This window comes from Allobosea sp. 10L422 (assembly GCF_056395345.1).
Genome location: NZ_JBFTJI010000004.1, coordinates 1 through 226,919, shown reverse-complemented (window position 1 = coordinate 226,919; position 226,919 = coordinate 1). Strand labels below are relative to the sequence as shown.

Annotated in this window: 206 protein-coding genes, 2 tRNA genes and 2 pseudogenes (1 of these 210 running past the window's edge); 90 read left to right on the top strand and 120 right to left on the bottom strand. The window is 64.8% G+C overall.

The window, feature by feature from the left end:
• A protein-coding gene (locus AC1DEZ_RS11155; protein WP_441511398.1) for a multicopper oxidase family protein crosses the window boundary here: on the top strand, positions 1–272 show its end. It extends 1,165 nt beyond the left edge of the window; only the last 272 of its 1,437 coding nucleotides appear in the window; its start codon lies beyond the left edge, outside the window; the stop codon is at positions 270–272.
• Between the two features lie 9 nt (positions 273–281).
• Here AC1DEZ_RS11155 and AC1DEZ_RS11150 read toward each other — a convergent pair whose 3' ends face one another.
• From AC1DEZ_RS11150 to AC1DEZ_RS11140, 3 genes are all read right to left on the bottom strand, one after another.
• Positions 282–902, bottom strand: a complete 621-nt coding sequence (locus AC1DEZ_RS11150) for a gluconokinase (RefSeq protein WP_441511397.1) — start codon at positions 900–902, stop codon at positions 282–284.
• 31 nt (positions 903–933) lie between these two features.
• Entirely contained in the window at positions 934–1,920 is a 987-nt protein-coding gene (gnd, locus tag AC1DEZ_RS11145) for a phosphogluconate dehydrogenase (NAD(+)-dependent, decarboxylating) (RefSeq protein ID WP_441511396.1), read from the bottom strand.
• A gap of 82 nt (positions 1,921–2,002) precedes the next feature.
• Complete coding sequence (locus AC1DEZ_RS11140; protein ID WP_441511395.1) at positions 2,003–2,803, bottom strand: AraC family transcriptional regulator; 801 nt, start codon at positions 2,801–2,803, stop codon at positions 2,003–2,005.
• Between the two features lie 70 nt (positions 2,804–2,873).
• Here AC1DEZ_RS11140 and AC1DEZ_RS11135 point away from each other — a divergent pair, with 70 nt between their 5' ends.
• From AC1DEZ_RS11135 to AC1DEZ_RS11125, 3 genes are all read left to right on the top strand, one after another.
• Positions 2,874–3,284, top strand: a complete 411-nt coding sequence (locus AC1DEZ_RS11135) for a DUF2000 family protein (protein WP_441511394.1) — start codon at positions 2,874–2,876, stop codon at positions 3,282–3,284.
• A 132-nt stretch (positions 3,285–3,416) separates the two neighbouring features.
• The gene (locus AC1DEZ_RS11130) at positions 3,417–3,845 is read left to right on the top strand and encodes a MerR family transcriptional regulator (RefSeq protein WP_476779695.1); all 429 of its coding nucleotides are present in this window, start codon (positions 3,417–3,419) and stop codon (positions 3,843–3,845) included.
• Entirely contained in the window at positions 3,781–4,185 is a 405-nt protein-coding gene (locus AC1DEZ_RS11125; RefSeq protein WP_441511392.1) for a carboxymuconolactone decarboxylase family protein, read from the top strand. The genes AC1DEZ_RS11130 and AC1DEZ_RS11125 overlap by 65 nt, the downstream gene beginning before the upstream one ends.
• Positions 4,186–4,233: 48 nt before the next feature.
• Here AC1DEZ_RS11125 and urtE read toward each other — a convergent pair whose 3' ends face one another.
• The 5 genes from urtE to urtA form a co-directional block, all read right to left on the bottom strand.
• Complete coding sequence (gene urtE, locus AC1DEZ_RS11120) at positions 4,234–4,929, bottom strand: urea ABC transporter ATP-binding subunit UrtE (RefSeq protein WP_441511391.1); 696 nt, start codon at positions 4,927–4,929, stop codon at positions 4,234–4,236.
• Between the two features lie 4 nt (positions 4,930–4,933).
• A complete protein-coding gene (urtD, locus tag AC1DEZ_RS11115; protein WP_441511390.1) occupies positions 4,934–5,698 on the bottom strand; it encodes an urea ABC transporter ATP-binding protein UrtD in 765 nt (254 codons plus the stop codon).
• Positions 5,699–5,703: 5 nt separating this feature from the next.
• On the bottom strand, positions 5,704–6,843 hold the full coding sequence (gene urtC / locus AC1DEZ_RS11110) for an urea ABC transporter permease subunit UrtC (RefSeq protein ID WP_441511389.1): 1,140 nt from the start codon (positions 6,841–6,843) through the stop codon (positions 5,704–5,706).
• On the bottom strand, positions 6,840–8,441 hold the full coding sequence (gene urtB / locus AC1DEZ_RS11105) for an urea ABC transporter permease subunit UrtB (RefSeq protein ID WP_476779694.1): 1,602 nt from the start codon (positions 8,439–8,441) through the stop codon (positions 6,840–6,842). The genes urtC and urtB overlap by 4 nt, the downstream gene beginning before the upstream one ends.
• Before the next feature lie 222 nt (positions 8,442–8,663).
• The gene (gene urtA / locus AC1DEZ_RS11100; RefSeq protein WP_441511387.1) at positions 8,664–9,953 is read right to left on the bottom strand and encodes an urea ABC transporter substrate-binding protein; all 1,290 of its coding nucleotides are present in this window, start codon (positions 9,951–9,953) and stop codon (positions 8,664–8,666) included.
• Positions 9,954–10,585: 632 nt separating this feature from the next.
• Here urtA and rnr point away from each other — a divergent pair.
• The 5 genes from rnr (at position 10,586) to AC1DEZ_RS11075 (ending at position 15,365) form a co-directional block, all read left to right on the top strand.
• Positions 10,586–12,901: a ribonuclease R gene (rnr, locus tag AC1DEZ_RS11095; protein WP_441511386.1), complete on the top strand. Its 2,316-nt coding sequence runs from the start codon at positions 10,586–10,588 to the stop codon at positions 12,899–12,901.
• Positions 12,901–13,347 (top strand): DUF983 domain-containing protein, encoded by a 447-nt coding sequence (locus AC1DEZ_RS11090; RefSeq protein WP_441511385.1) that lies wholly within the window; start codon positions 12,901–12,903, stop codon positions 13,345–13,347. Before rnr ends, AC1DEZ_RS11090 begins: the two co-directional genes overlap by 1 nt.
• Positions 13,344–14,078, top strand: a complete 735-nt coding sequence (locus tag AC1DEZ_RS11085) for an NUDIX hydrolase (RefSeq protein WP_476779693.1) — start codon at positions 13,344–13,346, stop codon at positions 14,076–14,078. Before AC1DEZ_RS11090 ends, AC1DEZ_RS11085 begins: the two co-directional genes overlap by 4 nt.
• A 164-nt stretch (positions 14,079–14,242) precedes the next feature.
• Positions 14,243–14,410: a 50S ribosomal protein L33 gene (rpmG, locus tag AC1DEZ_RS11080; protein ID WP_038367996.1), complete on the top strand. Its 168-nt coding sequence runs from the start codon at positions 14,243–14,245 to the stop codon at positions 14,408–14,410.
• Positions 14,411–15,206: 796 nt separating this feature from the next.
• Entirely contained in the window at positions 15,207–15,365 is a 159-nt protein-coding gene (locus AC1DEZ_RS11075; RefSeq protein ID WP_441511383.1) for a hypothetical protein, read from the top strand.
• A 446-nt stretch (positions 15,366–15,811) separates the two neighbouring features.
• On the opposite strand, the gene AC1DEZ_RS11070 is transcribed toward AC1DEZ_RS11075, so the two are convergent.
• Together AC1DEZ_RS11070 and AC1DEZ_RS11065 are read right to left on the bottom strand one after the other, a co-directional pair.
• On the bottom strand, positions 15,812–17,188 hold the full coding sequence (locus tag AC1DEZ_RS11070; protein WP_441511382.1) for a PleD family two-component system response regulator: 1,377 nt from the start codon (positions 17,186–17,188) through the stop codon (positions 15,812–15,814).
• Positions 17,189–17,197: 9 nt separating this feature from the next.
• The gene (locus AC1DEZ_RS11065) at positions 17,198–17,569 is read right to left on the bottom strand and encodes a response regulator (RefSeq protein WP_149133714.1); all 372 of its coding nucleotides are present in this window, start codon (positions 17,567–17,569) and stop codon (positions 17,198–17,200) included.
• Positions 17,570–17,701: 132 nt separating this feature from the next.
• Here AC1DEZ_RS11065 and AC1DEZ_RS11060 point away from each other — a divergent pair, with 132 nt between their 5' ends.
• Both AC1DEZ_RS11060 and AC1DEZ_RS11055 read left to right on the top strand, forming a co-directional pair.
• Entirely contained in the window at positions 17,702–17,992 is a 291-nt protein-coding gene (locus AC1DEZ_RS11060) for a DUF3572 domain-containing protein (protein WP_441511381.1), read from the top strand.
• Positions 17,989–19,338, top strand: a complete 1,350-nt coding sequence (locus tag AC1DEZ_RS11055) for a DNA polymerase IV (RefSeq protein WP_441511380.1) — start codon at positions 17,989–17,991, stop codon at positions 19,336–19,338. The genes AC1DEZ_RS11060 and AC1DEZ_RS11055 overlap by 4 nt, the downstream gene beginning before the upstream one ends.
• Here AC1DEZ_RS11055 and AC1DEZ_RS11050 read toward each other — a convergent pair.
• Positions 19,295–20,155 carry a cell envelope integrity EipB family protein gene (locus AC1DEZ_RS11050; protein ID WP_441511379.1) on the bottom strand — a complete coding sequence of 287 codons (861 nt, stop codon included), beginning with the start codon at positions 20,153–20,155 and terminating at the stop codon, positions 19,295–19,297. The genes AC1DEZ_RS11055 and AC1DEZ_RS11050 overlap by 44 nt on opposite strands.
• 208 nt (positions 20,156–20,363) lie before the next feature.
• On the opposite strand from AC1DEZ_RS11050, the gene AC1DEZ_RS11045 reads away from it, so the two are divergent.
• From AC1DEZ_RS11045 to AC1DEZ_RS11010, 8 genes are all read left to right on the top strand, one after another.
• Positions 20,364–20,837, top strand: a complete 474-nt coding sequence (locus AC1DEZ_RS11045) for a RidA family protein (protein WP_441511378.1) — start codon at positions 20,364–20,366, stop codon at positions 20,835–20,837.
• Complete coding sequence (locus AC1DEZ_RS11040) at positions 20,837–21,613, top strand: glycerophosphodiester phosphodiesterase family protein (protein WP_441511377.1); 777 nt, start codon at positions 20,837–20,839, stop codon at positions 21,611–21,613. The genes AC1DEZ_RS11045 and AC1DEZ_RS11040 overlap by 1 nt, the downstream gene beginning before the upstream one ends.
• Positions 21,610–22,848, top strand: a complete 1,239-nt coding sequence (locus tag AC1DEZ_RS11035) for a GNAT family N-acetyltransferase (protein ID WP_441511376.1) — start codon at positions 21,610–21,612, stop codon at positions 22,846–22,848. Before AC1DEZ_RS11040 ends, AC1DEZ_RS11035 begins: the two co-directional genes overlap by 4 nt.
• The gene (locus AC1DEZ_RS11030; protein ID WP_476779692.1) at positions 22,841–23,617 is read left to right on the top strand and encodes a hypothetical protein; all 777 of its coding nucleotides are present in this window, start codon (positions 22,841–22,843) and stop codon (positions 23,615–23,617) included. Before AC1DEZ_RS11035 ends, AC1DEZ_RS11030 begins: the two co-directional genes overlap by 8 nt.
• Before the next feature lie 87 nt (positions 23,618–23,704).
• Positions 23,705–24,133: an HIT family protein gene (locus AC1DEZ_RS11025; protein ID WP_441511374.1), complete on the top strand. Its 429-nt coding sequence runs from the start codon at positions 23,705–23,707 to the stop codon at positions 24,131–24,133.
• Positions 24,134–24,195: 62 nt separating this feature from the next.
• Complete coding sequence (locus AC1DEZ_RS11020) at positions 24,196–24,666, top strand: carboxymuconolactone decarboxylase family protein (protein WP_476779691.1); 471 nt, start codon at positions 24,196–24,198, stop codon at positions 24,664–24,666.
• 70 nt (positions 24,667–24,736) lie between these two features.
• Positions 24,737–25,204, top strand: coding sequence for a carboxymuconolactone decarboxylase family protein (locus AC1DEZ_RS11015; protein WP_441511372.1), 468 nt, complete (start codon positions 24,737–24,739; stop codon positions 25,202–25,204).
• Positions 25,205–25,225: 21 nt separating this feature from the next.
• Complete coding sequence (locus AC1DEZ_RS11010) at positions 25,226–26,116, top strand: sigma-70 family RNA polymerase sigma factor (protein WP_441511371.1); 891 nt, start codon at positions 25,226–25,228, stop codon at positions 26,114–26,116.
• Here the strand turns inward: AC1DEZ_RS11010 and AC1DEZ_RS11005 are convergent.
• The 5 genes from AC1DEZ_RS11005 to clpS all read right to left on the bottom strand — a co-directional run bounded on the left by AC1DEZ_RS11005 (position 26,113) and on the right by clpS (position 30,605).
• Positions 26,113–26,475 carry an AzlD domain-containing protein gene (locus AC1DEZ_RS11005; RefSeq protein ID WP_441511370.1) on the bottom strand — a complete coding sequence of 121 codons (363 nt, stop codon included), beginning with the start codon at positions 26,473–26,475 and terminating at the stop codon, positions 26,113–26,115. The two genes, AC1DEZ_RS11010 and AC1DEZ_RS11005, sit on opposite strands and share 4 nt — an antisense overlap.
• Positions 26,472–27,197: an AzlC family ABC transporter permease gene (locus tag AC1DEZ_RS11000; protein WP_441511369.1), complete on the bottom strand. Its 726-nt coding sequence runs from the start codon at positions 27,195–27,197 to the stop codon at positions 26,472–26,474. Before AC1DEZ_RS11000 ends, AC1DEZ_RS11005 begins: the two co-directional genes overlap by 4 nt.
• 145 nt (positions 27,198–27,342) lie before the next feature.
• On the bottom strand, positions 27,343–27,630 hold the full coding sequence (locus AC1DEZ_RS10995) for a hypothetical protein (protein ID WP_441511368.1): 288 nt from the start codon (positions 27,628–27,630) through the stop codon (positions 27,343–27,345).
• Positions 27,631–27,637: 7 nt separating this feature from the next.
• Positions 27,638–30,166, bottom strand: a complete 2,529-nt coding sequence (gene clpA / locus AC1DEZ_RS10990; RefSeq protein WP_441511367.1) for an ATP-dependent Clp protease ATP-binding subunit ClpA — start codon at positions 30,164–30,166, stop codon at positions 27,638–27,640.
• Between the two features lie 46 nt (positions 30,167–30,212).
• Positions 30,213–30,605 carry an ATP-dependent Clp protease adapter ClpS gene (gene clpS, locus AC1DEZ_RS10985; RefSeq protein ID WP_441511366.1) on the bottom strand — a complete coding sequence of 131 codons (393 nt, stop codon included), beginning with the start codon at positions 30,603–30,605 and terminating at the stop codon, positions 30,213–30,215.
• Between the two features lie 253 nt (positions 30,606–30,858).
• Here clpS and kdsA point away from each other — a divergent pair, with 253 nt between their 5' ends.
• A complete protein-coding gene (gene kdsA / locus AC1DEZ_RS10980) occupies positions 30,859–31,728 on the top strand; it encodes a 3-deoxy-8-phosphooctulonate synthase (protein WP_441511365.1) in 870 nt (289 codons plus the stop codon).
• Positions 31,721–32,917, top strand: coding sequence for an MFS transporter (locus AC1DEZ_RS10975; RefSeq protein WP_476779690.1), 1,197 nt, complete (start codon positions 31,721–31,723; stop codon positions 32,915–32,917). The genes kdsA and AC1DEZ_RS10975 overlap by 8 nt, the downstream gene beginning before the upstream one ends.
• Positions 32,918–32,962: 45 nt before the next feature.
• Here the strand turns inward: AC1DEZ_RS10975 and queF are convergent, their stop codons facing one another.
• Complete coding sequence (gene queF / locus AC1DEZ_RS10970) at positions 32,963–33,418, bottom strand: preQ(1) synthase (RefSeq protein WP_441511363.1); 456 nt, start codon at positions 33,416–33,418, stop codon at positions 32,963–32,965.
• A 318-nt stretch (positions 33,419–33,736) separates the two neighbouring features.
• Here queF and AC1DEZ_RS10965 point away from each other — a divergent pair, with 318 nt between their 5' ends.
• On the top strand, positions 33,737–33,880 hold the full coding sequence (locus AC1DEZ_RS10965) for a hypothetical protein (protein ID WP_441511362.1): 144 nt from the start codon (positions 33,737–33,739) through the stop codon (positions 33,878–33,880).
• A 14-nt stretch (positions 33,881–33,894) separates the two neighbouring features.
• Here the strand turns inward: AC1DEZ_RS10965 and AC1DEZ_RS10960 are convergent, their stop codons facing one another.
• Positions 33,895–34,020, bottom strand: coding sequence for a hypothetical protein (locus tag AC1DEZ_RS10960; RefSeq protein ID WP_441511361.1), 126 nt, complete (start codon positions 34,018–34,020; stop codon positions 33,895–33,897).
• A 202-nt stretch (positions 34,021–34,222) separates the two neighbouring features.
• On the opposite strand from AC1DEZ_RS10960, the gene eno reads away from it, so the two are divergent.
• The gene (gene eno / locus AC1DEZ_RS10955; protein WP_441511360.1) at positions 34,223–35,506 is read left to right on the top strand and encodes a phosphopyruvate hydratase; all 1,284 of its coding nucleotides are present in this window, start codon (positions 34,223–34,225) and stop codon (positions 35,504–35,506) included.
• A gap of 21 nt (positions 35,507–35,527) precedes the next feature.
• Here eno and AC1DEZ_RS10950 read toward each other — a convergent pair whose 3' ends face one another.
• Positions 35,528–36,148 carry a hypothetical protein gene (locus tag AC1DEZ_RS10950; protein WP_441511359.1) on the bottom strand — a complete coding sequence of 207 codons (621 nt, stop codon included), beginning with the start codon at positions 36,146–36,148 and terminating at the stop codon, positions 35,528–35,530.
• A 207-nt stretch (positions 36,149–36,355) separates the two neighbouring features.
• On the opposite strand from AC1DEZ_RS10950, the gene AC1DEZ_RS10945 reads away from it, so the two are divergent.
• A complete protein-coding gene (locus tag AC1DEZ_RS10945) occupies positions 36,356–37,315 on the top strand; it encodes a DMT family transporter (protein WP_441511358.1) in 960 nt (319 codons plus the stop codon).
• Here AC1DEZ_RS10945 and AC1DEZ_RS10940 read toward each other — a convergent pair.
• The 3 genes from AC1DEZ_RS10940 to AC1DEZ_RS10930 form a co-directional block, all read right to left on the bottom strand.
• A complete protein-coding gene (locus AC1DEZ_RS10940) occupies positions 37,259–38,044 on the bottom strand; it encodes a hypothetical protein (RefSeq protein ID WP_441511357.1) in 786 nt (261 codons plus the stop codon). The genes AC1DEZ_RS10945 and AC1DEZ_RS10940 overlap by 57 nt on opposite strands.
• On the bottom strand, positions 38,041–39,210 hold the full coding sequence (gene tgt, locus AC1DEZ_RS10935) for a tRNA guanosine(34) transglycosylase Tgt (RefSeq protein ID WP_441511356.1): 1,170 nt from the start codon (positions 39,208–39,210) through the stop codon (positions 38,041–38,043). Before tgt ends, AC1DEZ_RS10940 begins: the two co-directional genes overlap by 4 nt.
• A 185-nt stretch (positions 39,211–39,395) precedes the next feature.
• Positions 39,396–39,752, bottom strand: coding sequence for an ArsC family reductase (locus tag AC1DEZ_RS10930; RefSeq protein ID WP_441511355.1), 357 nt, complete (start codon positions 39,750–39,752; stop codon positions 39,396–39,398).
• Between the two features lie 125 nt (positions 39,753–39,877).
• Between AC1DEZ_RS10930 and AC1DEZ_RS10925 the strand changes: the two genes are divergently transcribed.
• A complete protein-coding gene (locus AC1DEZ_RS10925) occupies positions 39,878–40,468 on the top strand; it encodes a phosphoribosyltransferase family protein (RefSeq protein WP_441511354.1) in 591 nt (196 codons plus the stop codon).
• 14 nt (positions 40,469–40,482) lie between these two features.
• Here the strand turns inward: AC1DEZ_RS10925 and AC1DEZ_RS10920 are convergent, their stop codons facing one another.
• The gene (locus AC1DEZ_RS10920; RefSeq protein ID WP_441511353.1) at positions 40,483–41,187 is read right to left on the bottom strand and encodes a glutathione S-transferase N-terminal domain-containing protein; all 705 of its coding nucleotides are present in this window, start codon (positions 41,185–41,187) and stop codon (positions 40,483–40,485) included.
• Positions 41,188–41,526: 339 nt separating this feature from the next.
• Between AC1DEZ_RS10920 and AC1DEZ_RS10915 the strand changes: the two genes are divergently transcribed.
• Together AC1DEZ_RS10915 and AC1DEZ_RS10910 are read left to right on the top strand one after the other, a co-directional pair.
• Positions 41,527–42,432 (top strand): LysR family transcriptional regulator, encoded by a 906-nt coding sequence (locus tag AC1DEZ_RS10915; RefSeq protein WP_476779689.1) that lies wholly within the window; start codon positions 41,527–41,529, stop codon positions 42,430–42,432.
• Between the two features lie 162 nt (positions 42,433–42,594).
• Entirely contained in the window at positions 42,595–43,512 is a 918-nt protein-coding gene (locus AC1DEZ_RS10910; protein WP_441511351.1) for an alpha/beta fold hydrolase, read from the top strand.
• Between the two features lie 80 nt (positions 43,513–43,592).
• On the opposite strand, the gene guaA is transcribed toward AC1DEZ_RS10910, so the two are convergent.
• Together guaA and AC1DEZ_RS10900 are read right to left on the bottom strand one after the other, a co-directional pair.
• Positions 43,593–45,161 (bottom strand): glutamine-hydrolyzing GMP synthase, encoded by a 1,569-nt coding sequence (guaA, locus tag AC1DEZ_RS10905; protein ID WP_441511350.1) that lies wholly within the window; start codon positions 45,159–45,161, stop codon positions 43,593–43,595.
• Positions 45,162–45,210: 49 nt separating this feature from the next.
• The gene (locus AC1DEZ_RS10900; RefSeq protein WP_441511349.1) at positions 45,211–46,509 is read right to left on the bottom strand and encodes an RsmB/NOP family class I SAM-dependent RNA methyltransferase; all 1,299 of its coding nucleotides are present in this window, start codon (positions 46,507–46,509) and stop codon (positions 45,211–45,213) included.
• 184 nt (positions 46,510–46,693) lie between these two features.
• Here AC1DEZ_RS10900 and AC1DEZ_RS10895 point away from each other — a divergent pair, with 184 nt between their 5' ends.
• Both AC1DEZ_RS10895 and AC1DEZ_RS10890 read left to right on the top strand, forming a co-directional pair.
• The gene (locus AC1DEZ_RS10895) at positions 46,694–46,834 is read left to right on the top strand and encodes a hypothetical protein (RefSeq protein ID WP_441511348.1); all 141 of its coding nucleotides are present in this window, start codon (positions 46,694–46,696) and stop codon (positions 46,832–46,834) included.
• Positions 46,835–46,999: 165 nt separating this feature from the next.
• Positions 47,000–48,160: a glycerophosphodiester phosphodiesterase gene (locus tag AC1DEZ_RS10890; RefSeq protein ID WP_441511347.1), complete on the top strand. Its 1,161-nt coding sequence runs from the start codon at positions 47,000–47,002 to the stop codon at positions 48,158–48,160.
• Positions 48,161–48,268: 108 nt separating this feature from the next.
• Here the strand turns inward: AC1DEZ_RS10890 and AC1DEZ_RS10885 are convergent, their stop codons facing one another.
• The 5 genes from AC1DEZ_RS10885 to AC1DEZ_RS10865 all read right to left on the bottom strand — a co-directional run bounded on the left by AC1DEZ_RS10885 (position 48,269) and on the right by AC1DEZ_RS10865 (position 53,703).
• Positions 48,269–48,547 (bottom strand): hypothetical protein, encoded by a 279-nt coding sequence (locus tag AC1DEZ_RS10885; RefSeq protein ID WP_441511346.1) that lies wholly within the window; start codon positions 48,545–48,547, stop codon positions 48,269–48,271.
• A 165-nt stretch (positions 48,548–48,712) separates the two neighbouring features.
• Positions 48,713–49,492, bottom strand: coding sequence for an amino acid ABC transporter ATP-binding protein (locus AC1DEZ_RS10880; protein WP_441511535.1), 780 nt, complete (start codon positions 49,490–49,492; stop codon positions 48,713–48,715).
• Between the two features lie 35 nt (positions 49,493–49,527).
• The gene (locus tag AC1DEZ_RS10875) at positions 49,528–50,907 is read right to left on the bottom strand and encodes an amino acid ABC transporter permease (RefSeq protein ID WP_441511345.1); all 1,380 of its coding nucleotides are present in this window, start codon (positions 50,905–50,907) and stop codon (positions 49,528–49,530) included.
• 10 nt (positions 50,908–50,917) lie between these two features.
• Positions 50,918–52,114, bottom strand: a complete 1,197-nt coding sequence (locus AC1DEZ_RS10870) for an amino acid ABC transporter permease (RefSeq protein ID WP_441511344.1) — start codon at positions 52,112–52,114, stop codon at positions 50,918–50,920.
• A 566-nt stretch (positions 52,115–52,680) separates the two neighbouring features.
• Positions 52,681–53,703 carry an amino acid ABC transporter substrate-binding protein gene (locus tag AC1DEZ_RS10865; RefSeq protein WP_441511343.1) on the bottom strand — a complete coding sequence of 341 codons (1,023 nt, stop codon included), beginning with the start codon at positions 53,701–53,703 and terminating at the stop codon, positions 52,681–52,683.
• 262 nt (positions 53,704–53,965) lie between these two features.
• Here AC1DEZ_RS10865 and metC point away from each other — a divergent pair, with 262 nt between their 5' ends.
• Positions 53,966–55,156 carry a cystathionine beta-lyase gene (gene metC / locus AC1DEZ_RS10860; protein ID WP_441511342.1) on the top strand — a complete coding sequence of 397 codons (1,191 nt, stop codon included), beginning with the start codon at positions 53,966–53,968 and terminating at the stop codon, positions 55,154–55,156.
• A 168-nt stretch (positions 55,157–55,324) separates the two neighbouring features.
• On the opposite strand, the gene ppx is transcribed toward metC, so the two are convergent.
• The 5 genes from ppx to AC1DEZ_RS10835 all read right to left on the bottom strand — a co-directional run bounded on the left by ppx (position 55,325) and on the right by AC1DEZ_RS10835 (position 61,596).
• Complete coding sequence (ppx, locus tag AC1DEZ_RS10855; protein ID WP_441511341.1) at positions 55,325–56,899, bottom strand: exopolyphosphatase; 1,575 nt, start codon at positions 56,897–56,899, stop codon at positions 55,325–55,327.
• The gene (locus AC1DEZ_RS10850; protein ID WP_441511340.1) at positions 56,835–59,030 is read right to left on the bottom strand and encodes an RNA degradosome polyphosphate kinase; all 2,196 of its coding nucleotides are present in this window, start codon (positions 59,028–59,030) and stop codon (positions 56,835–56,837) included. The genes ppx and AC1DEZ_RS10850 overlap by 65 nt, the downstream gene beginning before the upstream one ends.
• Before the next feature lie 127 nt (positions 59,031–59,157).
• Positions 59,158–59,856: a P-loop NTPase family protein gene (locus AC1DEZ_RS10845; RefSeq protein ID WP_441511339.1), complete on the bottom strand. Its 699-nt coding sequence runs from the start codon at positions 59,854–59,856 to the stop codon at positions 59,158–59,160.
• 7 nt (positions 59,857–59,863) lie between these two features.
• Positions 59,864–60,973 carry an AI-2E family transporter gene (locus AC1DEZ_RS10840; protein ID WP_441511338.1) on the bottom strand — a complete coding sequence of 370 codons (1,110 nt, stop codon included), beginning with the start codon at positions 60,971–60,973 and terminating at the stop codon, positions 59,864–59,866.
• 92 nt (positions 60,974–61,065) lie between these two features.
• Positions 61,066–61,596 carry a CDP-alcohol phosphatidyltransferase family protein gene (locus AC1DEZ_RS10835; RefSeq protein ID WP_441511534.1) on the bottom strand — a complete coding sequence of 177 codons (531 nt, stop codon included), beginning with the start codon at positions 61,594–61,596 and terminating at the stop codon, positions 61,066–61,068.
• 207 nt (positions 61,597–61,803) lie between these two features.
• Here AC1DEZ_RS10835 and purM point away from each other — a divergent pair, with 207 nt between their 5' ends.
• The gene (gene purM / locus AC1DEZ_RS10830; RefSeq protein WP_441511337.1) at positions 61,804–62,877 is read left to right on the top strand and encodes a phosphoribosylformylglycinamidine cyclo-ligase; all 1,074 of its coding nucleotides are present in this window, start codon (positions 61,804–61,806) and stop codon (positions 62,875–62,877) included.
• 56 nt (positions 62,878–62,933) lie between these two features.
• Positions 62,934–63,497: a phosphoribosylglycinamide formyltransferase gene (purN, locus tag AC1DEZ_RS10825; protein ID WP_441511533.1), complete on the top strand. Its 564-nt coding sequence runs from the start codon at positions 62,934–62,936 to the stop codon at positions 63,495–63,497.
• Here purN and AC1DEZ_RS10820 read toward each other — a convergent pair.
• The 3 genes from AC1DEZ_RS10820 to AC1DEZ_RS10810 all read right to left on the bottom strand — a co-directional run bounded on the left by AC1DEZ_RS10820 (position 63,425) and on the right by AC1DEZ_RS10810 (position 65,120).
• A complete protein-coding gene (locus AC1DEZ_RS10820; protein ID WP_441511336.1) occupies positions 63,425–64,222 on the bottom strand; it encodes a helix-turn-helix transcriptional regulator in 798 nt (265 codons plus the stop codon). The two genes, purN and AC1DEZ_RS10820, sit on opposite strands and share 73 nt — an antisense overlap.
• Positions 64,223–64,470: 248 nt before the next feature.
• Entirely contained in the window at positions 64,471–64,833 is a 363-nt protein-coding gene (locus tag AC1DEZ_RS10815; RefSeq protein ID WP_441511335.1) for a hypothetical protein, read from the bottom strand.
• Positions 64,834–64,919: 86 nt separating this feature from the next.
• On the bottom strand, positions 64,920–65,120 hold the full coding sequence (locus AC1DEZ_RS10810; protein WP_441511334.1) for a hypothetical protein: 201 nt from the start codon (positions 65,118–65,120) through the stop codon (positions 64,920–64,922).
• A 284-nt stretch (positions 65,121–65,404) separates the two neighbouring features.
• Between AC1DEZ_RS10810 and AC1DEZ_RS10805 the strand changes: the two genes are divergently transcribed.
• Complete coding sequence (locus AC1DEZ_RS10805; protein WP_441511333.1) at positions 65,405–66,247, top strand: MipA/OmpV family protein; 843 nt, start codon at positions 65,405–65,407, stop codon at positions 66,245–66,247.
• A 112-nt stretch (positions 66,248–66,359) separates the two neighbouring features.
• Here AC1DEZ_RS10805 and ndk read toward each other — a convergent pair whose 3' ends face one another.
• From ndk to AC1DEZ_RS10790, 3 genes are all read right to left on the bottom strand, one after another.
• Complete coding sequence (ndk, locus tag AC1DEZ_RS10800; protein ID WP_441511332.1) at positions 66,360–66,782, bottom strand: nucleoside-diphosphate kinase; 423 nt, start codon at positions 66,780–66,782, stop codon at positions 66,360–66,362.
• A 93-nt stretch (positions 66,783–66,875) separates the two neighbouring features.
• The gene (locus AC1DEZ_RS10795) at positions 66,876–67,145 is read right to left on the bottom strand and encodes a sel1 repeat family protein (RefSeq protein ID WP_441511331.1); all 270 of its coding nucleotides are present in this window, start codon (positions 67,143–67,145) and stop codon (positions 66,876–66,878) included.
• Positions 67,146–67,295: 150 nt separating this feature from the next.
• Entirely contained in the window at positions 67,296–67,451 is a 156-nt protein-coding gene (locus tag AC1DEZ_RS10790) for a hypothetical protein (RefSeq protein ID WP_441511330.1), read from the bottom strand.
• Between the two features lie 44 nt (positions 67,452–67,495).
• Here AC1DEZ_RS10790 and AC1DEZ_RS10785 point away from each other — a divergent pair, with 44 nt between their 5' ends.
• Positions 67,496–67,882, top strand: coding sequence for a DUF2147 domain-containing protein (locus AC1DEZ_RS10785; protein WP_441511329.1), 387 nt, complete (start codon positions 67,496–67,498; stop codon positions 67,880–67,882).
• A gap of 131 nt (positions 67,883–68,013) precedes the next feature.
• Here AC1DEZ_RS10785 and AC1DEZ_RS10780 read toward each other — a convergent pair whose 3' ends face one another.
• The 3 genes from AC1DEZ_RS10780 to AC1DEZ_RS10770 all read right to left on the bottom strand — a co-directional run bounded on the left by AC1DEZ_RS10780 (position 68,014) and on the right by AC1DEZ_RS10770 (position 69,897).
• A complete protein-coding gene (locus tag AC1DEZ_RS10780; protein ID WP_441511328.1) occupies positions 68,014–68,721 on the bottom strand; it encodes a glutathione S-transferase N-terminal domain-containing protein in 708 nt (235 codons plus the stop codon).
• A gap of 122 nt (positions 68,722–68,843) precedes the next feature.
• Positions 68,844–69,338 carry a GNAT family N-acetyltransferase gene (locus tag AC1DEZ_RS10775; protein ID WP_441511327.1) on the bottom strand — a complete coding sequence of 165 codons (495 nt, stop codon included), beginning with the start codon at positions 69,336–69,338 and terminating at the stop codon, positions 68,844–68,846.
• Positions 69,339–69,390: 52 nt separating this feature from the next.
• Positions 69,391–69,897 carry a GNAT family N-acetyltransferase gene (locus AC1DEZ_RS10770; protein WP_441511326.1) on the bottom strand — a complete coding sequence of 169 codons (507 nt, stop codon included), beginning with the start codon at positions 69,895–69,897 and terminating at the stop codon, positions 69,391–69,393.
• A gap of 665 nt (positions 69,898–70,562) precedes the next feature.
• Here AC1DEZ_RS10770 and AC1DEZ_RS10765 point away from each other — a divergent pair.
• A complete protein-coding gene (locus tag AC1DEZ_RS10765) occupies positions 70,563–71,873 on the top strand; it encodes an amidohydrolase family protein (RefSeq protein WP_441511325.1) in 1,311 nt (436 codons plus the stop codon).
• Positions 71,874–71,915: 42 nt separating this feature from the next.
• Here AC1DEZ_RS10765 and gatB read toward each other — a convergent pair whose 3' ends face one another.
• On the bottom strand, positions 71,916–73,328 hold the full coding sequence (gene gatB, locus AC1DEZ_RS10760) for an Asp-tRNA(Asn)/Glu-tRNA(Gln) amidotransferase subunit GatB (RefSeq protein ID WP_476779711.1): 1,413 nt from the start codon (positions 73,326–73,328) through the stop codon (positions 71,916–71,918).
• A gap of 344 nt (positions 73,329–73,672) precedes the next feature.
• Here gatB and AC1DEZ_RS10755 point away from each other — a divergent pair, with 344 nt between their 5' ends.
• Both AC1DEZ_RS10755 and AC1DEZ_RS10750 read left to right on the top strand, forming a co-directional pair.
• Positions 73,673–74,827, top strand: a complete 1,155-nt coding sequence (locus tag AC1DEZ_RS10755; protein WP_441511323.1) for an efflux RND transporter periplasmic adaptor subunit — start codon at positions 73,673–73,675, stop codon at positions 74,825–74,827.
• Between the two features lie 118 nt (positions 74,828–74,945).
• Positions 74,946–78,149 carry an efflux RND transporter permease subunit gene (locus tag AC1DEZ_RS10750; protein WP_441511322.1) on the top strand — a complete coding sequence of 1,068 codons (3,204 nt, stop codon included), beginning with the start codon at positions 74,946–74,948 and terminating at the stop codon, positions 78,147–78,149.
• Positions 78,150–78,357: 208 nt separating this feature from the next.
• Here AC1DEZ_RS10750 and gatA read toward each other — a convergent pair whose 3' ends face one another.
• From gatA to AC1DEZ_RS10735, 3 genes are all read right to left on the bottom strand, one after another.
• The gene (gene gatA, locus AC1DEZ_RS10745) at positions 78,358–79,872 is read right to left on the bottom strand and encodes an Asp-tRNA(Asn)/Glu-tRNA(Gln) amidotransferase subunit GatA (protein WP_441511321.1); all 1,515 of its coding nucleotides are present in this window, start codon (positions 79,870–79,872) and stop codon (positions 78,358–78,360) included.
• Between the two features lie 141 nt (positions 79,873–80,013).
• Complete coding sequence (gatC, locus tag AC1DEZ_RS10740; protein WP_441511320.1) at positions 80,014–80,301, bottom strand: Asp-tRNA(Asn)/Glu-tRNA(Gln) amidotransferase subunit GatC; 288 nt, start codon at positions 80,299–80,301, stop codon at positions 80,014–80,016.
• A 113-nt stretch (positions 80,302–80,414) separates the two neighbouring features.
• Positions 80,415–81,113: a metal-dependent hydrolase gene (locus tag AC1DEZ_RS10735; protein WP_441511319.1), complete on the bottom strand. Its 699-nt coding sequence runs from the start codon at positions 81,111–81,113 to the stop codon at positions 80,415–80,417.
• Between the two features lie 122 nt (positions 81,114–81,235).
• On the opposite strand from AC1DEZ_RS10735, the gene ade reads away from it, so the two are divergent.
• Entirely contained in the window at positions 81,236–82,936 is a 1,701-nt protein-coding gene (gene ade / locus AC1DEZ_RS10730; protein WP_441511318.1) for an adenine deaminase, read from the top strand.
• A 404-nt stretch (positions 82,937–83,340) separates the two neighbouring features.
• On the opposite strand, the gene AC1DEZ_RS10725 is transcribed toward ade, so the two are convergent.
• Positions 83,341–84,273 (bottom strand): hydroxyacid dehydrogenase, encoded by a 933-nt coding sequence (locus tag AC1DEZ_RS10725; protein WP_441511317.1) that lies wholly within the window; start codon positions 84,271–84,273, stop codon positions 83,341–83,343.
• Positions 84,270–84,851 (bottom strand): GNAT family N-acetyltransferase, encoded by a 582-nt coding sequence (locus AC1DEZ_RS10720; protein ID WP_441511316.1) that lies wholly within the window; start codon positions 84,849–84,851, stop codon positions 84,270–84,272. Before AC1DEZ_RS10720 ends, AC1DEZ_RS10725 begins: the two co-directional genes overlap by 4 nt.
• A gap of 171 nt (positions 84,852–85,022) precedes the next feature.
• Between AC1DEZ_RS10720 and ruvX the strand changes: the two genes are divergently transcribed.
• Positions 85,023–85,523, top strand: coding sequence for a Holliday junction resolvase RuvX (ruvX, locus tag AC1DEZ_RS10715; RefSeq protein ID WP_441511315.1), 501 nt, complete (start codon positions 85,023–85,025; stop codon positions 85,521–85,523).
• A 38-nt stretch (positions 85,524–85,561) separates the two neighbouring features.
• Here ruvX and AC1DEZ_RS10710 read toward each other — a convergent pair whose 3' ends face one another.
• Both AC1DEZ_RS10710 and AC1DEZ_RS10705 read right to left on the bottom strand, forming a co-directional pair.
• Positions 85,562–85,939 (bottom strand): hypothetical protein, encoded by a 378-nt coding sequence (locus AC1DEZ_RS10710; RefSeq protein WP_441511314.1) that lies wholly within the window; start codon positions 85,937–85,939, stop codon positions 85,562–85,564.
• A gap of 136 nt (positions 85,940–86,075) precedes the next feature.
• Positions 86,076–86,483: a hypothetical protein gene (locus AC1DEZ_RS10705; RefSeq protein WP_441511313.1), complete on the bottom strand. Its 408-nt coding sequence runs from the start codon at positions 86,481–86,483 to the stop codon at positions 86,076–86,078.
• A gap of 222 nt (positions 86,484–86,705) precedes the next feature.
• On the opposite strand from AC1DEZ_RS10705, the gene AC1DEZ_RS10700 reads away from it, so the two are divergent.
• Together AC1DEZ_RS10700 and AC1DEZ_RS10695 are read left to right on the top strand one after the other, a co-directional pair.
• Complete coding sequence (locus AC1DEZ_RS10700; protein ID WP_441511312.1) at positions 86,706–87,620, top strand: AEC family transporter; 915 nt, start codon at positions 86,706–86,708, stop codon at positions 87,618–87,620.
• A 99-nt stretch (positions 87,621–87,719) separates the two neighbouring features.
• Positions 87,720–87,989, top strand: a complete 270-nt coding sequence (locus tag AC1DEZ_RS10695; protein WP_441511311.1) for a hypothetical protein — start codon at positions 87,720–87,722, stop codon at positions 87,987–87,989.
• A 27-nt stretch (positions 87,990–88,016) separates the two neighbouring features.
• On the opposite strand, the gene dprA is transcribed toward AC1DEZ_RS10695, so the two are convergent.
• The 4 genes from dprA to AC1DEZ_RS10675 are packed head-to-tail and all read right to left on the bottom strand — an operon-like array spanning position 88,017 to position 92,170.
• Positions 88,017–89,246, bottom strand: a complete 1,230-nt coding sequence (gene dprA, locus AC1DEZ_RS10690) for a DNA-processing protein DprA (RefSeq protein ID WP_441511310.1) — start codon at positions 89,244–89,246, stop codon at positions 88,017–88,019.
• 5 nt (positions 89,247–89,251) lie between these two features.
• Positions 89,252–89,875 carry a glycerol-3-phosphate 1-O-acyltransferase PlsY gene (gene plsY / locus AC1DEZ_RS10685; protein WP_441511309.1) on the bottom strand — a complete coding sequence of 208 codons (624 nt, stop codon included), beginning with the start codon at positions 89,873–89,875 and terminating at the stop codon, positions 89,252–89,254.
• A gap of 31 nt (positions 89,876–89,906) precedes the next feature.
• Positions 89,907–91,208: a dihydroorotase gene (gene pyrC / locus AC1DEZ_RS10680; protein WP_441511308.1), complete on the bottom strand. Its 1,302-nt coding sequence runs from the start codon at positions 91,206–91,208 to the stop codon at positions 89,907–89,909.
• A gap of 17 nt (positions 91,209–91,225) precedes the next feature.
• Positions 91,226–92,170 carry an aspartate carbamoyltransferase catalytic subunit gene (locus AC1DEZ_RS10675; protein ID WP_441511307.1) on the bottom strand — a complete coding sequence of 315 codons (945 nt, stop codon included), beginning with the start codon at positions 92,168–92,170 and terminating at the stop codon, positions 91,226–91,228.
• A gap of 138 nt (positions 92,171–92,308) precedes the next feature.
• Here AC1DEZ_RS10675 and AC1DEZ_RS10670 point away from each other — a divergent pair, with 138 nt between their 5' ends.
• The gene (locus AC1DEZ_RS10670) at positions 92,309–93,433 is read left to right on the top strand and encodes a serine hydrolase domain-containing protein (RefSeq protein WP_441511306.1); all 1,125 of its coding nucleotides are present in this window, start codon (positions 92,309–92,311) and stop codon (positions 93,431–93,433) included.
• Between the two features lie 256 nt (positions 93,434–93,689).
• On the opposite strand, the gene panB is transcribed toward AC1DEZ_RS10670, so the two are convergent.
• Positions 93,690–94,508, bottom strand: a complete 819-nt coding sequence (panB, locus tag AC1DEZ_RS10665) for a 3-methyl-2-oxobutanoate hydroxymethyltransferase (protein WP_441511305.1) — start codon at positions 94,506–94,508, stop codon at positions 93,690–93,692.
• 208 nt (positions 94,509–94,716) lie between these two features.
• On the opposite strand from panB, the gene topA reads away from it, so the two are divergent.
• Together topA and AC1DEZ_RS10655 are read left to right on the top strand one after the other, a co-directional pair.
• The gene (gene topA, locus AC1DEZ_RS10660) at positions 94,717–97,395 is read left to right on the top strand and encodes a type I DNA topoisomerase (RefSeq protein WP_441511304.1); all 2,679 of its coding nucleotides are present in this window, start codon (positions 94,717–94,719) and stop codon (positions 97,393–97,395) included.
• Positions 97,396–97,532: 137 nt separating this feature from the next.
• Positions 97,533–98,003 carry an aminoacyl-tRNA deacylase gene (locus AC1DEZ_RS10655; protein WP_441511303.1) on the top strand — a complete coding sequence of 157 codons (471 nt, stop codon included), beginning with the start codon at positions 97,533–97,535 and terminating at the stop codon, positions 98,001–98,003.
• A 213-nt stretch (positions 98,004–98,216) separates the two neighbouring features.
• On the opposite strand, the gene AC1DEZ_RS10650 is transcribed toward AC1DEZ_RS10655, so the two are convergent.
• On the bottom strand, positions 98,217–99,308 hold the full coding sequence (locus AC1DEZ_RS10650) for a DUF2778 domain-containing protein (RefSeq protein ID WP_441511302.1): 1,092 nt from the start codon (positions 99,306–99,308) through the stop codon (positions 98,217–98,219).
• 139 nt (positions 99,309–99,447) lie between these two features.
• The gene (locus tag AC1DEZ_RS10645; RefSeq protein ID WP_476779688.1) at positions 99,448–99,645 is read right to left on the bottom strand and encodes a hypothetical protein; all 198 of its coding nucleotides are present in this window, start codon (positions 99,643–99,645) and stop codon (positions 99,448–99,450) included.
• Between the two features lie 121 nt (positions 99,646–99,766).
• Here AC1DEZ_RS10645 and AC1DEZ_RS10640 point away from each other — a divergent pair, with 121 nt between their 5' ends.
• Positions 99,767–101,026 carry an MFS transporter gene (locus tag AC1DEZ_RS10640; RefSeq protein WP_441511301.1) on the top strand — a complete coding sequence of 420 codons (1,260 nt, stop codon included), beginning with the start codon at positions 99,767–99,769 and terminating at the stop codon, positions 101,024–101,026.
• Between the two features lie 101 nt (positions 101,027–101,127).
• On the opposite strand, the gene AC1DEZ_RS10635 is transcribed toward AC1DEZ_RS10640, so the two are convergent.
• Positions 101,128–103,452, bottom strand: coding sequence for a bifunctional salicylyl-CoA 5-hydroxylase/oxidoreductase (locus AC1DEZ_RS10635; protein ID WP_441511300.1), 2,325 nt, complete (start codon positions 103,450–103,452; stop codon positions 101,128–101,130).
• 236 nt (positions 103,453–103,688) lie between these two features.
• Between AC1DEZ_RS10635 and AC1DEZ_RS10630 the strand changes: the two genes are divergently transcribed.
• The 7 genes from AC1DEZ_RS10630 (at position 103,689) to AC1DEZ_RS10600 (ending at position 109,904) form a co-directional block, all read left to right on the top strand.
• Positions 103,689–104,444, top strand: coding sequence for an SDR family NAD(P)-dependent oxidoreductase (locus AC1DEZ_RS10630; RefSeq protein ID WP_441511299.1), 756 nt, complete (start codon positions 103,689–103,691; stop codon positions 104,442–104,444).
• A 1-nt stretch (position 104,445) separates the two neighbouring features.
• The gene (locus AC1DEZ_RS10625) at positions 104,446–104,994 is read left to right on the top strand and encodes a MarR family winged helix-turn-helix transcriptional regulator (protein ID WP_441511298.1); all 549 of its coding nucleotides are present in this window, start codon (positions 104,446–104,448) and stop codon (positions 104,992–104,994) included.
• Entirely contained in the window at positions 104,994–105,827 is an 834-nt protein-coding gene (locus AC1DEZ_RS10620) for an enoyl-CoA hydratase family protein (protein ID WP_476779687.1), read from the top strand. The genes AC1DEZ_RS10625 and AC1DEZ_RS10620 overlap by 1 nt, the downstream gene beginning before the upstream one ends.
• Position 105,828: 1 nt before the next feature.
• Positions 105,829–107,073: an acyl-CoA dehydrogenase family protein gene (locus AC1DEZ_RS10615; protein WP_441511296.1), complete on the top strand. Its 1,245-nt coding sequence runs from the start codon at positions 105,829–105,831 to the stop codon at positions 107,071–107,073.
• The gene (locus tag AC1DEZ_RS10610) at positions 107,039–108,679 is read left to right on the top strand and encodes a benzoate-CoA ligase family protein (RefSeq protein ID WP_476779686.1); all 1,641 of its coding nucleotides are present in this window, start codon (positions 107,039–107,041) and stop codon (positions 108,677–108,679) included. The genes AC1DEZ_RS10615 and AC1DEZ_RS10610 overlap by 35 nt, the downstream gene beginning before the upstream one ends.
• Positions 108,680–108,726: 47 nt before the next feature.
• The gene (locus AC1DEZ_RS10605) at positions 108,727–109,134 is read left to right on the top strand and encodes a RidA family protein (RefSeq protein ID WP_441511294.1); all 408 of its coding nucleotides are present in this window, start codon (positions 108,727–108,729) and stop codon (positions 109,132–109,134) included.
• Positions 109,135–109,271: 137 nt separating this feature from the next.
• The gene (locus tag AC1DEZ_RS10600) at positions 109,272–109,904 is read left to right on the top strand and encodes an EF-hand domain-containing protein (RefSeq protein WP_441511293.1); all 633 of its coding nucleotides are present in this window, start codon (positions 109,272–109,274) and stop codon (positions 109,902–109,904) included.
• A 77-nt stretch (positions 109,905–109,981) separates the two neighbouring features.
• Here the strand turns inward: AC1DEZ_RS10600 and AC1DEZ_RS10595 are convergent, their stop codons facing one another.
• The 6 genes from AC1DEZ_RS10595 to AC1DEZ_RS10570 form a co-directional block, all read right to left on the bottom strand.
• Positions 109,982–111,637, bottom strand: coding sequence for a sulfate adenylyltransferase subunit 1 (locus tag AC1DEZ_RS10595; RefSeq protein ID WP_476779685.1), 1,656 nt, complete (start codon positions 111,635–111,637; stop codon positions 109,982–109,984).
• Positions 111,637–112,539, bottom strand: a complete 903-nt coding sequence (cysD, locus tag AC1DEZ_RS10590; RefSeq protein WP_441511291.1) for a sulfate adenylyltransferase subunit CysD — start codon at positions 112,537–112,539, stop codon at positions 111,637–111,639. The genes AC1DEZ_RS10595 and cysD overlap by 1 nt, the downstream gene beginning before the upstream one ends.
• The gene (locus AC1DEZ_RS10585) at positions 112,536–113,306 is read right to left on the bottom strand and encodes a phosphoadenylyl-sulfate reductase (protein ID WP_441511532.1); all 771 of its coding nucleotides are present in this window, start codon (positions 113,304–113,306) and stop codon (positions 112,536–112,538) included. The genes cysD and AC1DEZ_RS10585 overlap by 4 nt, the downstream gene beginning before the upstream one ends.
• Before the next feature lie 268 nt (positions 113,307–113,574).
• Positions 113,575–117,096, bottom strand: a complete 3,522-nt coding sequence (locus AC1DEZ_RS10580) for an error-prone DNA polymerase (protein WP_476779684.1) — start codon at positions 117,094–117,096, stop codon at positions 113,575–113,577.
• On the bottom strand, positions 117,093–118,637 hold the full coding sequence (locus tag AC1DEZ_RS10575) for a Y-family DNA polymerase (protein WP_441511289.1): 1,545 nt from the start codon (positions 118,635–118,637) through the stop codon (positions 117,093–117,095). The genes AC1DEZ_RS10580 and AC1DEZ_RS10575 overlap by 4 nt, the downstream gene beginning before the upstream one ends.
• Positions 118,543–119,409, bottom strand: a complete 867-nt coding sequence (locus AC1DEZ_RS10570) for an ImuA family protein (RefSeq protein WP_441511288.1) — start codon at positions 119,407–119,409, stop codon at positions 118,543–118,545. Before AC1DEZ_RS10570 ends, AC1DEZ_RS10575 begins: the two co-directional genes overlap by 95 nt.
• Before the next feature lie 198 nt (positions 119,410–119,607).
• Between AC1DEZ_RS10570 and AC1DEZ_RS10565 the strand changes: the two genes are divergently transcribed.
• From AC1DEZ_RS10565 to AC1DEZ_RS10520, 10 genes and pseudogenes are all read left to right on the top strand, one after another.
• Positions 119,608–121,053 (top strand): phospholipase D-like domain-containing protein, encoded by a 1,446-nt coding sequence (locus AC1DEZ_RS10565; RefSeq protein WP_441511287.1) that lies wholly within the window; start codon positions 119,608–119,610, stop codon positions 121,051–121,053.
• A gap of 88 nt (positions 121,054–121,141) precedes the next feature.
• Positions 121,142–121,936: pseudogene (locus AC1DEZ_RS10560) on the top strand (endonuclease/exonuclease/phosphatase family protein); the annotation flags it as partial.
• A 358-nt stretch (positions 121,937–122,294) separates the two neighbouring features.
• The gene (locus AC1DEZ_RS10555) at positions 122,295–122,843 is read left to right on the top strand and encodes a chromate transporter (protein WP_441511286.1); all 549 of its coding nucleotides are present in this window, start codon (positions 122,295–122,297) and stop codon (positions 122,841–122,843) included.
• A gap of 7 nt (positions 122,844–122,850) precedes the next feature.
• Positions 122,851–123,387, top strand: coding sequence for a chromate transporter (locus tag AC1DEZ_RS10550; protein WP_441511285.1), 537 nt, complete (start codon positions 122,851–122,853; stop codon positions 123,385–123,387).
• A gap of 81 nt (positions 123,388–123,468) precedes the next feature.
• A complete protein-coding gene (locus AC1DEZ_RS10545; RefSeq protein WP_441511284.1) occupies positions 123,469–124,179 on the top strand; it encodes a GntR family transcriptional regulator in 711 nt (236 codons plus the stop codon).
• 121 nt (positions 124,180–124,300) lie between these two features.
• Positions 124,301–125,263: a dihydrodipicolinate synthase family protein gene (locus AC1DEZ_RS10540; RefSeq protein ID WP_476779683.1), complete on the top strand. Its 963-nt coding sequence runs from the start codon at positions 124,301–124,303 to the stop codon at positions 125,261–125,263.
• A gap of 79 nt (positions 125,264–125,342) precedes the next feature.
• Entirely contained in the window at positions 125,343–126,344 is a 1,002-nt protein-coding gene (locus tag AC1DEZ_RS10535; RefSeq protein ID WP_441511282.1) for a 4-hydroxyproline epimerase, read from the top strand.
• 169 nt (positions 126,345–126,513) lie between these two features.
• Complete coding sequence (locus AC1DEZ_RS10530) at positions 126,514–127,083, top strand: TetR/AcrR family transcriptional regulator (RefSeq protein ID WP_441511281.1); 570 nt, start codon at positions 126,514–126,516, stop codon at positions 127,081–127,083.
• 40 nt (positions 127,084–127,123) lie between these two features.
• Positions 127,124–128,305 carry an efflux RND transporter periplasmic adaptor subunit gene (locus tag AC1DEZ_RS10525; RefSeq protein ID WP_441511280.1) on the top strand — a complete coding sequence of 394 codons (1,182 nt, stop codon included), beginning with the start codon at positions 127,124–127,126 and terminating at the stop codon, positions 128,303–128,305.
• 4 nt (positions 128,306–128,309) lie between these two features.
• Positions 128,310–131,444 (top strand): multidrug efflux RND transporter permease subunit, encoded by a 3,135-nt coding sequence (locus tag AC1DEZ_RS10520; RefSeq protein WP_441511279.1) that lies wholly within the window; start codon positions 128,310–128,312, stop codon positions 131,442–131,444.
• A gap of 16 nt (positions 131,445–131,460) precedes the next feature.
• Here AC1DEZ_RS10520 and AC1DEZ_RS10515 read toward each other — a convergent pair whose 3' ends face one another.
• The 18 genes from AC1DEZ_RS10515 to AC1DEZ_RS10430 form a co-directional block, all read right to left on the bottom strand.
• Positions 131,461–132,639 carry a Gfo/Idh/MocA family protein gene (locus AC1DEZ_RS10515; RefSeq protein ID WP_441511278.1) on the bottom strand — a complete coding sequence of 393 codons (1,179 nt, stop codon included), beginning with the start codon at positions 132,637–132,639 and terminating at the stop codon, positions 131,461–131,463.
• A 68-nt stretch (positions 132,640–132,707) separates the two neighbouring features.
• The gene (locus AC1DEZ_RS10510) at positions 132,708–133,673 is read right to left on the bottom strand and encodes a substrate-binding domain-containing protein (protein WP_441511277.1); all 966 of its coding nucleotides are present in this window, start codon (positions 133,671–133,673) and stop codon (positions 132,708–132,710) included.
• A gap of 26 nt (positions 133,674–133,699) precedes the next feature.
• Positions 133,700–134,716: an ABC transporter permease gene (locus AC1DEZ_RS10505; RefSeq protein WP_441511276.1), complete on the bottom strand. Its 1,017-nt coding sequence runs from the start codon at positions 134,714–134,716 to the stop codon at positions 133,700–133,702.
• The gene (locus tag AC1DEZ_RS10500) at positions 134,703–136,223 is read right to left on the bottom strand and encodes a sugar ABC transporter ATP-binding protein (RefSeq protein WP_476779682.1); all 1,521 of its coding nucleotides are present in this window, start codon (positions 136,221–136,223) and stop codon (positions 134,703–134,705) included. Before AC1DEZ_RS10500 ends, AC1DEZ_RS10505 begins: the two co-directional genes overlap by 14 nt.
• Complete coding sequence (locus AC1DEZ_RS10495) at positions 136,220–137,416, bottom strand: ROK family protein (RefSeq protein WP_441511274.1); 1,197 nt, start codon at positions 137,414–137,416, stop codon at positions 136,220–136,222. The genes AC1DEZ_RS10500 and AC1DEZ_RS10495 overlap by 4 nt, the downstream gene beginning before the upstream one ends.
• Positions 137,417–137,860: 444 nt before the next feature.
• On the bottom strand, positions 137,861–138,598 hold the full coding sequence (locus tag AC1DEZ_RS10490; RefSeq protein WP_441511273.1) for a LuxR C-terminal-related transcriptional regulator: 738 nt from the start codon (positions 138,596–138,598) through the stop codon (positions 137,861–137,863).
• A gap of 649 nt (positions 138,599–139,247) precedes the next feature.
• The gene (locus tag AC1DEZ_RS10485) at positions 139,248–139,439 is read right to left on the bottom strand and encodes a hypothetical protein (protein WP_441511272.1); all 192 of its coding nucleotides are present in this window, start codon (positions 139,437–139,439) and stop codon (positions 139,248–139,250) included.
• Positions 139,436–140,470, bottom strand: coding sequence for a glycosyltransferase family A protein (locus AC1DEZ_RS10480; RefSeq protein ID WP_441511271.1), 1,035 nt, complete (start codon positions 140,468–140,470; stop codon positions 139,436–139,438). The genes AC1DEZ_RS10485 and AC1DEZ_RS10480 overlap by 4 nt, the downstream gene beginning before the upstream one ends.
• A 470-nt stretch (positions 140,471–140,940) precedes the next feature.
• A complete protein-coding gene (gene rfbG / locus AC1DEZ_RS10475) occupies positions 140,941–142,095 on the bottom strand; it encodes a CDP-glucose 4,6-dehydratase (protein WP_441511270.1) in 1,155 nt (384 codons plus the stop codon).
• A gap of 249 nt (positions 142,096–142,344) precedes the next feature.
• On the bottom strand, positions 142,345–142,914 hold the full coding sequence (gene rfbC, locus AC1DEZ_RS10470) for a dTDP-4-dehydrorhamnose 3,5-epimerase (protein ID WP_441511269.1): 570 nt from the start codon (positions 142,912–142,914) through the stop codon (positions 142,345–142,347).
• A gap of 183 nt (positions 142,915–143,097) precedes the next feature.
• Positions 143,098–144,552 (bottom strand): lipopolysaccharide biosynthesis protein, encoded by a 1,455-nt coding sequence (locus tag AC1DEZ_RS10465; RefSeq protein WP_441511268.1) that lies wholly within the window; start codon positions 144,550–144,552, stop codon positions 143,098–143,100.
• 19 nt (positions 144,553–144,571) lie between these two features.
• Positions 144,572–145,225, bottom strand: coding sequence for a PIG-L deacetylase family protein (locus tag AC1DEZ_RS10460; RefSeq protein ID WP_441511267.1), 654 nt, complete (start codon positions 145,223–145,225; stop codon positions 144,572–144,574).
• A 2-nt stretch (positions 145,226–145,227) separates the two neighbouring features.
• Positions 145,228–146,103 carry a glycosyltransferase family protein gene (locus AC1DEZ_RS10455; RefSeq protein WP_441511266.1) on the bottom strand — a complete coding sequence of 292 codons (876 nt, stop codon included), beginning with the start codon at positions 146,101–146,103 and terminating at the stop codon, positions 145,228–145,230.
• Positions 146,104–146,154: 51 nt separating this feature from the next.
• Positions 146,155–147,723 carry a hypothetical protein gene (locus AC1DEZ_RS10450; RefSeq protein WP_476779681.1) on the bottom strand — a complete coding sequence of 523 codons (1,569 nt, stop codon included), beginning with the start codon at positions 147,721–147,723 and terminating at the stop codon, positions 146,155–146,157.
• Between the two features lie 382 nt (positions 147,724–148,105).
• Positions 148,106–149,464 (bottom strand): O-antigen ligase family protein, encoded by a 1,359-nt coding sequence (locus AC1DEZ_RS10445; protein ID WP_441511264.1) that lies wholly within the window; start codon positions 149,462–149,464, stop codon positions 148,106–148,108.
• The gene (locus AC1DEZ_RS10440; RefSeq protein ID WP_441511263.1) at positions 149,461–150,474 is read right to left on the bottom strand and encodes a glycosyltransferase family 2 protein; all 1,014 of its coding nucleotides are present in this window, start codon (positions 150,472–150,474) and stop codon (positions 149,461–149,463) included. The genes AC1DEZ_RS10445 and AC1DEZ_RS10440 overlap by 4 nt, the downstream gene beginning before the upstream one ends.
• Positions 150,475–150,515: 41 nt before the next feature.
• On the bottom strand, positions 150,516–151,859 hold the full coding sequence (locus AC1DEZ_RS10435; protein ID WP_476779680.1) for a glycosyltransferase: 1,344 nt from the start codon (positions 151,857–151,859) through the stop codon (positions 150,516–150,518).
• Between the two features lie 18 nt (positions 151,860–151,877).
• Complete coding sequence (locus AC1DEZ_RS10430) at positions 151,878–153,263, bottom strand: exopolysaccharide biosynthesis polyprenyl glycosylphosphotransferase (RefSeq protein ID WP_441511261.1); 1,386 nt, start codon at positions 153,261–153,263, stop codon at positions 151,878–151,880.
• A 555-nt stretch (positions 153,264–153,818) separates the two neighbouring features.
• Between AC1DEZ_RS10430 and AC1DEZ_RS10425 the strand changes: the two genes are divergently transcribed.
• From AC1DEZ_RS10425 to AC1DEZ_RS10395, 7 genes are all read left to right on the top strand, one after another.
• Positions 153,819–154,529 carry a WecB/TagA/CpsF family glycosyltransferase gene (locus tag AC1DEZ_RS10425; RefSeq protein ID WP_441511260.1) on the top strand — a complete coding sequence of 237 codons (711 nt, stop codon included), beginning with the start codon at positions 153,819–153,821 and terminating at the stop codon, positions 154,527–154,529.
• A gap of 12 nt (positions 154,530–154,541) precedes the next feature.
• The gene (gene wecB, locus AC1DEZ_RS10420) at positions 154,542–155,798 is read left to right on the top strand and encodes a non-hydrolyzing UDP-N-acetylglucosamine 2-epimerase (protein WP_441511259.1); all 1,257 of its coding nucleotides are present in this window, start codon (positions 154,542–154,544) and stop codon (positions 155,796–155,798) included.
• The gene (locus AC1DEZ_RS10415) at positions 155,795–156,985 is read left to right on the top strand and encodes a glycosyltransferase family 2 protein (protein WP_441511258.1); all 1,191 of its coding nucleotides are present in this window, start codon (positions 155,795–155,797) and stop codon (positions 156,983–156,985) included. The genes wecB and AC1DEZ_RS10415 overlap by 4 nt, the downstream gene beginning before the upstream one ends.
• A 50-nt stretch (positions 156,986–157,035) precedes the next feature.
• Positions 157,036–158,022: a hypothetical protein gene (locus AC1DEZ_RS10410; protein ID WP_441511257.1), complete on the top strand. Its 987-nt coding sequence runs from the start codon at positions 157,036–157,038 to the stop codon at positions 158,020–158,022.
• Between the two features lie 667 nt (positions 158,023–158,689).
• Positions 158,690–160,906 carry a hypothetical protein gene (locus tag AC1DEZ_RS10405; RefSeq protein ID WP_441511256.1) on the top strand — a complete coding sequence of 739 codons (2,217 nt, stop codon included), beginning with the start codon at positions 158,690–158,692 and terminating at the stop codon, positions 160,904–160,906.
• A gap of 236 nt (positions 160,907–161,142) precedes the next feature.
• Positions 161,143–163,389: a type I secretion system permease/ATPase gene (locus AC1DEZ_RS10400; protein ID WP_441511255.1), complete on the top strand. Its 2,247-nt coding sequence runs from the start codon at positions 161,143–161,145 to the stop codon at positions 163,387–163,389.
• A 37-nt stretch (positions 163,390–163,426) separates the two neighbouring features.
• Positions 163,427–165,325 carry an HlyD family type I secretion periplasmic adaptor subunit gene (locus tag AC1DEZ_RS10395; RefSeq protein ID WP_441511254.1) on the top strand — a complete coding sequence of 633 codons (1,899 nt, stop codon included), beginning with the start codon at positions 163,427–163,429 and terminating at the stop codon, positions 165,323–165,325.
• An 83-nt stretch (positions 165,326–165,408) separates the two neighbouring features.
• Here the strand turns inward: AC1DEZ_RS10395 and AC1DEZ_RS10390 are convergent, their stop codons facing one another.
• The 4 genes from AC1DEZ_RS10390 to AC1DEZ_RS10375 all read right to left on the bottom strand — a co-directional run bounded on the left by AC1DEZ_RS10390 (position 165,409) and on the right by AC1DEZ_RS10375 (position 169,839).
• Entirely contained in the window at positions 165,409–166,017 is a 609-nt protein-coding gene (locus AC1DEZ_RS10390; protein ID WP_441511253.1) for a sigma-70 family RNA polymerase sigma factor, read from the bottom strand.
• Positions 166,018–166,114: 97 nt separating this feature from the next.
• A complete protein-coding gene (locus tag AC1DEZ_RS10385) occupies positions 166,115–167,401 on the bottom strand; it encodes a polysaccharide biosynthesis/export family protein (protein ID WP_441511252.1) in 1,287 nt (428 codons plus the stop codon).
• Between the two features lie 17 nt (positions 167,402–167,418).
• Positions 167,419–169,002, bottom strand: coding sequence for a Wzz/FepE/Etk N-terminal domain-containing protein (locus AC1DEZ_RS10380; protein ID WP_441511251.1), 1,584 nt, complete (start codon positions 169,000–169,002; stop codon positions 167,419–167,421).
• 123 nt (positions 169,003–169,125) lie between these two features.
• Positions 169,126–169,839, bottom strand: coding sequence for a DUF3102 domain-containing protein (locus AC1DEZ_RS10375; protein WP_441511250.1), 714 nt, complete (start codon positions 169,837–169,839; stop codon positions 169,126–169,128).
• Between the two features lie 842 nt (positions 169,840–170,681).
• Here AC1DEZ_RS10375 and AC1DEZ_RS10370 point away from each other — a divergent pair.
• Positions 170,682–172,166 carry a lipopolysaccharide biosynthesis protein gene (locus AC1DEZ_RS10370; RefSeq protein ID WP_441511249.1) on the top strand — a complete coding sequence of 495 codons (1,485 nt, stop codon included), beginning with the start codon at positions 170,682–170,684 and terminating at the stop codon, positions 172,164–172,166.
• A gap of 473 nt (positions 172,167–172,639) precedes the next feature.
• On the top strand, positions 172,640–173,623 hold the full coding sequence (locus AC1DEZ_RS10365) for a glycosyltransferase family 2 protein (protein ID WP_441511248.1): 984 nt from the start codon (positions 172,640–172,642) through the stop codon (positions 173,621–173,623).
• 151 nt (positions 173,624–173,774) lie between these two features.
• Here AC1DEZ_RS10365 and AC1DEZ_RS10360 read toward each other — a convergent pair whose 3' ends face one another.
• Positions 173,775–175,034, bottom strand: a complete 1,260-nt coding sequence (locus AC1DEZ_RS10360; protein ID WP_441511247.1) for a polysaccharide pyruvyl transferase family protein — start codon at positions 175,032–175,034, stop codon at positions 173,775–173,777.
• 148 nt (positions 175,035–175,182) lie between these two features.
• Between AC1DEZ_RS10360 and AC1DEZ_RS10355 the strand changes: the two genes are divergently transcribed.
• Complete coding sequence (locus AC1DEZ_RS10355) at positions 175,183–176,730, top strand: lipopolysaccharide biosynthesis protein (RefSeq protein WP_476779679.1); 1,548 nt, start codon at positions 175,183–175,185, stop codon at positions 176,728–176,730.
• A 2-nt stretch (positions 176,731–176,732) separates the two neighbouring features.
• Here AC1DEZ_RS10355 and AC1DEZ_RS10350 read toward each other — a convergent pair whose 3' ends face one another.
• Entirely contained in the window at positions 176,733–178,058 is a 1,326-nt protein-coding gene (locus AC1DEZ_RS10350) for an NAD(P)H-dependent oxidoreductase (RefSeq protein WP_441511245.1), read from the bottom strand.
• 20 nt (positions 178,059–178,078) lie between these two features.
• Entirely contained in the window at positions 178,079–178,663 is a 585-nt protein-coding gene (gene rfbC, locus AC1DEZ_RS10345) for a dTDP-4-dehydrorhamnose 3,5-epimerase (protein WP_441511244.1), read from the bottom strand.
• Between the two features lie 468 nt (positions 178,664–179,131).
• Between rfbC (AC1DEZ_RS10345) and AC1DEZ_RS10340 the strand changes: the two genes are divergently transcribed.
• Positions 179,132–180,163: an NAD-dependent epimerase/dehydratase family protein gene (locus AC1DEZ_RS10340; protein WP_476779678.1), complete on the top strand. Its 1,032-nt coding sequence runs from the start codon at positions 179,132–179,134 to the stop codon at positions 180,161–180,163.
• 556 nt (positions 180,164–180,719) lie between these two features.
• Here the strand turns inward: AC1DEZ_RS10340 and AC1DEZ_RS10335 are convergent.
• The gene (locus tag AC1DEZ_RS10335) at positions 180,720–182,162 is read right to left on the bottom strand and encodes a lipopolysaccharide biosynthesis protein (protein WP_441511242.1); all 1,443 of its coding nucleotides are present in this window, start codon (positions 182,160–182,162) and stop codon (positions 180,720–180,722) included.
• 88 nt (positions 182,163–182,250) lie between these two features.
• Here AC1DEZ_RS10335 and AC1DEZ_RS10330 point away from each other — a divergent pair, with 88 nt between their 5' ends.
• Together AC1DEZ_RS10330 and AC1DEZ_RS10325 are read left to right on the top strand one after the other, a co-directional pair.
• On the top strand, positions 182,251–183,396 hold the full coding sequence (locus AC1DEZ_RS10330; protein ID WP_441511531.1) for a hypothetical protein: 1,146 nt from the start codon (positions 182,251–182,253) through the stop codon (positions 183,394–183,396).
• 46 nt (positions 183,397–183,442) lie between these two features.
• The gene (locus AC1DEZ_RS10325) at positions 183,443–184,408 is read left to right on the top strand and encodes a glycosyltransferase (RefSeq protein ID WP_441511241.1); all 966 of its coding nucleotides are present in this window, start codon (positions 183,443–183,445) and stop codon (positions 184,406–184,408) included.
• 127 nt (positions 184,409–184,535) lie between these two features.
• On the opposite strand, the pseudogene AC1DEZ_RS10320 reads toward AC1DEZ_RS10325, so the two are convergent.
• From AC1DEZ_RS10320 to recJ, 4 genes and pseudogenes are all read right to left on the bottom strand, one after another.
• A pseudogene (locus tag AC1DEZ_RS10320) lies at positions 184,536–185,112 on the bottom strand (transposase); the annotation flags it as partial.
• Positions 185,113–185,313: 201 nt separating this feature from the next.
• Entirely contained in the window at positions 185,314–185,508 is a 195-nt protein-coding gene (locus AC1DEZ_RS10315; RefSeq protein WP_441511240.1) for a hypothetical protein, read from the bottom strand.
• Positions 185,509–185,637: 129 nt separating this feature from the next.
• Positions 185,638–185,712 (bottom strand) — tRNA-Glu (locus tag AC1DEZ_RS10310).
• 117 nt (positions 185,713–185,829) lie between these two features.
• Positions 185,830–187,626: a single-stranded-DNA-specific exonuclease RecJ gene (gene recJ / locus AC1DEZ_RS10305; protein WP_441511239.1), complete on the bottom strand. Its 1,797-nt coding sequence runs from the start codon at positions 187,624–187,626 to the stop codon at positions 185,830–185,832.
• A gap of 128 nt (positions 187,627–187,754) precedes the next feature.
• On the opposite strand from recJ, the gene AC1DEZ_RS10300 reads away from it, so the two are divergent.
• Positions 187,755–189,410, top strand: coding sequence for an FAD-binding dehydrogenase (locus AC1DEZ_RS10300; RefSeq protein ID WP_441511238.1), 1,656 nt, complete (start codon positions 187,755–187,757; stop codon positions 189,408–189,410).
• Positions 189,411–189,435: 25 nt separating this feature from the next.
• Here the strand turns inward: AC1DEZ_RS10300 and AC1DEZ_RS10295 are convergent, their stop codons facing one another.
• The 7 genes from AC1DEZ_RS10295 to AC1DEZ_RS10265 form a co-directional block, all read right to left on the bottom strand.
• Positions 189,436–190,005 (bottom strand): helix-turn-helix transcriptional regulator, encoded by a 570-nt coding sequence (locus tag AC1DEZ_RS10295; protein WP_441511237.1) that lies wholly within the window; start codon positions 190,003–190,005, stop codon positions 189,436–189,438.
• A 234-nt stretch (positions 190,006–190,239) separates the two neighbouring features.
• Positions 190,240–191,238, bottom strand: a complete 999-nt coding sequence (glpX, locus tag AC1DEZ_RS10290; RefSeq protein ID WP_441511236.1) for a class II fructose-bisphosphatase — start codon at positions 191,236–191,238, stop codon at positions 190,240–190,242.
• Positions 191,239–191,285: 47 nt separating this feature from the next.
• Positions 191,286–192,632, bottom strand: coding sequence for a homoserine dehydrogenase (locus AC1DEZ_RS10285; protein ID WP_441511235.1), 1,347 nt, complete (start codon positions 192,630–192,632; stop codon positions 191,286–191,288).
• A 75-nt stretch (positions 192,633–192,707) separates the two neighbouring features.
• Positions 192,708–193,520 (bottom strand): class I SAM-dependent methyltransferase, encoded by an 813-nt coding sequence (locus AC1DEZ_RS10280; protein ID WP_441511234.1) that lies wholly within the window; start codon positions 193,518–193,520, stop codon positions 192,708–192,710.
• A 146-nt stretch (positions 193,521–193,666) separates the two neighbouring features.
• Positions 193,667–194,080 carry a hypothetical protein gene (locus tag AC1DEZ_RS10275; RefSeq protein ID WP_441511233.1) on the bottom strand — a complete coding sequence of 138 codons (414 nt, stop codon included), beginning with the start codon at positions 194,078–194,080 and terminating at the stop codon, positions 193,667–193,669.
• A gap of 128 nt (positions 194,081–194,208) precedes the next feature.
• Positions 194,209–195,429: an LL-diaminopimelate aminotransferase gene (locus tag AC1DEZ_RS10270; RefSeq protein WP_476779677.1), complete on the bottom strand. Its 1,221-nt coding sequence runs from the start codon at positions 195,427–195,429 to the stop codon at positions 194,209–194,211.
• Positions 195,430–195,609: 180 nt separating this feature from the next.
• The gene (locus AC1DEZ_RS10265) at positions 195,610–196,065 is read right to left on the bottom strand and encodes a hypothetical protein (protein ID WP_441511231.1); all 456 of its coding nucleotides are present in this window, start codon (positions 196,063–196,065) and stop codon (positions 195,610–195,612) included.
• Positions 196,066–196,181: 116 nt separating this feature from the next.
• Between AC1DEZ_RS10265 and AC1DEZ_RS10260 the strand changes: the two genes are divergently transcribed.
• Complete coding sequence (locus AC1DEZ_RS10260) at positions 196,182–198,005, top strand: PHA/PHB synthase family protein (RefSeq protein ID WP_441511230.1); 1,824 nt, start codon at positions 196,182–196,184, stop codon at positions 198,003–198,005.
• Between the two features lie 277 nt (positions 198,006–198,282).
• Here the strand turns inward: AC1DEZ_RS10260 and AC1DEZ_RS10255 are convergent, their stop codons facing one another.
• Entirely contained in the window at positions 198,283–199,602 is a 1,320-nt protein-coding gene (locus tag AC1DEZ_RS10255; protein ID WP_441511229.1) for an OmpP1/FadL family transporter, read from the bottom strand.
• Between the two features lie 427 nt (positions 199,603–200,029).
• On the opposite strand from AC1DEZ_RS10255, the gene AC1DEZ_RS10250 reads away from it, so the two are divergent.
• On the top strand, positions 200,030–200,878 hold the full coding sequence (locus AC1DEZ_RS10250; RefSeq protein ID WP_476779676.1) for a fumarylacetoacetate hydrolase family protein: 849 nt from the start codon (positions 200,030–200,032) through the stop codon (positions 200,876–200,878).
• A 223-nt stretch (positions 200,879–201,101) separates the two neighbouring features.
• Here AC1DEZ_RS10250 and AC1DEZ_RS10245 read toward each other — a convergent pair whose 3' ends face one another.
• The 4 genes from AC1DEZ_RS10245 to AC1DEZ_RS10230 all read right to left on the bottom strand — a co-directional run bounded on the left by AC1DEZ_RS10245 (position 201,102) and on the right by AC1DEZ_RS10230 (position 204,849).
• On the bottom strand, positions 201,102–202,202 hold the full coding sequence (locus AC1DEZ_RS10245; RefSeq protein WP_441511227.1) for a helix-turn-helix transcriptional regulator: 1,101 nt from the start codon (positions 202,200–202,202) through the stop codon (positions 201,102–201,104).
• A gap of 114 nt (positions 202,203–202,316) precedes the next feature.
• Positions 202,317–203,252: an N-acetyl-gamma-glutamyl-phosphate reductase gene (argC, locus tag AC1DEZ_RS10240; RefSeq protein WP_441511226.1), complete on the bottom strand. Its 936-nt coding sequence runs from the start codon at positions 203,250–203,252 to the stop codon at positions 202,317–202,319.
• 347 nt (positions 203,253–203,599) lie between these two features.
• Complete coding sequence (gene speB / locus AC1DEZ_RS10235; protein ID WP_441511225.1) at positions 203,600–204,556, bottom strand: agmatinase; 957 nt, start codon at positions 204,554–204,556, stop codon at positions 203,600–203,602.
• A gap of 14 nt (positions 204,557–204,570) precedes the next feature.
• Entirely contained in the window at positions 204,571–204,849 is a 279-nt protein-coding gene (locus tag AC1DEZ_RS10230) for a hypothetical protein (protein WP_441511224.1), read from the bottom strand.
• A 233-nt stretch (positions 204,850–205,082) separates the two neighbouring features.
• Here AC1DEZ_RS10230 and AC1DEZ_RS10225 point away from each other — a divergent pair, with 233 nt between their 5' ends.
• Positions 205,083–205,409, top strand: coding sequence for a hypothetical protein (locus AC1DEZ_RS10225; RefSeq protein ID WP_441511223.1), 327 nt, complete (start codon positions 205,083–205,085; stop codon positions 205,407–205,409).
• Positions 205,410–205,575: 166 nt separating this feature from the next.
• Here the strand turns inward: AC1DEZ_RS10225 and AC1DEZ_RS10220 are convergent, their stop codons facing one another.
• The 4 genes from AC1DEZ_RS10220 to AC1DEZ_RS10205 form a co-directional block, all read right to left on the bottom strand.
• Positions 205,576–206,328 (bottom strand): SDR family oxidoreductase, encoded by a 753-nt coding sequence (locus tag AC1DEZ_RS10220; protein ID WP_441511222.1) that lies wholly within the window; start codon positions 206,326–206,328, stop codon positions 205,576–205,578.
• Between the two features lie 96 nt (positions 206,329–206,424).
• A complete protein-coding gene (gene rpsI / locus AC1DEZ_RS10215) occupies positions 206,425–206,904 on the bottom strand; it encodes a 30S ribosomal protein S9 (protein ID WP_441511221.1) in 480 nt (159 codons plus the stop codon).
• 2 nt (positions 206,905–206,906) lie between these two features.
• Positions 206,907–207,368, bottom strand: a complete 462-nt coding sequence (rplM, locus tag AC1DEZ_RS10210) for a 50S ribosomal protein L13 (protein ID WP_441511220.1) — start codon at positions 207,366–207,368, stop codon at positions 206,907–206,909.
• A gap of 196 nt (positions 207,369–207,564) precedes the next feature.
• Positions 207,565–207,990: a PaaI family thioesterase gene (locus AC1DEZ_RS10205; protein ID WP_441511219.1), complete on the bottom strand. Its 426-nt coding sequence runs from the start codon at positions 207,988–207,990 to the stop codon at positions 207,565–207,567.
• Positions 207,991–208,118: 128 nt separating this feature from the next.
• Here AC1DEZ_RS10205 and AC1DEZ_RS10200 point away from each other — a divergent pair, with 128 nt between their 5' ends.
• On the top strand, positions 208,119–208,928 hold the full coding sequence (locus AC1DEZ_RS10200) for an enoyl-CoA hydratase (RefSeq protein ID WP_441511218.1): 810 nt from the start codon (positions 208,119–208,121) through the stop codon (positions 208,926–208,928).
• A 41-nt stretch (positions 208,929–208,969) separates the two neighbouring features.
• Here AC1DEZ_RS10200 and AC1DEZ_RS10195 read toward each other — a convergent pair whose 3' ends face one another.
• Positions 208,970–209,398, bottom strand: coding sequence for a hypothetical protein (locus AC1DEZ_RS10195; protein WP_441511217.1), 429 nt, complete (start codon positions 209,396–209,398; stop codon positions 208,970–208,972).
• A gap of 146 nt (positions 209,399–209,544) precedes the next feature.
• On the opposite strand from AC1DEZ_RS10195, the gene AC1DEZ_RS10190 reads away from it, so the two are divergent.
• The 3 genes from AC1DEZ_RS10190 (at position 209,545) to AC1DEZ_RS10180 (ending at position 212,751) form a co-directional block, all read left to right on the top strand.
• Positions 209,545–210,075: a CoA-binding protein gene (locus AC1DEZ_RS10190; protein ID WP_476779675.1), complete on the top strand. Its 531-nt coding sequence runs from the start codon at positions 209,545–209,547 to the stop codon at positions 210,073–210,075.
• A gap of 106 nt (positions 210,076–210,181) precedes the next feature.
• Positions 210,182–211,405 (top strand): FAD-dependent oxidoreductase, encoded by a 1,224-nt coding sequence (locus tag AC1DEZ_RS10185; protein ID WP_441511215.1) that lies wholly within the window; start codon positions 210,182–210,184, stop codon positions 211,403–211,405.
• Between the two features lie 68 nt (positions 211,406–211,473).
• Entirely contained in the window at positions 211,474–212,751 is a 1,278-nt protein-coding gene (locus tag AC1DEZ_RS10180) for an O-acetylhomoserine aminocarboxypropyltransferase (RefSeq protein WP_441511214.1), read from the top strand.
• Between the two features lie 102 nt (positions 212,752–212,853).
• Here the strand turns inward: AC1DEZ_RS10180 and AC1DEZ_RS10175 are convergent, their stop codons facing one another.
• A complete protein-coding gene (locus AC1DEZ_RS10175; protein WP_441511213.1) occupies positions 212,854–213,975 on the bottom strand; it encodes a COX15/CtaA family protein in 1,122 nt (373 codons plus the stop codon).
• A gap of 78 nt (positions 213,976–214,053) precedes the next feature.
• On the opposite strand from AC1DEZ_RS10175, the gene AC1DEZ_RS10170 reads away from it, so the two are divergent.
• Positions 214,054–214,263: a DUF2842 domain-containing protein gene (locus tag AC1DEZ_RS10170; RefSeq protein WP_441511212.1), complete on the top strand. Its 210-nt coding sequence runs from the start codon at positions 214,054–214,056 to the stop codon at positions 214,261–214,263.
• A gap of 6 nt (positions 214,264–214,269) precedes the next feature.
• Here the strand turns inward: AC1DEZ_RS10170 and AC1DEZ_RS10165 are convergent, their stop codons facing one another.
• On the bottom strand, positions 214,270–215,322 hold the full coding sequence (locus AC1DEZ_RS10165) for a polysaccharide deacetylase family protein (protein ID WP_441511211.1): 1,053 nt from the start codon (positions 215,320–215,322) through the stop codon (positions 214,270–214,272).
• Between the two features lie 130 nt (positions 215,323–215,452).
• On the opposite strand from AC1DEZ_RS10165, the gene AC1DEZ_RS10160 reads away from it, so the two are divergent.
• On the top strand, positions 215,453–216,679 hold the full coding sequence (locus tag AC1DEZ_RS10160) for a GNAT family N-acetyltransferase (RefSeq protein WP_441511210.1): 1,227 nt from the start codon (positions 215,453–215,455) through the stop codon (positions 216,677–216,679).
• A 15-nt stretch (positions 216,680–216,694) separates the two neighbouring features.
• On the opposite strand, the gene AC1DEZ_RS10155 is transcribed toward AC1DEZ_RS10160, so the two are convergent.
• Entirely contained in the window at positions 216,695–218,860 is a 2,166-nt protein-coding gene (locus AC1DEZ_RS10155) for a GumC family protein (protein WP_441511209.1), read from the bottom strand.
• Positions 218,861–219,040: 180 nt separating this feature from the next.
• Here AC1DEZ_RS10155 and AC1DEZ_RS10150 point away from each other — a divergent pair, with 180 nt between their 5' ends.
• Positions 219,041–219,601, top strand: coding sequence for a polysaccharide biosynthesis/export family protein (locus AC1DEZ_RS10150; protein WP_441511208.1), 561 nt, complete (start codon positions 219,041–219,043; stop codon positions 219,599–219,601).
• Between the two features lie 19 nt (positions 219,602–219,620).
• The gene (locus AC1DEZ_RS10145; RefSeq protein ID WP_441511207.1) at positions 219,621–220,796 is read left to right on the top strand and encodes a glycosyltransferase; all 1,176 of its coding nucleotides are present in this window, start codon (positions 219,621–219,623) and stop codon (positions 220,794–220,796) included.
• Between the two features lie 101 nt (positions 220,797–220,897).
• Here the strand turns inward: AC1DEZ_RS10145 and AC1DEZ_RS10140 are convergent, their stop codons facing one another.
• A complete protein-coding gene (locus tag AC1DEZ_RS10140; RefSeq protein WP_441511206.1) occupies positions 220,898–221,233 on the bottom strand; it encodes an SMR family transporter in 336 nt (111 codons plus the stop codon).
• Positions 221,230–221,595 (bottom strand): DMT family transporter, encoded by a 366-nt coding sequence (locus tag AC1DEZ_RS10135; protein WP_441511205.1) that lies wholly within the window; start codon positions 221,593–221,595, stop codon positions 221,230–221,232. Before AC1DEZ_RS10135 ends, AC1DEZ_RS10140 begins: the two co-directional genes overlap by 4 nt.
• Positions 221,596–222,122: 527 nt before the next feature.
• On the opposite strand from AC1DEZ_RS10135, the gene AC1DEZ_RS10130 reads away from it, so the two are divergent.
• Together AC1DEZ_RS10130 and AC1DEZ_RS10125 are read left to right on the top strand one after the other, a co-directional pair.
• On the top strand, positions 222,123–223,676 hold the full coding sequence (locus AC1DEZ_RS10130) for an undecaprenyl-phosphate glucose phosphotransferase (RefSeq protein ID WP_441511204.1): 1,554 nt from the start codon (positions 222,123–222,125) through the stop codon (positions 223,674–223,676).
• Positions 223,673–224,941: an O-antigen ligase family protein gene (locus AC1DEZ_RS10125; RefSeq protein ID WP_441511203.1), complete on the top strand. Its 1,269-nt coding sequence runs from the start codon at positions 223,673–223,675 to the stop codon at positions 224,939–224,941. The genes AC1DEZ_RS10130 and AC1DEZ_RS10125 overlap by 4 nt, the downstream gene beginning before the upstream one ends.
• A 52-nt stretch (positions 224,942–224,993) precedes the next feature.
• On the opposite strand, the gene AC1DEZ_RS10120 is transcribed toward AC1DEZ_RS10125, so the two are convergent.
• Positions 224,994–225,224: a hypothetical protein gene (locus tag AC1DEZ_RS10120; RefSeq protein WP_441511202.1), complete on the bottom strand. Its 231-nt coding sequence runs from the start codon at positions 225,222–225,224 to the stop codon at positions 224,994–224,996.
• Between the two features lie 117 nt (positions 225,225–225,341).
• Positions 225,342–225,515: a hypothetical protein gene (locus AC1DEZ_RS10115; RefSeq protein ID WP_441511201.1), complete on the bottom strand. Its 174-nt coding sequence runs from the start codon at positions 225,513–225,515 to the stop codon at positions 225,342–225,344.
• 218 nt (positions 225,516–225,733) lie between these two features.
• Here AC1DEZ_RS10115 and AC1DEZ_RS10110 point away from each other — a divergent pair.
• A tRNA-Pro gene (locus AC1DEZ_RS10110) sits at positions 225,734–225,811 on the top strand.
• Positions 225,812–226,919: the final 1,108 nt, after the last annotated feature.

Below are 226,919 nucleotides of genomic sequence, written 5' to 3'. Positions count from 1 at the left end.
TGTTCAGCGTGAAGCGCGGCACGCCGATGGTGATCGCCATCGACAACCGCACCGCCTTCATCCAGCCGCTGCACGTCCATGGCCACAGCTTCCGGCTGTTGCACCCGCTCGACGATGGCTGGGAGAACTACTTCCTCGACACGGTGCAGATCCCGGAGCGCAAGAGGCTGCACATCGCCTTCATCGCCGACAATCCCGGCCGCTGGCTGATCTCATCGACCGTGCTGGAACGCTTCGACCTCGGCGTGTGGGCGTGGTTCGAGGTGACGTGAGGCTGAGCCTCACAGCCCCAGCCGGTCAACCACGTCCTGCACGATCGCGTCCTTGCTGTCCTCCACGGAGACGACGAGCGGCCGCTCGTCCGGCCCGGGCTCTTCCAGCGTCGCGAACTGGCTGTCGAGCAGCGCCGGCGGCATGAAATGATGCTGCCGGGCGGCCATGCGCCGGCCGATCAGCTCGCGCGAGCCCTTGAGATAGACCAGCGCGACGTCCGGCCGATCGCCGACGATCACCTCGCGATAGGCCCTCTTCAGCGCCGAGCAGGTGACGATGCCGTGCTCGCCCTTCGTCCGCAGATCGTCGATCCAGGCGGCGATCGCGGCGAGCCAGGGCTTGCGATCCTCGTCGGTCAGCGGCGTGCCGCCGGCCATCTTGGCGACGTTCTCGGGCGGATGGAAGGAATCGGCGTCCCGGAAAGGCCAGCCGAGCCGCGCGGCCAGCCGCTCGCCCAGCGAGGTCTTGCCGGAGCTGGCGACGCCCATGACGACGATGACGGCGGGCCTGATGGGCGAGCCCTCATCTTGAGGAGCAGCCGCAGGCTGCGCCTCGAAGGATGTTTCAGAGCGCTCTGGAGCATCCTTCGAGACGGCCGCTGCCGCGGCCTCCTCAGGATGAAGGCTCAAGGAACCTGCCAGCTTTTGTGAGCTCACGGCCTCACCCCTGCTTCTTCGGCTCGACATGGCCACCGAAGCCGGCGCGCATGGCGGAGAGGATCTTTTCGCCGAAGGTGTGATCCACCCTCGAGCGGAAGCGCGCGAACAGCGCCGAGGTCAGCACCTCCGCGGGCGTCGCGGTCTCGACGGCGGCATCGACCGTCCACCGGCCCTCGCCGGAATCCGAGACGTTGCCGGTGTAGGAGGACAGCTCCTCGTCAGCCGCCAGCGCCTCTGCCGTGAGGTCGAGCAGCCAGGAAGTGACGACCGAGCCGCGGCGCCAGACCTCGGCGATCTCCGCCACGTCGAAATCGAAGCCGTATTCGGCCGGAAGGCCTTCCTTGGCGGAGGCATTGCGCAGCAGGTCGAAGCCCTCCGCGAAGGCCTGCATCATGCCGTATTCGATGCCGTTATGGATCATTTTGACGAAATGGCCGGCGCCGGTCGGGCCGCAATGCAGATAGCCCTGTTCGCTCGTCGGATTGCGGCCCTCGCGATGCCTGGTGGGTTCGATATCGCCCTTGCCCGGCGCCAGCGCCTCGAAGATCGGCTCCAGCCGGTCGAAAGCCGGTTTGTCGCCGCCGATCATCAGGCAGTAGCCGCGGTCGAGGCCGTGGACGCCGCCGGAGGTGCCGATATCCATGTAGTGGATGCCCTTGGCCGCGAGCTCCTTGCCGCGGCGGACATCGTCCTTCCAGAAAGCGTTGCCTCCGTCGATCAGCGTATCGCCGCCGGCAACAAGGCCGGCCAGCTCGGCCAATGTCGCCTCGGTGATCTTGCCGGCCGGCAGCATCACCCAGATGGCGCGCGGCGCCTTGAGCTTGGCGACCATGTCCGTGAGATCGGCCGCAAGGGTCGCGCCGTCGGCGGCCAGCGCCTGGCCCGGCTTCGGATCGCGGTCATAAACCACGCATTCATGGCCGGCGCGCATCAGGCGGCGCACGATGTTGGCCCCCATGCGGCCGAGGCCAATCACTCCAAGCTGCATATCCGACACTCCGCGAAGCCCGCCTTTGTCGCTGCTTCAAGCATGGAGGCGGCGGGCGGGGCAAGCCGGCGCAGTTCCGGCGTCATGTCCGGGCCCGGCTCTGCAAGGCTCGCCAACGCCCCGGTGTGACGCCATAGGCGCGGCGGAACTGGCGGGTCAGATGGCTCTGATCGGCGAAGCCGCAGGCCAAGGCGGCATCCGCCAGCGACAGGTCCTGCGCCAGCAGGCGCCGGGCGCGGTCAAGGCGGCGCATTATCAGATAATTATAGGGGCTGGTGCCGAAGGCCGCGCGAAACTGACGCGCCAGCGCGAAGCGATCGAGACCGGAGACGGCCTCGAGCCGCACCGAATCGACCCCCTCGGCGGTATGGGCGTCGAGATAGTCGCGCGCCTTCTCCAGTGCCGCGACATCGGAGCGCATTGGTCTGGGGCTGGCTGCCGAGGGATCGAGGGCGAGCAAGGCATCCGCAAGCCGCTGCATCAGATCGTCGACGGCCATCGAGTCGAGCGGCGCATCGAAATCTCGCAACGCGCGTGCGATGGCGGCGACCAGGCGCCGGTCCTGCGAGACAGCGGAGGAAACGAAGGGCAAGGCCTTGCCATGCTCGCCCATCGCGTCGCGGATCAACCGCGGCTCGACATAGAGCATGCGGTAGCGGAAGCCCTCAGCGATGCCGGAACGCCCGTTATGGACTTCGTCCGGATGGATGACGATGGCTTGGCCGCTGAGGCTGTCACAGCGTGCGCCGCGATAATCGAAGGATTGCACGCCCGAGAGCGTCAGGCCGAAAGCGTAGGTGTCGTGGCGGTGCGGGTCATAGGCGTAGCCGCGAAAGAAGGCCTCGATCCGCTCGATGCCATCAGTCCCGCTGCCGAGCCGCACCCAATCCTCGCCCCCCGATCTGCACGATCGTTCAAGACGCGCCCTTCCCGCTTCGGCTATCGCTCGATCCATGCGTTACGATACCAAGATCGCCATCGTGGTGCGCGAGAATCTCGCGACCTGGCAGAAACTCAACGTCGCCAGCTTCCTGTCGGGAGGGCTTGTCGGCGCTGCCCCCGAAATTGCGGGAGAACCGTATCAGGACGGTTCGGGCCGCTTCTATGGCCCGCTGATCCGCCAGCCCGTGCTGATCTTCGCCGCCACGGCTGAGGATCTGAAACAGGTGATGCAGCGCGCGCAGGGCCGCGGCGTGCGGGCTCATCTCTATACGAATGAGCTGTTCACGACCGGCAACGACGTCGACAACCGTGCGGCGGTGGCGGCGGTCACGACGGCCGATCTCGACCTTGTCGGCCTCGGGCTGCATGCCGAACGGAAGGAAATCGATAAGATCGTCAAGGGGTTGAAGCTTCACGGCTGAGATTTCGATTCAAGCTCGCATGCCAGCGCCGGGCACCCTCGCGGCGCTCTCATTTTCTCGCCGACAGACGCTTGACTTAGAGCGCGCTCGAACCCGTAGCTTCCAAGGCGTCGTGATGAGAAGAAGGCGCCCATGAAAATCGGTGAACTGGCCAGGCGTTCGGGATTATCGGCCCATACGATCCGCTATTACGAGCGGATCGGGCTGTTGCCCTATGCCGACAGGGACCGGTCGAGCCAGCGCGACTACGACGCTTCGATCCTCGTCTGGATCGAGTTCCTCGGCAAGTTCAAGACCACGGGCATGCCGATCCGCGAGATGCTGCGCTACGCGGCTTTGCGAGAACAGGGTTCTGGCACGGAATCCGAGCGCCGCACTCAGCTGGAGCGTCACCGCGAGCAGGTCCGCGCCCGCGTTGCGGAGCTCAACGCCTGCCTTCTCGTCCTCGACACCAAAATCGCCGGCTATGGCGACGCCGAGAAGAGGATCGACGATTATGACGCAGAGCTTTTCCAACGCCGCCAACACTCGTCTCGAACGCGGCAAGCGCGCCCTCGCTGAGATCGACGGCGAAGCCGGCCACAAGGTGATCGCGGCGCTCGCCGATGTCGCACCTGATTTCGCCGACTATGTCTTGGAGTTTCCATTCGGCGACATCTATTCGCGGCCCGGTCTCGACCTGCGCGCCCGCGAGATCGCGACGATCGCCGCGCTTGCGGCGATGGGCAATGCCGCGCCGCAGCTCAAGGTGCATATCGAGGCGGGGCTCAATGTCGGGCTCTCGCGCCCGGAGATCACGGAGGTCCTGATGCAGATGGCGGTCTATGCCGGATTTCCAGCCGCGCTGAACGGGCTGTTCGCGGCCAAGGAGGTGTTTGCGGCGCGCGACCTCGCGGCCTGAGCCAGGGCTCAGTAGGCCCCGCTGGCTCCCGGTCAGCGCGTTCTGCCCTCACACCTGAATCAACCGCTGCACCTGATTGCCGTCGAGTTCGTTCATCGGCCCCGACAGCACGACCTCGCCGCGGTCCATCACGAACATGGTGTCGGCGAGATCGCGGGCGAAGTCGAAATACTGCTCGACCAGCACGATCGCCATGCCGCCCTTCTGGCGGAGATAGTCGATGGCGCGGCCGATATCCTTGATGATCGAAGGCTGGATGCCCTCGGTCGGCTCGTCCAGAACCAGCAATTTGGGCCGGGTGACCAACGCTCGCGCGATAGCGAGCTGCTGCTGTTGGCCACCCGAGAGGTCTCCGCCGCGCCGGCCGAGCATCGACTTCAGCACGGGGAATAGGTCGAAGAGTTCATCCGGGACGTAGCGATCCCTGCGCTTCAGCGGCGCAAAGCCCGTCTCCAGATTTTCCTTCACCGTCAGCAGCGGGAAGATCTCCCGCCCCTGCGGCACATAGGCGATGCCGGCGCGCGCGCGCTCCTCGCTGCGCAGCCCGGAAATCTCCTCTCCGTCGAAGCGAATATGGCCTGCCGAGATCGGCTGATGGCCGACGATGGCGCGCATCAGCGAGGTCTTGCCGACGCCGTTGCGCCCCATCACGCAGGTGACCTTGCCGGGCTCCGCAGCGATCGAAACATGGCGCAGGGCCTGCGCGGCGCCGTAATGCAGATTGATGGCGTCGACGGTCAGCATCGCATCATCGCCCCAGATAGACTTCGACGACGCGCTCATTGGCGCTGACCTGATCGAGGGGGCCCTCTGCCAGCACCGAGCCCTCGTGCAGCACCGTGACCTTCACGCCGAGCTCGCGGATGAAGCCCATGTCGTGCTCGACGACGATCACCGAATGATCCCTGGCGATCTCCTTGAGCAGCACGGCCGTTTGCGCCGTCTCGCCATCGGTCATGCCGGCGGCGGGCTCGTCGACGAGCAGGAGCTTGGGGTCCTGCGCCAGCAGCATGCCGATCTCGAGCCACTGCTTCTGGCCGTGCGAGAGCGAGCCGGCCAACCGGTCACGCTTGTCGGCGAGCTTCACGATGCCGAGGATGTCATCGATCCGCTTCTGCTGAGGTTCCCCGGTTTTCCAGAACAGCGTCTTGCCGACCGTGCGCTTCGATTTCAGCGCGAGCAGGATATTGTCCTCGATGGTGTGGAAGTCGAAAACCGTCGGCTTCTGGAACTTGCGGCCGATGCCGAGATTGGCGATCGCGGCCTCGTCGAGACGGGTGAGATCGACGGTGCCGGCGAACATCACCGTGCCGACATCCGGCTTTGTCTTGCCGGTGATAATGTCCATCATCGTGGTCTTGCCGGCGCCGTTGGGGCCGATGATGGCGCGCATCTCGCCGGGCTCGATCGTCAGCGAGAGATTGCGGATGGCCTTGAAGCCGTCGAACGAGACGCTGACGCCGTCGAGATAGAGCAGCGAGGAGGTCAGGGCGCCGGGCACGGGAGCGTTCATCGCCTTCACTCCGCCGGTGCCGGCTCGGCGGCCGGCGTCGCTTCGGGCTTCCGGCGACGCGCCCACAGGGCCTCGGCCGTGCCCAGAATGCCCTTGGGCAGGAAGAGCGTGACGACGACGAAGAGCCCGCCGAGCGCGAAGAGCCAGTACGGCGCCATAAAGCCGGAGGTGAAGACCGTCTTGGCCCAGTTTACGACCACGGCACCGAGCGCCGCGCCGACCAGCGTGCCACGCCCGCCGACCGCGACCCAGATCACGGTCTCGATCGAGTTGGCTGGGGCGAATTCACTGGGGTTGATGATGCCGACCTGCGGCACGTAGAGCGCACCGGCCACGCCCGCCATGCAGGCCGAGACGGTGAAGACGAAGAGCTTGAAGCGATCCACCCGGTAGCCGAGGAAGCGCGTGCGGGATTCCGCGTCTCGGATCGCGATCACCACCTTGCCGAGCTTCGAGACGACGATGCCGCGGGCGATCAGGAAGCCCACCGCCAGCATCACGCAGGTCATTGAAAACAGAGCGGCTCTGGTCCCTTGCGCCTGGACGTTGAAGCCGAGGATGTCCTTGAAGTCGGTCAGGCCGTTATTGCCGCCGAAGCCCATATCGTTGCGGAAGAAGGCGAGCAGCAAGGCATAGGTCAGCGCCTGGGTGATGATCGAGAGATAGACGCCGGTGACGCGCGAGCGGAAGGCAAACCAGCCGAAGACGAAGGCGAGCAGGCCGGGAACCAGCAGCACCATCAGCATGGCGAAGGGGAAGGAGGAGAAGCCCCACCAGTACCAGGGCAGCTCCTGCCAGTTCAGGAAGACCATGAAGTCGGGCAGGATCGGATTGCCATAGACGCCGCGGGTGCCGATCTGGCGCATCAGATACATGCCCATGGCGTAGCCGCCGAGCGCGAAGAAGGCGCCGTGGCCGAGGCTGAGGATGCCGCAATAGCCCCAGACGAGATCGAGCGAGACCGCCAGCAGCGCGTAGCAGAGATATTTGCCCCAGAGCGACATGGTCGAGGTCGGAACGTGGAAGGGCGAGCTTGCCGGCAGCAGCAGGTTCGCCAGCGGCACCAGCACGCCGAGACCGAGCAGGATCGCCAGGAAGATTCCGGCACGCTTGTCCATGTTCTGGAGGAGGAAGCGGGTGATCATGCTTCCACCGCCCGGCCCTTCAGCGCGAACAGGCCGCGCGGTCGCTTCTGGATGAAGAGAATGATGCAGACCAGCAGCGCGATCTTGCCGAGCACGGCGCCGGCATAGGGTTCGAGCAGCTTGTTGGCGACGCCGAGTGTCATCGCGCCGACCAGCGTGCCCCAAAGATTGCCGACGCCGCCGAAGACCACGACCATGAAGCTGTCGATAATGTAGCTCTGGCCGAGGTTCGGACTGACATTGTCGATCTGCGAGAGCGCAACGCCCGCAAGGCCAGCGACGCCCGAGCCCAGCCCGAAGGTCAGCGCGTCGATGCGGCCGGTGCGGATGCCCATCGCCGAGGCCATGCGCCGGTTCTGGGTGACGGCGCGCATCTGCAGGCCCATCGGCGTCAGCTTGAGGATGGCGAGGAGTGCCGCGAGGACCAGCGCCGCGAAGACAATGATCCAGAGCCGGTTGTAGGTGATCGCCAGACCACCGAGTTCGAAGGCGCCCGACATGAAGGCGGGCGCGCCGACCTCGCGATTGGTCGGGCCGAAGGCGGTGCGGACCGCCTGCTGCAGCATCAGGCTGATGCCCCAGGTCGCCAGCAGCGTCTCCAGTGGCCGGCCATAGAGGAAGCGGATGACGCCGCGCTCGATGGCGATGCCGACCGCCCCGGCGACGATGAAGGCAGCAGGCAGCGCGATCGCCAGCGACCAATCGAAGAGCCAGGGCGCGTTCGTGCGGATCAGTTCCTGCACCACGAAGGTGGTGTAGGCACCGAGCATGACCATCTCGCCATGGGCCATGTTGATGACACCCATCACGCCGAAGGTGATGGCGAGACCGATGGCCGCAAGCAGCAGCACCGAGCCGAGCGAGAGGCCGTACCAGAGGTTCTGTACGACGGCCCATAGCTTCAGCCGGCCCTCGATGGCGGCGACCGCCCTGCTCTGCGCATCACGGAGCGTCGGCGTGATCTCGCCGGAGAGACCGCGCAGCGCCGCCAGCGCATCCTGATCGCCGCGTTCGCGCAGCACCTCGACAGCCGCGACCCGATCGAGCGGCTGGGCATCTGGCTTGGCGATCAGGATCGCGGCCTGGGCCTGTCGCAAGGCGGCGAGCGCGCGCGGATCGGTCTCCTTGCCGATCGCGGCCTCGACGATCGGCAGCAGGCCCGCATCGCGCGACTTGAAGACGGCCTCCGCCGCGGAGATGCGCTTGCCCGGATCGGGATTGAGCAGGCTCAAGCCACCGAGCGCGGCCTGCACGGCACGGCGCACGCTGTTGTTGAGGCGCACCGTCTTCAGTCCTGCGGGCGCCGCGGTGAGCGCGTGCCCGGTCCGGGCGTCGACCAAGCCGCCCGCAGCTGTCTTCACCACGACACCGCCCGCCCCGACGAGCAGCCGCCCGTCGCCGAGCGCCTCGATGATCAGCGACGCATTCGGATGAGCCGTCGAAACGAGGATTTCGATCGCGCGGGAGGTATCCGAATAGCTGTCGGCTGCGAGCCGCGTGAAGGCTTCGTCGGCCGTCTGCGCGAAGGAAGCGACCGAAGCGGCGAGGAGCGCCACGAGGATGATGATCGCGTGCTTCAGGCGATGGAAGATGAGCATCGGGCCGGTTCGTCTCACGCTTGGTTCAATCTCAGTCCTCATCCTGAGGAGCTACGCAGAGGCGTCTCGAACGATGGCTCCAGCGCGCTCTGGACCATCCTTCGAGACGCGAGCCTTGCTCGCTCCTCAGGATGAGGGCTCGATCGGAAACGGGTCGCCTGTGAGCGGGTGAATGAAGGGCGGCCGGGATTTTTTCCCGTGCCGCCCTTCCCCCTCATGATCTCAGACGCCGCCGCATTTGCCGGTCTTGACGTTGAAGTTGCCGCATTTCTTCTCGACCCAGTCGCCGACGAGGTCCTTCGAGCCGTCGAGTTCCTTCGACCAGGCGTCGCCCGGCACGAGACCGCTGGTCTTCCAGACCACGTCGAACTGGCCGTCTTCCTTGATCTCGCCGATGAAGACCGGCTTGGTGATGTGGTGGTTCGGGAGCATCTTCGAGATGCCACCGGTCAGGTTCGGCGCCTCGATGCCGGGCAGCGCGTCGATGACCTTGTCCGGATCGGTGCTCTTGGCCTTCTCCACCGCCTTCACCCACATGTTGAAGCCGATGTAATGCGCTTCCATCGGGTCGTTGGTGACGCGCTTCGGGTTCTTGGTGAAGGCCTGCCACTGCTTGATGAAAGCGTCGTTCTCGGGCGTCTTGATCGACTGGAAATAGTTCCAGGCTGCGAGATGGCCGAGCAGCGGCTTCGTATCGATGCCGGCAAGCTCCTCCTCGCCGACCGAGAAGGCGACGACCGGGATGTCGGTCGCCTTGATGCCCTGGTTGCCGAGCTCCTTGTAGAACGGCACGTTGGCGTCGCCATTGATGGTCGAGACCACCGCCGTCTTCTTGCCGGCCGAGCCGAACTTCTTGATGTCGGAGACGATGGTCTGCCAGTCGGAGTGGCCAAAGGGCGTGTAGTTGATCATGATATCCTCGGGCTTCACGCCCTTGGACTTCAGATACGCCTCGAGGATCTTGTTGGTTGTGCGCGGGTAGACATAGTCGGTGCCGGCGAGAACCCAGCGCTCGACCTTCTCCTCCTTGGCGAGATAGTCGACGGCGGGGATCGCCTGCTGGTTCGGCGCGGCGCCCGTATAGAATACGTTGCGCTCGCTCTCCTCGCCCTCGTACTGGACGGGGTAGAACAGGATGTTGTTGAGCTCCTTGAAGACCGGCAGCACCGACTTGCGCGAGACCGAGGTCCAGCAGCCGAAGGTGGCCGCGACCTTGTCCTTGGTGATCAGCTCGCGCGCCTTCTCGGCGAAGAGCGGCCAGTTCGAGGCGGGATCGACGACGACGGCCTCGAGCTTCTTGCCCAGCAGACCGCCCTTCTTGTTCTGCTCCTCGATGAGCATCAGCATGACGTCCTTCAACGTCGTCTCGGAGATGGCCATCGTGCCCGAGAGCGAATGAAGGATGCCGACCTTGATGGTCTCCTGCTGCGCCGCCGCCGGCAGATAGGAGGACCCGAGGAAAGCGGCGCCGGCCAAAGCCGTGCCGAGGAATTCGCGACGATTGCTGTTCACGGACATCTCCCGAAGGATGTTTGTTGGCGGCGCCCCTCGACGCCGGCAGGCCTCCCTGGCCCGGAGGCAGCTTTCGCAAGGGCCGTGCCAAGCGCCGACGGCCTTTGCGACGAGGCGCAAATCTCTGTCCGTAACGAGGCTTTGGCAGCATTTCCTGCGAAAGCGCGACCACTCAACGCAATCATCGAACTCAACGGGAGAAATCTGCCCATTCCGTCATCAAATCACGTGGCGCATGTTTGTGCACCGCAGCATATGCCTGAAATTTCATCGACGGGCACGGGTTTTAAGTAACGGAGTACAGCGTTTTTTTTGGCATTTACGAGCACAGGAGAATCGACTTAGCCTCATCTTCGTCGGTAACAACTGAAAGGAGGTGATCCAGTGTCTCATTGTCATCAGCCGCTGGTGCAAAGCGGGTGGACCTGGACCTCTTCTTCCCGGGGTTCGTGTTCCGCGTGAGTTTTCGCACCTTTGATCCGGCTCGCTGGATCGCGGTTCGACAATGGAAGGGCTGTCCGAAAGGGCGGCCCTTCTTCTTTTGATCTCGCGAATGCTGGCGCGAGCCCACAAGGCGTGGCAGACAGGCGGGGTGACCTACTTTCCCAGCCTTTACCCGTCGAGTACCAGCATTGTCCGTTCCTGAACCGAGCCGCGAGGCGATCCTCGACTTCATCGAGGAGGAGCGCGCCGCCGGCCGCGAGGTCGGCCGCCGCGAGATCGCCAAGGCCTTCGGGCTGGACCAGGGCGGCAAGATCTGGCTGAAGCGCCTGCTGAAGGAACTTGCCCAGGAAGGCGAGATCGGCGGGGACGGCAAGGAGCGCCCGGTGCATCCGCGCGGCGCGCTGCCGCCTGTGCTGCTGTCCGAGATCAAGCGCCGCGACCGCGAGGGCGACCTCATAGCCCAGCCGCTCGAATGGGACGAGGCGGAAAGCGGCGCACCGCCGCAAATCCTGGTCGAGCGCGTCCGCGAGGGACGACGGAAGCCGCACGCGGCGGCCCCCGCCCCGGGCGTCGGCGATCAGGTCATCCTCAAGCTGACCCGCCTGAGGGGCGTCGCGGACTTCGCCTATTCCGGCCGAGTGCTCAAGATCATGGGCAAGGCCAAAGCCGCCGTGCTCGGCATCTTCCGCGCCCTGCCCGACGGCTCGGGCCGGCTGGTGCCGATCGACAAGAAGGCACAGGGGCGCGAGGCGATCATCCCCAAGGGCCGCACGGCCGAGGCTGAAGATGGCGACCTCGTCTCGGTCTCTCTGCGCCGCGAGAGCCGCTTCGGCCCGCCCGAGGCGCAGGTGCGCGAGCGGCTGGGCTCGATCAAGTCCGAACGCGCCGTCAGCCTGATCGCGATCCACGCCCACGGCATCCCGCATGAATTCCCGCCGGCCGCTCTCCAGGAAGCGGCGGACGCACCGACCGCGACGCTGAAGGGGCGCGAGGACTGGCGCGAGCTACCGCTCATCACGATCGACCCCGCCGACGCCAAGGACCATGACGACGCTGTCCATGCGGCGCCCGACGAGGACCCGGCCAATGCCGGCGGCTTCGTCGTCACCGTCGCCATCGCCGACGTCGCGGCCTATGTCCGGCCGGGTTCGGCCCTCGATCGCGAGGCGCTGGAGCGCGGCAATTCGGTTTATTTCCCCGATCGCGTCGTGCCGATGTTGCCGGAACGGATCTCGAACGATCTGTGTTCGCTTCGCGAGAACGAGGACCGGCCGGCCATGGCGGTGCGGCTCGTGCTCAAATCCGACGGATCGAAGAAGAGCCACTCCTTCCACCGCGTGCTGATGCGCTCAGCCGCCAAGCTCTCCTACCAGCAGGCTCAAAGCGCGATCGACGGCAACCCGGACGAGAAGACCGGGCCGATCCGCGAGAGCGTGCTGATGCCGCTCTGGGCGGCCTATGGCGTGGCGGCTCGCGCCCGCGACCAGCGCCAGCCGCTCGATCTCGATTTGCCTGAGCGCAAGCTGATCCTGAAGCCCGACGGCGCGGTCGAGCGCGTGATCGTGCCGGAGCGGCTGGCCGCCCATAAGCTGATCGAGGAATTCATGATCCTCGCCAATGTCGCGGCGGCCGAGACGCTGGAGAAGGCCGGGAGCCTGCTGGTCTATCGCTGCCATGACGAGCCGTCGCTCGAGAAGATGCGCGCGCTAGGCGAGGTGCTGGCCTCGATCGGCATCAAGCTGCCGAAGGACGGGGCGCTCAGGCCCGTGCTGTTCAACCGCATCCTGGCGATGATCAAGGGCTCGGAGAACGAGACGCTGATCAACGAGGTGGTGCTGCGCACGCAGGCCCAGGCAGAATATGTCGCCGAGAATTACGGGCATTTCGGCCTTAATCTGCGCCGCTACGCGCATTTCACCTCGCCGATCCGCCGCTATGCCGATCTGATCGTCCACCGCGCGCTCGTCACCGCGCTCAAGCTCGGCGATGACGGCCTGCCGAAGAATACGACGCTCGCCGAACTGCGCGAGATCGCGACCCGCATCTCCGCCGCCGAGCGCCGCGCCATGGCAGCCGAGCGCGAGACGACCGACCGACTGATCGCGCACTTCCTCGCCGATCAGATCGGCGCGAGCTTCGACGGGCGGGTCGGCGGGGTGAATCGCGCGGGGCTCTTCGTGAAGCTCAACGATACCGGAGCGGACGGCTTCATCCCCGCCTCCACGCTCGGAGGCGACTATTACCGCTATGACGAGGCTGCCCATGCCCTGATCGGCGAGCGCACCGGCGAAAGCTGGCGCCTCGGCGACAAGGTGCATGTCAAGCTGGTCGAGGCCGCGCCCGTCGCTGGCGCATTGCGCTTCGAGCTGCTTTCGGCCGGCAGGACTGTGGCGACGGGCCGCGCTGGCAAGCGCCGCGGCGGCGCGCCATATGGGGAAAGCCGGCCGACGAGCTTCGGCAAGAGGGCCAAGCCGGGCCGGGCCAAGCCTGGCAAGAGGCGGTGATGAGCGTCCAGATCCACAGCGCGGAAACGCATGTCGAAACCCGCGACTGGCGGGAAGCCGTGGCGCGTGGGCTGAAGGGCCGATGCCCACATTGCGGCCGCGGAGGGCTGTTCCGCGCCTTCCTGAAGCCGGTCGATGCCTGCGAATCCTGCGGTGAGGAGCTGCATCATCAGCGCGCCGACGACCTGCCGCCCTATATCGTCATCACCATCGTCGGCCATATCGTGGTCGGCGGCATTCTGCTCGCCGAGAAGTACGGCGACTGGCCGATGTGGTGGCACATGGCGCTCTGGCCGGCATTGACGCTGATCCTGTCCATGGCCCTGATGCAGCCTGTGAAGGGCGGCGTCGTCGGCCTGCAATGGGCCGTGCGCCTACACGGCTTCGGCGGCGAGCCCGACCGGCCCGAACGCCAGCCCCTGCCCCCATCCGGATCGCGCCCATGACCGACCACACCGTCACCCTGACCCAGGCCGAGCGCGTCCGCACCACGGTCAATCTGCGTCCGAAGGACGCCGCGACCATGCTGATCCTGGACCGCAGCGGCGCGCGCCCGAAGGTCCTGATGGGCAAGCGCCACGCCGGCCACAAGTTCATGCCGGGCAAATACGTCTTTCCCGGCGGACGCATCGAGGACGGCGACCGACGTATGGTCGCGACCGGCGCGGTGCCGCAGATCTGCGAGGACCGGCTCGGCAAGCGCTGCCTGCGCCCAAGCGCCGGCAAGGCGCGGGCGCTGGCGCTCGCAGCAATCCGCGAGACCTTCGAGGAAACCGGTCTGCTCTTCGGCTCTGACGAATTCGGAGCGCCGGAGAATCCGCCGGCCGGAAGCTGGACCGACTTCGCCGCTCAGGGCGTGTTTCCCGATCTCTCCGCCGTCACCTTCGTCGCCCGCGCGATCACGCCGCCGCGCCGGCCGAAGCGCTTCGACACCCGCTTCTTCACCGTCGACGCCGCAGCGGTCGCAGGCAAGGTCGAAGGCATCGTCGGACCGGATTCGGAACTGACCGATCTCGTCTGGGTCGATTTCGAGGAGGCGAAGGCGCTCGACCTGCCGACGATCACCACTGTCATCCTGCAGGAGGTCGAATCGCGCATCGCCGCCGGCTTCGCGCCCTACCTGCCGGTGCCGTTCTACTGGGAGAAGCGCGGCAGCTTCGTGCGCGAGGAGCTCTGAACCGGCGGAAATCCCGCCTTACGGACAGGATCGTCATCGGATCGTTATTCTTTCTTGACTTCCCCAGCCCTTTGCGGCATCTCCCACGCCGACAGTTTGCCGGGTTCGCCCGGCCATTTTCTTTTCCGAGGGCTTTGCGGCCCGCATGGTTCGAGGATAGACCCATGGCCAAGGCCGTGACGATCAAGATCAAGCTGCTTTCGACCGCCGACACCGGCTTCTTTTACGTGACGAAGAAAAATTCGCGCACGATGACTGAGAAGATGTCAAAGAAGAAGTACGACCCGGTCGCGCGCAAGCACGTCGAGTTCAAGGAAACCAAGATCAAGTAAGGCTTGCCCCTACTGGTCTGGACCAACGCAAAACCGCCCTTCCGGGCGGTTTTTTGTTGCCTGCACTTTTGGCTACATCTCTGTTGGCTGAGCGACTTTTGTCGCCATTCTGACTGTTCGGCCGGCGAAGCGCGCCGCTAAAGCTCAAGCGGCAGATGCGTGCGGTCAGCGATCAACCACGACAACAAGCCCGTGCTGATCATCAGCACGGCCACCAATACGGCCTGGACCATAACGCTACACCGCCCCCGTTTCCCGTAGGGCAATAGCTAGAATTTTAACGTTTTGTAAATGAATTTATTCGGTAGAATCGCGCTCATGAAGGCTGCATGACGCCAGTGGAGGCAGCCCGACATGGATGAACTCTCTGAAGCCGGGCTGGATCTTGAGCTCAGCGAATTCGGCAAGCGATTGGATTCGCTCCTGATCTCCCGTGGGTGGAATCCCCGGGCACGGCGGAGCGCTCGGTCGAGCTTCGAGTTTTCGGCGAAGCGCTATTCGCCGGAGGCTGTCCACATCGTCCTGGATGCCGTCATGCCGGAAGCAGCGGCCAGGGAAATCATGGCCCTCGCCCTCCGGCACGGCCTGACCGAACCAGCCAGGCAAGACACTCCGCCGAAGCCCCGCTGAACACAGCGGCCCGCGGCTGCGGCGCAACCGCCGGCGCGCATCTCAGCGCCCTCAATCGCGGCACAGCTGCCGGGTCATTGACTCTTTCGGGAAAGCCCCCACCTGTTGCGCTTCCGCCGTCGCCCGGATCGAAGCCGGGATTGCAGGATAGCGAGGACCGAACGGCATGGTGCGACAGTTGCTGAAGCTGCTGGTCGAGATTGATTCCTCGCGCTTCCTCACGACACGCATCGGCGCAGCGCTAAGCGTGCTGGCTTTGCTCGCGGCCTTCGGCGCTGCGGGGTACTGGTTGCCGGCGGCGATCTCGGACTATCTCCAACGCTGAAGCGGCGGCCCAGAAACAAGGTGGCCGGCCGGCGGCGGTTCTGAGGAGGCCAGAATTCCGTCACCGACCGGCCGAGCCCTTCGGTTACCCAGGAGATGCGGCGGACCCGAGCTCCCGAGGGGCGTTCCGGAGCGATCACCGGGACCGCTGCGTTGCAACAACCCTTACAATGCAACGTATCCGAATCAATCAAATCCAACCGATTCCCCTGCGTTCATCGATCGTTAACCCTACCGGCTAATCTTAAATTTCCGCCGGGCGAAGCTGACTCTACGGCAATTCCAAAAACAACTTCAGATCGTTGCCGATTGTTGTTCACGCACTGCCTTAGCAATCGGCCGGAAGTCCGCTGATACCGCAGATTGCCGCTGTCCAGCGGCAGCCGGCCACGGCCTGCCAGGCGAGGCCCGACGCCTATCAACCTGGCTTGAGCAAAGATCGATCGGTTACGCGGCGCTCGCGGCGATGACGCGATTGCGGCCACCGGCCTTGGCCCGATAGAGGGCATCATCGGCGCGCTTCATGATGTCGGCCGAAGAGGCGTCCCCGGCGCGGCGGTTCGCGACGCCCACCGAAACCGTGACCCTGATATCGCGCGTGTCGTTCTGGATCGCGAAAGGCTCACTCTCGACCCGCTCGCGAATACGCTCCGCGACCTGGCAGGCGGCATCGCGCCCGGTATCTGGCAGGACGACGACAACCTCTTCGCCGCCCATCCGAGCAACGAGATCGATACCACGGGTGCATGCGCGGACACGGTTCGCGAACTCGCGCAGCACCTCATCGCCGGCGTCATGCCCCCAGCTGTCGTTGACAGCCTTGAAGTGATCGACATCGAGCAGAAGGATCGACAGCGCGCGCGCGCGCAGCGCCGACTCGTCGAACATCATGGCGAGCCGGCTGGTCATGAAGCGGCGATTGTGCAGGCCCGTGAGCTGATCCATCACCGCCATCTCCATCGACGACTGCACGCTGTCGCGCAGCCGCTCGGTGAAGCGCTTCCGGCGCACCTGGGTGCGAACCCGGGCGAGCAGTTCGTTGCGGTCGATCGGGCGGAGCAGGAAGTCATGCGCGCCGATATCGAGGCCGCGCAGGATGCGGGCACGGTCCTCGGCCTCCCCCATCAGCAGCACGGAGATATTGCGCGTGCGCTCCAGCGAGCGCAGCTGACTGCACAGGCGCAAGCCGTCCTGATCTTGCAGGTCGAGGCTGATGATGACGCTGTCGAAGTCGCCATCGGCAGCCCGCTGCGCCGCCTGCTGGGCATCTTTCTCGACCTCGACGACATGGAAGGCCGAGAGCGCGCTCTGAAGCCGCTCGACCACGCTGGGCCGGTCCTCGACCAGCAGGATGCGGCCATTGAGCCCGGTTTCGGCGGCCGCGGCGGCCAGCGGATCGGCCATGCCGAGCCGGACCGAAGCAACGGCACGGCCGCGCAGCTCGTCCGTCATCTCCTTCAACCGTGCCAGGCTCCGCACCCGGGCGAAAAGCGCGGCATCGTCGAGCGGCTTGGTCAGGAAGTCGTCGGCGCCGGCATCAAGCCCCTCCAGGCGGTCGCGCGGCTGGTCCAGCGCGGTGACCATGACGACCGGAATATGCGCGGTCGCCGGCGTGCCCTTCAGATAGCGGCAGACCTCGAAACCGTTCATGCCCGGCATCATGACGTCGAGCAGGACGATGTCCGCCTCGCCGCGCTCGCAGGTCGCAATCGCATCCGCGCCGTTCAACGCCGTCACCACGCCGAAATACTCGGCCGAAAGCTTGGCCTCGAGCAGTTTCACATTGGCGGCGATGTCATCGACGACGAGGACGCGGGCAGTCATGGATCGCTCTTAGGCGGCGCCGGCATAAGCGCGGACGGTCTCCAGGAACTTCGCAACCGAGATGGGCTTGGAGAGATAGGCCTCGCAGCCGCCCTCGCGGATCCGCTCCTCGTCGCCCTTCATCGCGAAGGCCGTGACGGCCACCACGGGGATCGCCTTGAGGTCGTCGTCCTCCTTGATCCATTTGGTGACCTCGAGCCCGGAGACCTCCGGAAGCTGGATGTCCATCAGGATCAGCGCCGGATGGTGAGTCCGCGCCAGCTCGATAGCTTCGATGCCATCCGACGTCTTCAAGGTCGCATAGCCATGCGCTTCGAGAAGATCGTTGAAGAGCTTCATGTTGAGCTCGTTGTCTTCGACGATGAGAACCGTCTTCATCAGGCCGCCCTTCAATCGCGCCAGGGATGTCCGCCAGCAGCCAGCGGTCTTTCCAAAATGGCGGCGTCGTTCGATGATAGTCTCTAACACGCGAGCAGTTGACGAAACGCAAACCGGATACGCGACTCCCAGGCCATGGCACCAAGACTGACCACCGAGGATGCAGAGACGCTGGCATTGCGCGCCCTCGGCTTCCTGGCCGCAGAACCGGAACGGATCGAGCCTTTCCTCAGCACGACCGGTCTCGGCCCGGCCAATCTGCGTTCCGCGGCGAGCGAACCGGGTTTCCTTGCGGCCGTGCTCGACCATATCGCGGGAAGCGATTCGCTCCTGCTCGAGTTTGCCGAAAATTTAAGGCTGAATCCGGAAATTATCGGGGAGGCACGCCGTCTGCTCGCCGGGCCGGAGCCGGACGACTTCCCTTGATCACGAGTCCCCTCTCGCTGCGCAGCCTGTGCCGCGATTGCCTGGCGGATCACGAGGCGGCGGGGCCGCTCCGGCGCTGCCCGGCTTGCGGTTCGCCGCGCCTGATCAGGCATGCCGAGCGCGATGCCCTGAGCCTCGCCCATATCGACTGCGACGCCTTCTACGCGACGATCGAGAAGCGCGACGATCCGACCCTGCAGGACAAGCCGGTCATCGTCGGCGGCGGCAAGCGCGGCGTGGTCTCGACATGCTGCTACATCGCGCGCACCTATGGGGTGCGCTCGGCCATGCCGATGTTCAAGGCGCTGAAGGCCTGCCCAGAGGCGGTCGTCGTCAAGCCGAACATGGCGAAGTACGTCTCGGTCGGGCGCGAAGTCCGGCAGTTGATGCGCGAGCTGACGCCGCTGGTCGAGCCGCTCTCGATCGACGAAGCCTTTCTCGATCTCGCGGGCACGGAGCGCCTTCATCACGCCAGCCCGGCCATGACGCTCGCACGCTTCGCCAAGCGCATCGAGGCAGAGCTCGGCATCACCATCTCGGTCGGGCTGTCCTATGCCAAATTCCTGGCGAAGGTCGCGTCCGACCTCGACAAGCCGCGGGGCTTCTCGATCATCGGCCGTGGCGAAGCGGTCGCCTTCCTCGCCGACAAGCCGGTCAGCCTTATCCCCGGCATGGGGCCGGCAAGCGTCGCGAAGCTCGCGGAAGGCGGCTTCAAGCTTGTCGGCGACCTGCGCGAGGCTGCGGCCGAAAAGCTCTTCCGCATCGCGGGCAAGGACGGCCCGCGCCTCAAGAATCTCGCTAACGGCATCGATCCGCGCAAGGTCACGCCCGAGCGCGAAACCAAGAGCGTCTCGAGCGAAACGACGCTGGACGTCGATCTCTCAGGCTTCGATGAGCTGGAGCCGATTCTGTGGCGGCTCTGCGAGAAGACCTCGAAGCGGCTGAAGGCACAGGAACTCGCCGGCCGGACCATCACCCTGAAGCTGAAGACGGCAGACTTCCACAGCATCACCCGCGCCACGCGGCTGCCCGAGCCGACGCAGCTCGCCGCCCGGCTCTTCACCGCCGGGCGCGACCTGCTGAAGCGCGAATGCAACGGTCCGCGCTACCGGCTGATCGGCATCGGCACGAGCGATTTCAGCCCGCCCGAAGAGGCCGATCATGGCGACCTTGCCGATACGGCGACGCCACGCCTGAAGGCGATGGAGGGCGCGCTCGACAAGCTGCGCGCCCGCTTCGGGGATGAGGCGATCGGCAAGGGGCTGGGCCTCAGGCTTCCGCAGCGCCGATCGTCCGAGCCGGCTACTTCGCGCAAGCTTCCTGAGGAAGAAGATCCAGACGGGTGAGCGTGCCGCGCAGCGCGAAGCTGCCATAGTCGAGCTTGATCGCGCCGGTGACCCCGTTCTCGTAGAGTTCGAAGGAGATCGTGTAGGAGGGCGTCGACTCGCCCGAACCAACCTTGAAATAGGAGATCGTCACCGGCCAGCGCGCCATCTTCTCGAATTCAGGGCGCTGCAGCGGCTTTTCGGAGGGCTCGCTTTCGATCCGCTTCCCGATGACCGAGAGCGTGTCGTAGACCTCCTTGCCTGAATTGGCGCCGTCGTAGAGCCTCACATTGAGGGTGTGCTGGCCAGTGCGCGCGGCCTGGATGACGGCCTTCATTTGGGCGTTCGGAAACAGCGCATCGGCGCCGTCGCGATGGGTTTCGGCGTTGGGCTGGCGCAGTTTCACCTCATAGCCGCCGCCGCTCTTTTCCGCAGTGCCGTCGACGGTCTCGGGCGCGGCGCCGCCGGAGGAGCTTTCGGTCTTGAAGCGATAGCTCGCACCATCGCCCGCCTCGAAGCTGGTGGTCCGGGCGTCGATGACCCGCGGGCCCGCCTCGGTGCCGAGCTGGGTGACCTGCCGGAAGGACAGGGCATAGCCCTCACAGGCGTCGCCGGTGAACTCGAAGGCGATGCGGCCCTTGGCCGTCTCGATGTTGCCGGATGCCTTGGCATTGTCGAGAACGAGATCATAGACCGCGCGATGCGGCGCGAGCACTACGCGGTCAAGCGCGGGCTGCGCGGCCTTTGCCTGCGCCCAGGCCGGCCCGGCGGCCAGCATCAGAGCTGTGATACCAATCTGGCCCGCATGGGCCGCGAGCCTCAGACTTGTTTGGTTCATGCGCCGCTTTTCCGTTCCGTCCTCATTGGAAATCTAGGTGCAACGCGGCAATGGCGCAAACATGGCAAACAGCCCGCTTCCTGACGCCGCACCACCCCTGCCCTCCGGACATGTCGCGATGCTTGCGGGCTGTCCGGGCTTCGGTCATGAAAGACCAGTCTCGCAAGACCGGTCGCAAAGACCCTGCCTCGCTCGCGGAGCCGTGCCCATGAACGTCGTCGAATCGCGCCTCGCCGAACTCGGAATTACTCTGCCGAGCCCGGCCGCCCCCGTCGCCAACTACGTCCCCTATGTCGTCACCGGCAATCTGCTGATCATCTCCGGGCAGATCTGCTTCGGGCTCGATGGCAAGCTTTCCGACAAGCATAAGGGCAAGCTCGGCGCCGAGATCTTCAACGAGGCCGGCCTCGAAGCGGCGCGACTCTGCGCCATCAACGTTCTCGCCCAGGCCAAGGCGGCGCTCGATGGCGATCTCGGCCGGATCGTGCGCTGCGTGCGCCTCGGCGGCTTCATCAACGCCGCCCCGCATTTCGCGGCGCTGCCGGCGATCATGAACGGCGCCTCCGATCTGATGGTGGAAGTGCTCGGCGACAACGGCCGCCATGCCCGCTCGACCGTGGGGGTCGCCGAATTGCCGGCCGATGCCGCCGTCGAGGTCGAGGCGATGTTCGAGATCCGCTGATGGCTCAGACTTCCAACACTACCGGCCGGCCCGAACTGGGCTGGCTGGTCGCGCGGCCGATCGCGCATCGCGGCCTGCATGATCTTGCTGCTGGCGTCATCGAGAACAGCCCCTCGGCGGCACAGGCCGCCATCGCCGGCGGCTTCGGCATCGAATGCGACGTCCAGCTCACCGCCGATGGCGAGGCGGTCGTGTTCCACGATTTCGTGCTCGACCGGCTGACGGGTGAGAGCGGTGCCGTCGTCGAACGCAAGGCCGAGGCGCTCTCCGCCATCACGCTCAAGGGCAGCGGCGACCGCATCCCGACCTTGTCGGCCTTCCTCGACCTGATCGGCGGGCGGGTGCCCGTTGTCATCGAGATCAAGAGCCGCTTCGACGGCGATCTGGCGCTGACACGCCGGACGGTCGAGGTCGTCGCCGGCTACCGGGATCATCCGATCGTGATCAAGTCCTTCGATCCCGCGATCGTGACCGCTCTGCGCGAGATTGCGCCGGAGATTCCGCGCGGCATCGTGGCGATGAACGCCTATGATTACGGGGACTACGACAAGCTCTCCCCGGAACGGAAACATGCGCTGGCCAATCTGCTGCATTTCACCGAGAGCCGGCCGCACTTCCTCTCCTGGAAGGTCGCGGATCTGGAGAGCGCCGCGCCCTATCTGTGCCGCAACGCGCTCGGGATGCCGCTCATGAGCTGGACCGTGCGCACGCCGGAAGAGCGGCAGCGCGCTGCCGCCTTTGCGGACCAGATGGTCTTCGAGGGCTTTCGTCCTTGAGCAAAGGCGAAAGCGACGATCTGATCGTTCGCATCGCGCCCTCCCTCAAGGCCGTTCCCGCAGGCGCGTGGAACGCTTGCGCCAATCCCCACGCCTTGCGGGACGCTGTATTGGCGCCCTGCCCCGCCGCTGCAAAAGGCGGCATCGACCGGGACAACCCCTTCGTCAGTCATGAATTCCTGACGGCGCTGGAGGAGAGCGGCTGCACCGGCGGGCGCAGCGGCTGGTCGCCGGCCTATCTCCTTGTCGAGGATGGCGCCGGCCAGCTGCTCGCCGCCGCACCGAGCTTCCTCAAGAGCCATAGCCAGGGCGAATACGTCTTCGACCATGGCTGGGCAGACGCCTATGAACGCGCCGGCGGCCGCTACTACCCCAAGATCCAGGTCGCGGCGCCCTTCACCCCGGCAACGGGGCCGCGCCTTCTTGTTGCCGATGGGCCGCGCGCCGATGAAGCGCGGAAGACGCTGATCGCGGGGCTGGAGGCGCTGCGGGCGCAGACGCAGTCCTCCTCGGTCCATGTCACCTTCGCGCAGGAGCCGGACATCGCCGCGCTGAGGCAGGCCGGCTATCTCGAGCGCGACGACCTGCAGTTCCATTGGCAGAACGAAGGCTTCGGCAGCTATGACGACTTCCTGGCCACACTCGCGTCGCGCAAGCGCAAGGCGCTGAAGCGCGAACGGCGCGAGGCACTCTCGGCCGGCATCACGATCATGGCACTCTCGGGCCGCGAGCTGACCGAAGCGGTCTGGGACGATTTTTTCGCCTTCTACCAGGATACCGGCTCGCGCAAATGGGGCCGGCCCTATCTCAACCGCGCCTTCTTCTCGCGCGTCGGCGCGGCGATGGGCGAGCGCATCGTGCTGATGATGGCGAAGCGCGCGGGCCGCTACATCGCCGGCGCCATCAATTTCCGCGGCGGGAACACCCTCTACGGCCGCAACTGGGGCTGCATCGAGGACCATCCCTTCCTGCATTTCGAGGTCTGCTACCATCAGGCCATCGACTACGCGATTGCGCATGGGCTCGCCCGCGTCGAGGCCGGCGCGCAGGGCGAGCACAAGCTGGCGCGCGGCTATCGGCCGGTCATCACCCACTCCCTGCATCATATCGCCGATCCCGGGCTGCGCCGTCCGGTCGCAGCCTATCTGGCGCAGGAGCGCGAGCAGATCGCCGCCGCGCAGGCCGCGCTGGCAGCGGAAACGCCGTTCCGCAAGACGGGAATGCATGATGACTGAGATGGAGACGTCGGCAGTGGCGGTCGGGCAGCCGATTTTCTGCCTGGATGCCGAGCTCGGCTATCGGCGCAGCCTCACCGACTTCTCCGCGCCGCTCCGGCTGGATGAAAGCTACAGGCTGGCGCATCTGCCGCTGGTCGCTCCGGAGCATCCGGCCGTGATCCCCCGGCGCGAAGGCAAGTTCTATGAGATGGGCCGGCATCCGCGTGTGTTTTCGCTGGTGCTGCCTGTTCATAACGCCGCCCTGCAGGCATCGCCCGCCTTCCGCGCTTTGGAAGGACAGCTCCGGAGCGCCCCTTTCGCCAGCAAGATCGCCTGGGAGATCCTGCCGAAGCGGCGCGACAAGCTGCACGCCACGGTCTGCGGCTCACTCGGAATCGCGGAGCCGCCGACGTTCGCATCGGCTGCGCGCGATGCCCTCGGCCGGATCGAGCCCTTCGCCGTCGAGCTGCGCGGATTGTTCTCCGGCAACGTCAATCGTGGCCGGCTCTATCTTGCCGCCTATCCCGAGAAGCGCAACGGCGCGAACATGCTGCAAGCGGTGCAGGCCGCCTTCGGGCGCCCGCCCGGCGATCTCTGGCTCGTCGGCCTGTACAATCTCAAGGACGATCTCGATGCCGCCGAGACGTCAGCGCTGGCCGACATCGTCGCGCGCTGGTGGGACCGACCGCTGCTGCGCCTTACAGCGAGTGCGCTGCAGGTCATGAGCGCTGGAGACGATCTCGTTCTAGACGGTGCCGTCGAGGAGACTTTGCCGCTGGGCGACTGACGCGGGCAAGATCAGCTTCCGCGGCCTTGACGCCCTCGCGAGCCGGCCACAGGTTCAAGGCTCTGCTTCCAAGCCATCGGAACCGCCATGACCGCCTATGATCCGTCCAACGTCTTCGCCAAGATCCTGCGCGGCGAGCTGCCCTCCCACACCGTCTACGAAGACGCCGAGACGATCGCGATCATGGACATCATGCCACGCGCCGACGGGCATGTGCTGGTGGTCCCGAAGGCGGCCTGCCGCAATGTGTTCGATGCCCCGGCCGAGGTGCTGAAGGCTGTCGCGCTGACGACGCAGAAGCTCTCGCGCGCCGTCAAGACCGCCTTCGCAGCCGAGGGCGTCACCATCCAGCAGTTCAACGAAGCCGCGGGCGGCCAGGTCGTCTTCCATCTCCACGTCCATGTCATGCCGCGCTTCGACGGCGTGGCGCTGCGTCCGCACACCGGCGCGATGGAGAAGAACGAGGTGCTCGCCAGCAATGCCGAGAAAATTCGCGAGGCCCTGAAAAAAATCTGAGGGGGATGTCACAAGGGGCTCGGCTGCCTCGTCTTATCGTCATCCCCCGATGGAGAAAGACCATGAGCCAACGCCTCAACGCCTTCCAGGTCGCCCCCGGCGCGATCGACGCGCTGCTGAAGACGCAAAATTACGTCAATGAAAGCGGGCTGGAGCACAGCCTGCTCGAGCTGGTGAAGATGCGAGCCTCCCAGATCAATGCCTGCGCCTATTGCCTGCACATGCACTCCATGGACGCCCGCAAGGCCGGGGAGAGCGAGGCCCGGCTCTATCTGCTCGACGCCTGGCATGAATCCGATCTCTATACCCCACGCGAGCGCGCTGCCCTGGGCTGGACCGAGGCGCTGACCCGCCTTTCCGAGGCCAGCCCGAGCGACGAGGCTTTCGCGGAACTGCGCGCTCATTTCAGCGAGAAGGAATGCGTCGATCTCTCGCTGTCGATCGCGACGATCAACGCCTGGAACCGGCTCAACGCGGGCTTCCGCTCGCGGCATCCGGCCGATCGCCACCGCAAGACCGAAGCTGCTGCCTGAGCCGATGCCTCCCCGCGGCCGCACGGCTTCATCCGCCCGGCCGCTATCCCGTCAACTCGCGAGAACCGCCATGAGCAAACGTCTGAACCCCTACACGACCGCTCCCGATATGATGAGGCCGCTGATGGCGCTCGAAGCCACGGTCGCAGATTCCGGCCTCGAACACAGCCTGATCGAGCTGGTGAAGATGCGGGCGTCGCAGATCAATGGCTGCGCCTATTGCCTGCATATGCACTCGGCCGACGCCCGCAAGGCCGGCGAGAGCGAGGCGCGGCTCTATCTGCTGAACGCCTGGCACGAATCCGAACTCTACACCCCGCGTGAGCGCGCCGCGCTGGCCTGGACAGAGGCGCTGACGCTGCTGCCGCAGACCCATGCGCCGGACGCCGATTATGAGGAGACCTTGCGCCATTTCAGCGCGGAGGAGATGGTGAAGCTCACGCTGCTCATCGGCACGATCAATGTCTGGAACCGGGTCGCGGTCGGCTTCCGCTCGCACCATCCGAACGACAGGGCTCCCAAGGTCGAGGCCGCATAGAATCCACGCGCACAGGATTTCATGACGGACGTCACGGCCGCCGGCTTCGAGACCCATCGGTCCTATCTGACCCGCCTCGCCTACCGCATGCTCGGCTCGCTCAGCGACGCGGAGGATGTGGTGCAGGACGCCTGGCTGCGCTGGCACGACTCCGCGCCGGAAGCGCTGGCGAACCCGCGCGCCTGGCTCGGGCGCGTGGTGACGCGGCTCTGCCTCGACCTGATGAAGTCGGCGCGGCACCGGCGCGAGAGCTATGTCGGCGCCTGGCTGCCCGAGCCGCTGATCGAGGAGATCGGCGGCGCCGCCAGCAGTGACGAGGGCCTCGACGTCCCCTATGTCCTCCAGCTCGCGCTGGAGCGGCTGTCCCCGCTGGAACGTGCTGCCTTTCTGCTGCACGACGTGTTCGATCTGCCTTTCCCAGAGATCGCCGAGACCCTCGGGCGCAGCGAGGCGGCCTGCCGGCAGCTCGTCTCACGCGCGCGCCGGCATGCGCAGCAAGCGGGCCCGCGCCATCCGCTCTCTCCCGATGAGGCGCAGCGCTACGCCGTCGCCTTCTTCGAAGCGGCACATAGCACCGACCCTAGCGCCCTGAAGGGCCTGCTCGCGCAGGATGCGGTGCTGCACGGCGATGGCGGCGGCAAGGCGAGCTCGGTGCTCAACCCCATCCTCGGCAGCGAGAAGATCGGCCGCTTCTTCGCCGGGCTTGCCCGCAAACCACAAAAGCAGGGTTTCGTCCCGCGCTACGAGCCGGTGCTGATCAACGGCATGCCCGGATATATCAGCATGGAAACCGACACTGCGCAGGCGGTGGTGCTCGACATCGTCCACGGACAGGTCCAGGCGATCTACGTGATCCGGAACCCGGACAAGCTTAGTCCCGTGAGGGATCGGCTCGAGGCTGGACGAGATTAAGCTGCCCCGGACAGCCAGACCCCGCCGACGAGCACAACCTCACCGACCAGCACGGCCAGCATCATCCGGCGGCGGCTGATGGCCATCACGGCCACGGAAGCAGCGAGCGCGGCGACCCGTACGAACAGCGGCGCATGCGCCAGCACGCCCGGCGGGGAGACCATCAGCTTGGCGACGATGCCCGCGAGCAACGCAGTCGCGACCGCCCTCACCCATTCGAGCAATGGCGAGTCCGCGTCCATCCCGCGCGCGAAGCCGACGGCGAGCCAGCGCCAGATCTCGGTCGGCAGCACCGCGAAAAGCATCAGCGCGAGATAGGGCCAGAGCGGCCCGTCGAGGAAGGCGAGCGGCTGGGTCATCTGGCCGCCTTGCGCTTGCGGCCGATCATGAAGGCGATGCTGCCGGCGATCAGCCCGGCGACGATCAGATCGAAGCCACCACCGATGAAACGTTCGCAGATCGGCGCGAGCGCCAGCCCCAGTACCAACGCGGTGACGTCCCCGCGATGGCGCAGGCCAGCGGTCAGCGAGACCAGAAAGAAGATCGGCGTCAGGCAGAGCAGCCCGGCGGCGAATGGCACCGGCAAGGCGTTCAGCAGATAGTAGCCAGAGAAAGTCCCGACCGCGCTCACCGCCATGCAAGTGTTGGCGAAGCCGAGGAAATAGGCCGCACGCTGGTTCACAGGGATGCCCGGCAAACGGCGCAGTCCTTCGGTCCAGGCGGTCACGGCGACATAATGCGACAGAAAGAGCTGCTGCCAGACGCTCTGGCCGGGCCGGCGCAGCAGCGGCAGGATCGCCATCGTCATCGGCAGGAAACGCAGCGAGGCGAAGGCGATCGCGATCGCGATCGCGCTCCAGGCTGCGCCGGCGGCAATGGAGGCGAAGAACAGCACCTGTGACGGGCCCGCCCAGACGAGGATGGTCGAGAGCACCGCGACATCGACCGGGTAGCCAACGTCGCGGGCGAGCGAGCCGATACCGATCAGCCCGAGGCCGACGATCCAGGCCGGCAGCAGCAGCGCATCGCGCATGCCGGCCAGCGCGACGCGCTGCCAGCTCCAGTCGGCGGATACGCTCATCGGATCATCGCTGCGGGCAGCCTCGGGAAAGCAAACAGCCCGTGCAGAGCGCACGGGCCGTCAATCCCTATGGCTCACCGCAGGAGCGCTCGCCAAGCTGCCGGAAAGGGGAACGGCCCTGCACCATCTGCAAGGCCGCGGCTGCTCAGCCCTTGCCGCCCTTCATCGCCATGGTGAAGAGCTCATTGCCGAAGTCGATCAGCTCCTTGGGAATGCCGCCGACCGCCTGAATGCCGAGATAGATCATATAGATAAACGCCGGCACCAGGATCCAGCCCAGCACCTCCTCGAAGATCTTGCGACGACGCCGGCGGCGGTCGCGCTTCTCGAACCAACCCAGCTTTTCCTTGGCCGGGCGCTGCGGCGCCGGAGCTGCCGTGGGCGTTATGCCTTCGCCGGTTTCGGCGAGGGCTGCTTTCTTGCGTCGGAACAACACGTTCTCAGGCCTTCGTCAGCGGTACTTTCGGAACAGTACGGACCGTGCGACCGGATGTCTTCGGCGGATTGCCGGGATCATTATCCGGTCCGGAGCCCCCCTTGGGGGCCTTGCGCGGCGGCGTCTTCGTCGTCTTGTCGCCGCCAGCTGCCTTGGCACGCGGCTTTGTCGCCCGCTTGGCCGTCGCGGCGGCGACGTCCTTCTCCGGCTTGGGCTTGGCCGGACCGTCCGGGAACTCCAGGCCGAGCACCTTGATGCCGGTCTCCGACTGGACCACCACGACCCGGACCGCGCCACCGTTCTTGAGCCGCCCGAACAGGACTTCATCGGCAAGCGGCGTCTTGATCGTCTGCTGGATGAGGCGGGCCATCGGCCGGGCGCCCATCGCCTCGTCATAGCCGTTCTCGACCAGCCATTCGCGCGCCTCGTCCGAGAGCTCGATGGTAACGTTGCGATCGGCGAGCTGCGCCTCGAGCTGCAGCACGAACTTGTCGACGACGCGGGCGACCACGCTCTTCGGCAGATGGCTGAAGGAGATGGTGGCGTCGAGACGGTTGCGGAACTCAGGTGCGAACAGCTTGTTGATCGCCTCCGTGTCGTCTCCCTCGCGCTTGCTGCGGGTGAAGCCATAGGCGCTCTTGGCGAGGTCGGCGGCGCCGGCATTGGTCGTCATGATCAGGATGACGTTCCTGAAATCGACCTGCTTGCCGTTRTTGTCGGTCAGCTTGCCGTGRTCCATCACCTGCAGAAGGATATTGAACAGATCGGGATGCGCTTTCTCGATCTCGTCCAGGAGCAGCACGCTGTGCGGATGCTGGTCGATCTGGTCGGTCAGCAGGCCGCCCTGATCGAAGCCGACATAGCCGGGAGGCGCGCCGATCAGCCGCGAGACGGTATGGCGCTCCATATATTCCGACATGTCGAAGCGGATCAGCTCGACACCGAGCGACAAAGCGAGCTGGCGCGCCACCTCGGTCTTGCCGACGCCGGTCGGGCCGGCGAAAAGATAGGAGCCGATCGGCTTCTCGCCGTCGCGCAAGCCGGCACGCGCGAGCTTGATCGCGGAGGACAGTGCCTCGATCGCCTTTTCCTGCCCGTAGACGGTGCGCTTCAGCGTATTCTCGAGATTGCGCAGAACCTCGGCATCGTCCTTGGAGACGGTCTTGGCCGGGATGCGCGCCATGACCGCGACCGCGGCCTCGATCTCCTTCACGCCGATGGTCTTCTTGCGCTTGCTCTCGGTCAGCAGCATCTGCGAGGCGCCGGTCTCATCGATGACGTCGATCGCCTTGTCCGGCAGCTTGCGGTCATGGATATAGCGTGCCGAGAGCTCCACCGCCGCCTTGATGGCGTCCTGGGTGTAGCGCAGCTTGTGGAACTCCTCGAAATAGGGCTTGAGGCCCTTCAGGATCTCGATCGTGTCCGGGACCGACGGCTCGTTGACGTCGATCTTCTGGAAACGGCGCACCAGCGCCCGGTCCTTCTCGAAATACTGGCGGTATTCCTTGTAGGTGGTCGAGCCGATGCAGCGCAGCGTGCCGGAGGCGAGCGCGGGCTTGAGCAGGTTCGAGGCGTCCATCGCACCGCCAGAGGTCGCACCGGCACCGATCACCGTGTGGATCTCGTCGATGAACATGATCGCCTTGGGGTGCTGCTCGATCTCCTTCATCACCTGTTTGAGGCGCTCCTCGAAGTCGCCGCGATAGCGCGTGCCGGCGAGCAGCGTGCCCATATCGAGCGAGAAGACGGTCGCGTCCTTCAGCACCTCCGGAACTTCCCCGCGCGTGATCTTCAGGGCGAGGCCCTCGGCGATAGCGGTCTTGCCGACGCCGGGGTCGCCTACCAGGAGCGGATTGTTCTTCTGGCGGCGGCAGAGGATCTGGATGGTGCGCTGCACCTCGGCCTCGCGGCCGATCAGCGGATCGATGCGCCCGTCCTTCGCCTTCCGATTCAGGTTGACGCAATAAGCCTCTAGCGCGCTTTCCTTTTTCTTCTTTTCCTTGTCCTCGGTATTGCCCTGCTCGGAGCGCTGCTCTCGCTGCGGCTCGCCCTCTTCCTCGGAACCGCGGACCGGGCGGCTCTCGCTGGCGCCGGGGCGCTTGGCGATGCCGTGGCTGATGTAGTTGACCGCGTCGTAGCGGGTCATGTCCTGCTCCTGCAGGAAGTAGGCGGCGTGGCTCTCGCGCTCGGCGAACATCGCGACGAGCACATTGGCGCCGGTCACCTCCTCGCGGCCGGACGACTGGACATGGATGACCGCGCGCTGGATCACGCGCTGAAAGCCGGCGGTGGGCTTTGAATCGTCGCGCCCGTCAGTGACGAGATTCGTCAGCTCGGAGTCGATGTAGTCGACGAGGTTGCGCCTGAGCAGGTCGAGATCGACGCTGCAGGCGCGCATGACGGCCGCAGCATCCTGATCATCCACCAGGGCGAGCAGGAGATGTTCGAGAGTGGCGTATTCATGGCGGCGCTCATTGGCGAGAGCCAGAGCCCGGTGAAGCGCCTGTTCGAGACTGCGCGAGAAACTCGGCAAGGGGCGCGCTCCTATCTGTTTCCGGAAGGTGAATTCTGAGCCAAGGCTACTTCTTCTCCATCACGCATTGCAGCGGGTGCATATGCTTGCGCGCCAGATCCATGACGAGCGTAACCTTGGTCTCGGCGACTTCGTAGGTGAAGACGCCGCATTCGCCGACGCCGTTCTGATGCACATGCATCATGATCCGCGTGGCTTCGGCGCGGTCCTTGTTGAAGAACCGCTCCAGAACGTGAACGACGAACTCCATCGGCGTGTAATCGTCGTTCAGCAGCAGCACACGATAAAGATTGGGCTTGCGGGTCCGCGTACGGGTCAGCACGGCGGTGCCGGCGCCATCCTTGGTTCCGTCGGCCGGCGGACCGGCGCGCCGCGGGCGATCGGCCATGGCTTCCGGGCTCGCGCGCCCCGGCAGGCGCCAGGTCGGATCGGCGTGCATTGCTGTCCCCTGGCCTGATTGCATCATTTGCGCCCCGCCATGCCTATCGTATTCCAACCCAAATCGTTCCTGTGTTTCCCACCCGAGATAGTGCTTCGCCTACGAATTTACAGACCTCTCTCCTGCTTCGCCAGTCCGTTCCCGCGAGCTCCATGCAACTCTTCGCGACATGGCCGTCAACCGCCCGCGCCGCTTGACCCGCCCGGTCCCGGCCGGACATAAGCCCCGCGGGCCGCTGGACAAGGACACCACCATGACACCCAACGCCGTCGTCACCATCGGCGAGGAACTCGCCCGGCCCGTGCGCTTCGGCAATGCGTTGCCGCTCGCGCTGATCGCCGGCCCCTGCCAGATGGAAAGCCGTGACCATGCGCTCGAATGCGCGCTGGCGCTGAAGGAAATCGCGGCCGATCTCAATATCGGACTGGTGTTCAAGGCCTCCTTCGACAAGGCGAACCGGACCAGCGTCAGGGGCGCCCGCGGCATGGGCATGAAGGCCGCCCTGCCCGTCTTCGCCGAGATCCGCGAGCGCACCGGCATGCCGGTCCTGACCGACGTGCATGATGCCGGCCAATGCGCCGAGGTCGCGGAGGTCGTCGACGTGCTGCAGATTCCCGCCTTTCTCTGCCGCCAGACCGACCTGCTCGTCGCAGCGGCGCAGACCGGCCGGGTCGTCAACGTCAAGAAAGGCCAGTTCCTGGCCCCCTGGGACATGGTCAACGTCGCCGCGAAGGTGACCGAGAGCGGCAATCCGAACGTCATGCTGACCGAGCGCGGCGCCTCTTTCGGCTACAATACGCTGGTTTCGGACATGCGCGCCCTGCCGACCATGGCCGAGATCGGCGCGCCGGTCATCTTCGACGCCACCCATTCCGTGCAGCAGCCGGGCGGCAAGGGCGCATCGACAGGCGGGCAACGCGAATTCGTGCCGGTGCTATCGCGTGCAGCCGTCGCCGTCGGCGTCGCAGGGCTCTTCATCGAGACCCATCCCGACCCGGATCGCGCGCCGTCCGACGGCCCGAACATGGTCCCTCTCTCCGAATTCCACGATCTGATCGCCGAGTTGCAGGGCTTCGACCGCCTCGCCAAGAACCGCCAGGCGCCAGCCGTCGCTTATGTCTGAACCCGCGCCGGCGTCCAAATCCGATCTGGGCGCCCTGATCCCGGTCCTGGGTCTCTGCGGCTTCGCCTCGACCTTCACCATGCGGCTGATCGACCCGCTGGTCCCGACGCTGGCGGGTGAATTCGGCCAGAGCGTCCACCAGATCGCCTTCATCGCGACCGCCTTTTCCAGCTGCTATGCCCTGGGCCAGCCTTTCCTCGGGCCCATCGCCGACTCGGTCGGCAAGCTGCGCAGCATCTCGGCCTGCCTTGCCGCGCTTTGCGTGCTCTCCATGCTCGCGGCCTTCGCCACCAGTTTCGGGGCCTTGCTTGTGCTGCGTGCGGCAGGCGGCGTGATGGCGGGCGGTGTCATTCCTGCGGCGATGGCGGCCATCGGGGACCGCGCGCCGATGGCGGAGCGGCAGATCATGCTCGGCCGCTTCCTGGTGATCATGATCATCGGGCAGATGGCCGGCGCCACCTTCTCCGGCCTCGTTGCCGACTATATCGGCTGGCGCGCCGTGCTCGTCATCGCGGGCGTGCTCGCGGGCGGCGGCGCGCTCCTGGTGCGGCTTGCACTTAAGCCGCGGCCCGACGCCGCGCGTGCCCGGCTCAGCCTCGCGGGGGCGATCAAGAGCTACAAGGCCGTCTTCGCCAATCCGCGCAGCAAACTGCTCTATCTGCTCGTCCTGCTCGAAGGCTCGCTCGTCTTCGGCTTGTCGCCCTTCATCGCCGCCATCCTGCACGAGCGGTCAAACACCAGCTCCTCACAGGCCGGTCTTGTCATCGGTGCGATGGGGCTCGGCGGGCTCGTCTATGGCGTGCTGACGCGCACCCTGGTCGAACGGGTCGGGCCGCGCCAGATGATGCGCTATGGCGGCCTCGCGGTGGCGCTGGCCTATTTCGCCTTCACCCCGCCAGCGCCATGGTGGACGGCCATCGGCATATTCCTGCTGACAGGTTTCGGCTTTTTCCTGCTACACGGCACGTTCCAGGCACAGGCGACGGAGCTCGCGCCGACGGCGCGCGGCTCGGCGATGGCGCTGTTCGCCTGCTTCTTCTTCATGGGGCACGCCACGGGGCCGCTGGTCATGGGCGCCCTGCTCAATCTCCTCGGAACCCAGCAGGCGCTCATCGTCTTCGGTATCGGGATCGGTGTGCTCGGGCTCGTCACGCCGCGCCTTCTGCCTCCTCTCGGCTCGCGGAGCTGATCGAAGAGCCTGCGCCCGGGGCGGGGCGCAGGTTTCCGGTCCGCTTCAGCGGCCGCGATAGGGCGCGACGCCCTGATCCGGCAGCCAGAGGCCCTTCGGCGGTTCGCCCGTCTGCCAGAACACGTCGATCGGAATGCCCCCGCGCGGATACCAGTAGCCGCCGATGCGGAACCATTCCGGCGCGAGCAGATCGACCAGCGTCTTGCCGATCGAGACGGTGCAGTCCTCGTGGAAGGCGCCGTGGTTGCGGAACGCGCCGAGATAGAGCTTCAGCGATTTCGACTCCACCAGCCACTGGCCCGGCAGATAGTCGATGACGAGGATGCCGAAATCAGGCTGGCCCGTCACCGGGCAGATCGAAGTGAATTCCGGGCAGGTGAAGCGGGTGAGATAGCGCGTGCCGGCATGGGGATTGGGCACGCGGTCGAGCCGCGCTTCTTCGGGCGAGGTCGGCAACGGGCCGCTCTGGCCGAGCTGCAAGGTCGAGGCGTCGATGGCCATGGAAGATGCTCCTCAGGTGTGCCGGAGCCTGTAGCTCATCTTCCGCGGCGGGGGAAAGCCGCGAATGCCACGCGTTCGCCATCGTCGGCCGCTACGAGCGCGTGGCGACGCCCAAAGCCCATGCCTGCTTTTACTCGATCAATATTTATCGAGTTTCCACACGCTTCCTTGCTTCGACAGAAGTCAGACTATACACCTGAGCGACTATTCGGCACCGATCAATACAATTCTATGATAATTGCAGGCATATTGTTTCTGATCGGTTTCTTGATCGGTCTTTCGCACGGATATCCGGCGATCGCGCTCGCGAGCGCGGCCATGACCTTTGGGATCTTCCCCTTCTGGCTCTTCCGTGGAGAGCTAGCCCTGTTCAGCGTCCTCGTCTGGATCGGCTATCTCTTCGCCCTGCAGAGCGGCTTCATGCTGGGCAGCTATCTCGGCATGTCCAACGACGAAGGCTAGGTCTTTCGGCCGGCCTACCAGAACCAGACGGGCCGCCCGGCAAAGGCGCACAGCCCGGCCCACCACAGGATCGTCAGGCCGCACCAGAACAGGACAGCGAGCAGGGACGGTCTGCGGCGGCTCGTCAGATTCTGGAACATGTTCGCTTCTCAAAGGAAAACGGGGCGGCATTCGTCCGGTTCTCCGCAACCTGCGCGCCAGCGCCGAATTCATATGCGCGGCCTTGCGAGCCACGACCGGACATCGATCGCTTGAAGCACCCGGATGCGGATCGGGGCTTTCGCGACGGCAGGCGGTTGGCTAGAAGCGCCTCACCCTTCCTCGTCCTCTCCGGAGCCTGCCATGACCGCGATCATCGACATCATCGGACGCCAGATCCTCGACTCCCGCGGCAACCCGACGGTCGAGGTCGATGTCGTGCTCGAAGACGGCTCGATGGGCCGCGCCGCCGTTCCTTCCGGCGCCTCGACCGGCGCGCATGAGGCGGTCGAGCTGCGCGACGGCGACAAGAGCCGCTATCTCGGCAAGGGTGTGCTCAAGGCCGTGGAGTCGGTGAACGTCGCCATCGCCGAGGCGATCGTCGCGATGGACGCAGAAGACCAGACCGCCATCGACCAGACGATGATCGAGCTCGACGGCACGCCCAACAAGGCAAAGCTCGGCGCCAACGCCATCCTCGGCGTCTCGCTCGCCGTCGCCAAGGCCGCGGCGGAAGCCTCGGGCCTGCCGCTCTATCGCTATGTCGGCGGCACCTCGGCCCGTGTCCTGCCCGTGCCGATGATGAACATCGTCAATGGCGGCGCCCATGCCGACAACCCGATCGACTTCCAGGAATTCATGATCATGCCGGTCGGCGCAGAATCCTTCGCCGAAGGCCTGCGCATGGGCGCGGAGATCTTCCACACGCTGAAGAAGAAGCTGCACGACGCCGGCCACAATACCAATGTCGGCGACGAAGGCGGCTTCGCGCCGAACATCAAATCGGCGGAAGCCGCGCTCGATTTCGTCATGCAGGCGATCGAAGCCGCTGGCTATCGCCCGGGCGAGGACGTGGCGCTGGCGCTCGACTGCGCCGCGACCGAGTTCTTCAAGGACGGCGCCTATGTCTATGAGGGCGAACGCAAGACGCGCGATCCCAAGGCCCAGGCCAAGTATCTCGCCAAGCTCGTCGGCAACTACCCGATCGTCTCGATCGAGGACGGCATGTCCGAGGACGACTGGGAGGGTTGGAAGGCGCTGACCGATCTCGTCGGTTCCAAGTGCCAGCTCGTGGGTGACGACCTGTTCGTCACCAATGTCGAGCGGCTGTCGCAGGGCATCAAGGGCAAGACGGCCAACTCGATCCTGGTCAAGGTCAACCAGATCGGCTCGCTGACCGAGACGCTCGCCGCCGTCGATATGGCGCAGCGCGCCGGCTACACCGCGGTGATGTCGCACCGCTCGGGCGAGACCGAGGATTCGACCATCGCCGACCTCGCGGTGGCGACCAATTGCGGGCAGATCAAGACCGGCTCGCTCGCCCGTTCCGACCGGACGGCGAAGTACAACCAGTTGCTGCGCATCGAAGAGGAGCTGGGCGCGCAGGCGATCTATGCCGGCCGCAGTGCGCTGAAGGCGCTGGCCTGATCGAGGCCTCGGCTGCCGCGCTCACCAGCGCGGCAGCAGGCTCACCGCCTGGGAGAGCCCCCAGACACCGGCCGCCTGCACGCTGCCGGCAGCGCCCGATACAGCGTCGGAGACTTTGGTCGCCGGCGCCACCACGAAGCGGCTCCAGGAAATATCGCGGGCCCCCTCGCTCGCCTGCGCCGTTTCGATTGCGGACGCCGCAGCCGGAGGCAGGATCACGAGCGGGGTTGCGACAACGACAGTGCGGTCCGACGCCGAAGCGGTTCGCCGCGCCGGGGGGGACGGCTTCACCTTCACCAGCACCTCCGAGCGCGGTTTGCCGAGCTCTGCAAATTGCGGCGGCGCCCATTCGCTGCGCTCCGGCCAGGTCACCGACATCGGCATCGCCAGGGCGGCCGGCGTGACCTGCGGCATGGCCGCGAAACCCTCGTCCGCTACGCCATCCGCGCCGTCCAATCGATCGCTGATCTTCCCGTCCCGCAGCAACGCCAGCTTCGGCAACAGCGCCTGTTCGACCGGGGCATGCGTTGCCCCGTGGCGCGGGATTGCGCCCGACAACAGGCCGGGCAGCGTCGCGAGCACCGCTGTCGCCGTGGCTATGCCGAGTGACAGCAGGAGGTGGTGGCCGAGGCGGCTCGCCATGGCGGCTGGCCTCGGGGAATAGCGGTTGCCGGGCATCGGCGGTCACTCCGGTGGCTGGCCCATCTTGATAGCGCGGGACAAGGAAGCCGATGTGCCTAGGCGCCAGAAGGGCCGAAAGGCGGCGCAATTGCGGTCGGTCGCCGCACGCGCGGGCGCCATGCGCGCCGGCCCGTAACCCGCCAAGCCACCCGGCGCTAGACAGGGGCAATGGACCAGATCACGCCCGCAGCCATGCTCGAGACGGATGCCAAAACGCGTCGTCGGAAGCGTTTGGCGGCACTGGGCATGCTGCTGGCCGTGCTGATCTACGGTTCGAATTTCGTCATCAGCCGCCATGCCGTGCTGAACGGGCTGACCCAGCATGATCTGATGGCGCTGCGCTTCGCCATCGCGGGCCTGCTGCTCCTGCCGGTCTTCCTGCGTCCAGGCCTGACCCGCTGTGGCGGCGTGGGCTGGAAGCGCGGCTTCTGGCTGACGCTGAGCAGCGGCTTCCCGATGACGTACCTGATGCTGACGGGTCTCACGATGGCGCCGGCGGCGCATGGCGCGACGATCGGGCCGGGCACGGTGACGATGATCGGCATCATCGGTTCGGTCGCGCTGTTCGGCGCCGCCCTCACCGGCCGCCTCATGATCGGCGTCGCCGGCGTGCTGGCCGGCCTGCTCTGCCTCGGCATCGCCGGCAGCGCAGGCGCGAACGCCATGACGCTGCGCGGCGATCTGTGTTTCCTCGGCGTCGGCCTGCTCTGGGGCTTCTATCCCCTGCTGATCCAGCTCTGGCAGGTCGACGGGCTGAGGGCGACGGCCATAGTCTCGGTGCTGTCGCTGGTCTATCTGCCGATCTATTTCCTGTTCTATTTCCGCGGCTTCGACGTGGCGCCCTGGTGGGTTCTCGCCCTGCACGGGTTCAACCAGGGCGTTCTCAACGTCATCGTCGGCCTGTGGATCTGGGGCTGGGCGGCGCATGTGCTGGGGCCTGCGGTCGTCGGGCGCTTCCCGCCGCTGATCCCGGTCACAGGTACGCTGCTTGCGATCCCGGTGCTGGGCGAGATCCCCTCCTCGCTGCAGCTCGTCGGCATCATGCTGATCATCGCCGGCCTGTTCGTCGCCTCATGGCGCAAGCCGGCGCGCAAGGCCGGTCAGGAACAGGTTCCAGCCAACCGTTAAGACGAGTCCCGACGCAAGCGCCGTCCATGTGCCGAACGGCACCGCCAGCAGGTGCACGACGGCGAGCCCCAGCCCCGTGCCGAGCAGCCCAAGCGCCCCGTTGCCGATCACCGCGGCGGTAGCCTTCCCGCCGATGCGGGGATGCAGGATGACGATCAGGCTCGACAGGACGATGGGCAAACCGGCAAGGACACCGGACCAGAGCGGCCCGACCCGGTCGCTCGCAGCCGTGACGGCTCCCGCCAGCAGCGCAACGCAGCCGGCCCTGATCGGAATGGCAAAGCGCGAGAGCGCGATGGGCCCGGTCGTGCGGACAGAGAGATAGGACCGCACCAGCAGATGCACCACGCAGAAGGCAAGCACGGTCAGGCCGGCGAGCGGCAGCACCGGCAGGGCCAGGCTGCGCACGCCGACCAGCACGAGGACCCAGACGGCCCCGGCGGTCACGAGCGAGGGCAGCATCGTCAGATGCTGAGCCAGGAGCACATAGCTGAGGATGAAAGCGGCATGGGTGACATTGGCATTCATCGTGCCCAGCGCGCTGGCGGCAATGAAAGCCGCATCGTGATCGAGCGCGAGGAAAACGAGCACCGGCCCGAGCGAGATCGGCAGCGTCGCGATCATCGCGGCGACCAGCGGCCCGGTGCGCTCGGCCAGAAGAGAACATCCGACCACCACCGAAGCGGCGATCGCCATCTTGATCGGCAGAAGAGCGAGGCCTGCGCTCAAGCCGGCTCGCCCCGCTCCCAGCCTTCCTTGGTCTCGGCGACGAAATCGTCGAGGCGGCCGGCGGCGATGGCGGCGCGCAGGCCCGCCATCAGATCCTGATAATAGGCGAGGTTCACCCAGGTCAGCAGCATCTTGCCGAGCATCTCCTCGGCCTTGACGAGATGATGCAGATAGGCGCGCGACCAGCTATTGGCGGCCGGGCAGGAGGATTGCTCGTCGACCGGCCTCGGGTCCTCGGCGTGCTTGGCGTTCTTGAGGTTCATCCGGCCGAAGCGCGTGAAGATCTGGCCGTGGCGTCCGGCGCGGGTCGGCATCACGCAGTCGAACATGTCGATACCGCGTGCGACCGACTGGACGATGTCGTCCGGCGTCCCCACGCCCATCAGATAGCGCGGCTTCTCCTGCGGCAGGTGCGGCTCGACCGTCTCGATCATCGCCAGCATCACGTCCTGCGGCTCGCCCACGGCCAACCCGCCGACCGCATAGCCCTTGAGGTCCATGGCGGCGAGCGAACGCGCGCTCTCGACGCGCAGATGCGGCACGTCCCCGCCCTGCACGATGCCGAACAACGCGCGCCCCGGATGATCTCCGAACGCGACCTTGCAGCGCTCGGCCCAACGCAAAGACAGGCGCATCGCCTTCTCCGCAACCCTCTCCTCGCAAGGCAGCGCGACACATTCGTCGAGCTGCATCACGATGTCGGAGCCGAGCAGGTTCTGGATCTCGACCGAGCGCTCCGGTGTCAGCACATGCTTCGAGCCGTCGATATGCGACCGGAAGGTCACGCCCTCCTCGGTCAATTTCCGGAGCTGCGACAGCGACATCACCTGGAAGCCGCCGGAGTCGGTCAGGATCGGGTGCGGCCAGTTCATGAATTTGTGCAGGCCGCCGAGCTTCGCGACACGCTCGGCGCCCGGGCGGAGCATGAGGTGATAGGTGTTGCCGAGCACGACATCGGCGCCGAGCGCCCTGACCTGCTCGGGATACATGCCCTTGACGGTGGCGGCGGTACCGACCGGCATGAAGGCAGGCGTGCGAATGACGCCACGCGGCATGCTGATCGCGCCGGTGCGGGCGGCGCCGTCGCGGGCCGCGACATGGAAGGTGAACTCCGTGGCGGCGGGTTCCGGCGCCTGCGGGTCGATGATCTTGGGCTGAATGGTCATGGGCCGCGAGGTAGAGCAGCGCGGGGATTTAGGGAAGAGCTACGCGCGCCGGGCGGCGGTCTCTCGCCGTCATGCTCGGGCTTGACCCGAGCATCTCATGACCCGAGAGCTCCCTGAGCCCTTTTCGGCAAGAGGTCTCGGATCGGCGCTCCGCGCCGCCCGAGAATGACGGCAGCCGGGAAGACTCACCCCTTCGCCAGCGCCGCCTCGTAGATATCGGGCTTGAAGCCGACGATCGTCTTGCCCTTGCCGAGATCGAGCACCGGGCGCTTGATCATCGAGGGCTGCGCCAGCATCAGCGCGACGGCCTTGGTCGCATCGAGCCCCTGCTTTTCAGCATCGGGCAACGCACGAAAGGTCGTGCCGGCGCGGTTCAGCACCGTCTCCCAGCCATGCTCCTTCACCCAGCGCTCGAGCGAGGCCTTGTCGATCCCGCTCGCCTTGTAGTCGTGGAAGGCGTGCGGAGCGCCATGGCCGTCCAGCCAGCTGCGCGCCTTCTTCATCGTGTCGCAGTTCTTGATGCCGTAGATGGTGATCGTCATGCCTTCGTCCGGACTCTGTGAAACATCGCTGCATGTGCCCCCCGCCAGTCATCGCGGTTTGTCATCGGCGCTGCAAGCAGGCATGACATGGCGGGCAACGTCGTCTGATACCGGCAGGAGATAGCATGGATACCGTCTCGGCCTGCGCGCAGAAGACGCCGGCTCCGCCTGCTTTTCCCCATCGCCGCTGGAAGGACCATCCGGTCGCCGGCATCGATTTTCCGGATGCGACGACCTTCACCTGCGACGGCCGCTGGATGAAGACAGCCTGCGACGCGCTCGCAGACCGTCTTGGCGGGGAAACCGATCTTCTTGCCGGGATCGACATCGGCGGTCTCGGTTTTGCGGGCGCGCTGGCGCTGCGCAACGGCCTCGGCTTCATCGACATCCGCAAGGTCGGCTCGATCCGTGCCGACGTCGTCCGCAGCCTCGCCGCCAATTATGAACTCGGCAATGGTGTCGCCCTGTCGAAAGGCCATCGGCTCGACGGGCGCAACGTCACCATCATCGACGACTGCCTCATTTCGGGCGGGACCGTGCTGGCGACGGCGCAGTTGTTGCGCCGTCTGGGTGCGCGCTGCGCGCAAGCGCTCTTCGTCTTCGAGCTCGAAGGGCTGGGCGGCCGCGAGCGGCTGGCCCAGGGCGGCATCTCGGTGCACGCCCTGGAAAGGCTGGCGTCAGTTCAGCCCGCATCGGCCTCCAGCGAGAGCTCCTGAAGACTGGGCGCAGCTCAAGGGCGCTTGGGGCTGTCGAGGCCGCGCTGCACGGCTGGCCGCGACAGGCAACGCTCCAGCCAGATCGGCACATGCGTCAGGCTGGCGTAGTCGACGAGCTCGCCGGCGCCGTAGAAGCCGACGAGATTGCGCACCCAGCCGAGCATGGAGATGTCGGCGATGGTATATTCGTCGCCCATGACCCAGGTGCGGGTTGCGAACCTGTCCTCCAGCACGCCGAGCAGGCGCTTGCTTTCATTGGCGTAGCGGTCGCGCGGGCGCTTGTCCTCGTATTCGCGGCCGGCGAATTTATGGAAGAAGCCGAGCTGGCCGAACATCGGGCCGATCGCCGCCATCTGGAAGAACACCCACTGGATGGTCTCGTAGCGCTGCGCCGGCTCCCTGGGCAGGAGCCTGCCGGTCTTCTCGGCGAGGTAGAGCAGGATCGCGCCCGATTCCCACAGGCCAAGCGGCTTTCCGTCCGGCCCGTTCGGATCGATGATCGCGGGAATCTTGCCGTTCGGATTGAGCGAGAGGAATTCCGGGCCCCAGGTCTCGTTCTTGCCGATGTCGATGAGATGCGGCTCGTAAGGCAGCTCCAGCTCCTCGAGCGTGATCGAAACCTTCACGCCGTTCGGCGTCGGCAGCGAATAGAGCTGGATGCGGTCGGGGTGGCTGGCGGGCCAGCGCTTGGTGATCGGGAAAGCGGAGAGATCGGCCATCGGGGGCTCCGGTTGAATCGGGAGAGCTTCGGCGCAGGACGATAGAGCCGGACGCGCCCAAAGCAACGGGCTAGCATCGCGGCTCGCGCAAAGGCGATTTGCGCAGCTGCCCGCAACATCATGTGGACCGACAGCGCTGCGGGGTCCGAAGCTCATCGTCACGCCGCGCGTGGGGTACTACGGCATCACCGGCATAGGCGGGCAGCATTTGCGCCTCGCTTTCCACCCGATGCGGGTGCCATGTCCTCGCCATTGACCTTTCGCTGCCTGCGATCTGGCGCGGGCGGCAGGTCCCGCTTATGCTCCGCGGATTGGCCGATTTTCCGGATAGCTCGAACAATGAAGCTGGACGGCATCGCGAGCTTCGTGGCGGTCTCCGAGGAAGGCTCGATCAGCGAGGCGGCGCGCCGGCTCAGCCTGTCGAAATCGGTGATCAGCGAGAGGCTCGCGGAGCTGGAACGCGGCCTCGGAGCAACTCTGCTGCATCGCACAACGCGCAGGATGTCGGTGACTGAGGACGGCCTTGCGTTCCTCGAGCGCGCGAGGCGCATTCTGCGCGAAGTATCGGATGCGACGACGGATCTCGCCGAGCGCCGCGGGGCGCTCAGCGGTCCGATGCGGATCGCGGCGCCGGTTACCTTCGGGCGGATGCATCTGGGCCCGGCGCTCTACCCTTTTCTCGCCGCCAATCCCGGAATCGAGCTGACGCTCGACCTTGACGACCGGCGAGTCGATATCGCCTCGGGCGTCTATGACGGCGTGGTGCGCCACGGAGCTATCGCAGATTCCCGCCTGATGATCTGGCGTCTGGCGCCGAGCCGCCGGATGCTGGTCGCATCGGCCGCGTATCTCGCGCGCTGCGGCGTCCCTGCGACCACGGCGGAGCTCCATGCACACAAGGGCATCTTCTACACGAACCGCGGCGCGTCGGACTGGCGCTTCGCAACGCCGCAAGGACTCGAGATCGTGCGCGCAGCGTTCGGGCTCCGGGTGAACAATGGCGACATGATGCGCGACGCTGCCCTCGCCGGTCTCGGCATTGCGTTGTTGCCCCTCTTCATCGCCGGGCCGGATATCCGCCAGGGCCGGCTTCAGATCATCGATGTCGGCGTCCTGCCGGTGTCGGAATTCATCTATCTCGCGCACCCAGAAGGTCGCCGGCCCTCCGCGAAGCTGCGCGCGGTCGCGGCCCATCTGCACGCCACATTCGGCGAGCCGCCCTATTGGGAAGATGGCGTGCCTTGACACCATGGCCGCGAACCGAAGCACAATTGTTCGGCTTTCACGGAAATTAGGACCGCTTTTGGCAGGCTAATCCGGACGCGGTCCCAGCCTTAATTGAAACGAGCCAACGGGGCTGAAAGCGACGGTCGCAGGGACCGCCCTCCCGATCGGTGGGAGAATATGATGCTGAAGTTCGTCCTGGCTCTCGGAGCCCTCGCCTTCGCCGCGCCTGCGACCGCGCAGGTTCCGGCCTTCCCAGCCTCATTCGCGACGCAGGAGATTCAGACCAATGGCGCAACGATCCATGTCCGGGTCGGTGGCACGGGACCAGCCGTCGTTCTGATCCACGGCTATGGCGAGACCGGTGACATGTGGGCGCCTATGGCGGCTGACCTCGCCCGCGACCACACCGTGGTCGTGCCCGATCTGCGCGGGCTCGGGCTCTCGTCGAAGCCGCAATCAGGCTACGACAAGCTGACGCAGGCCGGTGACGTGGCCGGCGTCCTCGACAACCTCAAGATCGAACGCGCCGATCTGGTGACGCATGACATCGGAAACATGGTCGGATTTGCCTTCGCCACGCAGCAGCCGCAGCGTGTCCGCCGCTTCGCCATCATCGACGCGCCGGTGCCGGGTGTCGGCCCCTGGGACGAGATCCTCAAGAACCCCCTGCTCTGGCATTTTCGCTTCGGCGGCCCGGATATGGAGCGGTTGGTGGCCGGGCGCGAGCGCATCTACCTCGACCGCTTCTGGAACGAGTTTTCGGCAACGCCCAGCCGCTTCACCGAAGCCTCGCGCGAGCATTATGCCAAGCTCTATGCCCTGCCCGGCGCGATGCATGCGGGCTTCGCGCAGTTCGCCGCATTCGATCAGGACGCGATCGACAACCGGAAGTATCTCGCCGCGGGCGGAAAGCTCACAATGCCTGTTCTGGCGATCGGCGGCGAGAAGTCCTTTGGCCCGACGATGGCCGTCGTGATGCGCGCCGCGGCGACCGACGTGACCGAGGGCATCGTGCCGGATTCAGGGCACTGGATCATGGAGGAGAACCCGCAAACCACGACCCGGATGATCCGCGCCTTCCTCGACAAGACGCCCTGAGGCGTATCCGGATCGAACTCCGCGGCAAAGGAGCAACAAGGGCGAGCCGCGGGGCCTGCCCTTGTCCCGCTAGGCCCAGATCACTCCCATTCGATCGTGCCGGGGGGCTTGCTCGTCACGTCGTAGACGACGCGGTTGATGCCCTTGACCTCGTTGATGATGCGGGTCGCGGCGCGCCCGAGGAAGTTCATGTCGAAGGGATAGAAATCCGCCGTCATGCCGTCGACCGAGGTCACGGCGCGCAGCGCGCAGACATGGTCATAGGTGCGGTAATCGCCCATCACGCCGACGGTGCGGACCGGCAGGAGTACGGCGAAGGCCTGCCAGATCACATCGTACAAGCCGGCCTTGCGGATTTCGTCGAGATAGATCGCGTCCGCCTTGCGCAGGATGTCGAGCTTCTCCTTGGTGATCTCTCCGGGGCAGCGAATGGCGAGGCCCGGCCCCGGGAAGGGATGGCGGCCGACGAAGGCCTCGGGCAGGCCGAGCTCGCGGCCGAGAACGCGAACCTCATCCTTGAAGAGCTCGCGCAGCGGCTCGACGAGCTTCATCTTCATGCGCTCGGGCAGGCCGCCGACATTGTGATGGCTCTTGATCGTCACCGAGGGGCCGCCGGAGAAGGAGACGCTCTCGATCACGTCCGGGTAGAGCGTGCCCTGCGCTAGGAAATCGGCGCCGCCGATCTTGGCGGCCTCGGCATCGAAGACGTCGATGAAGAGCCGGCCGATGGTCTTGCGCTTGGCTTCCGGATCGGGACCGACCTTCTCCAGCTCAGAGAGGAAAAGCTCCTCCGCCTCAACATGGACGAGCGGAATATTGTAGTGATCCCTGAAAAGGCGAACGACCTCTTCGGCCTCGTTCATCCGCATCAGGCCGTGATCGACGAAGACGCAGGTGAGCTGGTCGCCGATCGCCTCATGGATCAGCACCGCCGCCACCGCCGAGTCGACGCCGCCGGAAAGCCCGCAGATGACGCGGCCGGTGCCGACCTGCTCGCGGATCTTCTTTTGCATCTCGGCGCGATAGGCCGACATGCTCCAGTCCGGCTTGCAGCCGCAGATCTCGACGACGAAATTCCGCAGCAGCTTGCCGCCGTCGGGGGTGTGGACCACCTCGGGGTGGAACATCGTGGTGTAGAAGCGCCTGACCTCGTCGCTCGCCACGGCATAAGGGGCGTTCTCGGAGGTCGCCTTGACGGTGAACCCGGCGGGAAGTTGTGTCACCCGGTCGCCATGGCTCATCCAGACCGGATAGCGACCGCCCTCTTCCCAGACGCCTTCGAACAGTGCTGAAGGGGTGACGATCTCGACATCGGCGCGGCCGAACTCGGCAGCGTGCCCGCCCTCGACCTTGCCGCCGAGCTGGTGCGCCATGGTCTGCTGGCCGTAGCAGATGCCCATGAGCGGGATTTTGGCCGAGAAGACCGCTTCGGGAGCTCGCGGGCTCCCCTCGTCCGGCACCGAAGCGGGGCCGCCGGAGAAGATCACGCCCTTCGGCTTCATGCGGGCAAAGGCCTCGGAAGCGGACTGGAACGGGGCGATCTCGCAGTAGACGCCGATCTCACGGATGCGCCGCGCGATCAGCTGCGTCACCTGCGAGCCGAAATCGATGATGAGAATGGAGTCGTGATGGGGCTGAGCGCTCGTCATCGCGTTCCGTTAATGGATCGTGCGGGCGCGCGCAACGGCTGTAGCAGCCTCAGTCCCCGCGCTGGAGGCAAGCCAGATAGAACCCGTCCGTGCCGGTGCGTCGCGGCGAGAGCTGTAGGCCGAATTGGGTGGCGAAGCGGGCGAGCAGGGAGAAGTCGCTCTCCGCCCCCTTGAGCACGTCGATCGGCGCGACCGGTGCGAAGCCGGGATGGCGGCCAAGAAAGGCACGGATCGCCTCGTCATTTTCCTCAGGCAGCATGGAGCAGGTGATGTAGGCGATGCGCCCACCCTGGCGCACCAGCTTGGCCGCGCGCGCCAACACCTCGGCCTGATCCTTGATCCGTTCGGCCAGCGCGCCGGGGCGCACGCGCCATTTCGCATCCGGGTTGCGCCGCCAGGTGCCGGAGCCGGTGCAGGGCGCATCGACCAGCACGAGATCGGCCTGTCCGGCGATGTCGGCGAAGGGCTCATGGCCGCGCGAACGCGGAATGCGCACCTCGACGATGCTCGCGCCCGAGCGCGCCACGCGGTCATGCAGCGGCGCGAGCCGGCGGCTATCGAGATCGGTGGCGTAGAGACTGCCGCGATTGGCCATCAGCGCAGCGAGCGCCAGTGTCTTGCCTCCTGCCCCGGCGCAGAGATCGATCACGGTCTGGCCAGGTCGCGCGCCCGCGAGCAACGTCACCAGCTGCGAGCCTTCGTCCTGCACCTCGAAGGCGCCGGCGAAGAAGCCGGGTTCCGCATGCAGCGAGGGGCCGCGCCCGTCATGGCCCGGCTGGAAGCGCAGCGCATCGGGAGACCAGGCGCCGGTCTCCGGCTGATGGTGGGCGAGATCCCGGAGAACGTCGTCGCGGCCGGCCTTCAGGCGGTTGACGCGCAGGTCGATCGACGCACGGGCGGCCAGCGCCTGCCCTTCCGCCGTCGCAGCTTCACCGAAGCCGGCCTCGAACGACGGCCAGAGCCATTCGGGCACGTCCGCCCGCACCCAGGCGGGCGCCCCATCGTCCGAGAAGGCGGCCAGGAGTGCGGTCTCGTCAGCCGTGAGCGGAGCGGGCGCGTGATTCTCGCCCGAGAACAGCGCTGCTATCTCGTCGCGGGGCAGGCCGCGCAGCCCGGCGAGCATGCCGAGCACCAGCCCGCGGGGCTCTTCGGACGCCATCGAATAGCTGGACGAGGCCTTGCGCCGCAGGGCATCGTAGACGAGCGAAGCGATGGCGGCGCGGTCCTTCGAACCGGCGAAGCGACGCGACAGCCCCCAATCCTTCAGCGCATCGGCCGCCGGGCGGCGGCGCTCGATGATGTCCTGCAGCACCTCTATGGCGGCGCTGATCCGGGCGGCTGGCGTCATGGTGCTTCAATCCTGGCGCAGGCAAATCAGGCCCGGCGCCCGCAAGGCGGTGAGTGTAGTGTGCTTCGACCGGTTCAAATATCACGCCGAGGCATGGTGCCCCATGCGGCATGCACTTGACGCGCTCCTTTCACAAGGGGAAAGACGATGCAACCGCATCTCGCGGCCATCAGGATATCCGCACATGAAAAGCGCCAGCCGCATCGTCATTCTGAGCCTTGTCGCCTTCGGCCTTGCCGCTTGCGCAACCCAGCCGCAGCAGGACTTCACGCCGCCGGCCTCCAAGCGCCTCGATGCGAAGACCTCCCTCGAGAACCGCCGCTGATCCGACATCGATACGAACGAGCCCGCGCCCGGTATTGCCGGCGCGGGCTTTTTTGTCGCCCGCCGCATGGCGCCTGAGCTGACGGCAAAACGAAGCAATCTTTTCATGGGGCTGTCACATCACTCGACCTAACTTCGCGCGCATTTCCGCGAGCCGGGTCAAACCATGAAAAAAACGCTGCTTCTCTCGACATCGCTCCTCGCCGCACTGGCCATGCAGCCGCTTGCGGCGCCCGCCCAGGAGGCATCCGCTTCCAACAGCCGCAAGCCCCTGATCATCGCCCATCGCGGCGCCAGCGGCTACATGCCCGAGCACACGATCGAGGGCTACAAGCTCGCCATCGAGATGGGCGCGGATTTCATCGAGCCCGACCTGGTTTCAACTAAGGACGGCGTCCTGGTCGTGCGGCACGAGCCGATGCTAAGCGGCACCACCGACGTCGCCGACCGACCGGAATTCGCCAATCGCAAGACGACGCGCAAGGTCGACGGCATCGACACCACCGACTGGTTCGCCAACGACTTCACCCTGGCCGAGATCAAGACCCTGCGTGCCAAGCAGGCCTTCGCCGATCGCGACCAGTCGCAAAACGGCAAGTACCAGATTCCGGCGTTTCAGGAGGTGATCGACCTCGCCAAGTCGGAAAGCGCCCGGACCGGCCGCACCATCGGCATCTATCCCGAGACCAAGCACCCGACCTATCACGCCTCGCTGGGCCTCGCCTTCGAGGACAAACTGCTCGACATGCTCAAGGCGGCCGGCTGGACCGAGAAGACCTCGCCGGTGTTCATCCAGAGCTTCGAGACCGGGAATCTGAAATACCTGCGCAAGAAGACGCAGCTGCGCCTCGTGCAGCTCGTCGACGGCGACGATGTCGACAAGGACGGCAAGGTGACTCTCGTGGCGCCGTTCGACCGCCCCTATGACTTCGCGGTGCTCGGCGACAAGCGGACTTTCCAGGACATGCTCTCCGCTGAAGGGCTCAAGGAGATCGCGACCTACGCCGACGGCGTCGGCCCCTGGAAGCCCTATATCCTTGCTGGCAAGCAGACCATTGGCGAGGACGGCAAGCCGAAGGATCTCAACGGTGACGGCAAGATCGACGAGCAGGACCGCACGCTGATCGCGCCGACGAACGTGGTCAAGGACGCCCATGCCGCCGGCCTTCTGGTCCACACCTGGACCTTCCGCAGCGAGCCCAAGCGGCTGACCTCGGACTTCAAGGGCGACGCCGCGGCCGAGTACAAGGCATTCTTCGCGCTCGGCATCGATGGCCTGTTTTCGGATTTCTCGGATCAGGCCGTGAAGGCGCGCGACGCGAAGTAAGCCATCCCGTCGGACGAGGCCGACAGCCGGACAAGCCAAGCCCCGCGGCGAAATTCGCCACGGGGCCTGGCCTTCAGCGGGCTTCTCGCCCGCTCCCCTTCAAATCGGTCAATCGCAAATGCGGGTCGTGCGCCTCACGACGCCGCGCGGCGTCTCACGCTCGGTCGTGACGGTGCGGCAATCGTCGCCGCGATAGTAGTTGGCGCGGCGCCACTCGCGTTCAGGCGTGCGATCATAACGGTCCTGACGCATCTCGCGATCGATTGCCCGTTCATGGGGGGTACGGGGGTCGACGCTAACGCCACCTGGACCGATGTTGATCGACTGAGCATAGGCGCCGCTGCTCGCGAGAAGAGCAACAGCAATGATTGGGACAAAACGTTTCATCGCGTATCCTCCGTTTGCGCCATCAACGCACCGGACGGAGACTCGTTCCGTAGAAAGCTTCAGCTGCAGTCGAAGATGCTTCGCGCACCCTAGGAACTGCTTGCCAAACGAAAAAGCGCGCCGGCAAGGCCGGCGCGCTTCCATCGCTCGCTAAGCTGTTCTTCCTCAGTGCAGGATCTGGCTGAGGAAGAGCTTGGTGCGCTCATGCTGCGGGTTCTTGAAGAACTCGTTCGGGGTGTTCATCTCGACGATCTGGCCGGCATCCATGAAGATGACGCGGTCGGCGACCTGGCGGGCGAAGCCCATTTCGTGCGTGACGCAGAGCATGGTCATGCCCTCCTCCGCCAGCGAGACCATGGTGTCGAGCACCTCCTTGACCATCTCGGGGTCGAGCGCCGAGGTCGGCTCGTCGAACAGCATGATCTTCGGGCTCATGCACAGCGAGCGGGCGATCGCCACTCGCTGCTGCTGGCCACCGGACAGCTGGCCCGGATATTTCGCCGCCTGCTCGGGGATCTTGACGCGCTTGAGATAGTGCATCGCGATCTCCTCGGCGTCCTTCTTGGGCATCTTCCGCACCCAGATCGGCGCCAGCGTCAGGTTCTCCAGAATCGTCAGATGCGGGAACAGGTTGAAGTGCTGGAACACCATACCGACGTCACGGCGAATCTCGTCGATCTTCTTGAGGTCGTTGGTGAGCTCCGTGCCGTCGACGATGATCTGGCCCTTCTGATGCTCTTCAAGCCGGTTGATGCAGCGGATCATCGTCGACTTGCCCGAACCCGACGGGCCGCAGATCACGAGCTTCTCACCGCGCTGAACCTTGAGGTTGATATCGCGCAGAACGTGGAACTCGCCGTACCACTTGTTCACGCCGATCATCTCGACCGCGGTCGCGGTGTTGAGAGACGTCTGCTTCAGCGCAGCGGGCCGGGTGTCGGTCATCTTGGTTTCTGCCATTGCCATGGTCGTCATCCCTCTCAACGTTTTTGGCCGGCGGCTAGGCGCTTTTCGACAGCTACCGAGTAGCGCGACATTCCCCAGCAGCAAAGGAAATAGAAGAGCGCGGCGAAAGCGTAAGCGGTCGTCCGCGTGGTCGGCGTAGCCCAGGTCGGGTCGACGAGCGTCGCCTCGATCGTACGCAGGAAATCGAAGATGCCGACGATGGTGACCAGCGTCGTATCCTTGAACAGCCCGATGAAGGTGTTGACGATGCCAGGGATCACGATCCGCAGCGCCTGCGGAAGGATGATCAACCGCATCATCTGCCAGTAGCCGAGGCCGAGCGACATGGCGCCCTCATACTGGCCCTTGGGGATCGCCTGCAGGCCGCCGCGCACCACCTCCGCCATGTAGGCGGCGGCGAAGAGCGCGACACCGATCAGCGGCCGAAGCAGCCGGTCCGGCGACCATTCCTGCGGCACGAAGAGCGGCAGCATGGTGTTGGCCATGAACAGCACGGTGATGAGCGGAACGCCACGGACGAACTCGATGAAGATCACCGAGAGCAGCTGGATGGCTGGCAGGCGCGAGCGGCGCCCCAGCGCCAGCAGCACGCCGAGCGGCAGGGAGAAGACGATACCGACCGCGGAGATCAGGAAGGTCACCGTCATGCCGCCCCAGAGCCCCGTATCGACGCGCGGCAACCCGACCTTGTCGGCCAGCACGGCCAGCAGGCCGAAGACGACCAGCGCGATCAGGATCAGGCGCTTTGGCCGGTAGAAGCGCTGCCAGGCCGGCATCTCCTGTTCGACAGCCAGCCGCGCCTCGCCAAGCCAGAACTTGGCCAGCGACGGCACGAAGGACAGGACCAGATAAAGCACCGCCAACGCGAAGCTGAGCAGGATCAGAAAGCGCAGGAAGCTCTCTGCCCGGTCCCCGCCCAGCAGCAGGATGAAGGCGCTCGCCGGCAGGATGACGAAGAAGAAGAAGACGCCGATCTTCTTCAGCGGCGCCTTGGTCCAGAGCAGCCAGACCACGCCAAGCGCGAACATCGCGAAGACGATGTTGACCCGCCAGCGCTCCATCACCGGATAGGACCCGTAGATGAAGTACTGGAAACGGTCGGCGATATAGGCCCAGCAGGCGCCGACCGGCCGGCCGACCTTGTCGGCGAGGCAGGCATCACGATGCTCCCCCGTCCAGACCGCGTCGAGGAAGTAGAAGCGGATCAGGCCCGGCACCGCGTCAAACACGAGATAAACGCAGATCAGGGTCAGGATCGTATTGAGCGGGCTGGAAAACAGGTTGGTCCTGATCCAGGCCCAGGGGCCGGCCACGGAGAGGGGCGCGGGCTCCTGCTGCAGCGTCTCCTTGCGGACGAAGGCGTAAGGGGCGTTCTCGAGCGTTGCGTCGGTCATCGATCCGCCCTCACCGTTCAACCAGCGCCATGCGCTTGTTGTAGAGGTTCATGAAGAACGACGTCACCAGCGAGATCGTCAGATAGACCGCCATGGTGATCGCGACGACCTCGACGGCCTGGCCGGTCTGGTTCAGCACCGTCCCGGTGAAGACCTGCACGAGATCGGGATAGCCGATCGCCACGGCCAGCGACGAGTTCTTGGTCAGGTTGAGGTATTGCGAGGTCAGCGGCGGGATGATGACGCGCATCGCCTGCGGGATGACGACGAGCTTCAGCGTCGGCCCGTTCCTCAAGCCCAGCGCGTGCGCCGCCTCGGACTGCCCCTTCGAAACCGCCAGGATGCCGGCGCGTACGACCTCGGCGATGAAGCCGCCGGTATAGGTCGACAGGCCGATCAGCAGCGCAACGAATTCCGGGAAGATCTGCATGCCGCCGGTGAGGTTGAACCGACCCTGCTGTGGAAGATCGAACGACAGCGGTCGTCCGACCGCGAAGAAAACCAGGAGAGGCACGCCGATGACCAGGCCCAGCGCGACCCAGCCGTTGTGATACTGCTTGCCGGTTTTGGCCTGCTGCCCGCGCGCCCAGATGAAGAACGCGATGGCCGCGACGACGGCGACAATGAAGGCAATGACGACAGCCTCGAAGGCCGGCGCAAATTGCGGGCTGGGCAGGATGATGCCGCGATTGTTGAGATAGATGCTGCCCGGCAGCGCGATCGAGTTGCGGGCATCCGGCAGGGGCTTCAGCACCGCATTGTACCAGAAGAAGAGCTGGAGCAGCAGCGGGATGTTGCGGATGACCTCGACATAGATCATCGCCAGCTTCGCGATGACCCAATTGTTCGAGAGCCGCGCAACGCCGACGGCGAAACCGATGATGGTGGCGAAGACGATGCCGAGGGCGGCAACGAGCAGCGTGTTGAGCAGGCCGACGAGGAAGGCCTGACCATAGGTCGAGCCGCCCTGGGCCGAGAACGGGATCAGCTTCTGGTTGATGTCGAAGCCGGCGGCGTTGTGCCAGAAGCCGAAGCCCGAGGCGATCTTCTGAGCACGCAGGTTCTCGATGGCGTTGGATGCGGCGGACCAGATGAGGAAGCCGACAAGTCCTACCAGCACGATCTGATAGACGTAGCCGCGGATCCTGGGGTCGTAGAACAACGACGCCTTGCCGGGTGATACCGTTTGGTCGGGAATGCTCGACACTTGTCACGCCCCTTTTGCTTCGCTTGTGGCGGCCGGCGATCCTGCGGCTATGCGGTTGCGCCGAGGTCGTCTTGTTGCCCGTGCCGCTTATTCTGTGAGCTGCTTGCTGGAAGGGCGCGCCCTGCGAGCCCCGCCGTCTTTCACGCGCCCGACGCGATGCCGACGCCGATAGCTGCCGCTGCGGCGACAGTGATGCCTTCTGTCTTCATGCCGTTCCCCTGTTCGGAGCGGGTTCGTCCCGCTCTCCCCGATTGAATAAATCTTGAGCAGCAAATGCCGACACGGCAAGCCCTGCTGAAGCAAAAACCCGAACAGCAAATCCCGGACCAACCGCGCTTCGTTCCGTCACGCGCGGTTTTGGAATCTGTGCGCGCCCGACATCGCCTCGTCAACGAACAATCCCGTCAACGCGAGGCAGTGCCTGGCAAACTGCAGATTCGCCCCCTGTCACGGCCGAGACAGGAACGCCGCGAAACGCTTCGAGAGCGGCTCACGGCGCGGAGGCGGCCGCTCGCAGGCCGCAAGACAAAACGGGGCGCCGGTCTACCCGGCGCCCCGCGAATGCATCAGCGAACCGGCGGAGCGTATTGCAGGCCGCCCTTGGTCCAGAGCGCGTTCTGACCGCGGGCGATCTTGAGCAGCGAACCCTGGCCGACGTTGCGCTCGAACGATTCGCCGTAATTGCCGACGTGCTTGACGATGCGCACGACCCAATCCGGCGTCAGGCCGACCTGCTCGCCGAACTTGCCCTCGGTGCCGAGCAGGCGCTTGATCTCCGGATTGTCGGCCTTGAGCTGCTGGTCGACATTCGCCTGGGTGACGCCGAGCTCTTCGGCGTTCAGCATGGCGAAGTGGACCCACTTCACCAGGTTGAACCACTGCGGGTCGTTATTGCGGACGGACGGGCCGAGCGGCTCCTTGGAGATGATCTCCGGCAGGACGATGTGGTCGTCCGGATTGGTGAGCTTCAGGCGCTCGGCATAGAGGCCCGAGGCGTCGGTGGTGAAGGCGTCGCAGCGGCCAGCGTCATAGGCCTTGACCGTCTCGTCAGAGCTCGCGAAGGCCACGACCTCGTATTTCAGGTTGTTGGCGCGGAAATAGTCGGCGAGGTTGAGCTCGGTGGTGGTGCCCTGCTGGGTGCAGACCGAAGCGCCCGAGAGCTGCAGAGCCGAGTTCACGCCGAGCTTCTTGCGGACCATGAAGCCCTGCCCGTCATAGTAGTTGACGCCGGTGAAGAGCAGGCCGAGCGAGGCATCGCGCGTCATCGTCCAGGTCGAGTTGCGCACGAGCACGTCAATCTCGCCCGACTGGAGAGCGGTGAAGCGGTCCTTGGCCGAAAGCGGGATGAACTTCACCTTGTTAGGGTCGTTGAAGATCGTCGCCGCGATGGCGCGGCAGAGATCGACGTCGAGCCCCTTCCAAGTGCCCTGCGCATCGGGAACGCCGAAGCCCGCGAGGCCCGTGTTCGAGCCGCAATTCAGGATACCGCGCTGCTTGACCTGCGCGAGCGTCGCCTGGGCCGAAGCCGCGGTCGCGGAAATCGCCAAGCCGATTCCTGCCGCGAGGGCGGCTGCTAGAAACTTTTTCATCGGTAATCTCCCATTGAAGCCACGTTTCCGGCTCGCGCCGAACGCCATCCTGGTCTCGCCGCCGGCAGCATTTTCGCTGCTCGATTCATCTTGCGATTGCGCGACGCCCCCGTTGCCGAGTCGATTGCCAGAGCGACCCATGAGCGTCAAGCAACCGCCATCCGCCCCCGGCGCCCCTTGTTCGCCGCATACATCACATGCGAGTTTGGGGGGTGTGGTCAAGCCCGACTGCATTTTCCTGCCTTCGAGACCCGCTGTTTCCATGAAAAAGCTGTCTTCTCCTGAATTTGCGCGCCTTGGCGAGCGGACACGCCTCGTGCTGGCCGGACGCGACCCGGGCGATAGCTACGGCTTTGTCAATCCGCCTATCGTACGAGGCTCGACGGTCGTCTACCCGAACACCGAGGACTTCCTGGTCCGCAAGGCGCGCTACACCTACGGCACGGACGGCAACCCGACGCTCGACGCGTTCATGGCCGCGGCCAACACGATCGAGGGCGGGTCCGGCGTGGTCGTCACACCCTCAGGGCTGATGGCCTGCACGCTCGCCTTCCTGACCATGCTCTCTGCCGGAGACCATGTGCTGGTCACGGACAGCGTCTACCGTCCGACACGCATCTTCTGCGACACGTTCCTCAAGCGCATGGGCGTCGAGGTCAGCTATTACGACCCGCTGATCGGCGGCGACATCGCCAAGCTCTTCAAGTCGAACACCAAGGCCGTCTGGACCGAGGCGCCGGGCTCCCAGACCTTCGAGATGCAGGACATCCCGGCCATCGTCGCGGCAGCGCAGGCACGCGACATCCTGGTCGCGATGGACAATACCTGGGCGACGCCGCTCTTCTTCGATGCCCATAAATTCGGTGTCGACTACTCGGTGCAGGCCGGCACCAAATATTACGCGGCGCATTCCGACGTGCTGATCGGCACCGTCTCGGCGCGGACGCCGGACCTGTTCAAGAAGCTGCGCGCAGCCTGGAATCAGCTCGGGCTGATCGTCGCGCCGGAAGACGCGTTCCTGACGCTGCGCGGCATGCGGACCATGGCCGTACGCCTGAAAGAGCAGATGCCGGCCGGCATCGCCATGGCCGAATGGCTGAGCGAGCGCCCCGAGGTCGCCCGCGTCCTCCACCCTGCCCTACCGGGTGCGCCGGGGCACGAGATCTGGAAGCGCGACTTCACCGGCGCCTCATCGCTCTTCACCATCGAGCTGAAGCCCGTCTCGATGAAGGCGGTCGGTGCGATGCTCGACGGGCTGACCCTGTTCGGCATCGGCGCCTCCTGGGGCGGCTATGAGAGCCTCGTCCTGCCCTTCGACTGCAAGGACTATCGGACCGCGACCAAGCCCGATTTCAAGGGGCCGACGATCCGCATCCATATCGGCCTCGAAGACATCGACGACCTGAAGGTCGATCTCGACGCGGGCTTCGCGCGACTACGCGCGGTTGGGTAAACCGGCGCACTGCTTGTCATTCCGGGGCTTCGCGTAGCGAAGAACCCGGAACCTGGACGCGGCTCACAACCGAACACCTATATCTCACCCAGTCCTGGGTTCCGGGTTGGCGCCTGTGGCGCGCCCCGGAATGACAAAGATGCGTTTTGAAGCCGCCGCGACGGCGCCTCAGAGCCGGCCGATCTCGAAATCGCGCCCGAGCAGCTTGGCGAGCTGCTTGAGGCGGCCCTCGACGCGCTCGCTGGACAAGGAGGCGAGATCGCCCGGGAAGCGCAGAAGCAGGCGGTTATCGACGCAGGTCGCCGGAATTCGCGGCAGGATGCCGGCCATCCCCGCCGACAAGAGATAGGCGACGCGGAAGATCGCGGCGATCAGCGTCGCACGCGCGAGAAGCGGCGGCTGAAGCAGCGTCTTCAGGCCTTCCGCCGCCGGAGAGCTGGCCTTCAGCCCGGCATAGCGATGGAAGATCGCCATCGCCAGGAAGGCCCGGCCGACATGGTCGATGCCGGTGAAATAGGCATGGGCAATGACGTTCATGCTCTGCTCGCCGCGATAATCGGGATGGGCGCGCCAGCCGATATCGGAAAGCAGGCAGACGGTCTCGATCAGGCGCCCGGAGGGCTCGTCCTGCGCGAGCCCCGCCGTTTCGAGAATTCCGCCCACCCAAGCGATGAGATCTGCTGCGTGGCGCGGATCGCGCGCACGCAGCAGATTGTAGTCGCGCGCGGCCTGCAGCAGCGGATCGGAGGTCTGTTCCTGCGGCGAGAGCTGCTCGTGCAGCAGCCCCTCGCGCACGCCCTGCGCCGAAATGACGATGCTGCGGGGCTTGCCGCGCTTGATCAGTTCGTCGAGCACCAGCGCGCCATAGGCGAGCAGCGGCCGGCGCGCCGAGGAGACCGAATCGATGGCGTCGAGCACCGAGGCATCGGCCCGCTCGACCAGCTTGACGAAGTCGGCCGCGTCCTTGGGCGGGATCGCGTAGCCATGCATCACGTTTAGCGGGTAGTTCACACGGCGCTGGTGCAAGGTCGCCAAAGCGCGCCAGGTGCCGCCGACGGCGAAGAAATCGCGCCCCTTCATGGCGGCGAGCTGCGGCAGCTTGTCGAGTTCGTCCTTCACGATCTTCTCGGCTGATCGGATCGAGCCCTTCGAGCGATCAAGCAGAGCCAGGCCGCCGAGCGGGACGCTGGCACCCTTCCCGACGGCTCCCTTCTTGACGGAGATCAGCTCCAGGCTGCCACCGCCGAGATCGCCCACGACCCCATCGGGGGCATCAAAACCAGAGATCACGCCGAGGCCCGAGAGAATCGCCTCACGGCCGCCCGAGATCAGCTCGATCGGCTGACCGATCGCCTCCTCGGCGCGGGCGATGAACTCCGGACCGTTCTCGGCATAGCGCGCGGCGGCGGTCGCGATGACGCGGAGCTCGCCGACATGCATCGCCTCGCAGAGGATCCGGAAGCGCACGAGGGCCTGGATCGCCTTCTCGATCGCGTCCTCCGCCAACCGGCCGGTCGTGGCGACCTGCCGGCCGAGACCGGCCATCTCCTTCTCGTTGAAGACCTGCGATGGCGCCCGCGCCAGCATCTCGTAGACGACGAGACGGACCGAGTTCGAACCGATATCGACGATGGCGATGGTGTCGGAGAGCGCAAGCCGCCCCGGCGCGTGCCGGAGCTCAGGCCTTACGGCCTCCCCGGCGCGAGAGGGAACGGGGACTTGAATTCGAGAGCGATTTTCCACGTCCGGACAGACTCGGGTTCGTCATGAAGTACTTATGCGCGTTGAACGGCTCTTCGTTCGGCGCGGGGACAATGCGGCGCGAGCCGCCATCGGGCAATATCGTCCAGCTCTGCTCGTTGTCGAGCAGGTTGGCCAGCATGATCTGATCGAGCAACTGCTGATGCACGGTCGGATTGAGGATCGGCGTCAGCGCCTCGACCCGGCGGTCGAGGTTGCGCGGCATCAGATCGGCCGAGGAAATGTAGATCTTGGCCTTGGGCGAAGGCATGCCGTGCCCAGCGCCGAAGGCGTAGACGCGCGTGTGCTCGAGGAAGCGGCCGATGATCGACTTGACGCGGATCTTCTCCGACAGGCCGGGCACGCCCGGCCGCAGGCAGCAGATGCCGCGCACGACGAAGTCGATCTCCACGCCTGCCTGGCTGGCGTCATAGAGGGCGTCGATGATCTCGGGATCGACCAGCGAATTGCACTTGCCCCAGATCGCGCCCTTGCGGCCGGCCTTTACATGGGCGACTTCCTCGGCGATGTCGTCGAGCAGGCGCTGCTTGAGGCTTGTCGGCGAGACCGCCATGCGCTCCAACCCAGCCGGCTCAGCGTAGCCGGTGATGAAATTGAAGATGCGCGCGACGTCCTGCGCGATCACCGGATCGGCGGTGAAGAAGGAGACGTCGGTGTAGATGCGGGCCGTGATCGGGTGGTAGTTGCCGGTCGCGATATGGCAGTAGCTGACGAGCTGCCCGGCTTCCCGCCGAACAACGAGCGAGAGCTTGGCRTGGGTCTTSAGCTCGATGAAGCCATAGACGACCTGGACCCCGGCGCGCTCCATCTCCTTCGCCCAGCGAATGTTGGCCTCTTCGTCGAAGCGCGCCTTCAGCTCGACCAGCGCCGTCACAGACTTGCCGGCCTCTGCGGCTTCCGTCAGCGCCTTGACGATCGGCGAGTTCGCCGAGGTGCGGTAGAGCGTCTGCTTGATCGCGACGACATTGGGATCGCGTGCCGCCTGCTGCAGGAACTGCACGACGACGTCGAAGCTCTCATAGGGGTGGTGGACGAGCAGGTCCTTCTGGCGGACCGCAGCGAGGCAGTCGCCGCCATGTTCACGGATGCGCTCGGGGAAGCGGGCGTTGTAGGGCTTGAACTTCAGGTCCGACCGGTCGACGCCGACGAGCTGCGAGAGCTCGTTCAGGCCGATCATGCCGTTGACCTCGACGATCTCGTCGGCATCGACCTTGAGTTCGCGCACGATCAGCCGGCGCAGATGGTCGGGCATACCGGTCGAGACCTCGAGCCGGATGACGACGCCGAGCCGGCGCTGCTTCAGCATGGTCTCGAAGACGCGGACGAGGTCCTCCGCCTCCTCCTCGATGTCGAGATCGGAGTCGCGGATGACGCGGAAGGAGCCGGTGCCCTTGACCTCGTAGCCGGGGAAAAGCTTGCTGATGAACAGCGAAACCGCGTCCTCAAGCGTGATGAAGCGATGCAACCCCTCGCGGGCAAGATCGGGCAGCTCGATGAAGCGGTCGATCTTCACAGGCACGCGGATCAGCGCGTCGAGCTGGCGCCCATCGCTCTTGCGCTCCAGCGCCAGCGCGACGGTGAAGCCGAGATTCGGGATGAACGGGAACGGATGCGCCGGATCGATCGCCAGCGGCGTCAGCACCGGGAAGACGTAGTTGAGGAAATAGTCTTCCAGCCAGATCCTGTCCTGCGAGCCGATATCGCCCGGCTGCAGCAGGTGGATACGATTCTCATGCAGATCGTGGCGGAGTTCCGCCCAGCGCGCCTGCTGGTCGTCGGTAAGGGCCGAAACTGCTTGGCCGATCGCGACGAGCTGCTCGGCCGGGGTGAGACCGTCCTGGCTCGGCGTGACCACGCCGGCCTTGAGCTGCTCGCGCAAGCCGGAGACGCGGACCATGAAGAACTCGTCGAGATTATTCGCCGAGATCGAAAGGAAACGCAGCTGCTCCAGCAGCGGGTGGCTGCGGTTCGAGGCCTCCTCCATGACACGGCGGTTGAACTGCAGCCAGGACAGCTCGCGGTTGATGAAGCGCTCGGGCTGCTGACGCAGCGGCGCAACATCGGCCTCGCTGGAGAGCTTCTCCGGCTCGACGGTCACGGCTTCGAGAGTCATGTGATTCACCCGTGTCCTGATTGTCTTTCCGCCCATAGCGCCGTTGAAGCCATCCTAGCGTGACGTTTCGATGACGGGCGACATGATTTCGTATGACGGCACGGCCGCTCCGCAAGCACGCTCTCTTTCAGCCGGGCTCATCCGGAAACAATTCCGACAGCACCTCCTGTGCCAGCGGGCGCGTGACGCGCCGGCCGCGCTCCAGCGCGACGCGATCGAGGCGGTCCACCACCTGCCGCGCGGCAGCGAAAGAGCGCTCCATCCTGAGCGCCAGCGTCTCGATGACCGCGGTGTCGACCACGAGCTGGCGATCAATGAAGAGCTTGACGAGGAGCGCCCGCAGCAACCCGTCATCGGGCGGCTCGATCGTGGCCCCCGGCGCCAATCTGAGGCGCGACAGCAGATCCGGCACGCGCAGGCCCCAGAAGTCGGGTTCCTTGCGCGCGGTCAGCAGCAGATGTCCGTCGCGCGCCTTCATCGCGTTCATCAGGTGGAAGAGCGCGGCCTCTTCGAGCGGACCGGCATCGCAATCCTCGACGACGAGAGCCCCGCCGGAGACAAGGTGCGGGACCTTGGCCTCGGTCAGCTCCGCGGCCCGAATCGTCCAGGCATGGGCGACGCGGGCCCAGATCGCGGCGAGATGGGTCTTGCCCGCACCTTCCGGCCCGGTGAGACGCAGCCAGGCATCGGGCCATTGCGGCCAGCGCTCGACCAGGCCGTAGGCGGCCTCGTTGGACGGGCCGATCAGGAAATCCTCGACGCCGTGACGGCTGTCGACCGGCAGGTCGAAAGCGAGCTGGCGCGGGCGTGGGGGCACTTCGTTCATGCGTATGTCAGAGTTCGGCGTCGGCGCTGGACTTCGCTCGGGCTGCACGCCTGGCACCGACACCGTGATAGAGGTTGCTGGCGAGATATTGCCGCAGCGCGAAGCGGCAGAGCACGCCGATGACGGCCGCAAGCGGCACCGCCAGCAGCAGGCCGACGAAGCCAAAGAGCGAGCCGAAGGCAAGCAGCGCGAACATCAGCCAGACCGGATGCACGCCGATGGAGTCACCGACGAATTTCGGCTGGAAGATGTTCCCTTCGAGGAACTGCCCGGCAAGGAAGACGCCGAGCGTTGCCAGCGGCCAGGTCCAGTCCGGCCAGAACTGCACGATCGCCACACCGACCGAGAGCACGAGCCCGGTCAGCGAGCCGACATAGGGAATGAAGGACAGGAAGCCCGAGATGATGCCGATCAGCGCGCCGAAATTCACGCCGACGATGCTGAGCCCGATCGCATAGAAGGTTCCGAGCAGCAGGCAGACGAGAGCCTGGCCGCGCAGGAAGCCGGCGATGGCGCGATCCATCTCATGCAGCAGGCTGCGAATGGTGTCGCGGTGATCGAGCGGCAGCCAGCTATCGACGGTCGCGACCATCCGGTCCCAATCGACCAGCAGATAGAAGGCGATGACCGGCGTCAGGACCAGCAGCGAGAACACGCCGACGATGGCGGTGCCGCCGCTCCAGAGCGATTGCAGCAGGCCACCGACCCATTTGGTCGCCTCGCCGACGAGGTTGCCCAGCGAATTCTGCGCTTCCTGTTGCAGCTTCCCGGCGCCGAGGCGTTCAAGCCAGGGGAAACCCTTCTCCATCACCAGGGCCTGCAGCTTGGCCGCGTCGGAAGGCAGCCTGTCGACCAGCCCGGCTAGCTGCCGGCCGAGCAGCGGCGCCAGCAGCACCAGCGCCAGCACGAAGATGATGAGGAAAACGATCAGGATGACGATCGTCGCGGTCAGCCGGTTCATCCCCATCCGCTCCAGCCGGTCTGCCAGGGGATCGAGCAGATAGGCGAGCGCCAGCGCCGCGATAAAGGGCAGCAGGATATCGCGCAGGAGCACGAGCAGGAGGATGAAGACCAGGAGGGAGCCCAGCCAAAAGCCGATCTGGCGCTGCAACGTCATCGATCAGCCTCTTTCGCCTATCGGACCAGCGGAATGGGACAAATGTGCACGGAAAGCCGCAGTTCCAAGCGCCGGCCGCGTGTGAAATCTCGTCAGCCCGCCATGTGGCGCAGCCAGAAGGCGAGATAGGCCGCCATCGAGGCGAGCGTCAACACGGCGACGACGAGTTCGCCGACCACGGCCGCCGGACCGAGATCGATCCCGAAGGCCCGCGAGCCGAGCGCCAGCGCCGCGAAGGCGATCTGCGCCGCCGTGTTGAGCTTGCTGACGAGGAACGGCGCCATCGCGACCGGACGGGCGAGCAGCCACGAGAGCAGCACCGCCGCCACGATCATGATGTCGCGTGCCGCGACGAGAATGACGAGCCAGACCGGGATCGCGCCGACCACCGCCAGCGTGATGTAGATCGAGACGATCAGTGCCTTGTCCGCGATGGGGTCGAGATAGGCGCCGAGCTCGCTCGCCATGCCGCAATGCTTGGCGAGAAAGCCGTCGACAGCGTCGGAAATGCCGGCGACGACAAAGATGATGAAGGCCGCCTCCCAACGCGCGTTCACGATCATGACGATGACGAGCGGCACCAGGAAAAGCCGGGCAACCGTGATCAGGTTCGGGATCGTCATGGCGGCAGCTTCGCTCATGGCGCGACACGATGCCAGCCATGCGTCGTTCACCCGACCTCCGATGTCATCCTGGACAAGTGCCGAAGCCGCGCCGACCCGGGATGACGGCAGTTGCTGGTGAGAAAGCGACAAAACCACCCAAACGCCTTGCCAGCCGCAGCTTGCTTGCCTATCGCTCCCGCGAGCATGCAAGGAAGGCGGAACGCAATGAGCAAGCCCGGCGCAAACGGACTGACCTATGCGCAGGCGGGCGTCGATATCGACGCCGGCAATGCCATGGTCGACGAGATCAAGCCGCTGGTGCGCGCCACGCGCCGGCCGGGCGCGGACGCCGAGATCGGCGGCTTCGGCGGGCTGTTCGACCTCAAGGCCGCCGGCTTCAACGATCCGATCCTGGTCGCGGCCAATGACGGTGTCGGCACCAAGGTGAAGATCGCAATCGAGAGCGGACTGCATTCGACCATCGGCATCGACCTCGTCGCGATGTGCGTCAACGACCTCATCGTCCAGGGCGCCGAGCCGCTGCTCTTCCTCGACTACTACGCCACCGGCAAGCTCGACCCGAAGGTGGGCGTCGAGATCGTGCGCGGCATCGCCGATGGCTGCCGCCAGTCCGGCTGCGCGCTGATCGGCGGCGAAACGGCCGAAATGCCCGGCATGTATGCCGAGAAGGATTACGATCTCGCCGGCTTCGCGGTCGGTGCGGCCGAGCGCGGCACGCTGCTGCCGCGCGAAGACCTGAAGCCCGGCGACGTGGTGTTCGGCCTGCCCTCCTCCGGCGTGCATTCCAATGGCTATTCGCTGGTGCGCCGCATCGTGGCGCTCAGCGGCCTCGGCTGGGAGGCCCCCGCCCCGTTCGACGGCAGCAAGACACTCGCAGAAGCCTTACTCGAGCCGACCCGCATCTATGTGAAGCCGCTGCTGCAGGCACTGAAGGCGACCGACGGCATCAAGGCGCTGGCCCACATCACCGGCGGCGGCTTCCCCGACAACATCCCCCGCGTGCTGCCCGAAGGCCTCGGCGTGGCGCTCGATCTGCCGGCGATCCCGGTCCCGCCGGTCTTCGGCTGGCTCGCCAAGATCGGCGGCGTCGCCGAGCGCGAGATGCTGCGCACCTTCAACTGCGGCATCGGCATGATCGTCGCCGCGCAGGCCGACAAGGCCGATGAGGTTCTCGCGGCGCTGAAGGCTGCCGGTGAGGCGCCGGTGAAGCTCGGCGAGATCGTGCCGGTCGCTGCCGGCGAGGAGCAGGTCAGCTATCGCGGCAAGCTCTCGCTGTGAGCACGGCTAACGCCCGCAAGCGCGTCGGGGTGCTGATCTCCGGGCGCGGCTCCAACATGGTTTCGCTTGCGGAAGCAGCGCAGGCGCCGGGCTATCCGGCCGAGATCGCGCTGGTCATCTCCAACATCGCCGACGTCGCCGGGCTCGACCGGGCCCGCGGCTTCGGCATCGCCACGGCGACGATCGACCATCGCCCCTTTGGCCGGGATCGCGAGGCGTTCGAACGCGCCATGGACGAACTCCTGCGCGTCAACCAGATCGATCTGGTCGTGCTCGCCGGCTTCATGCGCATCCTGACGCCCTGGTTCGTGACGCGCTGGGAAGGGCGGATGATCAATATCCACCCTTCGCTGCTGCCGCTGTTCAAGGGCACGCACACGCACCGACAGGCCCTCGAAGCCGGCGTCAGCGAGCATGGCTGCTCGGTGCATTTCGTCGTGCCGGAACTCGACGCCGGGCCGGTGATCCTGCAGGCGAAGGTGCCGGTCCTGCCCGACGATGACGAGGAGACGCTGTCCAAGCGCGTCCTCGTCGAAGAGCATAAGCTCTATCCGGCGGCGCTGGCGGAGGTCGCGTCCGGCCGCGCCAGGCTGGCGGGCGACGTCGTCATCCGGGCCTGATCGTCCCCGCCCTCGCGCTTGCAGCGTTCCCACTCCTCGCGCGCCCTCTCCTCCTCCTTCTGCCAGCGGCGGAAGAGGTCGGCGCGGCGGGCGGGGTAGCGCTCCTCCAATGCGACGAGGCCAGTCATGCGGTCGGTGCGGAAATGGCGGAAGGCCTGCCGGAGCTCGCACCAGGCAACGACGATGCGCACACGCTCGTAGAAGGTCATGCCAATCGGCCAGATCATGCGCTGTGTCGCATGGCCGCTCTCGTCGCTGTAGTGGATCGAGAGCTTGCGGCCGTTGCGGATGGCGGCGCGCACGGCGGCGACATCGACCTGATCGACCGGCACGTCGCCCGGGTAGGACGCCGCGAACAAGGCGCCATCGAGCAGGATCGGCCGCAGATGCGGCGGCAGCACCGCCGCGACCTTGCTGACCACGTCCTCGGCAGCGCGCGCGAGCACCGGGTCGGCACGCTCGCTCAGCCAGCGCATGCCGACCAGCACGGCCTCGATCTCGTCTGGCGAGAGCATCAATGGCGGCAGGTCGAACCCGGCGTCGAGCACATAGCCGATGCCGGCCTCGCCGCGCACGGGGACGCCCTGGCGCACCAGCGCGCCGATGTCGCGATAGACCGTACGCACGGAGACATCGAGCTCGGAAGCCAGCGTCTCGGCCGTCACGGGGCGCCTGCGGCGACGCAGGCTTTGAATCATGTCGAGCAATCGTTCGGCGCGCTGCACGGCGTCGTCTCCCTACCCGGCCTCGTAGCTGAGGCACCATGGCCCAGCCACGGTGACAGCTTCTGTCAGGAGCGTGTCAGCAGCAAGGCGGGAGACGGAACAAGCGCCGAACGGGACGGCCGTCATGCTCGGGCTTGCCCCGAGCATCTCTCATCGGATGAGGCTCCTGCGCCTCCTTCAGATCGAGTTTCCCGGGTCTGCGCTTCGCTTCGCCCGAGAATGACGCCACTAGAAAGCCGGACCGCCGTTCAGAACGGCCGCTTCAACTTGCACTGGTCGATGAAACGCAGGCCCTTCTCGCGGGCCGAATCGTTGAAATAGCCGGTATCTCGGAACGCCTGGATCTCGTCCTTGGTCATGGCGCTGACCGTGCCCTTGGCATAGCAGCTGCACGGGGTATGCACGGCTTCGCGGGTCGTGCCCAGGAGCTGCGACTGCGTGATCAGGCAGGCGTCGAAGGCGCGCAGCTGGATCATGTATGGGGTGAGGTTCTTCGCGGTCGGATCCGGCGGCGGCAGCGCCGTCGAGCTGCTAGCGGCATAGGCCGAGACGCTTGCCAGGAGCGACAATCCACCGGCCAGCACGACCGCACCCATCCGCCGCATCATCATGATTTCGTCTGCCCTTCGAGAACCGGGCACGTCGCGATCACCATGCTGCGCCCATGTTTCGGCATGGCCATAGAGCTAGGTCAACGTCAAGAGGACGCGCGGTCGTTTACTGCGGTTTTCAAGGATAGTGCTTCCGCTGCGACGTTTTCCGACTGAGTGTCGCCAGTAACCGACCGGACGCCGGGTTCGATTCCGAATTCCGGCTCGTCGATGACCGGCGCCCGGTCCGCCAGCTCGAGAAAAATAGCGGCGCAAAGCAGCCAGACGATCGCCACTTGCATAATCATCGCCGCCTCCTGCGACCTCGGGGCACCGGAGCCCTCCGATGCGTGCGCCCACTCTGGCGGCGATCGATTAACGACCGGTTCCCGACCTCGGACCGTGACCGCTTCGCAGCCCGGCCGCAGGCGCCCCTTGGGGACCAGACCGGCAAAAAGAAAGCCAGCTTTGATCCAACATGTTGATATTCCTGAGATAACGAAAAACTCACCTTAACCGCGCATTAATCCCCTTCCCTCAGATTGCCCTCATTCAATCGTTCGGACGCACTGTCGCGTCGGAGTTCTGGACTATGCGTTGCGTTGCGTATCTGGCTGGTCTGGCGACCTGCCTTTCCCTCTCCCTGCCCGGCGGCGCCCAGGCACAGTCGAGAGACTATTCGACCCTCACCTCGCCCCAGCCGGCCCAGAACTGGTACCTGACGCTCGGCGCCGGCGTGCGCTATCAGCCGGACTACACGGGCTCTGACGACTACGTCTTTCGCGCCCGGCCGATCATCTCGCTGGGCAAGGGCCTGAAGAGCACATGGTGGAGCGCCGAGGACGATGCGATGCTGAGCATCGGCGTCTTCTCCGGCCAGGGCTGGCGCATCGGCTTCTCGGGCGATCTGCTCTGGAAGCGCAACGCCAAGGTCAATCCTGCGCTCGTCGCCGTGCCTGCCACCAAGTTCGGCGCCGAGGCCGGCGGCTTCGTCGAATTCTACCCGACCTCCTGGCTGCGCGGCCGTGTCGATGTGCGCCGCGGCATCGTCGCCCATGACGGCGTCGTCGCCGACTTCAAGCTCGACGCCTTCTCGACGATCGGCCCCTGGACGCTGGGCGCCGGGCCGCGCATGCGGATCGCGTCCGCCGACTACGTGCGGACCTATTTCGGCACCTATGGCGCGATGCCCGGCACGGGCGGCTTCCTGCAGCGCTTCAACGCCGGCGTCCACACCGTGGGCGCGCTGGCACAGCTGACCTATAGCTGGTCTGATCAGCTCAAGACGACGGCCTATGTCGAGTACCAGCACCTCGTCGGCGACGCCGCACGCTCTCCGATCGTCAGGCCGTTCGGCTCGCGCGACTCGATCACCATCGGCCTGTCCGCGAGCTACTCCTTCGATACCGGGACGAACTACTCCTTCGGTCTCTGATAGGCGGCGAGCGTCGGGCCGGCCTGGCGGGTCCGACCGGCAGCTCCAAAGAAAAAGGCGGCCCCGAAGACCGGGCCGCCTTTCTGCTTTCGCAATCGACTGGCGGCTGCGCTCAGCCGACGATCTCGTTGCCCGAGAAGAACTGGGCGATCTCGACCGCCGCCGTCTCCTGAGCGTCCGAGCCATGCACGGTGTTCTCGCCGACCGACAGGGCGAAGAGCTTGCGGATGGTGCCCTCGGCGGCGTTGGCCGGGTTGGTGGCGCCCATCACGTCGCGATAAGCGGCGATGGCATTCTCGCCTTCCAGCACCTGCACGACGACCGGACCCGAGGTCATGAACTCGACGAGCTCGCCGAAGAAGGGGCGCGCCGAGTGCACGGCGTAGAAGGTCTCGGCCTGAGCCTTGGTCATCTGGATGCGCTTCTGCGCGACGATGCGCAGGCCGGCCTTCTCGATGACCGCGTTGACCGCGCCGGTGAGATTGCGCTTCGTCGCGTCGGGCTTGAGAATGGAGAAGGTACGCTGGACAGCCATCGAGAGATCCTTGGATGGGGTGCAAAAAAGGGGAATGCGGCGCGCTTATAGCTGCCGCCTCCCGGCCCCACAAGGCTCGTGGCCGTGCTGCTCTCAGTGCCGCGTGAGGAAGGCGCGGGCTTCCCGCAGCGCTTCGGCAATCTGCTCACGCGTCATCTCAAGCGCCAGCTCCTGCCGATGCGCCGCCGCCCGGGCAGAGCCACGGGCAAAGGCGACGTTGAACCACTTCTGCGCCACGACGAGATCGACGGCTCCTGCCCGCCCCGACGCATGCATGAGGCCGAGCTCGCAATAGGCCTCGGCCGAAACCTCCGCCGGGATCACCAGGGAAGCGGGGACTGCGCTCATCTCCATGCGTGCCATGACACCACCCTCTTGTCTTTGTGCCAGCCACCCCTCCAGGGCCCCGGCCGATGACTGCGAGACTGGGCCCGACCTTTAAAATGCGAGCTAAATTTTGCGATGAATCGAGTCTCAACGAGACGTAATCGTCTGGTTAAAGCAACCGAAAATTCACCTCGCAATCCCGAAAACGGAAACGATTTCAAAGACCTGACGACCGATCTCCACACGCCGTATTGAGATTCGATTCACCTTGCGCGAAGCAAGCGCCGAAACCGCTTTCCGTAGCGGCAGCTTGAGCAATGCTGAAACGCCGATATAGTTCATATCTGAACCATGCAGTCATAGCTGGTCGGACGAAGGAGGATCGGATGAAGGACGGGACCGGATCGAAGCGCGCGGCGCTGGCCGCGCTCGGCTTGCTGGCAGGCGTCGCGACGGCAAACGCCCAGGAAGTCGTCGGCCTCTGGGAGCGTGATACGGGCGCCTCGCGCGTGCGCTTCAGCAAATGCGGCGAAGCGCTCTGCGGCTCGCTCTCCTGGCTCAAGGACCAGAACGGGCCGGCCAAGGTCGGCCAGCGCATCTTCTACGACATGAAGCCGAACGGCGAGAACAAATGGAGCGGCAGCGCCTTCAACCCGGAGGACGGCAAGACCTATTCCGGCACGATGACGCTCTCGGGCAATTCCCTCACCACTGCGGGCTGCGTCATGGGCGGGCTGATCTGCCGCTCGGTGAAGTGGAATCGGGCGAACTGAGCCCTGCCGTCATGCTCGCCCTTGTGGCGAGCATCCACGTCTTGAACGCTGCTTTCGATCTGCCGAGACGTCGATGGCCGGGACAAGCCCGACCATGACGCCTTCGCTTCAACGAAAGGAGCGCACTTGGCTCAGCGCGCTCTTTGACCGAAGAGGATCGCCTTTTCTTCGGGGGTGCTGATGCCCGCGGGGTTCCGCAGCTCTTCCGCCGCTTTCAGCCCGCGCTGGACGGCGGGACGCGCCTGCATGGTTTCCAGCCAACGCGCGACATTCGGAAACTGCCTGAGATCCTGCCCTTGCTTCTCCCAGCCACGCGCCCAGCCGATGCAGGCCATGTCGGCGATGGAGTATTCGCCGCAGATGTAGTCGCGGCCTTCGAGGCGCTTGTTGAGGACGCCATAGAGCCGGTTGGCCTCGTTGGTATAGCGCTCGATCGCGTAGGGAATCTTTTCCGGCGCATAGATGCGGAAATGATGGGTCTGGCCGAGCATGGGGCCGAAGCCGCCCATCTGCCAGAACAGCCATTCATCGACCGCGACGCGGGCGCGCTCATCCTTCGGATAGAACTTGCCGGTCTTGCGGGCGAGATATTGCAGGATGGCACCCGACTCGAAGACGGAGATCGATTTGCCGTCCGGTCCGTCGGGATCGACGATCGCCGGCATGCGGTTGTTCGGGGAGATGGCGAGGAATTCCGGCTTGAACTGGTCGCCCTTGCCGATGTTCACGGGAACGATGTTGTAGGGTAGCCCGCATTCCTCGAGCATGATGGTGATCTTCCAGCCGTTCGGCGTCGGCCAGTAATAGAGGTCGATCGGCTTGGCGGGCGCTTCGGACATCAGTCTCTTCCTTCCTGGCGTGAGGCCTCGGAAGCGAATTTAGGGGCGGCACCGCACGCCCGGAAGGGGCAAGGGATTGCCCCCGACGCGACCGCGCCATGTGCTGTCGGCGTGTAACCTTTTCAGCTTCCGAGCTGCTTCTTGAAACCCTCATGGCTCTGGTCAAAGCCGAGGTTGCGGTAGAAGCGATGGGCATCGATGCGTGACTTGTTCGAGCTGAGCTCGATCAGCCCGACACCGCTTGCTTCGGCGAAGGCGAGTGCGTGCCTGATCATCACGGCTCCGATGCCGAGGCCGCGGCTCTCCGGCGCGACGTGGACGCTCTCGATCTTGCCGCGCCTGCGTCCGCGCGCGATCAGCCCGGGGATCAGTGTGACCTGGAAGGTGCCGACGACCGCGCCCGCCCGCTCGGCGACAAAGAGCGCATTGTCCTTGCTGGCATCGATCTCGGCGAAGGCCTCGGCATAGCCGGGATGCTGCGCCTCGGCGCGGATTTCCTCCGGTGTCATCGTCGGCGCGGCGGCACCGAGCATGATGAGTTCGGCAATGCGGGCCACATCGGCCGCAAGGGCGCGGCGAATGGTTATTTCGGCGGCGGAGACAGGCGTCCGGGTCATCGCTTCGGCTTTCGGCTCAGGCTGTGGCGGTCAATCGTGGCGGCGGATGGGCTTACTCGACGAAGAGGCGCTTCGCCATCAGCAGCGTGTTCGGCGTGTCGTCGCGGCCGTCGAAGCGCGCCTGCCGCTGCAGGAAGAAGCCCATGCGCTCGTAGAAGGCGATGGCCGGCTCGTTCTGGCTTTCGACTTCCAGGCGCGCGACCGGCGCCTTCGGAAAGCAGGCGAGCGCGACCTGCAGCAGCGTCCGCCCGATGCCGACGCCTTGCCAGACCGGCAGGACGTAGAGCCGCGTCAGCAGGGCCGCGCCATCGCGCTCCTGCCGTGCCGAGGCGGTGGCGACGACCTCCTCGCCGATCAACGCGACGAGGAAGATCCCCTCGTCGCGGCCGAGCTGGCTGCGCAGGTTCTCCAGCGAATGCCAGGCATTGGTGATCTCGGCGACGCGCTGCCAGCCATAGATGCCGTCATAGGTGGCATGCCAGGTCTCGACCAAAAGCGCCCTGACCGCCGGGACATCGGCGGCTTCGGTATCGCGAATGACGAGACCTGCGGGCGTCACGGGGCATTCCTTCGCAGACGCGCCAGGCCTTCACGCCACGTCGCGGGAATCGCCTGCGCAGCGGGAGCCTAGAGCATCGCGAGAAGACGTGCGAACCAGCTTTTTCGCATGGGCACGGACGGAGTGTCGACAAGCGATCGCGCTCTTCGCATGCGGACCGTCCCGCGCTGGAACAGCAACAGGCCGAAATCCCGCTCGCATAGGTCAGAGGGCCGACTGCGCGACAGGCGACACGCGGCCGCAGAGAGCGACTTGGTTCTGATCTTTGGAGGGCGCCAGCGCGTTGATGATGCAATCGAACTCCTGATCGATTTCACAAGATCGTCAATTGCTCAGAAGCCGCCCGCAACACTAACCACTCCACCCAGGGATGACGGGCAAGAAATGGTCGACAAGACCACGGAAGCGGCTTGAGACGGCCGCCCCGATATCCAACGCCGGGAGGGCGCTGAGGAGGGAAACAGCAACAGGCCAAATGGCCGAAGAGGGGATTTCGCAATATGAAGCTGACGAGACGCACATTCACCCGGGGGCTGACCCTCGGGGCTTTGACCTGCACCGAGATCGTATCGCCTGCCATCATCGGGTCCGCCCGAGCGCAAAGCATCTCCTCAAACCGGCCGGATATCCGGCGCGGCACGTACCTCATCCGCAACGGCGCGGTCATGACCGTCGACCCCTCGCTCGGCACGCTGCCGAAAGGAGACGTCCTGGTCCGCGAGGGCGTCATCGAAAGGATCGGCCAGGGGATCGAGGCACCCGGAGCCGAGATCATCGACGCCAGCGATATGATCGTTATGCCCGGCCTGATCGATACGCATTACCACATGTGGAGCGCGCTCGGTCGCAACTTTCCGGGTGACAACGGCTTCAGCTACTTTCCCGCGAAGAACGCCATTTCTCCATACCTCTCGCCGCAGGACGGCTACAACAGCGTCATGCTCGGGCTGGCCGAGCTCGCCAACAACGGCGTCACCACGGTCCATAACTGGTCGAACAATACCCGCTCGGCCGCCCATGCCGATGCCGAGCTGACGGCGCATCGCGACTCGCTGCTTCGGGCGCGCTTCGCCTACGGGCATGCCGATCTGCTGGATGCCAGCAAGCCCTTCGCCTATGACGATATCCTGCGCACGCGGGACAAGTGGTTCGGCGCCGGCTCACAGATGGACGGGCTCGTCCATTTCGCGGTCAACCTGCGCGGAATGGGTCCGAGCAAGCCCGAGACCTTCCACGAAGAGATGCAATGGGTGCTGAAGAACGGCCTGCGCGTAGCGACCCATGCCGGCCAATCGCCGCCGAACCTCAACAATGCCGCCGATTTCGAGCAGCGCGGCTATCTCGGGCCCAACTTCCTGTTCTGCCATTATGTGCCCGGCACCGAGGCGGATTTCGAAGTCCTGGCGCGGACGAAAACGCCTCTCAGCTTTGCGACGATATCGGAAATGCGGCTGGGGCGCGCCGGTGACTACCGTGCTTCTCTCATGCTCATGCGCAAGGCCGGCGTGATGCTGTCGCTCTCGGTCGACGCGAGCCTGATCGGCGCGCCGAATATGTTCGAGATCATGCGCACGACCTGGAATCTCGGCGTTCCCTGGCAGGGCACGCCATCGGCCGGCCAGAAGCCGATCGAGTTTGCCGAGGTGATCCGGATGGCCACGATCAACGGCGCGATCAGCCTCGGCCTGGGCGATGTCACGGGCTCCCTCACCCCCGGAAAGCGGGCCGACATCATCCTGCTGCGGACGAGCGACCTCAACATGGCGCCGCTCGGCCAGATCGAGACCACGATCGTGCAATCGGCCGATCCGTCCAATGTCGATACGGTCATGATCGACGGACGCATCGTCAAGCGCGCCGGGCGCCTGGTGGGCTATGACGTTGCCAAGATCGTCGCCGACGCGAAGGACTCCGCCCGCAAGCTGCGCAAGCAGGCCGGCGGCGTCCTGCTGCAGACATGCCCGGACTGCGGCTGAGCCGGAAAGGCGGGAGCGCCCACAGGCGCTCCCGCATCCAACTCACTCGATGCCGAGCTTCTTCTTCAGGATCTCGTTCAGCGCCTGCGGATTGGCCTTGCCGCCCGAGGCCTTCATCGCCTGACCGACGAACCAGCCCAGCATGGTCGGCTTGGCCTTGACCTGCTCGACCTTGTCGGGATTGGCGGCGATCAGATCGTCCACCGCCTTCTCGATGGCGCCGGTGTCGGTGACCTGCTTCATGCCGCGAGCCTCGACGATCGCGCGCGGTTCGCCCCCCTCGGTCCAGAGGATCTCGAACAGATCCTTGGCGATGCGCCCCGAGATCACGCCCTCTCCGATCAGGTCGACGAGGCCGCCGAGCTGGGCGGCCGAGACCGGCGAGGTCGTGACGTCCTGGCCTTCCTTGTTGAGGCGGCCGAACAGCTCGTTGATGACCCAGTTCGCCGCAGCCTTGCCGTCGCGTCCCTTCGCCACCGCCTCGAAATAATCCGCCTGGTCGCGCTCGGCGACGAGCACCGAGGCGTCGTAAGGCGAGAGCCCGTAATCCGCGATGAAACGGGCCTTCTTGGCGTCGGGCAATTCGGGCAGCGCGCCCTTCAGGCTCTCGACGAAGGCGTCGTCGAATTCGAGCGGCAGCAGGTCCGGATCGGGGAAGTAGCGGTAGTCATGCGCCTCCTCCTTGGAGCGCATCGAGCGCGTCTCGCCCTTGCCGGGATCGTAGAGGCGTGTCTCCTGGTCGATGGTGCCGCCATCCTCGATGATGCCGATCTGGCGGCGCGCCTCGGTCTCGACCGCCTGGCCGATGAAGCGGATCGAATTGACGTTCTTGATCTCGCAGCGCGTGCCGAGAGCGTCGCCCGGCTTGCGCACGGAGACGTTCACGTCGGCACGCAGGTTGCCCTTCTCCATGTCGCCGTCGCAGGTGCCGAGATAGCGCAGGATGGTGCGCAGCTTCGAGACATAGGCCTTCGCCTCTTCCGACGAACGCAGGTCCGGCTTCGAGACGATCTCCATCAGCGCCACGCCCGAGCGGTTGAGATCGACGAAGCTCATCGTCGGATGCTGATCGTGGATCGACTTGCCGGCATCCTGCTCGAGATGCAGCCGCTCGATGCCGACGGTGATCTGCTCGGTCGTCGAGAGATCGACCACGATCTCGCCCTCGCCCACGATCGGGCTCTTGTACTGGCTGATCTGGTAGCCCTGCGGCAGGTCCGGATAGAAATAGTTCTTGCGGTCGAAGACCGAGCGGTTGTTGATCTGCGCGTTCAGGCCGAGGCCGGTGCGCACGGCCTGGCGAACACATTCGGCATTGATCACCGGCAGCATGCCGGGCATSGCMGCGTCGACMAGGCTGACATGCTCGTTCGGCTCGSCMCCGAARSCGGTSGAGGCGCCKGAGAAMAGYTTSGCRTTGGAGGTGACCTGGGCATGGATTTCCATGCCGATCACGACTTCCCAATCACCAGTCGCGCCCTTGATCAGCTTCTTCGGGTCGGCGGGGCGGGCATGCGCATTCATCTGTGATCTTCCGGCTGAAATGGTCGCCTACGCGTTACGATGTCGGCGGGCTTGCGGCAAGCGTCCGTTGCTTCGCAGGCCTGCCCTGAAACTCGGCTGCATGGTGCAGTGCCGTTGCGCTCCTGCAACCAAATGGCAGGAATATGATTTATGTGGCGCAATATCGCGCAAATTGACGGGTGATGGATCTTGACATTCGTCAGTCATCATCCCTTTTTGCGCCAAAGGCCGCAAAATCCGCTATGTTGCGCAGGCCCGTCATTCGGAGTTCCGTCATGTCACGCAGCCGTTTCATCGGCCTGGTGCTCACCGCTGTTGCCACGTCGACCGGCCTGACCTCGTTCGACGCTGCCGCCCAGGGAGCTCCGCCGGCCCCTCCGGTTCAGGTCGCGCCCCCTCTCGCCAAGCGCATCACCAACTGGGATGAGTTCACCGGGCGTTTCGAAGCGAGCGAACAGGTGGAAGTCCGCGCCCGCGTCTCCGGCTTCATCGACAGCGTGCACTTCCCCGACGGCTCGCTCGTCCAGAAGGGCGATCTGCTCTTTACCATCGATCAGCGGCCTTACAAACTGGCCGTCGACGTGGCGCGCGCCGAGGTCGCTCGCGCAAAGGCGCAGGTCGAGCTGTCGCAGAACGAGGTCGATCGCGCCGAGGGCCTGACCCAGAACCGCACGATCACGGCCCGCGACGTCGACCAGCGCCGCGCCAACCTCAACAGCGCGGTCGGCTCCCTGCAGGGAGCCGAGGCCAATCTCAAGAACGCCGAGCTCAACCTCGAATGGACCGAGGTGCGCGCGCCGCTTGCCGGGCGCATCTCGAACCGCCGCGTCGACCCGGGCAACCTGATCGCCGGCGGCCAGTCAGGCGCCACGCTGCTGACCACCATCGTCGCCGTCTCGCCGATCTACTTCACCTTCGATGTCTCGGAAGCCGACTTCCTGCGCTACTCCCGCATGGCCAGCCTGCGGAGCGGCTCGGACAAGGATGCCGGCGTGCCTGTCGAAGTGAAGCTGTCGGACGAGACCAAATGGGGCCGCCGCGGCAAGGTCAACTTCGTCGACAACGCCGTGAACGCACGCTCGGCCACGATCCGCGGCCGCGCCGTTTTCGACAACAAGGACCAGTTCCTGACGCCCGGCGTGTTCGGCCGCCTGCGCTTCTTCGCCGGCGAGGCCGATGCGCTGCTCGTGCCCGACACCGTGATCGCCTCGGACCAGGCCCACAAGATCGTGCTGACGGTGGGGCCAGATAACAAGGTCGTGCCGAAATCGGTCGAGCTCGGGCCGATCAGCGAGGGCCTCAGGGTCATCCGCTCCGGTCTGACGCCTGAAGACAAGGTCATCATCGGCGGCAACGCCAATCCGATGGTCCGTCCCGGCGTCGCCGTCACGCCTCAGCCGGGCGAGATCAAGGTCGCGACGACGAACTGAACGCGTCCTGCACCGGCTCTTCCAACGCCGGTGCCCCGCTTCCCGGGCCGTCACGGCCCGGCACTGAAACACGGGCGCCACCGGGCGTCCGCCCGCCTTTTCCGGACAGGACGTTTCCATGTTCCGCTTCGCCCATTTCTTCATCGACCGGCCGATCTTCGCCACCGTGCTCTCGGTGCTGCTGACGATCGCCGGCGCCATCGCCCAGCGCGGCCTGCCGATCTCGGAATATCCCGAGATCGCCCCGCCGACCGTCTCGATCACCGCGACCTATCCGGGCGCCTCGGCCGAGGTCGTCGCCGCCACGGTGGCGACGCCGATCGAGCAGGAGGTGAACGGCGTCGACGACATGCTCTACATCACCTCGCAATCGACCGGCGACGGGCGGGTGACGATCAACGTCGTGTTCAAGGCCGGCGTCGACATCGACCAGGCACAGGTTCTGGTGCAGAACCGCGTCTCGCAAGCGGAGCCGCGCCTGCCGCAGGATGTGCGCCAGCTCGGCCTGCAGGTGCGCAAGGCCTCGCCCGACTTCCTGATGGTCATCAACATGATCTCGCCGGACGGGTCGCGCGACGCGCAGTACATCTCGAACTACGCCTCGCTCTACGTGAAGGACGTGCTCACCCGCGTCGACGGCGTCGGCGACGTGCAAGTCTTCGGTGCCCGCGACTTCTCGATGCGCATCTGGCTCGATCCGGCCAAGGTCGCGGCCCGCAACCTGACGGCAGGCGATGTGGTGGCAGCGCTCAGAGCAGCGAACGTCCAGGTCGCGGCAGGCGCGCTCAACCAGCCGCCGGCAAAGTCGGACGAAGCCTTCCAGTTCTCCGTCAACACCCTCGGCCGCCTGACGGATGTCTCCGAGTTCGAGAACATCGTCGTACGCTCCGATGCCGATGGCGGCACGATCCGGGTCCGCGACATCGCGCGCGTCGAGCTCGGCTCGCAGGATTACACCACCAACGCCTATCTCGATAACAGGAACACCGTTGCCATCGGCGTCTTCCAGCGTCCGGGCTCGAACGCGCTCGCGACCTCGGACAAGCTGATCTCGACGATGAACGAGATGGCCAAGCAGTTCCCGACCGGCCTCGAGCATCGCATCATCTACAACCCGACCGAGTTCATCGGCGAATCCGTCGACGCGGTGGTGCATACCCTGCTCGAAGCGATCGTGCTCGTCGTGATCGTGGTCATCCTGTTCCTGCAGACTTGGCGCGCCGCGATCATTCCGATCGTCGCAATCCCGGTCTCGCTGGTCGGCACCTTCCTGGTGATGAGCGCGGTCGGCATCTCCTTCAACACGATCTCGCTGTTGGCGTTGGTTCTCGCCATCGGCATCGTCGTCGACGACGCGATCGTGGTAGTGGAGAATGTCGAGCGCTACCTTGCCGAGGGCCTGACGCCCAAGGAGGCTGCGCACAAGACCATGGACGAGGTCGGCGGCGCACTGCTCGCGATCGCGCTCGTGCTGTGCGCGGTGTTCATCCCGACGGCCTTCATCAGCGGCCTGCAGGGCACCTTCTACCAGCAGTTCGCGGTGACAATCGCAGCCTCGACGGCGATCTCGTGCTTCGTCTCGCTCACGCTTTCGCCGGCGATGTCGGCGGTGCTCCTGAAGGCGCACAAGAAGCATGACCCGAACGAGCAGCACGGCTTCTTCTACAAGCTGGGTGCACCGGTCCGCTGGTTCTTCCACTATTTCAACGCCGGCTTCGACTGGCTGTCGCGGACCTATGGCCGCGTCACCTCGCGCCTCATCCGCATCGCCGTGATCCTGCTGATCGTCTATTCCGGCCTGATCGCGGCGACGGTCTGGGACATCCGGAGGACGCCGACCGGCCTCGTGCCGCAGCTCGATCGCGGCTATTTCATCGCCGTGCTCCAGCTGCCGCCTGGCTCCTCGCTGCAGCGTACGGACGCCGTGCTGCGCAAGGCCAACGAGATCCTGCTGTCCCGCCCCGGCGTGGCTCATACCGTCGCCTTCGCCGGTCTCGACGGCGCGACCTTCACCATCGCGCCGAATACCGGCGTCGCCTTCGTAACGCTCGCGCCGTTCAAGGACCGCGAGAAGCAGGGGCTGACGACGCAGGGCATCTTCGCCGATCTCCGGCAACAGATGTTCGGCATCTCGGAAGCCTTCACCCTGCTGATCGAGCCGCCTGCCATCCCGGGCATCGGCACCGGCGGCGGCCTGAAGGGCTATGTGCAGGATCGTGGCGGGCGCGGGCTTACGGCGCTCGAAGGCGCGGCCTGGATCGTCGCAGGCTCGGCCGGGCAGGTTCCGGGCATCCAGCAGCCGTTCACGCTGTTCTCGACCAAGACGCCGCAGATCTACGCCGATATCGACCGCACCAAGGCGGAGATGCTCGGCGTGCCGATCACGCGCATCTTCGAGACGCTGTCGATCTATATGGGCTCCGCCTATATCAACGACTTCAACCTGCTGGGCCGGACTTATCGCGTCACCGCGCAGGCGGATAACCCCTTCCGCCTGACCACGCGCGACGTCGCCAATCTCAAGACCCGCAACGCGGATGGCGAGATGGTGCCGATCGGCTCGATCGCATCCTTCCACGACACGACCGGCGCCTATCGCGTGCCGCGCTACAACCTCTATCCGGCAGCCGAAGTGCAGCTCTCGATGGCGCATGGCTACTCGACGGGACAGGGTATCGCGGCGGTCGAGAAGATCGCGGCGGAGCGGCTGCCGGCAGGTTTCGGCTTCGAATGGACCGAGATCGCGCTGCAGGAGAAGCTCGCGGGCAATACGGCGATCATCGCCTTCGGGCTTGCCGTGGTGTTCGTCTTCCTGCTGCTGGCAGCGCTCTATGAAAGCTGGCTCCTGCCGCTCTCGGTCATCCTTATCGTGCCGATGTGCATCCTGGCCGCGATGTTCGGCGTGAACTACGCCAATCTCGACAGGAACATTCTCGTCGATATCGGCCTCGTGGTGCTCGTCGGCCTCGCCGCCAAGAACGCGATCCTGATCGTCGAGTTCGCGAAGCAGGCGGAGGAGGAAGGCATGCACCGCCGCGACGCGGCGATCGCCGCCGCCCGGACCCGCCTGCGGCCGATCCTGATGACCTCGATGGCCTTCATCCTCGGCGTTCTGCCGCTGACGATCTCGGTTGGCGCCGGTGCCGAGATGCGCCAGGCGATGGGCATCGCGGTGTTCTCCGGCATGCTGGGCGTCACCTTCTTCGGCCTGATCTTCACGCCGGTGTTCTATGTGATGGTGCGCTGGCTGGCGGAACTCGGTGGCAAGAAGCGCAAGGCGCAAGCCGCTGCACAGCAGCAGCCGACCAGAGCGCATGGCTGAAGGTGACGGCGGCGGCTTTCCAAGCCGCCGCCCTGCCCCCGACTGCAGACACGAAAAAGGGCCGCTCGCACGGCCCTTTTTATTTTTCCTGAGGCATCATTCTCGGGCGGAGCGAAGCGCTGGCCCGAGAATCTCACGATGAGAAGGCGAAGAGCCTCCTTCGGCCCGAGATGCTCGGGTCAAGCCCGCGCATAACCGCGGGCGCCCCTCAGCCCCACCAGCGCTCCGAAACCGGGAAGCGGCCGGCGGCCTGCTCGATGACCTCGCCGAGCGAGAACAGCGTCTCCTCATCGAAGGGGCGGCCGATGAGCTGCAAGCCCAGCGGCAGGCCCTGAGCGTCGAGGCCGGCAGGCACGGCGATGCCGGGCAGGCCCGCCATGTTCACGGTCACGGTGAAGACGTCGTTGAGATACATCTCGACAGGATCGGCCGAGCCCTTCTCGCCGATACCGAAGGCGGCCGAGGGGGTCGCCGGGGTCAGCACCGCATCGATGCCCTGCGCATAGACGGTCTCGAAGTCGCGCTTGATCAAAGTGCGGACCTTCTGGGCACGCAGGTAATAGGCGTCGTAGTAGCCGGCGGAGAGGACGTAGGTGCCGATCATGATGCGGCGCTTGACCTCGGCGCCGAAGCCGGCAGCGCGGGTCTTCTCATACATCTCGACAATGTCCTTACCCTGCTCGCGCAGGCCGTAGCGGACACCGTCATAGCGGGCGAGGTTCGAGGAGGCCTCGGCCGGGGCGACGATGTAATAGGCCGGCAGGGCGTATTTCGTATGCGGCAGCGAGATCTCGACGATCTCGGCGCCGGCGGCCTTGAGCCATTCGATGCCCTTCTGCCAGAGCGCATCGATCTCGGCGTTCAGGCCCTCGAGCCGGTACTCCCTGGGAATGCCGATCTTCATGCCCTTCACGGAGCGGCCGATGGCGGCCTCGTAGTCCGGCACCGGCGCGTCGACCGAGGTCGTGTCCTTCGGGTCGTGGCCAGCCATGGAGCGCAGCATCACGGCGCAGTCACGCACGCTCTTGCCGATCGGCCCGGCCTGATCCAGCGAGGAGGCGAAGGCGACGATGCCCCAGCGCGAGCAGCGGCCATAGGTCGGCTTGATGCCGACCGTGCCGGTGAAGGCGGCGGGCTGGCGGATCGAGCCGCCGGTGTCGGTCGCGGTTGCGGCAAGGCAGAGATCGGCGGCAACGGCGGCGGCCGAACCGCCGGAGGAGCCGCCCGGCACGAGGTGATTGCCCTCGACAGCCCCGCCCTGCCCCGCGCCGACATTGGAGCCCTCACGACGCCAAGGGTTCACGACATTGCCGAACGCCGAGGTCTCGTTCGACGAGCCCATGGCGAACTCGTCATTGTTGAGCTTGCCGAGCATCACCGCGCCGTCGCGCCAGAGCTGGCTCGATACGGTCGACTCATAGGCCGGCACGAAATTGCCGAGGATGTTCGAGCAGGCCGTGGTGCGCACGCCCTCCGTGGCAAAGAGATCCTTGATTCCGAGCGGCAGGCCTTCGAGCGGGCCCGCCTCGCCCTTGGCGAGCTTCTCGTCGGAGGCGGCCGCCTGCTTCAGCGCGTGCTCCGGCGTCTCCAGCACATAGGCGTTGAGGGCGCGGGCCTTCTCGACGGCGGCGATATGCGCCTTCGTCAGCTCGGTGGCGGAGAAGGTCTTGGCTTTCAGGCCGTCGCGGGCCTCGGTCAGCGTCAGGCGGGTGAGATCGGTCACGGTCGATATCCGATTGAATTCAAGTCGGCGGAACCGTCATTGCGAGGAGCGCAGCGACGAAGCAATCCAGGAGCGGCAGCACTCGAGGTCCCCCCGGATTGCTTCGCTTACGCTCGCAATGACGGGGAACGATAACGCGCGCTACTCGATGACTTTAGGCACCATGAAATAGTTGTCCTCGGAAACCGGGGCGTTGGCGATGATCGTATCGGCGATCTCGCCGTCGTTCACCACGTCCTCGCGCTGCTTCATCGCCATCGGAGTCACCGAGGTCATCGGCTCCACGCCATCCACATTCACCTCGTTCAACTGCTCGACGAAGCCGAGGATCGCGTTCAGCTCCCCTTGCAGCTTGGGCAGATCGGCCTCCGGCACAGCGATGCGCGCGAGATGCGCGACGCGTTTGACGGTGGCGAGATCGACCGACATGGCGGACTCCTGGACAGGGCGCGGATCACGCGCGGAAAACGGTTCGCCGCGCTATAGCGCGGCGAACGGGCAAACGTAAATCAGCATTGAGCGATCAGGCCGGTTTCTCCGGCTCAGATCGCGAAAGCCTCGCCCTTCTTCGGCAGGACGACCTCGATGCCGCTGCCCCGCATGCCGGCAACGAAGGTGTCGGCGTTCTGGTCGATGATCGGGAAGGTGCCGTAGTGGCTGGGGATCGCCACCTTAGGCTTGACGAAGCGGGTCATGGCGAGCGCGGCGACCTTGCCGCCCATGGTGAAGCGGTCGCCGATCGGGCAGATGCAAGCCTCGACGCCATGGATCTCGCTGAGCAGCGCCATGTCGGAGAAGATGTCGGTGTCGCCCATGTGCCAGAGCGTCTTCTCGCCCCTGGCCTTGATGATCGCGCCATTCGCGTTGCCGACGGGGACGTTGACACCGCCCTCGCCCATGCCGGCCGAGTGATCGGCCCGGACGAGCGTGAGGCTGAACGGGCCGAGATCGACGGTGCCGCCGGTGTTCATCGGGCTGAAGTTCTTCAGCCCCTGCGAGGCCAGATGCATGGCGAGGTCGTAATTGGTGATGACCGTCGCGCCGGTCTTCCCGGCAATATCGAGCGTGTCGCCGACGTGGTCGCCATGGCCGTGGGTGACGACGATATGGCTGACGCCCTTGGAGATCGCCGCGACGTCGCCCTCAAAGGCTGGGTTCCCGGTGAAGAACGGGTCGATCAGGATGGCAGCGCCGTCGATATCGACGCGGAAGGCGGAGTGGCCGTACCAGGTGAGTTTCATGCGAAGGCTCCGGGCTTTCGAGATGCCGGCCCCTATCTAGGCCGATCCGAGCCGCCGACCAAGTCGACAATCTAGCCGGAGAGAGGCAGGCTGGCGCCATGACGAACCCACGGAATCGCCCCATGACGGACGCCGCCACGCTCGCCCGCCGGATCGCCCAGGGCCATGGCGACGAGCCGGCCGATCTCGTCATCAAGGGCGCAAGGCTCCTCGACCTCGTCACCGGCACGCTGGTCGAGAGCGATATCGCGATCTGCGGCGATACCATCGTCGGGACCTACGGAACCTACGAGGGCAAGCGCGTCATTGACGCCAAGGGCCTGTTCGCCGTGCCCGGCTTCATCGACACGCATCTGCACATCGAATCCTCGCTGGTGACGCCGCTCGAATTCGAGCGCTGCGTGCTGCCCCATGGCGTCACCACCGCGATTTGCGACCCGCACGAAATATCGAACGTGCTCGGCGTCGAGGGCATCCGCTATTTCCTCGCCTGCGCCGAGGCGATGCGGATGGACCTGCGCGTCAACCTGTCGAGCTGCGTGCCGGCGACGCATCTGGAGACGGCGGGGGCGGCGCTGGAGGCCGGCGACCTCACGCCGATGATGGACCATCCCAAGGTGATCGGGCTCGCCGAGTTCATGAACTTTCCGGGTGTGATCCATCGCGACCCCGGCTGCCTCGCCAAGCTCGAAGCCTTCTCGCATCGCCATATCGACGGTCATGCCCCGCTGGTGCGCGGGATTGACCTCAACGCCTATCTCGCCGCCGGCATCCGCACCGACCACGAAACGACGACGGCCGACGAAGCCCGCGAGAAGCTCGCCAAGGGCATGGCGATCCTGATCCGCGAGGGCTCGGTCTCGAAGGATTTGCATCAGCTGATCCCGCTGATCTCGCGCGACGCCTCGCCCTTCCTGGCCTTCTGCACCGATGACCGCAACCCGCTCGACATCGGCGAGGAAGGCCATCTCGACTACATGATCCGCACCGCCATCGCCGAGGGCGCCGATATGCTTGCGACCTATCGCATCGCCTCGCTCTCGGCGGCGCGGAATTTCGGGCTGTTCGATCGCGGCTTCATCGGGCCTGGCAAGCGCGCCGATATCGTACTGGTTGAGGACCTCGCTGCCTGCTCGGTGAAGCAGGTTCTGACCGGGGGCCGGCTGGTCGAGGAAGCACTGTTCGCGGGTCGGGCGACGATCCCCCCGGTTGGGCTCGGCAGCGTGAAGAGCCGCAAGCTCGCCCCCGCCGATTTCACTGTTAAGGCCCGCGACGGCGCGACGCCGGTGATCGGCGTGGTGCCGGGGCGGATCATCACCGAACGACTGTCGATGGCCCTGCCCTCGCGCGACGGCGAGGCCCTGCCCGACCTCGCGCAGGATGCGATCAAGGTCACGGTGATCGAGCGTCACGGCAAGAACGGCGGAATCGCGACAGGCTTCGTCCATGGCTTCGGCATGAAGGGCGGCGCCATCGCTTCCTCGGTCGGCCATGACAGCCATAATCTCTGCGTCGTCGGCGTCGACGAGGCCTCGATGGCCGCGGCGGCGAACCGCCTGATCGAGATCGGCGGCGGCTTCGCCGTGGCCGATGGCGGCGAAGTCACGGCCGAACTGGCGCTACCGGTCGCAGGGCTGATGAGCGAGCAGCCCTTCGAGGCGGTGCGGCACGATCTTGAGCGCTTGCGTGCCGCGGCGAAGGCGCTCGGCGTCGTGCTGGCCGAGCCCTTCCTGCAGGTCGCCTTCCTGACCCTGCCGGTGATCCCGCATCTCAAGATCACCGACAAGGGGCTGGTCGATGTCGATCGGTTTGATTTTGTGTGAGGTTATGGTGGCAAGTTTGAGGGCGCACTGACCAAACAGCGTCTGCTTTGGGTCGAAATCGGTCTCCTCAGCTATTGGGAAGATCACGCAGTTTCCGTGCGGCCTCGGCGTCCTCGGCTAGCTGTGCGAGGTTCCTTTTCCGATCCTCTTCCCTGACTTGATTGTAGAGATCAGAGCCGAAAACGAGGCCTCCGCTTCCGACGTAAGGCTCTGCGGGCTTCTTTGCCGATGAAGTTGGGGCTGAGGATCGCAACAGAGTATCGAGTAGGCGCTTCAGGGCGTCTGGCATCCAATCGATCATAACGACCTCTGCGTTGGTTCCGCCTCGGTTATCTTGGATGCGCGTTTCCAGATAGGTGAAGGCCGTTATGGGTTGGAAGCGGCCACTCGCTCCAATCTACACCCTAAATCCGCTCCTCCAGCGCCGCCATGACCTTCTCGGCCACGAGCCCAGACACGCGCCCGTTCGACTCGACCGTGTTACCGGCGATATGCGGGGTCAGGATCAGGTTGGGTGCGCCAGCGAAAACCTTGGCCGCGTCCTTGCCAAGCGGCTCCTGCTCGTAGACGTCGATCGCCGCGCCGCCGAGCTTGCCGGCCTTGAGCGCCTTGACCAAGGCCGCCTCGTCCATGATGCCGCCGCGCGCCGTGTTGATCAGGATCGCGTCCGGCTTCATCCGGGCCAAGGCCTTCGCGTCGATCATGCCGCGGGTTTCCGAGGTCAGCGGGACGTGCAGGCTGATGACGTCGGCTTGCGCCAGCAATTCGTTGAACTCCAGCCGCCGCACGCCGCTCCAGGCGGGATCATCGACGGCCAAGCGCGGATGGTAGGCCGCCACCTCCATGCCGATAGCGCGGGCATGATGGGCGACGTCGCGGGCGATGGAGCCGAAGCCGACGAGGCCCATCAGCTTGCCGGCGATCTCGCGGCCAATCAGCTTCGTCTTGGGGAATTCGCCGGCGACCATCGCGGCATTGGCGAAATAGGCGCCGCGCAACAACGTCATCGTCGTGCCGATGACGTATTCGACGACGGAGAGGCTGTTGGCGCCGGTCGCGGGGAAGACGCGGATGCCACGAGCGGCGCAAGTCTCCATGTCGAGATTGTCGAGGCCGACGCCCAGGCGCCCGATCACCTTCAGCGCCTTGGCCGCCTCCAGCACCTTGCCACGCAGTTGCGTCTGGTTGCGCACGATCACGGCCGGGACATCGGCGAAGAGCCGCGCCATCTCATCCGAATCGGCATAGAGCTCGGGATCATAATGAACAGCGAAGCGCGCCTTGAGATTGGCGACGGCGGCGTCGTCCATGAATTCGGTGATGACGATGTCGGTCATGGTGCCGTGCTGACGATGAAACGAAGGCGTGGATCGGGGCTGTAGAGCGGCGCGACGAAGGTCTCGATCAATCGCCCGCCGTTCTTCTCGATGATGCGGCGCGAGGCGTGGTTCTCGACGTCGCAGGTGATGGTGATCTCCGGCAGACCGGCCTCGCGCGCGACGCCAAGCATCCCGGCGAGCGCCGCTGTGGCGTAGCCGTGGCCGGCGAATGCCGGCAGGATGGTGTAGCCGATATGGCCCAGCACATGTTCCGGCAAGGCCAGGATGGGCCGTCCATCCTTCTCCTGCCAGCGCAGGTTGATCGAGCCGATGAAGGGCCGCTCGGGCCGATCCTCGGCGAAGATCCAGCGCGTCGGGCCGGGAATGCGATCGACCTCGCGGCCATCCGGCAGCCTCACACGTCCCGGGCCGCCACGAATTTCGGCGAGGAAGGCGTCGGGATCGGCGGCTATGGCGGCGAGTTGCTCGGGCGCGACGTTGCGCGTCGTATTGGGCGACCAGCCTGCGCGCAGCGCAGCCTCATAGGCGCCAAGCAGGTCCTTGTCGGGAACTTGCAGCGAGATGCGCGCCGCCACGGCAGAAAATCCTCCAATAGCGGCAGAGCCGCTCCGAGCGCGCCGATATAGCCCGATCATCGCAGATAGGCGATGGCATCGACGCTACAGCTGCCGGGAAACCGGCATTCGCGGGGACCATCGGTAAAGGTATCGCTCGCGAGATGGGGCTGCGCGTGATACCGCCACGCCATGACCAGCGCCGTCGTCCCGCTCGAAGCCTTCCTCGACCTGCCGGCGCATGCGCGCCTGCTCGGCCTCGATCTCGGCACCAAGACGATCGGGCTCGCGCTGTCGGATCTGGAGCGGCAGATCGCGACGCCGCTTGAGACGATCCAGCGGGTGAAGTTCGGGCTCGACGCCGCGGCGCTGCTGAAGATCGCGGGGAAGCATCAGGTGGCCGGGCTGGTCATTGGCCTGCCGCTCAACATGGACGGCACGGAGGGGCCGCGCGTGCAGTCCACCCGCGCCTTCGTGCGCAACCTCGCCCCCCTGACCGACCTGCCGATCGTGTTCTGGGACGAGCGAATGTCCACGATGGCCGTAACACGCACCTTGCTCGATGCCGACGCGTCGCGCGCCAAGCGCGCAGCGGTCGTCGACAAGATGGCCGCCGCCTACATCCTGCAGGGTGCGCTCGACAGGCTGGGCCGGCTCGCGCCGCTGGAAGGCGAGCAAGACGCGTTCGACTGAAGGAAGCGCCTCAAATATGAGGCGCTTTTCCGAGAAGCTCAGTTGAACAGAAGCCCGCGCTTGAACGCCTTCTTCTGTGCTTCGCGCTCGTTCTTGATGGCGCGCTTCCGCTCTTCCATCGTCATGCCCGCCATCGGGTCCTGCTGGCGACGCCCGCCATCGTAGCCGGGACGACGATCGTCGCGCCGGTCGCCCCGCGCATCGTCGCGACCGTAACCGCGCCGATCGTCGCGCCAATCCCTGCGGTCATCGTTGCGTCCGTAGCCGCGACTCTCATAGCCGTCGCCGGGGCGACGCTCATAGGAACGATCGTAGTTGGGGCCGGCGTAATACTGCGCTGAGGCGGGCTGAACGCTGCCCCAGCCGGCCATCGCCAATCCCAGCCCGGCGATCAGAACATCTCGAAGGGGAGCCATTTCGGTGATACCTCAATCGTCCAAACATCAGTGACGCCATCTTCTGGCGTCAAATCGCGAAGATTTCCCTGACAAACCCACAAAAATAGGCCCGCGCAGATTGCGCGGGCCTTGCAAGGCGCTTCAAGCCGCGACCTTAGCGATGATCGCGGAAATCATACGGAGCATAATAGCCGCCATAGGGCGCATAGTAGCGCTGCGGATAGGCATAGACCGGCGGCGGCGGAGGCGCGTAGTACTCATCGTAGTACGGCGCCGCGTAGGCGCGGTTGTTCGCCGCGACGGCCGCCGCGCCGAGGATGCCGAGGCCGACGGCCCCGGCGATCGCTGCGCCGCGCGAGGGGCCGCGCCAGCCGCGGTAATACCCGCCGCGATAACCGCCACGATAACCGCGATAGTATTGCGTATAGCCGGCCTGCGCCTTGTCGAGCCGGGTTGCATCGAACAGACGCTGCTCCTGCGCCATGGCAGGAACCGCGAAGCTGCCCACCGCCACACCTGCGGCAGTCAACGCGATGGCGAATGTCTTGCTCAGAGAGATCATGACGGCATCTCCTTCGTCGGGACCGTCCCGAACCATGACGGCAGGTTCGCTCGATCCGGTTGAATGCGACCTGAACCAATCGCGGCGGCATTGCGGCAGAGACACAACGGGTCTCCATCAACGCCCTTGCCGGCGGCGGGCCGCCATGGAACAGGCTGGTCGATACTCGCCGCATCAACTGCCGGCGAGAACCGTTGTTCCTGCCCATCTTGCCGGTCTGCCATGCTCGACAGCCTGATCGCCGTTTTCCTCGTCATCGCGACCGGGTGGGTCCTGAAAGCCCGAAACCTCGTTTCGCCCTCGCATTGGCTCGGCGTCGAGCGCCTGACCTACCAGGTGCTGTTTCCGGCCGTCGTCATCCACACGCTCGCCATGGCCGATCTGCGTGGCGTACCGGTCGTTGCCATGGGGGCGAGCCTCGTCCTCGCCATTCTCAGCGTCGCAGCATGTCTCCTGCTGACCCGGCCTCTCCTGGCGCAAGCAGGCATCGACGGGCCTGCCTTCACCTCGATCTTCCAGGGCTCGGTCCGCTGGAACACCTTCGTCGCGCTGGCGCTGGCAGCCGGACTGCAAGGCCGCAACGGCGCGACCCTGATGGCGATCGCGGTCGCCGCGATGATCCCCCTGCTCAACGTCATGTGCGTCCTCATCCTCGCGCGCTTCGCCAACGGCAAGCCGATGAGCGTCGGCGCCACCGTGCGCTCGATCCTGTATAACCCCTTCATCTGGTCATCCGCCGTGGGCCTTGCCTTCAACCAGGCCCAGTGGATGCTGCCTTCGGCCTTCACCGGCTATCTCGACGTATTGGGGCGGGCTTCCCTCGGCATCGGCCTGCTGGTCGTGGGCTCCGCGCTCGATCTGAACCGGCTCGCGCGCCCTCGCCTCGCCCATTGGGTCGCCGTTGGATTGAAACTCGTGGTGATGCCAGCTGCGGCCTGGCTCTATGCCGGTTGGTTCGGCGTCACCGGCCCGGCCCTGACCATGACGATCGTCGCCGGCGCCGTTCCGACCGCCACGGCCGCCTATTTCCTCGCCCGCGACCTTGGCGGCGACGCACCGCTGATGGCGGAGATCACAACGCTTCAGACCCTGCTGGCGCTCGCGACGCTCCCCGTCGCCGTGCTCCTCCTACGATGAGCGACCTGAGCTTGAAATTTTTACGAGAATACAATTTATAGGTGCATATCCGAAGGAGACGCCTCCGGACGCGTTCCGCGCCTGCCAGACGAGGTATCCATGCGCATGAAGCCAAAAGCGCGTAAGCTGGTTCAGGCGCAGAAGCTGGTTCCGTCCGAACCCGACGGCGATGAGCGGGACGGCGACACTCCCGACCGGCCGATGACCGCGCTGGAGGCGGCGGCGTTCATCGAGAGCATGGCCGCCGAGTTGCGGACCATGGCGCGCGCAACGAAGCTGGAGATCCTGTCCTATTTCCTGGAGATGACCCGTATCGAGGCATCGGCCGAAGTCGAGCGCCAGGCCAAATCGAACGGCAAGGCCCAGTAGGCCTCGGCCTTCCGAGCAAGGAGAAGATCAGAAGCGCGCCCGCGACAAAGCTCCACCGGGGTGACGGCGCACTTGCCCTTCGAGTTCCAGCTCGGCCAAAATCCGGCTGATCTCGCGCGCGGCATGACCGCTCGCACGGACAAGGTCATCGGGCGCGATCGGCGTCGGTCCGAGCAGGTCCAGCACGAGGCGACCAAGGCCCGGCGGCAAGACGGCCCCCCCGACCTCCTCGGTCGATGGCGGAGGATCGAAATCCCCCTGATGTCGCACGAAGCCCGGTGCCGGTGCCACCTCCGGCAGATCGAGCTCGTCCCACATCGCCTCGCTCGCCGGCTCGCCGGGCGCCTCCCGCAGCGCCGAGTGATCGAGCCAGGAGGCCGGGTCCTGCCGACGCAACGGCGCGAGCGCCTCGATGACATGCGCAGCCTCGGCGCAAAGCATCGCACCCTCCCGGATCAGGTGATTGCCGCCTTCGGCGCGAGGGTCGAGCGGCGAGCCGGGCACGGCGAAGACCAGCCGCCCCTGCTCGTTGGCGAAGCGCGCCGTGATCAGCGAACCGGAGCGGCGCGCCGCCTCGACCACCACGGTGCCCAGCGAAAGGCCGGAGACGAGTCGATTGCGCCGAGGAAAGTCGCGGGCCCTGGCGACCCAGCCGAGCGGCATCTCGCTGATGACGGCGCCCCGCTCGGCGATGCGCTCCGCCAGGGAGATGTTCTGCGGCGGATAGATCTCGTCGAGCCCGCCGGCGAGCACCGCGACGGTCCCGGTTTCGAGGCTTGCCTGATGGGCGGCCGTATCGATGCCGCGCGCCAGCCCGGAGACGACGGCGAATTCGGCCTCACCGAGCTCGCGCGCCAGCCGGCCGGTGAATTTCATCCCCGCCGCGGAGGCATTGCGGGAACCGACCAGAGCAACCGCCGGCTTCTGGAGAATCTGCACCTGTCCGAGCACCGCGATCAGCGGCGGCGCCGAATCGATCGCCTGCAGCGGCACCGGGTACTCCGCTTCGCCGAGCGCGATCAGGCGTCCGCCGAGACGCCGCAAGCCTTCCAGCTCGCGTTCCGCTTCCGCAGGCTGGCAGATGCGGATCGGACGGCCAGCTCGTCGGGCGAGCTCCGGCAGGGCCTCAAGCGCAGCACCAACTCCGCCGAAGCGGTTCATCAGGGAACGGAAGGTCCGCGGGCCGACGCTCTCGCTGCGGATCAGCCTCAACCAATCGAGACGCTGGCGATCGGAGAGGACGATGCCAGCCGCCATATCGCTCAGCCCTTCTGGCCGATCTTGCCTTCGCTCCCGGAGAGCAGCCGGGCGATATTGGTTCGGTGCATGATCCAGAGCAGCACCGTCAGGATAGCCATGACGATGGCAGCCTGGTGCATGCCCGCCCAGAACCAGAGCAGCAGCGGCGTCAGCAGGCTGGCCACCAGCGCCGAAAGCGAAGAGTAGCGCGAGAGATAGGCGACGCTCAGCCAGATCGCGGCGAAAACAAGCGCGATCGAAGCCTTCACGCCGATCAGCACGCCGAGATAGGTCGCGACGCCCTTGCCGCCCTTGAAGCCGACCCAGACCGGAAAGAGATGGCCGAGGAAGGCGCCGATGCCCGCGGCCAGCGCCGCCTCCGGCCCGCCGAGCAGGCGCGAGCCGACGATGACCGCCACCGTGCCCTTCAGCATGTCGCCTACGAGGGTGGCGGCCGCGAGCTTCTTGTTGCCGGTGCGCAGGACGTTGGTCGCGCCGATATTGCCGGAGCCGATGCTGCGCAGATCGGGCCCACCCGCGAGCTTCGTCAGGATGATGCCGAAGGGGATGGAGCCGAAGAGATAGCCGACGACGAGCGCGATCAGCGTTGCCGAGCCGGAGAGGCTCCAGTTCAGAACATCGGTCATGCCGCCCTATTCCCCACAGTCCGCGCGCAGCCTAGCCCGGCTCGACCTCATACACCACCCGCCCGGCAACGATCGTCGCCGCGACGATGCCTTCCAGCCGCGCCTCATCGAAGGGCGAGTTCTTGGCGCGCGATTTGAGCTTACGCTTGTCGACGACGAAGGGCGCTTCCGGATCGAACAGGACGAGGTCTGCCGGCGCGCCGGGAGCAAGACGCCCCGAGGGCAGGCCGAGCAAGGCCGCCGGCCGCGCCGACAGCGCGGCGAGAAGCTGGGGCAAACCGATCTGGCCAGCCTGCACAAGGCGTTGCGCGGCCGACAGCAAGGTCTCGATGCCGAGGGCGCCGTCCGCAGCCTCGGCGAAGGGCTGGCGCTTCGTCTCGACATCCTGCGGATCATGGTCGGAGACCACGACGTCGATCACTCCGTCGGCGAGCGCTGCGACCAAGGCGAGGCGGTCGTCCTCGTGACGCAGCGGCGGCGAGACCTTGCAGAAGGTCCGGTAGTCGCCGACGTCGTTCTCGTTGAGGGTGAGGTTGTTGATCGAGACGCCGCAGGTGATGCGGGCACCGTCCTGCTTGGCGCGGCGAACGAGTTCAGCCGATTCGGCGCAGGAGATCATCGCGGCGTGATAGCGGGCGCCGGTGGCGCGGGCGAGGCGGATGTCACGTTCCAGCATCACCGTCTCGGCCTCGAGCGGGATGCCGGGCAGGCCCTTGCGGCTGGCGAACTCGCCCTCGTTCATCACGCCCGAGCCCCGTAGTTCAGGGTCCTCGACATGGTTCATGATCAGCGCGTCGAAATTGCGGGCGTAGATCATGGCGCGGCGCATCACCTGCGGGTTGCGCAAGGCCCAGGCGCCGTCGCCGAACGCGACCGCTCCTGCCTCCAGAAGCAGGCCGAATTCGGTGATCTCCCTGCCTTCCAGCCCCTTGGTCAGGGCGGCGCAGGGCAGCACGTTGACGATCGCCTTGTCGCGTGCGCGGCGCTTCAGAAAATCGATGATCGCGGGATCGTCGATCGGCGGGTCGGTGTCCGGCCGGCAGACGATGGTGGTGACGCCACCGGCGGCGGCCGCCTGCGAACCGGAACCCAGCGTCTCACGGAATTCGGCGCCTGGCTCACCGAGAAAGGCGCGCAGGTCGATCAGGCCCGGCGTCAGCACCTGCCCGCCGGCGTCGATGCGGCGCACGTCGTCGCCCGTCGCAGGAGCCGCTCCCCATTCGACCGAGGCGATATCGCCCCCCCGCAACAAGACGGAGCCCTTGCCCTCGCGCCCGGACACCGGGTCGACGAGGCGTGCGTTGACGATCGCGATATCCTGCGTTTCAGCCATGTTCGGTCCCGCCACGCTCAGATATTCGGCAGATGCTGGGCGAGCGCATCGAGCACCGCCATGCGGACTGCGACACCCATCTCGACCTGCTCGCGGATCAGCGACTGCGCGCCATCAGCCACTTCCGAGGAGATCTCGACGCCGCGGTTCATCGGGCCGGGATGCATCACCAGCGCATCGGGCTGGGCGCGCTCGAGCTTCTCGCGGTCGAGGCCGTAATAGCGGAAATATTCCTTGGAGGACGGCACGAAGGCGCCGTGCATCCGTTCGAGCTGAAGGCGCAGCATCATTACGATATCAGCGCCTTCGAGGCCCTTGTTCATGTCGGTATAGAGCTCGACGCCCATGCGCTCGATGCCCGGCGGCATCAGCGTCGAAGGTGCGACGAGGCGAACTTTCGCGCCGAGGGCATTCAGCAGAATAATGTTGGAGCGGGCGACGCGCGAATGCAGGATGTCGCCGCAGATCGCCACGGTCAACCCCTGGATGCGGCCCTTGTTGCGGCGGATCGTCAGCGCGTCGAGCAGTGCCTGCGTCGGGTGCTCATGCGCGCCGTCGCCGGCATTGACGACCGAGCAGTCGACCTTGCGGGCGAGCAGGTTGACCGCACCGGCCGCGTGATGGCGGACGACGATGATGTCCGGCCGCATSGCGTTSAGCGTCGCGGCSGTGTCGATSAGCGTCTCGCCCTTCTTCACCGAGGACGAAGCGACCGACATATTCATCACATCGGCGCCGAGCCGCTTTCCCGCGAGCTCGAAGGAGGCCTGCGTCCGCGTCGAGGGCTCGAAGAACAGGTTGATCTGGGTGCGGCCGCGCAAGGTAGCCGCCTTCTTCTCGACCTGCCGCGAGAGGGCGACATAGGCCTCGGCCCGGTCCAATAGCCCTTCGATGTCGAGATGGGACAACCCCTCGATGCCGAGCAGGTGACGATGCGGATAGAGCGGGGCTGGCGATGTCATTTGAAGCAGGCTGTTTAGGCGCGACTCGCCCACGGCGCAAGCCGCTCGCGGGCGTGATGGCGCCATGTCCTGTGGGCCGTGGAGCTTTCGGCAAAACGGCGCTACCTCTCGCCCCCCACGCCTGAGAGGACGCAAGCCGTGCCCAGCCCGACCGACATCTTCGTGCCCGCTCCCCACAGCGCCGGCTGGGAAACCATCGCACCGGCCGAGGCCGGCTTCGATGCCGGGCGGCTTTCAGCCACGATCGCTTTCGCACAGGAGAACGAAAGCCCCTGGCCGCGCAGCCTCTACTATCCGGACGGCAGCTATGTCGGAAACGTCGAGTGGAACGAGAGAGGTCCGTGGACCGAGATCGTCGGCCCGGTGCGCGAGCGCGGCGGCCCGGCCGGTCTCATCCTGAAAGGCGGCCGCATCGTTGCCGAATGGGGCGACACCGCCCGCACCGACATGACCTTCTCGATCGCCAAGAGCTATCTGTCGGTACTCGCCGGCATCGCCTTCGACGACGGGCTGATTGGAGATGTCGAGGAGCCAGTCTGCAAAAGTGTCGACGATCCGATCTTCGCCGGCCCGCATAACGGCAAGATCACCTGGCGGCACCTGCTGCAGCAGTCGAGCGAATGGCAGGGCGAGCTTTTCGGCAAGTCCGATCAGGTCGACCACAACCGCCAGATCGGCCCCGGCGCAGACAACAGCCGCAAGGGCCAGCGCCGCGAGCTCAACGCGCCCGGCAGCTTCTACGAATATAACGATGTGCGGGTGAACGTGCTCGGCTACGCCCTGCTCCAGCGCTTCCGCCGGCCGCTGCCGCAGGTGCTGCGCGAGCGGATCATGGACCCGATCGGCGCCTCGCAGGACTGGCAATGGCAGGGCTACAGCAGCTCCTTCGTCGAGATCGACGGGCGCGAGGTTCAATCCGTACCCGGCGGCGGCCATTGGGGCGGCGGCCTGTTCATCGGCGCACGCGACCACGCCCGCTTCGGCCTGCTGATCGGCCGTAAGGGCGAGTGGAACGGCCGGCAGCTCGTTTCGCGCGAGTGGATCGCGCGCTCGCTCTCACCCTCCCCGACTCTCGCGAACTACGGCTATCTCTGGTGGCTGGCGGCGCGGCCAGGTCTGCCCCCGTCGTCCTTCTCCGCGCTCGGCGCCGGGAGCAACGTGATCTGGGTCGAGCCGGAGCGCGACATCGTCGCCGTGCTGCGCTGGATCGCGGGAGCGGCGACCGAGGGCTTCATCGACCGGCTACTGGCGGCGCAGGCCTAACGACGGCGGCTTCAGACCGGAACCACCTCCGTCATTCCGGGGCAAGCCGAAGGCTTGGGCCCGGAAGCCTTAAATACGACCTTGCTCCAGCTCGTCATGCTCGCCCTTGTGGCGAGCATCCACGCCTTGAACACCGCATGGTATCGATGAAGACGTGGATGGTCGGGACAAGCCCGACCATGACGGCAAGTGTCGTGTTCGTGGGTTCCGGGCTCTTCGCTGCGCGAAGCCCCTGAATGACGGCGTGATTTCGAACTTAGTCCTTCACCGCATAGACATGCTCGGGCCCTGGGAAGCTCCGGACTCGAACCTCTGCCGCATAATCCGCCACGGCCTTGTCGACGCCCTCCGCGAGATTGCCGAAGAGCTTGACAAATTTGGGCACGCGGCCGGTCAGGCCGAGCATGTCGTCGAGCACGAGCACCTGGCCATCGCAAGCGGCCGAGGCGCCGATGCCGATGGTCGGGATCGCGATCCTGGCCGTGATATCGGCCGCGAGCGGCTCAGCAATCGCTTCCAAGACGACGGCAAAGGCACCGGCTTCGGCCACCGATGCGGCATCGGCAGTGATCGCGGGCCATTCCTCGCGGCTGCGCCCCTGCGCCTTGAAGCCGCCGAGCACGTTCACCGCCTGCGGCGTCAACCCGACATGCGCCATCACCGGAATGCCCCTATCCACCAGGAAGCGAATGGTCGGGGCCATGCGCTGCCCGCCCTCGAGCTTGACGGCGCCGCAGCCGGTCTCCTGCATGATGCGGGCGGCGTTGCGGAAGGCCTGCTCCGGGCTCTCCTCATAGCTGCCGAAGGGCATATCGATGACGACGAGCGCGCGCCGGGAACCGCGCATCACCGCCTGCCCGTGCAGGATCATCATCTCCAGCGTGACCGGCACGGTGCTGTCGAGGCCGTGCACGACCATGCCGAGCGAATCCCCGACCAACAGGAAATCGCAATGACGATCGGCCAACGCCGCCATCGGCGCCGTATAGGCGGTCAGGGACACGATCGGCTCCGCTCCCTTGCGGCTGCGGATGTCCAACGCCGTCTGGCGTCTGATCTGTGCTTGCGAAGACACGCTCGCCTCCCCACTTCGTAGCCCAAGCCGGAGAATGGCCCTAAACCGTCCCGTGCGACACTCAAAGCTCAATCGCCGTTTGACACGGCCCGCCCGCTGAACCACTTTCGCGCACAATTCCGAACCGCAGCGGTCTTGCGGGTCGCGAGACCGTCCGTTACGGCCGGTTCCGCGCTCTGAACAGGGCTGTTATCGAGACAAACAGATCATGAAGCTCCTCGTCGTCGAGTCGCCGGCCAAGGCCAAGACGATCAACAAATATCTGGGCTCCGACTACGAGGTCATCGCCTCGTTCGGGCATATCCGCGACCTGCCGGCCAAGGACGGCTCGGTCGAGCCCGACAACGACTTCTCCATGAAATGGGAGATCGAGGGCCGCGGCGCCAAGCAGGTCGCCGAGATCGCGCGCGCCGTGAAGGGCGCCGAGAAGCTGATCCTCGCCACCGACCCTGATCGCGAGGGCGAGGCGATTTCCTGGCACGTGCTGGAAGCGCTGAACCAGAAGAAGGTGCTGAAGGGCATCCCGGTCGAGCGCGTCACCTTCAACGCCGTCACCAAGGACGCCGTGCAGAAGGCATTGGCGAATCCGCGCGCCATCGACCAGGCGCTGGTCGACGCCTATCTGGCCCGCCGCGCGCTCGACTATCTCGTCGGCTTCACGCTGTCGCCGGTGCTGTGGCGCAAGCTGCCCGGCGCCCGCTCGGCCGGCCGTGTCCAGTCGGTGGCGCTGCGCCTCGTCTGCGACCGCGAACGCGAGATCGAGGCCTTCCGGGCCCGCGAATACTGGTCGCTGGTGGCGACGCTCGCGACGGAATCCGGCCAGACCTTCGAGGCTCGGCTCGTTGGCGCCGACGGCAAGAAGATCGCCCGGCTCGACATCGGCAATGCCGAGGAGGCCAAGGCCTTCAAGGAGGCGCTGGAAACCGCGCTCTTCACCGTCAGCGAGGTCGAGGCCAAGCCGGTCAAGCGCCATCCGCAGCCGCCCTTCCAGACTTCGACGCTGCAGCAGGAGGCCTCGCGCAAGCTCGGCCTCGCCCCGGCGCGGACCATGCAGCTCGCGCAGCGGCTCTATGAAGGCGTCGATATCGGCGGCGAGACGGTCGGCCTCATCACCTATATGCGAACCGACGGCGTCGATATGGACGGCTCGGCCATCGCCGCCGCCCGCAGCGTCATCGGCAAGGAATTCGGTGACCGCTATGTGCCGAGCGTGCCGCGCAAGTACACGGTCAAGGCCAAGAACGCGCAGGAGGCCCACGAGGCCATCCGCCCGACCGATCTCGCCCGGCTGCCGGCCATGGTCGCGCGCCAGCTCGAACCCGAGCAGGCGAAGCTCTACGAGCTGATCTGGAAGCGCACCATCGCCAGCCAGATGGAATCGGCCGAGATGGAGCGCACGACGGTCGACATCGCGGCCAAGGTCGGCGCCCGCAACCTCGACCTGCGCGCCACCGGACAGGTCGTGCTCTTCGACGGCTTCCTGACGCTCTATCAGGAAAGTCGCGACGACGACGAGGACGAGGATTCGAAGAAGCTGCCGGCGATGAAGGCAGGCGACAAGCTGGAGAAGCGCGCCATCGCCGCGGACCAGCACTTCACCGAGCCGCCGCCCCGCTTCTCGGAAGCGAGTCTCGTCAAGCGCATGGAAGAGCTCGGCATCGGCCGGCCCTCGACCTATGCCGCGACCCTCTCGACCTTGCGCGACCGCGAATATGTCCGCATCGAGAAGAAGCGCCTCGTGCCCGAGGACAAGGGCATGCTGGTCACGGCCTTCCTTGAGAGCTTCTTCAAGCGCTATGTCGAGTTCGACTTCACGGCGAACCTCGAGGAAAACCTCGACCGCGTCTCCAACGCCGAGATCGACTGGAAGGCGCTGCTGCGCCAGTTCTGGGAAGAGTTCACCGCCTCCATCGGCGAGACCAAGGATCTGCGTGTCGGCGACGTGCTGGAAGCGCTGAACGGCATTCTCGGCGATTATATCTTCCCGGCCAAGGCTGATGGCACCGATCCGCGCATCTGCCCGAATTGCGGCAACGGCCAGCTCTCGCTGAAGCTCGGCAAGTTCGGCGCTTTCGTCGGCTGCTCGAACTACCCCGAATGCCGGTACACCCGTCCGCTCTCCGTCCCGGCCGCCGAGGGCGAAGCCTCGGCCGAGGGCGGCCAGGGCACGCCCGGCGTGCGCGTGCTGGGCACCGACCCTGTCACCAATCTCGAAGTGACGCTGCGCGATGGCCGCTTCGGCCCCTATATCCAGCTCGGCGAGGGCGAAAAGCCGAAGCGCTCCAGCCTGCCGAAGGGCATGAGCCCGGCCACCGTGACGCTGGAGAAGGCGCTCGCCCTGCTCTCCCTGCCGCGCGAGGTGGCGAAGCACCCCGAATCGGGCGAGCCGATTCTCGTCGGCATCGGCCGCTACGGGCCCTATGTCCAGCACGGCAAGACCTACGCCAATATCGACAAGGACGACGACGTGCTGGAACTCGGCGCCAATCGCGCCATCGACCTGATCGTCGCCAAGGAGAGCGGCGGCGGCAGGCGCGGCGGCGCGGCGGCGACACCCGGCCGCGCGTTGGGCGACCATCCTGCGGGCGGCGGGCTCGAGGTGAAGGCCGGCAAGTACGGCCCCTATGTCGCCTGGGGCAAGATCTTCGCGACCTTGCCCAAGACGATGGCGCCGGAGAGCATCACGCTCGAACAAGCGATCGAGCTCGTCAACGCCAAGGCCGAGACGAAGGGCGGAGCAAAGGTCAAGGCCAAGGCCGCGAGCGCCGCAAAAGCCAAGGCCCCCGCGAAGAAGCCGGCTGCAAAAAAACCAGCTGCCAAGAAGGCGACGGGCGAGAAGGCGGAGAAGGCGCCGGCCAAGAGCAAGGCCAAGGCGGCGAGCGGCTGATCTCGGCCCCTCGCGACCTCCCGGGCAGGGCCTGGCTCGACGCCCCCCGCTCGGCCCTGCTCCGCCGTTGACTTCGTCAGCGATGGGAGGAGGATACCCGCTCTGATGCGTCACCACGCAAGAGAGGGGCGCCGATCATGACCATCGCCAAAAAGCTCCAGAGCTATATCGACGGCAAAGGCATCGCCTACGACACCGTCGCCCATAATCGCACTGCCACCAGCAGCCAGGCTGCGCAGGCGGCCCATATTCCGGGCAGCAAGCTGGCCAAATCGGTCGTCGTCCATCACGAGACCGGCTATGTGCTCGCCGTCGTGCCGAGCACGCACCGGATCGAGCTTTCGCGCTTGCAGGATATGATGGAAAAACGGCTCGGCCTCGCCTCCGAGGATGAGATCGGCTCGCTCTTCTTCGATTGCGATATCGGCGCCGTTCCGCCGGTCGGATCGGCCTATGACGTGCCTGTGATTCTCGACAAGAGCCTCGGCGACGCCAAGGAGGTCTATTTCGAAGGTGGCGACCACCGGACGCTGGTGCATGTCAGCGGTGCCGACTTCCTCAACCTGATGAAGGATGCGCGGGTCGCGAGCTTCAGCCACCCGTCCTAGAGCATTGCGCGAAAAGATGGGCACCGGTTTTCGCAGGAGCGATGCTCTAAACCATTGGAAGCGATCGCGCTCTTCGCATTCTGACGGTGCCGTCAGAATGCGACGCGATCTGGCCGGGTCATCGGCGGCACGGCGTGAGACCAGCGCCTCCGGCATTCGGTGTGGTGAAAACTCAAGATCTGGGCCGGCCGTGGACGCGCCGAGCCGGCATTTTCAGAGGCTCGCCACCACCACGATGCGCCTCACCTCGCCGCGCAGGAAAGCCTGCAGGAAGCGCTCGTAATCCTTGAAGGAAATGCAGCCGTTCGAGTCGCCGCGCGGCCCGAGCAGATAGGTGTGGGCGAGCAGCCCGGCGCGGCCATGGATGGCGCCGCTGCCGCCGACTGGGTTCAGGCGGATGGCGCGCACGCCGTGGAAAAGCGCCTCGCGCTCGGTCAGCGTATAGGTATGCGGCGGGGTCACGCCCTTCATCCGGACATGGGCATAGCGCGCATCGTCCATCATCTCGCCCAGGCCGGAATGGGCCTCGAGCCGCTCGCCATTGGGCATGTAGACCATCTTGGCGTTGATATCGTAGATCGCGGTGCCGGCCTCGGCGGTACGCGGCGGCGTGCCGGTGGAAGGGCTCAGCCGGGCGACGCGGCCACGATCGATGACATCGTCCTGCGGCGCGGCATAGGCGAGCGCCGTGCCTGCCGGCTGCTTCTGCACACCGAAGAGCTTTTCGAAGAAGCTGCGGTTATCTTCCGGCGTCGGCGCGGCAGCCGCCGTGCGGTTGCGGCGTGACGGGGTCGGCTGCGCGACGCGCGGCTGGAGCTGCTGCGGCTGCTGGGGATCGGCCTTCGGAAGCAGATCGAGCGGCCGCGGCACCGGCATCGGCATCGCCTTCTCGGCCAGCGTGACCGGCGGCTGCGGCCGCAAGGGCAAGGCGGGCTCGGTGGCAGGAGCGGCTGCGGCAATCGAGGATGCCGGCGGAACCGGGCCAGCGGGCTGGAAGGCGGACCGGGCCGGAGCGCCCGGTGCGAAGGACGCGGCCTTGCCACCGGACAATGCCGGATCGAGCAGGCCGCCATAGGCCGGGACCGGCTGCGGCGCGGCGCGGCCCGCGGACGCCTTGCGGCCGGCGGCTGGTGAGGTGTCGGCAGTGTCGGGCGCCGGTGCGCCCTGCCCCAGCATCCAGAAGCCGGACATCGCGCCACAGCTCAGCGCGGCGGCGAGGAAGAACCCTTTCAGCAAAGGCCTGCGGCGTCGGCGGGAGCGCACATAGGGTGCACCGCCTTCCCGCACATAGGTCGCATAGGTCATCCGCCGCACTCTCGATACGCTTACGCCACGCCCGGCGGCGGACACGGCTTCGCCGTTCGCGCCCCAGCCGAGAGAGGCGCGATACACGTCGCGTAGTGACCGAGAATGCCGGGAGAACCCAAACTTCGTTCTGCTTCGATTAGGCGCTGTGTTGGTTAATCGCCGGTGAACCGCATCGATAATTTTTGCGGATGAGGAAGCTGCGGATTACGGCAAGCAGCAGCACCGCAAGACGATGCAAAGGCGGCGCGATCAAGGCCTGCCGATGGAGAAACGGAGACGGAGATTTTTCTCTGCCCGCCGCGATTGGCCCATCTTTTTCGGGCAAGGCTGGCATGTCAGCCCATTTCTCCCCACCCGGCGCTCGAATCGGATATGTCGCAAGCATCGCAACCGCAGGGCTTGTCGCCTCGAGAATCTCAGGCCTTCATGGCGGCTGCGCAGGGGGCGGGACCAACGTGACCAAAGCAGCCACCGAGCCGAGGACGAGCTCTGTCGCAGCGCTGGGGGCCATCGTTAGCGGCGCGCTCATCCTTCAGATCGCCGCCACGATCGTGAACACCGTCGTGCCGCTGAAGATGGCGCTGGAGCAGAAGGCGCCGCTGCTGATCGGCCTCGTCGGCTCGGCCTATTCCGTCGGCTTCCTGGCCGGCTGCTTCGTGATCCCCGCCTTCATCCGCCGCGTGGGGCATATCCGCGCCTTCGCCGTCTTCGCGGCCTTGCAGGCGGTCCTGACGTTGAGCTTCTCGGCGACGCCGCTCGACATCTGGGGCATCTCGCGGCTGGGCATGGGCTTCGCCGGCGCCGGCCACGCCATCTGCATCGAGAGCTGGATCAGCGGGCAGGCCAAAGCAGGCCAGCGCGGCCGCATCTTCGGCTTCTACCAGATCCTCAACCGCCTCGCCCTGATCGGCTCGCAGATCGGTGTCGGCTACGTCTCGCTGCAATCGAACAACATCTTCCTGCTCGCCAGCGCCGCCTTCTCGATCGCGCTGATCCCCGTCGGCATGACCAAGGCCAAGGGACCGGAATCGGGCGAGGTCGTCTCGGTTCGCCTCAACACGATCTGGCAATATGCGCCGGCCTCGGTCATCGGCTGCCTGTATGTCGGCCTGATGGGTGGCGCGCTCACCAATGTGGCGCCGGCCTACGGCATCCTGATCGGGCTCGACCAGGCCTGGGCGATCTTGCTCACCGCCGGCATCCAGATCGGCGCGCTCGTGCTGCAATGGCCGCTCGGGCTGCTGGCGGACCGCGTCGAGAGCCGCATCATCATGCTGAGCGCCACGCTTTCGGTGGTGATCTGCTCGCTGGCGCTGGGCGCGGTGTTCTGGTTCGCCCTGCCCCATGCCCGGTTCTGGCTCTTCGGCCTGTTCGCGCTGATTGGCGCCGGCTCGATGCCGATCTACACGGTGGCCGTCGCTCATGCCTATTTCCGGCTCGGGCGCGAACGGGCGCTCGGCCTCTCGGCGCAGCTCCTGTTCCTCTGGGCGACGGGCTCGGCCATCGGCCCGCTGGTCTCGACGGCTTTCATGCAGGCCATCGGACCGAACGGGCTGCTGGCCTATCTCGGGCTGCTCTCGGCGGCGGCCGCCGCCTATCTCGCCTTCCGCCTGCGGCGCAATCCACCTTCGGCCAATCCCTTCGGGGAGCGCCCAGCGACGGCGCCGACCATTCCCGACGTCTCGCCCTCCGGCCGCTCGCAGGGCGGCAAGTAGGACGGCGTTCCAGAGCCTCGGTGAAACGCGGGTCATCCCGGCCGCAGCGAAGCGGAGAGCCGGGATGGCTCGGCATTTTCTGGGGAGAGGCGGAGCGAACGCTACGCCTGGACAGCGTGGCGGCTCGGCTTGGCCTTCAGCTTGAGTTCCTGCAGCTCCTCGCGCTCGCGCGGGGTGTTGCGCATCAGTTGGTCCTTGCCGGGCTGGTACTGCACCGGCTGGGCGACATCGACGCCGTACCAGGCGGCCGCGCGCAGCACGAATGACGGATCGGCGAGGTGTGGGCGCCCAAGCGCGACGAGATCGGCGCGGCCGGCAGCGATGATGGTGTTGACCTGATCGGCCGTGGTGATGTTGCCGACGCACATGGTCGCAACCTCGGCCTCGTTGCGGATGCGGTCGGAGAACGGCGTCTGGAACATGCGGCCGTAGATGGGGCGCGATTCCCTGGCGGTCTGGCCGGTCGAGACGTCGACGAGATCGCAGCCCTCGGCGGCGAAAGCCTCGGCGATCGCGACGGAATCTGCGGCCGAGAGACCGCCTTCCGCCCAGTCGGTCGCCGAGATTCGCACAGACATCGGCTTCTCGCGCGGCCAAGCTTCGCGCAGCGCCCGGAAGACTTCCAGCGGATAACGCAAACGGTTCTCGACCGATCCGCCATATTCGTCCGTGCGCTTGTTGGTCAGCGGCGAAAGAAAGCTCGCCAGCAGATAGCCATGGGCACAGTGCAGTTCCAGCATGTCGAAGCCGATACGCTCGCCGCGCTCGGCAGCGGAAACGAATTCGGCGGTCACCCTGTCCATGTCGACGCGCGTCATCTCGCGCGGCACCTGGCTCTCCGGGTAGTAGGGCAAGGCTGAGGCTGAGACGATCGGCCAGGCGCCCTCAGGCAGCGGGCGGTCCATGCCCTCCCACATCAGCTTGGTCGCGCCTTTCCGCCCGGCATGGCCGAGCTGGAGGCAGATTTTCGCCGCCGAATGGCCGTGAACGAAATCGACGATCCGCTTCCAGGCAGCTTCCTGGGCGTCATTCCAGAGGCCGGTGCAGCCGGGGGTGATGCGGGCATCCGGCGCGACGCAGGTCATCTCGGTGAAGATAAGCCCCGGGCCGCCGATGGCGCGCGAGCCGTAATGCATCAGGTGCCAATCGGTCGGCAGGCCCTCCTCGGCGGAATACTGGCACATCGGCGAGACGGTCATGCGGTTCTCGACCTGCATCTCGCGCAGCTTGAAGGGCTGGAAGGCCGGCGGCACCGGCGAGCCGTCCTTGCGCCGCTTCGCCAGCGGCCCGAGCCCATCGGCGACGAGCGCGTCGACGGCCGCGACCATCTCCGGCGCGCGCAGCGCCAGATTGTCATAGGTAATCGCCTTTGAACGGGTCATCAGGCCGAAAGCGAAGCGCAGCGGCTCGAAATCCCAGAACCGCTTCAACTCCTCGAACCAGGCCAGCGAGACATCGGCAGCGTGCTGGGTCTTCTCGACTTCCTCGCGGCGCTGCGTCTCGAACAGCTTCAGGCCGCCGGCGACATCGAGCTTCGCCTGCCCCATCGCCTTGTGCAGCGCGATGGCGTCTTCCATCGCCAGCTTGGTGCCGGAGCCGATCGAGAAATGCGCCGTTGCCTTGGCGTCGCCGATCAACACGACGTTCTCGACCACCCAGTTGCGACAGCGGATCATCGGGAAATTGCGCCAGAGCGAGCGGTTGGCGATGAGCTTGTGGCCCTGAAGCTCCTCGGCGAAGACACCTTCGAGGAAGGCGGCCGACTGCGCCTCATCCATGGCATCGAGCCCGGCCTTCTCGAAGGTCTCGGGGTCGGTCTCGAGCACCCAGGTCGAGCGCCCSGCCTCGTACTGGTAGCAATGGGCGATGAAGAGGCCGTGCTCGGTTTCCTTGAAGAAGAAGGTGAAGGCGTCGAAGGGGCGGGTCGAGCCCATCCAGGCGAATTTGTTGGGGCGCAGATCGGTTTCCGGCCGAAAGCGCTCGCGCCAGTTCTCGCGCAGGCGGCTGTTGACGCCGTCGGCGGCGACGACGAGGTCGTAATCGCGCCTCAACGCTTCGACATCGGCGATCTCGCTGGCGAAATGCAGGTTGACGCCGAGCTCGCGCGCCCGCGCCTGCACCAGCATCAGCAGAGAGCGGCGCGAGCAGCCGCAGAAGCCGTTGCCGGGCACGCGGTAGCTGTCGCCCTTGAAGTGGATCTCGATGTCGTCCCAATAGGCGAAGTTGTCGCGGATCGCGGCATAGCTCTTCACATCCGCCGTCTTGAAGGTGTCGAGCGTCTGGTCGGAGAAGACCACACCGAAGCCGAAGGTGTCGTCCGCCTGGTTGCGCTCGAAGACGTCGACCGCGATCTCCGGCCAATCCCGCTTCATCAGCAGCGCGAAATAGAGCCCCGCCGGCCCTCCGCCCACAACCGCGATACGCATCGACGCCTCCATCGGGGAACCGGCCGATCCGGTCTGGAAAATATTTTAAGCCTAAAATGATTTTGAACTCAAGGGGCTTCCACCCCCACCGCATCGAAAGCCGGCCATCACGGCCGCCTTTGTGATAAACGTTTGCAGCAGCGCGCAAAATCGATGTCGTGAAGGTAAGCCCCGCCGAGAGGGCTTGCAAATTCGTTGAGACTTAAAATATATTTGTTGCTGGAGGTCGAACGCTCATGGCTCTGCAAGGACGGCACGCGCTGGTGACGGGAGGCGGACGGGGCATCGGCCGCGCCATCGCTGCCGCACTGACGCAAGCGGGAGCGCAGGTCAGCATTCTCGGCCGTGACGAGGCCGCGCTGCGGGACGCTGTCACAGCCGGGGCCGCCGCCGATTTCGCCGCCTGCGACGTGCGCGACGAGGCTTCGGTCTCGGCCGCGCTCGACCGTCTTTCCAGCACACATGCCTTCGATATCGCGATCGCCAATGCCGGGGCGGTCGAGACCGGCCCGTTCATGCGCAGCGACAGCGAGCGCTTCCGCCGCATGGTCGAGATCAACCTGATCGGCACGGTCAACCTGTTCCATGCGGTCCTGCCCGGCATGCTGGAGCGCCATAGCGGCCGGCTGATCGCCATCGCCTCCACGGCAGGGCATCGCGGCTACGCCTATGTCAGCGCCTATGCCGCCGCAAAGCATGCGGTGATCGGCCTCACCAGATCGCTGGCCCTGGAAACCGCCCGCTCCGGCGTCACCGTCAATGCCGTCTGCCCTGCTTACGCCGATACCGACATGGTCGCGAGCGGGCTCGACACCATCGCGGCCAAGACCGGCAAAAGCCGCGAGCAGGCGCTGGCCGAAATGGTCAAGGACAATCCGCAGGGCCGCCTGATCGCGCCTGAAGAGGTCGCGGCCGCCGTACTCTATCTTTGCGGGCCGGGCAGCGATGCCGTCACCGGCCAGTCGCTCCTGATCAATGGCGGGGAGTTCTGAGATGGAGACGCCCTCCTCCGCACTCATGCTCGACCGCGAGACCAAGGCGAGCGAACGCCCCGGCGACCACAAGGACGAGCTGCGCCTGTGGCTGCGGATGCTGACCTGCTCGACCCTGATCGAGACGGAAATCCGCAACCGGCTGCGCGAGGAGTTCAAGACGACGCTGCCGCGCTTTGACCTGATGGCCCAGTTGGACAAGAGCGTGGTGGGGATGACCGTCGGCGAAGTCTCGCAGCGACTGATGGTCTCGAACGGCAACGTTACCGCCGTCGTCGCCGGCCTCGTCACGGACGGGCTCGTCGACAAGCGCGCGGCGCCGCAGGACCGGCGGGTGCAGATCCTCACCTTGACGGCGCAAGGGCGCAAGGCCTTCCGCGCCATGGCCGAGCGGCACGAAAGCTGGATCGCCGAGCTTTTCGCGGGGCTCGACCAGCCCGAGATCGGGCAGCTCTTCCGGCTGCTCGGAGAGACCAAGACCTCACTGCATCGCGCCATCGCCAGACGGGCGAAGGACGCAGCCGACGAGCCCGCGAAGGGAGACGCCTGATGACGATCGCCAACGCCACCACGCTGCCGCTGGCGGGCTTCACGCCCGAGCATTTCGCGTTTTCCGTCGCCGGCAAAGTCGCGACGGTGACGCTGAACCGGCCTGAGAAAAAGAATCCACTGACCTTCGCAAGCTACCGCGAACTCACGGATTTCTTCCTCGCCGCGCAGAAGGATGAAGGCGTCAAGGCGATCGTCGTGACCGGCGCCGGCGGCAATTTCTCCTCGGGCGGCGACGTCTTCGAGATCATCGGCCCGCTGGTCGCAATGGAGACCAAGGACCTGCTGAAGTTCACCCGGATGACGGGCGAGCTGGTCAAGGCAATGCGGGCCTGCCCGCAGCCGATCGTCGCGGCGATCGATGGCGTCTGCGCCGGGGCCGGCGCGATCGTGGCCATGGCTTCGGATCTCCGGCTCGGCACGGCCGGCAGCAAGATCGCCTTCCTGTTCAACCGCGTCGGCCTTGCCGGCTGCGACATGGGGGCCTGCGCGATGCTGCCGCGCATCATCGGCCAAGGCCGCGCCGCCGAGCTGCTCTACACCGGGCGAGTGCTCAAGGGGGAGGAAGCCGAGCGCTGGGGCTTCCTCAACCGGCTCTGCGCGCCGGACGCCGTGCTGGCCGATGCGCAAGAGCTCGCTACCGAGCTGGCTGATGGCCCGACCTTCGCCAACGCCATGACCAAGCGCATGCTCGAAATGGAATGGGCGATGTCGGTCGAGAGCGCGATCGAGGCCGAGGCCGTGGCGCAGGCTTTGTGCATGCAGACCGAGGATTTCGCCCGCTCCTATCACGCCTTCGCCGCGAAACAGAAGCCGGTGTTCGAGGGCAACTGACATGAGCGGCGCTCCTCGTCTCGGCCTCGACATCCTCGGCGACACGCTGGACTGGCCGTTCTTCGAGGAGCGTCACCGGACCTTCGCCGCCGAGCTTTCCGGGTGGGCCGATTCCTATCTCGCCGATCTGCCGCATGACGATGTCGACGAAGCCTGCCGGGCGCGCGTCGCGGCCTTGGGTGCGGCGGGCTTTCTGAAAGCCGTGGTGCCGGCCGCCTATGGTGGGCTTTCCGACAAGCTCGATGTCCGCACGCTCTGCCTTGCCCGCGAGATCCTGGCTGCTCATGACGGGCTCGCCGATTTCGCCTTCGCCATGCAGGGGCTCGGCACGGGCTCGATAAGCATCGCAGGCTCCGAGGCGATGAAGCAGCGCATCCTGCCGGATGTCGCGGCCGGCAAGCGCATCGCCGCCTTTGCTCTCTCCGAGAAGGAGGCCGGCTCGGATGTCGCCGCTATGGCGACGACCGCGGCGTCGGACGGCAATACCCATGTCCGCATCGACGGCGAGAAGAGCTGGATCTCCAACGGCGGCATCGCCGACCATTACGTCGTCTTCGCCCGCACGGGCGAGGCGCCCGGAGCGCGCGGGCTTTCCGCCTTCCTGGTCGAGGCCGACACGCCCGGCCTCACCATCGCGGAACGCATCGAGGTGATCGCGCCGCATCCGCTGGCGACGCTCCGCTTCGAGGGCTGCCGCGTGCCGCTCGAGAACCGCATCGGCGGGCCCGGCGACGGCTTCAAGGTCGCGATGGCGACGCTCGACATCTTCCGCTCGACGGTCGGTGCCGCCGCGCTCGGCTTCGCAAGACGCGCGCTGCACGAGACGCTGGCCCATGCCAATGGCCGCAAGCTCTTCGGCGGCACGCTCGGCGACCTCCAGCTCTCGCAGGCGGCGATCGCCGAGAGCGCAGCCGAGGTCGATGCCGCCGCCCTTCTCGTCTATCGCGCCGCCTGGACCAAAGACCAGGGCGCGGCCCGCGTCACCCGCGAAGCGGCGCTGGCGAAACTCGTCGCGACCGAGAACGCCCAGAGCGTGATCGACCGGGCCGTCCAGATCCATGGCGGACTCGGCGTCACCAAGGGCGTCAAGGTGGAGGAACTCTACAGGGAGATCAGGGCGCTGCGCATCTACGAGGGTGCCAGCGAGGTCCAGAAGGTCGTGATCGCGCGCGACCTCTTGAAAGCACATGCCGAAAAGGCAGGGGAACGAGATGACAGCAACCGGATTCGCGAGATCGGGGCATAAGGACAGCTTCGCGCGGGACAATCTGCCGCCGCGCGAAAGCTGGCCCGATCTGACACTGGAAGAGGCAGGGCTGAGCTACCCGGAGCGGCTGAACTGCGTCACCGAATTGCTCGACAAGCACATCGCGGAAGGCCGCGGTGGCCGCACAGCCGTGGTGGCGGCTGATCTGCACTGGAGCTATGCGGACCTCGCCGCGACGGTGAACCGCATCGCCAATGTGCTGACCCGCGATCTCGGCATGGTCAGCGGCAACCGCGTGCTGCTGCGCGCCGGCAATACGCCGATGATGGTCGCCGCCTATCTCGCCGTGATCAAAGCCGGGGGCGTCGCCGTCGCGACCATGCCGATGCTGCGGGCCGGCGAGCTCGCGTATCCCCTGCGCAAGGCGAAGATTGCGCTGGCGCTCTGCGACCACCGCCTCCCAGCCGAACTGGAAGCCGCGAAAGCGCAGGCGCCGGAGCTTGCCCGCATCGTCGCCTTCGGCTCGTCCGACAGCGAGCTCGAAGTCCTCATGGCGCGACCGGGCTACGAATATTTCGAGGCCGCCGACACCGCCCGCGACGATGTCTGCCTGATCGCCTTCACCTCCGGCACGACCGGCGAGCCGAAAGGCACGATGCATTTCCACCAGGACATGCTGGCGATCTGTGATGCCTATGGCGCGCGGGTGCTGAAGGCCTCTCCCGACGATCGCTTCACCGGCTCGCCGCCGCTCGCCTTCACCTTCGGGCTCGGCGGGCTTGTGCTCTTCCCGATGCGGATCGGCGCCGCGATGGTCCTGCCCGAGAAAGCTGGCCCGGCCGACCTGATCGACGCCATCGAGCGCTACAAGGTCAGTGTCGTCTTCACGGCCCCAACCGCCTATCGCGCCATCCTCGACAAGCTCGAGGGGCGCGATATTTCCTCGCTGCGCATCTGCGTCTCGGCCGGCGAGGCGCTCCCGAAGGCAACCTTCGACGCGTGGCAGGCGCGCACGGGGCTCGCGCTGCTCGACGGCATCGGGGCAACCGAGATGCTGCACATCTTCATCGGCGCCCCGCGCGACAAGATCCGGCCGGGCTCGACCGGCATTCCGGTGCCCGGCTACGAGGCGAAGATCGTCGACGCGGAAGGCCGCGAGGTGCCGGACGGGACACCGGGACGCCTCGCAGTACGCGGACCGACGGGCTGCCGCTATCTCGCCGACCCGAGGCAGGCGGTCTATGTGCTGAACGGCTGGAACATCACCGGCGACACCTATCTGCGCGATGCGGACGGCTATTTCTGGTACCAGGCCCGCTCCGACGACATGATCATCTCCGCCGGCTACAACATCGCCGGGCCGGAGGTGGAAGCCTGCCTGCTGACGCATGAGGCGGTGGCCGAATGCGGCGTGGTCGGCGCGCCCTGCCCCGAGCGCGGCCAGATCGTGAAGGCCTATGTGGTGCTGCGCGAGGGCGTCAAAGGCGACGAGGCCCTGGTCAAGACCTTGCAGGAGCATGTGAAGGCCAGTATCGCGCCCTACAAATATCCGCGCGCCATCGAATTCGTCGACGCCCTGCCGAAGACGGCGACCGGCAAGCTGCAACGCTTCGCCCTGCGCCAGATCGCGCGCGGCGAGACCTGACCCCTTCTCAAACCAGAGCCGAACGGCCGAAATCGAGGCGACAACCCATGTCCGAACTTCCGCAATCCCGCGCCATCCTGCCGGAAGGCTGGCCGCAGCCGCGCGGCTATGCCAACGGCATGGTCGCTGAGGGCCGCGTGCTGGTGACCGGCGGCCTCGTCGGTTGGAACCCGGAGGGCGTCTTCGCGCAAGGCTTCGTCGGTCAGCTCCGCCAGACCTTCCTCAATATCAAGGCGGTGGTCGAGGCCGGCGGCGCGCGCGTCGAGGACATCGTGCGCCTCACCTGGTACGTCACCGATGTCGCGACCTATCGCAGCAGCCTCAAGGAGATAGGGCCGGTCTATCGCGAAGTTTTCGGCCGGCACTTTCCGGCGATGGCGGTGGTCGCGGTGACGGCGCTGGTGGAGCCGGAGGCGCTGCTGGAGATCGAGGCGACGGCGGTCGTCGCACGCTGAGCCCGGCAGCGCGAGCAGCCGCATTCAATGGCTCGTGAAAATACCGGCACGCGGCACCGTTTATTAGGTGTTCACCAAGATTCCGGGCGGAGACTGCCGGGGCGTCGCAGGTCGCGACGTTCTTCCGGAGTATCTCCATGTCCAGTGTCAGCGGTGTGGGCGGTGGTTTCCGACCACACCATAAACCTCCCAGCTTCGACCAGATCGACAGCAACAGCGACGGCGGCATCAGCCTCGACGAATTCGAGAGCGCCGCTCCAAAGGGCGCCGACAGCGCCAAGAGCGAAGAGCTCTTCAAGAAGATCGACGCGGACGGCGACGGCTCGATCAGCAAAGCCGAGTCGGATGCGTTCAAGGAGAAGGCCAAGAAGGCCGACAGCCTGCTGCAGTCCTTTCTGTTCTCCCTCCAGGCCGACGGGTCTCAGAACGCCCAGGCAGCCTCGACCAGCGACGGCGTTTCGGCGTTCGGTCAGATCGACAGCGACGCCAATGGTGGGATCAGCAAGGACGAGTTCAGCGCGGCCTTCAAGGACGGTCGCCTGAACAGCGACCAATTGAACAAGCTCTTCAGCTCGCTCGACCAGAACGGCGACGGCTCGGTCTCGCAGGATGAGGTGAAGACCTTCCAGTCCTCGCTGCAACAGTCCGGCGAGAGGCATCGTCACCGGCCGCCGCCCGAAGCCTTCCAGAACGCTTCGCAGGCCTATGGCAGCTCCTCGCAGCTCTCGTCGCAGGCGACCACCGAAACGAACTACGCCAAGGCAGCGTGAGTTCTGCCAATCGGGTGCCGCGTCGTGGCAACCGCAACACTTTCGACGCCGACGGCAGAAGCCGCTGGCGCCGCTGCTCAGATCCCCGCCCCGTCCTGTAGGGTCCCGGCCGGCGCCTTCCGCCAGAGCCGCATATGCAGCGCGCGCAGCCCAGGCCGCAGCAGGATGTCGCCTAAGGCGAGCGCCAGCGAGGCCGGCGCATTCATCGTCAAGGCAAAAGCCGCCGCGAACAACCCGGCCGTGCTCAGGACCCGCCAGCTCACCGCGGCCAGCCAGGCCCGGCGATCCGGCGTGCCGCGCCGGCCGACGATGCGGATGACATTGCGCCGGAGCCGGGCCACCACGCCGCCTTCGCCGATCGCGCCCGGTTGCTTGGCGTCTCCGTCCGCCTCGACGAAGCCGAATGCGACGGTCTCGTTGCTGATCCGGTCGATCAGGATGAAGCCACCGAGTTCATGGCTCCGCACATAGGGCAGCGAGACCAGCGGCCTGTCGAGCCGGAGCGTGACCAGGCCGATGCCGTTCATGCGCAGGGCTTGTGCCGGCAGCGGCCGGAAGCCTTCGATATCGATGCTGTGGTGCAAGGTCTCGACCGTGGCGCTGGCACTTTGCGTCGCCAGCTTCAGCAGAAACTGGCCGCCCTCCAGCATCGCGCGCTCGCCCGTCCAGAGCAGCCGCGCCGTGAGCCCCCGGCTCACCGGCAGCTCGGTGTCCGCAGCGGCGATGACGTCGCCGCGCGAAACGTCGATGTCGTCTTCGAGGGTGATGGTCGCGGCCTGCCCGGCTGCGATCTGGCTCGCCTCGCCCGCAGCGCCGATCAGCCGCGCAATGCGACTGGTGCGTCCTGAGGGCAGCGCCACGACCGGATCGCCGACACGGGCGCGGCCCGCCACCGGCGTGCCGGCATAGCCGCGGAAATCGAGATCCGGGCGGTTGACCCACTGCACCGGCAGGACGAAGCCTTCGCTGCCGGGCGCCGCGCGCGTGATCGCAACGCTTTCGAGATAGGGCAACAGCGCCGGTCCGTCATACCAGGCCATGAGCGAGGAAGGCCGCATGACGTTCTCGCCGTCGCGGGCCGAGACCGGGATGAAGCTGATCGAGGCGAAGCCGAGGCTCTTCACCGCCGCACGGTAGTCGGCCGCGATCTTTGCGAAGACGGCCTCGTCATAGCCGACGAGGTCCATCTTGTTGATCGCGACCACGACATGGCGAACGCCGACCAGCGAAACGATGAAGGAGTGGCGGCGCGTTTGCGGCAGCAGGCCCTTGCGCGCGTCGACCAGGATGATGGCGAGGTCGGCGGTGGAGGCGCCCGTCGCCATGTTGCGGGTATATTGCTCGTGGCCGGGCGTGTCGGCGACGATGAAGCTGCGCGTCTCCGTCGCGAAATAGCGGTAGGCGACATCGATGGTGATGCCCTGCTCGCGCTCGGCCGAGAGACCATCGACGAGCAAGGCGAAATCAGGCTGCGTGCCTTGCGTGCCGAATTTGCGGGAATCGCTGTCGAGCGCGTCGAGCTGGTCGTCGAAGACCGCGCCCGCCTCGTAGAGCATGCGGCCGATCAGCGTCGACTTGCCGTCATCGACCGAGCCGCAAGTGATGAAGCGCAGCAGCGAATGCCGGCCGGTTTCGGAAGCGGCGGGCGCATCGTTGGCAGGGAGAAGGTTCTGGGCCGGCCTCAGTGCCTTCAGGTTCTTCTTGGCCAGATTCCTGGCGATGGCGAAGCCCATCAGAAATAGCCTTCCTGCTTCTTCTGCTCCATCGAACCCGAGCCGTCATGATCGATGACGCGGCCCTGCCGCTCGGAAGAACGAGAGGAGCGCATCTCGGCGATGATGTCGGTAAGGCTCGCCGCCTCGCTTTCGACCGCGCCGGTCAGCGGGTAGCAGCCGAGCGTGCGGAAGCGGACCATGCGGGTCTCGACCACCTCGCCGGGCCGCAGCGCCATGCGCTCGTCGTCGCGCATGATCCAGGCGCCGTCGCGCTGCACGACCGGGCGCGGCGCCGCGAAATAAAGCGGCACGACCGGGATGTTTTCCAGCGCGACGTAGTCCCAGATGTCCCGCTCGGTCCAGTTGGAGAGCGGGAAGACGCGGAAGCTCTCGCCCCGGTGCTTGCGTGTGTTGAAGAGCTGCCAGGGCTCGGGGCGCTGGTTTTTCGGATCCCAGCGATGCTCGGGGCTGCGCAGGGAGAAGACGCGTTCCTTGGCGCGGCTCTTCTCCTCGTCGCGGCGGGCGCCGCCGAAGGCCGCGTCGAATTTGTGCAGGTCGAGCGCCTGCTTCAACCCTTGCGTCTTCATGACGTCGGTATGAACGCGCGAACCGGAGGCGAAGGGGTTGACGCCGGCCTCGACGCCTTCCCGGTTGATATGAACGATGAGATCGAGCCCGAGCCGTGCCGCCGTCTCGTTGCGGAAGGCGATCATGTCGCGGAACTTCCAGGTCGTATCGACATGGAGCAGCGGGAAAGGCGGCTTGGCCGGGTAGAACGCCTTCATCGCCAGATGCAGCAGAACGGCGGAGTCCTTGCCGATCGAATAGAGCAGCACCGGCTTGTCGCAGGTCGCCGCGACCTCGCGGATGATGAAGATGGCCTCCGCCTCGAGCTTCTGGAGATGGCTGAGCTGAATCATGCGCGCGGCTCCACTGGCCGAATTTCTTGCGAAGGAGACTTAGCGCGCCCCAGCTTTCCGTCCGTTCCAACATGCAGGCCGCATTCCTTTGCGGCATCGTCCTCCCACCACCAGCGCCCGGCCCGCTCAGCCTCGCCGGGGCGGATGGCACGGGTGCAGGGCTGGCAGCCGATCGAGACGAAGCCCTGCGCATGCAGCTGGTTGATCGGGACATCGTTGGCTTCGGCAAAAGCAAGCGTGCGCTCGCGCGTCCAGTCGATCAGCGGACTCGCCTTGACGAGGCCGCGCGCCGCATCGGCCTCCGCGAACGGAACCGCGCCGCGCGCCGCCGACTGGTCGGCGCGCAGACCGGTCAGCCAGATATCGGCCCCGGCGAGCGCCCGGCCGAGCGGCTCGACCTTGCGGATGTCGCAGCAGGATTTGCGGGCGTCGCGCGAAGCGTAGAAACCGTTGATGCCGTTCTGGCGGACATAGAGCTCGACCGCCTCGTGGCGCGGAAAATAGGGGCGGATCAGGATGCCGTAGCGCTCCTCGGTCTGCTGCCAGAGCGCATAGACCGCGGGGAACAGCCGGCCGGTATCGAGCGTGGCGAAGATCACCGGCAGCTTCGCCATGGCGAGGAAATGAGTCAGCACCTGATCTTCGAGGCCGAAGGAGGTGGTGAAGACCACAGGCCCCTTTGCCGCCGCAGCAACCCTGGCGAGGCGAGCCGAAATGTCGACGGAACCGAGCGCCGCATTCAACACTGCGGCACGGTGCGGCAACATTTCGACCGCCCCCTCATCCGCTGCCGCTTCGATTGCTGTCGCCTCGTCCTGGCCAGGGCTTTTAGCCATCGCTCTGCCGCGCCACCTGTTCGGTAAATCGAACAGACGACTTATACCCGCAGGTCCCAAAGCTCAATTCACATGCAGGAGCGGGTTTTTTCTTATTTCACTTTCAGAGGAGAAGATTGTTTTAACGAACGCAATACCTCCCCGAACGGGTACTACGACGACGATCCGAACGAGGCGAAACAAACGAATGCTCGTCCTCTCAATGGAAATCCCGCGATTTCGGCAGAATGCGCACATTTCGCGGATGGCGGTGGCGCGGCAGCGGCGGGTTCTTCAGCTCGTCGACGGGCATGGGAATCTCGGCACGATGCGTGTCCGACAGCGAGAGCAGATCGGCCGAGCGATCGATAATGCGCTGGGCCATGAGGTGGATCACCCCCTCGACGCTCTTCTGCACCCTGCCCTCGACCAGCATCAGCCGCGCGCCCATGACCTCGCGACGGAAACGCTCGAACAACCGCGCCCAGATCACGACATTGGCGATGCCGGTCTCGTCCTCCAGCGTGCCGAAGATGGCGTTGCCATTGCCCGGACGCTGGCGCACCAGCACGATTCCGGCCGTGCGGGCGAAGGCGGCGTCGGGCTTCGCGTTGGTCTCGGCGCAGCTCAGGATGCCCTCGCGGCGGAAGCGCGGGCGCAAAAGCTGCATCGGATGCCCCTTCAGCGAGAGCCGGACGGTCTGATAATCGGCGACGATGTGCTCGGCGAGCGGCATGACAGGCAGAGCCACCGTCGGCTCCTGCCCCAGCTCGCGCGCCTGCGCCGCCTGGAACAGCGGCAGAGCCGCGTCGTCCGGCAGGCGGCGCACGGCCCAGAGCGCCTCGCGCCGGTCCAGTCCGAGCGAGCGGAAGGCGTCGGCATCGGCGAGCAGGCGCATGGCGCGGGCAGGCAGAGCGGCCCGGCGCATGAGGTCCTCGACGTCGCGATAGGCGCCACCCGCTTCTCGTGCTTCCGCGATGGCTTTGCCCCAATCCTCCTTGAAGCCGTCGATCTGGCGGAAGCCGAGGCGCAGGGCGAAGGGGTGTTTCTCCTTCGGTTCGCCCGCCCCCTTTTGAGTGCAGGAACCGGGAGAACCCCTCACCCTGCCCTCTCCCTCCGGGAGAAGGTTCCCCGCGCTTTTTTCGGCGAGGTGGCCCGGATGAGAGCTATCGGCTCCGATTACCGATTGCCCATCGTCGGCTTCCTCCAGCCCGTTGTCCCAACAGCTGGAATTGACATCGACAGGATGCGGCTCGACGCCGCCGTTCTCCTGCGCCTCCCGGACGATCTGGGCCGGGGCGTAGAAGCCCATAGGCTGCGAGTTCAGCAACGCGCAGGCGAAAGCGGCCGGGTGATGCTTCTTCAGATAGGAGGAGATGTAGACCAGCTTGGCGAAGGAAGCTGCGTGGCTCTCCGGGAAGCCGTAGCTGCCGAAGCCCTTGATCTGCTCGAAGCAGCGCTGGGCGAAATCGCGCTCATAGCCGCGATCGACCATCCGTCCCACCACCAGATCTTCGTAATTGCCGATGGTGCCATCGTTGCGAAAAGTCGCCATCGCCTTGCGCAGGCCGTTGGCTTCGATGTCGGAGAATTTGGCGGCTACCATGGCGAGGCGCATCGCCTGCTCCTGGAAGAGCGGGACGCCTTCGGTCTTCTTGAGCACTTCGTAGAGCTCGTCCGGAGGACCATGCTCCGGTGCGGGCGAGGGATAGGTCACCTTCTCGATGCCCGCCCGCCGCTTCAGATAGGGATGGACCATGTCGCCCTGGATCGGGCCGGGCCGGACGATCGCGACCTGAATCACGAGATCGTAGAATTTTCGCGGCTTGAGGCGCGGCAGCATGTTCATCTGGGCGCGACTCTCGACTTGGAAGACGCCCAGCGACTTGCCTTCGCAGAGCATGTCATAGGTGCCTTCGTCGCCATCCGTGAAATCGGCGAGTTGATAGGGTTTTCCGTCGTGGCCTGCGATCAGCTCGAACGCTTTGCGGATGCAGGTCAGCATGCCCAAGGCCAGCACATCGACCTTCATCAGCTTGAGCTCGTCGATGTCGTCGCGGTCCCATTCGATGAAGGTGCGGTCCGCCATCGCAGCGTTGCCGATCGGCACGGTTTCGTCGAGGCGCCCGCGCGACAAGACGAAGCCGCCGACATGCTGCGAGAGATGGCGAGGAAAATGCAGTAGCCGCACCGCGAAGTCGACGGCGCGGCGGATCGTCGGATTCGTCGGATCGAGCCCGGCCTGACGAACACGGGCATCGCCGATCTCCGTGCCCCAGCTTCCCCATTGCGTGTCGGCAAGGCGGGCGGTGATGTCCTCTGTCAGCCCCAGCACCTTGCCGACTTCGCGGATGGCGCTGCGCGGCCGGTAATGGATCACGGTGGCGGCGATGCCGGCGCGGTGGCGGCCATAGAATTTATAGATCCACTGGATCACCTCCTCCCGCCGCTCATGCTCGAAATCGACGTCGATATCGGGCGGCTCCTTGCGCTCGGTCGAAATGAAGCGTTCGAACAGCACGTCGTTGTCGGCCGGATCGACCGCGGTGATGCCGAGCACGTAGCAGACGGCGGAATTGGCGGCCGAGCCGCGGCCCTGGCAGAGGATGCCTTTGCTCTCCGCGAATTCGACGATCTGGCGGATGGTCAGGAAATAGCGGGCGTATTCGAGCTTCCCGATCAGGTCGAGTTCCTTCGCCAGCAAGCCCTGAACCTTATCCGGAACGCCATCCGGATAGCGGATCAGGCAGCATCGGCGAACCAGTTCCACCAGCCAGTCCTGATCCTTCCACCCGGGCGGGATCGGCTCGTCGGGATACTCGTATTTCAGCTGGCCGAGATCGAACTCGACGCGGGAGAAGAGGGCTTGCGTCTCGGCGATGGCCTCGGGTGCGTCACGGAAGAGGCGGGCCATTTCCTGCGGCAGCTTGAGATGACGCTCGGCATTGAATTCGAGCAGGCGCCCGGCACGCTCGATGGTGACGCCCTCGCGGATGCAGCTGAGTACGTCCTGCAGATCACGCTGTTCGATGGAATCGTAAAGCGCGTCATTGGTCGCGATCAGCGGGGTGCGGGTCGCGGCGGCGATGGCCTTGAGACGCGCGAGGCGGCGGCGGTCGTCGCCGCGCCGGTGCATGCTGGCACCGAGCCAGACCGCGCCGGGTGCGGCATCGTCGAGCTGCGCGAGCAGTTCCGGCAGGCCGTCAAGGCGCTGCGCCGGCATCAGGATCAGCAGCAGGTCGCGGGCATCATTCAGGAGATCATCGATGACGAGGCGGCATTCTCCCTTCTTCACGCCTTCCTTGCGATTGCCATGGCTGAGCAGCCTGCAGAGGCGCCCCCAACCCTCGCGATTGGCCGGATAGACGACGATGTCGGGCGTGCCGTCGGCGAAGACGAGGCGGGTGCCGGTCGCGAGCTTGAAGCTCTCCGCCATCGCCTTCATCTGCTCGGGGGTGAAGGGCACCTCCGCGAAGGCCGGGTTCTCAATCCAGACATACTCGCCCGGGCAACCGCCCTCGCGCACCTTTTCCGGCGCCGGCAAGCCGTCCTCACGCAGATGCTTCAGCGCGGCCCAGGCACGCACGACGCCCGCCACCGTGTTGCGATCGGCGATGCCGATACCGGCATATCCAAGCAGCAGCGCCGTCAGCACCATATTCGGCCCCGGCGAGGCGCCGCGCAGGAAAGAAAAATTCGTTGCCGCAACGGGTTCGGCGAAGGGGCTCGCAATCTGATTCATGCGAAGAGCCCGTGCAGGAACCAGCGCGGCGGCGCGCTGTCGGCTTCGTAGAAGCCGGTGCGATAAAGCCAGAACCGCCGGCCCTGCGCATCCTCGACGCGGTAATAGTCGCGCATCGGCTCGTCGCTGCCGTCGCGCCACCATTCGGGGGCGATGCGCTCGGGACCTTCGGCGCGGGCGACGTCATGGGTGAGACGCCGCCAGCGGAAGCGGATCGGGGGGCCGTCCGGCACTTCCGCGATGGCCTCGACCGGCTGTGGCGGCTCGAAGAGCTGGAGCGGGCGGGCCGGCGGCTCCGCCGGCTCGGGTTCGGGCCAGGGCGCTTGCGACAGCGGCGCGGCGGCCGAGAGCGCTTTTGCCGCACGAACGGGATGGTGCGTGTCCTGCGCCGCGAAGCGCAGCACCCGGTCACGGCCGAAGCGGGTGACGAGCCGGTCGACGAGATCAGCCACGGCCTCCTCCTCGACGGCGCGGCCATCGAGGCTGTGTTGCGGCGTGTTCAGCGGTTCGCAGACCGGCACGGCGAGCTTGATCGCATCGAAGCCGAAACCGGGATCGAGCGGATCGGCCAGCGCCTCGATACGCTCGCGATAGAGCCGGAGCAGCGCCTTGGCATCGCGCGAGGGCCGGCCGGTCTCGATGGCGAGACGGCGGACAGCGCCGTCGCTGCGGAAGAAGGCGATCTCGAAGACGCGCCCGCCTTCGCCGCGCGCCTCCAGCACCCGCGCGGCTTCCCCGATCAGGCGGGTGACCTCGGCCTCGAGGCTCGCAGTATCGGCGAAGGGCTCGGCGAAATGGCGCTCGACCACGCAATCGGGCGGCGGACGCAGCGGCACGATGCGCCTATCCTCGTGGCCGAGGATGCGCCGGAGCTTCATCGCCAACCCCTCGCCGAAGCGGGCGGAGAGGGTTTCCGAGGGGCGCTCCGCGAGATCGGCCAGCCTCTTCAAGCCGGCGCGGGAGAGCGCGATCACGGTCTCCGCTTCGGCCTCCAGCGCCGCGACCGGCAGCGGTCGCAGCGCCGCTTCATCCTGCCCCGGCGGGATAATGCCTCCCCGTGCGAAGCGGGCGCAGGCGCGGGCGGCATCGGGCGTGCCGGCGATGGCGGCTTTCAGGCTCAAGCCCATCCGGTCCATCACCCGCCGCACAAGGCCGACCATCCCCTCCTCGCCACCGAAGAGATGGGCGCAGCCGGTGATGTCGAGCATGAGACCATGCGGCTCATCGAGCGCGGCCAGGGGCGTGAAGCGGTCGCAGAAGGCAGCGAGCGCTTCTAGAAACTGGCGGTCCGCCTGCGGCTCGGCCTCCAGCGCGACGAGATCGGGGATACGGGCGCGGGCATCAGCCAGCGTCAGGCCGCGGGCCAGACCGAGATCGAGAGCACGCCGGTCACAATCGACCAGGCGCAGCGCGTTGTGCTGCGTCTCGACCAGGACATACGGCTTCTCAGCCGGCGCGCCGAAGGCCGGAATCGCGCCCGTCCGCCGCAACCTGTCCGTCGCCAGGAAGGGGAACCAGAGGGCGAGATAGCGGCGCGGCATGGTCTGTCCGGGAAGCCAGTCTGTCGGATCGGTCGAAAAGGCTGCGTTCCGCGAAAGATCGTCGATCACGGTCCCACTCCACACGCCACTCACGTTCCGCCGCGCCGCCGCGCTGGCGCAGCAATCTCAAGGCGAAGGCCGGGGCACCCGGGGCATTGGCCTCCAGCGCCCGCGAGGCGAGCGTCCGGACCTGCCAGCGCGTGCGCGCCGCGCTCGGCGCCTCGGCCGCCGCCACCCGCAGCAGCAGAACCGGGACGCCCGAGCCTTCGGCCGCCAAGACGAGGCGGCGGCTCGCCGTCAGGTCGAAGGAGCGCGGCTCCCCCCAGGGCTCGATCAGCACGGCGCCGAGCGCCGGGCAGCGCGCCGCCTCGGCACCGGCCCGCAGCACGCTTTCGCCGTCGCGCGCCCGCACCAGCAGGAGGCGCGCCGGGTCGAGGCCGAGTTCGTTGAGCCCCGGCGCGTGCAGCCGGCCCGCCTCGGCATCGACGAAATCCTGCCGTGCCCAAAGGATCGGCCGTTCAGCAGCCTTTTCCTCCGCTGCCCCCGCCCTCAAAGCGAGTCCGAGCGCGAAGCCGGTCGCGGCGGCGAGATCGGCAATCTCGGCGGCGTAGACCTCGTGCAGTGCCGCCCGCGCGAGACCGCCATTCAGGGTCTCGTCCAGCGAAGCCACGCCCAGGCCGATCCGCGCCTGCGAAGCCGGCCCGGCGCGTAGGGCCCCTTCGGCAAGGCTGCGGCGCAGATCGGCCAAGGTCAAGGTAGTGGTTACGGGCATGGCAATAAGGTAACTGTTCTCTCTTTGTTCCTTTATAAGCCTCTCCCCGGCGGAAGGCGAGTCCGGTCTCGCCGCCCTCCCTCCCATCCCTGACGCGTGATGACAGCGAATGGGGCGCACCGTCTTCCTGGCGATCGGGACGCCCCCTCCAAACCGCCGCCATGGCGAACCGGCCGCCCACGCGCTAGCTTCACGGGCATGTGGGGGATTCTCCAAGCCTATTGGCCGCATATCCTTGCCGCCATCTCCATCGTGATGGCGGCCGTCGCAGGCGCGCATGCGGTGATGACGAAGGACGAAGTGCGCGCCGCCATCGGCTGGACCGGCGTCATCATCCTTTCGCCGATCGTCGGCCCCCTTCTCTATGCGATTGCGGGCGTGAACCGGATCCGACGCGCCACGATCCTGGCGCAACGGCCCGGCCATGGTCGACCCGGAACGCACTTCCACGCCAGCGACAAGGTGGTCGGGGCGCGGTTCGGGCAGCGCTTCGCGGCGCTCAAGACTTTGGGCGACCGCGTCGCCCGCCATCCTCTGACCACCGGCAACAGCATCGAAACCCTGCGAAGCGGCGACGAAGCCTACAGCGCCATGCTTGCCGCCATCGGGGCGGCCGAGCGCAGCGTCATCCTCGAGAGCTACATCTTCGACCGCGACCCTATCGGCCTGCGCATCGCCGATGCGCTGATCGCCGCGCATCGGCGCGGGATCGCGGTGCGCGTGCTGATCGATGCGGTCGGCGCCCGCTATTCGGTGCCAAGCATCGCCGGCCATCTGCGCGAGGGCGGCGTCGCGGTCGACGTGTTCAACGGCAACATCATCATGGGCCTCAGGCTGCCCTACGCCAATCTGCGGACGCACAGGAAGATCATCGTCGTCGACGGGACCGTCGCCTTCATGGGCGGCATGAACATCCGCCAGGGCTTCACCCGCGAGTTCGCAGGAGACGCCTATGCCCATGACACGCATTTCCGCCTGACCGGGCCCATCGTCGCCGATCTCTTCATGGTCGCGGCGGAGGACTGGCGCTTCGCCTCCGGCGAGGCGCTCGAAGGCCCGGCATGGGACATCACCTTGCCTGCCGCCAGCGAACTCGCCGCGCTCGTGCGGGCCGTTCCGTCCGGCCCGGACAGCTATCTGGAGACCAATCACAAGCTCTTGATGGGCGCACTTTCGGTCGCGCGGCGCTCCGTCAGGATCATGTCGCCCTATTTCCTGCCGGATCAGGAATTGATCAGCGCGCTCGTCACGGCGGCGCGGCGCGGCGTCGATATCGACATCATCGTCCCCTCCGTCAACAATCTGGTGCTGGTCGACAGGGCGATGACTGCGCAATTCGACCAGATTCTCAAGAATTACTGCCGAATCTGGCGCTCGACCGGCCCGTTCGACCATTCCAAGCTCTTCGTCGTCGATGGTTGCTGGGCCTATGTCGGCTCCTCGAACCTCGACCCCCGTTCGCTCAGGCTGAATTTCGAGATCGATATCGAAGTGCTCGACCATGATTTCGCCGGCGGAATTGCCGAGCGCGTCGAGGCCGTGATGGCGCAGGCGACACCTGTCACGCTTGCCGGCCTGCGCGCACGCCCTTATGTCTTGCGTCTGATGGACAGGTTGATCTGGCTCGGCTCTCCCTATCTTTGAGCCGAAACGGTCAACGCCCTGACGCGATGGATATGCAAAGCTTCGTCCTGTTCGATTCGAGCGGGCCAAAGCCTCAAACGGCAGAGCGATGCAGAAGAAGAGCCCGAGCCTGCGCGCCAGCATCATCGCCTCGCTCCGCCAGCGGAAGAACCGCGATGAAGCGCCCAGGCATGGGCCGGGCGAGCGGCCGGCAGGCACGCTCATCGCCTCCTACAACGTCCACAAATGCGTCGGCGTCGACGGTCGCTTCGATCCCGGCCGCATCGCGCAGGTGATCCGCGAGATCGCCCCCGACATCATCGCCCTGCAGGAGGCCGACAAGCGTTTCGGCGCCCGCCACGGCCTGCTCGACCTCGCGAGGCTGAAGGAGGAGACGGGCCTCATCCCGGTCCCCATCGAGAGCGCCAACGCCGCCGCCCATGGCTGGCACGGCAATGTCGTGCTGTTCAGGCAGGGGCTGGTGCGGGACGTCCATCAGGTCTCCCTGCCCGGGCTCGAACCACGCGGCGCGCTGGTCGTCGACCTCGATCTGGAGGGCGGCAGGGAGGTGCGCATCGTCGCCGCCCATCTCGGCCTGCTGCGCCGTTCGCGCTCGCAGCAGGCTCGCATGCTCCTCGACGTGATGAGGAACCGCGACGAGCGCCCCACGCTCCTGCTCGGGGACCTCAATGAATGGCGCCTCGGCGACCGTTCGTCGCTCAAGGAGCTCGGGCCCACTTTCGGCGCGCTGCCGATGCCCGTACCCAGCTTTCCCTCGGGCCTGCCGCTGCTCGCGCTCGACCGCATCATCGCCAACCGGCCGGAGATGCTGTCCGACGTCACGGTCCACGATACGCCGCTGGCGCGCATCGCCTCCGACCACCTGCCGATCAAGGCCATCCTCGGCCCGAGCAGCCCGAGCCTCGCGAGCCTCCCGCTGCCAGCTGTCGCGCTCGGGCCCGCGGCCAGCCCGGCTGCCGCGATCATCGGCTTTCGCAACGGCGCCGCGCCGACCGGGCCGGAGGGCACGGCTTTGCCGATCTCGGAGCTTCCGGACGGAAGCGAAGGCAGCAACCGGGCGCTCGTGCGCAAGGCGGGCGACCGGCTGAAGCGCGCGGTCAAGCGCACCCTGCGCCGGGCTTGACCTACCCTCTCCAAAGCTTTCCCGGCCCTGCGTCATGGCGCGCATGCGTCCCGACGCTGGCAACATCCGACAAATACTGCTTTCTGGCCCTCTCAGCAGCCAGATGGCCTGGAATCACATGCCGAACGCCTTGGCCGAGCGCCCGAGCGCGCTGCAACTCTTCCTGATCTTCGCGCGGATCGGGCTGACCAGCTTCGGCGGCGGCCTGAGCGGCTGGATGCTGCGGGAATTCGTGCAGCGGCGCCGGCTGATGAGCGAGGAGGATTTCCTCAACGGGCTCTCGATCGCGCAGGCGCTCCCCGGCGTCAACGTCACCAATATGGCGATCTGGATCGGCTACAAGCTCGGCGGCCGCAGCGGGGCGATCGCCTGCTGGCTCGGCATCGTGGTGCCGGCAGCGATCGTCATCGTGCTGATCGGCACGGTCTTCTCGTCGCTCGGCGGCTATGCCGTCACCCATGTGGCGCTCGGCGGCGCCGCCTCGGCCGCGATCGGCCTCTCGCTGGCGATGGGATTGACGGCGGCGCGGCGCGTACCGCGCCGGGTTTTTCCGCTCGCGATCATGGCCGCGACCTTCTTTGCCGTCGCCATCCTGAAATGGCCGCTGCTCTGGACCGTGCTCGCCGCCGGTTCGCTGAGTGTCGCCGTAACCTATTATCGGGGCTGAGCACCGGATGCCCAATCTGCCGCTCAGCATCCTCGTGGTCTTCCTGCCGCTCTCGCTGGTGACGATCGGCGGCGGCCAAAGCGCCATCGCCGACATGCACCGCCAGATCGTCGACGTGCATCACTGGTTGAGCGCCACGCAATTCGTCGATGCCTTCGCCATCGCGCGGCTGGCGCCGGGGCCCGGCTCGCTCCTGGCGACGCTGATCGGCTGGCAGATCGCCGGGTTCTGGGGCGCGCTGGCCGCGACCGTCGGCATCTTCGGCCCGACCGCCTTCCTCATCTACGGCGTGGCCCATATCTGGTCGCGCTATGAGGGCGCAAGGCTGCTGCGCGCACTCGAGAAGGGGCTGCGTCCCGTCGCGGCCGGGATGATCCTGGCCGCCAGCTATGTGCTGATCCAATCGCTCGACGGAGGCTGGCTCGCACGCGGCACCGCGCTCGTCTCGACAGCGCTGCTGATGCTGACGCCGGTCAATCCCCTGCTGCTGATCGCCGGCGGCGCCGGCTGCTTCGTCGGGCTGCATCTGCTGGCGCTGATCTGAAGAAATCGCGGGGTCAGGCGCGTGGTTCGTTGATCGGGTTCCGCTCCTTCACTATCCCTCTTGTCGACAAGAGGTGCGCGAATGAAACCGGCGAAGACGACCACAAACGCAGCGCCCGAGCGCAAACGCGGCTCCGGCGTGAAGCTGGTCTACGATCTGTTACGCGACGAGATTCTCGATCTGGTGCTGCCGCCGGGTAGCCCGATCGACGAAGTGCAGCTCGCCGAGCGGTTCGAGATGTCGCGCACCCCCATCCGCGAGGCTCTCGTGCGGCTCGCCGGCGAAGGGCTGATCGTCACCCTCCCCAATCGCTCGACGATGGTGTCGAACCTCGACTTCCTGAACCTGTCGCCCTTCTTCGACGCGCTGATGCTGATGTACCGGGTGACGACGCAGCTCGCGGCCCAGAACCATCGCCCGGAGGATCTGGACGCGATCCGGGTCCGGCAGGCGGAATTCGCCGGGGCGGTGAGAGCGCAGGACGCGCTCGCAATGATCGCAACGAACGCAGCCTTCCATGCGGCGATCGCCGAAGCCGGCCGCAACCCCTATTTCAACAGCCTCTTCAGCCGGCTTCTCGACGAAGGCCGTCGCTTCCTGCGACTCTACTACCAGTCCTATGACGACCGGCTTCCGCAGCAATTCGTCGACGAACATGAGGACATGATCGCCGCGATCGCCGCGCGGGACATCGTTGCGGCCGAGCGCCTCGGCCGCGCCCATGCCGAGCAGATCATCCAGCAGATCCAGAAGCTTACGGTGGGAGACAAACGGCTGGAGATGACCCTGTAGCGCTTGCTCTTCGTTATTGTCGACAAATAATATGCAACATGCGATAAAGATGCCGGAGAGAGGCCTGTCGCGGCGCGGCACAGCGCTCTCCCCCCAACCACAAAGCCAGCAGGAGAGCGCGATGAAGGCCAAGATTTTCTCGGGCGTGATCCCCGCCCTGATGACGCCTTGCAAGGCGGATCGGACGCCCGATTTCGATGCCTTGGTGCGCAAGGGCAAGGAACTGATCGCAGCCGGCATGTCGGCCGTGGTCTATTGCGGCTCGATGGGTGACTGGCCGCTGCTGACGGATGCGCAGCGCATGGAAGGTGTCGAGCGGCTGGTGAAGGCCGGCATCCCCGTGATCGTCGGCACCGGCGCAGTCAACACGGCCTCGGCCGTCTCGCTTGCGGCCCATGCTCAGAAGGTCGGCGCCCAGGGCTTGATGGTGATCCCGCGCGTGCTCTCACGCGGCACGGTCGTCCTCGCCCAGAAGGCGCATTTCAAGGCGATCCTTTCGGCCGCACCGGATCTGCCGGCGGTGATCTACAACAGCCCCTATTACGGCTTCGCCACCCGGGCCGACCTGTTCTTCGCCCTACGGGCAGAGCATCCGAACCTCGTCGGCTTCAAGGAGTTCGGCGGCCCGGCCGACATGCGCTATGCGGCCGAGAACATCACCAGCCGCGGCGACGACGTCTCGCTGATGATCGGCGTCGATACCGCGGTCTTCCACGGCTATGTGAACTGCGGCGCGACCGGCGCGATCACCGGCATCGGCAATGTCCTGCCGAAGGAGGTGCTGCATCTGTGCAGGCTGTCCGAGGCGGCAGCCCAGGGCGATGCCGAGGCGCGCCAGCGGGCGCTCGAGCTGGAGCAGGCGCTCGCCATCCTCTCCTCCTTCGACGAAGGCCCCGACCTCGTGCTCTATTTCAAGCATCTGATGGTGCTGAAGGGCGACAAGGAATACGCCCTGCACTTCAACGAAACGGATATGCTGACCGAGAGCCAGCGCGGCTACGCCGAAGCGCAGCTCAAGCTGTTCGACAGCTGGTATGCCGCCTGGACGCAGCAGGCCGGCGCCGTGCAGAAATACGCGGCCTGACACGCGAGTACCAACCGAGCGCGCGGCGATGGGGCCAGCCTATCGCCGCGGGCCCAAGGCGCCTCCGGAGACCGGACCTATGGCCAGCTACACCTTCTCCTGCCTCGACGGCCACACCTGCGGCAATCCCGTCCGCCTAGTCTCGGGCGGCGGCCCCAGGCTTGAAGGTGCGAACATGCTGGAGAAGCGCGCGCATTTCCTGCGGGAGTTCGACTGGATCCGCACCGGGCTGATGTTCGAGCCGCGCGGCCACGACATGATGTCCGGCTCGATCCTCTACCCGCCGACCCGGCCCGATTGCGACGTCGCCGTGCTCTTCATCGAGACGTCGGGCTGCCTGCCAATGTGCGGACACGGCACCATCGGCACGATCACCATGGGCATCGAGAACGGGCTGATCACACCGCGCGAGCCCGGCCGGCTCGCAATCGATGCGCCTGCCGGCAAGGTCGATATCACCTATCGCCAGGAGGGCCGCTTCGTCGAAGAGGTGCGGCTGACCAATGTGCCGGGCTTCCTCTACGCCGAGGGGCTGACGGCGGAGGTCGAAGGCCTCGGCGAGATCGTGGTCGACGTCGCCTATGGCGGCAATTTCTATGCGATCGTCGAGCCGCAGAAGAACTTCCGGGACATGGCCGATCACACTGCCGGCGAACTCGTCGGCTGGTCGCCGAAGCTGCGCGCGGCGCTCAACGCGAAATACGAATTCGTCCATCCCGAGCATCCGGAGATTCGGGGCCTCTCCCATATCCAGTGGACCGGCCAGGCGACCAAGCCGGAAGCCCACGCCCGCAACGCGGTGTTCTATGGCGAGAAGGCGATCGACCGGTCGCCCTGCGGCACCGGCACCTCGGCGCGGATGGCCCAGCTCGCCGCCAAGGGCAAGCTCAAGGTCGGGGACGAATTCGTGCATGAGTCTATCATCGGCTCGCTGTTCAAGGGGCGTGTCGAGGCCGCGACGACCGTCGCCAACCGCGAGGCGATCATCCCCTCCATCGCCGGCTGGGCGCGGATGACGGGCATCAACACGATCTTCATCGACGATCGCGATCCCTTCGCCCACGGCTTCGTCGTGAAATGAGCGAATCCCGAGCGCTTTCCGCGACTTAAGCGCAAGCGCCCGCTCCTCTCGAAGTTACGCAATTCAACGCGGGCTGCCGGATGTCAGGCGCGCCCGCCCATCTGGCTCGCCTTGACTCTTCGCGCCCAAATAAATATCCAACCGGTTGGATATTTATGAAAGCCAGATCATGGGCAGGCACAGAACCATCGACCGAGAGGCGGTTCTCGACGCGGCGGAACGCGTCGTGATGCGGGCAGGAGCCGCGCATCTGACGCTGGATGCCGTGGCTGCAGAGGCCGGCATCAGCAAGGCCAGCGTCCTCTACGACTACAAGAGCAAGCGCGCGCTGATCGGCACACTCATCGAGCGCCGTGTCGGCAGCGAGGAAAAGCGGATCCAGTCTTTCATCGATGCCGAAATCGGCAAGCCGGATGCGGATATTCGCGGGCGACTGGCCGCCGCCTCGCGCTCGTCCTCGGAAGAGGACCGCGCGGTCGCCCTCAACCTCTGCGTCGCTCTGGCGCAGGATGCCGAGCTGCGCGGCCCCGTGCAGAAGTCTCTGCAGAACACGCTGTCCGCCATCGCCGCATCCTCGACACATCCGCGCGGCGCACTGCTCGCCTTCCTCGCGGTCGAGGGATTGACCCTGCTCGACTGGTTCGGGCTGCTCAGCTTCCCGGAGCCTGAGCGCGACAGGTTGATCGCCGAGATCGGGTGGTTGATCGGGCAGTCGCCGAGCGCGATTCCCCAGACCTGACACGCAAACACTGAACTCATCGAGCGCCGAGCCCGAACCCATGTCTTTCTCGACTTCGACCCTTTCCCGCATCCTCGTCATCGCCCTGCCGCTGTTCGCGGCCGCATGCAGCGAGCAGAAGCAGCCTGCCAAATCGGCCTCCCAGATGCCGCCGGTGACGGTCGGCATCGTCACCGTCGAGCCACAGAACCTGCCGGTGACCAACAACCTGCCGGGGCGCATCGCGCCGACCCGCATCGCCGAGGTGCGCCCACGCGTCACGGGCATCGTCGTCGAGCGCGTGTTCCAGCAGGGCAGCCTCGTCAAGCAAGGCGACGTCCTCTATCGGATCGACCCCGCTCCGTTCCGGGTGCGCGTCGAGAGCGCCGAGGCGACCCTGAAGCGCGCCGAGGCGACGCAGTTGCAGGCCCGCCAGCAATCCGACCGCATCGTCGAGCTGCGCGAGCGCAACGTCGCCAGTGCGCAGCAGCAGGAAAGCGCGGTCGCCGCGCTCGCCCAGGCCGACGCCGATGTCGCGGCAGCGCGAGCGGGTCTCGCAGCGGCGCAGCTCGACCTGCAATATTCGGAGGTCCGCGCCCCGATCAGCGGCCGGATTGGCCGCGCACTGATCACCGAAGGCGCGCTCGTCGGCACCGGCGCCGCCGATATTCTGGCGACGATCCAGCAGCTCGACCCGGTCTACGCAGACTTCACCCAGTCCGCCGGCGAATTGCTGGCGCTGCGCCGCGCTCTCAAGCTTGGTGCGCTGACGAGTTCGAACCCCGGCGCGGCCAATGTCCAGCTGCTGTTCGACAATGGCGAGCGCTATCGCCATTCGGGCAAGCTGCTGTTCTCGGAAGCGACCGTCGATGCGACCACCGGGCAGGTGACGCTGCGCGGTGAGTTCCCTAACCCGGAGGGCGACCTCCTGCCCGGCATGTATGTCCGCGTCGAGATCGAGCAGGGCGTGCAGAGCAACGCCATCGCCGTGCCGCAGCAGGCGATCCAGCGCGACGGCCGCGGGCAGGCGCAGCTCTACATCCTCAAGCAGGACGGCACGCTGGAGCTGCGGTCGGTCCGTGCCGGCCGGACGCTGGAGAACCGGCAGGTGATCGATGACGGGCTCAAGCCCGGCGAGCAGGTCGTCGTCGAGGGTTTCCAGAAGATCCGCCCGGGCGCGACGTTTACCGGTGCGCCCTGGCAGGCGGCCGCCCCGGCCAAGGCCGCCGGCAAGCAGAGCTGATACGATGCCGAGCTTCTTCATCGACAGGCCGATCTTCGCCTGGGTCGTCGCGATCTTCATCATGCTCGGCGGGGTCATCACGATCCCGATGCTGCCGATCGCGCAGTATCCGAACGTCGCGCCGCCACAGATCACGATCAGCACAAACTATCCCGGCGCCTCGCCGGAGGACATCTACCAGAGCGTCACGCGACCGGTGGAAGAGGAGCTGAACGGCGTCCCCGGCCTGCTCTATTTCGAGTCCACATCGGAGGCGAATGGCCGCATCAACCTGACCGTCACCTTCGCGCCTGGCACCAAGATCGGCGAGGCGCAGGTCGAGGTGCAGAACCGGATCAGCCGCGTCGAGCCGCGCCTGCCGCGCTCGGTCGTGCAGCAGGGCCTGCGCGTCGAGCAGGCTGGCACGAGCTTCCTGCTGCTGGTGACGCTGACCTCGGAAGACGGCCGTGTCGATGCCGTCGGCCTCGGCGATTATCTCAGCCGCAACGTCCTCGGCGAGATTCGGCGCGTCTCCGGCGTCGGCAGCGCGACTTTGTTCGCGACCCAGCGCTCGATGCGCATCTGGATGGATGCGGAGAAGCTGCTCGGCCTGAAGCTGACGGCGAATGACGTCATCGCTGCCGTGCAGGCACAGAATGCGCAGGTCGCGGCCGGCCGCGTCGGCGCCCAGCCAAACCCGATCGGCACGCAGCTTTCGGCCACGGTTCTGGTCCGTGGCCAGCTCACCACGCCCGAGGAATTCGGGTCGATCGTGCTGCGCGCCAACACGGACGGCTCCTCCGTCCGGCTGCGCGATGTCGCGCGGGTCGAGGTCGGCGGCGAGTCCTACAATTTCTCCACCCGCCTAAACGGCCAGCCGAGCGCGGCCATCGGCGTGCAGCTCTCGCCGACCGGCAATGCACTGGCCACCGCGACGGCGGTACGCGCCAAGATGGACGAGCTCGCCCGCTTCTTTCCCGCCGGGCTCAAGCACGAGATCCCTTACGACACATCGCCGTTCGTGAAGGTCTCGATCGAGAAGGTGATGCACACGCTGCTCGAGGCGATGGTGCTCGTCTTCGTCGTGATGTTCCTGTTCCTGCAGAACTTCCGCTACACGGTGATCCCGACGCTGGTCGTGCCGGTGGCTCTGCTCGGCACCTGCGCCGTGATGTTCGCCGCCGGCTTCTCGATCAACGTGCTGACCATGTTCGCGATGGTGCTGGCGATCGGCATCCTCGTCGACGATGCCATCGTCGTGGTCGAGAATGTCGAGCGCATCATGGCCGAGGAAGGGCTGCCGCCGAAGGAGGCGACCCGCAAGGCGATGGGCCAGATCAGCGGCGCGATCATCGGCATCACGCTGGTGCTGACGGCTGTGTTCGTGCCGATGGCGTTCTTCCCCGGCGCGGTCGGCATCATCTACCAGCAGTTCAGCCTGACGATGGTGGTCTCGATCCTGTTCTCGGGCTTCCTGGCGCTGACACTGACGCCCGCACTCTGCGCCACCTTCCTGAAGCCGATCGCCAAGGGCGGTCATCACGAGAAGAAGGGCTTCTTCGGCTGGTTCAACCGTAGCTTCGATCGCGCGACCCATCGCTATGCCGGCGCCGTCGGCGCGATCACGCGCAAGCCCGGCCGCTACATGGTGATCTATCTCGCACTGCTCGCCGGCCTCGGCTGGGGCTTCCTGCGCCTGCCTTCGGCCTTCCTGCCGAACGAGGACCAGGGCTATCTGCTCGTCGACATCCAGGCCCCGCCGGAAGCCAGCGCCAATCGCACCCTCGAGGTTCTCCAGCAGGTCGAGAAGATCGTACTGGCCGAGCCCGCCGTCTCCCGCATGGTCGGCATCTCCGGATACAGCTTCGCCGGAGCCGGCGAGAACGCGGCGCTCGCCTTCATCACCCTGAAGGACTGGAGCGAGCGCGGCCCGAGTGATTCCGCCGCGGCGATCGCGCAGCGCATCAACGGCAAGATGTTCCAAATCAAGGACGCGCAGACTTTCGCGCTCTCGCCTCCGCCGATCTCGGGCCTCGGCAATTCGACCGGCTTCAGCTTCCGCCTGCAGGATCGCGGCGGCCTCGGCCAGGAGGCGCTGTCGGCGGCGCGTACGCAGTTGCTCAACGCCGCCACGCAGAGCCCCGTGCTGGCGGGAGTGCGCGTCGAGGGCCTGGCCGACGCGGCCCAGGTCAACCTGATCATCGACCGCGAGAAGGCGAACACTTTCGGCGTCGCCTTCGCCGACATCAACGCCACGATCTCGGCGAATCTCGGCTCCTCCTATGTCAACGACTTCCCGAATGCCGGCCGCATGCAGCGCGTGACCGTGCAGGCCGAGGCGAGTCAGCGCATGCAGGCGGCCGATCTCCTGCGCCTCAACGTCCGCAACGTGCATGGCGGCATGGTGCCCTTCTCCGCCTTCGCTACGGTCGAATGGCAGAAGGGCCCGACCCAGGTCGTCGGCTACAACGGCTATCCCGCCGTGCGCATCGCCGGGCAGGCGGCGCCGGGCTATTCGTCAGGTGCGGCGATCGCCGAGATGGAGCGGCTGGCGCGCGACCTGCCACAGGGTTTCGGCTATGAATGGACCGGCCAGTCGTTGCAGGAGATCCAGTCGGGATCGCAGGCGCCCTTCCTGATCGGGCTCAGCATCCTGTTCGTTTTCCTGCTGCTCGCGGCGCTCTATGAGAGCTGGTCGATCCCCATTGCAGTGATGATGGTGGTGCCGCTCGGCGTCATCGGCTCGGTCGCGGCGGTGACGCTCAGGGGCATGCCCAACGACGTCTACTTCATGGTCGGCCTGATCGCGATCATCGGCCTCTCGGCCAAGAACGCGATCCTGATCATCGAGTTCGCCAAGGATCTCCATGCCGAGGGCAAGCCGCTGCTGGAGGCGACTACCGAGGCCGCCCGGCTGCGCTTCCGCCCGATCCTGATGACCTCGCTCGCCTTCACCCTCGGTGTCGTGCCGCTGGCGATCGCTTCCGGCGCGAGCGCCGCGAGCCAGAACGCCATTGGCACCGGCGTGCTCGGGGGGATGATCTCGGCCACGATCCTCGCGGTCTTCCTCGTCCCGGCCTTCTTCGTCTTCGTGATGAAGCTGTTCAAGCCGAAGGAGCACTCCAAGCCGATGCCGCTGGAAGTCGCAGAGCAGAAATAAGAGCCGGGGCGGCTTTTCAGCCGCCCTTCGGCCCTTCCAGGCGCAGCCAGCAGTGCTCTGACGAAGAGGCGACGGCGCACTCGATGAAGCGGACGCCGCGGGCGCCATCGACCACGGTGGGGTAGTCGGCATCCAACGCATCGGCCACGCGGCCTGCCTGATGGGCGCGGATATCGGCGAAGATGCCGCGATAGATGTTGGCGAAGGCCTCGATGAAGCCTTCCGGGTGACCGGGCGGAATCCGCCCTGCCCGGCGCGCCGCTTCACACAGCCAGGGCGTGGCGCGCGTCAGGATCTGCGTCGGGCCGTCCTGGCGGTGGTGGACGAGCCGGTTCGGCTCCTCCTGCCGCCATTCCAGCGTTCCGAGCTCGCCCGAGACACGCAGCCGCAGGTCATTCTCGAGCCCGGCATTGATCTGCGAGGCGATAAGCACACCTCGCGCGCCTCCGGCGAAGCGCAGCAGGATACTCGCGTCATCATCCAGCGCGCGGCCGGGCACGAGCGCGCCGAGATCGGCGACGAGTTCCTCGATCGCCAGACCCGTGACGGCCGAGACGAGGTTTTCGGCATGCGAGCCGATATCGCCCAGCGCTCCGGCGATGCCGCTGCGGGCGGGATCGGTGCGCCACCCGGCCTGCTTGTTGCCGGTCTTCTCCAGCGCGCTGGCGAGCCAGCCCTGATTGTACTCGACCACGACCTTGCGGACGGCGCCGAGCGCGCCCGAGCGCACCATCTCGCGCGCCTGCCTGATCATCGGGTAGCCGGTGTAATTGTAGGTCACGCCGAAGACCGTGCCGACCGCCTCGACCGTCTCGACCAACGCATCGGCCTGGGCGCTGGTATGAACCAACGGCTTGTCGCAGACGACGTTGAAGCCGGCCTCTGCAAAAGCGTGCGCAATCGGGAAATGGCTGTCGGTCGGCGTGACGATGACGACGGCATCGACACGGGCCTCCAGCGGGCGCTCCAACTCCGCTTCGAGCAGCGCCTGCCAGCTTGGATGGTTGTTCATATCGCTCAGGCCGAGCGCACGCCCGGAGGCCAGGGCCTTCTCCGGCGTCGAGGACAACGCACCGGCCGTCAGCTCCGCCTCTCCGTCGAGGGCGATGGCATGGCGGTGCACGGCGCCGATGAAGGCGCCGTGACCGCCGCCGACCATGGCGTAGCGCAGCCGGGGGGGGAATGCGTCGGTCATCGGCCTGTCCATGCGTGAATCTGGCGGCCGCTCCGCGGACGGAGCGGCCGGGAAGAGCCCTCAGCGCCTCAGAACGGCGAGTCGGGGAAGTAGAAGTCCTTGGCGTTGCTCTTGTCGATCAGCACCGAGGGGATGATCGTGGTCGCCGGCAGCTTCTCGCCCTTCAGCCGCGCCTCGGCCGTCAGCTTGATCGCGTCGTAGATGAATTTCGGCGAATAGCTGACATTGGCCTGGATGCGCGGGTCCTTGTTGTCGAGGATGACCTTGACCATGTCCTTGGCGCCGGCACCGCCGAAGATCACCTTGATATCCTTGCGGTTAGCCTGGTCGATGGCGCGGATCGCGCCGAACGCCATGTCGTCATCCGCCGCCCAGAAGGCGTCGATGTCCTTGAAGCGCGTCAGGAAGTCCTGCGTGACCTTGTAGGCGTCGTCGCGGTTCCAGTTGGCGAACTTGGCATCGAGCAGCTTGATGTCGGGGTTGTTCTTCAACACGCTGTTGAAGGCGTCCATGCGCTCGGTGTCGAGCGTGGTCGGGATGCCGCGAAGCGCGACGACCGTGCCCTTCCCGTTCAGCGTCTTGGCGATGTACTCGGCCGGGATCTTGCCGAAGGCGGTGTTGTCACCCGCGACATAGGCGTCCTGGGCGGAGGTATCGGTGAGGCCGCGGTCGACCACCGTCACATAGGCGCCCTTCGCCTTCACATTGGCGACCGGCCGGGTCAGCGCCGCCGACTCGAAGGGGAAGACGACGAGCGCGTTGATCTTGTTGACCGTGCTGAGATCCTGGAGCTGGTTGGCCTGCTCGGTCGCGTTGGCCGCCGTGCGGATCGTGATCTTGAGGTCCTTGTGCTTGGCCTCGAGATCCTTCTTCGCCTGGTTTGCCCAGTAGTTGATGCCGCCCATGAAGCTGTGCGTCGCGGCGGGAATGGAAACGCCGAGATTGACGGGCTCGGCGGCGGCACTCGTCGCCGCGAAGGCGAGGCCCGCTGCGGTAGCGGCGAGCAAGAGGCTGCGTCTGGTCTGCATGGACATCGCTTCTCTCCCTGTGTGGCCAACCTTCAGCGGCGGCCTTTCTGCAAAAACGCGACAGTGATGATGACGAAGCCCTGCACGGCAGCGTTGAGATAGACGCTGATCAGGCTCGTCAGATTGAGAATATTGCCGATCACCGAGAGCAGGATCGCGCCGACGACCGTGCCGGTGATGCTGCCCTGTCCGCCCTTCAGCGCGGCACCGCCGACGATAACGGAAGCGATCGCCTCCAGTTCCCAGAGCAGGCCCGTGGTCGGTGATGCCGAGCCTAGACGCGGCACGTAGAGCAGCGTGGCGATACCGACGCAGATACCGAGCAGCATGTAGGTGAGGATCTTGACCCGCTCGACATCGACAGCCGCATAGCGGGCAACGGTCTCGTTGGAGCCGATCGCCTGGACATGGCGGCCATAGACCGTCTTGTTCAGGATCAGCGCCCCGACCACGGCGACCAGCAGGAAGACGATGACGGGGACGGGCACGCCGGCCAGGCTGCCGTAATAGACCGGGGCGTAGATGTCGGCGAGGCTGTTCTCCAGCGTCAGCGCGCCGCCATCGGCGAAATAGGTCAGATATGCGCGGAAGATGCCGAGCGTGCCGAGCGTGACGATGAAGGGCTCGATGCGGCCCTTGGCGATCAGCACGCCATGAATCAGGCCGAAGACGGCTCCGAGCAGCACCGCGAGCATCGCCCCGCAGAGGACCGCGAGCACAGGCGATCCCAGCGCGCCCGCCGCCCAGTTGATGAACATGATGACGCAGCCAGCGATCAGCGCCGCCATCGAGCCAACCGACAGGTCGATGCCCCCGAGGATGATGACGAAGCACATGCCCACCGCGATGATGCCGATAAAGGCGGTGCGGGTGAGCACGTTCAAGCCATTGTCGAGCGTGGCGAAGTCGCCGTTGAGCAGCGCACCCAGACCGCAGAGCAGGATCAGGCCGACGATCGGGCCAATGCTGGCGATGCGCTCGGCGAGTGGGGTTCCCGCCTCCCGGCGCGCTGCCGCCGGCCCGGCCTGCAAGGTCTCAGGCTGCGACATGGCGCGCTCCCGTTGCATAGGCGATCATGGTCTCTTCGGTGAGTTCGTCGCCACCCACCACCGTCACGAGCCGGCCCTCGCGCATGATCGCGACGCGATGGGCTAGCCCGATCAACTCGATCAGCTCGGACGAGATGACGATGACGGCAAGTCCCTGGGCCGCCAGCCTCTGGATCAGGAAATAGATTTCGCGCTTGGCGCCGACATCGACGCCGCGCGTCGGCTCGTCCAGCACCAGCACCTTCGGCTGCGGATGCAGCACCTTGGCGAGCGCCAGCTTCTGCTGGTTGCCGCCGGAAAGGGAGGCGGCGCGAGCCTCCAGCGAGCCAGCGCGGATGCCGAACTCGGCGACGGCGCCCTTCAGCGCGTCACGCTCGGCGCCCTGATCGAGCCAGGGCCGGGAATAGCGTTCCAGCGCCATCAGCGTCAGGTTGGGGCCTAGCGGCAAGGCGGTGTGCAGCCCCTTTCCCTTGCGGTCCTCGCTCAGATAGGTGAGCCCGTTGCGAGCGGCGTCGCGCGGCGAGCGCAGCGCGACCGGCTTGCCGCCGAGCCGGATCGCGCCACTGCCCGGCCTCAGGCCCATGAGGCCTTCGAACAGCTCGGTGCGGCCGGCGCCGACCAGCCCGGCGAAGCCGAGGATCTCGCCCGGCCGCACGGCAAAGGAAATATCCTGCGCCCAGCCCGGGACCGTGAAGCCCGCGACCTGCAGCGCCGGAGCTGCCGCCGCCTCCGGCTCTACCTTGTCGGGGAAGAGATCGGCGATCTCGCGGCCGACCATCATCGTCGCCATGTCGTGGCGGGTGAGCGAGGCAGTGGACGCGCGGCCGACCAGCCGGCCGTCCCGCATCACCACCACTTCGTCGGTAATGCGCTCGACCTCGTCGAGCTTGTGCGAGATGTAGACGATGGTGACGCCCTGCACCTTCATCCGCTCGATCAACCCGAAAAGGCGCGCCACTTCCGAGGGCGTCAGCGTCGCGGTCGGCTCATCCATGATGAGGAAGCGCGCCTTGCGCGACAGGGCCTTGGCGATCTCGACAAGCTGCTTCTCGGCAACGATCAGGCGACGCACCGGCTCGTCCGGATCGCGGGCGAGGCCGACCTCCGAGAGCGCCGCCTGTGCTTCGCGGTGCATGGCGCGTTCGTCGAGGAACCAGCGCTTGCGGCGCTCATGCCCGAGGAAGATGTTGCCGGCGATCGTCAGATCCTCGGCGAGGTTGAATTCCTGATGGATCAGCACGATGCCGCGCGCCTCGGCGTCGCGGGAGCCGGAGAAGGAAACGGGCTCGCCATCGATCAGCACCCGGCCTTCGCTCGGCTGCTCATAGCCCGCGAGGATCTTCATAAGGGTGGACTTGCCGGCGCCGTTCTCGCCGAGCAGCCCGCAGACGCGGCCGGGCTCGAGGACAAAGGAGACGCCATGCAGGACCTGGACCGACCCAAAACGCTTCACGATCCCGTCGAAAGCGACGGAGAGGCCCGCTCGCTTCTGCGGCGCTTCGCTCATGCCGGGCTCCCGCTGCGCAAGGCTTCGCGCATGGCGAGCACGCCCGCGCCGATCAGGCCCGTCTCGGAGCCGAGCGGCGCGGCGGTGATCTCGAGATGGCGGGTCGAGAGGGCGAGCGAACGCTGGTTCACGCTCTGCCGGATCGCGGCAAGGAACATCGGGCCGATGGCCGCGACGCCACCGCCGATGAAGATGTGGGACGGGTTGTAGAAATTGACGAGCGCCGCCAGCACCTGCCCGATCAGCCGGCCGGAACGACGCACGATCGCATCGGCCTCGGCATCGCCGGCACGGGACGCCGCGCCGACATCGACCGCCTCCACCCTGCCCATCTCGGCGAGCTTCGCGGCGAGCGCCGGGCTGCGCCCGCTCTTGGCCGCCTCCATCGCCATCGCAACGATGGCGGGCGCAGCCGCCATGGCCTCGACGCAGCCGCGATTGCCGCAGCGGCACAAAGGCCCCTCCGGATCGGCGCAGATATGACCGATGTCGCCGGCCGAGCCGGTGGCGCCGCGATAGAGCTCGCCATGGCAGACGATGCCGCAGCCGATGCCGGTGCCAACCTTGATCACCAGGAAATTGTCGATCTGCTTGCGCTGCCGCCAGAGCACGCCGAGCGCCATGAGATTCACGTCGTTGTCGACGAAGACGGGGGCAGCGGTGATTTCGCGCAGATCGTCGCGGATGGCGTAGCTGTCCCAGCCGGGCATGAGCGGCGGATTGACGAGCTGGCCGATGGCGAAGTTGACCGGGCCGGGCACGCCGATGCCGATGGCGAGGACGCGGTCCGGCGCGATGCCGTTCTGCGCGAGCATCGCCGGCAGCAGGCTGCGCAGCCGAGCCATGATCGGGCCGGGCCCGGCGCCGACATCGGCTTCCTGGGAATGGCGCGCGATGATCGAAAGGTCCGGCTGAAGCAGCGCCACGTCGAGGCTGGTCGCGCCGATATCGACGCCGACGAGGACGCCGATGCGGCCATTGACCCGCAGCGTCTCGGGGCGGCGCCCGCCGGTCGAATGCTGAAACCCGGCTTCGTCGAGCAAGCCCTGATCGAGCAGCCCCGCCGCCAGCGCATTGGTCTTGCTGCGCGAGAATTGCAGAGCATCGGCCAAAGCATAGCGCGCAACGCCGCCCGACCAGAAGGTCGCTTCGAGCAGCGCGAGCTCGTCCGGGCTCAACCTGTGCCAGGGCAAGGCGATGGCCGTCCTCCCTATCCATTCGATCTTGTCGCGACCGATTACCGAACAGGCTAGGAAAGCCGCCGCGGAGGCTCAAGACCGAACTTCGGCTAGATTTCGGCCGAAGTGCAATCAAAGCCGCTTATGACTTGCGAATTTGCGACGATCCGCCCGAGCAGATCGCAACCGGCGCGGCAGCGTGCAGGCGACAGCCTCTCGAGAGAGCCGACGACGCGGCCCGCAACTCCGTCGCGATCGCCGCCGGTTCGAACGCCTGGCGTCCGGGCTGGGGATGAGATCACACGCCTGACAGAACGGGCATCGGCGACCTCCTGCGCACTGCGCAGGCAAACTCCTGCCGACGAAGGGCCGCGCGGCCGGCAATCTGCGTCGGCCAGATCTCCGTTCATGCGCCTTCGGTCCATCAGAAGGCCGCTACCCAAGACCTAGCGGACTCCGTCAGACTTGATAAACGCTGGCGGCGGACTTCATGAGCGCTTTGTCCGCATCGGTGGAAGAGAACTGGGAGTTGTTGTTCGCCGGCTGCAGCTGCAATGCGTTGTTCATTCCCCAGATCGCAGCCTGCGTTCGGTTCTGAACCCGGATCTTGCGCAGAATGGCTTTGACGTGAACCTTTACCGTCGCCTCGGCGATATCGATCTTTCGCGCGATGGACTTGTTGGCGTCCCCTTCGATCAGACAACGCAAGATCGCCATTTCCCGCGGAGAAAGCAGCGGCGCGCCCGCACTCTCAGGCGGAGAGCATGACGCAACCTGTTCATCGTCGTTGGGAACGGGGACGGCTTTAGGGCGGCGATTTTTTTTGGCCGAGGAGGCCGCCGATGACGGGAATGCAGGCGGGAACACTGTCTCACCCAGCATCACCAGCTCGATCGACTTGACGAAGGAATCGCAGGAAATGACGTTGGCGAGGTAACCGCTTGCCCCAGCCTTGAACGCCAAAGCTGGCTCGTTAGGCTCATAGTGATCCGTCACCACGGCGATCGGCACGTTCGGGTGCTGGTCCTTTACCAGCTCGATTTCCGCCACTGCGAGATCGAAATCATCGCTGGTATGGGCGATGAGAAACATGTGCCTCTGGGCTCGAAGCTTGCTCGCCAATTGCTCTTCATAGGATGACGCAGAAAGAATGCGAAAATTCTTCTCTAGAAGAACCCGGGCGATGCCTTCTTTCATCAGGGAGTATTTTCCAATGAGGACGATACCATACGCTTTACTCTCCCTCATTAGCCCCTCCTGAATCATCAGGAAAACTCATATCCCCTCGAGATAGGCCAGGCGCCGTCTTTAACCGTCATCATCAATATTCGTCGACAGATAGCATAAGGCTTTACTTGCAAATATCAGGTTCGACGATATTCGGCCAACAGATACTTGCGCAACGCACTCTCGCTGCGGTCGATATTTGATCGGCCCTATATTTGCCTTGAATCGTCAGGGAATTTTTCAGCCACTGAAATGCCCGTAACGAATTAGTCATCAGCTCGACGTGGAGTCGAACGGTCGGCATCGGCAGAGATCATTGATAGCTAAAATTCACACGACCGGCAAGCCAATTAGCAAATCATTTACCATTGCCCCAAGACTTCGCACCGACTCTGCCCTTGCGTCACGTCGCACCGAACCTTGATTATCGGCTTGTTTTTTATCGATTAAATTCCACAGCACCCATGGGTTAACCTAAAATGCAGACGACATTCTGAGCATGTGCCAAGAGCTCCGCCTCTTGCCCGATAGCTGTGTGCCGCACCGAGGCAGATTCCCGAAAGCTCAGCCTACCATCCCCACAAGAACAGCGCTGCTGGGTGCGATCAAAGTCGGCTCTTCAAGCCTGGAACATGGCCGCCACCCCAACATGCCGGCCATCGGCAATCTCGCAAACGACCCTGTGAGAATTCCCAACACTCCGCCCGTTGGAAATTCCATGAAATTGCTCCGGGCGTCGTTCGCACTCGACTTTCTCGACCGAAGCGAGCTTCGAGCCAAATTGAAGCAAACCCTTGAGGTCGAGCGTCATCCACCTTTCGATGTCGCGCGCGCACCTCTCAGCATATAGTGCAAGCGAATTCGCCCGCTCAGCATCTGGAATGTCTCTTTCGGGTTCAAGATCAGATCGAATGCTTTTGCCACAATTCCCATGGACAGCTTGCGCCCGTCGAACTGATATCCGAGATCACGCAGGCGCTCGGCGTGATAATCCCAGAATTTCCTATCCTTGAATTTGAACGCACTGGCGGACAAATACGAATAGTATTGGTCCAGCAGCTCCCCGATACGCTCCTCGCGTTCGCGTCTGGTCAGGTACCAGTCGCCATATTCCTGGCAGTCGCTGATCTCTGCCGAGACATAGGCATTGAATTCGAGAGAGGAGGTCGTTGCTCTGCGATAATGAATTCGTTCGTACGCGAGAACCTGATGCACGAAACCGAAATCCGCATATCGCAGATGCTTAAGGCAGGCGCTGATATCTGCTTCCTGAGTCGGGTTGGGAAAGAACGCTTCAGTATTCCGCACCAGATCCGAGCGATATAGAACCGATGTCGGGTTTCCAAACACTCTCTGCGTCCCGAGGAGGTAAGAACGACAAATGTCTCGACCCGAAATAACGGTCTTCGAATACGGCAATCCGAGATTCCGGACGTACCATATGTCCCGGCCGCCACTCAGTTGATACGCACCGACAATACCGACATTCGGGTTCTCCTCAGCGAGACCCACCATTTTTTCCAGGCATTCCGGGTAGATCCAATCCTCTCCCAGAACCATCTTGCAATACTTACTTTTCTCTGAAATCAATTCAAAAGCTTTATTATATCCCGCAATACCTTGTTGCATATCTTTGTTTTTATAAATTTTAACGCGATTGTCTCGCCGACTATATTCGTCAGCAACACGCAAACTATCTTCATCCGCTGAATTACTCAGAATAATGTACTCAAAATCATTATAAGTCTGCGAAATGACACTCTCGATGCACTCCCGAAAGAATTCACCGCCATCCCCCAACGGCGTCACAACGCTTACAAACGGACGATGTTTATTTTTCATATTGCATGACCTCTTGGAGGCATTCTATTATATCGGATCGAATCCATTTTTACTTTATAAGACATAAGACAACCCGTCAGAAAAAGACGCTCTAAACCGAACGTCGCGACTGCCCGTACGAGCCAAGACTTCGTCCATGCCGGTATCAGGTGATCCGCCGCGCGCCTTAGCTCCTCCGCATCGCCGCGAAGGCGAAGCGCCGCGCATCAGCACGCACAGGATCAGTGCGTCGCAACTCCTCCGCATGCCGTTCGAAAATTCGCGTTGGCGTGGCTGCGGATGGGCTGACGCCGGCTCATGGCCTGACCACATCGTATTCCCGCCATCGTGCGAATTCCTGTCACGGATAACCGGCGCCATGCCTTCGTCCCAGAGGCCGCCCGCCGGACCGCGGCCGGCCATTCCGTTTTCAAGCACGATGACGTTTGGCATGGATGCACGTCCTTTGGGTGCCGCGCTCCTTTACGAGGTCAACCTTTGGCCATCGGAAGCAAAGGCATCGGCGCAGCTGGTTTGGGCCGCGTTCTGGCCGCGTCCTGCGCGGCATAGTCCTGAAGCAGATATTCGTAGCGCTCGATCTGTCGGCGCGTAAGGGATTGGAGATCCTGCCCTCCTTGAAAGGCGTGATACCATTCGACGGTCCAGGCCAGGCCCTGATCGAGCTGGAGGACCGGATGCCAGTCGAGAGCCGCCCTCGCCTTGGCGGTATCAAGACGCAGCAGCTTCGCTTCTGCGGGATGAGCCGTCGCGTCGAGCGTCCAGGAGGCGCCGTCGCCCCATAGCTTCACGAGCTTTTCGACGATCCAGGAAACCGGCTTGGCATCCGTCTCCACCGGCCCGAAATTCCATCCCGATGCGTAGCGGGCTCCGTCCTCGGCGAGCCTCTCGCACAGCAGCAGGTAGCCGTGGAGCGGCATCATGACGAACTGCCAGGGCCTGATCGCCGAGGGGCTGCGAATGCGGCAGGGCCGGCGCCCCAGGAAAGCCCGGACCAGATCCGGGATGAGCTGATTGGCGGTCCAGTCACCGCCTCCGATGGCATTTCCCGAGCGAACGCTCGCCAACGCGACGCCGTGCTTGGACAAGGTTTCCGGCGAGAAATAGGAGTCGCGATAAGCGCTGTTCACCAGCTCGGCACAGCCCTTGGAATTGGAATACGGGTCGTGACCACCCATCGGATCACTTTCGCGATAGCCCCAGACCCATTCCTGATTCTCGTAGCATTTGTCGCTGGTTACGTTGACCACGACGCAGGGGCGCTTGAGCTGGCGCACCGCCTCCAGCAGATGGACAGTGCCCATGACGTTCGTCCCATAGACCTCGACCGGCTCTTCATAGCCGCTGCGAACCACCGACTGGGCGGCCATGTGGATGACCACGTCGGGCCTGCATTCGGCGAGCGCCAACTTGAGGTGAGCGAAATCCCGGACATCGCCGCGGATCGAGCGCACGCATTCGCCGACCCTCGCCTGCTCGAAGAGGTTCAGCTCGGACGGCGGCTCGAGCGCGTAGCCGGTGACCTCCGCCCCGAGCGCATCCAGCCACAATGACAGCCAACTGCCGGTGAAGCCCGTGTGTCCGGTGACGAACACTTTGCGGTTCTGCCAGAAAGAACGATTCAGCATGGCTGATCTAGCTCCAGACTGATCACGTCATCGTCTATTCTGAAGCGCCTCAGGGCCCACGGACGTGCTCGGCTGCGCTACAGCTCCTTAGATCACGAGGCTGCCTCGACGCAGACGCGGCGCCTCGAAGCCTGCACCATCCCGATCGGCCGCCGCAGTTGCTGTTCGCACCACGTCACGCCGCAGCGACGTCCTGCCGGCGCAGTGACATCGTCGAACGAGGCCATCCGAAAAAACCCGCAACATCCGTCACACGGTCAGATAGGGGGTAGAGGCGACATGGCCGAGCACATGTGCTGCCGGCGGCCAGTCGCGGTCCTGCTCAGAAATCTCGGTTACGTCCAAGGGCCACACGATGCCGAAGACCGGATCGTCAAAGCGCACGCCCCTGACAGCCGTCGGCGCATAGAAGGCCGATGTCATGTAGTGCATCTCGGTATCCGCCTCGAGGGTCTGGTATCCATGCGCGCAACCCTCGGGTAGGTAGAGCATGCGCCCGTTGTCGCAGCTCAGCACCACGCCGTGCCAGGCGCCGTAACTCGGCGAATCCGGCCGCAGATCCAGGACCACGTCGAACATCGCGCCCCGCGTGCAGCGCACCAGCTTGGCCTCGCTGGCCGGCGCTTCCTGGAAGTGCATTCCGCGAACCGTCCCGCGTTTCGTGCTGCGCCCCATATTCGCCTGGACAGGCTCGAACGCGATCCCCTGATCGGCGAATTCCTTGAGACACCAAGCGCGCATGAAACGCCCGCGGATATCGGCATGCGGAGCGGGTTCGATTACCATCGCCCCATCGACGCTTGTCTTCGCGAAGTGCATGCGCCACCTCTAAATTTCTGCCCCCTGTACATCAACAATGCCCGTCATATTTCCGGAGTTCCGGCACAAGACTGTACTCGAATATGAATTTCCTTTTTGAACCGGGGGATTTCGCGACCTCGCCTGCTTGGCATATCGGCTGCCGTGGTAGCGAGCGCCGGGCCCGCGGGAGTAGCAGCTGCGTCAGATGGGAGACGTAGCTCCCGCGTTGCGAAAGAGATCAAGATGCAGTGCCTTCTCACCTGCGATGAGAAGCAGTGCCGCGACATAGGTTGCGCCAAACGAGCCCAGATCCAGCGCAAGACGCGACAGCGGCGACAACGCCGGCGCGGCGAGCGCATGCACCACATAAGCGATCATTCCCGCGACCAGGCTCGCAGCCAGCGGTCTCGCCAGTGTCCCGACAAACTCACGGTATCGAACCCCGGTATCACGCAGCGCCCAAATGGTCACCGGGATCACCTTGAGCACCATGACGGCGGAATAGGCCATTGCGACACCGCGTGGGCCGTAAGGAAGCCCGATCAGCACGCCCGTGATCATAAGTGAGACGGAGAACAGCCCGATATACACCCCGCGCTTGACCATGCCGAGCGCATTGAGCAGCCAGCCGAGCGGATTGGAAATTGCAAAGACCAGGATCGTCGGAGCAAGGATCCTGAATATTTCGGCAGCGCTCGCCCATTTCGGCCCCAAGACCACCACGATCAGATCGTTGGCGAAGAGCGTGCAGACGACCGTCAGGGGCAAGGTCAACGTCACCACCAGCGAATAGGCCTTCAGGAAGAAGCGCCGGAAGCGGTTGAGATCGCTCTTGGTCCGCGACAGCGCAGCAAAAGCCACCTCCCCGATGGTGGTGCTCAGACTCTCGGTCGGAAAATTGATCAGATAGAAACTGCGACCATAAAGCCCGGCGGCTTCGGTGCCCCAGACGCGGCCAAGCAGAAGCTTGTCGATATTGTTCGTGACATAGGAGAGGAAACCGGTCAGCGTCGTGCCGATGCCGAACCGCAGTATCGAACGCAGGCCGGCCGCGCCCCGCGGGCGGCCTGGAATCCAGCGTGTCGATAGCCACAAGCCGATGGTCGTGACGAGCGGCAGCGTGATGGTCATCGACACGATCGCCCAATAGCCGTAGCCGGTCCTGGCCATCTCGATCGACACGGCGGTCGCGATCAGCAAAGCGCAGATATCGACCTTCGCCGAGGTCCCGAACGACATCCGCCGCTGCAGCATCACGCCATGCTGGATGCCCGCGGCGGTGATGACGAAGGTGAAGGCGATCACGTCCATGATCGCGAGAAGGCGCGGCTCGCCGTAAAACGCGCTGACCAGGGGGGAGGCTGCGAGGGTAATCAGCGTGAGCAAGGTGCCGGATGCCATGTTCAGCCAGAACAGTGACGAGGACTCTTCTTCGCTCAACTCGTCGCGCTGAATGGCGGCCTGAAACAAACCGAAGCAACCGACCATATTGAGTACACCGGTGAAGGCTGTCACCATGGTGACCAGGCCATAGTCTTCCGGCGTCAGCAGTCTCCCCAGAATCATGAGCGACGGGATGCGGATCATGAAGCCGAGCCCGCGCGCGCCGACATTGATCAGCCCGGCGCGCGCAGTTCTGTTCTTTAAGTCCTGCATCTTGTTCTCGAGTGCCGGTTCAGAGCATCAACTTTCGGGCATAGAATGCCTCGGCATATCCACTGGGCGCGTTGCACTCGATTCCGCGCAGCCGCATCAGTGCCATGAAGGTCGAGCGGTCAAACCAATGCTTGTTGCTCTGGGATTTAAAGGTATTGAGGATCAAATCGACTTTCTTTTCGCAGACATCGTCTGAAAGAGCATTGAAGACGATCGGCTGCCCGAGATCGCCGTCATACTTCGGAATCTCGTATTCCAGGATCAGGTGACTGCGAAACGTGTTCCAAGTCAGCTCGGCGATCAGCCGGTGATCCTGATGGGAGTCGTGACGGTTGTGCGTGAAGATGATGTCCGGAGACACTTCTCGCTTGAGCTCTTCGAAGACGTTCTTGATGTCGGCTCCGACGAAAGGCATGTAGCCATCCTGAAAATCCTTCAGGATGACCCGCTTCATGCGGGCGGGGTCGACGAATTGTCGCGCTCCGCTTTCCGCTTCCGATGCGCGAACCCCGTTCGCGCTAAAGACAACCCAATGGAACACGGCGTCCGGGCGCTCCGCTGCGAGCTGCAGCACTGTTCCGCCGCAACCGATCTCAATGTCGTCGGAGTGACAGCCCAGGCACAGGACCTGCAAAGGGGCAGCGCCGCCGCCATCCGGCTTCAGGCGAAGCATGATCACCCCACCTGCATCATCGTGGGAGCCGCTTGCGGCATCGTGGGGGCCGCTTGCGGTACCGCGGGAGCGACCGGCGTCGTCGCGGGGCATGAGACGGCGGCGCAGTCCTTCCACACCTTCCACGGTGGATTGGTGTCATTGAGTTCCTCAAGGCGCTGCTTGTCCTTGAAGGTGTCCATGCACTGCCAGAAGCCGGTACATTTATGCGCCAACAAGGCTTGTTGCTGGATCAGCCGCGCGAAAGGCTCCCGCACCAGTTCGTCGCCGGGATTGATGTAGTCGAAGATCTCGTTCCGGAAGACGAAGAAACCACCATTGATCCAGATATCGGAGTGACTCAGCGCCGACACCTCGGCAACCTTGCTGTCCGGCGTCGTCCTGACGATATCGAAGCTCGCCGTCGGCTGCACGAGAAGCAGGGAGCCAACTGCGCTGCTCTGCCGCATCTCCTCGATCATCGTCGGAAGGTGCAGATCGCTGAGACCGTCGCCGTAGTTCGCGAGGAAATACTCGTCGCCACGCAGATAGGGCTGCACGGCCTTCAGTCGTTCGCCGATCGTCGCGTGCAGGCCGGTCTCCACGAAGGTGATCGTCCAGTCGTCGCTGTCGCGGTTGATGAAGTCGATCTTCTGGCCGCCACGGGACCAGACGAAGTCGTTCGAGATCGACTCGTCATACTTCAGGAAGTAATCCTTGATGGCATAACCCTTGTGGCCCAGGCAGAGGATAAAGTCCTTATGGCCGAAATGGGCATAATACTTCATCAGATGCCAGAGAATGGGGCGAGAGCCGATTTGCACCATGGGCTTAGGCACATCATCAACATAGCCCCGGAGCCGCATGCCGGCACCACCGCAAAAGAGCACGACCTTCATGATACTCTCCTTCCGTAAATGCCCGCGGACCGCGGCTCGGCTTTTCTTGTCTCAGGAAGCGGTCTCGACCTTCATTTCTTCAGGCCGTCTGTATCCATAACGTTTCATCGCCGCTTCATCGGCCATGTTGAGCACCGTGCCGATGAATTTAGGCCGGGCCTGACCAGTGGATTGAAAAGCCTGCCGGACAAGCTCGGATTCCGTGGCTCCCCATTTCACGACGAGCAGGAAGCCATCCAGGGACTGAGCAGCCGCCCGCACCTCGGGACCTGCCACGAGCGATGGCATATCGACGATCACCAGGTCATAGGAGCCTTCGGCCGCTCTCAGGATCTCGTCCAGCAGATCGCGCCGCATCGGACGGAGCCTTCCCTCGGGCCGTTCGGCCAGCGGGAGGACATGCAGCCCGGCCTGCGCCTTGACGCTGTGGCCAAGCGCTTCGGTCTGATCTGCTCCAGGACCGAGCGGAGAGCGCGAGAGGCTCGCAGCCCAACGCGAGACCGAGGGGTTTTCCGGTACGGCATCGATCAGCAGGACACGCTTTCCCGAGGCTGCCGCCATCTTCGCCAGGCCGATGGCAAGCGTCGTTGCCCCCTCGCCCGCCAAAGTCGACGTCACGCCGATCGTCCGCAGCCCCCGCAGGGAGGTGCCCTGCAACGTAGCAGCCACGCGTCGCAAGACCTGGGCTTCGGATGCGAACAGATGCCGGGCGGCGGCGTCCTCCCCCGATGAACCCAGGCTCGGGAAGCGCGGCACCATGCCCAGGCACTCCAGGTCGAGGACATATTCCATCTGTTGCGCGCTGCGGACCGTATCGTTGATCACGTCGAGCAGGATGGCGGCGGCCGCGGCGGCGCAGAGGCCAAACAACGCCGCGGCAACGAGGATCAATATCGCCGGCGGTCCGTCTGCCTTAACCGGCGGCTCGGCTTCCGAAACCACCTGAGCGCTCGGGCCGAGGTTCTGATAGAGCTCGCGTAGCGTAGGCGCCTTCGACGAGGCCGCATCCGATGCCCGTCCGCGCTCCTGCAGATAGACACGGATCACGCTGTTGACGATGCGCGCAGCCTTCTCGGGGTCAGAGGCTTTGAAACTCACCGTGATCATATGGCTCGTTCCGACCTGACGAACGCCGAGTTTGCTGTTGATCGCTTTCAGCGTCGCGCTATAGGCGGGCCCGTTCTGCGCCGCTTCCGAGGAAGCCTGCGCGGCATCGCCCTTTTGCGGCCCCGACGGGGCCCGGCCATCGGCGGCGAATTCTGGGTCCTGGGTCAGTTGCAGCGCGTCAATCACCTGGGTCAGCACATTGCCGGAGCGAAGAAGCTCCATCTGGTTCTGAACCATCGGAAGATCCGCCCGGCCCGGCAGGACCGCCATATCGGGGCCCGTGAGGACCTGTCTGATGTAGACGAGCAACTGGCTGGAAGCGGTGTATGTCGTCGAACGGGATCCGACATAGATGCCGGCGATCGCCAGACATAGAAGCGCACCGATACCGAGAAGTCGTTTGCGGCTCCGGAGGCTGCCCAGGCCGAACGACGGCCGCGGCCGTCTGTCGATCCGGTAGCCGGCTCCTTCAGCACTCTCTACGACCGGTGGATGGCTGCTCTTGTCCAGCATGGGGCTCAATCAAAAAGAGGGCCGCGATTCCTACGCCCGGCGCGGCCTGACAAACTTGCGGATGAGGAGAAGCACCCTGCCGGCGCGGTCGCGTCGTGATACGACGATAACGTCAGCGCCTGACCTTCCCCCCACCCGGCGCCGTCCGCCTGCAGTGGCATTCACAGAGCAAACGCTGGAGGATCAGCCTCCGTTCCTGCGGTGGAGCTTCAAAGCCGCATCGACAGCACCTGACGACGGGGAGAGAGGCGAGGAAACGGCGGGACGAGCCGACCCCGTCCGGACCTGCTGAAGCCGGCGGCCAGAGCGCGATCGTTGGGCAGCGAAGTCGGCTGGCAGCTTTCGTTGCGACACGGCCGGCCACGCGAGCGCCTGCTCGGCGCTACATGATCATCCGGCGATTTCTATTGGGCGCCGCCGCAAGCATTTCCTCCCGGCGTATCCAGGCACACATCGTACCCATGATAAACCAGAAGTACCAATTGAACGACAGATAGAAGTGCATGTTGTCCGAATAGGACTCAAGCACATAGGCAACGAGAAGGCACAACATCACCAGAAGTCCTGGCGGATCGCGCGGCATCGCCCTCACCAGGCGATAGGCCACCCAACCAATCAGCCAAGCGAACGCAAGAAGACCAAGCAGCCCCAGTTCGAAGCTCATCTGCAGATAGAAGTTGTGGCCGTCGATGCCTTGAGGGCCGATCAGCGGAAAGAAGCTCGGCGTCGCCGGCTTGAACGACTCCAGGCCGTGCCCGAGAAGCGGCCGCTCCAGCGCCTGCGGAATCGCGGATTCCCACAGCGCTTGCCGCCAGACGTATGAGTTCAGCCGGTTGCTTTCGTTGAGTTGGTCGAAGTTGTCGACCTCCGTTGCAGCCGTGATGTCCGTCAACCGATCCATCAGGCTGGGATTTGCGATGAACAGTACCGGAACCAGGAGAAAGCCGGCGAGAAACCGGCGGTCGATCTTGAGCGCGTAAACCAGAAACATCAGGCCGCACGCGCCCCAGGCGCTGCGCGTTTTGGTGAGCATCAGAAATGCTGTCAGGAGCGGGATGTAGAGCGTGACCAGCATGTAGATGCGCGGTGTCACGCGAATGATCCGCGATGCTCTGACATAGAGCGCCAGCCCCAGCACCAGCACGAGATAGAAGGCATAGATGTTCGGATGCGAGAACGTGCTCTGCAGACGGAACTCGGCAAAATCGGAGAGACCGCGTGCAATATCGACAAACGCGTAAAGCGTGGGCGGGATGGACGATCCGATTACCACAAGGACGAACTGGGAGACATCGCGGACCGACCGCAAGATGAAGAACGGAATCGCGAAAAACGCCCAGTAGGTTAGCAGCACGAAAGCAATCCGCGCCGCAGCGGTGAAGTCCGGCGCGTAAAATGTCGAGCCGAAGGCGATCAGCAGGAACGGTCCCCATAGCGCCAAGACGGCAAACGGCGCCCTCATCGGCTCCCGCGCGAGAAAGACGACTGAAAGCGCGATCACGAGCACATTGAAGAGGGCGCCCACGCCCATCGACGAGCCGCCGGCGTCTCCCGTCAGCAGATTGAAGATCGGGTCGGACGAGGCCCGGATCAGCAGGACGCCGAACACCGTGGCGCGCAGCAGGCTCCAGATCGCCTCACTATTGGCCGCTCGCACAGAGGTGGTCGGCGAGACGCGATCCGCGTCGCCCTGAAGCGCACCGCCCGGGACAGCGCCGACCATGCGGAGTGTCGGTTTCATGCTTCCCGCTCCCTGGCCCCGATCCAAGCTCGAGGATGCTGCGTGCTCACCTGGCTGGCATCGCGGATCGGTTGCAGCCAGAGTTCGACCTCCTGACGCCAGGAGATGGGGACCGCGGCCGCGGCGCGCGCCTGACCGAGCCGATCCGTCATCTGCGGCGCTATCAGCGCGGCGGCGACGCGCGGCAGTTCCCGCCATTTGCCGTGCCTGAACGCGAGCGCCGCGAAAATGGTAGCGGCGCGCCACCGCGCGCCACCGCGCAGAAGCTGCCTGGCGAGATAGCGTTCATGCCCCGCCTCGTCCGAGCTGACGCTGTAGGCCGCCGCCAGTGCCGCGTACCGCTCGGCGATGACCAGACGCCCCGCCCGCATGGGATTGATGTTCATCGACAGCGATTGCCGGCCCAGGCGATAGGCAATCAGGGGCCGGTCAACGGCCGCCAGCGGCGAATGCCGCGCCAGCCTGATCCAGAGATCCCAATCCTCGGAGCCCCGCAGCGCAGTGTCGAAGCCTCCGACCTCCCGGACAAGGTCGCGTTCGGCGATCACCGTCGATCCCGTCGGGATCCGATTGCTTTCGAGCAGAGCTGCCAGCACATCGCCCCCCTCGACGTGATGATGACCGATGACGCCCAGGTTCTCGTCGACGACCGCGACACCCGTACACCCCCACCGCGCCGAACCCGCGCGCAAGGCGCCTAGCTGTTTAGCCAGCTTGTCCGGCGCCCATAGATCGTCATCGTCGCAGAATGCCACCCAGCGCCCCGCGGCGCGCGCAAGACCGGCGTTCCGCGCGCCCGATATGAAGCGCGGCTGTTCATGATGCACGACGGCAACGCGCGGATCCGTAGCCGCGAGGCGATCGAGCCACGGCCGCGTGTCGTCGGTCGAACCATCGTTGACCACAACGAGTTCGATTGAAACGCTGTGCTGGCGCAGGACGGAATGGACTGCCTGGGGCAGCATGTGCCGACGATTATGCGTTGGAACGATGACGGTGACGTCAACCACTCAGGCGCTCCTCTTTCCTCTCGTGGCCCATCACCGCGTGATCACCCATTCGCGCAGGCCGAGTGGCCGGGGCGAAGCGTGACCACGTTGTCAGCTCTCGCTCCATGACCCTCGGCGGTCGCCGCTTCATAGGCGCTCGCGGGCTCATCGACCTCGTCTGCCCCGTCAATCGGCGCCGGATCAAACGCCTTCGCCCTGAAGAGAGCTGCCAGCTTCCGGCATTCCTGGACGATGTCGTGCTGCTCGAGCACGCGCTTTCGCCCGGCCGAGCCCATGGTCTTCACGAGTGTGTCGGGAGCCATCAGACATTGCCTGATCGCGCCCGCGAGTTGATCGATATTTCCGGCCGGCACGAGCCAGCCGCAGGCCTGCTCCGTGACCAGCTCGGGAATGCCGGCGACATAGGTCGTGATGACCGGGCGGCCGAGCGCCAGCGCTTCCATCAGGACCACCGGCAATCCCTCGGCGAAGCTCGGCAGAACCAGCGCCCTCGCCTCGCGTATCGCGGCGCGGACCTGGGCGTTGCTCATCCAGCCCGCCAGCACGACCTGCTTGTCCAGCCCGAGTTCCCGGATGCTTCGCTCCAGTTGCGGCCGCAGCGGACCGTCTCCGGCCATGGTCAGCCTGAACGGCACGCCCTCGCGCGCCAGGACCGCAAGGGCATGGAGCAAAACCAGTTGCCCCTTCTGTTCGCTCAGGCGGCCGACCGTCACCAGCTGCGATTTCGGAACGATTTTGAGCGGCTGCATGTTCAGGAAATCGGCGTCCAGCCCGCAACGCACCAGCTTGATCTTCGACCACTCCTCCGGGGGGATCCAACGGCAAAGCTGGCTTCCCGTAAACGAGCTCACGACACAGACGAATGCGGCATGCTTCACCTTGGCGGGCAAGCCAAGATATTCGGGCCTGTCGAACTCATCCGGGCCATGTATTGTGAAACTGTAGGGCACGCCGGTGAGAATATGGCAGAGCATGGCGACTTCCGCGCCATTCGTTCCGAAATGCGCGTGGACGTGCTGAATGTTCTCCTGCAGCACCCATCGCGCGAGGACCAGCGCTTCGGCAAGATAGGCGAGGTGCAGAGGTGCCGGGCGACTTGAGCGCCGCATCATTTTCAATGCAGCCCAAGTGGCTTTTGCCAGAGCTTTTGGCCTCTGCACCAAGGCGTCGGCAAAGGCGGCGGCGAACTTGGCGCGGTTGCCGTCGAAGATGTAGCACGTGCGACCCTTCTCGCTAACGTCGTCCGGATCGACCAGCTTGCGGCCACTATTGCGAAGCGAGACGCGGAGAACGGAGATCCCGTTCTTCTCGAGCTCGACGATCTCGCGCCGAATGAAAGTGTGCGAGACCGCGGGATATTCAGATACGAAGTAACAGATCCGCATCGACGCTTCCCTTGTCGCTCAATATGCGTTGGTGTACGCGCGCTTCGATATGACGGTCAGGACCATGATCTTCAGATCAAAGAAGAATGACCAGTTATCGACGTAGTAGAGATCGTGTTCGATCCGATTCTGCATCTTCTCGAACGTATCGGTCTCGCCGCGAAGGCCGTTGACCTGAGCCCAGCCGGTGATCCCCGGCTTGACGTTATGCCGGCGGAACATTCTACGGATCTGGTCTGCAAACATGTGATTATGGGCAACGGCATGCGGCCGCGGCCCGACGATGGACATCTCGCCCCTGAGGACATTCAACAGCTGAGGCAGCTCGTCGATGTTCGTCCGCCGCAGCACCCGTCCGATGCGGGTTACGCGGGGATCGTTCCGGACGGCCTGACGAAACTCGTTGGTCGCGTCGTCCAAAGTCGTCATGCTGCGGAACTTCAAAACCAGAATCGGCTCATTGTTGAAACCCAGACGAGTCTGCCGAAAGAGCACCGGGCCCCGCGAGTCGAGCTTTATCAAGGTTGCGATGACAACGAAGAGCGGCCACAGGAGGGTCAGTGCCGAGGCGGCGACGATGATATCGAAACTGCGCTTCAGCAGCCGATCCCGCAACGAGCATGGCCCGCAGAACAATTCGAGCACCCGCTGCTGACCATAGTGTCCGATGCGGCTGCGGCGCATGAGCTCGGCCAATTCCACCGGCAAGAGCTGGATGCGGACGGGAAGCTCCGACAGCGCCCCAACGGTGCCGGCGACAACCTCCATATTGTCCGAGCCGAACAGAATGAGCACCGCGTCGATAGGCAACGCCCGGCATTCGCGCCGGATCTCCGAGAGCTGCTCCTCCAGGGAAGCATTGCCACCCGCCTGCCCGGACGCCGAGGGAAAGTCGTACCACCGCAGGATATGCTCGTGCCGTGCCGCCAGCCGCGCGCGAATATCGCCTACGGCCTGTGCGCCGGGCATGATCAAGACGACCATACTTTCCCGGCGCCATTGCCCGCGCCGGCGCACATGATCAATGACTTGCCAGAGAACCGCTCTGATCGCGATCTGGCCCAGCAACGCGGCCACCAGCTGCGCGAGGAACGTGCCGCGAGAATAGTCGTCGAGATTGTCGGTCACGTAGCCGATCGTCAGCAAGATGACGAATGAAAGACCGATAGCGGCGCCGCCCCGCGAACGGCTGTGCTCGTTCCATTCCGGGCCGAGCAGATCATACTGGTTGTCGGCGAGACACAGGGCGACGTACAGCGCTCCCGCCGCGACGGAAGCCAGGGCATATTCGGCCCGGAAGAAGATCACGCCGTAGACAGCCGCCGAATACGCGACGAATGCGCCATAGGCGCAAGCAACGACCACGACCATCTCGAGGCCGGCCACCACCACGGTCCAAAACACCTGCGTCCTGTGATTGAGCGCAGTTGCGGAATGATGCTGGGTTCCGGGAGAAACAACATTTGTTGACATTGGCTCGCCAAACGCTCCCGCAGTTTTCCAAAGCCTCTCGACGCCCGCACAAGCTCAATGCGGGCGAGAGGCGCGGGTTCTTTACGTTCGGTGAAGTTTGGTCTTCGCACGAGATCGTGAGCGTAATCGCCGACCAAAAGCGCAACCGGTTGCGCATTTGACCGACCCAATTCGATGCATGACGCAACGTCATCATTCCCGCTTTCTTGGCGATAAGCCAGATCATCCGCGCCAGCGGCAAGTGGCTCGCGGCGAACAAATCACCGACTCCGACCGTTAGCTATTCAGACGGCGTGCAGCGCAAATGCGCGACGCCCCCCCGCCGCGAAGGCTGGTGATTCAGCCATTGCCTTCGCTTGAGCACTTTTGCCTGAGGGATTTTCCATGCCGTCAGACACAGCTCAGCTTGCCTCACCTGAAGCAATACCTCCCGACCGGACGCAGATTCTGAATGGTCGCTTCGACAAGCTCTCCACGGAGCAGACCGTGGAAGAACTCATTCGGGCCATCCAGGCGGGAGAGCGCGGCGTCCTGGCGACGGTGAACGTCGCGATCCTGATGATGATGCGATCGAACGCGCGGCTGCAGCGCTTCGTCGATTCATCGCGCTGGACGGTCGCCGACGGACAGCCGCTCGTCTGGGCCTCGCATCTCTGGCAACAGCCTTTGCCTGAGCGCGTAACCGGTATCGACCTGATCGACCAACTCTGTGCACGCGCCGCGCAGGAGCGGATCGGCGTCTATTTTCTCGGCGCCGAGAACAGCACAGTGCGCGCGACGGTCGAGGCGCTGCAGAACCGGCATCGCAGCCTCGATGTCCGCGGCTATGCCGATGGCTATTTCGGGCCCGAGCAGGCCGAGGCCCGCGCGAAAGCCGTGGCGGAAAGCGGAGCCGGGCTTCTCTTCGTCGCGATGGGCGTGCCGCGACAGGAATGTTTCATCGAGGAGCAGTGGGACAATCTCGGCGCCCGGATCGTCATAGGGGTCGGCGGCAGCTTCGATGTCATCGCCGGCCTGCGAAAACGGGCGCCCGCCTTCGTCCAGCGCATCGGGCTCGAATGGGCGTATCGACTCGCCCAGGAACCCCGCCGGCTGTTCAGGCGCTATCTGGTCACGAACTCCCAGTTCCTCGGCCTGATTTCCTGGAGCGCGATCGCCCAGGCTTCCCATTTCCGGCGCGTGACCCCGCGACCCTAAACGAGGGCTGAGATGGCTTCCCGCAAACGCATTCTTGTCGTGATGGGCACCCGACCCGAGGCAATCAAGCTTGCCCCCCTGATCCTGACGGCGCGAGCCGACGCCGAGCGCTTTGAGATGCTGGCGGTGCGCACCAGCCAGCACAAGGAAATGCTCGATCAGGTCGTGGCCTATTTCGACCTGCCGATTCTCGCCGACCTCAACGTCATGCGCAAAGATCAAAACCTGGCGCATATCACGATGGCTGCGCTGGAAGGGCTGCAACGGGTGATCTCGGAGGTCCGACCCGATGTCGTCGTCGTACAGGGCGACACGACGACAAGCTTCGTCGGCGCACTGGCCGCATTCTATGAGAATGTTCCCGTCGCGCATGTCGAAGCCGGGCTGCGAACCTACGACAAGCAGGCCCCTTTCCCCGAGGAAGTCTATCGCCGCCTAACGAGCGTCATCGCCGACTATCATTTCGCTCCGACCGAAACGGCAAGGTACAACCTGCTGAAGGAGAATGTTCCGGCAGAGACGATATGGGTCACCGGAAACACCGCGATCGATGCGTTGCTGCTGACTCTCTCGAAGTCGGCCCCTACGCTGGCGCGCGCGTCCTCGCCGACCTTGCTTCTGACGACGCATCGCCGCGAGAACCATGGCGAGCCGATGCAGCGCATCTGCGAGGCCGTGCTCATCCTGCTCGAGCGTTTCCCGAATTTGCGCGTGGTCTGCCCCGTGCACCTCAGTCCGCGCGTGCGCCAGGTCGTGGAGCCGATGCTGGGCTCGCACGCACGCGTCTCGCTCATCGAGCCGCTTGCCTACGAACAGTTCGTGCTCGCGATGAACAGCGCCCACATCATCCTTTCGGATTCCGGTGGCGTTCAGGAAGAGGCGCCGGCTCTTGGCAAGCCCGTCCTGGTCCTCAGGGACACCACTGAGCGTCCGGAGGCTGTCGAAGCCGGCACTGCGCGCCTTGTCGGCACCGAGGTCCATACAATCGTCTCGGCCTGCGAGGAACTGCTTACCGACCCCGAGGCGTATCGCGCGATGGCGCAGGCCAAGAACCCGTTCGGCGACGGCCACGCTTCCGAACAGATCCTTGACGTCCTGGCCAGGTCGCTGGGCGGCACCGAACGCCGCGGCAAGGCCGATCCGACAAAAGCACTCGCGAACCTCCCGCGCGATCGAAGCGTGCCTGCCGAAGCAATCCTCCAAGCGGCACTCGCAGCGGAGGCGACGGCACGGATGCCAGCGAACGTTCCGGGGCCAGGGTCATCATGACGGCCGTGATCGGAACGGTCACCTTCGCATTGGTCATACTGGGTCTCCTGATCGCGATCGCCGTCGCTTTTCTCGCTATGCAGATTGGCGCGGCACTCCTGCCGACGCGGCGGTTGGCGGCAGCGCTCTCGACGCCCTGCCCACGCTTCGCGATCATCATGCCCGCCCATAATGAAGAAGCGATCATCGCGCACTCGATCGCTTCGATCATGCCTCAATTGCCCCCGGTCGGGCGCCTGCTGGTGGTGGCCGACAACTGCTCCGACGACACCGCGCAGGCGGCGGCGCGCGCAGGCGCAGATGTGACGATCCGCCGGGACACGACGCGGATCGGAAAAGGCTATGCCCTCGATCACGGTGTCCGGGCGCTCGGCTCCGATCCGCCGCAGATCATCGTCATCATCGACGCCGATTGCGAAGTGATGCCCGGCGCGCTCGAAACCCTGGCCAAGCAATGCGCTGCGACGGGGCGCCCGGCCCAGGCGCGATACTCGATGCTGGCGCCTCCATCGCCAAGCCCGGCGGACAAGGTTTCGCGGCTGGCCTGGACGATCAAGACCTTCGTGCGGCCATTGGGCTCCGCGCGTCTGGGGTGGCCGTGCCAGCTGATGGGCTCGGGGATGGCGCTGCCCTTCTCCCTCGCCAGCCAGCTCGAGCTCGCAACGGGGCATCTCGCGGAAGATCAGAAATTCGGTGCCGAGCTTGCCATTGTGGGAAAGCCGCCATCCTTTTGCCCCGACGCGCAGATCGTCAGCCAGCTTCCCCAGGGCGAGACCGGAAAGCGCCAGCAACGCACGCGATGGGAGCATGGCCATCTTGCGATCATCGGAGAGTTCTTTTTTCCGCTGATCCGGCACTCAATATCAAAGGGCAGCCTGAATCTGTTCGCCTTCACGCTCGACCTCTGCATTCCGCCGCTGACGCTGCTGGCGTTGTCAATCGTGGTGATGTGGGGCCTGAGCCTGTCATGGTTCGTCATGACGGGGGCTGCGAGCCCGCTTGTCGTCGCCTCGAGCGCGCTCGCCTGCTTCGCAGGGGTCATCGGCGTCGCGTGGTGGCGTTTCGCACAGGAGATCATTTCCTGGCGTGAGCTGGCGGCGGCGCCAGCCTATTGCCTGCGCAAGCTTCCATCGCTCATCCGCTTCTTCGTCAATCGCCAGATCAATTGGGTCCGGACGGAGCGATGAAGGCGTACCGCCGCCTGGATACGGGGGCGTTTTTTTGAGGCAGTCGGTCGATGGGATCGTATCGCATATCGCAAAGCCTGCGAGCTCTGCCCTTCCCGGTTCTGGCCCTGCTCGCCTGCCCATTCGCGATCGCTGTCGCCGCATGCTGGTCATCCGCTTCAGCAGACGACACACGGATCGCCCTCGGCGACAGACCGGGTGGTCAGTTCACCCTCGGCCAACGGCCATTCGCGGCCAGTTCGTCGTGGAACACGCCCATCGCACCGAACGCCACTTTCGAAGCGATCGATTGGCCAATGGGCGCCCGCTTCGGCGTCGCCTGGAGCAGCTATTCTCCCGCCATTCATGTGAGCTCAGCATCGGACCCCGTTGTCTCCGTCGAGCATCCAGCAAGCTGGGGGCTCCCCGCCGGCACCCTCAAGATCCGCATTCCCGCGTATGCGGATGGCGCGCCGGGGACAGACGGAGAATTGCTGGTGATCGACGGCGACACCGTTCATAACTTCTGGCAATTCAAGCGGTCGGGCCCCGAGACGGCGGCGGCTCAGTCCTACGCCGCAACGAACCTCGTCACCGGAGACGGCTGGGGGCGCAGGTCGCCCTTCCTGGGCGCCGGCATCGTGGCCACCGGATCGAGCCAGCTCGCCGGCCTGTTGGTCGAGGCGGAAACCGATCGCGGCGATATCCAGCATGCGCTGCAGATTGCGATCGATGCGACCTATGCGAGACCGGGCAGCGTCGGCGAGGCGATCAATGGCGACGGCAGAAACCCGGACGGTCTGGTCCAGGAAGGAGAGCGCCTGGGCATTCCAACCGGCGTTGCGATGCCGCGAGGCCTGTCGCCTCTCGGGCAAAAAGTCTTTCGCGCCTATCAAGTGTACGGTGCATTCGTGATCGACGTGGCCGGAGGCGTCACCAATTTGCGCGCCCAGGCAAATGGCTACGACCGGATGACGATCGTCGCGCTGCAGCAGGATCTCGCCCGGATCTCCCCGCTGCTTCAGCGCCTGGGGCAGCGGCGCCAGGGAAATCCGTGACCTCCGGATGACCGCAAGCCAAGGCCCGCTCGAAACGAGCGCCCTGAGAGCATTGCATCAAACGCATAGCTGTCAAACACTCGCGCTTGAGACTTGCGCCCCGCGCATCTCATGTCCATTGTGATTATCGGGAGAATCGTTGATTCTATAGAGCGTTCAGCCAAAGAAGCGGATCATATAGTTAAGATATCCCCAGATTTTTGTGCCCAAACAATTTCATTTTGGCATCACATTCCAAACACGATATCTGGCCACGTTCGCTGGTGGATGGGCCTTTGATTCGCCACCAGATATGGCGATGACCCGTCATCCGACCGCTAATCGCGCGGCGTGCCTGTCTATTTCGCTGCGTTTCCATGGAACGGCGAGGACTACCCGGCTGGCCTACTAATTCCGCTCCCGTTCCTTTCTATATAAAACTAAGGAAAATAGGCTTATGACCTCACTCGAAACTCGGCCATTTACTGCGTCTTCGAGTTGGAATACACAAGTTGCTAGTGACGCAACATTCACAAAACTCAATTGGCCCGGATCAACTGGATACAATTACGGCGCCGCCTGGAGCAGTTACTCACCTTCGGTTTATGTTGCTTCATCTTCCGATCCACTTGTCCAGGTCACGTATCCACCGGGATGGGGATATCCTGGCGGCACCATCAGCATTCACATGCCGGCGGCCGCGAACGGCGCCGCGGGTACCGATGGCGAACTGATCGTCATCGACGGTGACGTTGCGTATAACTTCTGGCAGTTCAAAAGGACGAGTAACACGACCGGTTCGGCCGCTTCGTTCGGGGCCGAAAACGTCGTCACCGGTGACGGGTGGGGCAGCAAGTCGCCCTTCCTCGGCGCGGGCATCACGGCTGTCGGCGCGAGCCAGCTCGGCGGCCTTATCGTGAAGGACGAGACCAACGATGGATCGATCGATCACGCGCTGCAGCTCGCGGTCGACTTCGGCCTCGCCAAGCCCGGCGCTGTCGGCCAGGCCATCTCCAGCGACGGCAGCAACGCTTCGGGCATCGTCCAGGAAGGGCAACACCTCGCGATTCCGCCGGGTACGCCGATGCCGGCTGGCCTCTCCGCACTTGGCCAGCAAGTCTTCAAGGCCATGCAGCAGTACGGCGCCTATGTCGTCGACGTAGCCGGCGGCACGACCAACGTCCGTATGCAGGCCAACGCCTTCGACGAGGCAACACACTCTGCGTTGTTGAAGGACGTGCAGAGCATCACGCCGTTGCTGCAAGCCGTGAGTGGTGGCACGCCGGGCTCGGGAAATCCGGGGACCAATCCTACCAATCCGACGAACCCGACGAACCCGACCAACCCCACTACCCCAACCAACCCGACAACCCCGACCACGCCCGCAGCCGACACGACTGCGCCGACGGTGCAGTGGGTTGCGGCCAACGGGACGGGGGTCACGAATGGTACCGGCACGGTCAAAGCCGGTGACACCGTGAGCCTTACGCTGAAATTCAGCGAGTTGGTCAACGTCAGCGGCACGCCGACCTTGTCGCTGAACAGCAACGGTACCGCCAAGTATGTGGGTGGTTCCGGCACCGACACCTTGCGGTTCGACTACACTGTTGCCGCGGGCGAGAATGCCGCCGATCTTGAGATCAGTGGTTTCAACCTGTCGGGGGTGAAGGACCTGGCCGGCAATGTTGCCAATGTCGCCTACGCACCGCATCAGCCTGCCGGAACGCTGGCTGTCCAGACCCAGGCGCCGATCGACCCCACGCCCCCGGTAAACCCAACGACGCCGGTCACCCCCACGACTCCGGCCGATACAACGAAGCCCAAGGTGCAGTGGATCGCCGCCAACGGCTCCGGTCTCACCAACGGCAACGGGACGGTTCGCGCCGGCGACACCGTTCGGTTGTCGGTCAACTTCAACGAGGCGATGACCGTCAACGGCACGCCGACCTTGTCGTTGAACAGTAACGGCACCGCCAAGTACGTCAGTGGCTCCGGCACCAACACCTTGCAGTTCGACTACACGGTGGGTGCCGGCCAGAAGGCCTCGGACCTCGCGGTCACCGGCTACAATCTGGGCGGCGTCACGGATCAGGCAGGCAATAGCGTCAACCTCTCCGGTGCGCCACTTCAGCCCGCCGGAACGCTTGTCGTCAGCGCGACGTCGTCGGCCGATACCACCAAGCCAAAGGTCCAGTGGATCGCGGCCAACGGATCCGGTCTCACCAACGGAAACGGCACCGTTCGCTCTGGCGACACCGTGTATTTTTCGGTCAACTTCAACGAAGTGGTCACCGTCAACGGTACGCCGACCCTGTCGCTGAACAGCAACGGCACCGCCAAATACGTCAGCGGCGCCGGCACCAACACCCTGCAGTTCAGCTACAAGGTGGGAGCCGGTGAGAAGGCCTCCGACCTTGCGGTGACCAAGTACAACCTGGGTGGTGTTGCGGATAAGGCAGGCAATAGCGTCAACCTCTCCGGTGCGCCACTTCAGCCCGCCGGAACGCTTGTCGTCAGCACGACGTCGGCCAGTCAACGGACGACAGCGCTCACCTCGTCGGCGACCGCTCTTGCGGCCCCTGCGACGGTGGCGTCCACTGTCGACCCGTCCGCGACCGCTTCGTCGTCGGCTTTGCCGACGACATCGGACGCTTCACTTGGCAACACCAGCCAGGCGAATCTGACGGACCTGACGTTCGGCAGCCGCAAGACGGTTGGCTTCCCCGGCTTCCAGGACAATGGTGCAAGCGCTGCACCGTCCGACAGCTCGGTGACGCCGAAGCTTGCCCTGTTGAGTCAGTACGCGGCCTCCAGCTTCGCCGCGCCTTCGGCGACGTCCACCGCTGCTCAGATGCAGGGATGGTTGAACAACGTCGCCCAGACGCTCGCGAAGTCACACGCGTAATGCATCGGCCCGAAAGGTGGGTTTCCCACCTTTCGGGCATCCGACGCGTCAAGACTGACGCCGTGCGTCCGCAAGGGCGCACGGCGATCCAAGACGACGATCCAAGTCAGCGAAACACCGAATTCTGGCGTCTTCGTATCAACGCGGCATGAGAGCGTTTTGACGCTCGTCGTAGTGTGCACGTGGGCAACTCCCCGCGCGCATGCGTCAAACGATTTATACGCGGGACAAAAAGCTTGAAAAAGCCCGATAACGATACCCTTCCGTTGCCTGATGGCGGCCTGGCCGCGCTCATGTTCATCCTGAGCAGTCAGGGCGTGAGCGTAACCCCGGAGCAGATCCAGCATCAGTTTCCAGGTCGCCGCATCGGCGTCACGGAGATGATCCGCTGCGCCAAGAGCCTGGGCCTCAAGGCCCGCTCCATAACGACGAATTGGGAGCGCCTGGCGCATACGCCGCTCCCCGTGATTGCCGCCATGCGCGACGGGAGCTTCCTGCTGCTCGGACGCTGCGGCGAAGACAGCATCCTCGTCCAGGCGCCGAACGCGCCGCGGCCGAGCATGATGTCTCGGGCCGAGCTGGAAGCGGCCTGGGACGGCCGGCTCGTGCTGATGACGAAGCGGGCTTCGCTGACCGATCTCGCCCGCCGTTTCGACGTCACATGGTTCATGGGCGCCATCCACAAGTACCGGTGGCTCCTCACCGAAGTTCTGGTGGCGTCGTTCTTCCTCCAACTCTTCGGCCTGATCTCGCCGCTGTTCTTCCAAGTCGTCATCGACAAGGTTCTCGTGCATCGAAGCATGAGCACGCTGGACGTGCTCGCTTTCGGCCTCGTGGCGATCGCCGTGTTCGAGGTCGTCCTCGGCGCCTTGCGAACCTACCTGTTCTCCCACACCACGAACCGGATCGACGTCGAGCTCGGCGCGCGCCTGTTTCGTCACTTGCTGGCGCTGCCGATCGGCTATTTCCAGGCGAGACGCGTCGGCGACTCTGTCGCTCGCGTGCGCGAGCTCGAGAACATCCGTAACTTCCTCACCAGCTCGGGGCTGACGCTCGTCATCGATCTGTTCTTCACGGTCGTCTTCGTCGCCGCGCTGTTCTTCTATTCGCCGCAGCTGACCTGGATCGTGCTGGCGTCGCTACCCGTCTATGTCGCGATATCCGCGGGCGTGACGCCGCTCTTTCGTCGGTACCTCGACGAGAAATTCGCCCGTGGCGCGGAGAACCAGGCCTTTCTGGTCGAGAGCGTGACGGCAGTCGAAACGCTCAAGGCCATGGCGATCGAACCCCAGATGCAACAGCGCTGGGAGGAGCAGCTGGCGGCCTATGTCGCAGCAAGCTTCCGGGTGCTGAGCCTGGGTAACGTCGCCAGCGAGACCGTTCAGCTCGTCAGCAAGATCGTGACCGCAGCGATCCTGTATGTCGGCGCGAAGCTGGTCATCGGCGGCAGCCTTTCGGTCGGCGAGCTCATTGCGTTCAACCTGCTCGCCGGGCGCGTCAGCGGCCCCGTGCTGCGGCTGGCGCAAATCTGGCAGGAATTCCACCAGACGCGGCTGTCGATCGCCCGCCTCGGCGATATTCTCAACACCACGCCAGAGCCGGCCTACAACCCCAGCCGCACGGCCCTCCCCTCGGTCCGCGGCGACATCTCCTTCGAGCATGTCACGTTCCGTTACCGGATCGACGGGCCGGAGATTCTTCGCGACGTCAGCCTGAATATTCCGGCCGGGCAAATGATCGGCATCGTGGGCCCGTCCGGGTCAGGCAAGAGCACCTTGGCCAAGCTCGCCCAGCGGCTCTACGTGCCGGAAAGCGGCCGGGTTCTGGTCGACGGGGTCGATGTCGCCCAGATCGATCCTTCCTGGCTGCGCCGCCAGATCGGCATCGTCTTGCAAGACAATATCCTGTTCAACCGCTCGATCCGCGACAACATCGCCTTGGCCGACCCCTCCCTTCCGGCGGAAAAGGTGATCGAGGCCGCGACGCTGGCAGGCGCGCATGAGTTCATCCTCAAACTGCCGGAGGGCTACGACACGATCGTCGGCGAGCGCGGCGGCAGCCTGTCCGGCGGGCAGCGCCAACGCATCGCCATTGCCCGCGCCCTGGCGACCAATCCGCGCATCCTGATCTTCGATGAGGCAACCAGCGCGCTCGACTACGAGAGCGAGCACATCATCCAGCAGAACATGGCGCAGATCGCGCGCTCAAGGACGGTGCTCATTATCGCGCATCGCCTCTCCACCCTGCGGATGGCCGATCGCATCGTGACCATCGAAGGCGGCCGCCTGATCGAGGATGGCACGCATGAGACGCTGATGCGGACGGGCGGGCGCTACGCCACGCTACACCGCCTCCAGTCCGGACTGCCTGAGGCCGGAAGCCCGCCGGCGACGGCGAGCCACACGGCCGCTCGATCCGCGACCGCGAACACCATCGACTCGACCGCCCTTTCCGTAGCCCAGGGGACACATGCGGCGCGCTGATTTCCCGGAGGGAAGCAGCCGCGGCGAAGCAAACGCCATGCACGCGCTCACAAACGATCAATCTGGCCTTCTTGCCCTGGAGATGCTGCTGCGACTGCGCGGCGTCGCCGCCACGGTAGAAGAGCTTCGCCGCCATATCGGCAACGGAGCCGTCGGCATCGCCGAGATGCTGCGCGGTGCACGGGCCTATGGCTTCGCAGGGCGGTCCCAGTCCGTCACCTGGGACAAGCTGTCCGAACTTCCGCTGCCCTGCATCGCAGAGCTTCGCGGCGGCGGGTTCCTCCTGCTCGGCAAGGTGGGAGAGGAAAAGGCCGTCGTCGTGGCCTCAAACCTCACGGAGCCTACCCTGCTGACGCGGGCCGAATTTGAAGCCCAATGGGCCGGGCGTCTCGTCCTGCTGAAGCAGGCCGAGGCCGCTGCGGGTCTCACGCGCTTCGACAAGGCTGTCGCCATCCGGGCCAAACAGGCTCTGACGACGACGGCACAAGGCCTCGCGACCCGCTCGCAAGCCCTTCAGAAGGCCATTGTCGCACGATCCATGAATGAAAACCGTATGAGATCTCAGGAGCTGGCGTTCCTGCCCGCGGCGCTCGAGATCGTCGAAACCCCGCCTTCGCCTTTGGGACGCACCATCGGCCTGACCATCATCGCCGTCTTCGCCGTCGCGCTGGTGTGGGCCTGCATCGGTACGGTCGACATCGTCGCCGTTGCCCCCGGCAAGATCATACCCAGCGGCCGCACCAAAACGGTCCAGCCGTTCGAGACCGGCGTCGTTCGGGCGATCCGGGTCCATGACGGCCAGAGCGTCAAGGCGGGCGAGGTGCTGGTCGAGCTCGATACGACCACCTCCGATGCCGAGCTCGGACATCTGCAAAACGACCTGATGGCTGCACGCCTCGACATCGCCAGACTGCAGGCGGCGATCACCAACAAGGACGATCCGCTTTCGGCCTTCGCCCCGCCCGAGGACGCTCCGCCGGATCTGCTCCGGATGTACCGCGGTTTCCTCGTCAGCCAGAACGGCGAGCAAAAGGCCAAGCTCGCTGCCATCGACGGTCAGCTCGCGCAAAAGGGAGCCGAACGCGACACGATCCAGGCTTCCGTCGACAAGCTGAAGTCTACCATCGTGCCGCTCCAGCAGCGCGTCGAAATCCGCGAGCAGCTTTTCCAGAAGGAGCTTGGCTCCAAGGTGACTTACCTCACCGAACTGCAGGACCTCGTCGGCCAGCGCCAGGATATCCTCGTTCAGGAGAAGCGCGGCAACGAGACGAATGCTGCAGTCACCGCACTCATGGAGACACGCACGAAAACCATTGCCGAGTATGAGCGGACCCTTTTCGACGAGCTGACCAAAGCGCAGCAGAAGGCCGCGGGCCTCAAGCGGGATATCGTGAAGGCCGAGCAGCGCAAAAACCTGCAAAGGCTGACGGCACCTGTCGACGGCATCGTGCAGCAGCTCGCTATCCACACGATCGGCGGCGTGGTGACGCCTGCGCAGTCGCTGATGCTCGTCGTTCCGGCGGAAAGCCGGCTGGAAATCGAGGCGATGATCTCGAACCGGGATATCGGCTTTGTCAGCGCGGGCCAGGAGGCCGCGATCAAGATCGACACCTTCAATTTCACGCGCTACGGCCTGCTGCGAGGAACCATTCTCAACGTGTCGCAGGATGCCATCGCGCGCGACAAGATCCCCGACAGCTCAGCCGACAAGACGTCGGGCGCGAACACCGACAGCAGCGAGCCGCGCGGCCAGGAACTGCTCTATTCCGCGCGCGTCTCCCTCGACCGCACGCAATTGGCGATCGAGGACAAGCAGGTCAATCTGTCGCCCGGCATGGCCGTGACGGCGGAGATCAAGACCGGAAGGCGGCGGATCATCAGCTATCTGCTCTCGCCGCTCTCCCGCTACCAGCACGACAGCTTGCGCGAACGGTAAGCGCGCGGCGGTCTCGCACGGGTTCCGTGCGAGACCGCTCGGAGATCGTAAGGTACGGCGCCGGAGCCTCGATTCTCCGGCGTTCAGAAAAGCCACCGCGTGGAATCCATGCCCTGATGGCCGACCATGACCGCGCGGGTCTGACTGTCGGAACCGATCTCGGCTACGCTATCGATCGCAAGCAACGCCGCCAATCGCGAGCGAGCCCGGTTGATCCTGCTCTTGATGGTTCCGGTCGTGGTGCGGCAAAGCGTGGCCGTATCTTCGTAGGATAGCCCGGCAGCCCCGACCAGCAGAAGCGCCTCGCGCTGGTCGAACGGAATCTCTCTCAAAGCCGCGCAGAATTCCTGATATTCCAGCTGGCCTTCCTGTTCCGGCGCGGAGCGCAACGCCTCGGAATAGCACCCGTCAGCGTCCTCCACCTCATGGCGGCGGCGCCGGAGATCGGAGAGGTAGCAGTTTCGCAGGATCGTCGTCAGCCAGGCGCCAAGGTTCGTGCCCGGCCGAAAGGTGTCGATTTTGCTGATGGCGCGCAGCAGCGTTTCCTGAACCAGATCGTCGGATCGGTCAGCGCTGCGGCTGATGGACATCGCGTAGGCACGCAGCTGCGGCTCGAATGCCAGCATCTGCTGTTGAATCGAGAGCCCGTCACCTTCCCTCGTCTTCCCGTAGTCCTTGTCGCCGAAGGCCATCGTCGATCTCCCACTCACATCAGCGCACGCAACAATCCATGACTCAAAAGCAAAACGGGGCCGGGCGCACGGCTACGCAGATCGCGCAGCCGCGCTGCTATTGCTTGACCCGAGCAGGCACCATGATGTTGGTCTGTTCAGGCGCGCCTATACCCAGCCCGCTCGGAAGGATGCTCCTCTGAACCCTGAGCACGTCTCCGGGCAGCAGTTCGGTGCTCTCCTGCGCGTCAATCGTCTGCGCCTTCCCGTCCTGCATACGCACCACCGTCAGGCTGCGGGTTTCGACAGTGGCGTCGGAATTGCCGACCAGGGTCGGGATCGTCACCTGGGCCTCGACGAGAAGGCTCCGGTTGGTCTCGAACTTGACGCTGATGTCATCGAGATCCATCCGGACTTTCTGCACTTCGGCGGTCAAGGACGCATTCCGCTCGCTCTTCAGATCGAAGATCCTCTGATCGACCTGCGTGATGTTCTGGCGCGCCCGCAAGATCAGCGTCTGCAAGCCCTGCTCGTTCATGTCGAGCTGAGCCTGCATGCGTTCAAGATTCGTCAAGCGGCTGAGGGTCGACAGACCACGCCTGACCAGATCACGAACTTCCACGAGCTCCTTTTCAGCGCTTGCGTATTGAGCCTTGTTGGCTTGGATCTGGCGTTTGACTGCGTCGATCTCGCGTTCATACAGGTCGCGATTCTGCTCGAGGCTCTCGATCTGCGTCTTGAGTGCGTCGACGCGGATGTTCAAAAGAGAGCGCTCTTCGTCGATGAGTTGCCGCAGCCCGGTGTCGTTCTGCGACCGCATCATAAGATCCGGCGGAAACTGGATATCGGCCTTCATCACCAGTTCTGCGTTCAGGCGAGCCCGGCGCGCCGTCAGCTGCTGGTACCGCTTGACGAGAGTCCGCATTTCACCGGTTATGGTGATGCTGTCCCGATCGAGCCGCATGAGGCCGGGGTCGTTGAACCGCAGCCACCCACCGGAGAGGCTGACGACCTGCAGGACGGTCATCCCTGGTCGGAATGGATACTCACCCGGCTTCTGCACATCGCCCAGGACATAGACCGGCCGCGTCTCGAGAATTTCAACCGACGCGCCAGGCTTGTCGGAGATCCCCGCCCGCACGAAACGATCGGAAATCTGGTTCGCGATCTCGTTGGCCGAAAGGCCGTTGACCGGAATATCTCCAACGGGCGCGATGGAAATCGTACCGTTCGCGCGAACAGTGTATTCGCCGCTCAACTCAGGATATTGGAAGATCTTGATCTTGAGCTTGTCGTTAGCGCGAACGCTGTAATCAGATGTCGCACGGACTGCGCTTCCACTCACCACGCACAGAACCAGAGAAATTGATCCCGCGACATTAAGCCATGAACGGTTCCGCTTCATCGTAGCACCTTTCCGATTCATGATTGCCCCGCGACAGGCTCCGCTGGCATCGCCAGTCCGAAGAGGCCTCGTCGAATTGTCGTTGCTGCTTCCGCCTCCCAGAGCTTGTCCCCGAACTGTCCGATCATCCGATCGTCCATCATGTTCAGGACTGCTCCGATGAAGTCCGATGGCATGGCGCCCGATACCGCGAAGGCGCGCTGGACCTGCTCCATCTCTGTTTTACCCCATCTGATAACGAGCAGGATTCCGTCGAGGTCCTGCGCGGCCATGCGGAATTCGGCTCCGCGTTCAAGCGGCGGCAGGCTCACGATGATGAGGTCATAATCGGCCGAGAACTTTTGATTGCTATGCATCCACCAGTTCGCGGGCGCTTCGATGCTGTCCCAGGCCGCAGTCACAAGAACATCAGGGCCGCTTGCACGATTGCTCCGACGAGTACCGTCGCTCGGCCGCTCATTCGTCCCGGAAACAGGCACTCCGCCCGGCGACGGGGCCTGAGCGAGGGCGCGCGGCGTCTCGTTTCGATCGAGCTCCACAAGCAGCACTCTCCGCTGGCTGCGAGCCGCCATATGTGCGAGCTGCCTTGCAACCGTGGTCGCCCCCTCGTTCGCGACCGAAGACGCAATGCCGACGACGCGCGCCTTCGATGCTTCAATCGCGACCGTCATCCGGAGCAAAGTCTGATTCAGCAGCGGAACAGGCAGAAACGGATCCTCCCTCCCCTGCTCCTTCGTCGAGCGAGGCGACCGCGAAGCCGCCGAAGCACCGCATTTGAGCAAGGGGATCGCGCCGATGCATTCCAGGCCGAAATCCTCAACCTGCGCGGCGGTGCGGATCGTCTTGTCCTTGAAGTCCAGCAGCAGAGCCAGCATCGATCCGGCGACAAGTCCAACAATGAAGGCCCCGAGGATGACGAGGAGCTTGCGCGGTCCGCTCGGCCTGTCCGGAGCAAGGGCCCGCGTCATCACATAGACGCTGGGACCCAATCCCTGCAGGCGCTCCCGCAGCAGCGGCGACCTGCTGCCGTCCTGGTCCGCGCTGACCCGCGCCTGAAGCATGACCTGGCTGATGCCGTTCGCGATCCGCTCGGACTTCTCCGGGTCGGAAGTCGTTACGTTGACGAGGATGGTGTGGCTCGTTCCAATCCGCTTCAATTCGATGCGCTTGGTGAGCGCGTCGACGGCGAGTTCCTGTCTGTTGCGGCTTTCATCAGACGTCGCCGACGGCGCGCCGAACAGCCATTGCGCGATGCTTTGCAGGGACGTCGCTGGCGGAACGAATTCGGGATCCTCGGACAATTTCAGCGACTGCGCCACTTTGGTCAGCGTGCCGCGCGAGCGGATGATCTCGATCTCGTTCTCGACCTGTGTGAGATCGGCACGCCCCAGAAAAATGACCAGGTCCGGCCCCGGCTGGACTTCCTTCACGTAGATCAAAAGCTGCGTTGAAGCGGTATAATTCACCGGCCGGAGTAACGAAAAAAGCAGTCCGAGCACCGTTGAGAATACAACACAAGCAGCAACCAGCTTCCAGCGGCGACGGAGGCAATCTAAGCCGGACGGCATTAAAGATTGGCGCTCTCCAAAATAGACCGTCATTGGACTCCCGATCTCTATTCGTCTGCTGCCAATGCCCGCTCTCGGCTCGCTCGATACAGCGGCTATAGTGCCATCACCCTACTTCGGCACCGCAGGCAATTAACAAAAAGCACGCAACAATATTCACTGCAATTTGGCTGGCAGCGCCTCAAAGTTCTGAGGGGCGGGCGCGTTTGATAGTGTGAGCTCTACCCGTTCGGAATCCACGATCTGCGCAGCTCTCATCCAGACGAAAGCCCGGTTCCAAACCTCCCAACTCGTTTCTTCCATGATCGTCTCGTAGTCTTGCGGGCTGAGACGGCGAAGAATCAGCTCAGCTACCGCCCGTGCTCGATCGCCGCCGGCATTGCTGCGTTTCTCTTCAGTCGTCTTCAGAGTTTCAGGCTTGGAGAAGAACGACGAGGACATCCCTTCGCGTATCGAGCGATCGCCGGCGTCCGCCTTAGCCGTCGTCCTCGCATCCGAAGCCTGAGAATAGATTTCGTTGCGCGAGATGCGCTCGCCGTTCTCGAGCCGTTTCAGGATCGTACTACGGACCGCAGGTGGGATTTTCTTGGAAAGGTAGACGCGCAGCGTCGACGGAACCATCAGCGCGACGAGCTTCTCATCGGAATGCGCCTCACGCGCGAGCTTCATCAGGTCCTGCGCGGTTCTGATCTTGAACTCGCACGCCTTTTCGACCCACTTAACGAAGGCACCGTGAGGCATCTTTTCTTTAATGCTGAGTAGTTCACGCCCGATTTCCACAGCGTGTTCGGTCGCGGCCTTTCGAAGTTCCTTGATCCTCTGCGCGGTATCATGCAATTCCGTCGCCGAGATTTCTGCGCTCGATGCCACGATTACATCCTCACTACTCAACCCACGAGAGCAATGAGCTTACGCTTGGAGCAGTGCACAACGAAGCGAGCAAAGGGATTCCCGCCCGCACACATGAGGTAACCCTTCCGGATTACCTCAAAATTCGTCCGGCTTCTCTGAGACGCAGCCAAGGCATTGGACGAAGGCCATGAACGACTGCAGATCCGCTCCCCAAAATGACCACAGTCGCATTCCGGCCCGCTTCGGAGCCCCCAGAATGAGGCATGGATCAACGACGTTGCATTTTGGCTGATACGCGCAGTTCGCGGCGTCTGAGCCGAGCCGCCGTCTGTTCGCTTCGCGGACCTTCGGTTCGGCCACATCCGCAAGCGTCCAGGACCAGTGCGTGTTCAGGTCTTCTCCGTGGAAGCACCGTTCGCGGGATCAGGCACGACGATGGGTCAGCGCCGCCCCGCGGACGCACGACCGAAGCCAACATGCTGGCCAATGCCGGGACCTGCCCATCACTTTCTTGCTCGGCAGCCGCCATGCCGCTGATTGCACCAAAGGAGGCGGTCTACTCCGGCAAATACTTCCGCGCGCCCTTAGGCGCTGCGCCATGGCTCAAACGCGCAACGGGTTGCGCTTTTGCTCGGCGTGGGCTCCGACAACCGCCTTGTTGGCACAGATCGAAGCCCCCAAGCTCCCGGATTTCATCCGACAACGAGAAATGCTTCCAAGGCTGGGTGGTGGTCAGTCGTCCGGGCCGCAGAATCGCGCGTCGAAGCGACTCGCTCAGCCTGTGATCTCCGGAGAGTATTCGAACCCGATCACGCGCCACCGCGTTAAGCAAAGAGGGGCAATGGAGCCATCAATTCACCATGGAGAACCTTCGGGGAAAATCCATCCACGCCGGGCTCACAAAAATAATAGCCCAAATTGGACGAGTCATCATAAAAATACTGTCAACAATGGTGCTGGCGCGCCTGATTGCACCGAGCGACTATGGCTTGATCACCATGGTTGTGACTTTCACTGGCTTCTTAGGACTTTTCAGCAGCCTGGGGCTTTATCATGCTGCGATCCAGTGCGACTCGATCTCGGCGGATCAATCCTCGGCTCTTTTCTGGATAACCCTCCTCTTCGGCTTGATCCTTTTCGCCGTATGCGTCGCACTGGCCCCTGCTATCGCCTCCTTCTACGGCGACCCCAGACTTGTTGCTGCGACGATCATCATCGGAACTGGATTCATATTTTCGGGTGCCGGCATACAACATGGGGCGATGATTTCCAGGCAAATGCGCTACGGTAGAGTAGCGATAATTGAACTTACATCCGACCTGATCAGCGCAGCAGTGGCCATTTATTTCGCCTGGATCGGGTACGGGTATTTTGCTTTGGCATATATGATTGCTTTGCAGCCACTCATCGCAACTATTGGTGTGTGGTACAGCGCGAGATGGGTTCCCAAAATTCCGGGTATCGACGTGCATGTTACGATGATGTTGCGCTTCGGCAGGACCATGACGCTTACAAGCGCGATAACTTACTTCACCAGCAATTTGCAAAATGTCCTGATTGGAAAATTCTGGGGCGAAGAAGCGATAGGACTCTATGGACGCAGCAACTATTTAATATCGTTTCCAATAGATACTTTAAATAACGCCATAGGGGATGTCGCGTTCAATGCCTTGGCCCAAGTCAAGCGGGATCGCGCCCGCTTGCGGCGCTCATTCCTGCAAATCTATACATGTGTTGTTGCGTTGACGCTCCCGCTGACATTCGCTTGCGCGCTATTTGCGGACGATGTGATCGCGGTCCTCCTAGGCCCGAGATGGAGCGAAGTCGTGCCCATATTCAGGCTTTTGACGCCAACAGTGCTGGTTTTCGCAATCAACAACCCGATCGGATGGCTATTGAGCGCGCTTGGGATGGCTGAAAGAGGTTTGAAAATTGCGCTGGTCTCAGCCCCCCTGGTGCTGGCCGGGGTGATGATCGGACTACCTTACGGACCAGAGGGCGTCGCCTTGTCATACTCCGCCGTAATGATGCTGAAGGCCATTCCAATAGCCACTTGGGCACTGCGGGATACGGGAATTCACTTTCGGGATATCATGACGGGGCTGAGCGGCGCGCTTGTCGCGACTATCGCTGCCGGAATCCTATGCTACGTATTGGAAGCCGAATTATTGTCGTCAATGACGCCGCTCCTTCGACTGGCGATGCTGTCGCTGGTTTTTGCCGTAACTTACGTGCTCGTTTTGATGCGATCCGCGACGCACAGGGCGGTTTTTGCTGAAGTGCTGCAGGAAGCAAGAAATCTCGGTGTCGCTCCTCGAAAGTTTGGTTTCAAGCGCGCAGCTTGAACGGCAGGAAAGCGACTAGGGCGACCGAGTGCGCGCGCTCCGGGCCAGGCAGGGGGAAGAGTCCGAGCTTCTCGATTTCCAACTCAGCCGCGCGATCAACGCATCCGTGCTGCTGTTCGCAGCCCCTCCCGCGCGGAGACCGCTCTGGAACAGCGGCAATCGGCTGTCGTTATTTTTTTGAAGCTCAGGGGGACTGGAGCATGCGTCGCCAGGCAATGAGCCGCTCGCCAGATGCGACCCAAAATCCAAAGGCGCTGAACGCATCGAGGATGAGCACAGCAGCTCCAGCCGACCCCACACTGCGCCGACCAGCGACAGAACTCCCCCGATACCCCGGAACTCGGAATGATAAAAGCGCCAACCGCTCCTGCGGCTGGCTCGGACAAGACTGCACCGAATTCTAAACTGAACCTGCCAAGAGCCTCCTGGCATCGTCAGATGACCTTGATAAAGCGGATGGATGGAGTTTCCAAATGGCAACGCCAAAATTCAGCGTCTTGATTGCAAACTACAATAACGCTCACCTCATTCGGCAGGCGCTCGATAGTGTCCAAAAACAAACAGTTCAAGATTTTGAAATTATCGTCGTCGACGATGGGTCGACGGACAATAGCCGGTCAGTCGTCAATGAGGCGTCCGCATCGTTCGGCGGCAAGCTTCGATACATATATCAAGCGAACAAGGGCGTTTCTGGAGCGCGAAACACCGCCATCGGTGCGTCGATCGGAGATTACATCACGTTTTTGGATCCGGACGACTATTGGCATGACCGACGCCTCGAGGCTCACGCGGATGTTCTGGACAAGCATGAGAACGTCGATATTTGTTGTAGTGACTTCGAACGCCTCCATGAAGACGGCCGCTCAGAACGACACTTCAGCAAATGGGTTGCATTTCCGGACTTCCCATTTGAGAAAGAAATTTCGCGACAGGATGCGGTGAGATGGCTCCTTCGCGTCAATTTTGTAGGAACCAATGGGATTACCATTCGAAGATCATGCGCTTTGGCGGTGGGATTGTTTAACGAAGATTTGAAACAAGCCGAAGATTATGATTATTGGTTGAGATGCGCGACGAATTCGAATTTCTATGTTATTCCGCGCGTCTTACACACATACCGCATTCATCAGGGTGGGCTGACGAAGAATTTTCTTGAGAATTGTGAATATAGCCAGCGCGTCGTGCAGGAGTATGAAAGGGCCTATGGCAGTTTCATAAAATCGCACGGGCTGGAAGACGCGATCAAAAACTCGATCTCGCAACGGTGGTACGAGATCGGCAATTTGAACTTCGACAGCGGGCAGACGAGCAGAGCGTTTCGCTCGTATGTGACGGGACTTCAAGCGGAAATGTCGTTCGCGAACTTACTGCGGTTTATGTCGGTAACATTGCGCAAGACGGCCCGGCTTGCCACGTTCGATGCTCTCTCAAAAGAGCGCCTTGCTTATCGCTCCTGATCGGCAAATGGCCGCCTCTTGCCCCGCGGGATCTGCCCCCGCACCCGCCCCCCCCCGGGGGCGTTCGCCGGGGGCCATTTCTGCGATCTGCGAAACATGATCGCGGACGCGGCGACGCGTGAGGGGCACTCCAGCTCCGAAAAGCTTGGGATTATCCGGCTCTTAGACCGGTCGCGTCTGCCGCTACGCCAAAGGCTCGCCTATATTGGTCATCCAATTCGTCGCGAAACTCGAGCACTTTTTGCGCGATTTGGGCTTTGACGTCGCTGGCATCGGCCGTCAAGAGCTCGAAAGTTTGGATGAGCGCGTCTGAATCCAATGCGTGTATGTCCAAACAATAGGCCGACATGCCCATCGCAGCCATCAACGATGCGCATTTGTGATGAAAAGAAATGGCAATGACCGGCTTTCCGCCGAGCAACGCCAGCAGGACGTTGTGAAAGCGGGTCGCCACGACAAAATCCGATACGGTAAGCGCCGACAACAAGCTCTCGACCGAGGTGACAGGCTCATCAATGATCGCGTCGTCGTCCTGTGCTTGTGCGCCTTCGCCCAACAATTGAATAAAGCGGTCCCTTGCCGATACGTCCACTGTATCGCCGATGAGGGGCCTCACATTATAACCCTGGGAAATCAGCCATCTGGAGAACCGAACCAACTTGTCCCAGTAATCCTGGTCAGTCGATGCGCTGGGATTGGGGACGCTGTAATTTCCCGCGTAGCTCATGACCCCCAGGCCGATTTCGTGGGCCTTATTTCCCTCTGACGGCAAGGCCGGGATCGGCAGGCTAAATGCGAGATCCGGGTAGACTGGATCGCAGCCGGCCTTGAACCCAATACTCGCGAGGTATTCGCGGCTCGAAATCTCCCGATATGAGCGGAAATCAGCCAGCGATAGAGCCGACTTCGCGAAGAACCGGCCGAGCCGGCGGTAGAGCGGCCCTACACCTACACTCAGAAACAGCAGCCGGCATCCACAGAGCTTCGCAATAAGCGCCCATCTGAAGAGGCCGTAGGGCCCGCACCCCCCCAGCCCGAAGACATCCGTGAGCAATCCCGTCCCCGGGACGATCAACATTTGCGCGCGTCTCAGCACCATAATTGCGGAAATGCACCGCCACAGCTCGGCGGGAAACCCGAGAACGGCTCTGCGCACAAGCCGCCCCAGGGACGTCTTGGCCACCCAGAATTTGAACAGCTCTTGGTTGACTGGAACGGCTTCAACGTCGTCAGCTTTTGCAGCGTTCTCGTGATCATCGGTTATGCAGATAAATTTCGAACCGGGGTATAACCGACGAAGATTGTACAGAGCGGCCTGAAGACTACATTCATTTCCAAAATTCGTTGAGTTGAAATGACCGAAGAAAGCGATGGTCCCAGGCCCATTCCTACGCATGGCCTTGCCTTCCAAATATAAACGCCGCTTGACACGAAATTAACGCAGTCGCACATTAGCATATCTTCATGTATTTCTCAATCTGATAACGCCCTGACGAACCATCTGATCCCGCAGGCACCGCCATTTCGATAGCGCGGGCGTTACAAGGGGGGCGGGCCTATTGATCGGCAACCGCGATGCCCAGGCGCAGATGGCCGTCAACGAGCGGATGCTGTCCCCCAACCATCTGAGGGATGCTCTCGGGAAACGCACGATCGCGGGGGGCGCCATTGCGATAGGCGCCCAGTTCGTGCGCCTCGCGCTGCAGCTGGCCGGCTCGGCCATGCTTGCGCGCCTGCTTGAACCGAGCCAGTTCGGGCTTGTCGCCATGGGCAGCACGGTGACGGCCTTCGTCATCGTACTGACCGAACTCAATGTGGCGACGGCCGCGGTGCAGCGAGAGGAACTCGACCAAAACACAGCCAGCGCCTTGATGTGGATCGCCCTCGGCATGGGATGCTTGGCGTTCCTGCTCTCGGCGGTCGCTGCGCCAGCATCACTTTGGTTTTTCGAAGACCGGCGCTTACCGCTCGTTGTCCTCGGGCTCGGCCTGAACGCACCGATTTATGCGCTCGGCGGACTGCCCACCGCCCTGCTCACCCGTAACATGCGCTGGCTCGATCTGCAGATCGCCTCGCTTGGCGCTCTTGCAACCGGTCTCGTGGTCGCCGTCATCGCGGCTAAGCTGTTCTCCGCCGGCTATTGGGCGCTCGTCATTCAAACATGGGTGACGGCCTTCACGACGACGGCGGCGGTCTGGATTCTTTGCCCCTGGCGGCCAAGCATTGTGAAAGACTGGTCGGCCGCGAAAGCATCACTCAAATTTGGCTTCCATCTGACCGGCGCGATGATTCTGAATTACTTCCATCAGCAGCTCGATAATATTCTGATCGGAGCCCGTTGGGGTTCGGTCGAACTCGGCTTCTATTCGCGGGCCTACAATCTACTGGTGATACCGCTCAACTTTCTGAGCGGACCATTGGGCTCATCAATGGTGCCAGTGCTGAGTCGGCTACGCCGAGAGCCCGCAAGGTGGCGCGAAGCCTATCTCGATGCATTGAGCGTCGTCACGCTCGTAGGCGCTGCGATGGCCTGTCTCCTTTATGGAGGCGCCTCCCCTATCGTCGACATCGTGCTCGGCCCCCAATGGCAGCCTGTCAAGCTGATCTTCAGCTGTCTGGTGCTCGGCATGCTGGCATCCGTGCCGATGGGCGCGACCGGTTGGATCTATATCTCGACGGGTCGCACCGATCGCATGTTCTATTGGAGTCTGATCGGTGTCCCGATCTATGTCAGCTCGTTCTTGATGGGGCTTCCATATGGCCCGGTGGGCGTAGCGCTGTGTTACAGCATTTCGCGTTACGTCGCGTTCTTTCCTTCGATGCTCATGGCCACTTATCAGACGAATATCAGTATTTTCGATATCCTCGCCGTGATCGCCGTGCCGACGCTAACCGCAGCCGCGATCGGCTTCGCGCTCTCGCTGATAACCGCAAGTCTCTCGACGGCACCTGCGCTGGCAGCCATTGCGGCCGCCGGGCTGCTTTACGCAGGGGTTTGCGCCCTCGCCGTGCTGCATCTTCCAGTGTATCGACGCCTGCGAAGCCGCGGCCTTGACACGCTCAGCAGCGCCTATGTGCGTCTTCTACGACGCCGGCCGACCGGCTGAGATCACGCCGCAATCTTGAGCAGATCCTCGAGCCAGGTCTCGCCACGGAAATGGCGATATTGCTCAGCGCGAAGCGTGTCGGCTAGCCGTCCGGGCGGCAGGACGATGTCGTCATATGTCAGGACCTCGTCCTTCGCGATGTCGCGGACGAGGCGGCAGCCGGCGACCAAACCCTCTGGCAGATAGCGCCCGGCGCTCATTTCATCGACATTCACCGCTTCGCCATAGGTCATGTACATGCCGTAGTCGTCGAGCGTCTCGCCGGCCTTGAGGTCCCGCTTGGCGATCGCGCAGACCTCGACCACCGGGCCTCCGAGCGGCGGCGCCAGCTCATCCCGGAACAGAACCACCCGCGCAATCGACAGCGGCGTCTCGAAATGGACGAGGTGGTAAGGCGTGAAGAACGAATAGAGCGGCCCTTCGCCCATCTTGTAGAGATTGAGGTAGTGCTGCTGTTTTGGATCAGGATGCTCCGCGAGCACGAAGACTTTGGTGAGGGGGGTGCCGACGACATAGTCGATGGCGCCGCCGAGCTCTCGCAACTGGTCGATGTCGTATAGCTTGCCTATCGCCATGACGTCGTCGCGGTATTCGCGCCCGCGCGACATGCCCCGTTGAAGCACTTTGAAGCCGGTGGCATTTGCGACGATGGATTGCTCAAAGCTGATCTTGGAGCCGTCGGCGAAGCTCGTCACCATCGCCGCATTCTGCCCCCAGCGCTCCGCCCAGGCTTTTTGAGTGGTCGGGGTGCGGTACGGATCTTGTAGACCCTTGATGTTGCCGATGAGGCGAGGCGTCAGCCCCAGGCCCCGCACCCAGCGAACCAGATTCATCTGCACGCCCGGTTCATCGCCGTCGCAAGCGGAAAGAATCCGGCCATATCGGTGCGCATGCACCCGCAGGATCGGCCCGATGGTGGCATCGATCTCGGCGTTCATCAAAACCACGTCTTTGCCGTGTTTGAAAGCTTCCAGCACGAGGTGCGCGCCGAACTCGACCGAGCCGGTCGTATCGACCAGCACATCGATCTCCGGCGAGCGCGCCAATAGCATGGCATCTTCCGTTGCCGCCGGCTTTCCGGAGCGGATGATCTCATCCAGCTCCGTCTGCCTGTCCGATAGCTTGCTGTTCTCGAAGCCGGCATAGGCAAGAACGTTCAGGGCCCGCTCCGGACGGCGATTGGAGATCGCAGCCAGGCGCATTCCCGGCACGGAATGCGCGAGCTGGTTTGCAAGTCCCTGACACATGAATCCCGCGCCGAGAATGCCGACTCGGATCGGGTTGTTCTCTTCCGCACGCCTCTTCAGAGCAGTATCGACGATCAGCATGGCGCTCTACCCCTGTTCCTTCAGCCGGCCACCGACACTGGCTTGGAGCCCATTTTGGCCTTCAACTCGGTCTCGACCGCATCGAACGGCGCAAAAGCCTGGTCTTTGGGCGAGATGACCGTCACGGGCAGCGGCCATGTCAGGCCCAGACGCGGGTCGTTGTACATCAGGCCGCCTTCAGCGCTCGGCGTATAGAATTCGCCGACCTGATAGCTGGTGTCCGTCCCGTCTTCGAGCGCCTGATAACCATGCGCGAAACGCTCCGGCACGTAGAGCGCACGACCGTTCTCCTGGCTCAGCTCCACCTCGATATGCTCCAGGAATGTGGGACTCTCCGGACGCAGGTCGACGATAATATCGAGGATTGACCCGCGCGTGCATCGCACGAGCTTGGTTTCCGCCGCCGGGGGATATTGGAAATGCATGCCCCGCAGCGTGCCCTTGTGGATGTTCGAGGCGAGATTGGCCTGTGCGATCGTCGCCTTGAGGCCGTGAGCTTGGAATTCGTTCTGGCAGAAGGTCCGTGCGAAGAAGCCTCGTTCATCCTCCCTGCGTTCGAGCTCAAGGATGAACGCCCCCGCGAGCTTAGTAGCGACGAATTTCAAATCAGCCCCCCAAGATTCAGTTAAATGACACTGGCGAGCGATCCCTGCGGATCAGATCTAAGACTATAGCAAGCTTCGAAGCTTGGGCGCATAAAAAATGATCCCTTGCGACCTAAAAATCATACGCCAGCGCGGCACCGAGACATTCTTCCCTTAGGTAATTAAATCTGCTAGTAATAAGTCGCGATTTTGCGGCATGATGATCTCGTTGAGCAGCGTGTCGTGAGGCAGAGGCGTATGTGCTTGATCAGCCAGGCCTGCGGCTTCGAAGTCCCGGATCGTGCCGATGCGTGAACTCCACGCCGGCCTCCTTTGCTTCAGCAACTTAATCCACGATATGCCGGTGCGAGCGGGCTGTACCGCTGGCCAACCCGATCGCCGGATAAAGGGGTGCGCTGCCATGTGAAGCTTTCGCGCGTTGGTATGTTGGGAACAGATTAGCTGGTTTCTGATGGCTGGGGTCTAGACATGCGTGTGCTGTTTACTGGCGCAGATGGATATATCGGCGCGCTTCTTGGTCCGTATCTGATCGAGCAGGGTATCGAAGCCGTTGGCCTCGATACCGGCTATTACCGCCAGGGTTGGCTCTATCCGATGAGGGGACCGCGCCCGGCAGTCATCACGAAAGATTTGCGTGAAATCACAGCCGAAGACCTTGAAGGCTTCGACGGGGTCGCGCATCTCGCCGAACTGTCCAACGATCCGCTGGGGCAGCAGGACCCCCAATTGACACATGAGATCAATCATGGCGGATCGGTACGGCTGGCACAACTCGCGCGCAAAGCCGGTGTCAAACGCTTCGTCTACATGTCCTCATGCTCAGTTTATGGGGTCGGCGCTCCAGACCAGATTCTCGACGAAGAGAGCCCGGTGAACCCGCAGACGGCCTATGCGGAATGCAAGGCCAAGGTCGAGCACGATGTCTCCGCCATGGCCGGGGACGACTTTGAACCCTGCTTCTTGCGCAACGCGACTGCTTATGGCGCCTCGCCGCGCCAGCGTTTCGACATTGTGCTGAACGACCTCTGCGGCCTCGCATGGACCACCAAGCAGATCAAACTCCTCTCCGACGGCTCACCTTGGCGACCGCTCGTTCATGCGCTCGATATGTGCCAAGCCGTGCATCTGTCGCTGACCGCACCACCCGATCGTATTCGCGGCCAGATCTTCAATGTCGGTTCGAACCAGCAGAACTACCGCGTTATCGAGATCGCACGCATCGTCGCGAACGAGTTTTCCGGTTGCGAGTTGATTGTCGGCGAGCCGAGCGCGGATAACCGTTCCTACCGCGTGAATTTCGTCAAGATCGGCCACGTGTTGCCGACATTCGAAGCGCGCTGGACTGCGGAATCCGGCGCCCGCCAAATGCATGATGTATTTGAGCGTATCGCCATGAGCGAGGATGACTTCCGTGCGCCGCCCTATACCCGGCTCAAAATGCTGATGAAGCATCGCCAAAGCGGCCTTCTCGACGACAAGCTGTTCTGGGCTTATCCATAATACGTCCATTTGGCGCTCGCCGGATCGTCGCCGGCGAGGCCGACGCAAACATCACCAGAGGCGGCCAAGGCCAGGAATCGCGAGGAACTCACCGAGCGCTTCTTCGACCTGGACGATCACGCTTCGATCGCCTCTTGTGAGACCTGTGCGCGGGTAGGCGTAGACGGCGCGGATTTGGCGGTTTGCGGCCCGCTCGATGCGAGTGTTGGGCGCTGGGTTACAGTGGCCTTTTCCGCGCTCAAACGGCTGCCATGACGATTGAGCGGGTCCGTTTGAGATTGTAGGCGATGGCGGTGAAGTGAACCTGGGCGGTGGCTTTGGCGAGGCCACGCCATCGCTTCCCGCGCCTGCCATAGCAGCGTTTCCAAATCGCCCCGACGCCCCGGAAGCAGAAGAGATGCACGCTCATGCTGGAACAGGTGGGCCGCTCGGTCGAGCGCATAACGACCGCGCGGGCATTTCTGCTTGGACAACGGCGCGCGCCTTTACCTTGGCGCCGAGCGATTTTTACTGAGATTCGAAACCGCAAGAAGCCGCCCCGTCAAGGCAGCACGACCTATGTCCTCACCTGGGATATGAGGTTCAGATAGAATGTTTTCTGACCCATTACGACAAGCAGCATTGCCGAATAAGTTGCTGCCATGACGCTCGCGCTGAGAGCAACCCTCAACAGAGCAGGCTCTGTGTGACCGACGAGAGCCTCAACCGCGACAGCGGCAATCGTCGCGACAATCGCCGAACCGAAAGGAGGCCAAATTGCGCCAAGTAGATCGGTCATCGTGATGCTTGTGCCTTTGACGCACCACATCATGTGCGGAACAAGCCACAAGGACAGCGCGATGGAAAAAGCCGCAGCCACACCGGTCGGTCCGTAAGGCAGCCCGGCGAGATAGGAGACAATACAAATCGGTGCGAGAACCAACGCAATATTCAAGCTTCGCCGTTGCAGGCCGCTCGACATCAGAAACCAGGCGAGCGGATCGACCAAGCCAAAGAACAGAACGGTTGGCGTCAACAGGCGAAAGATCGTCGCCGCGGCCTCCCAACGGGGGCCCATTACGACGCGAATGATGTCATCCGCGAATACGGCAGAAAACAGTGTGATTGGAGCCGTCAAAGCAACGACGAGCGAGTAACCTTTGATGAAGTAGTTCTTATATCGCGCAGGCTCATTCTGAAGGCGCGACAAGGCGGAGAACGCCACGCTTCCAAGGGCACCGTTCAGTTGCGTCGTCGGGATATTGATAAGTTGATATGCTCGCGAATAAAGACCGAGCGCATCAGCTCCCCAGAATCGACCGATCAAAATCTTGTCGAGGTTATAGGCGATATAAACGACGAGGCTATTCAAGCTCGTCGTTCCGCCGAATTTCAGCATCGCCATCACCTTGGCATCGCGGTGCGGCCAACCCGGCCTCCAACCCACGACGAGCCACATCACGACAGTATTGATAACTGTTATTCCAACCGAGGGTACAACGAGCGACCAATAGCCCCAGCCGGTGGCAGCCATCGCGATTGCTGTGACCGTATTCACGAGAACGCTGAAAACGTCGATCAGAGCCAGCGTGACGTAACGCAACTCGCGGTGCAGTATGGCCGCATATTGCGCACCGGCGGCGCTGAACAGGAAGCCGCCGGATATCACCGCCGTGACCCCGAAAAGACGAGGTTCTTGATAAAAGCGAATGAGAATTGGCGCAGTCAACAGGCAAAGTAGGGTAAGGGTCGCGCCTATGAGCATGTTGACCCAGAACAGCGTGGACTTTTGCTCCTCGGTGACGGTTGCTTGTTGGATGGCGGCCGCCGAAAGGCCCCCGTCCCGAAACAGGTCGTAAATTCCGGTTATGACTGTGACCATGGCGACAAGGCCGAACTCCGACGGCGAAAGGAGCCGCGCCATCACCACGATGTAAAACAGCCGCAGCGCAAACGTTATCCCCTGGCCGACAAGCTTGGCGAGGCCGCCTCGAATTGTACGCTGCTTCAGGACTTCCATATGCTTCCGTTCCCGGTGGGTCGGGCGGTGATTTCGAGCCGCGAAGGTCTTCGTTCGCAAAGTTGTTCGCGAACCCTACGTCGTGTCGATGACGATTACCATGGAATTTTCCCGTCAAATTGGATATCGTCTGGGATCACCGCGCCTCCGGGTGGGCTTGATCGAGCGAACCACGTATCAACAGAAGGAGCTCAACATGAAGATGCGAGCCGGTGACTGGGTCGAGGTACGAAGCAAGGAGGAGATCCTTGCAACGCTCGATAAGGGTGGCCGCCTCGATGGACTGCCGTTCATGCCGCAGATGTTCGAATACTGTGGTCAAAAATTCGAGATCTATAAGAGCGCACACAAAACCTGCGACACGGTCAGCGGAGATTATGTCGGCCGCCGGCTGCCTGACAGTGTCCACTTGAATCATCGGTGCGACGGCGCGGCTTACGGGGGGTGCCAGGCAGGATGCCTGATCTTCTGGAAGCAGGCTTGGCTCAAACCCGTCGAAAAGGGCGAATTCGCGGAAATATCCGACGCCGGGCGCCTCTCAGCAGGCTGCACCGAAGAGGACGTGTTGAAAGCGACCCACGCATCGGACTCCAAGCAAAATACAAGGTATTTCTGCCAGGCCACCGAGCTTCTACAGTATACGCGGCCGCTCAAATGGTGGGACGCACGCCAGTATATCGAGGACTATGCGTCCGGAAATAATTCCCTGCCCAGGATGATGCGTGGTTTTTTGTACTTCGCATTCATTTACATGACCATGGCCAAGAGGCGAAGGTTGGGCCGTCCTGGACGTTGGTTCTACGATCGGGTTCAATCACTGTGGGGCGGCGTTCCGTTTCCCAGGCGGGCAGGAGACCTTCCGCCTGGCGCGATCGGGCCGGTATCAGACCTTAATTTACAAGCCGGGGACTGGGTCCGGGTCCGATCCTTTGAGGAAATCCGGAAAACGATCGACGCGTCCAATCAGAACCGAGGCATGAGATTTGATGCTGAGCTCGTTCCCTATTGTGGTAAGGTTATGCAGGTAAAAACGCGCGTGGAGACTTTCGTCGATGAGAGGACCGGGCTTATGCGGCGGCTCAAAACACCCGCTGTCATTCTGGAGAATTCGTACTGCCGCTCCAGTTACAGCGAGAATAGATTGTTTTGTCCAAGAAATATATACACGTGGTGGCGAGAGATCTGGCTAGAAAAAGTTGACGCTGTAAACGGCAGTGGAGAGGTAGGGAAATAAATTTCGTCTGGGACTTCGCGCTAACATGAACTGAGAGAAGCGGATCATGCGCTCAAAGTCGGCATTCCCGCTCGTCGTCATCGCGACGCCGGTCTACAATGGCGAGAAGTATTTGGCTGATACCATAGCGTGCGTGCAATCGCTCGATTATCCAAATCTCGTTCACGTCATTCTGGACAATGCTAGCACGGACGCCACTCCGGAGATTATTGCGCAGCATGCGAATGGCCGAGTCCCGATCCTGAGCCATCGTAATCCGAGCACGATCCCCATGGCGGCGAATTTCAACGCTGTCCTCAATCTTTTGCCGGCCGAGGCTGGCTATTTCCGGCTCCTATGCGCCGATGATTTGATGACTACCGACTCTATTCGCCGACAAATCGAGCTCGCAGAACAGCATCCCGATGTGGTTGCGGTTGGTTGCCTCGAATACTCCGACCACCTCCGCGACGAAAACATTCCTCGAAATCAGACCGTTTTCGACGGAATATCAATTATTCGCGCCTATTTGCGCGAGGATAATACGGTATTTTCGGGGACGCATTTTCTGTTTCGTCGATCCCTGATCGACATGAGCCGTTCATTTTATGACGAAAATCTTCTTCCTTACCTTGATGCTGAGGCTGCTTTACGCGCTTGCCTGCATAACAACCTTGCGTTTATCCATGAAGGTCTGGCAATTAGGCGGATTCACGATAGCAATGCCTATGACGTTCATGTAAAGCTCGGATTTGCGCTTCTCGATCGGCTGCAAATTTTAGTCCGGTACGGCCCGATCGTGCTGGAGCAGGAAGAGTACCGTCACCGTCTCGTTCAGCAGAGGCGGCGCTATATTCGCCGCCTTCTTCGCCTGCGTTGGTTCGAACGTGACAAGGCTACCTTCAGCAATCACTTGGAAAGGCTGAGTGCCACCGGCCATCCAGCCCGTTGGTTCGATTTCGCCGATGCCGTCGCCGATTGGGCCTTTCTTGCGATGGCAGGGCGCAGACACTTGGCAAGGGGGAAAACGTAACAAGGCTGTAGCGTCGGGTGCCCATTGCCCGATTGGTTCGGGACAGGAAGCGGTCTCCTCGCAGCAATCGCCGGCTCGGTTTATCTGAACAGTTTCCGGCCTGTTGCTAAGTGGGTTCCAGCCTCGATTATGCCGCAGCCGGGATTGGCAGCAGCGTGTTGAAGTATGCTTGGTCGGGGGTTTGGCGCCCCAGCCCCTGACAAGGCCTCCGGCCGTTGTAGAAGTCGAGATACCGGCCGATCGAGGCGCACGCCTCCGACACGCTGGCATAAGCGCGCAGATAGGCCCCCTCGTATTTCAGCGATTTCCAGAGGCGTTCGACGAAGACGTTGTCGCGCCAGGCGCCCTTGCCGTCCATGCTGGTCCTGATATTTGCGCCGATCAGCAGGCCGGTAAACTCGCGGCTGGCGAACTGAGTGCCCTGGTCGGCGTCGCCGCGACAATGCCGCGGCTGAACCAGTCGATGACAGCCGCGAGATAGACGATGCCTCGCGCCATCGGGATGCAGGTGATGTCCATCGCCCAGACCTGGTTGGTGCGGTCACCGGCAGCTTGCGCAGCAGGTGGGGAGAGATCGGATAACCCGGAACCCGCTTCGAGGTGTTCGGCCTGCGATAGAGCGCCTCGATCCCCATGCGCCGCATCAGCGTGACAACATGCAGGCGCCCCACGACATGACCCTCGGCATACAGCAGATCGCGGATCGTGCCGATCTGGTTCTCGACTTGACCCTTCTCCGAGCTGGCCGCCGATGTGCAGGCCACCGGCTCGACCAGGCGATGCGGCAGAGCTGAAGGAAGCGCCGGTTGAACTCCCGGGCGCGGCCGACGAAGGCGGTCTCCACCGCCGTCTTCACGTTGTCGTAGATGCCGCCGGCAACCCCGCCACAGAAGGCGAAGGCCTCGTCATGCGCATCGAAGACCATCTCCTGCGTCTGGCAAATAGGCGCGCACGCTCGGCATGCGGCTATAGGCCAGCCACATCTGGGCGACCTTCACGACGACGGGCAGCCCGTGGAGTTCGATCGCCTCATGGCTCCAGTCGAACTGATAGGCCTCGCCGGCATCGAAGCGCAGCCGAATGAAGGCCTGCGCCGGCATTCGTGCGCGGTCGGCACGCCAGCCCCCCTGTAGCGGGGGACAGAAATGGGGGACATCGCGGGGAACACCCTCGATTTTTCGCATCATTTTATCGTTTGATTTCAGCTACTTAAGCCACCCTTAAAAGAGTGGCGCGACCTACGGGAGTCGAACCCGTCTCCCCAGCGTGAAAGGCTGGTGTCCTAACCGATAGACGAAGGTCGCTCTGCCTCGAACCGGGAAGGTTCGTGCCGAAGCGGGGCGAGGTATAGTGGCAGGCCTGCCGCTCTGCAAGCGCCCGTTCACAAGAAATGTGGATGACTCGGTTTCGATGACGATCTGCTAGACCGGGCGAGCGAGATCGAGGATGCGCAGCTCCGCCGTCTCGTTGCCGCCCCAACGATTGAGCGAGAGCGTCGCCGCCAGATGTACGGTTTCGCCACGCGCCCCGAACAGAGCCTGCCCTAAGGGCTCCTGCGCCGCGCGAAAGGCAATCCCGCCAACGCTGGCACCATCGCCCGAGCGCAGCTTGATGCGGACATGGCCACCGCTGCCGATCTCGACGGCGTCGGTCAGGCGATGCGCCGGGAAGACGAAGACCGGCTCCGGGCTGCCCGAACCGAACGGCCCGGCCTTCTCGATCTCGGCGATCAGCCGCGGACTCGCGCCGCCGGCGCTGAGCGCCGCGTCGACGAGCAGCGCCTCGGCCTCGCCGGCGGCGCCGACCTCGCGGGCGAGATGGTCGTTCAGGAACGCGTGGAACGGCGCGGCCTGCCCGCTAGCCAGCGTCACGCCAGCCGCCATGGCATGGCCACCGCCCTTGACCGCGAGCCCCGCCTCGACGGCGGCGCGCACGGCCCGGCCCAGATCGACGCCAGCGACTGACCTGCCGGAGCCGGTCGCCCCACCCTCCCCGTTCAGCGCGAGCGCAAAGGCTGGGCGGCGGAAGCGCTCCTTGAGCCGTGCCGCGACCAGCCCGACGATGCCGGGGTGCCAATCGGCGCTGCCGGTGAGCAGGACCGGCAGTTCGGCCATGCCGGCGAGCTCATGCTCGGCCTGCGACACCGCCTCCAGCACGGCGAGCCGCTCGATCTCCTGACGCTCCTGGTTGAGGCGGTTGAGCTCGGCGGCGATGCTGCGCGCCTCGACCTCGTCATCGCTCAGAAGCAGGCGCGCGCCGAGCGCGGCGTCTCCGATGCGTCCGCCCGCATTGATGCGCGGCCCGAGCAGGAAGCCGAGATGCCAGGGCTGGATCGGCCCATCAAGGCCGGAGACATCCATCAGCGCCGCGAGGCCAGGGCGGGCGCGGCTGCGCATCATCGCCAGCCCCTGCCGCACGAAGGCGCGGTTCAGCCCCTGCAGCGGCACGACGTCGGCGACCGTCGCCAGCGCGACGAGATCGAGCATCGCCAGCAGGTCGGGCTCGCCGCCGCGCACCGCCCAATGGCCCTGCCGGCGCAACGCCCGGCTGGTGGCGACCAGCGCGAGGAAGACCACGCCGGCAGCGCAGAGATGGCCAAGTCCCGAGAGATCGTCCTGCCGGTTCGGATTGACCAGCGCCTCGACCGGCGGCAAGCGCTCCGGCGCCTGATGGTGATCGAGCACCACGACGTCGAGGCCGAGCCTGCGGGCCTCTGCCAGCGGCTCCTCGCTGGTCGTGCCGCAATCGACCGTGACGAGGAGCGTGGCGCCCTCGCCCGCGAGCATCCGGATAGCCTCGCTGTTGGGGCCGTAGCCCTCGATCAGCCGGTCGGGGATATGGATGCGCGGGCGCGCCCCGCCCTGTGTCAGAAGGCCGGCGAGCAGCGCGGAGGAGCAGGCACCGTCGACGTCGTAGTCGCCGAAGATCGCGACGCGCTCGCCACGCATCGCCGCCTGCGCCAGCCGCGCCGCCGCAGGCTCCATGTCGGTGAGGACGGCTGGGTCCGGCAGCAGGTCGCGCAGCTTCGGCTCGAGGAAGCGCATCGCCTCGGCCGGCTCGACGCCGCGAGAAGCGAGCAGGCGCGACAGGATATCGGACAGCCCCTCGCGCTGGGACAAGGCCTCCGCCCGGCCGAGACCCGCCGTATCGAGCCGGTCGCGCCAGGGACGACCGAGCACCGAACGGGTGACGCCAAGGAAAACACGGGATTGTTGCATCGGACTCATTGTCCCAACGGCGTCGCGCAAGCCGGGCGCGAGGTCAACCAGTGTCGAGCTTGGCCGTATTGGGAGCGGCCGTCATATTGCGTGCAAGCCACCGGCAGAGGCGGCATCCCGGGGGGATCATGCAGCACGAAACCGATGTGGCGATCGTCGGCGCGGGGCTTTCCGGCCTCGTCGCCGCCTGCGAGATAGCGGAAGCCGGGCGCAAGGTCGTGCTGCTCGATCAGGAACCTGAGCAATCGCTCGGGGGGCAGGCCTTCTGGTCTCTGGGCGGGCTGTTCCTCATCGACAGCCCCGAGCAGCGGCGGCTGCGCATCCGCGATTCCCGCGAACTGGCGCGGGACGACTGGTTCGGATCGGCTGGCTTCGACCGGCCGGAGGATGAATGGCCTCGGCGCTGGGCCGAGGCCTATCTCGACTTTGCCGCCGGCGAGAAGCGCAGCTGGCTGCACGGCATGGGCATGCGTTGGTTTCCGGTCGTCGGATGGGCCGAGCGCGGAGGCGGCCTCGCGACGGGCCACGGCAACTCGGTGCCGCGCTTCCATGTCACCTGGGGCACGGGTCCGGGGGTGCTGGAGCCCTTTCTGCGCCGGGCGAAGGATGCGCAGGCCAAGGGCCTGCTCGCCTTCCATTTCCGCCACCGCGTCACCGGCTTCACGCGCAGCGCCGGGGCGATCGAGGGCGTCGAAGGCGAGGTGCTGGAGCCGAGCCATGTTGCGCGCGGCGAAAAGAGCGGACGCGGCGTCACCGGCTCCTTCCAGTTGAAGGCGCAGGCCGTCATCGTCACCTCCGGCGGCATCGGCGGCAATCACGAGCTCGTCCGGGCGCGGTGGCCGACGCGCCTTGGCAAGCCCCCGTCTCGGCTGCTCTCAGGCGTGCCTGATCATGTCGACGGCGCCATGCTCGCAGTGGCCGAGGCGGCCGGCGGGCGGCTGATCAACGGCGACAGGATGTGGCACTATGTCGAGGGCATCGCCAATTGGGCGCCGATCTGGCCGCGCCATGGCATCCGCATCCTGCCCGGCCCGTCCTCGCTCTGGTTCGATGCGCGCGGCAACCGTCTCCCGGTTCCGCTCTTCCCCGGCTTCGACACGCTCGGCACGCTCGAGCACATCATGACGACCGGCTACGACTATTCCTGGTTCGTGCTGAACCGCAGCATCATCGCCAAGGAGTTCGCGCTGTCGGGCTCCGAGCAGAACCCGGACCTGACCGGCAGAAGCTGGCGGCAGGTCCTCGGCCGCGCCGGCGGCGGCGTGCCCGGCCCGGTACAGGCCTTCATGGACAAGGGCGAGGATTTCATCGTCGAGAGCGATCTCAGCCGCCTCGTCGCGCGCATGAATGCGCTGACCCATGAGGCGCTGATCGACGAGGCGCATCTGCGCGGGCAGATCGAGGCGCGCGACCGGGCCCTCGCCAATCCCTTCGCGAAGGATCTGCAGATCACAGCACTGCGTGGCGCGCGCAACTATCTCGGCGACAGGCTGATCCGCACGGCCAAGCCCCATCGCATCCTCGATCGGGCCCATGGTCCGCTAATCGCGGTCAGGCTCAACATCCTGACGCGAAAATCGCTCGGCGGGCTGATGACGGATCTGTCGTCACGGGTCCTGGATGCGGCGGGCGAGCCCGTGCCGGGGCTCTATGCCGCTGGCGAAGCGGCCGGATTCGGCGGCGGCGGCGTCCACGGCTATCGCGCGCTCGAAGGCACCTTCCTTGGCGGCTGCATTTTCTCAGGGCGCGCCGCCGGCCGCGCGGCCGCTACGGCCATAGCCTGAGGGCGCAACTCCTTCCTTCGACAACTTACGGCGGCGTGTTTCCGAAGAGCCGCGCCACAGCCTGCGCGCGGCTGCGGGCACCGAGCTTACGCTTGGCGTTCTCGACATGGCTGTGGGCGGTCGTCTGCGCAATGCCCAGCTTTTCGGCAATCTCGCCATCGGACAGGCCATCGGCGACATAGGCAAGGCAGTCGCGCTCGCGTTGGCTGAGGCCAACCGCAAGCGGGGTGGGCATCGTCGCGAAGCGTGTCATCCGCTCATGCGTCAGCACAGCCGCCAGGGCGATAATCCGAATGTCTCGCGGCGAGAGATCCAAGCGCTCGAAGCCCATGCTGATGACACCGACGCGCCCGCCCGGTTCATGACAGGGAACGGCAAGGCCATCCTGCAAGCCGATCTCGCGCGCGAGCTTGAGGCCGCGCCAATCCATCAAATCGGGAAAGCCCGGATCGCTCCAGCGAAAGGGTGAAACCCGTCTGGCAGGAGCGAAGATCACGGGATTTCCGCGGTCGAGGCCGAGCCTCGTATATTCTTCGAGCCACCCTGGCGGCGAGAGCTGCGCATAGCGCCGACCGCCCGCGACAATGCGCTCCACGGGCAAAATCGGAGAAGCGGGAAATGAGCCCGCGAAGAAACCGCAATTTCCAAACGGGGCAAGGGCCTGACGCAGAACCAATCCCGCAGCCATTGGCGATGCGGCCTGATCGAGGCCATCGACCAAATCGAGCGCTCGGGCGAATGCGGACAAAAACAAACCCCGGAAAGATTGCTTTCCGGGGCTAGCATACGTTCGGTTATGTCAAAATGTCATTCGACATGCGCAACGCGCTCAGTCGAGCTGGAACTTCGAGAACTCACGGTGCTCGCCATAGATGCGGCGGACCGTGCCGGTGATCGAGCGATAGACCAGCGTCTCGGTCTCGATCACGTCCTTGCCGAACTTCACGCCCGAGAGCAGGCCGCCATCGGTCACGCCGGTGGCGCAGACGATGACGTCGCCCGAGGCCATCTCCGACATGTCGTATTTCTTGTTCGGGTCCTTGACGCCCATGCCCGCCGCGCGCACGCGCTTCTCCTCGGTGTCGAGGATAAGCCGGCCCTGCATCTGGCCGCCGACACAGCGCAGCGCGGCCGCCGCGAGCACGCCCTCGGGCGCGCCGCCGATGCCGAGATAAAGGTCGATGCCGGTCTTCTCTGGCTGGGTGCAGAAGATCACGCCGGCGACGTCACCGTCGGTGATCAGGCGGATCGAGCAGCCGGTCTTGCGGACCTCCTCGATCAGCTTGGCATGGCGCGGGCGGTCCATGATCAGCGTCGAGATCTCATGCGGCTTCACGCCCTTGGCCTTGGCCAGCGCATTGATGTTGTCGGCCGGCGAGGCGTCGAGGTCGATCACGCCCTTGGCATAGCCCGGGCCGCACGCGATCTTGTCCATGTAGACGTCGGGTGCGTAGAGCAGGCTGCCGGCGCCGGCCATCGCCATCACCGCGATCGAGCCCGGCATGTCCTTGGCGCAAAGGGTCGTGCCCTCGAGCGGATCGACCGCGATATGCACCTTCGGCCCCTGCTTGTTGCCAACCTTCTCGCCGATGAAGAGCATCGGCGCCTCGTCACGCTCGCCCTCGCCGATGACGATCTCGCCGTCGATCGGCAGACGGTTCAATTCGCGGCGCATGGCATCGACGGCAGCCTGGTCGGCGGCCTTCTCGTTGCCATGGCCGCGCAGGCGGGCGGCGGAGACGGCAGCGCGTTCGGTGACGCGCACGAGTTCCATCGAGAGATAGCGCTCGATGATCTGATCCGGGGAGATGCGAAGATCGACGGACATGAAATGGTTTCCCCTTGCAATGTTACGGGTAGAATCGACCCGAAGGCCTATTCCCGCTCTATGCGGATAACTTGCGGCGGTTCCGCGACATGGCCGTCCGCGGTGACCTTTTCGAGCGCGGTGCGGATGGCCGACTCGCTCGTGGCATAGGTGATCAGCACGACCGGAACCGGCGCGCCGGAACGGCCTCCCGGATCGCGATTGGCGGCTTCGGGCGAGCGGCGCTGGACGATGCTCTCCAGCGAAATGTCGGCCTCGGCCATGCGGGTGGCGATCGCGGCCGCCGCGCCCGGCCGATCCGCGACGGCGAGGCGGACATAGTAGCCGCCTTCGTGACGCTGCATCGGCGCGCGCTTGGCTTCCTCGAGACGGGCAACGGGCAAGCCGAACGGCAGGCCAGCCGTGCCGCGCGCGACATCGGCGATGTCGGCGACGACCGCCGAAGCGGTCGGATCGCCGCCGGCGCCGGGGCCGACCAGCGTGATCTCGCGAACCGCATCGGCGTCCACGCTGACGGCGTTGAGCACGCCCATCACCTGCGCGATGGCGGAGGATTTCGGCACCATGGTCGGATGCACGCGCTGCTCGATGCCAGTCTTGGTGCGCTCGGCGACGCCGAGCAGCTTGATCCGGTAGCCGAGCTCATCGGCCATCTTCAGGTCGAGCGGCGTGATCGCGGAAATGCCTTCGACATGAATCGCTTCGGCGTCGATCTTCGTGCCGAAGGAGAGGCTGGTCAGGATGGCAAGTTTATGGGCGGTGTCGAAGCCCTCGACGTCGAAGGTCGGGTCCGCTTCGGCGTAGCCCAGGCGCTGGGCGTCCGCCAGGCAGGCCTCGAAGGTCAACCCTTCCTGCTCCATCCGCGAGAGGATGTAGTTGCAGGTGCCGTTGAGGATGCCTGAGATGCGGCTGACATTGTTGCCGGCGAGCGCCTCGCGCAGCGTCTTCACCACCGGGATGCCACCGGCCGACGAGGCCTCGAAGGCAAGCGCCACGCCGTTGCTTTCGGCCAGTTCCGCCAGCGCGACGCCATGGGCCGCGAGCAGGGCCTTGTTGGCGGTGACGACATGCTTTCCGGCCGAAAGCGCGGCTTCGACCGCCGCCTTGGCCGGGCCGTCCGAGCCGCCCATCAGCTCGACCACACAATCGACGTCGTCGGATTTCGCCAGCGCGACAGGATCATCGAACCAAACCAGGCCGCCAAGATCGACGCCGCGGTCGCGCTTGCGATCGCGGGCCGAGACTGCAACCACACGGATCGACCGGCCGCAACGTGCCGCCAGCGCATTCTCCTGCCGTTGCAGGATCTTCAGGACGGAGGCACCGACCGTGCCGAGGCCGGCGAGGCCGACACGCAGAGGCCGGGAAGCGTTCGAAAGTGCAGCGCTGGTCATGGGCGCGGGGTCGCATGCGGCGCGATGCGAGTCAACGGAGGGCTAAGCCGTAACGCCCCGCAAATGCCGTCAGAGCTACTCGCGCTGGGCCGAAACAACGAAGGCGGCGAGGCCTCCTTCGATCGGGCCCAAGCCGAACCGGCGCTCCAGCGCCTTCGCGACGGCCTCGGTCGCCGCCATGAGCCCCGGCCCGCCTCGTGCCTCGATCTCTCCGCGGATCGGTGTCCCCTGGCAGAACGCCGTCGCGACATCGATCGCGGAATCGGCGCGGGCGCGCTTCTCGACACGCTCGATCGCCGGCCTTGCGAAGCCGCCGGCCATGAGATCGAGCTCTATCGTCCCGATATCATGGTAGCCATGCGGCGTGCGCTCGATGAAGCGAGGAGGATCGGCCGGGAAGGTTTCGGCGAGCGCCTCCAGGAGCACCACCGTGAAGTCGTTGCTGGCGACCGCGTCCCAGACATTGAACAGATAGCGTCCGCCCGGCCGCAGAACACGCCACACGCCGCGATGGCTTTTCGGCTTGTCGGGAAAGAACATCACCCCGAACTGGCAGGCCGCGACATCGAAGCTCCCATCCGCGAACGGCAGATCGAGCGCGTCCGCCTGCTGCCAGGCGACCCTGCCATCGCCCGCAAATTGCGCGGCGGCAAGGTCGAGCATCGGCTGATTGAGATCGGTAGCGAGGATGCTCGCCCCGCCGAGACGCGCCGCCATCGCCCGCGTCAACGCGCCCGTGCCGGCCGCAAGCTCGAGAATCTGCGAGGGCTGCGATGCCATGACGCGGGCGGCCAAATCGTCAGCATAAGGCCGAAAGATCAGAGGTACGAGCAGCCGATCGTAGATCTGCGGGATGGGACCGGCGAAAACCTTGTCCGTCGCTTCCATGGCAGCACCTGTGGCAGCGCCCCCTGGACAACATAGCTCAGCGCCTGACGCAACGAAACCGCGTTGTCAAAGCTGTCGCGCCCGAAGGGCGCAGGTGAAGCACCGGCCCCAAGGGCGCAGCGCCTCGGCGATTTCAGCAAGCGGTCTCAGCCGAAATGGCAGACCACTTCCGCAGCGACGCGCTTCACCTTTCCGTCCTCGAAGCCGAGATAGATGCGCAGCAGGTTGCTGCCGAAGGCCGTCGCCTTGATGGTGTGCAGCGCCTCGATGGAGTTGCCTTCGGAAACCGTGCTGTTCTCGACCGCCGGCGTCCAGAACCAGGGTTTCGGCGGATCGATCGTGATCTCGGTAAGCCTGCGCTCGGCCTCGGCCCGCTCCGTTCCGACGGGGATGAAACGGGAGACGATATCGGTCGCGTCGCGGGCGCATTCGCGCCCTTTCGTGACCGACAGCACTTCGGAAACCAGCGCCGAGCGCGTCTCCGGGATGCGCCCCTTCGAGTAGTCATAGGTCGCGACGAGGCAGACCAGGGCGAAGACGGCGAAAGCAACGCCGAGCAAGCGGCCTTTTCGGAGCATGGAGACGGGCCTCGGACGCGGTGCGGAGCAGGCTGTCCGCACCGCATCGGTTCCCATGTTTTGCGCCTCCGAGTCCAGAGGCCGCAGCACCACAGTCCCGGAGAACCGCCCTACCCCGCCTTCGGCATCTGGATGACGTTGTGCAGCGTCGCGTCAGCGCCCTTCAGGAAGCGGCCGATATTGCGCGCCGCCTGGCGGATGCGCTGCTCGTTCTCGACGATGGCGATGCGGACATAATCATCCCCGTGTTCGCCGAAGCCGATACCGGGAGCGACAGCGACCTCGGCCTTCTCGATCAGAAGCTTCGAGAACTCCAGCGAGCCGAGATGGCGGAACTTTTCGGGGATCGCGACCCAGGCGAACATCGAGGCCTCCGGCGCCGGGAAGTCCCAGCCGGCCTTGCCGAAGCTCTCCACCAGCGCATCGCGGCGCTTGCGGTAGATATCGCGCATCTCGCGGATGCAGTCGTCCGGGCCGTTGAGCGCCGCCGCGGCCGCGACCTGGATCGGCGTATAGGCGCCATAGTCGAGATAGGATTTCACCCGCGCCAGCGCCGCCAGCAGGCGTTCGTTGCCGACGGCGAAGCCCATGCGCCAGCCTGCCATGGAGAAGGTCTTCGACATGGAGGTGAATTCGACCGCAACGTCGATCGCGCCCGGCACCTGCAGCATCGAGGGCGGCGGGTTGTCGTCGTCGAAATAAACCTCGGCATAGGCGAGGTCCGACAGCAGGATGATGTCGTGCTTCTTCGCGAAGGCGACGAGGTCCCGGTAGAAGTCGAGCGTCGCGACATAGGCCGTCGGATTCGCCGGATAGCAGGTGACGAGCGCGATCGGCTTCGGCACGGAATGCGCCATCGCCCGCTCCAGCGCCGGGAACATCGCCGGCGTCGGCTCGGCCGGAACCGAACGAATCACGCCGCCCGCCATCAGGAAGCCGAAGGCGTGGATCGGATAGCTTGGATTGGGCACGAGCACCACGTCGCCCGGCCCGGTGATGGCCTGCGCCATGTTGGCGAAGCCTTCCTTSGAGCCSAGCGTCGCGACCACYTGSGTSTCGGGATTSAGCTTCACGCCGAARCGGCGCKCRTAATAATKCGCCTGGGCGCGGCGCAGGCCGRCAATGCCCTTSGAGGCGGAGTAACGGTCGGTGCGCGGCTTGCCGGCAGTCTCGACCAGCTTCTCGATGACGTGCTTCGGCGCCGGCAGGTCGGGATTGCCCATGCCGAGATCAATGATGTCGACGCCCTTGGCGCGCTCGGCGGCCTTGATCTTGTTGACCTGTTCGAAAACGTAGGGCGGCAGGCGCTTGATACGATGAAAATCGGTCATTTCGAACAGGTCCTTGGCCGGGGGCGCCGGCAGTCATCCTCAGGCGCTGGTCACTTCTTTGCGCCAGAGGTGCTTAGCACCGCATCTTTCGTCCGCACAGAACAAAAAACGCAATATTTTGCCGCTGCGACGAAATGGCGACACGCGCGCCGAAAGCCCTCCTTTCGCCGAGGCTGGAAATCAGTTCTGCGGAATCTTCGCAGGCTGGGGAGCCGGCGTCTCGCCCAGCGACTTGGCCTGCGTGCCGGCGCTTTCGTTGGCCTGGCGCTTGGCCTCGAGCTGGGACTCGATCTTCTGGAAGTCCGAGCGCTTCTTGCAGGGATCATTGGGGCCGCGGGTCGGCTTGGGCGCCGCAAAGCGGGCCGCCTGCCCCGTCGGCACGTAAGGAGCCGGCGGATTCGGGCCCGGGCAAAGCTGATCGACCCCGATCGTGCTGCCGACGGGAATGTATTGCGCGTCCGCGGGCCGTGTCTCCCGGACGAAGCTCCTGGCCTCTTGCGGCGTCGTCGCCATGCCGGCCGCTTCCGCAACGCCCTTGATGCCCTCATTCCCGGCGCAGCCCGCCAGGGCGATGCCGGCAGCGGCCATCACCACCGCGATCCGGAGCGGCTTCGTCGCAGGCATCTCGATCGGCATGGGTTCTTCCAGCAGGTTTGTCGAATGTGCTTGGTAAAGCACAGCGGTTGCGTCCTTAATAGGACCAAAATGGGAAGCCATGCGCTATCCTATGACGACAAGGGGGAAGACGACTCATGAACCGCCATGTCGACGACCGCGCCAAGGACCACAAAGGTTCCGCCGAGTCCCCGGTTCCTGACTTCGACCAGTTCGCGCAGAACATGGGACGGCTGGTCGAGGAATACGGCAAGGTCACCGCCGCCTATCTGAAGCCCCTGGAACGCGGCCAGCCCAAGACAGGCCAGGCCGATGAGGCGAGCGACATGGTCAAGACGCTCGGCCGCGTCGCCGAGCAATGGGTCAATGATCCCGCCAAGATCATCGAAGCGCAGGCTTCGTTGACCCGCGACTTCATGAATCTGTGGAGCGCGGCGCTGAAGCGCGCCAGCGGCGAGGAGGTAGCCCCGGTCGCCGAGCCAGATCAGCGCGACAATCGCTTCAAGGATCCGGACTGGACGAACCTCCCGACCTTCGACTTCATCAAGCAGGCCTATCTCATCGGCTCGCGCTGGGCCGAGACCATGGTCGAGAAGGCTGACGACCTCGACCCGCATACGCGCAACAAGGCGCGCTTCTACATCAAGCAGATCGCCGGAGCGCTCTCGCCGACCAATTTCGTCGCGACCAATCCCGAACTGCTGCGCGAGACCTTGCAGCAGAACGGCGAAAATCTGGTGCGAGGCATGAAGATGCTCGCCGAGGACGTCGAGGCCGGCGGCGGCGAGCTCAAGATTCGCCAGTCCGATGCCAAGGCCTTCGAGGTCGGCGTCAACATCGCCACGACGCCCGGCAAGGTGGTCTTCCGCGACGAGGTCATGGAGCTGATCCAGTACGCGCCGTCGACGCCGCAGGTGTTCAAGCGACCGCTGCTGATCGTGCCCCCCTGGATCAACAAGTTCTACATCCTCGACCTCAATCCGGAGAAGAGCTTCATCCGCTGGTGCGTCGAGCAGGGGCTGACGGTGTTCTGCATCTCCTGGGTCAATCCCGACGCCCGGCATGCCACCAAGGATTTCGAAAGCTATATGCACGAGGGCATCTTCGCCGCCCTCGATGCGATCGAGCGCATAACGGGCGAGAAGCGCGTTTCGGCCATCGGCTACTGCGTCGGTGGCACGCTGCTCGGCATGACGCTGGCCTATATGGCCGCCATCGGCGACAAGCGGATCGAGAGCGCCACCTTCTTCACCACGCAGGTCGATTTCTCGCAGCCGGGCGAGCTTTCGGTCTTCGTGGACGAAGAACAGATCCACGCAATCGAAGAGCAGATGGCCAAGACCGGCTATCTCGATGGCTCACGCATGTCGGGCGCCTTCAACATGCTCAGGCCCAACGACCTGATCTGGTCCTATGCGGTCAACAATTACCTGAAGGGCAGGACGCCCGCGGCATTCGACCTGCTCTACTGGAACTCGGATTCGACCCGGATGCCGGCGGCGAACCATTCCTTCTATCTGCGCAACTGCTATCTCGACAACACACTCGCCCGGGGCGAGATGACGATCGGCGGGAAGAGACTCGATCTGCGGCGCGTGACGATGCCGGTCTACAATCTCGCCACGCGGGAGGATCACATCGCCCCGGCACAATCCGTCTTCAACGGCTCGCAATGCTTCGGCGGCCCGGTGGAGCACGTCGTGGCGGGCTCCGGCCATATCGCCGGCGTCGTCAACCCGCCCAGCAAGGTGAAGTACCAGTACTGGACGGGCGGGCCGGCCAAGGGGAGCTATACCGACTGGCAGGCGAAGGCCGAGGAGCACCCGGGCTCATGGTGGCCGCATTGGTTCGCCTGGCTCGAAGCGCAGGCGCCGAAGAAGGTGGCGGCGCGCGAACCGGGGGGCGGCAAGCTGCCCGCGCTCGCCGATGCGCCCGGCACCTATGTCAAGGTCCGGGTCTGAGACGATCAAGGGGATGCATCGTCGGCTGGCGAGGCCAATGCGCCGCGCCGACCTTCGCCACCTCGCCCGCGTCATCGCGCGGGCCCTGCATCGGGACCCGGCCATCGGCCAGTGGATCGGCACGCTCGCGAAGAGATGAATCAGCGGGATCTTGGCGACTGATCGCCGAGATCCCCGGAACCCTTGCTGGCGGATCGCCTCCGGCAACCTTGCCGAAGTCGGAAACAGAAAAGCCGGCCTGTCGGGCCGGCTTTTCCGAGCGCGTTCTGCGCCGAAATCAGTATTTGCGCACGACCGGATGGACCGGCACGGTCTGGGTCGGGTCGTCCCAGCGATAGGTGATGCCGACCGAGGCGATGTTAACATAGGGCTTGGCCTCGGCGGTATAGAACACGGCGCCCTGCTGCGGATGCGCGCCGTCGTAATTCACCTTGGCCTTCTTCACGTCGATAAAGGTGTAGCCGAGGTCAAGCTTGATCTTGTCGGTGAGCTGGTAGCTCGCACCCGCCGAAAGCCAGAGGCGATCATTGTCCGAGATGAAGATCGTGCGGTTGCGGTCGTTGACCGCCGAGAGTTCGTAGCCGACACCGGCGCGCAAAGTCAGCGCATTGCTGTACTTGTATTCCGCGCCGAGCGTGAAGAACCAGGCGTCGTCATACTGGAAGTTCAGGCTCGTCACCGGGATGCCGCCGAGCTTGCTGACGACCGGGATGTTGCGGAAGCGGCTCCAGTTCGTCCATTCGACGCCGGCATGGACCTGCCACTGGTCGTTGATCACCTGCGAGACGCCGAACACAACCGAGTCCGGCAGGTTGAGGTTCGCCTTGACGGGAACGACCGCGAGCGGCGTGCGGAAGGTGCCTTCCAGCGTCTGGCGGATTTCGGAACGATAGGCCAGGCCGATGCTGGTGCCCTGGAACGGCGTCAACGTGAAGCCGAAGCGGTAGCCGAAATCGATCGTGTCGCCTTCGATGATGACCGGCGGCGCCGTCGGGCCGATGCCGGCGGCCTGCTTGAGGCTCGCGCTGAAGTACTGAACCTGCAGCGCGGCACCGATCGAGAGCCAATCATTGACCTGATAGCCGACGGTCGGCGAGACGTTGATCGTCGTCACCTTGGCGGAGCGGCCATAGATCTGGGCGGCGTGCACCTGGTCGTCGGGCTTCGACCGGAGGCCGTAGGGCGCCCCGGTGTGCATACCGATCCAGAGCCGGTCGGTAAGCTGCCAGGCCGAGTAGGAGGCCGGGATGAAGCCGCCATCGCCCCCGATATTGCCCGTGCCGTTCTGGATCGGGCTCGCCGGGCCGTTGGGCGAGCCGAGGCGCGTAACCGAAGTCGGATCGTAGCTCGCATTGGCGTTGAGGTAGGTGAAGTTCCAGTTGCTGTTGCGGCCGGGGAACATCGTGATGGTCGCCGGGTTCCAGGCCATCGAGCCCATGCCGATGCCGCCGGACGCCGCACCGGCATAAGCCATACCCAGGCCTTCGGCGCTCTGGCCGCTGCGGATCGCGAAAGAGCTCGCGGAAGCGGCGCCAGCGGCGAGGAGAGCGGCAACCGAAACCGTGGCGGCTGCAGCAGTACGAACAAGGCCCTTCATCGAATCCATCCCGGTTAAGCTTTTCCGAGGCGCGCGGACCTCGGTTGATTCGAAGCATGACGCGAGCCGTTTCCTGCCGCAATCCCGCCTGCATCGCCCAAAATCCGTCTCCGGATCTCCTTATTCGCGGATACGAACGGCGAAAAACGGCCAAAAACTGCCCTTTCTGCGATGCCGACTGGCCGACCGTTCAGAAAAGGATGGTTTACATGCAAACTATTGTGGGTTTTGCGCGGGGGACATTCATGCGGGCCGGTTGCGTGCTCGCGGTTGAGAGAGTCGCTTTGGAGCGCGCAGTTGCAATCGGGCAACATCTTGGGCACCCTCCTGCTGCGGACGGCCATGCACAGAGACGGACTTGTGTTTCGCCGACACATCCGGTCAGAGTCGAAAGCCCATTTAGATCGTTTGAAACGGGGGAAACACCTTGAAACTGCTCCGCTACGGCGCGCTCGGCCAGGAAAAGCCGGCCCTTCTCGATGCCCAGGGCAAGCTGCGCGACCTGTCCGGCGTCATCCCTGATGTTGCCGGCAAGGCGCTGAGTTCGGCCTCGCTCGCCAAGGTCAAGGCGGTTTCGGCTGAATCGCTGCCACTGGTTTCGGGTTCGCCGCGCATCGGCGCCTGTGTCGGCGACGTCCGCAACTTCATCGCCGTCGGCCTCAATTTCGCGGACCACGCTGCCGAGACCGGCGCGGAGATCCCGAAGGAGCCGATCCTTTTCAACAAGGCGCCGAACTGCATCGTCGGCCCCAATGACGACGTCATCATCCCGAAGGGCTCCAAGAAGACCGATTGGGAGGTCGAGCTCGCGATCGTGATCGGCGACGGCGGCTCCTACATCGAAGAGAAGGATGCGATGGCCGCAATCGCGGGCTTCTGCGTCTGCAACGACGTCTCCGAGCGCGAATTCCAGCAGGAGCGCGGCGGGCAATGGGCCAAGGGCAAGGGCTGCCCGACCTTCGGYCCGCTCGGCCCCTGGCTGGTGACCMCCGACGAGATCRMSGAYATCCAGAAYCTCGGCATGTGGCTCGARGTCGAGGGCGAGCGTGTCCAGAACGGCTCGACCAAGACGATGATCTTCGGCGCCGCCTATCTCGTCCACTATATCAGCCAGTTCATGCGCCTCGATCCAGGCGACGTGATCACCACCGGCACGCCTCCGGGCGTCGGCCTCGGCTTCAAGCCCCCGCGCTTCCTGAAGGGCGGCGAGGTCGTGGCGCTCGGCATCGAGGGCCTTGGCGAGCAGAAGCAGAACTTCGTCGCCTACAAGGGCTGAGTTCTCTCGCCTAGCGAGCCAACCGCCACTCAGGAACAGCATCGGACGCCGGCCATTGCCGGCGTCTTTTTTGGCGGTGGAGGCGGATAAAAAACGCCGCCAGAGCCGCTTGACCCGGCTTTGACGGCGCAAAGTTTCGTTCGCGGACGGCAAAGCCGTCTCTGCCTCGACACTCTCGCCCGCTTTCGCCGGGCTGGCATCCCCCAAATGGGGGGTCCAAGGCTCACCGCGGCGGCGCGGCGCTCTTGAGCAGCCCGACGAGATCCGCCTGCCGGCGCGAGCCCGTCTTCGCCAGAATGCGCTTCAGCGTCGTGCGGGCCGTCGCCTCGGTCACGCCGAGGCGCTGTGCGGCTTCGCGGGGCGTATGCCCGCCCGCGATCGCGGCGGCCAGACGCGCCTCCGCCGGGGTCAGGTCGAAGAGCCCGCCGATCAGGCCGGCCTCGAGCCCGGCCCCCGCCGTCACCGGCGTCGCGACCACGATGGCGCTGGCGAAGGAAAACACATCGCGCGCCTGCCCGCGCACCGGCGAGAGATGCAGCACCATCGGCACGCCGCCCCGCCGTGCCGGTATCGGGAGGGACCGTACCGGTTGCGGCAGATCGGGCCGCGACAAGGCCGCGATGGCCGCGGCCAACAGATCGTCCGCGGGGGCGTGCGCAACCGCGAGCCTTGCCGCGCGATCCTGGAAGACGCCCGGCATCAGATCCTGAAACAGCGCGTTGGCGTCGATGACCTGCCCCCGCAACCCCAGCACGGCCGCGGGGAGGCCCATCATCTCGAGGGCCTGCGACGCGGCTCGCGCCCGCTCCATCGCCAACCGGCGCCCCAGCAAACCGGCGCGCGCGAAATGCGACCGCAGGCTTTCCAGGGCGGAGATGCCTTTTGCATCCACATAGCCTTCGGTCACGGACCGCTCGCAATGAACAATCGTCAGGTCGCCGGACGGCGCCGCTATGGCGGTGGCGACAGCGGAACCATAGCCGGCCGGAATCAGGATGTCCTGATAGAGCGGCGCGCTTGCGATCTCGTCCTGGCTGAAAACGTCCTTGTCAGTGATGAAGCCAAGCCGGCCATGGACGAGCAGACGCTGCGCCCGCTCGTTGATGCCGAACGGGATGCGCCGCAGCAATTCTTCATAAGCTTGCCCGAACTCGGGAGAGGACGCGATCAGGCGGGCGTCGTCATCGAGGACCGTGCCGAGCAGCGCTTCCTTGCAACCGGCGAGCCGGGCCGTATCCCGCAGGACGCGGGACCAGCCCTCAGGCACGATCGCGGCTTCATAAATGCCGTCGATCAGCGCGTTTTCGAAATCGCTGCCCGCCACGTCTTCCTCTTTGACCGGCAGCATAGTCTTGCCACGACAACTTGGCCTCCCCTGTTTGGGGGAGACCAACTAAGCCTTTCGACGCAATCGGCGGTTGAAGTGCCCCGCGCGGCCTCAGCCTTCCGGCAGGCCGAGCATCAGGCGGATATTCTGGACAGCCGCGCCCGAGGCGCCCTTGCCGAGATTGTCCAGGCGCGCGACGAGCACGGCCTGGCCGAGATCGTCCTGCCCGAAGACGCGCAGCTCGAGCTTGTTGGTATCGTTCAGCGCTTCCGGCTCGATCTTGCCGCCCATCCCCTCCTGGGAGTGCACGCTGACATAGCTCGAGCCGGCATAGCGCTCGGCCAACGTATGATGAAGATCGGCGATGCTCGGCCGCCCGGGCAGCGTGTCGAGATGCAGCGGAATCGAAACCAGCATGCCCTGCCGGAAATTCCCGACGGAGGGCACGAAGATCGGCCGCCGCGTCAGCTTGGCATAGGCTTGCAGCTCCGGCAGGTGCTTGTGGCGCAGGCCGAGGCCGTAGAGCTCGAAGGCCGGTGCGACACCGGTCTCGTACTCCTCGATCATCGACTTGCCACCGCCGGAATAGCCGGAGACGGCATTGATCGTGACGGGATGGTCGTGCGCCATCAGTCCGGCATCGACGAGCGGGCGCAGCAGCGCGATGGCGCCGGTCGGATAGCACCCCGGATTGGCGACGCGATCGGCCTTGGCGATCTTCTCGGCATGGCCCGGCTCGAGTTCGGCGAAGCCATAGATCCACCCCGGCGCGACGCGATGGGCGGTGGCGGCGTCGACGATCTTGGGCGCGTTCGTGCCGAGTTCGTCGGCGAGCACAACCGATTCCTTGGCGGCGTCGTCCGGCAGGCAGAGCACGACGAGATCGACGCTCGCCATCATGTCCTTCCGCGCGGCCGGATCCTTGCGCTTGCCGGGGTCGATGCTCTTGACCGCGACCTCCGGCACCGCACCCAGCCGCTCGCGGATGCCAAGCCCGGTCGTGCCGGCTTCGCCGTCGATGAAGATGGTTTTCAGGTTCTGGCTCATCAGGACCCCCGATCGCTGGGTAGGCACGTCAATGGATGGGCTTCAGGCATAAAAAAACCGCGCTTCTCGGCGCGGTCGCGGGCGTTCGGTCATCGGCCGAGCGTCATCGCGGGCGCGCCGGAGCGGCCGAGTACGGGCGACGTCGGGACAGGTTACTGACCATCGCTTCGATATGAGGGAGCCACCGGGCCCTGTCAATAACGGCAGGCTTCGGCCCGAAGCATAACCGCACCGCGCCACGCTCGTGCCGGTTCGGCGGATCGAAGGCGGCGTTCCTCTTTTCCGAGTCGCCGCAACGGCTTGCGGGCAGCGGCTCGGAATTCGATTCCACCTGTTCGCAAACCGATTCAACCCGCCTGCTTCAGCGCCAGTGCCTGAATGTGATGCTGCACGATGGTCGAGGCGGCGATCGCGGTGATGTCGGCGTGGTCATAAGGCGGCGAGACCTCGACGACATCCATGCCGCGAATGTCGAGGTCTCGGAGCGCCCAGAGGGCACGCAGAGCCTGATCCGCACTGAACCCGCCCGAGACCGGCGTGCCCGTACCCGGGGCGAAGGCAGGGTCGAGCGCATCGATGTCGAAGGTGAGGTAGGCCGGACCCTGCCCTACCCGCTCCCGGATGCGCTGCGCCATCCCGGCGACGCCGAGTGCGTGTGCCTCATAGGCGTCGAGGATGGCGATGCCGCAGTCGCGCGGTGCGACGGTGCGGATGCCGATCTGGATCGAGCGCTCGACATCGATCAGCCCTTCGCGGACCGCCTCCAGCACAAAACTGCCATGACCGATCCCGCCGGGGCCGTCATCCCAGGTATCCTGATGGGCATCGAACTGGATCAGCGCCAGCTGGCCATGGCGGGCGACATGGGCGCGCAGCAGCGGCAGGGTGATGAAATGATCGCCGCCCAGCGTTATCAGATGCGCGCCGCCAGCAAGGATGGCGGCGGCCTCCGCCTCGATCGCCCCGGCACAACCCGAAAGGTCACCGCGCGGCAAGGCACAGTCGCCGTAGTCCATGGCCGAAAGACGGGCGAAGGGGTCGATACCCGACGGATATTGCGGATCGCCGTCGAAGATCGCGCTCGCGCGCCTGATCGCCTGCGGGCCGAACCGCGCACCGGGCCGGTTGGTGACGGAAAGATCGAAGGGCACGCCCCAGATCACGAGATCGCAGCCCGCGACATCCTTGCCATAGGGCCGGCGCATGAAGGAGAGCGCGCCTGCATAGGTCGGGTCGGCCGCGCCGCCACGCCGCTCGCCCGTGAAGGCGTGGTCGATCGGCGGCTTGTCGCTGGCTTCGCTCATGACGGTCCTTCGAATCAACGGCGCGCGTTGAACCAGACGAAGAGGCACCAGGGCAGGATCAGCGCCAGCGCCGTCAGCACGAGACGCAGCATCGTCCAGGCGTTGGGGTTGTTGATCGCGCGCCCGTCGAGCTCCGGGACGCCATGGATGAAGCCGAGCGCCACCGCCGGAGCGAGGAAGATGGCCAATGCCCTGCCTATCCGCCGAGCGCGCGGCAGATCCTCTTGCGCCAGCATCAGCAAGGCCGGCACCGCGATCATGCCGAAGGCGATCAGAATGAGGAGGACGCGCATAGGCTCTTGCTACATCAGCGGCGAACGACGCGCGAGAGGCGGCGCTCCCTACGCCCCGTCGGCTTCATATGCCTCCGTATAATAAGCACGCACATCATTGTGATCCTTGCCGCGAAAATGCCACGGATCAAGCTGCGGAGCGTCTTTTTTCCGGAAGCATCCTTGGGTGTTCCTGCAAGCGTGCAGGAACGAATAACCCCTTGCTTATCGATGCAGTGGTTTCGGAGACAGCGATGAAGAAGACACTGGCCGCAGCGGCGTTCGCCCTGACTTTTGCCCTTGGAGGCATTGCCGTGCAATCGGCAGCCTCAGCCCATCCGGCAACGCCGAATCCGACGCTGAGCAGTGCCGGCAATCTGGTCACCCCCATAGCCGCCAAGGCACATCAGCCGGCTGCGAACCAACTCGCTCCGCAACCCCAGGAGGAGCCGCAGGAATATCCAAAATACCATGATCAGGCGACGGATGCCTATTACTCGCCGCCCTTGAAGGCCAATCCCTGCCGATTCACCCAGGCTCCCATCGATGGCGCGATGAAGCAGGTCGAGGTCTGCGACTGACACTGTCGGGGCCCGAGGAATTCCTCGCCCCGCGACGAGTTGTTGCGTGCAAAGTAGCGTTGCGTAGCGTCGCGAGCGGGTCGTCAGACCCGCTCGCTCCCTGATCGCCCGCCGCGCGCTCCCGAAGCGGCCGGGCTCCCCGCTCCAGCGCAGCCCGGCATCGGCGTCAGCGGCCGCCAGATACTTTCAGGATCACGCCCGTCGTATAGCTGGATGCCTCCGACAGGAGGAACAGCACCGCCTCGGCGATCTCTTCGGCGGTGGCTGCGCGCTTGAGCGGGATCAGCGGCGCGATGCGTGCGACGCGGCCGGCTTCTCCGGTCGAAAGAGCGTGGATCTCCGTCTCGGTGATGCCGGGCGCCACCGCGTTGACGCGGATGCCATGAGGCGCCAGCTCCTTGGCGAGGCCGAGGGTGAGGGAATCGACGGCCCCCTTCGAGGCCGCATACCAGACATATTCGCCGGGCGAGCCGAGTTCGGCCGCGACCGAGGAGATGTTGACGATCGCCCTCCCCGGCGCCGCCTCATGGGCGATCAGCGCGCGGGCCGCCTCGCGCGCGACCAGAATTGCACCGGTGACATTGACGTCGATGCACTCACGGATCACGGCGGCATCCGCTTCGACCAGGGAACTCGACTTGCCGGTGATGCCGGCATTGTTGACGACATGGGTGAGCGCACCGAGCGCCGCCCTGGCTTCAGCGAAGACGCGGATGATGTCGGAGACATCGGCCATGTCGCCCTGCAATGCGAGAGCCTTTGCGCCGGCCGCCTCGCAGGCCTCGACGACCGCGGCTGCAGCCTTGCCGTTGCTTTGGTAGTTCACAGCAACATCATAGCCGCGCCTGGCCGCCATGATGCAGGTCGCCGCGCCGATCCCGCGGCTGCCGCCGGTGACGAGGAGGACGGGACGGCTCACGGCGGACTCCGGCTGATCTGGCGCGAAACTGCAGCCAATACGAAAAGGGCGGCTCTTGCGAGCCGCCCTTCCGCATAACGGTAATTCCGGAAACGATCAGCGCTTCGAGAACTGGAAGCTGCGGCGGGCCTTGGCCTTACCGAACTTCTTACGCTCGACGACACGCGAGTCGCGGGTCAGGAAGCCTTCCTTCTTGAGCGGGCCGCGAAGCTCCGGCTCATAGAAGGTCAGGGCCTTGGAGATGCCGTGGCGGACAGCGCCGGCCTGGCCGGAGAGACCGCCGCCCTTGACCGAGACGATGACGTCGTACTGGGTCAGGCGATCGACATGCTGCAGGGGCTGCTTCAGGACGAGACGCAGCACCGGACGGGCGAAATAGATCTCCTGATCGCGGCCGTTGACCGTGACCTTGCCGGAGCCGGGCTTGATCCAGACGCGGGCGATGGCATTCTTGCGCTTGCCGGTGGCATAGGCGCGGCCCTGGGCATCGACCTTCTTGACGTGGACCGGAGCTTCCGGCTGAGCGGGCTTGGCTGCATCGCCAAGCTGGGAGAGAGACTGAAGAACCTCGGCCACGGTCAGACCCTCTTGTTCTTGCTGTTGAGCGCGGCGACGTCGAGCGCCTCCGGCGACTGGGCAGCGTGCGGATGCTCCGCGCCCTTGTAGACGCGCAGATTGCCGAGGATCTGGCGGAAGAGCGGGCCGCGCGGCAGCATGCGCTCGATGGCCTTCTCGACGACGCGCTCGGGGAAGCGGCCTTCCAGGATGAACTTGGCCGAACGCTCCTTGATGCCGCCCGGGAAGCCAGTGTGGTGGTAGTACACCTTCTGGTCACGCTTGCGGCCGGTCAGGGAGACCTTCTCGGCATTGATGACGATGACGTTATCGCCGCAGTCGACATGGGGGGTGTAGGCGGCCTTGTGCTTGCCGCGCAGACGCATCGCCACCACGGAGGCGAGACGGCCGACGACGAGCCCGGAGGCGTCGATCACAACCCACTTCTTTTCGACATCGGCGGGCTTGAGCGAGACGGTCTTCATCGCGGGCACCCTTCGGTTGCGTAAGAAAAGGACAAGCCGCCGGAGGTCCGGCGGCGGTGTGGGCTGGCAATAGGAGGCGTGGAGCCGGCTGTCAAGCCGCTTCTAAAGTGCAGGTTTCCGAAAAACGCAATTTTCTCATAGCGATGAGAATAAAGGTATCCTGATACCGCATCATTCTTCCACGCAGGACCGGGGATCAGCGTGCGGGGATCGAATAGGTCCCCGTCGCGTGGCAGACCATCTCGGTCTCGCCCTGCGAATAGAGGCAGACCTCGCCGACGGCGAGCCGCTTGCCGAGCTTGAGCAGCTTCGCCTCCCCGATCAGGGCTGCCTGCCCGGGCTTGCGCAGGAAATTGAAGTTGAGGCTCGTCGTCACCGCGAGACCGACCGGGCCGATCTGGGCGAGGATCGCCGCGTAGAGCGCGAGATCGGCCAGCGCCATCATCGTCGGCCCCGAAATGGTCCCGCCCGGGCGCAGATGCTTCTCATGGTAGTCGCAGCGCATCCGGGCCGTCATTGGGCCGACCTCCTCGATGAAGTAGGTGCGGCCGCCATGGTGGAGCTGCGGAAAGACCTCGTCGAGATAGCTCTCGATCTCGGCGGCGCTCATGCGGATCGTCATGCGAAAAACCGAAGGCTAAGGCGGAAGTTCTCCCCTTGCAGCATGGCCGGCTGCCCCCGACAATAGGCCTAAACGCGAAGGCGGCTCGCGCAAATAGGGCAGCGCAGGCGGCGCCGGGAAGGATCGTCATGAACGCGCATCACCAACCGGCCACCGCCATCCTCCTGCGGCGGGATGCCGAGGGTATCGCGACGCTGACGCTGAACCGCCCGCAGGCTCGCAATCCTCTGAGCGAAGCAATGCTGACCGCGCTGAGCGAGGCCTTCACCGCGATCGCCGCCGACCGCTCGGTGCGCGTCGTCATCCTCGCCGCCGCCGGCCCCGTCTTCAGCGCCGGGCATGATCTGAAGGAAATGACCGCCCATCGCGCCGATGCAGATTGTGGGCGGGCCTATTTCACGGATATCCTCGGGCGCTGCTCAGGCGTGATGCAGCAGATCACCGCCCTGCCCCAGCCGGTGATCGCGGCCGTCGAGGGCACGGCGACTGCCGCCGGTTGCCAGCTCGTAGCGAGCTGCGACCTTGCTGTCGCCGGCAGCGACGCCCGTTTCTGCACGCCGGGCGTCCATATCGGCCTGTTCTGCTCGACGCCGATGGTCGCGCTCTCGCGCAATCTCTCGGCCAAGCATGCGCTGGAGATGCTGCTGCTCGGCGAGATGGTGCCGGCAACGGAGGCAGCCCGGATGGGGCTCGTCAACTGCGTCGTGCCGGCCGGCGACGCATTGGCGGAGGCGCAGCGGCTCGCCGGCATCATCACCTCGAAATCACCGGCAACGGTCAAGATCGGCAAGCGCGCCTTCTACGAGCAGCGCGAGATGGGGCTGAAGGCCGCATACGACCACGCTACGGCGGTCATGGTCGAGAACATGCTCGCGCGCGACGCCGAGGAAGGGATCGGCGCGTTCATGGAAAAGCGCGCGCCGATCTGGGAATCATAGCAGGCCCGGCGCATCGACTGCCGGGCTTATCTGCAGCGCATTCAGACGATTTCCCGATAGTGGTGTTCCACGACCGGCGCAGGCGTGGCGGCCTCGCCCTCGCGCGCCGGCTCGGCCGGCAATTGCAGGACCGTGGCGCACTGACCCTCCACCAGGCTCGTCACCATGACCAGGCGTCCATCCGGCAGCTCGAGTGCGTCGTGATGGACATAGGGCTTGTCGAGGTCGACCTGGCGGAACCGTGCGACCCGGGCGCGATATCTCCGGTTCGGCAGCAGCCCCATGCCACGATCACACTCGATATCGGCCGCGAAGGCCAGCTCCGTGCCGGGCATCACGCAGACGGCCACGTCCGGCCGGCCGACAGCGCAAAAGCCGCGGGTGCTCGCTTGCGGAAAGCGGGTCGAAACCAGTTCGTCGCCGACCTTGGCTGGAGTGGACATCACATTGTGCAGGCTATAGTCGCACATGGCAGGCCCTCCGTTTCTACTGACAAGTCGGGGGCCATCCCCGACGCGCCAGCAAAGCACCAAAGCATGGCGGGCCTATGTTGAGCGTACGTTGATATGCCGTTGGAGCGTTCCGGTACCCTTCACTTTTCTGCGAGTGCCCGCAATTGAGCCACGAATCCTACGATGACACCGCGATCCGTCGCATTCTGCGCGAAACGAAGCGGATCGCGCTTGTCGGTGCCTCCGCGAATGAGGCGCGCCCTAGCTGGATCGTGACGAAATACCTGCTCGACCGCGGTTACGACGTCGTTCCTGTCAATCCCGGCCTCGCCGGGCAGACCATCCTGGGCAGGACGGTCTACGCCTCGCTCAAGGAGGTTCCCGGCCCGATCGACATGGTCGAGATCTTTCGCAACTCTCAGGCAGCTGGGCCGATCACCGACGAGGCATTGGCGCTCGATCCCCTGCCCAAGGTGATCTGGATGCAGCTCTCGGTGCGCAACGACGAGGCCGCGGCCCGCGCCGAGGCGAAGGGCGTCACAGTCATCATGAACCGCTGCCCGAAGATCGAGTATGCTCGGCTGTCGGGCGAGATCGGCTGGCAGGGCATCAATTCGCGCATCCTCTCCGCCAAGAAGCCTGCGCTCGCAGGCAAGGGCTTCCAGAAGCTGACGATCAACCGGCCGGGGACATAAATCCGCGTCATTCTCGGGCTTGACCCGACCATCTCGGAGACCAGAGAGCTGGTCACGAGATTCTCGGGTCAAGCCCGAGAATGACGCGCAAGGGAGAGGCAGGACAATGCGCGAGCTTGCGACGACCTGCTGCATCGCCGGCGGCGGCCCGGCGGGGATGATGCTGGGCTTCCTGCTGGCGCGGGCCGGCGTCGATGTGACGGTGCTCGAAAAGCACGCCGACTTCCTGCGGGATTTTCGGGGCGACACCATCCATCCCTCGACGATGCAGCTGATGCAGGAGCTCGGCCTGCTCGACGACTTCCTCAAGCTGCCGCATACCGAGGAGCGCAGCATCGTCGCCCGCTTCGGCGATCAGGACGTGCCGATCGCGGATTTCAGCCATCTGCCGGTCGCGGCGCCCTATATCGCCTTCATGCCGCAATGGGACTTCCTCGATTTCCTGGCCGATCGCGGGCGCGAGCTGCCGCACTTCCATCTGCTGATGCGGGCCAAGGCGACGGGGCTGATCCGCGAGGGCGGGCGCGTCACCGGCATCACCGCGCAGACGCAGGATGGCGAGACGACGATCACCGCCGATCTCGTCGTTGCGGCGGATGGCCGCCATTCGGATCTGCGGCAGGCCGGCGGCTTCTCGGTCCACGAGATCGGCGCGCCGATGGATGTGCTCTGGTTCCGCCTGTCCCGGCGCGCGAGCGATGCGGCGCAGACCTTCGGGCAGGTTGCGCGTGGACGCTTCGCCGTGATGCTGAACCGCGGCGACTACTGGCAATGCGCCTATGTCATCCCGAAAGGGGCGCTGGAGAAGCTCCGGGCTGCCGGGCTCGACGCCTTCAGGGCGAACCTCGCCGAATTGCTGCCGATCCTGGCCGACCGTACCGGCGAGATCGCGAGCTGGGACGATCTCAAGCTGCTTTCGGTCGCGGTCGACCGACTGGCGCAATGGTGGCAGCCGGGGCTGCTCTGCATCGGCGATGCCGCGCATGCGATGTCGCCGATCGGCGGCGTCGGCGTGAACCTGGCGATCCAGGACGCGGTCGCGGCCGCCAACCGGCTTGCCGCGCCATTGCGCGAGAAGCGCGTCGCCGACAGCGATCTCGCCGCCGTGCAGGAACGCCGGGCCTTTCCGACAAAGGCGACGCAAGCCTTGCAGGTCGCGATCCAGAATCGCTTGATCACCCCGATCCTTGCCGGCAGCGGGCCGGTGCAGCCGCCCTTCCCGCTCAAGCTCCTCCGATGGTTCCCGCTGCTGCGCCGCATCCCGGCGCGGCTCGTCGGCATGGGCTTGCGGCCGGAGCATATCGGGCCGGAACTGGCGCCCCGCCCCTGAATTGACGCTGCCGACCGCGTTCGTTAAATCGAACGAACGGTTTCGTCAGAAGTGCCAGGGAGAACGCCATGTCCGATCGCGCACCGGGTTTCAGCACACTCGCCATCCATGCCGGGGCGGCTCCCGATGCGGCGACAGGCGCACGCGCCACGCCGATCTACCAGACGACCTCCTTCGTCTTCGACGACGTCGACCACGCAGCCTCGCTGTTCGGGCTGCAGGCCTTCGGCAATATCTATTCGCGCATCGGCAACCCGACAAATGCCGTGCTCGAAGAGCGTGTCGCGGCGCTTGAAGGCGGCACGGCTGCTCTTGCGGTCGCCTCAGGCCACGCCGCCGAATTCCTGTGCTTCCACGCACTGATGCAGCCCGGTGACGAGTTCGTCGCGGCCAAGAAGCTCTATGGCGGCTCGATCAACCAGTTCAACCACTCCTACAAGAACTTCGGCTGGAGCGTGATCTGGGCCGACTCCGACGATCTCGAGAGCTTTGCCGCCGCCATCACGCCCAAGACCAAAGCGATCTTCATCGAGTCGATCGCCAATCCCGGCGGCGTCGTGGTCGATATCGCCGGCATCGCGGCCATCGCCAAGAAGCACAACATCCCGCTGATCGTCGACAACACGATGGCGAGCCCCTATCTGATCCGCCCCTTCGAGCACGGTGCCGACATCGTCGTGCACTCCGCCACGAAATTCCTGGGCGGCCACGGCAATTCGGTCGGCGGCGTGATCGTCGATGGCGGCTCGTTCAACTGGGTCGGCGACGAGCGCTATCCGATGCTGTCCAAGCCGCGGCCGGAATATAACGGCATGGTGCTCGGCGAAACCTTCGGCAATTTCGCCTTTGCCATCGCCACCCGCGTGCTCGGGCTGCGCGACATGGGTCCGGCACTCTCGCCCTTCAACGCCTTCATGATCCTGACCGGCATCGAGACGCTGCCGCTGCGCATGCAGCGCCATTGCGAGAACGCGCTGACGGTCGCCAAGCATCTGTCGACCCATCCCGCCGTCGATTGGGTCAGCTATGCCAGCCTGCCGGGGAACAAGTATTACGAACTCGCCCAGCGCTATTCGCCCAAGGGCGGCGGCGCGGTCATGACCATCGGTCTGAAGGGTGGCTACGATGCCGGCGTCAAGCTGGTCTCGGATCTGAAGCTGTTCTCGCATCTCGCCAATATCGGCGACACGCGCTCGCTGGTGATCCACCCGGCCTCGACCACGCACCGACAGCTCAGCGATGCACAGAAGACGGCCTCCGGCGCGGGCCCGGAGGTGGTCCGGCTCTCGATCGGGCTCGAGGATGTCGCCGATCTGATCGACGATCTGGATCAGGCGCTGGCCTGAGCTTCCGCGTCTTGGAGCGGAGCCACGCACCTCCCGAGACCTGCAGACCAAAAAGGCGCCGGCGACGGCGCCTTTCTGTTTATGCGACGGTCGGCGAAAATCTCAGCAGCGCGCCGCCTGCTCAGTGCGCGTGAGGTGCACCACGCCCATCGCCAGAACGGCGAAGCCGAGCGCCTGATGGGCGAGCCCGGCCCAAAGCGGTACGACCAGCAGCAACGTAACGATGCCGAGCGCCGATTGGGCCAGCACGAGCCCGGCGATGGCGGTCGCGCGCTTGGCGCTGCCCGATCCCGGCGCGGCGCGGCGCAGCCGCAGGACGTTCCAGAGCGCGACGGCAAAAAGAACGTAGGCGCCGATGCGGTGGTCGAACTGCACGAGCGCAACATTGTCGACGAAGTTCTCCCAGAACGGCGTCTGGGCGAAGAGCAGCGAGCCGGGCGGGACGAGCGTGCCGTCCATCAGCGGCCAGGTGTTGAAGGTGAAGCCCGCCTTGGAGCCGGCGACGAGGCCGCCGAGCGCAACCTGCACGAAGAGCAACAGCAGGAGCAGCCAGGCGGTCGCCCTGCCCCGCGCCGGTTCGACCCGCCGCAGCGGCGTCAGCGTCGTCGCGAAGGCCACGACCGAAGCAAAGAACAAGCCGGCGAAGGTGAGATGCAGCGTCAGCTTCACCGGAGCGACCGCGACCATGCCGGGCTGGAGGCCGGACGCGACCATGATCCAGCCGATCGCGCCCTGCAGGCCGAGCAACAGCCCCATGCCGAACAGCGTCGCGATCTGCCGCGCCGGCAGCAGGCGGCGCAGCGCCACGACGAGGAAACCGGCGAGATAGATCAGCCCGATCAAGCGGCCGAGCTGGCGATGGCCCCATTCCCACCAGTAGATGAACTGGAATTCGCCAAGGCTCATGCCGTTGTTGAGGATCTGGTACTGCGGGCTCGCCTGATACTTGGCGAACTCCTCGGTCCAGGCCCCGGCCGAGAGTGGCGGCAGCGCACCTGTGATCGGCTTCCATTCGGTGATGGAGAGGCCCGAGCCCGTCAGCCGTGTCGCGCCGCCGACGACGACCATCAGGAAGACGAGGCCCGCCACCGCCCAGAGCCAGCGGCGGATGCCGGCATGAGCGGCCTTGGCGTCGGCGCGGGTCTGGTCGAGGGCGAGGGTCACGGGCGGGCTTTCGGTCGCAGATGCTGGCTGGCGCTTCACAAGCGCTGATTGCGGTGACATAGACCCGTCGCGACAGCGCGACAACGCCTGCAATGCCGCAGGAGCGATGCAAGGCCCGAGCGAGCGGCGGAGAACCCGATGAGACAACGCAACCGCAAGCTGCTCGGAACGGTGCTGATCCTCGTCTTCGTCTGCGTCTACGCGCTGGTTGCGATGGCGCTGGCGCAGGGCCGGATCACCGAGGCGCCGAAGCTCGTCCAGACGATCGCCTATGTCGCGCTCGGCCTCGCCTGGGTGCTGCCGCTTCTGCCACTGATCAAATGGATGGAGCGCAAGGACGAGGCCTGAGCCTCGTCAGGCGATATCAAGGCTGCGTCCCCGGTTCCGCAGCCAGAACGGCAGCCCTGACAACAGCGCCCGCAGCGCAGCCTCGTTCTGGTGGAGGCCGTTGAGCGAGACGCGCGGCAGGGCATGGAGATGGGCGGCGTGCTCGGCAAAAAGATGCCCCGGCCGCGTCGTGACAGCGCTTTCGAAGCCCGCCTCCCGCGCCAGCGCGAATTCGCGCGGCCCAGCCGAGCCGGGATCACCGACAGGATAGGCGAAATGGCGGATCGGCATTGCCAGTTCCGCCTCCAGCCGCGCCTTGCTCTCGGCGATCTCGCGGCGCGCGGCCTCGGCATCATGTTTGGCTAGCATCGGATGCGTCAGGGTGTGGGCGCCGATGGTGATGCCCGGCGCGCCGGAGAGCGACCGTAGCGTCTCCCATGGCAGGCATTCGCGCTCGACCAGAGCCGTGGCATCGATGCCGGCCTGCGCGGCAAGCTGGGAAATCGCCGACAGGAGAATCGTCTCCGGCCCTTTGCGCAGACGCCAATAGAGCCTGTCGAAAGCACGATTCTTCTCGGCGTCGGTCTCGGTGCGGGCCGTGCAGGGGCCTTCAGGCAAGGCGATGTCGAGCCGCGGCAAGATACGGATCGCCTCTTCCAACTCCAGCCACCAGAGCCGCGCCGTGCGATCGGCAAAGCCCGGCGTAACGAAGAGCGTCCACGGCGCGCCATGCTTCGCCAGCACCGGCCACGCGTGATCGACATTGTCGCGATAGCCGTCGTCGAAGGTCAGCGCGACGAAGAAACGGCCGCGCTTCGGCTGCTGCAGGCGCAGGACGGCCTCGTCGAGCGAAACGATGTCGTAGCCCTCGGCCCGGATGAGGCTGAGAGCCTCGTCGAGAAACTCGGGCGTGATCTCCAGCAACGCGTTGGGCGCGAAGCCACGCGCCAGCCGCGGACGGACATGGTGCAAGGTCAGGATCATCCCTGCGCCTTGCGCAAAGCTGCGGCCCCAGCGATCCGCGCCCGTCGCCGCCATCAGCTTGAATGCGGCCGCGATGGCCTTGTGACGTCCGTTCATCGCCATTCCGTGCAACCACCCGCTAACGCTGTTGCACAATGGCGCTGCCGGGCCGGAGGATCATGACCGATCCGTTCACAATGACGGGTTAAGGAGGATACGCCTCAATCCGCCGAGGGGCCGAGAAGCCATGCCTGCCATCGCCGCCGAAACATCGCACCCGCGAACCGATGCCGCTGCCAGCCATGCAGAGATGCGGCCCTGGGCATCGATCTCCGTGGAGAGCGACATCCGTTCGCTCGAGGGGGCCTGGCTTGAATTCGAGGCGCAGGCGCTGGTCACGCCCTATCAGGCCTATGGCTGGGTCCGCCCTTTCGTCGAGACGGTGGGCGCCGCCGAGCTAATGACATTCCGCTACGCGTTGCTTCGCGACGCGCAGGGAGCGCTCTGCGCGCTGCTGCCGCTGGTCATCACCCGTCGCAACGGCATCCGCTTCGCCGAGTTCATCGGCGGCAAGCATGCGAACTACCATATGGGTCTCTATGCTCCTGCCTTCGCCGCCAGGCTCGATGCAGCGCTTGCGCAGCAGATGCTCGCCGAGATCGGCGCGGCGATCGGCGGTCTGGACGCGCTCGTCTTCGTCAATCAGCCGGCGCGATGGCAAGGCCAGGCCAATCCGCCTGCCCTTCTCGCCGCCGGCCCGAGCCCGAGCCGGGCCTACAAGCTCGCGCTGATCGCTGGCGACGGCGATGCCACGCTGAAGCGCTCAATGAGCAGCCATGCGCGCAAGAAGCTCAAGAACAAGCACAGCCGCTTCAGGGATTTCGGCCCTTCGACGATGATCCGCGCGGGAACGCCCGACGAGATCGAGCGCGTCCTGTTGGCGTTCCTAGAACAGAAGGCGGCGCGCTTCCGCGCGATGGGTGTGCGAGATCCGTTTGCCGAGCCGGCAGTGCGCGCATTCCTGTCGCGCGCGGCAGTCGGCACGGATGAGGCGGCGCCGAGGATCGAGCTCTACTCGCTCGATCTGGCGGGGAAAAGCGTCGCCACCTATGTCGGCGCCGCGCAAGGCGAGCGGTTCTCGGGGATGGCGACCTCGTTCGACATGGACAGCGAAACCATCCGGACCAGCCCGGGAGAATTGCTGCTGGCCGAGCTGATCCGGCAGAAATGCAATGATGGGTCGGCCGTCTTCGATCTCGGCGTGGGCGAAGCACGCTACAAGACCACCTTCTGCGACGACCATGACGATCTGGTCGACACCTTTCTGCCGCTCACCTTGAAGGGCCGGCTCTTCGCCGCGACGGCCCGGGCGAAGCGGGAGCTCAAGCGGCGGATCAAGGCCTCTCCCTTAGCGCTCAGGCTGGCGCAGCGAGCATCGGGCTGGCTGCACGGCAAGAAGCGCGACGAGGAATAAGCTCCGCCGAGGCGATCATGCCCCGGCCGACACCTCGGTGCGCGGCGACGAGACCGCGGGAACGCCGCCTTCGGCATCGAGGACAAGCGTGACCGGCGCCTCGGTGAGCTCGCTCAGGCGATAGGCCGCTTCGAGGGCGTGGCCATTGCCGAACTGGCCGCTCATCACCAGCCCGCCCTGGGCGCGGCGGGCGACGGGGCTCAGCATGGCGCCATCGTCGCTGGAAGCCGCGGCGACCAGCACCCAGTCATAGGTTTCGCAGAGCGCATCGAGTGCTACGTCGACGAGATCGGGCGCCGCCAGCACGGCGGCACGGCCGGCACGGCCGGGCCCGATGCTGTGCAGGCGTGAGCCCGGCGCGCGCATGATGATGTCGGAGAACAGCGCCTCGCCTGCAAGGAGCTCGGAGAAGCCGGGCTCGTCGTGCTCATCATCTGCCGCCAGGTCGATAAGAATGCAGCGGCAGCGCTGCGCCAGCAGCTTGGCAAGGTCACGCGCGTTGGCAGCCCCCTCTCCGCCGCCATCGAGCACGAGCATCATCGGGGCCATGCCGCGCGGCGCCTCCTGCGTCCGCTCGGCGATCTCCGCGAGCACCCGCTCCGGCCGGTCGAGGTCGAGCCGCAGCTGACCCAGGCGCCCGGCATGGGTCAGCAAGCCGGCGACCCGCTCGTGCCGAGGCTCTTGCGGCGCAGGCCTTGCCTGCTCCGCCTCGTCCTCGTTCGTGCCGGCTGCGACCCAGCGCGGCCGGCGCGGAGAGTCCGGCAGCGGCCGGCCCTGGCCGTCGAGCAACTCACGCGTGACGATCGTCGCCAGCGCGACCAGGAAGGTCGCGAGCGTGGCAACCAATATGACGGGAACCTTCTTCGGGAAGGACGGCTCGGTCGGCTCGACGGCGCGCGAGATGATGCGGGCATCCGCCGGCGTGGCATTCAGCGTGTCCCGCGCCACCGCCTCGCGATAGCGCTGCATATATTGCTCGAGCTGATCGCGCAGGGTGCGCGCCTCGCGCTCCAGTGCCCGCAGCTGCACCTCGCTGTCATTGGCGGACGACACATTCTTCTTCTGTCCGTCGAGCGCCGCCTGGAAACTCTCGACGCGCTGGCCCGCGATCTTGGCTTCGTTCTCAAGGGTCCGCACGGTCCGCTCGGCTGCGGCGCGCAGCTGCCCTTCGAGGTCGAGAAGCTGGGCGTTGAGCTCCTTGATCCGTGGGTGCTCGGGCAGGAGACTGCGCGATTCCGCCGCGATCTGCGCGCGCAGATTGACCCGCTGCTCGATCAGGCGGCGGACGAGGTCATTGTTCGCGACATCGGGGATCTCGAAGGTCCGCCCCTGCTTGATCGCATCGCGGATCAGGCCGGCCTTGGCCTGCGCCTCGGTCTGCTGGCTGCGGGCGGCCGAAAGCTGGCTCGAAAGATCGGTGAGCTGCTGCGAGGTGATGGTCGTGTTGTTGGAGCCGACCAGAAGGCCGTTTTTGGAACGGAAATCCTCGACTTTCGCCTCGGCCTCGGCGACGCGCTTGCGCAGCGGCTCGATCGTGGTCGAAAGCCAGTTCGAGGCGCTGCGGGCATTCTCCTGCTTCGCCGCCTCCTGGAACTCAAGATAGGTCTCGGCGATGGTGTTCGCCGCTTTCGCAGCCAGAGCCGGATCCACCGAGGTGAACTCGATCGACACGATGCGTGAACGGCCGACAGGGAAGACCAGCAACCGGTCAAAATACTTTTCGAGGACGCGATCCTCCGGCGAGCGATCGGCGGGGTGCCCCCCCAACCCGATCATGACCGCCAGCTTGCGCACGCTGCTCAGCGCGCCGACGCCGGAATCGAACTCGGGGTTCCCGACGAGACCGATGCGCTTGATCGCCTCGCGCGCCAGATCGCGCGACATGATGACCTGGACCTGGCTCTGCACCGCCTCGGCATCGAACTGACCGGAGGTGTCCGGCAGCGACTGGCCCGGCAATGCGTAGAACGTGCCGCGGCTTTCCAGCAGCAGCCGCGCCTCGCCCGTATAGCGCGGCGTCACGACGTTGACCGCAAGGAACGACAGGCCGAGCGCCGCAACCGTCGGCCCGATGATCCAGAGCTTGCGCCGCTTGATCGCGGCCCACAACGCGGAGAGGTCGAGCATGTCGCCCCGGCCATCGCCGACGCTGCGCGCTTCAATCCCTGCCTGAGCGGTCATGACACACCTCTGAACGCAATACTCACGCCTCCCGGACAGGGACGCGGCCGTCATTGAAGCCTCAGTAAGGTTATTGCCCGGTTAAGACGGCCTTCCGCCGCTTAACGCAGGCGGCCGGGAAGCCTTTTTTAACCATATGGCGCCTAAAGCTCGGGCGTATTCTGCACGGATAGCCTTGTGATGAGTCGACGCCTCGCCTCTCTCGCTTTGGCCGCCGCCATGCTGGCGGGCGCATGCGCGCCCCAATATGTGGCGTCGGACTATACACTTGCCGAGCCGGCGGGCCCCTACAGGCTCGCCAGCGGGGACAGGCTGCGCATTATCGTCTTCGGGCAGGATAATCTGTCGAACATCTATGCGGTCGACGGTTCGGGCCGGATTTCCATGCCGCTGATCAACACCGTCGAAGCGCAGGGCCGCACCACCCAGCAGCTCGCACAGGCGATCGAAGCCAAGCTGCGTGGCGGCTATCTGCGCGAGCCCAAGGTCTCGGTCGAGGTCGACACCTATCGCCCCTTCTTCGTGCTGGGCGAAGTCACCACCTCGGGCCAGTTCCCCTTCGTCAACGGCATGACCGTGCAGACCGCAGTTGCGATCGCTGGCGGCTTCACCCCGCGCGGACAGCGCTCCTCGGCAGAAGTCACCCGGCAGATCGACGGCCAGACTGTCACCGCGACCGTGCCGATCACGTACCCCGTCCAGCCCGGAGATACGATCGTCATCAAGGAACGCTGGTTCTGAAGCACAGCGGATTCCTGCCATGACGGACGCTGCCGGCACGCGCCCCTTACGAATTCTGCATGTCTTCCGCGCGCCCCTCGGCGGACTGTTCCGGCACGTCCTCGACGTGGCCCGCGGTCAGGTGGAGCGTGGGCACGCCGTCGGCATCTTCTGCGACTCGAACACCGGCGGCCCGAGAGCCGACGAAGTCTTCCGGGAGCTGTCAGGCCAGTTGGCACTTGGCGTGACGCGCGTGCCGATGTCTCGCTATCCGAGCATGACCGACGCCAAGGCGCAGCTCTCAGCCGTCGCAGTGCGGCGCAGATTGGCCCCCGACATCGTGCACTGCCATGGCTCGAAAGGCGGCGTCTACGGCCGGTTCCCGGCGCTTCTCTCGCCCGGACGACGCTATGTCACCGCCTATACGCCGCATGGCGGCAGCTTCAATTATAACCCCGGCAGCCGCGAGCACGGGGTCTATATGGCGGTCGAACGCCTGCTCGAGGGCGCAACGGATATGTTCCTGTTCGAAAGCCGCTTCATCGCCGGGCGTTTCGAAGCGCATATCGGGCATGCGCCGCGGACCGGCCATCGCGTTGTCCTGAACGGGGTCTCGGATGCCGAATTCGAGCCGATCGATCATGCGCAGGCCCAATTCGATCTGCTGTATCTCGGCGAACTGCGCTCGGCGAAAGGCGTCGACACGCTGATCGACGCACTGCAGCTGCTGCGTCAGCGCGACGGGCTGAAGCCGCGCCTCCTGATCGTCGGCTCGGGGCCGGACGAGGCCGAACTGCGGCAGATGACGCATCAGCGCGGCATCGCCGATCAATGCGTGTTCGAACCTCCGGGCCCCATTCGCAAGGCGCTGGCGCAAGCGCATGTGATGGTGATCCCGTCACGCGCCGAGTCCCTCCCCTACGTCATCCTCGAGGCGGCGGCCGCGGCGCAGCCGCTGATCTCGACAGATGTCGGCGGGATCGCTGAAATCTATGGAGAGCGGCACCGCAACCGGCTGATCAAGACCGACGATCCGCAGATCCTCGCCGGTGCGATTCGTACGATGCTCGAAACACCGGAATCGGAGCGGCTGGCCCAGGCGGTCGATCTGGCCGCACATGTCCGCCAGAACTTCTGCATCCATAACATGGTCGACGGCGTCATCGCCGCCTATCGCGACGCCATAGATCGCCGCGCGTCCTATCGGACGCGGTAACAGCGATCTATCTATTTGTTATCGAATCGGATTTTTTCGAAAAGTGGATTCCACTTTTCGGTCCGATGCTATGGTCGCGCGCGGCATGGCCTGAGGCGGCGTCAGACCAGCTTCAGCGCGGCGACGCCGGCAACGACCAGCACAATGCCGAGCCAGCCAACGGGCCGGATGCGCTGACCGAAGACCAGCGCACCGACGACCGCCGTGATCACCAGACCAGCGCCGCCCCAGACGGCATAGGCGACAGCCAGATCCATGCCCTTGATCGCCTGAGCCAGGGCAGCGAAAGCCCCCATGACGAAGACGATGCCCCCGGCGCCGGCCACGCGATGGCTCATGCCGTCCGACAGCTTCAGCAGATAGGTGCCGGCGATCTCGAAAGTGACCGCCAGCAGCAGCCAGAGGAAGGGGGCGGCCTGAATGAACGAGACATTCACACAAGCCTCCCCTCAGCGACCGGCTCATCCTGCTTGCGGCCATGGCCGACGCCGTTCTCGATGAGCAGGATGCCGCCCAGGATCGAAGCAAGGCCGAGGGCGCGGCCGGCCGTGAGATGCTCCCCGAAGAGGAGATGGCCGATGACGGCGATGCCGACGATGCCCACCCCCTCCCAGACGGCGTAAGCCACCGCCATCGGGATGACGCGCAGCGCAATGCTGAGCAGGATGAAAGAAAAGCCGATCAGGACCAGCGGCAGGGCGCCGATGAGCCAGGGTGCGGAGACGGCCGACTTCAGCGCGGCCGTCGCGACGATCTCGACGGCAATGGCCGCGAGCAGAACCAACCAGTGAAAAGACATTTTGCACACGGGCGAAGCCGGCGCTGAACATCGCAGATGCGACGCAGGGACAGCCAAGCAATCGTTAGAGTTTTAAATCGACAGTTCCGAAAAGAAGCGATTGCGGAGGCTTGACCTCGACAATCGGCGCAAGGAGAAAAATAACGCTCCCGACGCCATGCCCCAAGCGGGCGATATATGCTTCTCAGACACTCATCGCAGAGGAATATGCCGGCGCCAATCGCGATTGTCAACTCTCGATAACTTGCAATAACAACGACTTACGAGAATCCGGCTGATTTTTACGTAGCTTTACCCCCGAGCAAGCCATTGGCCCGCCACGACAAAATCGGGTTTTCGCATTATGCTTTTTCAGGCCCCGTCGCACGGGGCATTTTGAGGTCAGGGACGCCTCCGTCTCGCCCGATCCCTTTCCGATCCTGCGAAAGAAGAAGCGGCCGGGTTAAGCGTTCCGTGAGCAATTTCGGATAGACCGCGACCGGGACCGCCGCGCCCGGCGCTGCGATCCGGCTTGAGGATTGGACGCTATGGGGACTTTCGATGTCCGCGATATGATGAAGGCGGACGCGGCCGCCTCGGCAACGCCGACGATGTTCGGCGGGGCGGAAGCGGGCCAGACGCGGCGCTTTCACCCCCTCGCCGAGCGCATCGCCGCCATCCCGGTCAAGCCGACATTATCACCCGTCATGATCGAAGGTGTCGCCCGGCTGGTCGACGCGTTCGCCGTGATCGCAACAGGCGCCCTGATCTACTGGCTCTACGTGGCGGGCAGGCACGAATATGCCCTCCCCTATCAAATCGCCATCCCGGCACTCGCCGTTTCAGCTCTCGGCACCTTCCAGGCGTTGCAGCTCTACCCGATCGGTGCGCTGCGCAACCTGATCGCCAGCGCCGTGCGTCTTCTCACCGGCTGGACGATGCTCTTCCTCGTCACAATGGCGGTCTTCTTCATCCTCAAGATCAGCGATCAGGTCTCGCGCGGCTGGTTGGTCGGCTTCTACTTCGCCGGCGCCGCCGCCTTGTTGAGTGGCCGGATCGTCGTCATGCTCGGCGTGCGCCACCTGACCCGCAACGGCCGGCTGGAACGGCGCACCGCGATCGTCGGCGGCGGCGAGGCGGGCGAGGCGCTGATCCGGGCCCTCGAAAGCCAGAAGGATACGGGCCTGCGCATCTGCGGCGTCTTCGACGACCGCAACGACGAACGCTCACCCGATCTTGTCGCCGGCTACCCCAAGCTCGGCACGATCGACGACCTCGTCGAGTTCGCGCGCCGCACCAAGCTCGATCTGGTGATCTTCACCCTGCCGATCTCGGCGGAGGCGCGGCTGCTGACCATGCTGCGCAAGCTTTGGGTGCTGCCGATCGACATCCGTCTGTCGGCGCATCTCTCCAAGCTGAGGCTGCGGCCGCGCTCCTACTCCTATTTCGGCACCGTGCCTGTGCTGGATGTCTTCGACCGGCCGATCGCCGACTGGGACATCGTCGTCAAATGGATATTCGACAAGGTCGTCGGCGTGCTGGCGCTGATCGCGCTTTCACCGGTGATGCTGGCGACAGCCATCGCCATCAAGCTCGATTCCAAGGGACCGGTTTTCTTCCGCCAGAAGCGCTACGGCTTCAACAACGAGATGGTCGAGGTCTTCAAGTTCCGCTCGCTCTACCATGACAAAAGCGACTATGCGGCGGCCAAGCAGGTGACGCGAGGCGATCCGCGCGTGACCCGCGTCGGCCGCTTCATCCGAAAGACCTCGATCGACGAGCTGCCACAGCTGCTGAATGTCGTCCTCAAGGGCAACCTGTCCCTGGTCGGGCCGCGCCCGCATGCCATCCACGCCTCGACCGCCAATCGCGCCTATGAGCAGGTCGTCGACGGCTATTTCGCGCGGCACAAGGTGAAGCCCGGCATCACCGGCTGGGCCCAGATCAATGGCTGGCGCGGCGAGACGGATACCGACGAGAAGATCCAGCGGCGCGTCGAGCACGATCTCTACTACATCGAGAACTGGTCTGTGCTGCTCGACCTCTACATCTTGTTCAAGACTCCGTTCTCGCTGCTGACCAAGAACGAGAACGCGTATTGAGCACCTTCGCCGAGCACCCGTCGCATGAGGCGCCGGGCCCCCGGCTCGCGATCTCATATGCGGCGATCCAGCGCGGGACGCTCTGGCTCCTCGGCGCCTCCAGCGGCTTCGCGCTGGTCGAGCCCTCGCCCTACGAACTCGTCTTCCTGCTGACGCTCTTCGTCTTCGCCCTCGCCGGCATCCGCTTCTCGCAGAAGCTGCTGCCGCTGGCCGTGCTGCTGCTCCTCTACAACATCGGTGGCATCTTCTCGCTCATTCCATGGATGGACGAGATCGATTCGGTCCGCTTCACCGCCGTCTCCGTCTATCTGATGATCACCGGCATCTTCTTTGCGGCAATCATGGCCGAGGATGCGACGAGCCGGCTGGAGACCCTGTGGAAGGGCTACCTCTTCGCTGCCTGGTATGCGGGCATCGCGGGCGTGCTGGGCTATTTCGACGTCGCCGGCCTGGGCAGCCTCTTCACGCTCTATGGACGCGCGTCCGGCACCTTCAAGGATGCGAATGTGCTGGGCCCCTACCTCGTCCTGCCGATCCTCTATGTCCTGCACCGGATCCTGACCGGCCGGTCCGGCCTCCTCCGCGGGCTCACCTTGATCAGCGTACCGTTGTTCGCGCTGTTTCTGACTTTCTCCCGCGGAGCCTGGGGCAATCTGGTCGCTTCCGCGCTGCTGATGATCGGGCTCGCATTCCTGACCGCCCCCAATGGCACGCAGCGCAGCCGCATCGCGCTGCTGACGCTTGTCGCCTTCATGGCCGCGGCAGCCGCACTTGCCGTCGCGCTCTCCTTCGAGAACATCCGCAGCGTCTTCGAAACCCGTGCGAGTCTCGACCAGAGCTACGATCAGGGCGTGACCGGGCGCTTCGGCAACCAGTTTCGCTCGATCTCACTTCTGCTCGAAGCACCGAACGGGTTCGGTCCCCTGCGCTTCCGCTGGCATTTCACGGAAGATCCCCACAACGTCTACATCAACGCCTTCGCTTCCTATGGTTGGCTGGGCGGCGTGGCGTGGCTCGGGCTGATGGCCGCGACCTGCTATGTCGGCTGGCGYCTCGTGTTTCAGCGCCGGCCGTGGCAGCAGCATGCGATCGTGCTGTGGCCGGTCTTGTTCGTGACGATCCTGCAGGGCCTTCAGATCGACACCGACCATTGGCGGCATCTCTATCTGATGATCGGCCTCGTCTGGGGGCTCGCGGCCTTGCCGAAGCCGGCCTCACCGGCAGAAGCCGCCGCGCGGTACGAATCCGGCCGCAATCAGCGATAGCGTCGATAGTCCTGCGGGCGCCGGCATGGACCCAAGCTGCGAGGGCGACAGCTCAAACCCCGGCTGCGCCGCATCCGATCGGATCCGCCACGATGACGCGGCTCGTCTTGCGCGCCTGCTCCGCCCGCAGAGCCAGATCGACATGACGGCGATACTCTGCCCAGGTGCCTATCCTGTAGCCGCAATTGGCGCATGAAACGATGCTGGCATCGGTGAGAGCCTGGGGAATCGACACCCCCGGCGAGCCGCAATCCTCGCAATGGAACCAGTCCAGCCTCAACACGACCTCGCCTGCATTCACTTTCGCGCGGCGACAAGGCGTCGCCGACGGTCGCATCAGAGGCGGCAGCGGATGACTGATTGCTGAACGGCCGCTTCGCCGGCAAGAGAATCGGGCCGCCTATTCGCGGGAGCGCGACGATCCCTCGCCTCCGCACGTAGCCTTGAGATGCTGGATGTTGTCGTTGGAGAAAACCAGACGGAGCTTCGGGCGCTCGGCCTCCTGAAGCCGGGATGCGTCCTTCCTGCTGGCGGCCGCGCGGCGAATCTGGGCACGCCGCACGATCAGCGACATTTGATGCCTGCGTTTCATGGATGTTCATTCCCGCGCCGCGCAATGATGATTGCAGCAGGGGGCTCGATCGGCACCCCCCATATGGGGGAGGCCGTCCAGATTTTTGCACTGCGAAACAAGGCTGGGTGCCGCCCGGGAATGGCCATTCTTCCAATGCGTGCAAGATTGCTGCGAAGCGCATTGCATCTGCCGCGGCCGGCCACTATAAGCCGAGCCGTCGGAGCGTAGCGCAGCCCGGTTAGCGCACTTGTCTGGGGGACAAGGGGTCGGAGGTTCGAATCCTCTCGCTCCGACCATAAAAATCAAGCACTTAGGCTTTGACCGGAGCCACTGGCTAAAAACTTTTTTAGCCACATCGTAGCCAGCCCCCCCAACGAATCCCGCTAGCGCTTGCAATTGAAGCGCGGACGCTCGAAGGGCGGTTGCAAACCAACCTGGCGCAGTTTTCCCGCGCGCCACTGATTGAACCCTCCTGCTTTGCTGCCACCGCGGAAGCTGTCGCCTCGGCACTCCGGCCACGGAACTGCAAGCTTGCCGAAGGAATCTGCCTGGTTATCGCCTGTCTGATGGCCGTGGGCACCTATGCCCGTTTCCGGAGCGCCGGAAGTTCGAACTGGGCAGTTTAGGTTGACGGCGTCGGAGACAATTTTCCCTTTGGGCACTGTGGGTGACGGTTTCGTCATGCATTGCGGGAGGATATCTCGCCGGCCGGATGCGGCAACCAAGCTTCGACGCGACCAGCGACGAGCGGAAGCTTCGGGACGTGCGCCACGGCCTTCTCGTATGAGCGACTGGCGCATTGCCGATTTCGGTTCTCGCAACGTCTTCCCGGCCAGGATGGGTGTCGGGCATCGGGACGAGAATCTGGCGGCCGAGATGGAGACGGAGGTTTAGCCGACGGTCGGTCGCTGGCTGAGCCCGCAGATGCGACGACGACAAGGCAGAGAGGATTCCGAGAGGTGTTCGATTTCGGACATCGAGCAAGGGCTGGAGGCCCGTGAACCCCGGCGTTCGTAACTCCCGCACCAACTGATCGATTCCATAGGGAACCAATTCTCGCTCTGTTCGTTTGCCACTCGTTTGTAGCGGTGACGTTGATGGTCGCGCAGCAGTGCTGCCTAGGTTACGCCTACTTTCTCGTCTCAGCCAGGAACGTCTCGCGAAAGAAAGGAAGATTGTTTCGAGTCAAAATCCGGCTTATGTTATTGATATGACAATCAAAAGCCAATAATATCGATCTTTCCTTCGGGGGTTACCTTTGACCGTTCGGCCCAAAATGTTTGTGGCTATAGAAGGACTTCGAGGCATCCTTGCCTGGTCGGTCGTGTTTTCTCACCTCGCCTACATCTCGGCGTTCAACGCCAATGGCGACGCCAATGGCGTGAGCTCGCTTCTTCGAGCCGT

Excerpts from the sequence above, each read along its gene's own strand:
- gnd (WP_441511396.1), bottom strand. The coding sequence starts at position 1,920 with ATGCAGCTTGGAGTGATTGGCCTCGGCCGCATGGGGGCCAACATCGTG.
- AC1DEZ_RS11135 (WP_441511394.1), top strand. The coding sequence starts at position 2,874 with ATGCGTTACGATACCAAGATCGCCATCGTGGTGCGCGAGAATCTCGCG.
- AC1DEZ_RS11130 (WP_476779695.1), top strand. The coding sequence starts at position 3,417 with ATGAAAATCGGTGAACTGGCCAGGCGTTCGGGATTATCGGCCCATACG.
- AC1DEZ_RS11125 (WP_441511392.1), top strand. The coding sequence starts at position 3,781 with ATGACGCAGAGCTTTTCCAACGCCGCCAACACTCGTCTCGAACGCGGC.
- urtE (WP_441511391.1), bottom strand. The coding sequence starts at position 4,929 with ATGCTGACCGTCGACGCCATCAATCTGCATTACGGCGCCGCGCAGGCC.
- urtD (WP_441511390.1), bottom strand. The coding sequence starts at position 5,698 with ATGAACGCTCCCGTGCCCGGCGCCCTGACCTCCTCGCTGCTCTATCTC.
- urtC (WP_441511389.1), bottom strand. The coding sequence starts at position 6,843 with ATGATCACCCGCTTCCTCCTCCAGAACATGGACAAGCGTGCCGGAATC.
- urtB (WP_476779694.1), bottom strand. The coding sequence starts at position 8,441 with ATGCTCATCTTCCATCGCCTGAAGCACGCGATCATCATCCTCGTGGCG.
- AC1DEZ_RS11090 (WP_441511385.1), top strand. The coding sequence starts at position 12,901 with ATGAGCGTCCAGATCCACAGCGCGGAAACGCATGTCGAAACCCGCGAC.
- AC1DEZ_RS11085 (WP_476779693.1), top strand. The coding sequence starts at position 13,344 with ATGACCGACCACACCGTCACCCTGACCCAGGCCGAGCGCGTCCGCACC.
- rpmG (WP_038367996.1), top strand. The coding sequence starts at position 14,243 with ATGGCCAAGGCCGTGACGATCAAGATCAAGCTGCTTTCGACCGCCGAC.
- AC1DEZ_RS11075 (WP_441511383.1), top strand. The coding sequence starts at position 15,207 with ATGGTGCGACAGTTGCTGAAGCTGCTGGTCGAGATTGATTCCTCGCGC.
- AC1DEZ_RS11070 (WP_441511382.1), bottom strand. The coding sequence starts at position 17,188 with ATGACTGCCCGCGTCCTCGTCGTCGATGACATCGCCGCCAATGTGAAA.
- AC1DEZ_RS11060 (WP_441511381.1), top strand. The coding sequence starts at position 17,702 with ATGGCACCAAGACTGACCACCGAGGATGCAGAGACGCTGGCATTGCGC.
- AC1DEZ_RS11050 (WP_441511379.1), bottom strand. The coding sequence starts at position 20,155 with ATGAACCAAACAAGTCTGAGGCTCGCGGCCCATGCGGGCCAGATTGGT.
- AC1DEZ_RS11045 (WP_441511378.1), top strand. The coding sequence starts at position 20,364 with ATGAACGTCGTCGAATCGCGCCTCGCCGAACTCGGAATTACTCTGCCG.
- AC1DEZ_RS11040 (WP_441511377.1), top strand. The coding sequence starts at position 20,837 with ATGGCTCAGACTTCCAACACTACCGGCCGGCCCGAACTGGGCTGGCTG.
- AC1DEZ_RS11030 (WP_476779692.1), top strand. The coding sequence starts at position 22,841 with ATGACTGAGATGGAGACGTCGGCAGTGGCGGTCGGGCAGCCGATTTTC.
- AC1DEZ_RS11025 (WP_441511374.1), top strand. The coding sequence starts at position 23,705 with ATGACCGCCTATGATCCGTCCAACGTCTTCGCCAAGATCCTGCGCGGC.
- AC1DEZ_RS11020 (WP_476779691.1), top strand. The coding sequence starts at position 24,196 with ATGAGCCAACGCCTCAACGCCTTCCAGGTCGCCCCCGGCGCGATCGAC.
- AC1DEZ_RS11015 (WP_441511372.1), top strand. The coding sequence starts at position 24,737 with ATGAGCAAACGTCTGAACCCCTACACGACCGCTCCCGATATGATGAGG.
- AC1DEZ_RS11010 (WP_441511371.1), top strand. The coding sequence starts at position 25,226 with ATGACGGACGTCACGGCCGCCGGCTTCGAGACCCATCGGTCCTATCTG.
- AC1DEZ_RS11005 (WP_441511370.1), bottom strand. The coding sequence starts at position 26,475 with ATGACCCAGCCGCTCGCCTTCCTCGACGGGCCGCTCTGGCCCTATCTC.
- AC1DEZ_RS11000 (WP_441511369.1), bottom strand. The coding sequence starts at position 27,197 with ATGAGCGTATCCGCCGACTGGAGCTGGCAGCGCGTCGCGCTGGCCGGC.
- clpS (WP_441511366.1), bottom strand. The coding sequence starts at position 30,605 with ATGCACGCCGATCCGACCTGGCGCCTGCCGGGGCGCGCGAGCCCGGAA.
- kdsA (WP_441511365.1), top strand. The coding sequence starts at position 30,859 with ATGACACCCAACGCCGTCGTCACCATCGGCGAGGAACTCGCCCGGCCC.
- AC1DEZ_RS10975 (WP_476779690.1), top strand. The coding sequence starts at position 31,721 with ATGTCTGAACCCGCGCCGGCGTCCAAATCCGATCTGGGCGCCCTGATC.
- queF (WP_441511363.1), bottom strand. The coding sequence starts at position 33,418 with ATGGCCATCGACGCCTCGACCTTGCAGCTCGGCCAGAGCGGCCCGTTG.
- AC1DEZ_RS10965 (WP_441511362.1), top strand. The coding sequence starts at position 33,737 with ATGACCTTTGGGATCTTCCCCTTCTGGCTCTTCCGTGGAGAGCTAGCC.
- AC1DEZ_RS10960 (WP_441511361.1), bottom strand. The coding sequence starts at position 34,020 with ATGTTCCAGAATCTGACGAGCCGCCGCAGACCGTCCCTGCTCGCTGTC.
- eno (WP_441511360.1), top strand. The coding sequence starts at position 34,223 with ATGACCGCGATCATCGACATCATCGGACGCCAGATCCTCGACTCCCGC.
- AC1DEZ_RS10950 (WP_441511359.1), bottom strand. The coding sequence starts at position 36,148 with ATGGCGAGCCGCCTCGGCCACCACCTCCTGCTGTCACTCGGCATAGCC.
- AC1DEZ_RS10945 (WP_441511358.1), top strand. The coding sequence starts at position 36,356 with ATGGACCAGATCACGCCCGCAGCCATGCTCGAGACGGATGCCAAAACG.
- tgt (WP_441511356.1), bottom strand. The coding sequence starts at position 39,210 with ATGACCATTCAGCCCAAGATCATCGACCCGCAGGCGCCGGAACCCGCC.
- AC1DEZ_RS10930 (WP_441511355.1), bottom strand. The coding sequence starts at position 39,752 with ATGACGATCACCATCTACGGCATCAAGAACTGCGACACGATGAAGAAG.
- AC1DEZ_RS10925 (WP_441511354.1), top strand. The coding sequence starts at position 39,878 with ATGGATACCGTCTCGGCCTGCGCGCAGAAGACGCCGGCTCCGCCTGCT.
- AC1DEZ_RS10920 (WP_441511353.1), bottom strand. The coding sequence starts at position 41,187 with ATGGCCGATCTCTCCGCTTTCCCGATCACCAAGCGCTGGCCCGCCAGC.
- AC1DEZ_RS10915 (WP_476779689.1), top strand. The coding sequence starts at position 41,527 with ATGAAGCTGGACGGCATCGCGAGCTTCGTGGCGGTCTCCGAGGAAGGC.
- AC1DEZ_RS10910 (WP_441511351.1), top strand. The coding sequence starts at position 42,595 with ATGCTGAAGTTCGTCCTGGCTCTCGGAGCCCTCGCCTTCGCCGCGCCT.
- guaA (WP_441511350.1), bottom strand. The coding sequence starts at position 45,161 with ATGACGAGCGCTCAGCCCCATCACGACTCCATTCTCATCATCGATTTC.
- AC1DEZ_RS10900 (WP_441511349.1), bottom strand. The coding sequence starts at position 46,509 with ATGACGCCAGCCGCCCGGATCAGCGCCGCCATAGAGGTGCTGCAGGAC.
- AC1DEZ_RS10895 (WP_441511348.1), top strand. The coding sequence starts at position 46,694 with ATGAAAAGCGCCAGCCGCATCGTCATTCTGAGCCTTGTCGCCTTCGGC.
- AC1DEZ_RS10890 (WP_441511347.1), top strand. The coding sequence starts at position 47,000 with ATGAAAAAAACGCTGCTTCTCTCGACATCGCTCCTCGCCGCACTGGCC.
- AC1DEZ_RS10885 (WP_441511346.1), bottom strand. The coding sequence starts at position 48,547 with ATGAAACGTTTTGTCCCAATCATTGCTGTTGCTCTTCTCGCGAGCAGC.
- AC1DEZ_RS10880 (WP_441511535.1), bottom strand. The coding sequence starts at position 49,492 with ATGACCGACACCCGGCCCGCTGCGCTGAAGCAGACGTCTCTCAACACC.
- AC1DEZ_RS10875 (WP_441511345.1), bottom strand. The coding sequence starts at position 50,907 with ATGACCGACGCAACGCTCGAGAACGCCCCTTACGCCTTCGTCCGCAAG.
- AC1DEZ_RS10865 (WP_441511343.1), bottom strand. The coding sequence starts at position 53,703 with ATGAAAAAGTTTCTAGCAGCCGCCCTCGCGGCAGGAATCGGCTTGGCG.
- metC (WP_441511342.1), top strand. The coding sequence starts at position 53,966 with ATGAAAAAGCTGTCTTCTCCTGAATTTGCGCGCCTTGGCGAGCGGACA.
- AC1DEZ_RS10845 (WP_441511339.1), bottom strand. The coding sequence starts at position 59,856 with ATGAACGAAGTGCCCCCACGCCCGCGCCAGCTCGCTTTCGACCTGCCG.
- AC1DEZ_RS10840 (WP_441511338.1), bottom strand. The coding sequence starts at position 60,973 with ATGACGTTGCAGCGCCAGATCGGCTTTTGGCTGGGCTCCCTCCTGGTC.
- AC1DEZ_RS10835 (WP_441511534.1), bottom strand. The coding sequence starts at position 61,596 with ATGACGATCCCGAACCTGATCACGGTTGCCCGGCTTTTCCTGGTGCCG.
- purM (WP_441511337.1), top strand. The coding sequence starts at position 61,804 with ATGAGCAAGCCCGGCGCAAACGGACTGACCTATGCGCAGGCGGGCGTC.
- purN (WP_441511533.1), top strand. The coding sequence starts at position 62,934 with ATGGTTTCGCTTGCGGAAGCAGCGCAGGCGCCGGGCTATCCGGCCGAG.
- AC1DEZ_RS10815 (WP_441511335.1), bottom strand. The coding sequence starts at position 64,833 with ATGATGATGCGGCGGATGGGTGCGGTCGTGCTGGCCGGTGGATTGTCG.
- AC1DEZ_RS10810 (WP_441511334.1), bottom strand. The coding sequence starts at position 65,120 with ATGATTATGCAAGTGGCGATCGTCTGGCTGCTTTGCGCCGCTATTTTT.
- AC1DEZ_RS10805 (WP_441511333.1), top strand. The coding sequence starts at position 65,405 with ATGCGTTGCGTTGCGTATCTGGCTGGTCTGGCGACCTGCCTTTCCCTC.
- ndk (WP_441511332.1), bottom strand. The coding sequence starts at position 66,782 with ATGGCTGTCCAGCGTACCTTCTCCATTCTCAAGCCCGACGCGACGAAG.
- AC1DEZ_RS10795 (WP_441511331.1), bottom strand. The coding sequence starts at position 67,145 with ATGGCACGCATGGAGATGAGCGCAGTCCCCGCTTCCCTGGTGATCCCG.
- AC1DEZ_RS10790 (WP_441511330.1), bottom strand. The coding sequence starts at position 67,451 with ATGAACTATATCGGCGTTTCAGCATTGCTCAAGCTGCCGCTACGGAAA.
- AC1DEZ_RS10785 (WP_441511329.1), top strand. The coding sequence starts at position 67,496 with ATGAAGGACGGGACCGGATCGAAGCGCGCGGCGCTGGCCGCGCTCGGC.
- AC1DEZ_RS10780 (WP_441511328.1), bottom strand. The coding sequence starts at position 68,721 with ATGTCCGAAGCGCCCGCCAAGCCGATCGACCTCTATTACTGGCCGACG.
- AC1DEZ_RS10775 (WP_441511327.1), bottom strand. The coding sequence starts at position 69,338 with ATGACCCGGACGCCTGTCTCCGCCGCCGAAATAACCATTCGCCGCGCC.
- AC1DEZ_RS10765 (WP_441511325.1), top strand. The coding sequence starts at position 70,563 with ATGACCGTCGACCCCTCGCTCGGCACGCTGCCGAAAGGAGACGTCCTG.
- AC1DEZ_RS10755 (WP_441511323.1), top strand. The coding sequence starts at position 73,673 with ATGTCACGCAGCCGTTTCATCGGCCTGGTGCTCACCGCTGTTGCCACG.
- AC1DEZ_RS10750 (WP_441511322.1), top strand. The coding sequence starts at position 74,946 with ATGTTCCGCTTCGCCCATTTCTTCATCGACCGGCCGATCTTCGCCACC.
- gatC (WP_441511320.1), bottom strand. The coding sequence starts at position 80,301 with ATGTCGGTCGATCTCGCCACCGTCAAACGCGTCGCGCATCTCGCGCGC.
- AC1DEZ_RS10735 (WP_441511319.1), bottom strand. The coding sequence starts at position 81,113 with ATGAAACTCACCTGGTACGGCCACTCCGCCTTCCGCGTCGATATCGAC.
- ade (WP_441511318.1), top strand. The coding sequence starts at position 81,236 with ATGACGGACGCCGCCACGCTCGCCCGCCGGATCGCCCAGGGCCATGGC.
- AC1DEZ_RS10725 (WP_441511317.1), bottom strand. The coding sequence starts at position 84,273 with ATGACCGACATCGTCATCACCGAATTCATGGACGACGCCGCCGTCGCC.
- ruvX (WP_441511315.1), top strand. The coding sequence starts at position 85,023 with ATGACCAGCGCCGTCGTCCCGCTCGAAGCCTTCCTCGACCTGCCGGCG.
- AC1DEZ_RS10710 (WP_441511314.1), bottom strand. The coding sequence starts at position 85,939 with ATGGCTCCCCTTCGAGATGTTCTGATCGCCGGGCTGGGATTGGCGATG.
- AC1DEZ_RS10705 (WP_441511313.1), bottom strand. The coding sequence starts at position 86,483 with ATGATCTCTCTGAGCAAGACATTCGCCATCGCGTTGACTGCCGCAGGT.
- AC1DEZ_RS10700 (WP_441511312.1), top strand. The coding sequence starts at position 86,706 with ATGCTCGACAGCCTGATCGCCGTTTTCCTCGTCATCGCGACCGGGTGG.
- AC1DEZ_RS10695 (WP_441511311.1), top strand. The coding sequence starts at position 87,720 with ATGCGCATGAAGCCAAAAGCGCGTAAGCTGGTTCAGGCGCAGAAGCTG.
- dprA (WP_441511310.1), bottom strand. The coding sequence starts at position 89,246 with ATGGCGGCTGGCATCGTCCTCTCCGATCGCCAGCGTCTCGATTGGTTG.
- plsY (WP_441511309.1), bottom strand. The coding sequence starts at position 89,875 with ATGACCGATGTTCTGAACTGGAGCCTCTCCGGCTCGGCAACGCTGATC.
- pyrC (WP_441511308.1), bottom strand. The coding sequence starts at position 91,208 with ATGGCTGAAACGCAGGATATCGCGATCGTCAACGCACGCCTCGTCGAC.
- topA (WP_441511304.1), top strand. The coding sequence starts at position 94,717 with ATGAAGCTCCTCGTCGTCGAGTCGCCGGCCAAGGCCAAGACGATCAAC.
- AC1DEZ_RS10655 (WP_441511303.1), top strand. The coding sequence starts at position 97,533 with ATGACCATCGCCAAAAAGCTCCAGAGCTATATCGACGGCAAAGGCATC.
- AC1DEZ_RS10650 (WP_441511302.1), bottom strand. The coding sequence starts at position 99,308 with ATGACCTATGCGACCTATGTGCGGGAAGGCGGTGCACCCTATGTGCGC.
- AC1DEZ_RS10645 (WP_476779688.1), bottom strand. The coding sequence starts at position 99,645 with ATGCCAGCCTTGCCCGAAAAAGATGGGCCAATCGCGGCGGGCAGAGAA.
- AC1DEZ_RS10630 (WP_441511299.1), top strand. The coding sequence starts at position 103,689 with ATGGCTCTGCAAGGACGGCACGCGCTGGTGACGGGAGGCGGACGGGGC.
- AC1DEZ_RS10625 (WP_441511298.1), top strand. The coding sequence starts at position 104,446 with ATGGAGACGCCCTCCTCCGCACTCATGCTCGACCGCGAGACCAAGGCG.
- AC1DEZ_RS10620 (WP_476779687.1), top strand. The coding sequence starts at position 104,994 with ATGACGATCGCCAACGCCACCACGCTGCCGCTGGCGGGCTTCACGCCC.
- AC1DEZ_RS10615 (WP_441511296.1), top strand. The coding sequence starts at position 105,829 with ATGAGCGGCGCTCCTCGTCTCGGCCTCGACATCCTCGGCGACACGCTG.
- AC1DEZ_RS10610 (WP_476779686.1), top strand. The coding sequence starts at position 107,039 with ATGACAGCAACCGGATTCGCGAGATCGGGGCATAAGGACAGCTTCGCG.
- AC1DEZ_RS10605 (WP_441511294.1), top strand. The coding sequence starts at position 108,727 with ATGTCCGAACTTCCGCAATCCCGCGCCATCCTGCCGGAAGGCTGGCCG.
- AC1DEZ_RS10600 (WP_441511293.1), top strand. The coding sequence starts at position 109,272 with ATGTCCAGTGTCAGCGGTGTGGGCGGTGGTTTCCGACCACACCATAAA.
- AC1DEZ_RS10595 (WP_476779685.1), bottom strand. The coding sequence starts at position 111,637 with ATGGGCTTCGCCATCGCCAGGAATCTGGCCAAGAAGAACCTGAAGGCA.
- cysD (WP_441511291.1), bottom strand. The coding sequence starts at position 112,539 with ATGATTCAGCTCAGCCATCTCCAGAAGCTCGAGGCGGAGGCCATCTTC.
- AC1DEZ_RS10585 (WP_441511532.1), bottom strand. The coding sequence starts at position 113,306 with ATGTTGCCGCACCGTGCCGCAGTGTTGAATGCGGCGCTCGGTTCCGTC.
- AC1DEZ_RS10580 (WP_476779684.1), bottom strand. The coding sequence starts at position 117,096 with ATGAATCAGATTGCGAGCCCCTTCGCCGAACCCGTTGCGGCAACGAAT.
- AC1DEZ_RS10575 (WP_441511289.1), bottom strand. The coding sequence starts at position 118,637 with ATGCCGCGCCGCTATCTCGCCCTCTGGTTCCCCTTCCTGGCGACGGAC.
- AC1DEZ_RS10570 (WP_441511288.1), bottom strand. The coding sequence starts at position 119,409 with ATGCCCGTAACCACTACCTTGACCTTGGCCGATCTGCGCCGCAGCCTT.
- AC1DEZ_RS10565 (WP_441511287.1), top strand. The coding sequence starts at position 119,608 with ATGTGGGGGATTCTCCAAGCCTATTGGCCGCATATCCTTGCCGCCATC.
- AC1DEZ_RS10555 (WP_441511286.1), top strand. The coding sequence starts at position 122,295 with ATGCCGAACGCCTTGGCCGAGCGCCCGAGCGCGCTGCAACTCTTCCTG.
- AC1DEZ_RS10550 (WP_441511285.1), top strand. The coding sequence starts at position 122,851 with ATGCCCAATCTGCCGCTCAGCATCCTCGTGGTCTTCCTGCCGCTCTCG.
- AC1DEZ_RS10545 (WP_441511284.1), top strand. The coding sequence starts at position 123,469 with ATGAAACCGGCGAAGACGACCACAAACGCAGCGCCCGAGCGCAAACGC.
- AC1DEZ_RS10540 (WP_476779683.1), top strand. The coding sequence starts at position 124,301 with ATGAAGGCCAAGATTTTCTCGGGCGTGATCCCCGCCCTGATGACGCCT.
- AC1DEZ_RS10535 (WP_441511282.1), top strand. The coding sequence starts at position 125,343 with ATGGCCAGCTACACCTTCTCCTGCCTCGACGGCCACACCTGCGGCAAT.
- AC1DEZ_RS10530 (WP_441511281.1), top strand. The coding sequence starts at position 126,514 with ATGGGCAGGCACAGAACCATCGACCGAGAGGCGGTTCTCGACGCGGCG.
- AC1DEZ_RS10525 (WP_441511280.1), top strand. The coding sequence starts at position 127,124 with ATGTCTTTCTCGACTTCGACCCTTTCCCGCATCCTCGTCATCGCCCTG.
- AC1DEZ_RS10520 (WP_441511279.1), top strand. The coding sequence starts at position 128,310 with ATGCCGAGCTTCTTCATCGACAGGCCGATCTTCGCCTGGGTCGTCGCG.
- AC1DEZ_RS10515 (WP_441511278.1), bottom strand. The coding sequence starts at position 132,639 with ATGACCGACGCATTCCCCCCCCGGCTGCGCTACGCCATGGTCGGCGGC.
- AC1DEZ_RS10510 (WP_441511277.1), bottom strand. The coding sequence starts at position 133,673 with ATGTCCATGCAGACCAGACGCAGCCTCTTGCTCGCCGCTACCGCAGCG.
- AC1DEZ_RS10505 (WP_441511276.1), bottom strand. The coding sequence starts at position 134,716 with ATGTCGCAGCCTGAGACCTTGCAGGCCGGGCCGGCGGCAGCGCGCCGG.
- AC1DEZ_RS10500 (WP_476779682.1), bottom strand. The coding sequence starts at position 136,223 with ATGAGCGAAGCGCCGCAGAAGCGAGCGGGCCTCTCCGTCGCTTTCGAC.
- AC1DEZ_RS10490 (WP_441511273.1), bottom strand. The coding sequence starts at position 138,598 with ATGAAAGAAGGCATCGCCCGGGTTCTTCTAGAGAAGAATTTTCGCATT.
- AC1DEZ_RS10485 (WP_441511272.1), bottom strand. The coding sequence starts at position 139,439 with ATGACGCTCGACCTCAAGGGTTTGCTTCAATTTGGCTCGAAGCTCGCT.
- AC1DEZ_RS10480 (WP_441511271.1), bottom strand. The coding sequence starts at position 140,470 with ATGAAAAATAAACATCGTCCGTTTGTAAGCGTTGTGACGCCGTTGGGG.
- rfbG (WP_441511270.1), bottom strand. The coding sequence starts at position 142,095 with ATGCTGAATCGTTCTTTCTGGCAGAACCGCAAAGTGTTCGTCACCGGA.
- rfbC (WP_441511269.1), bottom strand. The coding sequence starts at position 142,914 with ATGCACTTCGCGAAGACAAGCGTCGATGGGGCGATGGTAATCGAACCC.
- AC1DEZ_RS10465 (WP_441511268.1), bottom strand. The coding sequence starts at position 144,552 with ATGCAGGACTTAAAGAACAGAACTGCGCGCGCCGGGCTGATCAATGTC.
- AC1DEZ_RS10460 (WP_441511267.1), bottom strand. The coding sequence starts at position 145,225 with ATGCTTCGCCTGAAGCCGGATGGCGGCGGCGCTGCCCCTTTGCAGGTC.
- AC1DEZ_RS10455 (WP_441511266.1), bottom strand. The coding sequence starts at position 146,103 with ATGAAGGTCGTGCTCTTTTGCGGTGGTGCCGGCATGCGGCTCCGGGGC.
- AC1DEZ_RS10450 (WP_476779681.1), bottom strand. The coding sequence starts at position 147,723 with ATGCTGGACAAGAGCAGCCATCCACCGGTCGTAGAGAGTGCTGAAGGA.
- AC1DEZ_RS10445 (WP_441511264.1), bottom strand. The coding sequence starts at position 149,464 with ATGAAACCGACACTCCGCATGGTCGGCGCTGTCCCGGGCGGTGCGCTT.
- AC1DEZ_RS10435 (WP_476779680.1), bottom strand. The coding sequence starts at position 151,859 with ATGCGGATCTGTTACTTCGTATCTGAATATCCCGCGGTCTCGCACACT.
- wecB (WP_441511259.1), top strand. The coding sequence starts at position 154,542 with ATGGCTTCCCGCAAACGCATTCTTGTCGTGATGGGCACCCGACCCGAG.
- AC1DEZ_RS10415 (WP_441511258.1), top strand. The coding sequence starts at position 155,795 with ATGACGGCCGTGATCGGAACGGTCACCTTCGCATTGGTCATACTGGGT.
- AC1DEZ_RS10410 (WP_441511257.1), top strand. The coding sequence starts at position 157,036 with ATGGGATCGTATCGCATATCGCAAAGCCTGCGAGCTCTGCCCTTCCCG.
- AC1DEZ_RS10405 (WP_441511256.1), top strand. The coding sequence starts at position 158,690 with ATGCCGGCGGCCGCGAACGGCGCCGCGGGTACCGATGGCGAACTGATC.
- AC1DEZ_RS10395 (WP_441511254.1), top strand. The coding sequence starts at position 163,427 with ATGCACGCGCTCACAAACGATCAATCTGGCCTTCTTGCCCTGGAGATG.
- AC1DEZ_RS10390 (WP_441511253.1), bottom strand. The coding sequence starts at position 166,017 with ATGGCCTTCGGCGACAAGGACTACGGGAAGACGAGGGAAGGTGACGGG.
- AC1DEZ_RS10385 (WP_441511252.1), bottom strand. The coding sequence starts at position 167,401 with ATGAAGCGGAACCGTTCATGGCTTAATGTCGCGGGATCAATTTCTCTG.
- AC1DEZ_RS10380 (WP_441511251.1), bottom strand. The coding sequence starts at position 169,002 with ATGACGGTCTATTTTGGAGAGCGCCAATCTTTAATGCCGTCCGGCTTA.
- AC1DEZ_RS10370 (WP_441511249.1), top strand. The coding sequence starts at position 170,682 with ATGGAGAACCTTCGGGGAAAATCCATCCACGCCGGGCTCACAAAAATA.
- AC1DEZ_RS10365 (WP_441511248.1), top strand. The coding sequence starts at position 172,640 with ATGGCAACGCCAAAATTCAGCGTCTTGATTGCAAACTACAATAACGCT.
- AC1DEZ_RS10350 (WP_441511245.1), bottom strand. The coding sequence starts at position 178,058 with ATGCTGATCGTCGATACTGCTCTGAAGAGGCGTGCGGAAGAGAACAAC.
- AC1DEZ_RS10340 (WP_476779678.1), top strand. The coding sequence starts at position 179,132 with ATGCGTGTGCTGTTTACTGGCGCAGATGGATATATCGGCGCGCTTCTT.
- AC1DEZ_RS10335 (WP_441511242.1), bottom strand. The coding sequence starts at position 182,162 with ATGGAAGTCCTGAAGCAGCGTACAATTCGAGGCGGCCTCGCCAAGCTT.
- AC1DEZ_RS10330 (WP_441511531.1), top strand. The coding sequence starts at position 182,251 with ATGACGATTACCATGGAATTTTCCCGTCAAATTGGATATCGTCTGGGA.
- AC1DEZ_RS10325 (WP_441511241.1), top strand. The coding sequence starts at position 183,443 with ATGCGCTCAAAGTCGGCATTCCCGCTCGTCGTCATCGCGACGCCGGTC.
- AC1DEZ_RS10315 (WP_441511240.1), bottom strand. The coding sequence starts at position 185,508 with ATGCCGGCGCAGGCCTTCATTCGGCTGCGCTTCGATGCCGGCGAGGCC.
- recJ (WP_441511239.1), bottom strand. The coding sequence starts at position 187,626 with ATGCAACAATCCCGTGTTTTCCTTGGCGTCACCCGTTCGGTGCTCGGT.
- AC1DEZ_RS10300 (WP_441511238.1), top strand. The coding sequence starts at position 187,755 with ATGCAGCACGAAACCGATGTGGCGATCGTCGGCGCGGGGCTTTCCGGC.
- glpX (WP_441511236.1), bottom strand. The coding sequence starts at position 191,238 with ATGTCCGTCGATCTTCGCATCTCCCCGGATCAGATCATCGAGCGCTAT.
- AC1DEZ_RS10285 (WP_441511235.1), bottom strand. The coding sequence starts at position 192,632 with ATGACCAGCGCTGCACTTTCGAACGCTTCCCGGCCTCTGCGTGTCGGC.
- AC1DEZ_RS10280 (WP_441511234.1), bottom strand. The coding sequence starts at position 193,520 with ATGGAAGCGACGGACAAGGTTTTCGCCGGTCCCATCCCGCAGATCTAC.
- AC1DEZ_RS10265 (WP_441511231.1), bottom strand. The coding sequence starts at position 196,065 with ATGCCGATCGAGATGCCTGCGACGAAGCCGCTCCGGATCGCGGTGGTG.
- AC1DEZ_RS10260 (WP_441511230.1), top strand. The coding sequence starts at position 196,182 with ATGAACCGCCATGTCGACGACCGCGCCAAGGACCACAAAGGTTCCGCC.
- AC1DEZ_RS10255 (WP_441511229.1), bottom strand. The coding sequence starts at position 199,602 with ATGAAGGGCCTTGTTCGTACTGCTGCAGCCGCCACGGTTTCGGTTGCC.
- argC (WP_441511226.1), bottom strand. The coding sequence starts at position 203,252 with ATGAGCCAGAACCTGAAAACCATCTTCATCGACGGCGAAGCCGGCACG.
- speB (WP_441511225.1), bottom strand. The coding sequence starts at position 204,556 with ATGAGCGAAGCCAGCGACAAGCCGCCGATCGACCACGCCTTCACGGGC.
- AC1DEZ_RS10230 (WP_441511224.1), bottom strand. The coding sequence starts at position 204,849 with ATGCGCGTCCTCCTCATTCTGATCGCCTTCGGCATGATCGCGGTGCCG.
- AC1DEZ_RS10225 (WP_441511223.1), top strand. The coding sequence starts at position 205,083 with ATGAAGAAGACACTGGCCGCAGCGGCGTTCGCCCTGACTTTTGCCCTT.
- rplM (WP_441511220.1), bottom strand. The coding sequence starts at position 207,368 with ATGAAGACCGTCTCGCTCAAGCCCGCCGATGTCGAAAAGAAGTGGGTT.
- AC1DEZ_RS10205 (WP_441511219.1), bottom strand. The coding sequence starts at position 207,990 with ATGACGATCCGCATGAGCGCCGCCGAGATCGAGAGCTATCTCGACGAG.
- AC1DEZ_RS10200 (WP_441511218.1), top strand. The coding sequence starts at position 208,119 with ATGAACGCGCATCACCAACCGGCCACCGCCATCCTCCTGCGGCGGGAT.
- AC1DEZ_RS10195 (WP_441511217.1), bottom strand. The coding sequence starts at position 209,398 with ATGTGCGACTATAGCCTGCACAATGTGATGTCCACTCCAGCCAAGGTC.
- AC1DEZ_RS10185 (WP_441511215.1), top strand. The coding sequence starts at position 210,182 with ATGCGCGAGCTTGCGACGACCTGCTGCATCGCCGGCGGCGGCCCGGCG.
- AC1DEZ_RS10180 (WP_441511214.1), top strand. The coding sequence starts at position 211,474 with ATGTCCGATCGCGCACCGGGTTTCAGCACACTCGCCATCCATGCCGGG.
- AC1DEZ_RS10175 (WP_441511213.1), bottom strand. The coding sequence starts at position 213,975 with ATGTCACCGCAATCAGCGCTTGTGAAGCGCCAGCCAGCATCTGCGACC.
- AC1DEZ_RS10170 (WP_441511212.1), top strand. The coding sequence starts at position 214,054 with ATGAGACAACGCAACCGCAAGCTGCTCGGAACGGTGCTGATCCTCGTC.
- AC1DEZ_RS10165 (WP_441511211.1), bottom strand. The coding sequence starts at position 215,322 with ATGAACGGACGTCACAAGGCCATCGCGGCCGCATTCAAGCTGATGGCG.
- AC1DEZ_RS10160 (WP_441511210.1), top strand. The coding sequence starts at position 215,453 with ATGCCTGCCATCGCCGCCGAAACATCGCACCCGCGAACCGATGCCGCT.
- AC1DEZ_RS10155 (WP_441511209.1), bottom strand. The coding sequence starts at position 218,860 with ATGACCGCTCAGGCAGGGATTGAAGCGCGCAGCGTCGGCGATGGCCGG.
- AC1DEZ_RS10150 (WP_441511208.1), top strand. The coding sequence starts at position 219,041 with ATGAGTCGACGCCTCGCCTCTCTCGCTTTGGCCGCCGCCATGCTGGCG.
- AC1DEZ_RS10145 (WP_441511207.1), top strand. The coding sequence starts at position 219,621 with ATGACGGACGCTGCCGGCACGCGCCCCTTACGAATTCTGCATGTCTTC.
- AC1DEZ_RS10135 (WP_441511205.1), bottom strand. The coding sequence starts at position 221,595 with ATGTCTTTTCACTGGTTGGTTCTGCTCGCGGCCATTGCCGTCGAGATC.
- AC1DEZ_RS10130 (WP_441511204.1), top strand. The coding sequence starts at position 222,123 with ATGGGGACTTTCGATGTCCGCGATATGATGAAGGCGGACGCGGCCGCC.
- AC1DEZ_RS10115 (WP_441511201.1), bottom strand. The coding sequence starts at position 225,515 with ATGTCGCTGATCGTGCGGCGTGCCCAGATTCGCCGCGCGGCCGCCAGC.